This window comes from Methylobacterium sp. 17Sr1-1 (genome assembly GCF_003173775.1).
Classification (GTDB): domain Bacteria; phylum Pseudomonadota; class Alphaproteobacteria; order Rhizobiales; family Beijerinckiaceae; genus Methylobacterium.
In genome coordinates this window covers 6031874-6254179 of sequence record NZ_CP029552.1, presented here as the reverse complement: position 1 = coordinate 6254179, position 222306 = coordinate 6031874, and the positions used below count along the sequence as shown (strand labels likewise).

General features: G+C 70.9%; 219 protein-coding genes, 1 tRNA gene and 3 pseudogenes (1 of these 223 running past the window's edge). 103 read left to right on the top strand and 120 right to left on the bottom strand.

Going from position 1 to position 222306, the window contains the following annotated elements; translation table 11 throughout:
• From DK412_RS28625 to DK412_RS28610, 4 genes are all read left to right on the top strand, one after another.
• Window positions 1-810: the 3' portion of a hypothetical protein gene (locus DK412_RS28625; RefSeq protein WP_109974754.1), read on the top strand. It extends 63 nt beyond the left edge of the window; only the last 810 of its 873 coding nucleotides appear in the window; its start codon lies beyond the left edge, outside the window; its stop codon occupies window positions 808-810.
• Between the two features lie 452 nt (window positions 811-1262).
• Window positions 1263-2609, top strand: coding sequence for a dicarboxylate/amino acid:cation symporter (locus DK412_RS28620; RefSeq protein WP_109974753.1), 1347 nt, complete (start codon window positions 1263-1265; stop codon window positions 2607-2609).
• 7 nt (window positions 2610-2616) lie between these two features.
• Complete coding sequence (locus DK412_RS28615; RefSeq protein ID WP_109974752.1) at window positions 2617-3540, top strand: ROK family protein; 924 nt, start codon at window positions 2617-2619, stop codon at window positions 3538-3540.
• Window positions 3541-3591: 51 nt separating this feature from the next.
• Window positions 3592-4080 (top strand): Lrp/AsnC family transcriptional regulator, encoded by a 489-nt coding sequence (locus DK412_RS28610; protein ID WP_093566801.1) that lies wholly within the window; start codon window positions 3592-3594, stop codon window positions 4078-4080.
• Window positions 4081-4348: 268 nt separating this feature from the next.
• On the opposite strand, the gene DK412_RS28605 is transcribed toward DK412_RS28610, so the two are convergent.
• The 7 genes from DK412_RS28605 to DK412_RS28575 form a co-directional block, all read right to left on the bottom strand.
• The gene (locus DK412_RS28605; RefSeq protein WP_109974751.1) at window positions 4349-4756 is read right to left on the bottom strand and encodes a DUF2000 domain-containing protein; all 408 of its coding nucleotides are present in this window, start codon (window positions 4754-4756) and stop codon (window positions 4349-4351) included.
• 33 nt (window positions 4757-4789) lie between these two features.
• Window positions 4790-5659, bottom strand: a complete 870-nt coding sequence (locus tag DK412_RS28600) for an AraC family transcriptional regulator (protein WP_109974750.1) — start codon at window positions 5657-5659, stop codon at window positions 4790-4792.
• A gap of 175 nt (window positions 5660-5834) precedes the next feature.
• Window positions 5835-6875, bottom strand: a complete 1041-nt coding sequence (gene trpS, locus DK412_RS28595) for a tryptophan--tRNA ligase (protein ID WP_109974749.1) — start codon at window positions 6873-6875, stop codon at window positions 5835-5837.
• A gap of 106 nt (window positions 6876-6981) precedes the next feature.
• A complete protein-coding gene (locus DK412_RS28590; RefSeq protein WP_245447336.1) occupies window positions 6982-7740 on the bottom strand; it encodes a Fe-S cluster assembly protein HesB in 759 nt (252 codons plus the stop codon).
• Window positions 7741-7915: 175 nt separating this feature from the next.
• Window positions 7916-8539, bottom strand: coding sequence for a septation protein A (locus tag DK412_RS28585; protein ID WP_109974747.1), 624 nt, complete (start codon window positions 8537-8539; stop codon window positions 7916-7918).
• Window positions 8540-8692: 153 nt separating this feature from the next.
• The gene (locus DK412_RS28580; protein WP_109974746.1) at window positions 8693-8938 is read right to left on the bottom strand and encodes a hypothetical protein; all 246 of its coding nucleotides are present in this window, start codon (window positions 8936-8938) and stop codon (window positions 8693-8695) included.
• Window positions 8939-9168: 230 nt separating this feature from the next.
• The gene (locus DK412_RS28575) at window positions 9169-9585 is read right to left on the bottom strand and encodes a helix-turn-helix transcriptional regulator (protein ID WP_109974745.1); all 417 of its coding nucleotides are present in this window, start codon (window positions 9583-9585) and stop codon (window positions 9169-9171) included.
• A gap of 88 nt (window positions 9586-9673) precedes the next feature.
• On the opposite strand from DK412_RS28575, the gene DK412_RS28570 reads away from it, so the two are divergent.
• The 10 genes and pseudogenes from DK412_RS28570 to DK412_RS31595 all read left to right on the top strand — a co-directional run.
• The gene (locus DK412_RS28570; RefSeq protein WP_109974744.1) at window positions 9674-10429 is read left to right on the top strand and encodes a LuxR family transcriptional regulator; all 756 of its coding nucleotides are present in this window, start codon (window positions 9674-9676) and stop codon (window positions 10427-10429) included.
• A 42-nt stretch (window positions 10430-10471) separates the two neighbouring features.
• Window positions 10472-11161, top strand: a complete 690-nt coding sequence (locus DK412_RS28565; protein ID WP_109974743.1) for an acyl-homoserine-lactone synthase — start codon at window positions 10472-10474, stop codon at window positions 11159-11161.
• 39 nt (window positions 11162-11200) lie between these two features.
• Window positions 11201-11482, top strand: coding sequence for a hypothetical protein (locus DK412_RS28560; protein WP_109974742.1), 282 nt, complete (start codon window positions 11201-11203; stop codon window positions 11480-11482).
• 128 nt (window positions 11483-11610) lie between these two features.
• Window positions 11611-11685: transfer RNA gene (locus DK412_RS28555), tRNA-Thr, on the top strand.
• A gap of 528 nt (window positions 11686-12213) precedes the next feature.
• Window positions 12214-12588 (top strand): hypothetical protein, encoded by a 375-nt coding sequence (locus tag DK412_RS28550; RefSeq protein ID WP_204165462.1) that lies wholly within the window; start codon window positions 12214-12216, stop codon window positions 12586-12588.
• Window positions 12589-12919: 331 nt separating this feature from the next.
• Window positions 12920-13933, top strand: a complete 1014-nt coding sequence (locus DK412_RS30470; protein ID WP_162596341.1) for a hypothetical protein — start codon at window positions 12920-12922, stop codon at window positions 13931-13933.
• Window positions 13934-13950: 17 nt separating this feature from the next.
• Window positions 13951-14196: a hypothetical protein gene (locus DK412_RS28545; protein WP_109974741.1), complete on the top strand. Its 246-nt coding sequence runs from the start codon at window positions 13951-13953 to the stop codon at window positions 14194-14196.
• Window positions 14197-14305: 109 nt separating this feature from the next.
• Window positions 14306-14503, top strand: coding sequence for a hypothetical protein (locus DK412_RS28540; protein WP_109974740.1), 198 nt, complete (start codon window positions 14306-14308; stop codon window positions 14501-14503).
• Window positions 14500-14868 (top strand): hypothetical protein, encoded by a 369-nt coding sequence (locus tag DK412_RS30735; protein ID WP_245447335.1) that lies wholly within the window; start codon window positions 14500-14502, stop codon window positions 14866-14868. Before DK412_RS28540 ends, DK412_RS30735 begins: the two co-directional genes overlap by 4 nt.
• Before the next feature lie 2052 nt (window positions 14869-16920).
• Window positions 16921-17559: pseudogene (locus DK412_RS31595) on the top strand (Hint domain-containing protein); the annotation flags it as partial.
• A 110-nt stretch (window positions 17560-17669) separates the two neighbouring features.
• On the opposite strand, the gene DK412_RS28515 reads toward DK412_RS31595, so the two are convergent.
• The 33 genes from DK412_RS28515 to DK412_RS28365 form a co-directional block, all read right to left on the bottom strand.
• The gene (locus tag DK412_RS28515; protein WP_109974738.1) at window positions 17670-18065 is read right to left on the bottom strand and encodes a hypothetical protein; all 396 of its coding nucleotides are present in this window, start codon (window positions 18063-18065) and stop codon (window positions 17670-17672) included.
• On the bottom strand, window positions 18031-18627 hold the full coding sequence (locus DK412_RS30730) for a hypothetical protein (RefSeq protein ID WP_245447334.1): 597 nt from the start codon (window positions 18625-18627) through the stop codon (window positions 18031-18033). The genes DK412_RS28515 and DK412_RS30730 overlap by 35 nt, the downstream gene beginning before the upstream one ends.
• A gap of 38 nt (window positions 18628-18665) precedes the next feature.
• Entirely contained in the window at window positions 18666-19373 is a 708-nt protein-coding gene (locus DK412_RS28505; RefSeq protein WP_109974737.1) for a hypothetical protein, read from the bottom strand.
• A gap of 93 nt (window positions 19374-19466) precedes the next feature.
• Entirely contained in the window at window positions 19467-20033 is a 567-nt protein-coding gene (locus tag DK412_RS28500; protein WP_109974736.1) for a glycoside hydrolase family 108 protein, read from the bottom strand.
• A 31-nt stretch (window positions 20034-20064) separates the two neighbouring features.
• A complete protein-coding gene (locus DK412_RS28495) occupies window positions 20065-20916 on the bottom strand; it encodes a hypothetical protein (protein WP_109974735.1) in 852 nt (283 codons plus the stop codon).
• 1 nt (window position 20917) lies between these two features.
• Window positions 20918-21703, bottom strand: coding sequence for a head decoration protein (locus DK412_RS28490; RefSeq protein WP_109974734.1), 786 nt, complete (start codon window positions 21701-21703; stop codon window positions 20918-20920).
• Window positions 21704-21713: 10 nt separating this feature from the next.
• Complete coding sequence (locus DK412_RS28485; RefSeq protein ID WP_109974733.1) at window positions 21714-22061, bottom strand: hypothetical protein; 348 nt, start codon at window positions 22059-22061, stop codon at window positions 21714-21716.
• Complete coding sequence (locus DK412_RS28480) at window positions 22058-22381, bottom strand: hypothetical protein (protein WP_162596340.1); 324 nt, start codon at window positions 22379-22381, stop codon at window positions 22058-22060. Before DK412_RS28480 ends, DK412_RS28485 begins: the two co-directional genes overlap by 4 nt.
• A 41-nt stretch (window positions 22382-22422) precedes the next feature.
• Window positions 22423-27447, bottom strand: a complete 5025-nt coding sequence (locus tag DK412_RS28475; protein WP_109974731.1) for a hypothetical protein — start codon at window positions 27445-27447, stop codon at window positions 22423-22425.
• A gap of 85 nt (window positions 27448-27532) precedes the next feature.
• A complete protein-coding gene (locus tag DK412_RS28470) occupies window positions 27533-30391 on the bottom strand; it encodes a phage tail protein (RefSeq protein WP_109974730.1) in 2859 nt (952 codons plus the stop codon).
• 132 nt (window positions 30392-30523) lie between these two features.
• Window positions 30524-30952 carry an NlpC/P60 family protein gene (locus DK412_RS30465; RefSeq protein ID WP_162596339.1) on the bottom strand — a complete coding sequence of 143 codons (429 nt, stop codon included), beginning with the start codon at window positions 30950-30952 and terminating at the stop codon, window positions 30524-30526.
• Window positions 30949-31455: a hypothetical protein gene (locus tag DK412_RS30460; protein WP_162596338.1), complete on the bottom strand. Its 507-nt coding sequence runs from the start codon at window positions 31453-31455 to the stop codon at window positions 30949-30951. The genes DK412_RS30465 and DK412_RS30460 overlap by 4 nt, the downstream gene beginning before the upstream one ends.
• Window positions 31455-31880 (bottom strand): hypothetical protein, encoded by a 426-nt coding sequence (locus tag DK412_RS28460; protein WP_109974728.1) that lies wholly within the window; start codon window positions 31878-31880, stop codon window positions 31455-31457. Before DK412_RS28460 ends, DK412_RS30460 begins: the two co-directional genes overlap by 1 nt.
• Complete coding sequence (locus tag DK412_RS28455) at window positions 31877-35491, bottom strand: phage tail length tape measure family protein (RefSeq protein WP_162596337.1); 3615 nt, start codon at window positions 35489-35491, stop codon at window positions 31877-31879. The genes DK412_RS28460 and DK412_RS28455 overlap by 4 nt, the downstream gene beginning before the upstream one ends.
• 265 nt (window positions 35492-35756) lie before the next feature.
• Window positions 35757-35906 carry a hypothetical protein gene (locus tag DK412_RS30725; protein WP_203154546.1) on the bottom strand — a complete coding sequence of 50 codons (150 nt, stop codon included), beginning with the start codon at window positions 35904-35906 and terminating at the stop codon, window positions 35757-35759.
• Window positions 35907-36007: 101 nt separating this feature from the next.
• The gene (locus DK412_RS28450; RefSeq protein WP_109974726.1) at window positions 36008-36424 is read right to left on the bottom strand and encodes a hypothetical protein; all 417 of its coding nucleotides are present in this window, start codon (window positions 36422-36424) and stop codon (window positions 36008-36010) included.
• Between the two features lie 244 nt (window positions 36425-36668).
• Complete coding sequence (locus DK412_RS28445; RefSeq protein WP_109974725.1) at window positions 36669-37610, bottom strand: phage tail tube protein; 942 nt, start codon at window positions 37608-37610, stop codon at window positions 36669-36671.
• A 17-nt stretch (window positions 37611-37627) separates the two neighbouring features.
• Window positions 37628-38062 carry a hypothetical protein gene (locus DK412_RS28440; protein ID WP_109974724.1) on the bottom strand — a complete coding sequence of 145 codons (435 nt, stop codon included), beginning with the start codon at window positions 38060-38062 and terminating at the stop codon, window positions 37628-37630.
• 10 nt (window positions 38063-38072) lie between these two features.
• Window positions 38073-38228: a hypothetical protein gene (locus tag DK412_RS31230; protein ID WP_245447333.1), complete on the bottom strand. Its 156-nt coding sequence runs from the start codon at window positions 38226-38228 to the stop codon at window positions 38073-38075.
• Between the two features lie 446 nt (window positions 38229-38674).
• Window positions 38675-39253 carry a hypothetical protein gene (locus DK412_RS28430; RefSeq protein WP_109974722.1) on the bottom strand — a complete coding sequence of 193 codons (579 nt, stop codon included), beginning with the start codon at window positions 39251-39253 and terminating at the stop codon, window positions 38675-38677.
• Between the two features lie 14 nt (window positions 39254-39267).
• On the bottom strand, window positions 39268-39933 hold the full coding sequence (locus tag DK412_RS28425; RefSeq protein WP_109974721.1) for a DUF6441 family protein: 666 nt from the start codon (window positions 39931-39933) through the stop codon (window positions 39268-39270).
• Complete coding sequence (locus DK412_RS28420) at window positions 39930-40292, bottom strand: hypothetical protein (protein WP_109974720.1); 363 nt, start codon at window positions 40290-40292, stop codon at window positions 39930-39932. The genes DK412_RS28425 and DK412_RS28420 overlap by 4 nt, the downstream gene beginning before the upstream one ends.
• Window positions 40289-40726, bottom strand: a complete 438-nt coding sequence (locus DK412_RS28415; protein WP_245447332.1) for a hypothetical protein — start codon at window positions 40724-40726, stop codon at window positions 40289-40291. The genes DK412_RS28420 and DK412_RS28415 overlap by 4 nt, the downstream gene beginning before the upstream one ends.
• A gap of 8 nt (window positions 40727-40734) precedes the next feature.
• Window positions 40735-41790, bottom strand: coding sequence for a major capsid protein (locus tag DK412_RS28410; RefSeq protein WP_109974719.1), 1056 nt, complete (start codon window positions 41788-41790; stop codon window positions 40735-40737).
• A gap of 6 nt (window positions 41791-41796) precedes the next feature.
• Window positions 41797-42177, bottom strand: a complete 381-nt coding sequence (locus tag DK412_RS28405; RefSeq protein ID WP_109974718.1) for a head decoration protein — start codon at window positions 42175-42177, stop codon at window positions 41797-41799.
• Between the two features lie 3 nt (window positions 42178-42180).
• Window positions 42181-42711 (bottom strand): hypothetical protein, encoded by a 531-nt coding sequence (locus tag DK412_RS28400; protein WP_245447331.1) that lies wholly within the window; start codon window positions 42709-42711, stop codon window positions 42181-42183.
• A 126-nt stretch (window positions 42712-42837) separates the two neighbouring features.
• Window positions 42838-43740, bottom strand: a complete 903-nt coding sequence (locus DK412_RS28395; RefSeq protein ID WP_109974716.1) for a S49 family peptidase — start codon at window positions 43738-43740, stop codon at window positions 42838-42840.
• Between the two features lie 2 nt (window positions 43741-43742).
• Window positions 43743-45299 carry a phage portal protein gene (locus DK412_RS28390; RefSeq protein ID WP_109975550.1) on the bottom strand — a complete coding sequence of 519 codons (1557 nt, stop codon included), beginning with the start codon at window positions 45297-45299 and terminating at the stop codon, window positions 43743-43745.
• 62 nt (window positions 45300-45361) lie between these two features.
• Window positions 45362-45619, bottom strand: coding sequence for a hypothetical protein (locus tag DK412_RS28385; protein ID WP_109975549.1), 258 nt, complete (start codon window positions 45617-45619; stop codon window positions 45362-45364).
• A gap of 11 nt (window positions 45620-45630) precedes the next feature.
• On the bottom strand, window positions 45631-47622 hold the full coding sequence (locus tag DK412_RS28380) for a terminase gpA endonuclease subunit (RefSeq protein ID WP_245447330.1): 1992 nt from the start codon (window positions 47620-47622) through the stop codon (window positions 45631-45633).
• Window positions 47623-47656: 34 nt separating this feature from the next.
• Window positions 47657-48322, bottom strand: coding sequence for a hypothetical protein (locus DK412_RS28375; protein WP_348629354.1), 666 nt, complete (start codon window positions 48320-48322; stop codon window positions 47657-47659).
• Window positions 48323-48435: 113 nt separating this feature from the next.
• Window positions 48436-48687, bottom strand: a complete 252-nt coding sequence (locus DK412_RS28370; RefSeq protein WP_109974713.1) for a hypothetical protein — start codon at window positions 48685-48687, stop codon at window positions 48436-48438.
• A gap of 8 nt (window positions 48688-48695) precedes the next feature.
• Window positions 48696-48869, bottom strand: coding sequence for a hypothetical protein (locus DK412_RS28365; RefSeq protein WP_162596336.1), 174 nt, complete (start codon window positions 48867-48869; stop codon window positions 48696-48698).
• Between the two features lie 453 nt (window positions 48870-49322).
• Between DK412_RS28365 and DK412_RS28355 the strand changes: the two genes are divergently transcribed.
• Window positions 49323-49520, top strand: a complete 198-nt coding sequence (locus DK412_RS28355; RefSeq protein WP_109974710.1) for a hypothetical protein — start codon at window positions 49323-49325, stop codon at window positions 49518-49520.
• Between the two features lie 143 nt (window positions 49521-49663).
• On the opposite strand, the gene DK412_RS28350 is transcribed toward DK412_RS28355, so the two are convergent.
• The 6 genes from DK412_RS28350 to DK412_RS28325 form a co-directional block, all read right to left on the bottom strand.
• Complete coding sequence (locus DK412_RS28350) at window positions 49664-50278, bottom strand: transcription termination/antitermination NusG family protein (RefSeq protein ID WP_109974709.1); 615 nt, start codon at window positions 50276-50278, stop codon at window positions 49664-49666.
• Window positions 50279-50330: 52 nt separating this feature from the next.
• On the bottom strand, window positions 50331-50969 hold the full coding sequence (locus DK412_RS28345) for a hypothetical protein (RefSeq protein WP_109974708.1): 639 nt from the start codon (window positions 50967-50969) through the stop codon (window positions 50331-50333).
• A gap of 783 nt (window positions 50970-51752) precedes the next feature.
• Window positions 51753-52031, bottom strand: a complete 279-nt coding sequence (locus tag DK412_RS28340; RefSeq protein ID WP_162596335.1) for a hypothetical protein — start codon at window positions 52029-52031, stop codon at window positions 51753-51755.
• 5 nt (window positions 52032-52036) lie between these two features.
• Window positions 52037-52306, bottom strand: a complete 270-nt coding sequence (locus DK412_RS28335; RefSeq protein ID WP_109974706.1) for a hypothetical protein — start codon at window positions 52304-52306, stop codon at window positions 52037-52039.
• A complete protein-coding gene (locus DK412_RS28330) occupies window positions 52303-52662 on the bottom strand; it encodes a hypothetical protein (protein WP_109974705.1) in 360 nt (119 codons plus the stop codon). Before DK412_RS28330 ends, DK412_RS28335 begins: the two co-directional genes overlap by 4 nt.
• Window positions 52659-53027: a hypothetical protein gene (locus DK412_RS28325; protein WP_162596334.1), complete on the bottom strand. Its 369-nt coding sequence runs from the start codon at window positions 53025-53027 to the stop codon at window positions 52659-52661. The genes DK412_RS28330 and DK412_RS28325 overlap by 4 nt, the downstream gene beginning before the upstream one ends.
• 80 nt (window positions 53028-53107) lie before the next feature.
• Between DK412_RS28325 and DK412_RS28320 the strand changes: the two genes are divergently transcribed.
• Complete coding sequence (locus DK412_RS28320; protein ID WP_162596333.1) at window positions 53108-53569, top strand: hypothetical protein; 462 nt, start codon at window positions 53108-53110, stop codon at window positions 53567-53569.
• Between the two features lie 174 nt (window positions 53570-53743).
• On the opposite strand, the gene DK412_RS28315 is transcribed toward DK412_RS28320, so the two are convergent.
• Both DK412_RS28315 and DK412_RS28310 read right to left on the bottom strand, forming a co-directional pair.
• The gene (locus DK412_RS28315) at window positions 53744-54079 is read right to left on the bottom strand and encodes a hypothetical protein (protein WP_162596332.1); all 336 of its coding nucleotides are present in this window, start codon (window positions 54077-54079) and stop codon (window positions 53744-53746) included.
• Window positions 54076-54327: a helix-turn-helix transcriptional regulator gene (locus tag DK412_RS28310; RefSeq protein ID WP_109974701.1), complete on the bottom strand. Its 252-nt coding sequence runs from the start codon at window positions 54325-54327 to the stop codon at window positions 54076-54078. The genes DK412_RS28315 and DK412_RS28310 overlap by 4 nt, the downstream gene beginning before the upstream one ends.
• 97 nt (window positions 54328-54424) lie before the next feature.
• Here DK412_RS28310 and DK412_RS28305 point away from each other — a divergent pair, with 97 nt between their 5' ends.
• The 11 genes from DK412_RS28305 (at window position 54425) to DK412_RS28270 (ending at window position 59406) form a co-directional block, all read left to right on the top strand.
• Entirely contained in the window at window positions 54425-55189 is a 765-nt protein-coding gene (locus DK412_RS28305) for a LexA family transcriptional regulator (RefSeq protein ID WP_162596331.1), read from the top strand.
• Between the two features lie 23 nt (window positions 55190-55212).
• A complete protein-coding gene (locus tag DK412_RS30455) occupies window positions 55213-55527 on the top strand; it encodes a hypothetical protein (protein ID WP_162596330.1) in 315 nt (104 codons plus the stop codon).
• Complete coding sequence (locus tag DK412_RS30450; protein ID WP_162596329.1) at window positions 55520-55960, top strand: hypothetical protein; 441 nt, start codon at window positions 55520-55522, stop codon at window positions 55958-55960. Before DK412_RS30455 ends, DK412_RS30450 begins: the two co-directional genes overlap by 8 nt.
• A 159-nt stretch (window positions 55961-56119) precedes the next feature.
• Window positions 56120-56407: a hypothetical protein gene (locus DK412_RS28300; RefSeq protein ID WP_109974699.1), complete on the top strand. Its 288-nt coding sequence runs from the start codon at window positions 56120-56122 to the stop codon at window positions 56405-56407.
• Window positions 56407-56610: a hypothetical protein gene (locus DK412_RS28295; protein ID WP_109974698.1), complete on the top strand. Its 204-nt coding sequence runs from the start codon at window positions 56407-56409 to the stop codon at window positions 56608-56610. The genes DK412_RS28300 and DK412_RS28295 overlap by 1 nt, the downstream gene beginning before the upstream one ends.
• A complete protein-coding gene (locus DK412_RS28290; RefSeq protein ID WP_109974697.1) occupies window positions 56610-56912 on the top strand; it encodes a hypothetical protein in 303 nt (100 codons plus the stop codon). The genes DK412_RS28295 and DK412_RS28290 overlap by 1 nt, the downstream gene beginning before the upstream one ends.
• Window positions 56909-57664, top strand: coding sequence for a hypothetical protein (locus DK412_RS28285; RefSeq protein ID WP_204165460.1), 756 nt, complete (start codon window positions 56909-56911; stop codon window positions 57662-57664). Before DK412_RS28290 ends, DK412_RS28285 begins: the two co-directional genes overlap by 4 nt.
• Entirely contained in the window at window positions 57664-58236 is a 573-nt protein-coding gene (locus DK412_RS28280) for an HNH endonuclease (protein ID WP_109974695.1), read from the top strand. Before DK412_RS28285 ends, DK412_RS28280 begins: the two co-directional genes overlap by 1 nt.
• Window positions 58237-58238: 2 nt before the next feature.
• Window positions 58239-58490, top strand: coding sequence for a hypothetical protein (locus DK412_RS30445; protein WP_162596328.1), 252 nt, complete (start codon window positions 58239-58241; stop codon window positions 58488-58490).
• Window positions 58487-59005 carry a hypothetical protein gene (locus tag DK412_RS28275; protein WP_109974694.1) on the top strand — a complete coding sequence of 173 codons (519 nt, stop codon included), beginning with the start codon at window positions 58487-58489 and terminating at the stop codon, window positions 59003-59005. The genes DK412_RS30445 and DK412_RS28275 overlap by 4 nt, the downstream gene beginning before the upstream one ends.
• Window positions 59002-59406, top strand: a complete 405-nt coding sequence (locus DK412_RS28270; RefSeq protein ID WP_109974693.1) for an HNH endonuclease signature motif containing protein — start codon at window positions 59002-59004, stop codon at window positions 59404-59406. Before DK412_RS28275 ends, DK412_RS28270 begins: the two co-directional genes overlap by 4 nt.
• A 154-nt stretch (window positions 59407-59560) precedes the next feature.
• On the opposite strand, the gene DK412_RS30440 is transcribed toward DK412_RS28270, so the two are convergent.
• Window positions 59561-60334 (bottom strand): hypothetical protein, encoded by a 774-nt coding sequence (locus tag DK412_RS30440; protein WP_162596327.1) that lies wholly within the window; start codon window positions 60332-60334, stop codon window positions 59561-59563.
• A 119-nt stretch (window positions 60335-60453) separates the two neighbouring features.
• Between DK412_RS30440 and DK412_RS28265 the strand changes: the two genes are divergently transcribed.
• A complete protein-coding gene (locus DK412_RS28265; RefSeq protein ID WP_109974692.1) occupies window positions 60454-61506 on the top strand; it encodes a hypothetical protein in 1053 nt (350 codons plus the stop codon).
• Between the two features lie 96 nt (window positions 61507-61602).
• Here DK412_RS28265 and DK412_RS28260 read toward each other — a convergent pair whose 3' ends face one another.
• Window positions 61603-61830 (bottom strand): hypothetical protein, encoded by a 228-nt coding sequence (locus tag DK412_RS28260; protein WP_109974691.1) that lies wholly within the window; start codon window positions 61828-61830, stop codon window positions 61603-61605.
• Between the two features lie 210 nt (window positions 61831-62040).
• Here DK412_RS28260 and DK412_RS28255 point away from each other — a divergent pair, with 210 nt between their 5' ends.
• The 10 genes from DK412_RS28255 (at window position 62041) to DK412_RS28205 (ending at window position 71997) form a co-directional block, all read left to right on the top strand.
• Complete coding sequence (locus tag DK412_RS28255; RefSeq protein ID WP_109974690.1) at window positions 62041-62595, top strand: DUF1643 domain-containing protein; 555 nt, start codon at window positions 62041-62043, stop codon at window positions 62593-62595.
• 399 nt (window positions 62596-62994) lie between these two features.
• Window positions 62995-63936, top strand: a complete 942-nt coding sequence (locus tag DK412_RS28245) for a tyrosine-type recombinase/integrase (protein WP_162596326.1) — start codon at window positions 62995-62997, stop codon at window positions 63934-63936.
• A gap of 254 nt (window positions 63937-64190) precedes the next feature.
• Window positions 64191-65192 (top strand): asparaginase, encoded by a 1002-nt coding sequence (locus DK412_RS28240; RefSeq protein ID WP_109974687.1) that lies wholly within the window; start codon window positions 64191-64193, stop codon window positions 65190-65192.
• Between the two features lie 203 nt (window positions 65193-65395).
• On the top strand, window positions 65396-65899 hold the full coding sequence (tsaA, locus tag DK412_RS28235; RefSeq protein ID WP_109974686.1) for a tRNA (N6-threonylcarbamoyladenosine(37)-N6)-methyltransferase TrmO: 504 nt from the start codon (window positions 65396-65398) through the stop codon (window positions 65897-65899).
• A gap of 38 nt (window positions 65900-65937) precedes the next feature.
• Window positions 65938-66834 (top strand): quinoprotein relay system zinc metallohydrolase 2, encoded by an 897-nt coding sequence (locus tag DK412_RS28230; RefSeq protein ID WP_245571996.1) that lies wholly within the window; start codon window positions 65938-65940, stop codon window positions 66832-66834.
• A 426-nt stretch (window positions 66835-67260) separates the two neighbouring features.
• Entirely contained in the window at window positions 67261-69063 is a 1803-nt protein-coding gene (xoxF5, locus tag DK412_RS28225; RefSeq protein WP_109975547.1) for a lanthanide-dependent methanol dehydrogenase XoxF5, read from the top strand.
• 154 nt (window positions 69064-69217) lie between these two features.
• Window positions 69218-69829 (top strand): c-type cytochrome, methanol metabolism-related, encoded by a 612-nt coding sequence (locus DK412_RS28220; RefSeq protein ID WP_109974685.1) that lies wholly within the window; start codon window positions 69218-69220, stop codon window positions 69827-69829.
• On the top strand, window positions 69829-70698 hold the full coding sequence (xoxJ, locus tag DK412_RS28215; RefSeq protein WP_109974684.1) for a rare earth element methanol dehydrogenase accessory protein XoxJ: 870 nt from the start codon (window positions 69829-69831) through the stop codon (window positions 70696-70698). Before DK412_RS28220 ends, xoxJ begins: the two co-directional genes overlap by 1 nt.
• Window positions 70695-71228, top strand: a complete 534-nt coding sequence (locus DK412_RS28210; protein WP_109974683.1) for a PQQ-dependent catabolism-associated CXXCW motif protein — start codon at window positions 70695-70697, stop codon at window positions 71226-71228. The genes xoxJ and DK412_RS28210 overlap by 4 nt, the downstream gene beginning before the upstream one ends.
• A 52-nt stretch (window positions 71229-71280) precedes the next feature.
• Window positions 71281-71997, top strand: a complete 717-nt coding sequence (locus tag DK412_RS28205; protein WP_109974682.1) for an SDR family oxidoreductase — start codon at window positions 71281-71283, stop codon at window positions 71995-71997.
• A gap of 175 nt (window positions 71998-72172) precedes the next feature.
• Here the strand turns inward: DK412_RS28205 and folK are convergent, their stop codons facing one another.
• The 3 genes from folK to folP are packed head-to-tail and all read right to left on the bottom strand — an operon-like array spanning window position 72173 to window position 73807.
• Window positions 72173-72658 (bottom strand): 2-amino-4-hydroxy-6-hydroxymethyldihydropteridine diphosphokinase, encoded by a 486-nt coding sequence (folK, locus tag DK412_RS28200; protein ID WP_109974681.1) that lies wholly within the window; start codon window positions 72656-72658, stop codon window positions 72173-72175.
• Window positions 72651-73016, bottom strand: coding sequence for a dihydroneopterin aldolase (gene folB, locus DK412_RS28195; RefSeq protein ID WP_109974680.1), 366 nt, complete (start codon window positions 73014-73016; stop codon window positions 72651-72653). Before folB ends, folK begins: the two co-directional genes overlap by 8 nt.
• Before the next feature lie 5 nt (window positions 73017-73021).
• Entirely contained in the window at window positions 73022-73807 is a 786-nt protein-coding gene (folP, locus tag DK412_RS28190) for a dihydropteroate synthase (protein WP_109975546.1), read from the bottom strand.
• Window positions 73808-74057: 250 nt separating this feature from the next.
• Here folP and DK412_RS28185 point away from each other — a divergent pair, with 250 nt between their 5' ends.
• Window positions 74058-74837 (top strand): quinoprotein dehydrogenase-associated SoxYZ-like carrier, encoded by a 780-nt coding sequence (locus DK412_RS28185; RefSeq protein WP_109974679.1) that lies wholly within the window; start codon window positions 74058-74060, stop codon window positions 74835-74837.
• 297 nt (window positions 74838-75134) lie between these two features.
• Window positions 75135-75371, top strand: a complete 237-nt coding sequence (locus tag DK412_RS28180; protein WP_109974678.1) for a hypothetical protein — start codon at window positions 75135-75137, stop codon at window positions 75369-75371.
• Between the two features lie 239 nt (window positions 75372-75610).
• Here DK412_RS28180 and DK412_RS28170 read toward each other — a convergent pair whose 3' ends face one another.
• Together DK412_RS28170 and DK412_RS28165 are read right to left on the bottom strand one after the other, a co-directional pair.
• Entirely contained in the window at window positions 75611-76804 is a 1194-nt protein-coding gene (locus tag DK412_RS28170; RefSeq protein ID WP_162596325.1) for a M20 aminoacylase family protein, read from the bottom strand.
• Window positions 76801-77868 (bottom strand): pyridoxal-phosphate dependent enzyme, encoded by a 1068-nt coding sequence (locus tag DK412_RS28165; protein ID WP_109974676.1) that lies wholly within the window; start codon window positions 77866-77868, stop codon window positions 76801-76803. Before DK412_RS28165 ends, DK412_RS28170 begins: the two co-directional genes overlap by 4 nt.
• Window positions 77869-77952: 84 nt before the next feature.
• Between DK412_RS28165 and DK412_RS28160 the strand changes: the two genes are divergently transcribed.
• Complete coding sequence (locus DK412_RS28160) at window positions 77953-78408, top strand: Lrp/AsnC family transcriptional regulator (protein ID WP_109974675.1); 456 nt, start codon at window positions 77953-77955, stop codon at window positions 78406-78408.
• 38 nt (window positions 78409-78446) lie between these two features.
• On the top strand, window positions 78447-79418 hold the full coding sequence (locus tag DK412_RS28155; protein ID WP_109974674.1) for an NAD-dependent epimerase/dehydratase family protein: 972 nt from the start codon (window positions 78447-78449) through the stop codon (window positions 79416-79418).
• On the opposite strand, the gene DK412_RS28150 is transcribed toward DK412_RS28155, so the two are convergent.
• Complete coding sequence (locus tag DK412_RS28150) at window positions 79397-80023, bottom strand: TetR/AcrR family transcriptional regulator (RefSeq protein ID WP_109974673.1); 627 nt, start codon at window positions 80021-80023, stop codon at window positions 79397-79399. The two genes, DK412_RS28155 and DK412_RS28150, sit on opposite strands and share 22 nt — an antisense overlap.
• Before the next feature lie 178 nt (window positions 80024-80201).
• Here DK412_RS28150 and DK412_RS28145 point away from each other — a divergent pair, with 178 nt between their 5' ends.
• The 8 genes from DK412_RS28145 (at window position 80202) to DK412_RS28105 (ending at window position 90114) form a co-directional block, all read left to right on the top strand.
• Window positions 80202-81449, top strand: a complete 1248-nt coding sequence (locus tag DK412_RS28145; protein ID WP_109974672.1) for an HlyD family secretion protein — start codon at window positions 80202-80204, stop codon at window positions 81447-81449.
• Between the two features lie 256 nt (window positions 81450-81705).
• The gene (locus tag DK412_RS28140; protein ID WP_109974671.1) at window positions 81706-83268 is read left to right on the top strand and encodes a DHA2 family efflux MFS transporter permease subunit; all 1563 of its coding nucleotides are present in this window, start codon (window positions 81706-81708) and stop codon (window positions 83266-83268) included.
• A gap of 433 nt (window positions 83269-83701) precedes the next feature.
• Entirely contained in the window at window positions 83702-84796 is a 1095-nt protein-coding gene (locus DK412_RS28135; protein ID WP_109974670.1) for an ABC transporter ATP-binding protein, read from the top strand.
• Window positions 84793-85704 (top strand): ABC transporter permease subunit, encoded by a 912-nt coding sequence (locus DK412_RS28130; protein WP_109974669.1) that lies wholly within the window; start codon window positions 84793-84795, stop codon window positions 85702-85704. The genes DK412_RS28135 and DK412_RS28130 overlap by 4 nt, the downstream gene beginning before the upstream one ends.
• A 1-nt stretch (window position 85705) precedes the next feature.
• Complete coding sequence (locus DK412_RS28125; protein ID WP_109974668.1) at window positions 85706-86485, top strand: ABC transporter permease; 780 nt, start codon at window positions 85706-85708, stop codon at window positions 86483-86485.
• 584 nt (window positions 86486-87069) lie between these two features.
• Complete coding sequence (locus DK412_RS28115; RefSeq protein WP_109975544.1) at window positions 87070-87324, top strand: type II toxin-antitoxin system prevent-host-death family antitoxin; 255 nt, start codon at window positions 87070-87072, stop codon at window positions 87322-87324.
• A gap of 100 nt (window positions 87325-87424) precedes the next feature.
• Window positions 87425-88519, top strand: a complete 1095-nt coding sequence (rutA, locus tag DK412_RS28110) for a pyrimidine utilization protein A (RefSeq protein WP_109974666.1) — start codon at window positions 87425-87427, stop codon at window positions 88517-88519.
• A complete protein-coding gene (locus DK412_RS28105; protein WP_109974665.1) occupies window positions 88516-90114 on the top strand; it encodes an amidase in 1599 nt (532 codons plus the stop codon). Before rutA ends, DK412_RS28105 begins: the two co-directional genes overlap by 4 nt.
• A gap of 4 nt (window positions 90115-90118) precedes the next feature.
• Here the strand turns inward: DK412_RS28105 and DK412_RS28100 are convergent, their stop codons facing one another.
• Window positions 90119-91030 (bottom strand): LysR family transcriptional regulator, encoded by a 912-nt coding sequence (locus tag DK412_RS28100; protein ID WP_162596324.1) that lies wholly within the window; start codon window positions 91028-91030, stop codon window positions 90119-90121.
• A gap of 90 nt (window positions 91031-91120) precedes the next feature.
• On the opposite strand from DK412_RS28100, the gene DK412_RS28095 reads away from it, so the two are divergent.
• Entirely contained in the window at window positions 91121-92527 is a 1407-nt protein-coding gene (locus tag DK412_RS28095) for an MFS transporter (RefSeq protein WP_162596323.1), read from the top strand.
• A 29-nt stretch (window positions 92528-92556) separates the two neighbouring features.
• Here the strand turns inward: DK412_RS28095 and DK412_RS28090 are convergent, their stop codons facing one another.
• Together DK412_RS28090 and DK412_RS28085 are read right to left on the bottom strand one after the other, a co-directional pair.
• Complete coding sequence (locus tag DK412_RS28090; RefSeq protein ID WP_109974663.1) at window positions 92557-96873, bottom strand: translocation/assembly module TamB domain-containing protein; 4317 nt, start codon at window positions 96871-96873, stop codon at window positions 92557-92559.
• Window positions 96874-98751: an autotransporter assembly complex family protein gene (locus DK412_RS28085; protein WP_245571993.1), complete on the bottom strand. Its 1878-nt coding sequence runs from the start codon at window positions 98749-98751 to the stop codon at window positions 96874-96876.
• A 473-nt stretch (window positions 98752-99224) separates the two neighbouring features.
• Here DK412_RS28085 and DK412_RS28080 point away from each other — a divergent pair, with 473 nt between their 5' ends.
• Entirely contained in the window at window positions 99225-100121 is an 897-nt protein-coding gene (locus tag DK412_RS28080) for a histone deacetylase (protein WP_109974661.1), read from the top strand.
• A 77-nt stretch (window positions 100122-100198) separates the two neighbouring features.
• Entirely contained in the window at window positions 100199-100348 is a 150-nt protein-coding gene (locus tag DK412_RS28075) for a TFIIS helical bundle-like domain containing protein (protein WP_109974660.1), read from the top strand.
• 310 nt (window positions 100349-100658) lie between these two features.
• Here the strand turns inward: DK412_RS28075 and DK412_RS28070 are convergent, their stop codons facing one another.
• The gene (locus tag DK412_RS28070; protein ID WP_109974659.1) at window positions 100659-101543 is read right to left on the bottom strand and encodes an ATP-binding protein; all 885 of its coding nucleotides are present in this window, start codon (window positions 101541-101543) and stop codon (window positions 100659-100661) included.
• Between the two features lie 214 nt (window positions 101544-101757).
• Here DK412_RS28070 and yajC point away from each other — a divergent pair, with 214 nt between their 5' ends.
• From yajC to DK412_RS28045, 5 genes are all read left to right on the top strand, one after another.
• Window positions 101758-102087, top strand: a complete 330-nt coding sequence (gene yajC / locus DK412_RS28065; protein WP_093566757.1) for a preprotein translocase subunit YajC — start codon at window positions 101758-101760, stop codon at window positions 102085-102087.
• Between the two features lie 87 nt (window positions 102088-102174).
• The gene (gene secD / locus DK412_RS28060; RefSeq protein ID WP_109974658.1) at window positions 102175-103782 is read left to right on the top strand and encodes a protein translocase subunit SecD; all 1608 of its coding nucleotides are present in this window, start codon (window positions 102175-102177) and stop codon (window positions 103780-103782) included.
• 85 nt (window positions 103783-103867) lie between these two features.
• Entirely contained in the window at window positions 103868-104815 is a 948-nt protein-coding gene (gene secF, locus DK412_RS28055; protein WP_109974657.1) for a protein translocase subunit SecF, read from the top strand.
• Window positions 104815-105219, top strand: coding sequence for an MTH938/NDUFAF3 family protein (locus tag DK412_RS28050; protein WP_109974656.1), 405 nt, complete (start codon window positions 104815-104817; stop codon window positions 105217-105219). Before secF ends, DK412_RS28050 begins: the two co-directional genes overlap by 1 nt.
• A gap of 10 nt (window positions 105220-105229) precedes the next feature.
• Window positions 105230-106096, top strand: coding sequence for a phytoene/squalene synthase family protein (locus DK412_RS28045; RefSeq protein WP_109974655.1), 867 nt, complete (start codon window positions 105230-105232; stop codon window positions 106094-106096).
• 223 nt (window positions 106097-106319) lie between these two features.
• Here the strand turns inward: DK412_RS28045 and trmFO are convergent, their stop codons facing one another.
• From trmFO to DK412_RS28015, 6 genes are all read right to left on the bottom strand, one after another.
• The gene (trmFO, locus tag DK412_RS28040; RefSeq protein ID WP_109974654.1) at window positions 106320-107750 is read right to left on the bottom strand and encodes a methylenetetrahydrofolate--tRNA-(uracil(54)-C(5))-methyltransferase (FADH(2)-oxidizing) TrmFO; all 1431 of its coding nucleotides are present in this window, start codon (window positions 107748-107750) and stop codon (window positions 106320-106322) included.
• 216 nt (window positions 107751-107966) lie between these two features.
• A complete protein-coding gene (locus tag DK412_RS28035; protein ID WP_082173034.1) occupies window positions 107967-108116 on the bottom strand; it encodes a DUF1127 domain-containing protein in 150 nt (49 codons plus the stop codon).
• Between the two features lie 755 nt (window positions 108117-108871).
• The gene (locus DK412_RS28030) at window positions 108872-109843 is read right to left on the bottom strand and encodes a S1C family serine protease (protein WP_109975542.1); all 972 of its coding nucleotides are present in this window, start codon (window positions 109841-109843) and stop codon (window positions 108872-108874) included.
• Window positions 109844-110011: 168 nt separating this feature from the next.
• Window positions 110012-113005 carry an excinuclease ABC subunit UvrA gene (gene uvrA, locus DK412_RS28025; protein WP_109974653.1) on the bottom strand — a complete coding sequence of 998 codons (2994 nt, stop codon included), beginning with the start codon at window positions 113003-113005 and terminating at the stop codon, window positions 110012-110014.
• A gap of 213 nt (window positions 113006-113218) precedes the next feature.
• Window positions 113219-113896 (bottom strand): DNA-3-methyladenine glycosylase I, encoded by a 678-nt coding sequence (locus DK412_RS28020; RefSeq protein WP_109974652.1) that lies wholly within the window; start codon window positions 113894-113896, stop codon window positions 113219-113221.
• Window positions 113896-114201, bottom strand: a complete 306-nt coding sequence (locus tag DK412_RS28015) for a YciI family protein (RefSeq protein ID WP_109974651.1) — start codon at window positions 114199-114201, stop codon at window positions 113896-113898. Before DK412_RS28015 ends, DK412_RS28020 begins: the two co-directional genes overlap by 1 nt.
• A 168-nt stretch (window positions 114202-114369) precedes the next feature.
• On the opposite strand from DK412_RS28015, the gene DK412_RS28010 reads away from it, so the two are divergent.
• The gene (locus DK412_RS28010; protein WP_162596322.1) at window positions 114370-114957 is read left to right on the top strand and encodes a TetR/AcrR family transcriptional regulator; all 588 of its coding nucleotides are present in this window, start codon (window positions 114370-114372) and stop codon (window positions 114955-114957) included.
• A 35-nt stretch (window positions 114958-114992) separates the two neighbouring features.
• Here DK412_RS28010 and DK412_RS28005 read toward each other — a convergent pair whose 3' ends face one another.
• Window positions 114993-115457, bottom strand: a complete 465-nt coding sequence (locus DK412_RS28005; protein ID WP_109974649.1) for an Lrp/AsnC ligand binding domain-containing protein — start codon at window positions 115455-115457, stop codon at window positions 114993-114995.
• Between the two features lie 166 nt (window positions 115458-115623).
• On the opposite strand from DK412_RS28005, the gene DK412_RS28000 reads away from it, so the two are divergent.
• Window positions 115624-116634, top strand: a complete 1011-nt coding sequence (locus DK412_RS28000; RefSeq protein WP_109975541.1) for a 1-aminocyclopropane-1-carboxylate deaminase — start codon at window positions 115624-115626, stop codon at window positions 116632-116634.
• A gap of 206 nt (window positions 116635-116840) precedes the next feature.
• Here the strand turns inward: DK412_RS28000 and DK412_RS27995 are convergent, their stop codons facing one another.
• Window positions 116841-117701, bottom strand: coding sequence for a GH25 family lysozyme (locus DK412_RS27995; protein WP_109974648.1), 861 nt, complete (start codon window positions 117699-117701; stop codon window positions 116841-116843).
• Window positions 117702-117903: 202 nt separating this feature from the next.
• Between DK412_RS27995 and DK412_RS27990 the strand changes: the two genes are divergently transcribed.
• Complete coding sequence (locus tag DK412_RS27990) at window positions 117904-118347, top strand: DUF488 domain-containing protein (RefSeq protein WP_109974647.1); 444 nt, start codon at window positions 117904-117906, stop codon at window positions 118345-118347.
• A gap of 103 nt (window positions 118348-118450) precedes the next feature.
• On the top strand, window positions 118451-119656 hold the full coding sequence (locus DK412_RS27985) for an MFS transporter (RefSeq protein ID WP_109974646.1): 1206 nt from the start codon (window positions 118451-118453) through the stop codon (window positions 119654-119656).
• A gap of 79 nt (window positions 119657-119735) precedes the next feature.
• Here the strand turns inward: DK412_RS27985 and DK412_RS27980 are convergent, their stop codons facing one another.
• Window positions 119736-120836 carry a glycosyltransferase family 1 protein gene (locus DK412_RS27980; protein ID WP_109974645.1) on the bottom strand — a complete coding sequence of 367 codons (1101 nt, stop codon included), beginning with the start codon at window positions 120834-120836 and terminating at the stop codon, window positions 119736-119738.
• Window positions 120833-121729 carry a UDP-2,3-diacylglucosamine diphosphatase gene (locus DK412_RS27975; protein WP_109974644.1) on the bottom strand — a complete coding sequence of 299 codons (897 nt, stop codon included), beginning with the start codon at window positions 121727-121729 and terminating at the stop codon, window positions 120833-120835. The genes DK412_RS27980 and DK412_RS27975 overlap by 4 nt, the downstream gene beginning before the upstream one ends.
• 266 nt (window positions 121730-121995) lie before the next feature.
• Here DK412_RS27975 and DK412_RS27970 point away from each other — a divergent pair, with 266 nt between their 5' ends.
• The 4 genes from DK412_RS27970 to DK412_RS27955 all read left to right on the top strand — a co-directional run bounded on the left by DK412_RS27970 (window position 121996) and on the right by DK412_RS27955 (window position 125434).
• Window positions 121996-122979: a DMT family transporter gene (locus DK412_RS27970; protein ID WP_109974643.1), complete on the top strand. Its 984-nt coding sequence runs from the start codon at window positions 121996-121998 to the stop codon at window positions 122977-122979.
• Window positions 122980-123112: 133 nt separating this feature from the next.
• Entirely contained in the window at window positions 123113-123817 is a 705-nt protein-coding gene (locus DK412_RS27965) for a thiamine phosphate synthase (RefSeq protein WP_109974642.1), read from the top strand.
• 28 nt (window positions 123818-123845) lie between these two features.
• Window positions 123846-124676, top strand: a complete 831-nt coding sequence (gene thiD, locus DK412_RS27960; protein WP_245447328.1) for a bifunctional hydroxymethylpyrimidine kinase/phosphomethylpyrimidine kinase — start codon at window positions 123846-123848, stop codon at window positions 124674-124676.
• Window positions 124677-124813: 137 nt separating this feature from the next.
• The gene (locus DK412_RS27955; protein WP_093566736.1) at window positions 124814-125434 is read left to right on the top strand and encodes an XRE family transcriptional regulator; all 621 of its coding nucleotides are present in this window, start codon (window positions 124814-124816) and stop codon (window positions 125432-125434) included.
• A gap of 12 nt (window positions 125435-125446) precedes the next feature.
• On the opposite strand, the gene DK412_RS27950 is transcribed toward DK412_RS27955, so the two are convergent.
• The 7 genes and pseudogenes from DK412_RS27950 to DK412_RS27915 all read right to left on the bottom strand — a co-directional run bounded on the left by DK412_RS27950 (window position 125447) and on the right by DK412_RS27915 (window position 131343).
• Window positions 125447-125794 carry a hypothetical protein gene (locus DK412_RS27950; RefSeq protein WP_204165456.1) on the bottom strand — a complete coding sequence of 116 codons (348 nt, stop codon included), beginning with the start codon at window positions 125792-125794 and terminating at the stop codon, window positions 125447-125449.
• Window positions 125730-125990 (bottom strand): annotated as a pseudogene (locus DK412_RS31220) (DUF6516 family protein); the annotation flags it as partial. The pseudogene DK412_RS31220 and the gene DK412_RS27950, both read right to left, overlap by 65 nt.
• A gap of 61 nt (window positions 125991-126051) precedes the next feature.
• The gene (locus tag DK412_RS27940; RefSeq protein ID WP_109974640.1) at window positions 126052-126666 is read right to left on the bottom strand and encodes an ABC-type transport auxiliary lipoprotein family protein; all 615 of its coding nucleotides are present in this window, start codon (window positions 126664-126666) and stop codon (window positions 126052-126054) included.
• A 119-nt stretch (window positions 126667-126785) separates the two neighbouring features.
• On the bottom strand, window positions 126786-127865 hold the full coding sequence (locus DK412_RS27935; protein WP_109974639.1) for an MlaD family protein: 1080 nt from the start codon (window positions 127863-127865) through the stop codon (window positions 126786-126788).
• Between the two features lie 131 nt (window positions 127866-127996).
• On the bottom strand, window positions 127997-128845 hold the full coding sequence (locus DK412_RS27930) for an ABC transporter ATP-binding protein (protein ID WP_245571992.1): 849 nt from the start codon (window positions 128843-128845) through the stop codon (window positions 127997-127999).
• Between the two features lie 23 nt (window positions 128846-128868).
• Window positions 128869-129984 carry an ABC transporter permease gene (locus DK412_RS27925; protein ID WP_245571991.1) on the bottom strand — a complete coding sequence of 372 codons (1116 nt, stop codon included), beginning with the start codon at window positions 129982-129984 and terminating at the stop codon, window positions 128869-128871.
• A gap of 177 nt (window positions 129985-130161) precedes the next feature.
• Window positions 130162-131343 carry an MFS transporter gene (locus tag DK412_RS27915; protein WP_204165455.1) on the bottom strand — a complete coding sequence of 394 codons (1182 nt, stop codon included), beginning with the start codon at window positions 131341-131343 and terminating at the stop codon, window positions 130162-130164.
• Window positions 131344-131511: 168 nt separating this feature from the next.
• Between DK412_RS27915 and DK412_RS27910 the strand changes: the two genes are divergently transcribed.
• Together DK412_RS27910 and DK412_RS27905 are read left to right on the top strand one after the other, a co-directional pair.
• On the top strand, window positions 131512-132414 hold the full coding sequence (locus tag DK412_RS27910) for a hypothetical protein (RefSeq protein ID WP_109974637.1): 903 nt from the start codon (window positions 131512-131514) through the stop codon (window positions 132412-132414).
• A gap of 109 nt (window positions 132415-132523) precedes the next feature.
• Window positions 132524-132964 (top strand): DUF1489 domain-containing protein, encoded by a 441-nt coding sequence (locus DK412_RS27905; protein ID WP_109974636.1) that lies wholly within the window; start codon window positions 132524-132526, stop codon window positions 132962-132964.
• A 333-nt stretch (window positions 132965-133297) separates the two neighbouring features.
• On the opposite strand, the gene DK412_RS31465 is transcribed toward DK412_RS27905, so the two are convergent.
• Window positions 133298-143899, bottom strand: coding sequence for a hypothetical protein (locus DK412_RS31465; protein WP_109974635.1), 10602 nt, complete (start codon window positions 143897-143899; stop codon window positions 133298-133300).
• Window positions 143900-144334: 435 nt separating this feature from the next.
• On the opposite strand from DK412_RS31465, the gene DK412_RS27895 reads away from it, so the two are divergent.
• The 3 genes from DK412_RS27895 to DK412_RS27885 all read left to right on the top strand — a co-directional run bounded on the left by DK412_RS27895 (window position 144335) and on the right by DK412_RS27885 (window position 146419).
• Window positions 144335-144652, top strand: coding sequence for an Hpt domain-containing protein (locus DK412_RS27895; protein WP_109974634.1), 318 nt, complete (start codon window positions 144335-144337; stop codon window positions 144650-144652).
• Between the two features lie 142 nt (window positions 144653-144794).
• Complete coding sequence (locus tag DK412_RS27890) at window positions 144795-145115, top strand: 2Fe-2S iron-sulfur cluster-binding protein (protein ID WP_093566727.1); 321 nt, start codon at window positions 144795-144797, stop codon at window positions 145113-145115.
• Window positions 145116-145342: 227 nt separating this feature from the next.
• On the top strand, window positions 145343-146419 hold the full coding sequence (locus DK412_RS27885; RefSeq protein WP_280953962.1) for a methyl-accepting chemotaxis protein: 1077 nt from the start codon (window positions 145343-145345) through the stop codon (window positions 146417-146419).
• A gap of 106 nt (window positions 146420-146525) precedes the next feature.
• Here the strand turns inward: DK412_RS27885 and DK412_RS27880 are convergent, their stop codons facing one another.
• The 4 genes from DK412_RS27880 to DK412_RS27860 form a co-directional block, all read right to left on the bottom strand.
• Window positions 146526-147701 (bottom strand): VWA domain-containing protein, encoded by a 1176-nt coding sequence (locus DK412_RS27880; protein WP_109975538.1) that lies wholly within the window; start codon window positions 147699-147701, stop codon window positions 146526-146528.
• A 32-nt stretch (window positions 147702-147733) separates the two neighbouring features.
• A complete protein-coding gene (locus tag DK412_RS27875; RefSeq protein ID WP_109974632.1) occupies window positions 147734-148630 on the bottom strand; it encodes a DMT family transporter in 897 nt (298 codons plus the stop codon).
• 300 nt (window positions 148631-148930) lie between these two features.
• Window positions 148931-149827: an oxygen-dependent coproporphyrinogen oxidase gene (gene hemF / locus DK412_RS27870; RefSeq protein ID WP_109974631.1), complete on the bottom strand. Its 897-nt coding sequence runs from the start codon at window positions 149825-149827 to the stop codon at window positions 148931-148933.
• 260 nt (window positions 149828-150087) lie between these two features.
• Window positions 150088-150543 carry a tRNA (cytidine(34)-2'-O)-methyltransferase gene (locus DK412_RS27860; RefSeq protein ID WP_109974630.1) on the bottom strand — a complete coding sequence of 152 codons (456 nt, stop codon included), beginning with the start codon at window positions 150541-150543 and terminating at the stop codon, window positions 150088-150090.
• A 120-nt stretch (window positions 150544-150663) separates the two neighbouring features.
• Between DK412_RS27860 and DK412_RS27855 the strand changes: the two genes are divergently transcribed.
• On the top strand, window positions 150664-152523 hold the full coding sequence (locus DK412_RS27855; RefSeq protein WP_109974629.1) for an ABC transporter ATP-binding protein: 1860 nt from the start codon (window positions 150664-150666) through the stop codon (window positions 152521-152523).
• Between the two features lie 302 nt (window positions 152524-152825).
• Here the strand turns inward: DK412_RS27855 and DK412_RS27850 are convergent, their stop codons facing one another.
• The 12 genes from DK412_RS27850 to DK412_RS27795 all read right to left on the bottom strand — a co-directional run bounded on the left by DK412_RS27850 (window position 152826) and on the right by DK412_RS27795 (window position 162618).
• Window positions 152826-153338, bottom strand: coding sequence for a hypothetical protein (locus tag DK412_RS27850; protein ID WP_109974628.1), 513 nt, complete (start codon window positions 153336-153338; stop codon window positions 152826-152828).
• Window positions 153335-153547: a hypothetical protein gene (locus DK412_RS27845; protein ID WP_109974627.1), complete on the bottom strand. Its 213-nt coding sequence runs from the start codon at window positions 153545-153547 to the stop codon at window positions 153335-153337. The genes DK412_RS27850 and DK412_RS27845 overlap by 4 nt, the downstream gene beginning before the upstream one ends.
• Window positions 153548-153568: 21 nt before the next feature.
• Window positions 153569-154570, bottom strand: coding sequence for a formate dehydrogenase subunit gamma (locus DK412_RS27840; RefSeq protein WP_109975537.1), 1002 nt, complete (start codon window positions 154568-154570; stop codon window positions 153569-153571).
• A 15-nt stretch (window positions 154571-154585) separates the two neighbouring features.
• Window positions 154586-155182: a formate dehydrogenase FDH3 subunit beta gene (fdh3B, locus tag DK412_RS27835; protein ID WP_048442646.1), complete on the bottom strand. Its 597-nt coding sequence runs from the start codon at window positions 155180-155182 to the stop codon at window positions 154586-154588.
• A 15-nt stretch (window positions 155183-155197) separates the two neighbouring features.
• On the bottom strand, window positions 155198-158140 hold the full coding sequence (locus tag DK412_RS27830) for a formate dehydrogenase subunit alpha (RefSeq protein WP_109974626.1): 2943 nt from the start codon (window positions 158138-158140) through the stop codon (window positions 155198-155200).
• 7 nt (window positions 158141-158147) lie between these two features.
• Entirely contained in the window at window positions 158148-158378 is a 231-nt protein-coding gene (locus DK412_RS27825) for a formate dehydrogenase (protein WP_109974625.1), read from the bottom strand.
• 35 nt (window positions 158379-158413) lie between these two features.
• Window positions 158414-159007 carry a molecular chaperone TorD family protein gene (locus DK412_RS27820; protein ID WP_245447327.1) on the bottom strand — a complete coding sequence of 198 codons (594 nt, stop codon included), beginning with the start codon at window positions 159005-159007 and terminating at the stop codon, window positions 158414-158416.
• Window positions 159008-159142: 135 nt separating this feature from the next.
• Window positions 159143-159874, bottom strand: coding sequence for a DUF3306 domain-containing protein (locus tag DK412_RS27815; protein WP_109974623.1), 732 nt, complete (start codon window positions 159872-159874; stop codon window positions 159143-159145).
• Window positions 159871-160392, bottom strand: a complete 522-nt coding sequence (locus DK412_RS27810) for a DUF3305 domain-containing protein (protein WP_109974622.1) — start codon at window positions 160390-160392, stop codon at window positions 159871-159873. The genes DK412_RS27815 and DK412_RS27810 overlap by 4 nt, the downstream gene beginning before the upstream one ends.
• Window positions 160392-161399, bottom strand: coding sequence for a DUF6352 family protein (locus tag DK412_RS27805; protein ID WP_109974621.1), 1008 nt, complete (start codon window positions 161397-161399; stop codon window positions 160392-160394). Before DK412_RS27805 ends, DK412_RS27810 begins: the two co-directional genes overlap by 1 nt.
• A complete protein-coding gene (locus DK412_RS27800; protein ID WP_109974620.1) occupies window positions 161399-161956 on the bottom strand; it encodes a DUF6505 family protein in 558 nt (185 codons plus the stop codon). The genes DK412_RS27805 and DK412_RS27800 overlap by 1 nt, the downstream gene beginning before the upstream one ends.
• Window positions 161953-162618 carry a biotin/lipoate--protein ligase family protein gene (locus DK412_RS27795; protein ID WP_109975536.1) on the bottom strand — a complete coding sequence of 222 codons (666 nt, stop codon included), beginning with the start codon at window positions 162616-162618 and terminating at the stop codon, window positions 161953-161955. The genes DK412_RS27800 and DK412_RS27795 overlap by 4 nt, the downstream gene beginning before the upstream one ends.
• Before the next feature lie 191 nt (window positions 162619-162809).
• On the opposite strand from DK412_RS27795, the gene DK412_RS27790 reads away from it, so the two are divergent.
• A complete protein-coding gene (locus DK412_RS27790; protein WP_109975535.1) occupies window positions 162810-164786 on the top strand; it encodes a 4Fe-4S binding protein in 1977 nt (658 codons plus the stop codon).
• 48 nt (window positions 164787-164834) lie between these two features.
• Here DK412_RS27790 and DK412_RS27785 read toward each other — a convergent pair whose 3' ends face one another.
• The 3 genes from DK412_RS27785 to DK412_RS27775 form a co-directional block, all read right to left on the bottom strand.
• Entirely contained in the window at window positions 164835-165299 is a 465-nt protein-coding gene (locus DK412_RS27785; protein ID WP_109974619.1) for a hypothetical protein, read from the bottom strand.
• Between the two features lie 9 nt (window positions 165300-165308).
• Complete coding sequence (locus DK412_RS30435; protein WP_162596321.1) at window positions 165309-165749, bottom strand: hypothetical protein; 441 nt, start codon at window positions 165747-165749, stop codon at window positions 165309-165311.
• Between the two features lie 83 nt (window positions 165750-165832).
• Complete coding sequence (locus tag DK412_RS27775) at window positions 165833-167107, bottom strand: c-type cytochrome (RefSeq protein ID WP_109974617.1); 1275 nt, start codon at window positions 167105-167107, stop codon at window positions 165833-165835.
• A gap of 444 nt (window positions 167108-167551) precedes the next feature.
• Between DK412_RS27775 and DK412_RS27770 the strand changes: the two genes are divergently transcribed.
• From DK412_RS27770 to DK412_RS27750, 5 genes are all read left to right on the top strand, one after another.
• Window positions 167552-168616: a molybdopterin-binding protein gene (locus DK412_RS27770; RefSeq protein ID WP_204165454.1), complete on the top strand. Its 1065-nt coding sequence runs from the start codon at window positions 167552-167554 to the stop codon at window positions 168614-168616.
• Window positions 168613-170586 (top strand): molybdopterin biosynthesis protein, encoded by a 1974-nt coding sequence (locus DK412_RS27765; protein WP_245447326.1) that lies wholly within the window; start codon window positions 168613-168615, stop codon window positions 170584-170586. The genes DK412_RS27770 and DK412_RS27765 overlap by 4 nt, the downstream gene beginning before the upstream one ends.
• A 2-nt stretch (window positions 170587-170588) precedes the next feature.
• Window positions 170589-171152 (top strand): molybdopterin-guanine dinucleotide biosynthesis protein B, encoded by a 564-nt coding sequence (gene mobB / locus DK412_RS27760; protein WP_109974615.1) that lies wholly within the window; start codon window positions 170589-170591, stop codon window positions 171150-171152.
• Entirely contained in the window at window positions 171136-172389 is a 1254-nt protein-coding gene (gene glp, locus DK412_RS27755; RefSeq protein ID WP_109974614.1) for a gephyrin-like molybdotransferase Glp, read from the top strand. The genes mobB and glp overlap by 17 nt, the downstream gene beginning before the upstream one ends.
• Window positions 172390-172501: 112 nt before the next feature.
• Entirely contained in the window at window positions 172502-173290 is a 789-nt protein-coding gene (locus DK412_RS27750; protein ID WP_245447325.1) for a transporter substrate-binding domain-containing protein, read from the top strand.
• Between the two features lie 293 nt (window positions 173291-173583).
• Here DK412_RS27750 and DK412_RS27745 read toward each other — a convergent pair whose 3' ends face one another.
• A complete protein-coding gene (locus DK412_RS27745; RefSeq protein ID WP_109974612.1) occupies window positions 173584-175248 on the bottom strand; it encodes an electron transfer flavoprotein-ubiquinone oxidoreductase in 1665 nt (554 codons plus the stop codon).
• A gap of 213 nt (window positions 175249-175461) precedes the next feature.
• On the opposite strand from DK412_RS27745, the gene DK412_RS27740 reads away from it, so the two are divergent.
• From DK412_RS27740 to moaB, 3 genes are all read left to right on the top strand, one after another.
• Window positions 175462-176373 carry a uracil-DNA glycosylase gene (locus DK412_RS27740; protein ID WP_109974611.1) on the top strand — a complete coding sequence of 304 codons (912 nt, stop codon included), beginning with the start codon at window positions 175462-175464 and terminating at the stop codon, window positions 176371-176373.
• Between the two features lie 106 nt (window positions 176374-176479).
• Complete coding sequence (locus DK412_RS27735) at window positions 176480-177391, top strand: neutral zinc metallopeptidase (RefSeq protein WP_109974610.1); 912 nt, start codon at window positions 176480-176482, stop codon at window positions 177389-177391.
• Window positions 177391-177969: a molybdenum cofactor biosynthesis protein B gene (gene moaB / locus DK412_RS27730; protein ID WP_109974609.1), complete on the top strand. Its 579-nt coding sequence runs from the start codon at window positions 177391-177393 to the stop codon at window positions 177967-177969. The genes DK412_RS27735 and moaB overlap by 1 nt, the downstream gene beginning before the upstream one ends.
• Here the strand turns inward: moaB and DK412_RS27725 are convergent.
• Window positions 177935-178450, bottom strand: a complete 516-nt coding sequence (locus tag DK412_RS27725) for a hypothetical protein (protein ID WP_109974608.1) — start codon at window positions 178448-178450, stop codon at window positions 177935-177937. The two genes, moaB and DK412_RS27725, sit on opposite strands and share 35 nt — an antisense overlap.
• Window positions 178451-178557: 107 nt before the next feature.
• Here DK412_RS27725 and DK412_RS27720 point away from each other — a divergent pair, with 107 nt between their 5' ends.
• Window positions 178558-179670 (top strand): PA0069 family radical SAM protein, encoded by a 1113-nt coding sequence (locus DK412_RS27720; RefSeq protein WP_109974607.1) that lies wholly within the window; start codon window positions 178558-178560, stop codon window positions 179668-179670.
• Between the two features lie 357 nt (window positions 179671-180027).
• On the top strand, window positions 180028-180600 hold the full coding sequence (locus tag DK412_RS27715; protein ID WP_109974606.1) for a GNAT family N-acetyltransferase: 573 nt from the start codon (window positions 180028-180030) through the stop codon (window positions 180598-180600).
• Here the strand turns inward: DK412_RS27715 and DK412_RS27710 are convergent.
• The 3 genes from DK412_RS27710 to DK412_RS27700 all read right to left on the bottom strand — a co-directional run bounded on the left by DK412_RS27710 (window position 180569) and on the right by DK412_RS27700 (window position 183762).
• Window positions 180569-181435, bottom strand: a complete 867-nt coding sequence (locus DK412_RS27710) for a DUF296 domain-containing protein (protein ID WP_109974605.1) — start codon at window positions 181433-181435, stop codon at window positions 180569-180571. The two genes, DK412_RS27715 and DK412_RS27710, sit on opposite strands and share 32 nt — an antisense overlap.
• Window positions 181432-183030: an acyl-CoA synthetase gene (locus tag DK412_RS27705; protein ID WP_109975533.1), complete on the bottom strand. Its 1599-nt coding sequence runs from the start codon at window positions 183028-183030 to the stop codon at window positions 181432-181434. Before DK412_RS27705 ends, DK412_RS27710 begins: the two co-directional genes overlap by 4 nt.
• A 138-nt stretch (window positions 183031-183168) precedes the next feature.
• A complete protein-coding gene (locus tag DK412_RS27700) occupies window positions 183169-183762 on the bottom strand; it encodes a ribonuclease HII (RefSeq protein WP_109975532.1) in 594 nt (197 codons plus the stop codon).
• Between the two features lie 249 nt (window positions 183763-184011).
• Here DK412_RS27700 and DK412_RS27695 point away from each other — a divergent pair, with 249 nt between their 5' ends.
• The 4 genes from DK412_RS27695 (at window position 184012) to DK412_RS27685 (ending at window position 186215) form a co-directional block, all read left to right on the top strand.
• Window positions 184012-184257: a hypothetical protein gene (locus DK412_RS27695; RefSeq protein ID WP_093566695.1), complete on the top strand. Its 246-nt coding sequence runs from the start codon at window positions 184012-184014 to the stop codon at window positions 184255-184257.
• A 195-nt stretch (window positions 184258-184452) separates the two neighbouring features.
• A complete protein-coding gene (locus tag DK412_RS30430; RefSeq protein WP_162596056.1) occupies window positions 184453-184605 on the top strand; it encodes a hypothetical protein in 153 nt (50 codons plus the stop codon).
• Window positions 184606-185006: 401 nt separating this feature from the next.
• Complete coding sequence (locus DK412_RS27690) at window positions 185007-185369, top strand: DUF2794 domain-containing protein (protein WP_109974604.1); 363 nt, start codon at window positions 185007-185009, stop codon at window positions 185367-185369.
• Window positions 185370-185708: 339 nt separating this feature from the next.
• On the top strand, window positions 185709-186215 hold the full coding sequence (locus DK412_RS27685) for a L,D-transpeptidase (protein WP_109974603.1): 507 nt from the start codon (window positions 185709-185711) through the stop codon (window positions 186213-186215).
• A 4-nt stretch (window positions 186216-186219) separates the two neighbouring features.
• On the opposite strand, the gene DK412_RS27680 is transcribed toward DK412_RS27685, so the two are convergent.
• The 3 genes from DK412_RS27680 to DK412_RS27670 all read right to left on the bottom strand — a co-directional run bounded on the left by DK412_RS27680 (window position 186220) and on the right by DK412_RS27670 (window position 187247).
• Complete coding sequence (locus DK412_RS27680; protein ID WP_109974602.1) at window positions 186220-186558, bottom strand: cupin domain-containing protein; 339 nt, start codon at window positions 186556-186558, stop codon at window positions 186220-186222.
• Window positions 186559-186623: 65 nt separating this feature from the next.
• Window positions 186624-186998: a PH domain-containing protein gene (locus DK412_RS27675; RefSeq protein WP_109974601.1), complete on the bottom strand. Its 375-nt coding sequence runs from the start codon at window positions 186996-186998 to the stop codon at window positions 186624-186626.
• Between the two features lie 42 nt (window positions 186999-187040).
• On the bottom strand, window positions 187041-187247 hold the full coding sequence (locus tag DK412_RS27670; protein ID WP_109974600.1) for a DUF1674 domain-containing protein: 207 nt from the start codon (window positions 187245-187247) through the stop codon (window positions 187041-187043).
• A 173-nt stretch (window positions 187248-187420) separates the two neighbouring features.
• Between DK412_RS27670 and DK412_RS27665 the strand changes: the two genes are divergently transcribed.
• From DK412_RS27665 to DK412_RS27645, 5 genes are all read left to right on the top strand, one after another.
• Window positions 187421-188770: a transcription antitermination factor NusB gene (locus DK412_RS27665; protein ID WP_109974599.1), complete on the top strand. Its 1350-nt coding sequence runs from the start codon at window positions 187421-187423 to the stop codon at window positions 188768-188770.
• Window positions 188771-188976: 206 nt separating this feature from the next.
• Window positions 188977-190689 (top strand): heparinase II/III family protein, encoded by a 1713-nt coding sequence (locus tag DK412_RS27660; protein WP_109974598.1) that lies wholly within the window; start codon window positions 188977-188979, stop codon window positions 190687-190689.
• Between the two features lie 194 nt (window positions 190690-190883).
• Complete coding sequence (locus tag DK412_RS27655) at window positions 190884-192044, top strand: GGDEF domain-containing protein (protein ID WP_109974597.1); 1161 nt, start codon at window positions 190884-190886, stop codon at window positions 192042-192044.
• Window positions 192045-192200: 156 nt separating this feature from the next.
• A complete protein-coding gene (locus DK412_RS27650) occupies window positions 192201-193229 on the top strand; it encodes an aldo/keto reductase (protein WP_109974596.1) in 1029 nt (342 codons plus the stop codon).
• A gap of 165 nt (window positions 193230-193394) precedes the next feature.
• Window positions 193395-195713 (top strand): MHYT domain-containing protein, encoded by a 2319-nt coding sequence (locus DK412_RS27645; RefSeq protein ID WP_109974595.1) that lies wholly within the window; start codon window positions 193395-193397, stop codon window positions 195711-195713.
• 325 nt (window positions 195714-196038) lie between these two features.
• Here the strand turns inward: DK412_RS27645 and rnhA are convergent, their stop codons facing one another.
• A complete protein-coding gene (gene rnhA, locus DK412_RS27640) occupies window positions 196039-196746 on the bottom strand; it encodes a ribonuclease HI (protein ID WP_109974594.1) in 708 nt (235 codons plus the stop codon).
• Between the two features lie 248 nt (window positions 196747-196994).
• On the opposite strand from rnhA, the gene DK412_RS27635 reads away from it, so the two are divergent.
• The 3 genes from DK412_RS27635 to DK412_RS27625 all read left to right on the top strand — a co-directional run bounded on the left by DK412_RS27635 (window position 196995) and on the right by DK412_RS27625 (window position 199712).
• A complete protein-coding gene (locus DK412_RS27635; protein WP_109974593.1) occupies window positions 196995-198395 on the top strand; it encodes a nucleobase:cation symporter-2 family protein in 1401 nt (466 codons plus the stop codon).
• A gap of 14 nt (window positions 198396-198409) precedes the next feature.
• A complete protein-coding gene (gene pucL / locus DK412_RS27630; RefSeq protein ID WP_109974592.1) occupies window positions 198410-199246 on the top strand; it encodes a factor-independent urate hydroxylase in 837 nt (278 codons plus the stop codon).
• Window positions 199247-199319: 73 nt separating this feature from the next.
• A complete protein-coding gene (locus tag DK412_RS27625) occupies window positions 199320-199712 on the top strand; it encodes a VOC family protein (RefSeq protein ID WP_109974591.1) in 393 nt (130 codons plus the stop codon).
• Between the two features lie 29 nt (window positions 199713-199741).
• On the opposite strand, the gene DK412_RS27620 is transcribed toward DK412_RS27625, so the two are convergent.
• Window positions 199742-200878 (bottom strand): YbdK family carboxylate-amine ligase, encoded by a 1137-nt coding sequence (locus DK412_RS27620; RefSeq protein WP_109974590.1) that lies wholly within the window; start codon window positions 200876-200878, stop codon window positions 199742-199744.
• Window positions 200879-201036: 158 nt separating this feature from the next.
• Window positions 201037-201798 (bottom strand): 16S rRNA (uracil(1498)-N(3))-methyltransferase, encoded by a 762-nt coding sequence (locus DK412_RS27615; RefSeq protein WP_109974589.1) that lies wholly within the window; start codon window positions 201796-201798, stop codon window positions 201037-201039.
• Window positions 201799-202055: 257 nt separating this feature from the next.
• Between DK412_RS27615 and DK412_RS27610 the strand changes: the two genes are divergently transcribed.
• Window positions 202056-202541, top strand: coding sequence for a hypothetical protein (locus DK412_RS27610; protein ID WP_109974588.1), 486 nt, complete (start codon window positions 202056-202058; stop codon window positions 202539-202541).
• Between the two features lie 40 nt (window positions 202542-202581).
• A pseudogene (gene ubiA / locus DK412_RS27605) lies at window positions 202582-203522 on the top strand (4-hydroxybenzoate octaprenyltransferase).
• 4 nt (window positions 203523-203526) lie between these two features.
• Here ubiA and DK412_RS27600 read toward each other — a convergent pair.
• The gene (locus DK412_RS27600) at window positions 203527-204060 is read right to left on the bottom strand and encodes a DUF6101 family protein (protein ID WP_109974587.1); all 534 of its coding nucleotides are present in this window, start codon (window positions 204058-204060) and stop codon (window positions 203527-203529) included.
• A 392-nt stretch (window positions 204061-204452) separates the two neighbouring features.
• Here DK412_RS27600 and DK412_RS27595 point away from each other — a divergent pair, with 392 nt between their 5' ends.
• Complete coding sequence (locus DK412_RS27595; RefSeq protein WP_109974586.1) at window positions 204453-205265, top strand: 3'(2'),5'-bisphosphate nucleotidase CysQ; 813 nt, start codon at window positions 204453-204455, stop codon at window positions 205263-205265.
• A gap of 191 nt (window positions 205266-205456) precedes the next feature.
• Here the strand turns inward: DK412_RS27595 and DK412_RS27590 are convergent, their stop codons facing one another.
• The 4 genes from DK412_RS27590 to DK412_RS27575 all read right to left on the bottom strand — a co-directional run bounded on the left by DK412_RS27590 (window position 205457) and on the right by DK412_RS27575 (window position 209640).
• Complete coding sequence (locus DK412_RS27590) at window positions 205457-205729, bottom strand: hypothetical protein (RefSeq protein WP_109974585.1); 273 nt, start codon at window positions 205727-205729, stop codon at window positions 205457-205459.
• Between the two features lie 232 nt (window positions 205730-205961).
• Window positions 205962-208442, bottom strand: coding sequence for an ATP-dependent Clp protease ATP-binding subunit ClpA (gene clpA, locus DK412_RS27585; RefSeq protein ID WP_093567841.1), 2481 nt, complete (start codon window positions 208440-208442; stop codon window positions 205962-205964).
• Between the two features lie 53 nt (window positions 208443-208495).
• Window positions 208496-208879, bottom strand: coding sequence for an ATP-dependent Clp protease adapter ClpS (gene clpS, locus DK412_RS27580; RefSeq protein WP_048443496.1), 384 nt, complete (start codon window positions 208877-208879; stop codon window positions 208496-208498).
• Between the two features lie 320 nt (window positions 208880-209199).
• Window positions 209200-209640, bottom strand: coding sequence for a phasin family protein (locus DK412_RS27575; protein ID WP_109974584.1), 441 nt, complete (start codon window positions 209638-209640; stop codon window positions 209200-209202).
• Between the two features lie 313 nt (window positions 209641-209953).
• Here DK412_RS27575 and DK412_RS27570 point away from each other — a divergent pair, with 313 nt between their 5' ends.
• Window positions 209954-211441, top strand: coding sequence for a D-alanyl-D-alanine carboxypeptidase (locus DK412_RS27570; RefSeq protein WP_109974583.1), 1488 nt, complete (start codon window positions 209954-209956; stop codon window positions 211439-211441).
• Window positions 211442-211763: 322 nt separating this feature from the next.
• On the opposite strand, the gene DK412_RS27565 is transcribed toward DK412_RS27570, so the two are convergent.
• From DK412_RS27565 to egtB, 4 genes are all read right to left on the bottom strand, one after another.
• The gene (locus DK412_RS27565) at window positions 211764-212510 is read right to left on the bottom strand and encodes a DnaJ domain-containing protein (RefSeq protein ID WP_109974582.1); all 747 of its coding nucleotides are present in this window, start codon (window positions 212508-212510) and stop codon (window positions 211764-211766) included.
• A 169-nt stretch (window positions 212511-212679) separates the two neighbouring features.
• Window positions 212680-213390, bottom strand: a complete 711-nt coding sequence (locus DK412_RS27560; protein ID WP_109974581.1) for a hypothetical protein — start codon at window positions 213388-213390, stop codon at window positions 212680-212682.
• A 7-nt stretch (window positions 213391-213397) separates the two neighbouring features.
• Window positions 213398-214384, bottom strand: coding sequence for an L-histidine N(alpha)-methyltransferase (gene egtD / locus DK412_RS27555; RefSeq protein ID WP_109974580.1), 987 nt, complete (start codon window positions 214382-214384; stop codon window positions 213398-213400).
• A gap of 68 nt (window positions 214385-214452) precedes the next feature.
• A complete protein-coding gene (gene egtB, locus DK412_RS27550) occupies window positions 214453-215706 on the bottom strand; it encodes an ergothioneine biosynthesis protein EgtB (RefSeq protein WP_109974579.1) in 1254 nt (417 codons plus the stop codon).
• Between the two features lie 223 nt (window positions 215707-215929).
• On the opposite strand from egtB, the gene murI reads away from it, so the two are divergent.
• The 3 genes from murI to rpsD all read left to right on the top strand — a co-directional run bounded on the left by murI (window position 215930) and on the right by rpsD (window position 218436).
• Window positions 215930-216820: a glutamate racemase gene (gene murI, locus DK412_RS27545; protein WP_109974578.1), complete on the top strand. Its 891-nt coding sequence runs from the start codon at window positions 215930-215932 to the stop codon at window positions 216818-216820.
• Window positions 216817-217638, top strand: coding sequence for an alpha/beta hydrolase (locus DK412_RS27540; protein WP_245447324.1), 822 nt, complete (start codon window positions 216817-216819; stop codon window positions 217636-217638). The genes murI and DK412_RS27540 overlap by 4 nt, the downstream gene beginning before the upstream one ends.
• Window positions 217639-217818: 180 nt before the next feature.
• The gene (gene rpsD, locus DK412_RS27535) at window positions 217819-218436 is read left to right on the top strand and encodes a 30S ribosomal protein S4 (RefSeq protein WP_048430210.1); all 618 of its coding nucleotides are present in this window, start codon (window positions 217819-217821) and stop codon (window positions 218434-218436) included.
• 157 nt (window positions 218437-218593) lie between these two features.
• Here the strand turns inward: rpsD and DK412_RS27530 are convergent, their stop codons facing one another.
• The 3 genes from DK412_RS27530 to DK412_RS27520 all read right to left on the bottom strand — a co-directional run bounded on the left by DK412_RS27530 (window position 218594) and on the right by DK412_RS27520 (window position 221707).
• Window positions 218594-219025 (bottom strand): HIT family protein, encoded by a 432-nt coding sequence (locus DK412_RS27530; protein ID WP_109974577.1) that lies wholly within the window; start codon window positions 219023-219025, stop codon window positions 218594-218596.
• Between the two features lie 150 nt (window positions 219026-219175).
• Window positions 219176-220345 (bottom strand): M20 aminoacylase family protein, encoded by a 1170-nt coding sequence (locus tag DK412_RS27525; protein ID WP_109974576.1) that lies wholly within the window; start codon window positions 220343-220345, stop codon window positions 219176-219178.
• A gap of 141 nt (window positions 220346-220486) precedes the next feature.
• A complete protein-coding gene (locus DK412_RS27520; protein ID WP_109974575.1) occupies window positions 220487-221707 on the bottom strand; it encodes a GNAT family N-acetyltransferase in 1221 nt (406 codons plus the stop codon).
• Between the two features lie 159 nt (window positions 221708-221866).
• Here DK412_RS27520 and DK412_RS27515 point away from each other — a divergent pair, with 159 nt between their 5' ends.
• A complete protein-coding gene (locus DK412_RS27515) occupies window positions 221867-222214 on the top strand; it encodes a hypothetical protein (RefSeq protein WP_109975530.1) in 348 nt (115 codons plus the stop codon).
• The last annotated feature ends 92 nt before the right edge of the window (window positions 222215-222306 follow it).

Here is a 222306-nt window from a genome sequence, read left to right as displayed (position 1 = left end):
GGCTCCTCCCGCATCACCGAAGGGTACTTCCCGCCCCAATCCGGCCGGACCTCGTTCGTGCGCGTCGATGGCGGCCAGTGCCACCTCGTGCTCGTCACCTCCGACGGCGGCGCCTCCAGCGAGGAGCGCACCGAGGTGCCGCGCGCCCACGGCGACGCGCTCCTCGACGTCTGCGCCGGCCGCGCCGCCTACGACCGCACGCAGGTGGCCCTCGGCAACGGCCGCGACGCCCTGATCGACCGCTACGTCGCCCCGGGCAACGTCGACGTCGTCACGGTGGTGTTCGACAATCCCGACGAGGCCAACGGATTCCCGGCGCCGCCGTGGTTCGGCCCCGAGGTCACGACAGACGCGGCCTATGAGGGCCGCAGCATCGCGCTCCAGGGCGTGCCGCAGCCCGGCGAGATCGCCCTGTCCAACGCCGCCCTCGACGCGGTGCTCGACCTGATCGAGCCGCGCTACGGCTTCGGCCGCTACGCCGCGCCGAGCCGCAACGGCGAGGAGACCGGGGTGGTCAACGCGCTCCGCCGCATCGCGACGCCGCCGCAGCCCGAACCGACGCCGCCGCCCCCGCCGCCGGAGCCCGAGCCCGTCCACGAGGCGCCGCCCCCGCCGCCCCAGGCCGAAGCCGCCCCCGAGCCGCCGCCCCCGCCGGAGCAGCACCCGGATACCCGCATCGACGACGTGATCGAGAGCCTGTCCCAGGCGCTCGGCGCCGCGGTGCCGGGCGGGGATGCCGCCCGCGACGACGGTACCCCGGCCTTCGAGCGCTGGACCGTGCGCCCGCGCCGGACCCAGCCGACCCCCTGAGGGCGGCGAACCGCCCTCGACCGTGACGCGATGTCGATCGATCCCGGGTGCCGCCACGGCGGAGCCCGGGATTTTTCATGTCCGGTGAGCGCGAGAGGTCGCGAGGAAGCGCGGCCGCACGGTTGAACGGCCTCCCGTAATCCGTCGGCCGCTTGACGCCGGCGCGTCCGCACGGCACGCCACGTCCCGACCTGCCCGCGCACGATCGTCGACCGGCCGCGCGGGGGCGGCGAGGGGCGGCCTGACCGGGCCGGCTCTCGCTGTCGCAGAGACAACTGGGCCGTAGCAGGGACAGCAGACGGGCTTTTTCTGATTTTTGACTTGGAGCGCGCGGCACGGACTTCCTACACTGTCCGGGCCTCGGCCTGTTCCACACGACAGACACGCGGCGGAGGTCGCACCGCGACGGCCGTTCCCAAGACGGCGGCCGGCACCTCGGGGAGAGAACGAACATGCAGCACGCCACGCCGTCCGCGACGGCCACGGGCTCGTCGCAGCCCTGGTACAAGGTCCTTTACATCCAGGTTCTGATCGCCATCGCGCTCGGCGTCGTGCTGGGCTACGCCGCGCCCGACACTGCCAAGGCGATGAAATGGCTCGGCGACGCCTTCATCGCGCTCATCAAGATGATGATCGCCCCGATCATCTTCTGCACCATCGTGCACGGCATCGCGTCGATCGGCGACCTGAAGAAGGTCGGCCGCGTCGGCCTGAAGGCCCTGATCTACTTCGAGGTGGTGTCCTCGCTGGCCCTCCTCATCGGCGTCATCGTCGGCGAGATCGTGCAGCCGGGCGCCGGCTTCGGCGTCGACCCCTCGAAGCTCGACGCCAAGGCGGTCGCCGGCTACGCCAGCAAGGCGCAGGCCGACTCGACGGTCGCCCACATCATGGCGATCATTCCGAAGAGCTACTTCGACGCCTTCGCGGGCGGCGACCTCTTGCAGATCCTGCTCATCTCGGTGCTCACCGGCGTCGTCATCACGGGCCTCGGCGAGCGCGGCAAGCCGGCGATCCACGCCATCGAGGCGGCGGGCGAGATCTTCTTCCGCATCATCGGCATGATCGTGAAGCTCGCGCCGATCGGCGCCTTCGGCGCCATGGCCTACACGATCGGCGAGTACGGCATCGGCAAGCTCGGCAACCTGATCGGCCTCGTCGCCACCTTCTACCTGACGAGCCTGCTGTTCGTGCTCGTGGTGCTCGGGCTGATCGCCCGCTTCTCCGGCTTCTCGATCCTCAAGTTCCTGGCCTACATCAAGGACGAGCTCCTGATCGTGCTCGGCACCTCCTCCTCGGAGACGGTGCTGCCGCACATGATGCAGAAGATGAAGCGGCTCGGCGCCTCGGATTCGGTCGTCGGCCTCGTCATCCCGACCGGCTACTCGTTCAACCTCGACGGCACCAACATCTACATGACGCTGGCGACGCTGTTCCTGGCCCAGGCGGTCGGCGCCGACCTCAGCTTCGGGCAATACGCCACCATCATCGCGGTCGCGATGCTGACCTCGAAGGGGGCGTCGGGCGTCACCGGCGCCGGCTTCGTGACGCTCGCGGCCACCCTCGGGGCGATTCCCGGCAATCCGGTGCCCGTCGCCGCGATGGCGCTGATCCTCGGCATCGACAAGTTCATGTCGGAGTGCCGGGCACTCACCAACCTGGTCGGCAACGGCGTCGCCTGCGTGGTGGTCAGCCGCTGGGAGGGCGAGCTCGATCCGGTCAAGCTGCGCGAGGTGATGGCCAACCCGCTGGCGATCGGCACCGAGATCGCCGACGAGAAGCCGGTCCCGGTCGCCCCCTGACCGCACGATGACCGCCCTGCGCATCGGCATCGATCTCGGCGGCACCAAGATCGCCGGGATCGCCCTCGATCCCGACGGCCTCGTCCGGGCCGAGCGGCGGATCGCGACCCCGCGGGGCGATTACGACGCCTCGCTGCGGGCCATCGCGGCCCTCGTCGCGAGCCTGGAGGCGGAGGGCGGCGGCTCCGGGTCCGTCGGGATCGGCATCCCCGGCGCGCTGGTGCCGGCGACCGGCCGGGTCAAGAACGCCAACTCGACCTGGCTCAACGGCCGGCCCCTCGCTGAGGATCTGGAACGGGTTCTCGCCCGCCCGGTGCGGCTGGAGAACGATGCCAATTGCCTCGCGGTCTCCGAGGCCGTCGACGGGGCGGGGCAGGGGCATGCCCTCGTCTGGGCGGTGATCCTCGGCACCGGCGTCGGCTCCGGCATCGCGCTCTCGGGCCGGGCCCTGTCCGGGCGCCAGCGCATCGCCGGGGAATGGGGCCACAACCCACTCCCCGCCCCCCACGACGACGAGCGCCCGGGCCCGGCCTGCTATTGCGGCCGGACCGGGTGCCTCGAAACCTGGCTCTCCGGCCCGGGCCTCGCCGCCGACCACTCCCGCCGCACCGACCGGGCGATGACCGGCGAGGCGATCGTCGCGGCGATGCGCCGGGGGGACGCTGCGGCGCAGGCGACCTTCGCGGCCTGGCTCGACCGGCTCGGACGCGGCATCGCCGCGACCGTCAACCTGCTCGACCCGGACGTGATCGTGCTGGGCGGCGGCCTCTCGACCATTCCGGAGATCTACGACGCCCTTCCTGCGCGCGTCGCCCCGCACGTCTTCGGCGGCGGCTTCGACACGTCGATTCTCCAGAGCCGCCACGGCGATGCCTCCGGGGTGCGCGGGGCGGCGTGGCTGTGGAACGATCCGGATGCACCGACCGCCTGAGGCGTGCTAGGCGGATTCCTCGACCGCCTTTCCGCCTCCGGGAGACACGTTGTGCCGGCCAGACCCGTCGACCTCGACCCGGCCTCGATCCGCATCCTCGAACACCTGCAGCAGGACAGCGAGATCGGCATCGGCGACCTCGCCGAGGCGGTCGGCCTCTCGACCTCGCCGTGCTGGCGCCGGGTCGCCGACCTCAAGGCGCGCGGCATCATCCGGCGCTGCGTCGCGGTGGCCGACCCGCAGGCGCTCGGCCTGCACGTCAACGTCTTCGTCCACGTCTCGCTGGAGAAGCAGAACCAGGCCGCCCTCCAGGCCTTCTCAGACGCCATCCGCCACCGGCCGGAGGTGATGGAGTGCTACCTGATGAGCGGCGAGGCTGATTACATGCTGCGCGTCGTGGTCGAGGACCTGGCCCAGTACCAGCGGCTGATCGTCGATCACCTGACCCGGATCCCGGGTGTGGCGAAGATCCGGTCGAGCTTCGCGCTCGACCAGGTGAAGTACACGACGGCGTTGCCGTTGGATCATTTGAAGGAGTGACGGCCTGTTGCCGGGTCGTCGAACGGGCAAGCCCCGATTCTGCCGTTCTCTGCGTCATCCCGGGGCTCGCCGGAGGCGAGAACCCGGGATCCATAACCGCTGAGGATTCTGGAAGGGGCGAACAGCGTTCCGCTTCTTCCTGCACCGTCAGCGCTTATGGATCCCGGGTTCCGCTGCGCGGCCCCGGAATGATGAAGCGGGTGTGGCGAGAATGCCGCCTACGCGCTCCCCAACGCCGTCGGCCCTCCGCGCTATCGAGGAATGACGGTCACGGATGCAGCGCGGCGCCCTTGGTGGCCTTGTCGATGTCCTTCTTCGGACCGTGAAGCGCGAGGCCGACGAGGTCCGGCGCGTCGGCGGGCTCGGCTGCGAAGACCGCGCGGTTGGCCGCGTCGTGTCCGGTCTCGAACATCGCCCGGACATAGGCGCTGCGGGTGAGGTCGCGCTGGATCGCCTGCTGCCAAGCCCGCTGCAGCACCTCCGCGGAGGCGGCGAAGATCAGCATCGGCTGGCCCAGCAGCCGGGCGTGCTGGCGACCGGCCGCATCGCGATAGGGCTCGCCCATCGCGTCGGGCACGGCGCCGGCGATGCCGGTCGCCAGAAAGGCGGTGACGTTCAGCTTCTGCCACACGGCGAGGTCGTCGCGGACCAGGACGGCCACCTTGGTGTCGAACATCGGGGATCTCCCTGCGGGTGCTGGACCGCAGGGCTAGAGGGGCGCGAGGGCGACGTCTGGAACGTTCGTGCGCCCGCGGCGGTAGACGGCAGGGGTAAGGCCGTAGGCGCGACGAAACCGGCGGCCGAGATGGCTCTGGTCGGAAAAACCGGCCGCGAGCGCGGCTTCCGCCGGCGGCACCCCGGCGCGCAGTAGCGCCCGGGCCTGGGCCAGGCGGATCTCGATCAGGCAGGCATGCGGCGAGGTGCCGAAGCGCTTGCGGAAGGCGCGGGCGAGCTGGAACCGGTCCGCGGCGCCGGCCGCTTGCGCGAGCGCGTCGAGGCCGAAGGTCGCCGCCGCATGCGCGCGGAGGAAATCCATCGCCCGCTCCGCCACCACCGGGTCGTCCTCGGGCGAGGGCCTCGGGGTCCCGGCGTCGAGATGGCGGCGCAGATGCGCGGCGAGATCGTCGAGGGCCGCGTCGGTCTCCAGCAGCGAAGCGGCGCCGAACACGGCGCGGCAGGCCCGCTCGATCGCCCCGCCGAACGCCGGGTCGTCGGCGAGGGTACGGCGAAAGCCGATCCGCGCGTCGCTGCCACCCATCTGACGGCGCAGCCAGGCCTGCGGCAGGTACAGCATGCTGTAGCGGAAGCCCGGCTCCCGGACCGCTTGCCCGTCGTGGCGCTCACCGGGCTCGATCAGGATCACCCGCCCCGGCGTACTCTGCCGGCGCGCGCCGCGGCAGTAGAAATCCTGGACGCCGTCCTGCGTCACGCCGACCAGCCACTCGTCGTGGTGATGCATGTCGTAGGCGTGGCCGAGGAACCGCGCCGTCACCGCCTCGATGCCGCTCGCGGGCTCCCGCCGGAGGTGGACGAAGTCGCGGGGCAGGGAGGCGCGGGTGCCGGCGGGTGCCTGGGTCATGGGTCGATGTGCGGGCTGCGCGATCGTCTCTGGAAACGTGTTTGATTGGATTCCACGAAGTCAACACTCTCCGTGTCATTCCGGGCTCCGCTGCGCGGCCCCGGAATGACACGGAGGGTCTGAAGACCGTCGCGACGAAGCAAGCAGACTTCAGGTCGGCTCGCGCCTTCGCCCGTCAGCGTCGGCGCACGAAGCCGACGATGTCCTTCACCGCGGCGATGTTGGGCGCCGCGATGGCCTCGGCCCGCGCCGCGCCGTCGGCGAGCACCGCGTCGATGTGGGCCGGGTCTGCGACGAGGCGCTTCATCTCGGCGCCGATCGGCCCGAGCTTGGCCACCGCGAGATCGACCAGCGCCCCCTTGAAGGCCGAGAATTGGGCACCGCCATAGTCGCGCAGCACGTCCTCGCGGCTGGCGTCGTTCAGCGCCGCGAAGATGCCCACGAGGTTGTCGGCCTCCGGCCGCTTCTCGAGGCCGGCGATCTCGGAGGGGAGGGGCTCGGCGTCGGTCTTGGCCTTGCGCACCTTCTGGGCGATGGCGTCGGAATCGTCGGTGAGGTTGATGCGCGAATAGTCGGACGGGTCCGACTTCGACATCTTCTTGGTGCCGTCGCGCAACGACATCACCCGGGCGGCGGGCCCGCCGATCAGCGGCTCGGTGATGGGGAAGAACCCCTCGCCGTGGCCCTGGGCGGCGATGGCGCCGGCGAAGTCGTTGTTGAACTTCTGGGCGATGTCGCGGGTCAGTTCGAGGTGCTGCTTCTGGTCCTCGCCCACCGGCACGTGGGTGGCGCGGTAGGCCAGGATGTCGGCCGCCATCAGCACGGGATAGTCGTAGAGGCCGACGCTGGCGTTCTCGCGGTCCTTGCCGGCCTTCTCCTTGAACTGCGTCATGCGGTTGAGCCAGCCGAGGCGGGCGACGCAGTTGAAGATCCAGGCGAGCTCGGCGTGCTGCGGCACCTGGCTCTGGTTGAAGACCACCGAGCGGGAGGGATCGATGCCCGCCGCCAGGAACGCCGCGGTGACCTCGCGGATCTGCCGCGTCAGCTCGCCCGGGTCCTGCCAGACCGTGATCGCGTGCAGGTCGACGACGCAGTACAGGCAGTCGAATTGCGCCTGCATGGCGACGAAGCGCTTGATCGCGCCGAGATAATTGCCGAGGTGCAGGTTTCCGGTCGGCTGGACGCCGGAGAAGACCAGTTCCTTGAACGCGGGCATCGTGATCGTCGTCCCTTGGGTCAAGCCGTCCCTTGGCCGAGGGCTGTCACAATCCCGCGGGCGCGGCGTTCTGGACCGTTCCGGGAGGGGGGTCAAGCGCGCTGGATCAGGGGTGCAGCGCGGCCGTGTCGCGTGGGGCGCGGGCCTCCGTCCGGGCCTGTCCGGTGGGGCAGAGATCGAGCACCGCGCATCGCCCGCAGGCCGGGTTGCGGTGGAAGCAGCACCGCTGGCCGTGCAGCATCAGGATCTCGTGGTTGTCATAGAGCGTCTGCGCGTCCCAGTCGGCCGGCAGCTGTGCGCGCAGGATCGCGTGGGCGGGCCCGACATCGACCTTCGGCCCGATGAGCCCGATCCGCTGCGCCACGCGATGGTGGTGGCTGTCGACCGGGAGCGCCGGCATCCGCAGGGCGCTGAACGACAGGACCGCGGCGCTGGTCTTCGGGCCGATGCCGGGGATCGCCTCGAGCCAGGCGCGGGCCGCCGGCACCGGCATGTCGCGCAGGAAGCCGAGATCGAGCCCGCCGGCGCGCTCTTGCACCGCGCGCAAGACCGCCTGGATCCGCGGCGCCTTCAGCTCCGGCCAGGTCACGCCGGCGATGAGCGCCTGCACCTCCTCGGTCGGCGCCGCGACGAGGGAGTCCCACTCGTTGAACCGCGCCCGCAGGGCCTTGAAGGCGCGGCCCGATTCCGCGTTGCGGGTGCGGTGCGACAGGAGCGAGGAGATCAGCTCGCTCACCGGGTCGAGGTCGTGGAAGTAGGGGATCGGGCAGCCATAGACCCCGCACAGCCGGCGGTGGATGGCGAGGGCCTTCTCCGTGAGATCGGTTCCGGCGAGATCGTGTCTCGCGAGATCTGATCTCGGCAAGTCTTGTCTCGTCAGGTCTTGCGATGCGGGGCTCATGACGGGGTGAATCGTCGAAGTCCCGCCCGCGTTCCGGCTGCGGCACCGCGTCCCGTGCATGCTCGTCGCGAAACTCCCGCCGCACAGCCGCCGCCGGAGCGGGCGACGACGCCGATCGGGAGTCTCGTAAAAAAAACGCTCAGCCCTGGTCGGACCGGCTCCCGTCCTTCTTGCGCTCGTGGCGCAGCAGCAGCGGGGTCTGGGCCAGCGCGAAGGCGAGGGTGAGCGGCATGATGCCGAACACCTTGAAGCTGACCCAGAAATCCGTGGTCTGGGTGCGCCACACCACCTCGTTCACGGCTGCGAGAAAGAAGAAAAAGAGGCCCCAGCGGAAGGTGAGCTTGCGCCAGCCCTCCTGGGTGAGGTCGAACACGCTGTCGAGCACGAGGGCCAAAAGCGGCCGTCCGAAGGCGAGGCCGCCGAGCAGCACCGCGCCGAACAGGCTGTTGACGATGGTGGGCTTGAGCTTGATGAACAATTCGTCGCGCAGGAGCAGGGTGAGGCCGCCGAACACCACCACCACGACGCCGGAGACGAGCGGCATGATCGGCAGCCGCCGCACCCAGACGTAATGCACCGCGAGCGCCAGCAGCGTGGCGACGATGAACAGCCCGGTCGCCACGAACAGGCGCTGGTCGGCGGCGAAGCCGAACCGGTCGGCATAGGCGTTGCCGAAGAAGAACACCCCGAGGGGGCCGAGCTCCAGGGCGAGCTTGGCGAGGGGCGGCAGGTGGGCCTGCGGCGGAACGGCTTCGATCTGCATGGGGCGGGGGCGACGCTCCTGTTTCAGGCGCACGGTGCGGGCGCCACCTCCCGGGCAGGTGGGCCCGCGCGGGCGCCGGCGCAACGGAAGCGACGCCATAGACCGGCGCAGCCGGTCCATCCATCCCCAAAAGAGGCCGGCGCGGCCGGGCCGTTACCGGGCCTCGGTCTCCGCCCCGGGGCGGAGCGCGGCGGTGCGGCGGCGCTCGCAGGCGACCTTGAGGTAGGTCTCGCGCCCGCGCAGGAGGCCGCTCTGCGCCGCCAGGGTCTCGCCCTGCATCAGGCAGGTGAGCGGCGTCGGCGCCGGGGCGACCGCCACGTCGAGCGCCGTCTCGCGGGAGCAATCCGGCGCCGCCAGGGCGCTGGCGCAGACCAGGGCGACGGTGAGAAAATCCGCCATGCCACCTCCATCGGCCGCTCGCGATGCGGATCGGGCGCAGGTCCGGGCCGGACGGATGCGCGCGCCGGGCCGAGCGGAGCGATTCGCGTGCCAGTCTTGGACCAAGGTCGAATACCGCGGCGCTATGTTGCAGTGCGGCAACGAGCGCCTCATCCATCGGGGATGCGCCGCATCGGACCGGTCGGCGTAAAGCCGCGGTGTGCATCCGGACCGATCCCGGCCCGGGGGCCTCACGCCTCGGACCTGTCGGCCTCCGCATCCGCGCCCTGTGCCGCGAGCGTCAGGATCAGGCGCGCCACGCGCTGCCGGACCTCCGGAGGGGTGATCCGCCGGAACGCCGCCAGGACGGCCTGGTCGTCGAGGCAAGCCGCGTCGTGTCCCATGGGCTCACTCCCGATCGGGCCGGCTTCCGGCAGGATGAAGAACGAATCGACCGGACACCGCAGGACAGAACAGATTTTCCACAATATGCTGGCGCTCACATTGTCTTGTCCCAGCTCATATTTCATGATCTGGTGATCGGATACGCCGATCAGGATGCCCAATTTCAGTCGCGAGACGCCCCGGCTCAGACGGAATTCTCGAATCTTTTGGCCGACCGCACGCTTCGTTGCGAGATCGTCAAAATATATATTTTCTTCGATCAACTGTCTCGCCCCGTATGAACATTCTCAGATCGGTCGATCGATAAAGTATGGCGCAACGCGCGCCCATACCATATTTTCCTAACCGACCATGATCAAGGCGCCCGGAGCCATGACAAATTTTACGCAGATCAGCTTCGATCTGATATCCGAGATCAAGCAAAGCAACTGCGCCGATCAGATATACTCCATACTTGACAAGTCCGCGAATATTTTTGGATACAACACGTTCGTCATCGCCGAAGCGCCGTTGAAATCGCGCGACATGCTGCAGGACCGGCTCATGCTGGCGCGGTGGCCGGAGCAATGGTCGGATCGCTACGGCGAGCAGGGCTACATCCATCACGATCCCGTCGTCGCCCATACGCGGCGGATGACCGGCCCGTTCCGCTGGTCCGAGGCCCCGATCGGCCGCGACGAGCGCCTCGCCCGGATCATCATGGGCGAGGCCTCCGAGATCGGATTGCGCGACGGCTACTGCATCCCGATCCAGGATCTCACCTGCACGCGCATCGTCTCGTTCGGCGGCTCGCATCTCGAACTGCCGGATCAGGCCGCCTCCGGCCTGCACATGCTGGGAATCTACGCCGATCTGACCTTCCGCGCGCTTACCTCGGCCGCCGCCAAGCGGCGCGAGGCCGGGCCGGGCGCGCCGCGATGCTCGCCGCGCGAGATCGAGTGCATCAAGTGGGCGGCGGCCGGCAAGACCGGGTGGGAGACGTCCGAGATCCTGTCGCTGTCGCATCGCACTGTCGAGAGCTACCTGAACACCGCAGCCCAGAAGCTCGGGGCGGCCAACCGCGTCCACCTCGTCGCCCAGGCGCTGCGCCAGGGCATCATAGACTAACGCCGCAACCGTAAAATCACGGGGTACCACAACAGCTAACAAATGCCGTATCCGCTCTCTCCAGGAGGAGCGGACATGATCACTGTCGTCGACTCAGCAAATTATCACCAAAGTGCGCATCTTCTCGATGTCATGTATCAGTTTCGGCATCGCGTCTTCGTCGAGATCATGAAGTGGGAAGCGTGTCGCAGGCCGGACGGGCGCGACATCGATCAATTCGACGGACCGGACTGCATCCATGTCGCGGCGCTCGACGGCGAGGCCGTCCTCTCGTACTCGCGCCTGCTCCCGACGACGCGGCCGCACCTGCAGAGCCACGTCTATCCGGAGCTGCTGCAGGGCCGGACGGCGCCGACGGGCCCGCACATCCTCGAATGGACGCGCTGTGCCGCCGCGCCCTGGCGCCGGCCGAACAGCCTCGCGGCCGATCCGAATGCCGGTCGCCAGTTCCTCGCCGTCACCGAGATGACGCCGGCCCTCGGCCTGACCGGTTACCTGGCGCAGGTCCACCCGACCATGATCACGAAGCTCACGACGATGGGCTGGGACGTCGAGCCCCTGGCGCTCCCGACCCGCTACGACGGCCATCTGGTGGTGCCGATCCACATGATCTGGACGCCTGAGACCGCCGACGCGACCCGGCGCGCCTTCGGGCTCACCGGCACCGCCTACGACGTGCTGCCGCACACGCTGCCGGCGCCGCGCAGCCACCCCACGCACTACGCCTCGTAGCCACGCGATCCGTCGACCTGCGACCAGCCGATACGGGCCATGAACCAGCCGCACCCCCCACCGACCATCGACGACATCGCCGTGATCCTGCCCGGGCTCGTCCGGGCCCTCGGGCTCATCATCGAGCAGATGGAGCCCCTGCTGGATCTGTCGTGCCGCGCGACCAACCTGCCCGAGGAGACCGCGGACCGGATGGCCGATATCGGCCAGGCCCTGACCGAGCACGCCCATACCCTCATGCGCGAGGCGGCCCGTCGGCGGCAGGCCGGACCGGGCCGGATCGCGCTCGCGCCCGGTCCGGCCGAGCCGTCCGCCGTCTAGGGCGGTCCCACGGCGCGGCGCGGGCTCGCCGCGCCGTGTTTGTGCCTTGACGAGACGTGCTCGAACGCTGTTTATGTCGCCGAAGGGCAGCGGTGATATGCCAGGACGGCAACCGTTCGAGCCACTTAGCCGGTGTAGCACAGCGGTAGTGCAGCGGTTTTGTAAACCGAAGGTCGGGAGTTCGATCCTCTCCACCGGCACCATCTAAATCACTGGAAAATCGATAAAATAGGGTGCGCCAGGGACGTCCTTGACCGCACCTCAAGCCCTATCGCGACGGCACGACATCCGGCACATTCTGTTCCGCAGACGTTCCCCTCTCCCTTCGAGGGGAGGCAAGCTGGCCCCGGCGCTCAGATCCGGGGCTCGCACAAAACACGGCACAGCATGACACCCATCCCCGACACCGCTCTCCCCCTGGTCTCGCGTTGTCGTTAGTGCTCGGCTCTCGGCATGACCCGATCGATTTGGGACCTGAAGCCAACAAATTGGGACTCTCCGCACAGCCAGCGGGTTAGCCGTCGCCCTTGATTTATGATCAAACCGGCTTAGCAGGTTTGATTGAGTTCGATGCCGTGACGCCGGAATGGATCCTCGCCCTTTCCCTACCGCTCCTTAGTGGCTTGATCGCCGCCTTCCTCGGATGGGCGGTATGCTGGCGAGACGCGGCACATCGCGATCGGCCTCGTGCGCCGATAGCCGAGAGCGACAAGGCAGGGTAGGGCAGGGGCATGCAGCCCAACCCGACCGCCATCCCGCCCACCGTCCTCGAATGGTCCAAGGGCTTCGCCAGCCTCTCCTCGGGCGTCGTCCCGTGCCGCGGCCTGCGCGAGGCGGAATGGGCCGAGACGCACCGGCGCTGCCAGGAGTTCATCGAGCGCTGGGGGATGCAGGCGCACGCGGCCGGTTGGGATACGCTGCGGCTGTTCGGGGTGAGCCCGGACCTCGGCGCGATCCGCGGCGATTTCTGCGGTGTCCTGATCCCGTGCACCCGCGACGTGACCGAGGTCACCGATGAGTGGATCCGGATCGGGAACGGCAGGGCGTTCCGGCTGCACCCGGTGAAGATGCCGGGCATGGTGCCGATCTGGGAGACGAAGCGATGACCGGTGGCGCACCCAGCACTTGCGCTTCGGCGCCCGCTGGCTCAGCATGACACAACCTGAAATGCAAAACCGCCCCAAGTGACAGCCTGGGGCGGTTTTCATCGAGGGGCGGCTTGCGCTGGGCCACTCTGAGCACCGGGATCTTATGCGAGATCCTGAGGATGTGTCCATAGCTTGTCTCCTCTTCTGAAGAGTCATGAGGCGGGGCAAATCCGTGAGTAAAATTTCGCATTATCTGAGATACTCACATGTGCATTGCTTATTTCTACAAAAATAGTGAGTCAATTTAGTCCATAACTTTAAATATCCATATAAATTTAGAGTGCTGCACATGCCTGCTTTAAGCATTAGAGGCTCGAATGTTCAGATCGAGGGCAGGATAGTAATAAGAAATTCTGAAGTTGGAGTGCGAGCAGTAGGCTCAAATATTAGTGCCAGCGGTATCGAATTCGACAATGTGCGAACTCCCTGGGATATAACAGATGCAGAAAGTACTAAAATTGAAAATACCAAGATAATCAACGATCCGGTAGTGAGAGAGCGTCGCCAATCTGGCGCGAAAAAATTTGGCTGGAGAAGGGCTGGCCCGGCCCTGCCATCACAGTGTCCCCACTGCAAAAGTATTTTTCCATCTCGGAACTATCAATTTGGGACCTTGAGGCTTAATGTTCGTAATAACAAAGAAACTTGCAGAGAGTGCGGCCGCGATGGTGCAAAATTGGCGGATGGCTTATTTGATTTGACATCCGATGCGATAAAAATTCTTCGGGGCCCAGATATCACTTACGCAATGTTGGCGGCACTTCGGACCGCCGCCAGCGATCGCGCAAATGAAATAATTACGGACAAAGAATTTTTTGACCGACTCGATAATATTGACTATAGATTAGGGCAGATTGCAAAGAAAATATCCGATGGCGGGGCAAATGCCCTTACTTGGTTTGGAATTGCCTTAACAATTATCAGCACTTACATTGGATATTTAAGTCTCATAGAGTCAAAAAAGGCGACACCAGCAACTATAGAAGCCACCGTGATCGCTCGCGAAGCGCTCAAGATACAAAAAGCTCCAAATCCTAGCGAAGAAATCTTGAAAGAAGTCGCTTCGAAATTGTCGGAATTCATAATAGTATCAAAAGATCGAGTTCAGTACGCGCCACCAGGCAACGTTGATACAACCACTGACAAACAGACCCAAGCCAAATCCCCAGCGAAAACGGGATCGATAGACCTCAGTGCGCAACGCAAACCAAAAGCGCGAAATGTTCGTCGCAAGGCGGATCAAGAGCGCCGCAGGGCGATGAGAGGTGAGTGCCATCCCGTAACTCCTAAGCCCAAATCGTGATCGCATCGAGGATATCAATGACAGCTGGCGACGCCTACAAGCAGAAGCTGCTCACCGATGACGCGCTCGATGCTGCGATCTCCGCCTACCTCGCCGACCCGTCGAAGCTGGCAGTGCTCGAGATTGGGAAAGCGCGCCTCGATGTCGCCGCGGCCGTCCTGGCGAACGCCTACAGCACGGAGGTGCTGGCCCGGGAGGGCGTGACGGCACCGCAGCAGCGAAACGCGGTGAAGACGGCGATCTTGCTGGCGCCGGTCGGATGAGCGCGGCCGCCTACCTCGCCCTCACGGCAGCTTTGGCGCTGGCGTGCGCGGCCGCCGCGATCGTCGCGCTGTGGCGCTCGGCCAGACGTCTCGACGACAGGAACCGCCGGTGACCCACCCCCCTGCCGATCCGCAGCCCCTCGACGTCATCGCCGAATGGCTGCACGAGCACGCCCGTCAGCGGATCCAGGGCTGCCCGGCCTGGGAGGATCTCGACATGACCGACCCGTGGCACGCTGGCCTGATCCGGCTCGCCTATGACCGGGCTACGGACTTCGTGGCGATGAACCAGAAGGACGAGGGGTGAGGCGCGGCCGCAACCCGCGCCGGGCCTACGACGAGGAGGGCCGCGAGATCGCGCCACCAACCGTCGGCAGCGCCCGAGCCCAGGGCGAGACCACGATCGCGGCCCACTGCCACGACTGCGGGCATCACGCGATCGTCTCGACGGACCGGCTACCGGCCGACCTGCCCATCCCCGATATCGCGCTCCGCCTGCGCTGCTCGGCCTGCGGCAGCAAGCGCATCGGCGTGATGATGGACATGGCCGCGCACTACGCGCGGCTCACCGCCGAGACCGGGTGGAAGATGGACCCGAGGCCGTGGCCGAAGGCGCCGTCCGAAAGTCGCGTCGAAGACAATCCTCTCCCTCCGATCCTGCCGATAGACTAGCCCCACCCCCTGCGCCGCTGCCGGCAGAGGTCTCGGCGGATAGTGTCTCAAAAACGCAACTCCCTGCGTCTATCGCTTCCGTTCGTCTTTGCCCTGGGCGGTTTTGACTCTTCGGGCTACAAAACCACCCTCGACTCGTCATGACGGGTCGGATCAGTTGCACCCCAGACCGCGATCCATCCCTAGGCTGCGCTCGACCGCAGGCCCGATGGGATCGTGGCTCAGGGACGGGGTGCGAGAGCGATGCCGACATTCACCATCACCGACCTGTCGGATACGGCCACCGACACCTCGACCGGGGCGGCGGATCCAGGCGGCAGCGGGAGTCGCTTCGGCACGCTGCGGGAGGCGATCAACTTCGCCAACACGGGCGGAGCGGGCGTCACCACGATCGTGACGCAGTCCGGCCTAGGCGGGACGATCACACTGGCCGGCAACATGCCGCTTGTCTCGACCTCTCTCACCCTGGACGCCGGAGGCCTGACGCTGGACGGGGCGTCGGCCTATCGCGGCTTCCTCGTCTCAGGGATCGCGGCCGACGGCCGAGCCCCCGCCGCGACGCCGGCCAGCATCTCGAACCTGACGATCCGGAACGTGACTGCGACGGGCGGTGCCGGCGGTGTGGGCTCTGGCGGCGGGGGCGGCGGCCTCGGTGCGGGTGGCGCCCTGTTCGTAGGCCCGGCTGCCAACGTCACACTCACCAACGTGAGCTTCGCAGACACCAGGGCGGTTGGAGGTGCTGGAGGCGCGACTGGGGGCACGCGTGGCGGCGGCGGTGGGGGCCTCGGTGGTAACGGCGGGTCGACGAACGGCGGCGGTGGCGGCCTCTTCTATCCCGGTGGGGACCTCACGGGCGGCGGTGGAGGCATTACCAGCGCGGGTGCCTCGGCGCAGCTCTACGGCCCGGGCGGAAACGGTGGGCTCGGCCTGAACGGCCTCGGTGGCGGAGGCGGCGGAGCCGGGGACTACTATGGCCCAGGAGGAGCTCCCGGCGGCACGGGTGCGATGGCGGGATCAAGAAGCTTGTTTGGAATTGCCGGTAGCGGCGGGTTTGGCGGCGGGGGCGGCGGGGGCGGCCAGAATGGCGCGGGTGGCGGTTTCGGTGGGGGCGGTGGAGGTGCCGTTTTCAGCTCCTACAGCGCGGGCAATAGCGGGGGCGGCAGCGGTGGTTTCGGTGGCGGCGGCGGTGGCGGCAGTATCGGTGGAGGCAGCGGGGGATTTGGCGGCGGCTCCGGAGGGGTGACCGTCGGGTTCGGCGGCGCGGGGACACCCGGGTTTGCTGGCGGGCGGGCGGAGACCTCTGGAGGCCTCAACGGCGGCGGCGGGGGCGCCCTTGGCGGCGCGATCTTCGTCGCGGCGGGCGGCGGCCTCACGATCGCCGGGACGAGCGCGCAGTCTGGCGGCAGCGTCACCGGCGGCGCGCCAGGCGGTGGGACGGCTACGGGCGGGACAGGCTACGGCGCCGGCATTTTCTACGAGGGCAGCCCCAACGGCGCGGCGCCGGCGACCCTCACCTTCGGCGCGGGCACCCAGCGCTACGGCGACACGATCACCGACCTCAACGGCGCGGCCGGCAACACCACCACCTCTAACGGCCTCGGGGGCACCGGCGGCACGACGGCCATCGCGAAATCGGGCGGAGGCACGCTGACGCTGGGCACGGCCAACGGCTATACCGGCGGCACGACCATCCAGTCCGGCACCGTCGAACTCGCTGCCCGCGGCGCGGCCGGAACGGGAGCGATCACCTTCGCGCCGCTCACCGGCACGGCCACGGCCCGCCTCGCGCTGCAGATGGCCGCTCAGCCGGCCAACGGCGCCACCTTCGGCAACGTGCTGACCGATTTCGGCTCCACCGCGGGGCACACGCTCGTTCTCTCCGGGCTAGCCTATACGGGGGTATCTCCGCTGACGCCACTGACGGTGACGGGTGACACGCTGACCGTCACGCAGGGCGGCCGCAGCGAGAATTTCACCCTGGGCGGCACGCGGGCGCAGTCCTACGTCGCGCAGAGCGACGGCGAGGGCGGCACGCTGATCAGCGCCAACCCGGTCTGTTTCACCACCGGCACGCGCATCCGCACCGCACGCGGCGAGGTGGCGGTGGAGGAGTTGCGGATCGGCGACCAGGCGGTAACCGCCTCCGGCGCCCTGCGGCCGCTCGTCTGGATCGGGCATCGCGCCATCGCGGGCGCCGGCACCGCCCTGCCGCCACAGCAGCAGCCGATCCGCATTCGCGCCGGCGCCTTCAGGTCGGGGCTGCCCGCCCGCGACCTCTTCCTCTCGCCCGGTCACCCCGTGCTGGTGGGAGCCGGCGCGGATGGTGCGGGCGGGCACCTCGTGCCGATCATGTGCCTGATCAACGGCACCAGCATCACCCGCGAACCCGCCACCGCCGTCACCTACTGGCACGTCGAGCTCGACGCCCACGACATCCTGCTCGCCGAGGGTCTGCCGGCGGAGAGCTACCTCGACTGGGGCGACCGGCCGTTCTTCGAGGAGGGCTCCGACTACGCCCTGCACAACCCCGACTTCGTCGCGCCGGGGCTCTCTGCCCGCTGCCGGCCGGTCGCGGTCGAGGGGCCGGTGGTCGAGGCCGAGCGGGCGCGCCTAGCGGGCGTGTTCGGCGCGTCCCTCGGGGACGCCTGCGCCTGGGACGAGGCTGGGCGCTTCGCCTGGATCGCGGCGTAGGTCTAGAGACAAGAAAGCCCCGCTCGGCGGCTGCCGGCGGGGCTGAAGGTGAGGTCTCGGGGGTCCGATGAAGTCGCCGGTCAACGGGCCGGCGGCGGGCGGGTTCCGGATCAGCGATGCGTGCGCCCGGTCCGGCTCGGCGGCGGCTCCCGCTCGTCCAGCCTTTCGAGGACCGGCACGAGCCGGCTCAGCACGCTGGTGACCTGGTCGGCATGCGCCGCTTGATCGGCCGCGGTATCGGCGACGATCGCGGCGGTGAGCCCCTTAATGGCCGTCGTCAGGTCGGCGATCGCGATGCTGTCGAACACGGCCGAGCCCGCCGTGGTCGCGATCTCCCGGGCCGTCTGCGGCTGTAGTGCCTCCGCCTTCTTGGCCTCGATCCGGTAGTCCAGCATGGTCTTGATGAAGGAGTTGAGGGGGACCAGCGCTCCCGCCACGGCCGCAGTGATGGCGATGGCGATGGCGGGCCAGCTATCGAGCGTTGCGACCGGATCCGCCAAGGGCACGCCTCCTCTCCTCCTCGGCCGCGGCCGCGGCGCGCCGCCTCTTCCGCAGCCCGAATGTATCCTCCGCCGCCATGTCGGAGGCGGCCCGGCCGGAGGAGTGGAGCTCGGCGATGGCGAAGACGCTGAACAGGGCGATCCCGATGTTGAGCGGCGGATAGGCCAGGGCAAACCCGACGAAGAGCGCCGACCAGAACGCGAATCCACCCATGCAGCCGACGGTGCGGACGAAGCTGGTCTCGCGCCCGCGCCGGCCGTTGATGATCAGGGCGGCCAGCCGCGCCGTGCCGACCGCGATGGAGATCGTGCCAGCCTGCGCCTCGGTGACGAAGGAGCCGATGACGCGCCACTGCGGGCCGACGAAGGTCGGTTCCGGATAGAGGATCACCGCCCCTACCGTGACCATGATGGCGCTCAGCCAGACCTCGGCCCACCGGGTCTGGCCATAGCGGACGGCGCGGCGGATGCGCTCGTTGAGGATGGGATCGGGATCGTAGTGGAGCATCGTTCCGTCGTGCCAGGGGGCGAGGTAGGTCAGCCAGCAGCGGCCGCGGTTGAAGCGCATGGCGCGTCCTCCTGGTGCTGCGGGCTGACGGCGAGGCGCTACTTTCCCGCGCGCGGCAGCTGCGCCACCACCGGCGCCAGCGTGTTGTGCTCGTCGGCGCCGTCCTCGAGGTTCAGCTTCCGGAACACGATCTCGGCGAGCCCGGCCTGGCCGCCGGCCGCTTCGAGCGCCTTCGCCGGCGCCGCGTCCACCGCCCGCTGCACCGCCTTGGCGATCACGGCCGAGCCGACGTTGATCGACAGCTTGCCCTCCTTCACGGCGCCGGGCACCGCGTTGATGGCGTACTCGGTCACGGCGTTCGCCATCTGCTCCACCCGGCTCTGGGTGAGGAACAGGGCGGCCCAGGGGTAGACCTTGCGGATGGCCTGAATCGTGTAGGCGGCGACCGCCGGGATGACGGCGGTGATGACGATCTCCTGGAGGAGGGCGATCCAGGGCGCGGCCGACAGCGTCACGGTGGTCGTGTCGACGGTGGTGCCCTCAGCGGCGAAGGCGGCCCCGGAGGTCACCAGCGCGACGAGCATCAGGACGCCGTAGAATGCCCGCCCGGCCCAGGGCGACCGCCGACCAAGCACAACCGCGACGAAGCAGATGACAGGGACGAGCCCGGCGACGCCGAGCAACAGGAAGGCCGTGGAGAAGGCGTGAGCGGTGCCCGTGCTGCCCCCGATGGGGTCGATAGCCATAGCCATGGCGGGGGAGCAGACGCAGGCGAGCGCCGGCGCCGCGAGGAGGGTGCGGTGCATGATGATGTCCTATCTTGGATGGTGCTGCGCTACCTTGGATGGTGCGGCCCGCTATCTTGGATGCTCGGCTGGCCCGGCCGGCTCGGGTAGTGGTCAGGCAGCCAGCGGCTTGCCGCAGGCCGGACAGGTCGGGATGGCCGGAGCGGCGGCGATCATCGCCAGCGCATCCTTCCGCACCCCGGCGACGCGGCTCGACCAGCCCTTGCCGAAGGTCGGCCAGATCGACAGCGCCCTGAGGAAGGCCAGCCGGTCGTCGCAGAGCGAGCCGATCAGCTTCTGCCGGTCCTGGCCGGCTACGGCCTTGAGGGTGATCGGCCCGATGTGGCCGTCATCCGCTACGCCGACGAGGCGCTGGAGCGCCATGGCAGCCCGGGCTGGGCCGCTGTTCACGGCCCAGTCGAAGACCGCATAGTCGAGGCCGGCCGGGAGATCGTCTCCCTCCACCGCGTCCCAGTAGCGCTGCCGGTAGACGGGAGCGACCTTCGCGGGCGTGAGCGCCTTCACGTCGGCTCGGGTCGCTGGCCGGCCCAGGACCGCCGACAGGGTGGCGAGGGTGACGCCCAGATTGGTCGGCCCGCCCGGGTCCTGTGGATGGTCCACATACCCACCCTCGTGCTTCAGGACGAGCGTGAGCGCCCGCTCGAATGTGCTCGCGGTCATCAGGATCTCCGGATTGTTGGGAATTGGCGAATCAGGCGACCACAGGCGTGTCATCCGACAGCCGGCGCCAGGAGCCGTTGGAGTAATAGGCGGGGACGCCTGTACCGCTGCCTGCGGCCTCGCCGATCTTGCGGCCGTTCGAGACGTATCTCTGGTCACCTACGGTAGGTGACAGGGAGGCCAACTGTGCGACTGTGACCGTCGCGGGCCTCACAGAGCCGGTCACGGAGAGGTCTCCGATTGCGCTTAGCAGCAGAACACGCGCAGCGCCCGTATTTGCCGCGGCTGTCCAGACCTCAAAATTCGCTGTCGTGCTGTCGTGCGAGTAGGCTAGAAGCCGACCCGCCCGCCCCCCGGTAAAGTAGTCTGCCGCCAGGGCCGCAGTTTGATCTGCCCCAAGTTGGCCTCCGAACGTCGCAGATCCGGTCAGTTTCAGCGACGTAAACGTAGGAGAATTACCGGTACCGAGACCCAAGGCCGTTGCGCCCGCAGCCGCCGTGCCGGTGAGGACGGTGCGACCGGAGGTGCTGGAGTCGGTGATGTCGGCCGCCGCTGGACCGGCGAGCGCTTTGCCGGAGGCGCGGGCGTAGTTCAGCACCGTCCAGTTACCGGATCCGTCGGAGGTCGCGACCGCCGTGTCACCGGCCGCGGTGGTGATATTGGCCGCGCCCGGGAGGATGAGCGACGTGGCGTTGTGGGTCAGGATCAGGGCGCCGCCGAAGCGCACGAAACGCTGCCTGAACCGCCTTGACCCGAACGACGTCACGGTGGTGGTGCCCGTGATCAGCACTCCCCGCGTACTCGTCGCGCCGATGTCGCAGGTCCCCGCGGACGCGACACTCGTCTCGACCAGCGGAGCGTCTATGTCGGCGAGGGCCTGCATGTCAGCCCTCGATCGTCCAGCGGTAGGCGCCCGACGCAGGGGCGGTCGCAAAGCTGAACGTGACGGTGTTGACGTCGGTCGCCACCCAGTCCGTCAGCACGAACGCGTTGGTAGATGCGTCGCGCAGGCTGACTTGCACATCCTGCGTCCCGAGACTGTGCGTCACCGCAATCGTGGTCAGCGTGCCGTTCCCGAGGGTGCCTGACACCTTGCGCGTCACGACACTGGTGTCGATCGAGAACCCGCTCGCGCCGACGGTCAGGCCGCCGCCGGCGGCCGCGACACCGCTGAAGTTGCTGCCGGACAGCTGCACGCCATTCGACCCGGTATAGGTCTGGCCGCCGCCGAACTGCGCCCACGTGGTCGCCGTCGTTCCGATGGTCACCGCGGCGTCCGAGATCACCATGAACACCTTGTCGGCGTTCGTGGTGCCCTCGGTGACCGTGACGGCGGTACCCGGGTTGAGCTCGGCGCCACTGTCGGCGTCGTTGGTGCGCGTCAGCGCGGTCGAGCCGCCGGTCCAGACGTAGAGACCGTTCTCGGAGCCCGTCGTCTGGTTCTTGAGGAGGATGCGGTCGTTGGCGGCGAGCGTCACGCCGTCGAGCGTGGTGCCGGGCGCTGAGACGCTGATGTTGCCAGTCGAGGCCGCCCGGACCGGCTGCTTCCAGTACAGGCCGCGGGCGACGTTATCGACGTACTGCTTGCTCGCCGCGTCGGTAGCGCCAGACGGATCACCGAGGCTGGTGATCCGCTGGCCGGCGAGATCGAGGCCGTTCAGAACCTTCATCGTGGTTTCCTCAGAACAAGATGGCCGAACCCGTGGCCGGTTGCGCAAAAATCACGCTGACGACGGCGCTGCCCGCGATCACATCGGGGAACACCACCTCGCCAGCGTCGTCGGTGATCTGCACGAGTGGCGGGCGTCCCAGGCTGTGGGGCAGCACCCATGAGGCAGACGGAGCGTCCTGGCGGACGACGAGGGCCCGCGCGATGCCAGGAGGACCAGGCGGACCAGCCATCCCCTGCTCCGCCACCGCTGTCGCGGTCGCCACCTGCTCGACGGCGACCGCGGCGACCGGACCGCGGTCGGTTTCGACGGTGGCGATCGCGACGACCTGCTCGGCGACGGCGGCCCGATCGGTCATGGATCCTCTCCGATCACCGGCCACACGTAATCGGTGGGCGTGCCCTGGCTGTCGGTGAGCGCCAGGCGCAGTTCGTTCACGTTGCCCGCGGAGAGAGCAGAGGACAGGGCAGCGCCACCCGCGACCCTCACCACGCCGTCCTGACCGAGCGGACCGACCGTCAGGGGCTGGTCGACCCCGCGCGCGTGCAGGGAGACCGCGGCGGCGCACCCGGTCAGGTCGAGCGCCGAGCCGTTCGGATTGGTCATCCGTATCAGCCAGGAGATTGGTCGGCCGCGGGTCTGGTAGAGCGGCTGCGCGCTCCGAGCGATCCGGCTCATTGAAATCTCCGAACCATGAGAGGGCGTCAAAAACCGGAGGGTCAGCCGAGCAAGTTGAGTCCGATCAGGGCGAGGGAGCCGTCGCCGCCGAAGAACTCGAAAGCCGAAGGCGGAGACGCCGGCAGCGGCCCGAACGCCTGGGGCGAGCGGATGCAGTTGAAGCGGGGATTGTCGTCGAACCCGCCCTGGTAGAACCCGTTACCCCGCACGTTGCCGGGCACGCCTGAGCGCACCTCGATCGGATTGGACGCGAGCACTGCGATGTAGCAGCCGCGGTCCAGCACGACGTTGTAGGGCAGCGACGATGATTTGCTGCCCGTCGTGCTTGCGTCGATGATTGACCCCTCAACGATCAACTTGCCGACGCCGCCGCGCGGGCCGACGTCGTAGATCCCGGCACGGATCTTCCCGCTGGCCACCGCCGTGATGACCTTGAGCCATACGGCACTGGCGGTGCCGGCCTCGGGGAAGTGGCGAAAGAAAATATAATTCGCCGGAAGCACCTGGCTCGGATACGGCCCGGGGGGCGAGACGGGGTTGACCGCGGGAGGGAAGAACATTCCGTCAAAGCCCACGGGCATGACTGCGGACCGCTCGCCGCAGGCGAGCTCAGCTTTCTGAAAATCGCTGGTGTAGGCGATTTTCTGTCCACTGACCGGCCCGCTGCCGACGAGCCGGAGGTCTACCGATTGTGGTCCCTCAACGAGGTACAGGCTGGCAAAGGTTTCGCCGTTAGCCCCCCGCTTCGCCAGAATATCAAGATCGACCTGTTGGCCGTTCTTGACATACCCAGCCGCATCCTGGGGGGCCGTTCGGGGAATGTACGTCACAGCGCCATCTTTATATTGCGTGATCGTAGAGCCGGGCTGGACGATCACGTTTCCGGTCACTCCTTTGGCGACGGCGAACGCAACGGCCCAGCGTGCAGGGTTGACGATACGCGTATTTTTCAGCGTAACCCGGCCAATGTTGGCGCCAGCAGGGTTGGCCGCTTGGTCCTCGTTGATGTTGTACCCCGCACCCTCGACGCCGTTGTTGGGCGAGCGATACTGCGCGGGTACAGCGTTCGGGAAAACAACGTTACCGGGATTGACCTTCGTAACATTCACCTCGTCAATGACACCACTGTTATCTGCCCAGATGGCGGGGTTCGCACCGGACCCGTAGACGACATTATCTCCGGCCCAACAGTCCTGCGTGACGCCGTCCCGGATAACCAGATCACCGTGGCCGCCGATCCCATAACCCTTGCCGCGGGTCATACTGAAGTTGAAGTTCTTCAGGATGCCGCCGCTCGGCTTTCGTCCCGCAGCGACCCAAGGGGAAAGTTTGTTATTCGCACGATCGGTATAGCGGGGATGATAAGCAAAGAACGCGTCGTCACCTCCGTAGCGAGCGCTAATTCCATCCCAAACACCCATCGTGCCGCAGTAGAACGGCTCAAAAGCTGTGTCGAGCCAGCGCTCGCAGCGGATGTCGCCAACCACCTTGAGATCGGCAGAGACATAAACAGCCGCGACAGCGCAAGCCACGTCGCTGATTAGGAGCGTCCCTTCGCAGATGAGATGCGCTCCGCTCGTGTAATTGTCCGCAAGCGTAGGCCCGCCGCCCGGGTCGTACTTGCCCAACCCCCCGATCGTAACTGCGAACAGATGCCCGTTAGCGGATCGCTGCGCTTCGAGATCCCCGTCAATAACGACGGGCTGGTACGGCCGGCTGATTTTGCAGGTGCCGTGCCAGATCATCTTGACGTTGTTGCCGTGGAGGCGGACGATCCCCTTTCCATAAATCGGTGCGGTGGTATCGACGACAAGCTCGATGTCTTCAAGGTGAAGAACGAAGCCGTCTGCTTTGTCGTTGGCCTCGTTGTTGCAGCCGAAGCCGTTCAGAACGTCGAACGACAGTCCGCGCCCCCAAAGCCAAGCGGATTTACCCTGAGCCCGGCGCTGGTCGAACCAAGCCTGGAGGATCATGTCGTTGGCTACCCGTTGGGCCATTGACGCGCGGACCCCTGGCGTGGCCGGGGTCAGACCAGCAGGCAATTCACGATAGACCAGGGTCTGTGAGACGGCCGGAAACTGGGTCCGCTGCAAAACATCAGCGACCTTACCGTCTACATAGGCTGTCGCAGCCTTGCCGTTGATTGCATCGGCCACACTCGGGATGTCGTTGATGGTGACGCTGGCGAAAGCATCCCGGACGGCCTGCTGCGTGTCGCCCGTGAACAGCACGCTCTCGATGATTTCGAGACAGGCACCATGCGGCTCGACCGAGCGAACGACGAGCAGCGGCAGGTCGGTGCCCTCGACGAGCGCGCCGGGGACCGAGGCTGACACCTGGAACCGGTCGCCGGGCTGGATGCTCGGCGTGCCGTCGAACCGGAGTTGCGCCTGCCCGATCCAGCCCGTGCGAAGGAACCGAGCCGGCCGGCCGGGGACGGCATCGCCGATCGCGAAACCTGCGAAAAGCGAGGTCGCGTCCGTCGAGGTCATCGCCCGCACGTCATGCCCGGACCAAGCCAGGGCCATCCCGTGCAAGATGGTGGTCGTGCCGACGTTGAGCCCCCGGCCCTCTCGGTCTGGCTGATGGACGGGCGGGCGGTTGTTGTAGGGCTGGGACAGGCTGAAGGCGCGACCGCCCGCGTTGCCGCCCATGGCCGTCGCCAGCGCGCTGTTGAGCGCCGAGACGATCGCCGCGTTGCTCATGCCGCGGTAGTCGGCCGATAGGGTCACCGTGACCGGCTGCTGGCCGTCCCAGGCTACCCCGAGCGACAGCGGCGAGCCCGAGCGATTGCCGAGCCGCGCCGCCAGGGTCACGCCCGGGTCGACCTCGCCCGCCGGCACGTCCACGGCGTGGTAGCTGTAGACCCGCGCCGCGTAGTCGGCGGCGCCCTCGCGCACGTCAGGGGCCGCGCCGAACAGCACCGCGGCGCCGGGACCGCTCACGGCGACCGCCGACGAAGCGCCCGCCACAGAGGTCAGCGTCAGGGCCGAGACATCGCACACACCCACCGCGTCGATCGGCGACGAGGCGTAGACGGTGAGGCTGTAGCCGTAGCGGTTGGCCCGGTGGTTCGCGAGCAGGGCACCGGCCAGATAGGAGCAGTCCATCCGGACGTGCCCGGCCAGAGCGGCACCCCGTACCGTGACCGGGGAGAGGACACCGGAGCCGGTGCTGGTCAGGGTGATGGATCGGCCGTCGATCCCGGTGCCGTGATAGGCGCCGCCCTCAATATCGATGTAGCAGGGCTCGCCCCAATTGATGTTGTCGTGGGCGCCGAACGCGCCGGTCGGCGAACGACCCCGGCAATCCCGGAACAGTTGTCGGTTGCCAGGGTGGTTGCCGATACCGAAACCAGAGCTGGAGACGAAGCCGGTGGCACCTTCGTGTATTGCAGTAATGCTGTCGAAGACTTGCACTGCTCGGTTAGGAGCATTGCCGGCCTCAATGTGCAGCGGGTAGCGCAGGTTGCGCCCAATAACCGTGAAATTGGCATAGTACCCACTCTGCGTGATGCGGAGGGGCTGAGCGGTCTCTTGGTTCGCTTGATTGTCAGCGAAGCGCGAGATGATCTGAATGTCAGAGGCGCGACCCTGGCCAACGAGATGCACGAACGCTGCGGGCGAGATAGCCGGCGAAGTCTCGACGGCGGCGCCTGGGGCGCATTCACCGAGGTACGTGCCCGGCATGATGCGGACAACGTTCGCCTCGTCGGGCCCGACCGCCCCCGCGGCGCTCATCAGCGCCGTGCCGTCGATGATCTTGGTCAGGCCGTCGAGGGACGAGCCGTCGACGGCAACGGTGACCTCGCGACGGCGACCGGGCGTCTGTGCGAGCCGGGCGGTGCTCTGCGCGCGATAGCTCGCAACCTGCCCGTTGATGGTGGTGGTGAGCGGCGTCGAGACAATCTCAAGGGTCGCCTGCTCCAGGCGGACGAAGGCGCGCGTCGTGCGGGTCGTGCTGTCGGGGCCGCTCGTCACGAGGTAGAACTCGAAGCGGGTCTCGCCGCCGACGAGGGTGTAGGTGAAACGCCCCTCGTAGACGCCGGTGCCCAGCTTGGTCAGCGAAGCGCCCGACGCGCCCACCGCTGCGGCTCCGGCTATGTCCACGGTTGCGCCGAAAGCGACGATCCGCGTCGCCGGCTCCAGGTCGAGGCTCGTGCCGAATAGGAAGCGGGCGCGGACGACGACGCCAGCTGCGAGCCCCTGCGCCGGCACGCCGACGATCAGCAGCGCGCCGGCGCCGGTCCTGCCGGCCGGGATGATGAAGCCGCGACCGCCGAACGCAGGGGTCACCCCGGCTGCGCCGCTGTAGTCGTAGCGGGCGGTGGCGAGAGCGATCAGTTCGCCGATCGCAGAGGGAAACGGCTGTACGACCTTGGCGAGGACATCGGTCGTGCCAGTCGCATCCGCCGGGAACCAGGCGGTATAGAGAAGCCGGATCGACACGTCGGCGGACACGGGCTGCGTCCCGCCGCCGATAAGGAAGATCTGGGCCGGCAGCAGTTCGTTGCCGGTCAGGACCGCGTCCATCTCCACCATGACGGTGTCGGCCTGGATTGCCGTCGCCGTGGCGGTTCCGCCCGTGACGCCGTCCGCCACGTTGAACAGGGTCGAGTTGCCCGCGCTATCCTTGAACGCGGTCAGGAAGCCCGGAGTCACCCGGTAGACCGACACGAAGCGGACCAGACGGCCCGCGTTCGCCGCGATGTCGGACGCGGACAGGTTGAAGCGAGCGCGAAGCTGCGACCCGGCACCGGACTGCCCTGCGGGCACTCGGACACCGCCGCCGCCATCATCGACGGCGCCACTCGCGAGTTCACGGTAGGGGTCGTTGGCGAGGACGAGCTTAGGGGACGCCAGAGTGCGCGCCAGACGCTCGGCGGCCTTCGCGCGCAGAATCTCGGCCGGCAGGCCTGCCGGGTCAGCCCCAGACTGCTGCAGCAGGAATTGGATGAAGAGCGAGATGTCCTGACGCGAAACCGTGCCACTCGGCGACAGGCCAAAGACTTGGTCGAGGTTGCCGGACGGCAGGTTGTTCATCCGGATGCCGTCGGCGTCAGCCATATCATTATCCAGCACTGGAGAGGGCGCCGGATAGGGCACCCTGTCGGGATGGTCGGAGGTGGAGAGCGGCCCGTCTGGGCCGGGATCAGGCGACGGTGACGTCCGCTGGGCCAGCGGCGAGCGACGGCGTCGAGGGACCGTCGAGCGTGTCGAGGGCGGTCGCCCAGACGCGGTATGTCGTGCCGCTCGCCAGCGGGTTACCGTTGCCGAGGGTCGAGAAGAACAGCGGCGGCAAGGTCGTGTTCGGACCGCTCACGATCGGATCGCCGACCTTCGACGCCGCGGCGAACGGTGCGCCGGCCGGGCCGATGTAGATCTGGGTGGCGACCGTTTCCGGGGCCGGGCCGGCAGTGACCTGGACCCGGATCTGGCCGGCGCTTGGCGAGGTGGCCGAGAGATTGTAGGGCGCCGGCAGCGGGGCCGGATCGGTGGCGGCGACCTGATGCGTGAGGGACGCCGTCCAGCTGCCCGGCGTGCCGAGCACCGAGATCGCGCGGGCCTGGAGCTCGATGCCGTCACCTTTCTCGTAGCCCGGCAGGACCACCGCGCCGGCCGCGGCCGAGCCGGGGGCCGACATCCACGTGGCCGCACCGATCTCGCGGTGCCGGACCTCGAACGAGGCGATGGTCAGCGTTTCGAGCGGGTCCGCCCGCAGCAATACGACCACCGGCACCGGGTTGGTTGGGGTCGCGGCATCCGATGCCAGCACGCCCGACACCACGTTGTTGATGATCGGCGCCAGCGGGGTGCCGGTCTGCTCCTGCGCCGGCCCGCCAGCCCGACCGCTCCACGGCGGCGGCACCTCGGCATCGACCAGCGCCTCGATCTCCGGGGCGTGGTCGATCAGGGTCAGGCGGGCCGCGAAGTCCTCCATCGCCTCGAAGCCCTTCACGGTCACCGCGAAGCTCTCGCGTGAGGACGGGCCGAAGAACGCGAGCTCGCCGGACGCGTCGTCCGCGGTCGGGCCGGCCGGGATGTCTCCAGCGCCCGTGAGGCGGACCCAGCTCGCCTCTCCCGGAACGGTGGCGACGGTGCGCAACAGGCTGGCGCCGTCGGCGCGCCGGAACCGGATCGCGTAGCTCTGGCCCGCCTCCATCGACACGAACTCGTCGAGGTAGACCATCGTGGTGCCGGCGACCGTCAGGACGTTCGTCACCCGGGCGGCCACCATGGTCCGGTCGAGGACGTCGTGGCTGAACTGCGCGCGGTCGCCCCGGCTGACCGTCAGCGCCTCGAAATCCTGGTTCACCGTGTGGGTGTCGGGCCGGTGGATCAGCTCGTACTGGCGCTTGCGCGCCTCGCGCCACACCATGTCAGGGTTCGTGACGCCCGGCATGTCGAGCTTCTCGGTGACCCGGATGTCGCCGCTGTGCCCCGGCCAGGGGACCAGGCGCTCCGCCTTCGCGAACCCGTTGGTCTCGTCGAGGAACGAGATCCGGAATGCATCCGGGAACACGGTGTAGGGGCGCTTGCCCTGGTAGCTCCACGAGTTGCGCGGGCTGATGTGGGCCGAGACCACGGTGAGCGCCCGATCGATCACGACCTGCCACACCTCGCCGGTATCGTGCGGGCTGGCCCGGCCTGCGGCTGCGACATCGCCCAGCACTTCGAGGACGGTGGCGTCGAAGTCGTGCACTCGGTTGTAGGTCAGCCCCTTCGCGGCGCAGAACCGGTGCCAGTCCTCAAGCGCGCCGACCTCGGCCAGCGTCAGCGGGTAGGCCATGGCCGGGCCGGTGAGCACATACCGGAAGAGGCTCGCCGGGTTGTTGGTCTCCCGCACGATCCACGTGCCGCTCGCCTCGTCCCAGTCCGGGCACAGCGTCGCGACATCACAGTTGAGGGCATCGAGCATGCCGTTGAGCTGCCCGGTCGCCCGGATCCGGCAGGCGGCGAGCGCCAGCGGCTCGGGGAAGTCGATCGGGTATTCGGGGCGGAGGCTCCGCAGCACCGACCACACCGTGGCGCCGTGGCGCTGGATCGTCTTGTTCGACTGGTCGACCTCGTCCCAGTCGGTGGTCGAGCGGGTCAGCTCGATGTCGTAGCGCCCGCGCTCCGGGAAGGTGATCGGCACCGTGCGGGTGAGCGCCTTGGCCTTGTTCGACGTGATGCTGATGGCCGGGCCCGGCTGCCAGTTGTTCGTGCCGGACTTGCAGTAACGGACGCCGATGTTGACCGTGAAGTTCTGGTACGCGCCATCCTTGTTGACCTGATAGATGCCGGTGCTGGTGACGTCGATCTCGCAGCCGGTGCAATCCGAGGCCGTGGTGCGGATCTGCGGCCCGCCGGTCGGCACCTGGCTGGTCTTGAGCGCGACCGACAGCGCCTCTTCGATGACCTGCTGGGTGTAGAGGGTCAGGCGCTCGTCCGAGGTGTAGCCCTGGCGGGTCTCCAGGATGACATCCGTAAATCGCTCGATCGGCGTCTCGCCGATGCGCCAGTTGCGCATGACGAGCGGGCCGTAGCCGACGAGGAAGGCGGCCGTGACATAGCGCTCGTCACCCACGGCCTGGGTGTAGGGGGTGGCGGCGTAGGGCGGCGCGAACCGGACCCGCCCCAAGATCAGCGGCACCGGCGCGTCGGGGGTCAGCTGGTTCTGCAAGCCCTGAATCGCGTAGGTCGGCTTCTCCTTCGTGTCGCTGCGCGGCGGCACCAGCGCGTTGATGAGCAGCGTGCCGGCGAGCAGCGTAGTGCCGGTGATCCCGGCCGACAGCAGAGAGGCGAGCGAGCCCGACGCCGCGCCCGGCAGGCCGAGGAGCGAGCCGGCGAGCAGCGGGCCATAGAACTGGCCGAGGGCAATCGCGCCGACGGTGACGGCGATCGTCAGCACGTTGCGCATCGCGTCGCCGGCCGGCACCGGCTGGATCAGCAGGTGCGTCCCGGGCCGCGGGCGAGTGCCGGGCCACATCGGCAGCGGCACGGCCCGGCCGTCGATCGTGACGCGCAAGCGCTTCCGCAGGCTGTCCGCCAGCCCCGAATAGGCGAACTCGATGATCTCCGCGATGGTGCAGCCCGGGGCAGGACCATGCTGCGGCGCCGGGAGGCGTCGAACAGGCTGTCGAGCGCGAGAACCGAGACGTCAGCCACCGGTGCGATCCATCATCTCGGCGTGGCGGTAGAGGCCGGCGAAGCGGCTCGCCCACCGGGCGGCGCGCATGTCGAGCACCGCGCTGTCGTGGCCCTGGGTGATGTGCAGCATCCGGTCCTGCGCGCAGACGAGGCCTACATGGGCGTCGAGCTCGCCCACCCGGAACACCGCCACGTCGAACTCGCGCGCGGCCGTGATCGGCACCGGCACCCAGAGCGCACCGGAGGCCTCGCCGCCGATCGCCGCGGCGATTTGCCGGCGCTCGGCCGGGCAGGCGCAGAGGCCCGCGTAGGTCGGCAGCGCGATGCCCAGCACCTCGCGATAGACGAGGACGCACAGGCCCCAGCACGACACGCCGTCGGGCGCGTCGCCGGTCTCGGCCCAGGGCAGGCCGACGTAAGGTTCGGACCAGTGCGTCACCGGAACACCCCCGGGAAACAGGCCTTCGTGACCCGCCGCGACGGGCACGGCTCGTTGGCGAAGGTCTCGCGGCCGACGTCGAGGCTGATGGAGTTGGCGTCCCAGGTGCCCAGCGTGCCCTTGAGGTTGAGGTAGCGGGCCTCGATGATGTCCGGCGTCTCGGCCATGACGATCGTGAGATCGACGCTCGCGGGCGACAGGACGGCCCGCAGCGGCTTCGCCATGTCGGGCGTCACGTTCTCGAACACCAGGGTGCTCTTGGGCGCCGAACCGCGCTGATCGTCGGGCCAGAGGGCGCCCATCTGCACGAACAGGTAGGTGTGCCCCTGGTGGCGGGTGCCGTAGACAAGCGGTTCGTCGGTGATCCGCTCGGTGTTGTCGCTCGACAGGTAGACCGGCTCGGGCAGCTCGATATGGCGGATCGTCGCCAGCATCACCGGGATCTGGTCCGTCTGCTGCGCGTGAGCTGCCTTCCGGGCGTTGAGGGAGATCAGCCGGGGCATCAGGGCATGATCACCAGCTGAAACGCGGCCGTGTAGGCCATGCCGCGCTGGAGCGGGGTGAAGTTCGGCACGGCGTCGCCCGCCATGACCAGCCACCAGGCCGAGTTGGCGAGCAGCCGCCCCTGCTCGTCGAACAGCGGCACGCCCTGCTCGTTCAGCAGGATCAAGCCGTCGTGCGTTTGGTCCGGGAGCCAGAACGGCAAACTGCCGCCTGCAATCTCCTCTTTCCAGAACCGTTCGATCCGCGCCTTGCCGTCGGGCGAGACGCGGAAGGACGCCGCGACGGGGCGCGGGGCGGAGGAATACCGGCGGCGCACCTTCATCGGCCCGGTTTCCATTCGCGTCCGGAGGCGGCCGTCGCCCAGGCTCTCGTTGTAGCCGGCGGCGAGGACGCGCTGAGGAAGCTCGGCAGGCCAGACGATCATCGGACCCACCTCTTGCCACCCTGCGCCAGCGCCTCGCGCCCCTGCGGCGTGCCTGCGCCCGCAGCGAAGGCATCGCCGGTCACCATCTCGATGCGGCGGCGGCCCTGGCTGTCGGTGTTCATCTGGGCGGACTGGACCTGTTGAGGTGTGCCCGTGTTCGTGACCGAGATGCTGATGGGTCCATCGTTGGCGGGGCCCATCATCGCCCGGCTCGGCATGGTGAAGGCGCCGCGGCCAACGATGCCGCCGTCGGCGAAGCCGCGCATGCCGCCGCCGCGCCGGAACGCCTCGACGGCCGCCACGCCGCCATGCCGCGCAACGTCGTCCTGCGAGTAGACCACCTCGCCGCGGTGGACGAAGCCGGCGACATCGTATCGGCCACCCGGGCCGGTGTAGCCGCCGACGTCGAACTTGCCGCCCCCGATCACCGAGGCGATCGTGCCGATGAACCCGTTGCTGTTGGCCGCCCCGCCCTTGGTGAAGGCGTCGAAGAAGGCCGAGATCGTCCGATCCGATGCCGTCTGCAGAAGCTTGTCAGCGAACCGCCCGGTCATGTTCGTGAGCGCAGAGGTGAGCGATACACCCTGGCGCAGGTCCCCGAGCATCCCCGAGAAGGTGGAGCTGGCGAGGTCCTTGGTCTGCCGCAGGTTGTCGTTGAGGCGCAGACCCTCGGCTTCGGCGGAATCCATGCCGAGGCCGGTGCCGCGCAGGCGCGAGGCTACCGCCTGTTCGGACTGGGTTCGGCCAATCTGGGCGCGATCGAACAGGATATCCTTCCCGATCTGGCTGTTCTGCACCTTGGCTTGCGCCGTGGCATAGGCGTCGCCCGCATCGAGGATGGCCTGGCGCTCGTTGCGGGCGGTGTCCGTGAGCTTCTCGCTCTTGGCCGCCATCAGCTCTTGAGCGGTCGTGAACTGCCGGCCGATCTCGGTGCCGCGCGAGATCGCATCCGAGAGAAGCTCCTGCACCTTGGCGCGCCGCGCCTCCGCCTCGGTCGTCTGGTCGGTCGCGGTGACCTGAGAGCGGAGGATGAAGGCGTCCCGCTCGGTGTTACGGATGCCGGGCGCGTTCTGGTTGATGGTCCGGTCGGCCCAGTTGAGCACCTGCCCGACGCTGCGGCCCTCGAGCACCTTGCGGTTGGCCGCGATCGCGTCGGCCGATGCCACCGAGGAGATGGGGGCGTCGGGATCGGCCCGGAGCGCCCTGACCGCCGTGGGCGATCCGAGGAACCACGCGAGGTACTGGTTCCGGTTGTTGGTGGGCAGGTCCGCGCGCTCAAGGGCCCGGCGGTTTTCAGCCGCGAGCGCCTGGATCATGGCGATGCTGTCCTCCCGGTCGGTCCGGCGGGACAGCATCTGCCCGGGCGTCATGCCGGCGGCGCGATCCGGGAAAACCTGCGGGAAGAGCCGCAACCACGTCTTGTCGATGAACTGCCCCAGGCCGGTCGCTGACGAGTTGGGGTTGCGGGCGTTCGGATTGCCGCGGCTCTCGACGTTGATCATCGCCGAGATGAAATCGCTCGACGCCGAGGTGCGCTTGGCCGCCTCCTCGGCGTTCTTCCGGATCGTGTCCGTCTCGGTCTTGGCCGTCGCGATCAGCGTCTCGCGCTCGGTGATCGATCGCAGTCGCGCCTCCCGCTCCGCCTGCAACGAGGCGAGTTCGGGAACGTCCAGGCCCGGGGCCCGGGCGCGCTCGGCATACTGGCGGTTGACCTCGTCCCGGGTCGGAAGATCGGTGAGGTTCTTGGCTCGCAGCTCCGCATCAAGGCGCTGGTTGCGCTCCACGATGGCCTTGTCGACCGAGTTGAGCCCGACATTCGCGTTGGCGTTCTGCGCGGCCCGGGACGCATCGGCCGCGGCGACGGAGCCGAACCGCTCCATGTCCTCGCGCATGTTCCGGGTGAGGTTCTGCAGGCGCTCGAACTGGGAGATCGTCTGTCCCAGCTGACCGCCGTCGAGCCCGAAGCGCACCGGCTCGGAGAGTGAGCGCCGCAGCCGTTCCGCCTGCCCCTGGAGCTTCTCGAGTTGCGCGCCCTCGGGGTCGAGCGACCGGACGATGTCGCCGATCTCGCGGGATCGCTGGGCGGTCTGAGCCCTGTTCGACTGCTCCGTCTGTCCGCTCTGTATCCCGCGCAGGCGCGCGATCTGCGCCCGCAGGTCGTTGGCCGGCGCGTCCACCCGGTAGTCGAACAGGCCGAAGAGCCGACCGCGCATGCTCTCGGTCTGCTCGAGCTGCGCCTCGAGATCCTTGATCCGCTCGTCCAGGTTGCCGCCGGTGACCACCTTGTCGAGCTTCTCGCCGACCATGTCCCAGACGTTGCCGAACACGCGGCCGAACGCCGAGGTCTTGTCGCCGAAGGTGCCGGTCAGCTCGCTGGCCTTGGTCAGGGCCGCGGCATAGGCGTCGAACCCGACGCGCTGGGCCGCCAGCCGATCGCCTTGCTCGTCCAGACGCTTGACCGTCTGACGGGTGCGATCGTCGAGAAAGCCCAGCTTCTCGTTCAGGGAATCGAGCCCGCGGACGAGGTCCGGGTTGCCGAAGGCCTTGGCGAGGTCGCTGTTGGCGTCGGCCGCGTCCTGGTTGGTGCTGGCCGCGTAGTCCCGCACGGTGCGGGCGAGGTTGGCGTACATCTCGATGCCAACGCGCCCCGTGCTGGCATACTCGGCCGAGAACTGCCGCGCCTGCCGGACCGAGACCTCGCCCGACGCCGCCGCGGCCTGGGCTGCCGCATTGATCAGCGTCGCGTTCGCTCCCGACGCGCGGCCGGCGCCGGCCAGGGCGCGCTCCGTCTCCCGCATCGAGTTCTGGTAGGAGAGCACGGCGGCCGTGCCGGCGACCGCGGCGGTGGTCACCGCGCCAAGGGCGCCACCCACGAAGCCGATGCGGGAGACGAACCCCGTCACCGCCTCGCTCGCCTGCCCGAGCGCGCCCTTGATGCTGGCCGAGCCAGGGCCGGCGAACACGGGCGCGATCTGGCCGCCCTGTTGCAGTAGGATGGTGAGCGGGGACATGCCGCTCGCCGCCGAGGCGACGATGTCGGTGCCCTGGTAGAACAGGCCTTGCGCCTGGTAGCTGGTGAGCCGGCCGTCTCCCTTGGCGCGCAGGTCGGTCACCTGCCGGGCGAAGGCATCCTTGGTGCTCTGCACCGCCTTAGCGCCCTCGGCCTGGGTCAGCGCCCCAGTGCGCACCGCCTGCCGGATCTCGGCAAGCTGCCCAAGGTACTCGCGCTGGGCGGCGAACAGCGGGCTGTACTTGGCCCGCAGCCGGTCGAGCTCGTCGCCGTAGGCAGCGACGTCCGCGCCCCGGTTCGGCACGATCAACTGCCCGTTGACCGCCGCTTGCGCGCTGGCCTTCTGGGCAAGGCCGGCACGCTCCAGGCGCTGGGTGCTATCCTCGAACGAGCGCACCGCGGCGAGGCGCGCCGCCGCGGCCTTGCTGGCCGAGAGGGCGCCGATCTCCTCCGCCCGGGCGATGTCCGCCAGCGCGGCCGAGTAGCGGGCGCCGGCCGCCGCCATCGGATCGAAGCGGCTCTGCAGCGCCGCGACCTCTCGCGACAGCACCTCGGCCCGGCGCGCGGCTTCCTCGGCCGCACGCGCCTGCAGCTCGAACACGGTGGCCGAATCGCGCGCCGCCCCGCTCGAACTCTGGCCGACACCTAGCACGGCGTTGATGTTGGCCTGCGCCCGCGCCTGCGTCTCCGCCTCGCGGGCGGCCGCCGCCAGCCGCTGGAACTTGGCGGTCTGCCGGTCGACGGCGGCGCCAGCCGCATCGCTCGCGGCGGCGATCTTCTGGAACGCGGCCTGGCCGTCCTGACCCGTCTCGGTGAGGACGCGCTTGACCTCGGGCCCGCCCTCGATGCCGAGGCGGATGGCGACGCTAGTCGGCATTCTCGCTCTGCTCCTGGTAGGCCTTCACGATGACGGGCTCGACGTGCGGCAGGACGTCGGCGAGGAGCGCGGAAGTCGCGCCCATGGCGTCGGCCAGCGCCAGCACAGCGCCGAAATCGAGGGCGTAGGGGGCGCCCATGCCGGCCCGGACCTGTCCGCCGCAGCGGCGGATGACGGCCCAGGCCGTCAGGCCGTCATCCGTTGCGGGCGCGTGCTCGCGGTAGGGGCAGGCCTCGCACTCTATGCCGCAGGCGTCGCAGTATTCGGCGCCTCCGCCGAAGTGCCACCGGACGAGCTCGACGATGCGTTTTTTTCCGCGTCCCTCGCCAGGGCCGGCGCGACATAGAGGTTGTCGATCTGGTCGTAGGCCGGCCAGTTCTCCATCAGGAGATCGATGGCCTCGCGGGTGACCGGAATCGGCTGCCCCTCGGTGTCGCCGATGCCCTCCCACTCCATGATGCCCCGGCGGGCGAGTTCGCGCACGAGGGCGATGTTGGCGCGCGCGCCGATGTCGTCCTGATCCTCGCCGCGGAACACGTGGCCGACCACCTCGCGGGCGACCAGCATCGAGGCGACGGTGATCGGCCGAAAACGGATCCGGACGCCGGGCAGGACGTCGAGCCAGAACGGCTCGGACGGCTGGGACAGCTTGAGCATTATTCCTCGCGGAGAAAGGAATGACTGGGCGCTGAGGCGCAATCATCTTGCCGGTGGGCGATCTCGCAACGATCCGCAGGCCGGCGGGGGAAACTTCGCTCAGCATGGCGAGCAAAGCTAACGCACGGCAGGTGCGGACACCTTCCGTGCTCTCATCCCCGCAATCGCGGAGGCATGTTGTTCTACCGAGGGCCGGCCCCGGAGGGCAAGGGATTTGCCGCCCGAGGCGCGGCCTGTACCGCGGTCAGTACGTCGCGACGTTGTTGATGAGCGTCGCGGTGACGGTCTTATTGAGCGTCATGTCCTTGGCCGCCTGCCACGCGAATGTGGCCTGCACACCGCCCGGGCCTGTCACCGGCGTCTTCGCCCGCGGCAGGTAGACGGCGTGTGCCTTGAAGACGAGCGACCGGGTGGCATCGGTGACCCACCCGAAGGTGAGCTCCACCGGCGCGCCCGAGGTCGCCTGATCGAGGAGCGTGGTGTCCTTGAACCGCACGGCGATGCTTCCGGACATACCGACCATGCCCGGGTCGGCATCCTCGATGCGTCCGTCGCCGCGGATGACTTCCACCTTGTCGAGGTTATTGGTGTAGGTGAAGTCGGCGGAGACGACGGACCCGAGCGCGGCGCCGGCGCGGGTGATGGCACCCTGGAACGGCGAGAAGCGCTCGACCGAGGCCTCAGCGAGCGTGCCAGCAGCCGACGCGACCAGCTTGTTCTCGCCCTGCGCCATCAGGCCGAGCGTCGCGGTGAGCAAGCCCGAGCGCTGCATCTGGACGCGCATGGTGTTGCCGCGGACACCGTAGTTCTGGCCGTAGCTCGGCACCTCCGGCAGGCCGACCTCGACGGTGCACGACGGCAGGGCGATGGCGCCGGAGGTGAAGACGTGCGTCGTGGTGCCGGTGTTCGTGGTGCTCGTCGGCTGGCCCATGTAGAGCTTCAGCCAGTTACCGAAGTTGCGCAGGTCGATCGGCACGACCACGTCGCCGTCGTTGTTGATGACGTCGCGGGTCGGCGGCAGCGGCTCGCGACCGTAGCCGAGCAGATCGCTGGCGATCAGGCCCTGCTCCTCGCCGAGGTTGGACGAGACGAAGGGCAGCTTCCGGAACCCGCTGGCGGGTGGGGTGCCGTAGGTGGTCTCGAAGGCAGCCGCCAGGATGGCGTTCGCTCCACGCGCGCGGGCCATGGTTCTCTCCTCAGGGTTCAGTTCAGGGGGTCGGTGGTGCCGTAGACGGCGACGATCTCGACGAGCGCCAAGCGCGAGACGGCCGCGCCCTCCGCCGTCAGCGGCTCGGTGGTGGCGGCCTGCACCATGAGGTAGTCGCAGAGGCCGCCGAGGGTCCGGTCCGCCGCCACGGCCGCGCCGATGGCTTGCAGCATGGCGTCCAGGCGCAGCTCGGCGCTTACGGTCCGGCTCTTGAGCGCCGCGACGTCGACCGGGATGGCGTGCTCGTAGATCCAGGTGGTGGGATTCAGCGTGACCTCGGGCTCGCCCGGGTCACCGTCATCCATATTAACGAAGCCGTTTGCCGGGATAGCCTCGGGCTTCACCTCGTTGCGGAAGTGCGCCGCCTTCGGCAGGGCGGCCTTCAGCAGGACCGAGACGCCCTGCAGGACCTGTTCTCGCTTGCTCGGCATGGGCGCCCGATCAGTTGCAGATCACGCGGACGGTCGAGGCCGTGCCGCTGTCGGCTTGCCGGAACGGCGTGCCGGATAGGGCGAGCGTGCCCTGCGAGACCTTCACGGCCACGACCGCGCCCGAGAGCGTTTGTGAGGTGACGCCGCCGGTGACCATCTGCTGCACGCCGCCGATTGTGACCCACCCGGGGATCACATCGACGTCGGGCGTGGAGGCGCATGCGGCCCAGGTGAAGGTGGCGATACCGCTGGCGTTGGCCGGTTGGGTGTAGCGCTCAACGCGGCGAGGAGTCCCGGCGGGCCCGGTCGGGCCGGCGGGACCCGCTGGACCAGCGTCGCCCTTCCCACCCGCGGTCCCGGCCGGGCCAGGCACGCCCGGAGATCCTGGGACACCCTGTGGACCAGGAGGCCCTGCGGGGCCGCGTTCGCCATTTTGTCCAGGCGGTCCAGCCTCTCCAGGAAGTCCTCGCTCACCGGCTTCCCCCTTTGGTCCAGGCGCTCCTGCTTCGCCTTTCTCGCCGCGAAGGCCGGGCGGGCCGGCGGTCCCGGGTGCACGCGCCGCGGCCGGCGCCGCCAGGAGCGCAGCGCAGAGCGCAAGATAGAGACCGCGCATCAGCCGCCGTTCCCGTACATGAGCTCGAATTCGCACGTCATGCCGGACAGGTCGGCCGGGTAGCCGGGGATGGGCACGATCATGATGGAGACGATGCGGTTCGGGCCACCCATCGGGTTGGCGGCGCTGCCCAGTGTCTCCGCCCCGCGGCCGAACCGCGTCCCGCTGAACCGGTCGACCGCTCCCGTGCGGGAGGTGATCCGCGCCACGCCTGGGTACTCGGTCGCGACCGCGACGATCGGCTCGAGCGCCGACACGCTGGTGATCCGGACGTCCGCCGCGGCGCACGGGTTGTAGGCCCGGTAGGTGGTGGTGCCGGTCGGCTGGGTGACCAGGAACTGCTGAGGCGACGAGGTCGCCGGGAATATGAAGCCGCTGCCGGTCGCCCGGACGAATGGCATCACCATCGTCCGGTTCGGGTCCGGGAACGAAACCACCCGGCCGTCGGGGCCGTAGATCGCGACCGGCTGCAGCTGCACGCTCTGCGCCGCGCCGGGTGCCACCGTCGGCGGCGGCTCGGCGAGGGCAGGCGCGACGAGCAGCAGGAGCAGGGCGACGAGCGGAGCGAAGCGCGCCATGCGACGTCCTCGGTTCAGGCCTGCCAGTTGGCGGCGATGGCCGCGGGCACGCGCTCAGCCCAGGCACGCGCCGTCGTGTCGATGTCGAGCCGCTTGCGGAGCTTCGCCTGGCGCACCAGGACGAAGATCACCACGAACCGGCGACCATTTTCCGGGCCCGCCTCGCGGATCGCCCGGAAGCTCTTGCGCCGCTGGAAGCGCGCGGCCTGCCGCCGGTAGAAGGCATCAGCGACCAGCACGCCGCCGCTGCGGGTCGGGATGAAGCGCAGCTTCACGCCGGCCTCACGCTCCCACGACGAGGGCGACAGGGTATTGTCGGTCGAGCCCTTCGTTCGGCGCTTGGACAGCTGCCGGACACCGGCATCGGGCGTCGGGATCGCGAGGTACTGGCCGCCCCTGGCCCTGATCGTCACGCCGCGGTCGAAGGCGTCGATCAGCTTCGGAGCATTCGAGGAGACGTAGGCCGCCGCGTCCGCGCTCTCGCCGGTCTTGGGGAAGGTCTGGCCGCGCCAGGTGTTGGCGAGGCGCGGACCGAGCCCTGCCTCGCGCACCTCAGCGCGCAGGTCCTCCTTCAGCCCGTCGGTGACCTCGCGCATGCCGGCGGTGACAGAGCGTGCAATCTGCACCTCGGTGCCGGTGAGCGCGCCGCGGATGTCGGGAGTCGAGGCGGTGAGCCTCACGGCTCCTCGTCCTCCGGATCGTCCTCGGCGATCGACGCCACCTCGCAGGTGCGCACCAGGCGATGGCTGTCGATCGTGGCGAGCCCGATGACCTCAAACAGGCCGCCGGGCTCGCCGTCCTCCGCCTCCACCTCGAAGGTGTCGCCCTTGGCCGGGTTGGGCACCTCGGACAGGCGGACATCGATCAGCATGGCGTCGAGGTCGAAGCGGTTGTCGCCCACCCCGATGACCGCCTCCGGCGAGCGCCGGCGGATGCGGACGGGCAGGCCATCGCCGTCACCGTTCGCGCGCCACACGGCGTCACGGCTGAGGTTGGGGTCATCGAAGAGGGCGTCCACCGCCATCGACAGGACGCTCATCGGGCGGCGCGCAGCGCCTCGATGACGTCGGCCTTGGTCTTGGCCTCCGACACGTCGATGCCGCGCTCGGACGCGAGGGTTTCGAGCTCGGGCCGGGTCGTGGCGTCGAAGTTGTCGCCGCCCTGCTTGCCCTGATCACCGCCCTGGTCGCCCGAGCCATTCGCGTCTCCGCGCTGCTCCTCCGGCAGGCCGAGCAGCGCGTCCGTCCCGCCGCCCTCGGCGACCTCGTGGGTGCCGGCGGCGAGGGCCGCCTGCGCCTCGTCCCACCCCATGGTGACGGGCTCGCCGTCGGTCTTGCCCTTCTCGCGCAGCCGCATGGCGCGTCTCCTCTCGATGAAGGCCTGCTGCGCAGGCGTCAGGACGATGGGGCCGCCCAGGATCCCGGGCGGGTAGTGATCGACCTCGTCGGCGACGAGCATGCGGATAGGCCGCATGCTCCGCCTCAGTTCGAGGTGGTGCCGCGCACCAGCAGCGCCGGGCGCTTCACGAGCGGGAGCGGGTTGGACTCGGTGTGGATGTCCATGCCCTTGCCGAACTTCTTCGGCTCAAGCGGGGCCACGAACACCTCGGCGTCGCCGATCGCCGGCGCCTGGTTCACCGCCGACCAGAAGTCGGGCGGGGCCCAGTAGTTCGTGAAGGTGTCGGTGGTGCCGAGCGGGAAGAACCGCACGTCGCCGGCCGGCACGAAGCGCTCCGGCACGCTGGTGGTCCCGTCCTCCTGCACGTAGGAGGCCGAGCCGCGGTACTCCTCGAAGGTGATCCCGCCGAAGGTGAAGCCCTTGCGGACGTCCTCGCGCAGGATCTGCGGCCCCGACTGGTAGTACTTGAAGGCCTCCTTCACGCTCGCGTGCGTGGTGAACTTGCGGAACCACTCGGGTGACGCGAGCGCGCGCACGCCGGTCATGGTTTCGCCGAGGAGGTTGTCCTCCATGTAGCCGGTGACGTCCTGGCACTTGCCGAGCACGTCGGTCGACGCGGTGCCGAGGGCGAAGTCCACCACCTGCTGCGTCACGCCGAAGGCGGCGAACAGGTCGAGGATGACCGAGCCGTCGTAGTCGCGGATCACGCCCTTGAGCGCGTCCATCCGCAGCTTCTCCAGCGTGATCGCGTGCTTGTTGCGCATAACGATCAGCTTCCGGTTCAGGAAGCCCAGCACGGTCTCCAGACCCGCGATGCCGGTCGGCGTGAGCGCCAGCATATTCTGGACGTCGGTCGCCAGGACGCTGTCCTCGTGCGGGATGTGCGGCACGGGGAACGCCTTCGGCCGCTGGCGGCCACGGATGCCGAGGGTCGCCGGGGCGCCGCGCGGCCGGGTCGGCAGCAGGTTGAGCACGCCGTTCTCGAGGATCACCGTCACCGTGGTGGTGGCGATCGGCTCGGGCCGGAACAGGCCGAGCGCGTTGATGCGCCCGTAGGCGTTCGGCACCAGCGTGATGTTGCCGGTGAGGGCGGACGCCGAGAAGGCGTCCTGGTTGAAGATGTCGAGGATCTCGGGCATCGCGGGTCAGGCCCCCTGGCGGACGATGATGCCGACCGCGGCGAGCTGGGCGTTCGCCGCTGCGCGCTTCGTGGCATCGTTGATGGTGGCCCCGTAGGTGAGGCCGGCGTGGCTCGCGATGGCGTGCCGGGACACGATCACCGCCTTGGCGTCGGCGCTCGTCGCGTCGACCGGGAAGAGCAGCACCGCCACAGCAGTCTGCGAGCCGTCGGAGCCGGAGGCCGCGGCCGGCGCGTACTTGCCGGTGGCCGTGACCTTGGCGAGCACGGTGCCGGAGACGAGCTTGCCGGAGCCCGAGGCGATGATCGCCGTGTCGCGGCTGCGGTAGGAGCCGTCCTCCGACTTCAGCCAGTCGGAGGCGACGATTGCGGTCTCGAGGAGGGACATGGATCAGGCGTCCTTCTTCAGGCCGGCGCGGCGGAGCTCGCGCTCCATGCTGCTGGCGGAGGCGGTGAGGCCGGCGTTGCCCTGGGGCGTCGGCGGGTGGGAGCGGATCGAGGTCTTCTCCTCGGCGGCGACCATGCGCTCGAAGAAGCTCGCCCGGGCCTGCTCGACCGTCTTGCCCTCGGCGAGGAGCTTGTCGGCGGCGTCGGCCGGGATCGTCGGATCGACGCGGCGGGCGTGCTCCACCACCGTCTTCATCTCGCCAGCGGCGTTGATGCGCGCCCGCGCCTCGTCGACCGAGACGCCCTCGGCGATCAGGGCGGAGGCCATCGAGGCCACGCCGCCGTTCACGCACAGCTTGGCGATCTCCGCCGCGTCGGCGCGGGTGCTGGCGCTCGACGTGGAGCGCTCCGCCTCGGCCTCGGCCGCGGAGATGTCGCGGTCGAGGTCCGTCACCTTGGCCGCCGCAGCGTCGAATTCGCGCTGCTCGTCGTCGGTCATCGAGCGGCCGCGGGCGGCGGCGGCGAGCTCGGTCATGCGGGAGGAAGCCTTCGCGCGATCATGGCGAAGGCCCGCGAGATCACGCGGCATTCGATACTCCTGAGGGTGGGTGAAAGGCGGGCGATGTGCCCTGGCCCGGCCGCGCCGGGATGGGTGTTGCGGCTATCGCCGCGTGGCGCGGACGGCACGCTCGTTGGCGGCGGTCCGGCTCAGATCCTTGAGAGTGGCGTCCTGCGTCCGGACGCGGTCCGCCATGCCGGCGGCGACCGCGTCGGCACCGACCTTCATGCCGCCGGCCCCGAAGTCGGAGCGGACCCGCGCCGGGGTGGTCTTCCGACCGCGCGCCACGTCGGCGATGAACTGGGCCTCGATGCCGTCGAGGAGCGCCCGCACCTGGCCTGCGCCATCCTCCGATTGCGGATCGGGCCGCTTGTTCGGCGCGTTCGAGGACACGATCTCGATGGACAAGCTGCCGGTCGCGTCCGGCTCGACCTGCTTCGAGAGCGCCGCTACCACGCCGATCGATCCGAGCATGCCGGTCTTGTCGGTCACGAGCTCGCCTGCGGACGAGGCGATCCAGTAGGCCGCCGAGGCCGCCGAGCCCGAGACATGGGCGACCACCCGCTTGACGCCGCGCATGGCGTAGAGCTGGTCGGCTAGGGCGTTGAGCCCGGTCGGCGAGCCGCCAGGCGAATCCACCAGCAGCATGATGGCGCCGACATCGGCGCTGTCCCGGGCGAGGGCCAGGTCTCGCGCCAGCATCGCCGTCGAGGCGCCGGTACCAGACATCTCGGTCATCATGTTGGCCCGGGGGAAGATCGGGCCAACGATGGGGATGACGGCTACGCCCTCGCGGGTGAGCATGGCGTAGCGGGCGCCGTCGAGGCGCTGGGCGGTCGGACCGGCTGCAGCCTGCAGGTCGAGGCGGAACCAGTCCTCGCCCTCCGCCGCGCGGCGATCGGCGCGGCCAGCCCGGTCGAGGCTCGCGAGGCTCGCCATGAAGTGCAGGTAGTCGGGACGGATCGCCCACGGCTCGGCCGTCAGGGCGTGGAGCGCGCTGGTCATGGTCACTCTTCCGGCTGCGGCGGCGCGGGCGTCGGCTTGGGTGGCTCGGGATCGGCGGGCGGCGGATCACCGGCCGGCGCGGTGTCGACCGCCTTCCGCCCGTCGCTGGTGTAGGCGAGCCCCATATCGTCGGCCCGCTCGTTGTCCGCCTGGTTCTCGGCGTCGATCGTCTCGGCGTCGAAGCCGCCCTCGGCGACCTTGCGGGCGCGCGACGAGAGACCCGCCTGGATCTCCTTCGTCTTGCCCTCGACGTCCTGCACCGGATGGATGTACGGCCAGGCCTGGGGGACCCAGTTGGCGGCGTAGGCCGCGGCCCGCGGCATGCCGGGTGGGAGCTTCAGCGCGCCCGACAGCAGGGCGAGGTCGATCCACCGGCGCCAGATCGGGCGGCAGAACTGAAACACGACCTGATGATGCTGCAGCGCCTCGACGCCGCGGCGGAAGTCGTTGAGGGCGGCGCGCAGCGTGCGATCGTCGAGGGTGCTGTAGTCACCGCTCAGGATCTCGTAGAGCAGCCCGCAGGCCGCCGCGATCTGGCGCTTGGCCTCTCGGACGAACATGTCGAAGTTCGGCCCGACGTCCTTCGGGTCGGAGAACTGCACCTCCTCGCCGTCGGCCAGCACCTGGAGGGTGCCGGGCTCGAACTCCAGCGACACTGCCCCATCGTCGTCGGCGCCGTCCGTCCCGAGCGGGCCGGAGCCGGCCGGGCTGTCCGCCCCCTCGTCCATGACGCGCTTGATGAAGCCGACGAGGCGCGCGGCGTTCTTCTTGCGGACGAGCTCGGCGTCCAGGTAGCCGTCGAGGTCGTAGAGCGTGCGCAGCGCCCGGGTGAGCCAGGGTTCGCCGCGGTCCTGCCCGGGGCGCATCGCCCGGTAGAGGTGCGCCACGTCGGTCGCCGGCACCTCGGTGAGCTCTACACCAGGCGGCGCCATCACACCGTCGCCGGGGTGCTCCCGGTAGAGGAAGTAGCTCTGGCGCCGGCCGATCGCGTTGTAGCGGATGCCCTGGCGGATGTTGCTGCCGGGCTCGGTCTTGAGGTGCGGGCAGTGGTCGCCCTCGAGGACCTGCAGCTGCAACGGCACCGACAGTCCATCCGAGAGCAGCCGGGTGCGCAGGCGGGTGAAGCTCTCGCCGCCCTCGACCATGCCGCGCACCGCGATGGCCTGCAGGCCGTAGAAGTCGTGGGCGCCGATGCTGTCGGCCTCGTCCGTCCAGGCCAGGAACAAGGCCTGCAGCCCAGCCCGGAACGCGGCGTCCTCCTTCTTGATCCGGCGGGCCTCGGGCTTCGACAGGCCCTCGGTCGAGCGCGCCGCGGTGGAGCGCGGCACGATGCCAGTGCCGACGATGTTGCTCACCAGCCGATCGACCGCGGCGCCGGCATAGGGGTTGCGCCGGGTCTGGTCGCGGCTCTTCCGGCGCAGCTCGTCGAGCGCGTAGGTGATCGCGCTGTTCGGGCCGTAGCTACCAACCCGCCAGGCGCGGGAGCGCCGGCCGCGCCCGCCCGCGACGTCGTAGGCCGGCGCTTCGAGCGTGCCGGCCGGCTCGCCGTCGAGATCCATGGCGACCGGCGCGACGTACTGGCCGGTGCCCTTGACCCGGAACCGGACGGGCGGCGTGGCGCTCACCACCCGCTGCGCCCCGTCATGACGACCTGCCGGGCGCGACGAATGCCGTCGCCCTCACCGATGGCAATAGCCAATGCGGTGATGCGCTGGACGAGGTCGCGCCGTGCCTGCCGCATCTCCGCATAGGTGCGGTAGGTCACGCGCCCTGTGTTGTCGGCGCCCTCGACGGTGAGCACGCCACTCACCATCGCCGCGTCGAGCTTCACCAGCTGGGCGCGCATCTTGAGCAGACGCTGGCCGTCGGTCTCGTACATCTGCGGCCCCATCACCGATTGTTGACCCGGCTGCGCCGCACAGCGCGCCGTTGCATGTTCCGCGCGGCCAGGGTGCCGGCGGCGACCGCGGGCGGCAGCGACGCTTCCTCGGCCCTGGGGCGGGCCCGCTCGATGCCCAGCACCGCCTCGAGGTCGCGCCAGTGCAGTTCCCGCCACCGGTCCCACCCGCGCATCGCGGCGAGGCCGCGGGCGTAGTTCGCGCAGTCCAGCACCTCGTTGCGCCGGCCACCGATCGGCACCCACTCGCGCCGGGTGCGGCCGCGCATGACGTGGGTGACCAGTTCCTCGGCGGTCAGCTGCTTGACCTGATCCTCGGGCACGTCGCGCGGCAGGTGGACGAAGCCGGCCGGGAAGGGGTTGCCCTCGGCCGGGCGCTGCAGCGCGAGGCAACCCATCAGCTCCTGCTTGGCGAACGACGCGCCCACCCGTATCGTCTTCAGCCCGCGCCGCAGCTTCTTGCCGGCGGGGGTGGTGTCCTTCGCACCCACGCCGAGGAAGGCCGACGCGTAGCTGTCCTGGCCGTCAACCGCGTACACGTTGCCGCGCCCGCCCTGCGAACGGACGAAGGCGTAGACCTCGGCGGTGAAGCCGCTCGAATCGATCCCCCAGTCCCGCACCGCCATCTCGGCGCCGGCCTCGTGCTGCCAGGTCTCACCAAACATGGCCTCGAGGTCGGCCCAGACCTCCGGGCGGTTCGTCGGCCCAGGCAGCACCCGATGCTCGACCAGCCACCGCTCCCGGTTCCGGCCGAAGCCCCAGATCCCGACCTCGAGTCGGTCCTTCTGGACGTCGACCCCGGCGAACAGGATCAGCGCGGCCCGGCAGACCGTGCCCGACAGGTAGGTGTCCCGCCGGGCGTAGACGTCGTGCCAGTCCGGCGCGTCGGCGCCCTCCTTCCAGGTGCGGGCGAGCTGGGTGTTGAAGAAGGTCCGCAACGTCTCCGGCCCGCGCCGCAGCGCCCTCGCGAACTTCGTCACCGTCTCTCGGATCGTCTGCTTCGGCGCGTAGAGCTTCGAGGCGACGCCGCCGGCATGGTCGTTCGGCACCGCCTGCGTGCCGCAGTGCCGGCAAAGCGCCCGCCGCACCCCGTGCGCCAGCGGCGCCCACCGTTCCGGCGTCTGCGGCTCGCCGCAGCAGGTGAATGACCGGGTCTGCCGCCACTCGATGCGCTTCAGCGCGCCAAGGCGCTGTGCCTCGGTCCACGGCCGCTCGCAGGCCTCGCACTCGTACCGCGCCGTGTGGGTATCGATCTTGCCGGCCTCGTCCTTCTCGAACCGGACCCGCTCCCATTCCAGCGACTGCCAGGTGCCGCAGCCCGGGTGCGGGCAGCGGACGAAGGCCTTGCGCTGGTCGCTCTCCTCGTAGCTCGCTTCGATGGCCGAGCGACCGGCGATCGTCGGCGAGCAGGCCACCACGGTCAGGCTGTTCGCCTTGAACTCGGCCTGCCGCTCCTCGGCGAGGTCGATCGGGGGCCCCTCTCCACCTGCGGAGAGGGGGTACTTGTCGATCTCGTCGCAGACCAGGAGCCGGATCGGCCGCATCGCGAGGTTGGTCGGGCTGTTCGCGCCCACCAGGGTGATGTGCCCGCCCGGGAACTGCTTGTGCGACAGGGTCGCGCCGGCGTCCCGGGACTTGGCCTCGCCGAACAGGTCGGTCAGCACCTTGGTGTCCCGGATCATCGGCGCCAGCCGATCCTTCGAGAAGGTCTCGGCCGCGTCATCCTTCGGGAACACTCCGAGCATCGGGCAGGGATCGACGTGAGCGAAGCGACCGATGACGTTCTCGATGAGCGTCGTCTTGAGCAGCTGCGTGCACGCCATCAGCGTGATCTTGCTGACCCCGGGCTCGGTCGCCCAGAGCATCGGGCCGCGGGCGACCTCGACCCGCGACACGAAGAACTTGCCGCCGTTCGAGCTCTCCTTGCTCAGCTTCCGGTACCGCTCCGCCCACTGCACCACGTCGAGGTTCGGCGGCGGGGTCATGCCGCGCCGCCAGGATCGGCGTAGGCTGGTGACGTCAGCCGGCCTCGGGGGAGCCGAGATCGGGGCTGCTGGGCTCGCCGAGCTCGGCGAGGTGCTGTTGGACATAGGTGGCGAGGACCTGGGTCAGCGTCCGGGCATCGACCTTCAGCGCGTCCGCCATCTCGATGCCGACCCGGGCCGGCCAAGCGAGCCAGGCATCGCGCATCGCCCGGGCCTCGTCGAAGAAGGCGGCCTCGGCCTCGGCGCGGTCGACCAGCTTGCCCTGCTTGGTCAGGTACTCCTGCCGGCGGAGCAGGCCGAGGTGGTTTTCCTTCCGCTGCGCGGCCGCGGCGAGCGAGAGGTTCGGGTTCTCCGGGTCGAACTCCGGGGGCTCCTCATCGCCGTCCTGCTCGGACCGGCTCGGCTGCGGGATCGCGCCCCTATGGTCCGCCTTGCTCGACCGCGGCGCCGGGCGCTCGCGCGGATCGGGCTCGGCTCGCGGGATGGCGCGGATCGGACGGTGCGTTGTGCCGCCCCGGTTGGTGGCGGGGCGCTGGTCGAGGTTCCATTCGGTGGCCTCGACCTCGACCCGGCCGTCCGAGGCCAGCGCCAGCAGGCCCTGCGCCTTCCACTTCGTGACGATCGCCTTCGAGACGCCGCGGTGCCGGGCGAACTCGGCCTGGGTCATCGTCGCGGCGGGGCGTTCACTCGGGGCGTTCACCGTACACCGTTCACGGGTTTTGGGATCCTGGCGCTAGGAAAATTGGGGGCCCCGACCACCCGTATACCTCCGGAGGTGCCAGGGGCCCTGACACTTCGGGGGCGAGGTGCCGATCAGGCCTCGGACCCCTGCGGATCGGCCAGTAGCGCCTCGACAATCTCGACCCGCACCTTCGTCCCGACCTTGTAGGAAGGCGAGCCCTCGGTGTCGTCTTCGAACTTCACCTTCACGGTCAGGTTCTTCGCCGCCGGATCGTATCCGGCCTGCCTAAGGGCGTGCTCGCGGACCACCCGCTCAAGCTCGTGCCGGTCGATGAAGCACTTCACCTGGCGCTCGTGGATGTAGGTGCTGCGGATGTCGGCCATGGCCCGCCTCAGATCCTGAAGGTCTTGCCGCAGTGGCGGCAGGTCAGATCGACAAGGTGCCAGGGCTGACCGTCTGCCGTGTCCGGATAGTCGTGGAAGTCGTCGCCGAGGCCACGGCCAGCGCTCTCCTCGCAGATCGCACGCTGAGACAGTCGGAAGCGGGCGAGCAGGTAGCGCAGCATAGCCTGGCCCTCAGTCCCCACCGCCGCCGCTCGACCCGCCACCGTCCGACGACGAGGAGCACGAGCCGCTGTCGCTCGATCCGCCCCAGGACGAGCCGCTGTCGTGATGGCTGTGACAGGACGAGGTGTCGGGGGCGGCGTGCCCACCGTAGAGCGGTGACAGGGGGCTGAGCGGGCTGAGGATCATGCCCGAGGGCGAGGCGGGGTTCATCGGGCTGTCGTCCCATGAAGAGCGGGAGGCGCGAGACCTGGGCGCGTCCAGCAGCCTTGCGCGGCGCAGCCTGTCCTCTTGCTCCCGACGCCTCTGCTCTTCCTCACGTCGCCGTTTGCTGAACCAGCCGAACATGACGACCTCGCCTGTACTTCAACAAATCTCACCTAGTCTGCGATTTTACTGTTGACGCCGCAAGTAATGCGAAGTACAACATAAGCACAGACAGAGGAGAGACACAGATGACCAAGACCAAGGCCACCAAGCAGAACCCCACCAACAACACCGGCGCCGAGTGGCTGGTCAAGAACCGGGACCTGAACTGGGAGGTCGAGGGCGCCTTCTACACCGAACTGGAAGCCCGGATCTTCTGCGAGGAGTGGAACAGCCACCCCGAGGTGAACCGGGAGCAGATGAAGGTCTTCGGACCGGGGGCGTAAGCCCCCACCGAGGGGCGGCCCTCTCGGCCGCTCACCCGCTCAAGTCCGCCGTCAGGACGGAGTTACTGACTTGGCGGTCATTAAGCGCCAAAGCTAACGCACGACAGGTGCCGAGACACTGCCGTGCTGAGACCCGTCAGATATCACGCTACCTCCTTGAATTTCAAGCCTAAGCGCTTCGCTGCGCTGTGGGTGCAGGTGGCCGAATACGGCAGCGCTCCGATGGCGACCAAGTGCCGGATCAGCGGGGGCACCTCGATGTAAGGGTGGCTGACGCGCAGCGTGGCGTCGAATTCGCCCCGCAGGATGCGCAGGCGCAGGTCCTGCACCTCGCCCTGGTCCAGCACCGCCCAGCGGTCCGACGCGCCCCTGACGATGCGCTCTAGGCCGTAGATGCCGGCGACGTTCTGCGTTGAGGGGTCGAGGCCAAAGAGCACGACGCGGGCCATCAGCGGTCGTTCGGCGACGATCCGCTTCCGGTTCTGCACCCGCCAGAACCGGAGCATCGGCAGCACCGTGTCCACGCCTCTGCGGGCCATGGCGTCGCGCACCATGACCTCGCACCCGGGATTGGTCACGGCGGCGTGCCAGCGCACCGGGTTGGGCTCTCCGGCGGCCTGGCACATGGCGGTCTCGCGGCGGCTGTCCCGCGGCCAGCGGCAGCGGTCGCCAAGATGCAGGGCCGGCGCCGCCGGCAGCACCGGGGCATCGGTTGCCTCACCGGCTGCTTGGGCGAGGGCGGTCGAACGACGAGACATCGGATACTCCACGCTGCAGGGTGAGACCGGCGCCGGAGCGCCGGCCCGGGTGTCAGGCGGCCTCGCTCGGCACGCCTGCCTTCGACAGGATGCGGCGGTCCAGCTTCAGACCGCCCATGCCGCTTTCGGTGATCCGGGCCAGCTCCTGCTCGGACACAGCGGCGCGCGGGAAGCGCATGCTGCGGGCGAGATCGGCCGCGAGTTGCGCGACCTTGGCGCGATCTGCCTCCGTGGGCTCCGGCAGGATCTCGGCGTCCAGGATGCTGCTGACGCGGTGCAGCTCGGTCTCGACCGGCGCCATGATGGTGCGCACCTCAGCGACGATCTGTGGCTCGGTCGGGCAGCGACCGCGGTCCCACGGGGTCACGGCCCGGTTGTGCCGGAACCGGTGAACGGCCTCGACCACGGCCCAGACGGGATAGGGCGTCAGGGTGCCGACCAATCGCTCGATCGTGGCCGCATCCGAGATCTCGTCGGCGCCGTAGGCCGGGAACACGAACACCAGCTGCGCCGCCGCCGGCTGATGTGCCTTGCCGCCCTGGCGGAGCACCGCCTGAAGCTCTTCGCGGCGGGCCTCAAGCACTGCTCGCTCAGCGACGGCCGGCGCCTGCGAGGCGGAGATGGCCTTGCGCCGGAAGTTGCCGGGGATCTCCTGCAGCCGACCGTGGAAGAGCCCGGTCAGATCGGCCATCGCCCTCGTGGTCGATGATGGGGACGTCATCGTCGAGGGACGGATCTGTCTCGTCGTCGGGAGCATCGGAACCTCGGGAGAGATCGCGGAGGAACAGGGCACGGCGGGCGGCGGGGCTGAGGGGGCGGTCAGGCTGGCCTCGTGGCAGCGGTCGACCGGGCGGCGGGCGGCGACGGGATGTCTCCCGCAGCCGATTGCGAAGTGTCCGCGGCCAATCGATTTTTCGGGCTTTCTGACCGCCCTCGGACAGCCAGTAGTCGCAGAACTCGGCCAGCGCGGCGTCGGCTTCCTCGCCGGTCAGGCCCATCTCGGCGCAGACGGCGCGAGCCTCCGGGCTGTCGGCAAAATCGGCTGTGAGGCGGCGAGCTCGGGGCTCGGATTTCGCCTTCGGCGTCTCGGCACCAGGGTGGGCTGCCGGGGCGGCGCCTGCCTCGACCGGATCGACCGATCCGGGCAGCTCGGCGTCGTCGGCCCCCTTGGGGGCTGTCGGTCCGATAGGACCGACTGGGGGAATGGGTTGGGTGGGGGTTTGATTATTATCTTTGGGGGAGGGGTCACGCTTGTCACGCCCCGTAACGCCGTTATTCGCGTTATTTCCGTTACGCCGGTCACGCCACCGAGCCTGACGTTCGCGGTTGCCAGCGCGCGCCTTCTCTCTCCGCTCCTCGTCCGCAGCACCCTCCTGGGCCCGGGCAGCCAGCAGCTCGGCCTTGATGATGGCACCCATCTGCTCGGCCGACAGGCCTGCAGCGATCATGGCGTCAATGGCTTCCGGGCTAAGGCTCACGCGGCGTCCTCCGCCGGTGTATGCCGCTCGATCGCCCGCTCTATGAGGTCGAGGACGTAGGCGTCTCCCTTGAGAGCCGCGAGCACGGCGATGCGCTCGAGCAGGTCAGCACCTTCACGAGTAGCGAGATCGATATCGAACCACTTGTACTGGTCGTCACCAGTGTATCTGGTGAACATGCTCCACCAGCGCTTGTTGACCTCGGCGGCCACGGTGGCGATACGAGCGAGCGGCACCGGTGATGACGGGCGCTTGATGTCGTAGGCGGCCGGCATCAACGTCAGCTCTGCGCAGCGATGTAGGTCTGAGCGTCACCGGTGCCGAACAGGCCATCATCGGCCGGCACGATCAGGCCGAGCGCAATCGCCTCGCGAGCGCTGGCCGGGCCGCAGTTCTCGCCTGACGGCTCGAACCACCAGAGGCGAACATCGTCGGTCTCTCCGATCGCTCGTGGCCTGAACTGGCAATGCAGGCGCTGCCCGCCCTTGCAGATCTCCGCGACGCGCAGGACGCGCTTGGGCGGCACCTTCGGCTTCTTTGCCTTGGTCACGGGCGATCTCCATGGGCATCGAGCACGGCGCTCAGGAAGGCGTGAGGGGTGGTGCCGGCGCGGGCGGCGAGATTGCGGATGCGCGCCTGCATCGGGGCGGACAGCTCGAGCGCTGCCGGCGTCGGAGCCAACACGATTGCTCGTGACCGCCGCGAAAGCCGGTGCAGGTGGCCGCGCTCCACGAGAGCGTCGAGCAACCGGCCGATGCCGTTCTTGCTCCGCAGACCGACACCTTGCCGCATCTCGTCGAAGCTGGGCGATACGCCGTCGCTATCAGCGACGTACCCTTCGATGAATGTGAGCAGCTGGCGCTGCTTGAGCGTGAGGCCACCGCGCTCACAGGGGAGCCTCGTCATCGCCCGACTCCATCAGCCAGACGCCGAACACGGCCAGCGAGTGCCCCCACCTCAAGATTGCTCGGCCCACCACCCCGCGCAGCCATGCGGGCAAGGCGTTCCGCCAGCGCATCAAAGTCCGCCGCGATGGCAGAAAGCTCATGGGCCTGTTCCTCCGACCGCCGCGCCTTCGCGGCCCGAATCGCCTCCAGCTCCCGCGCATCGACGCGACGAGCCTTGCCGTACCAAATGTCGAATGCGCGCCAGTAGGAGAGACCGGCAGCCCGGGCTGCGCGCTCGATCTGCCGCTTCACGCGGTCACCGGCCGCAACCGGCTCGGCAAGCTCCCGCAGGCCGGCGGAAGCCTCCATGGCAAAGGTCGTCATGCGACCCTCCCAAGACTTTTGGGACATCTCCCAACGCTCCTGTGATCATCTGCGATCACACCGGGAGCGAGAGAGACACCATGAGCAGGATCGGAGGACTTGCGGGGGCCCGGAGAGATCAGCGCAAGGGCTCGTTTCAGGAGCTCGCCGCGCGGTGGGGGTCTATTCGGTTGATTGACAACGTGAACCGTCGCGAGCGCCTGGCAGGGCACTTTGACGGCTGGGATGATCTGCACGGTGTCGCCGCGTTCCAGCGCGGCGAGCACCAGCAGGATCGTATCTTCGTGCACCGCGAAGCGCTCGCACGCTTCCTGGAGGACGACGAGATTGAGCACCGCGGTGTGGTAGCGCCGAGCATCATGGACGACGCCGGTGGCTCCCGGGCCCATCATCGACGCAAGCTGTTGAGACGCGCAGTCCCGCTCCTCGACGGAGGGCCGCACGACTTCGAGCGCATAAGCGCTCTGCGTGAAATTGAACGACTGCCCCGTCATCGGGACACCCGAAACAGCGTCACCCACCCGTCGGACAGGCAGACCTGACAGCGGCCGTCGTCCCGGAGGCGATAGCGGATCTTGCGGCTCTGCTCCCTCATCGGCGTCTCCAGCGGTGGAAGGGGTGCGCCTGGCCGGGCGCGGGGGAGTCGAACGGCCAGGCGCGGTCCGAGCTCGGCAGGGCTTATGTGCCGAGGCGCGGAAGAGGAGCGGCAGCCAACGTCACTGGCCGGCCGGCAGGATGTGCAGCGGCCCGTTGAGCGGGTTCAGCTGCGAGGCGCGCTTTGAGCAGCCGTTGGCAACACAAGCGGTCCAGACGAGCGCGCAGCAGAGGACGAAGACGATGCGCCGATCGAGCAGAATGGCCCCGGGGCTTTCACCCGGCCCGGCATGGCTCACGCGTCCTGCCCGGTTGCCCGGCGCCTCCAGGGCGTTTTCCGCTGCCACCTTCACAGGCGCGTTCACACCGGCCCGATCCGCGTCGCGGTCCATTTCGTGACGGCCTCGGGGGAGGCCGATGTAGGTGCCGCGGGCGGCGACGGGACTGGAGCGGGTCATGCCGCGGCTCCCGCAGCAGCGTCGCCCGTCTCACCGCCAGCCCGACCAGAGCTGGCGGCATCAAAGTGGTCCTGCGCGGTGACCGCGCCGGCCGTGACATCCGAGATGCGCTTCAGCATCCCTAGACGCGGGATACGCTGCCCGTACCGCCACTTCCGGACGGCCCAGGGCGACACGTCAGGACCGATGCGCGCCGCCATCGCGGCGTCGTCCAGGCCCTGGGCTTCCATGTAGGCGGCGAGCTTCATGGGCACACAATATGCCCATCATGGGCACAATGTCTAGCCTTTTAGTGCCCACCTTGTGCTCTGCCCAAAACGGGCACACTCTAGCATGTTGGCTTCCGTGGCGAACAACCTCAAAGCACTACGTGAGGCGCGCGGGCTCTCGCAGGAAGCCGCGGCCGAGAAGATGGGAACGACGCGGAACCAGCTCGCGAAGCTGGAGTCCGGAGCGCGAAGGCTTTCGAACGTGTGGATCGACCGCGCGGCCGAGGTCTTCGGAGTGGATGCGGGCGACATCGTCACCGACAAGCCGCGGCGCTCAACCTCGCTCGTCGACAGCTTCGATCCTGACGAGTTCGATCCAGAGGACCACGAGCCCCGCATGGTCGAGGGCACGATGGGGCGCGACGTTGGCGACCTGCCCAGGGACGCGATCCTGATGGCGGAAGTCGCAGTAGGTATGGGCCCCGGCGGGGTTACTCACATCACCGACTTGATGAATGCCGACGGCAACACCTACGCGGCCGAGGGCGTCAAGGATTGGGTGCGCCTGCCGAGCACATTTCTGGTCGGCCGATTTCGAGTTCAGCCGCATCGCATCCGATGCTTCGAGGCCATGGGCGACTCTATGGAGCCAAAGATCCACGACGGCGACATCGTATTTGTGGATGTGGGTCACCGGGTGCCTTCGCCGCCCGGTATCTACGCGCTCGCTGATGCGCTGGGCGGTGTGATCCTGAAACGTCTGGAGATCTCTTCGGCGCGTGGGCAGGACCCTGTCAGGGTTCGCCTGATCTCCGACAACCCAAAGCACTCGCCCGAAGATAGGACGCTTGATGAAATTGCGATTACGGGAAGATACCTGGGCAGATTAACTACTGAATAAAATACTAGATGAAAGATACGACTATGAGCGAAGATGACCAAATAAATATGTTTTCAAAAGATAGCTACGTTACAAAAATGATCGAAAAAATGCGCGGCATCGAGGAAATGAAAATTTCCGGTAATGACATAGCCGACATGCTTTTGATGCTACAAGTACAGCAACTTCTATTTTATAATATAACTTCAACAACTGTATATGCAGGCAATGGAGAAGCGGACAAAGCGAATGAACACCTGCGAGAAATAAGAAAATATCTCAAGCTACATGACGAGGCAATTAGAAATTTACATCGAAGATTTGCTGATAGAATGGCCGGGATGCTGAGGAATGGGTGACTTGATCACGCCGGATTTTCCGGATTTTAAAAAACACGATCAAGAGCACTTGCCGCCGATGGGCCCCGGGGGCACATCGGGTGGCATGAATCAGATCTGGGCCAAACTTGAGGAGCACGACAAGCGGTTCGATCGCCTCGAAACGCAGATGCAGGACATTGCGAAGGAGCTATCTAACGCGAAGTTTTGGTTCGTCGGTACAGCCCTCGCCATTGCTCTCGCCGGCTTAGGTCTTGTCTACAGCGCTCGCCAGGACACAACGGCGACGATTGGAGCGGCCCTCACAGCCATTCAAACAGCCGTGGCGGTTCGCCCGAGTGAGCCGACCGCTCCTCAGCAGCCGATCGTTATTGTCGTACCGCCGGGCGCTCAACCTGTTCCCCAGCAACCGACAGGAATCCCCGCATCGCCCGCACCGCAGGCGCCTAAGTAGCCACTGCCAACGAATGGGGTCTGGTGGCGCCACCGCGCAGGGCTTTCGCGTTTTAGCACGTGAGCCCAATTTTGAGATGGGCACAAACGTGCCCATTATGGGCTTGACCAACGTGCCCCATATGGGCACATTGACGGTGTTCCCGATGGAGCACCGCCGATGCACCGCACCCTCAACTACCTCGACGCCGAGCAGGCCCGCTACCGCGCGCTGAACGCCGCCCTGGCCGGCCCGCTCCCGCACCTCGAGATCGCCGACCGCCGCGCCCAGCGCGACCGACTCGACCGCATCCCCCACATCGACGCTGACGCCCGGGCGCGGGCTATCCGCAACGAGGTGATCCGCGGGCTGGACGAGGCCATCGCGAGTGCCGTCGGCGCCGTCGCGATCGTCGCCGCCAGCATCGGCCTCGGCGCTGCCGTCCACTTCGTCGGGAGCGTCCTCTGATGCGCCCTGACATTCACTTCGACGATCCCCTGCCATCCTTCCTGACGCGCGAGGCGCCCCCGCCGCCGGCCAACGGCGGCCTGGACCGCGCGGCTGACGCGGCCACCGCCAGCGTGATCGCCGGCATCATCATCCTCGGGCTGCTGACCGCGGCGTGCATCCTCGTCGGCGTCGCCGCCTTTCTGATCGCCCGGGGGATGTGATGGCGCATCCCGACAGCATCCGCGCCTTCGGGCGCTTCGAGGCGGCCCGGGCTGCCGGCGCCTCGACCTCGACGCCGCCGGTGGAGTGGTTCGCCGGCCGGCTGAGACGCCGGGCCGCCGAACGCGCTGCGCGGCTGGAGGAGGCTCGCGCCGCCCGCGGTCCGATCTCGGCAGCTTCGGTCGACGCGGCCTGCGAGGCAATCCGGACCACGGTCAGCCGGGCGGTCAACGAGGCATGCGCCGGCGGCGAGCGGGCTGACATCGAACGATGGAACGCTGCGGCGAAGCGGAGGTGCCAGTGAGTGCCGCGCCCGCTCTGGCTGCAATGGGCCACAACGGCGGCCCCGCCCTGACGCCGTTCGAGGTCTCGCGCGACGAGATCGATGCCCTCTGCTCTGAGGCGCGACACTGGCTCGATGCTGGCGGGATCAAGACGCAGGCCGACGCCGACGGCGTGTCGAAGCTGCTCGACCTGCTCCGCAAGGCGATCAAGCGGGCGGACGAGCGCCGCGCCGCCGAGGCGAAGCCGCTCGATGACGCCAAGGCCGAGATCCAGGCGCGCTACGGCGCGCTGATCCAGGACAACAAGTCGGGGAAGGGCCGGGCGGTGCTCGCCGTCGAGGTCTGTAAGGCAGCCCTGACGCCCTGGCTCGAGCGGCAGGAGGCCGAGAAGCGGGCCGCCGCCGAGGCCGCGCGGCGCGAGGCTGACGAGCGGGCACGGGAGGCAGCGCTGGCGCTGCAGCTGAGCAAGCCGTCCGACATCGAGGAGCGCGAGCACGCTGAGGATCTGGCGCGGGAGGCGCGCCGCGCTGAGGCGGTCGCCGGCCGGGCGGAGCAGGATCGTGCCAGCGCCCGCGGTGGGGCGCGTGCCGTCACCCTTCGCACGACCTACCGGGCCGAGGTCACCGACGCGACCGAGTTCGCGCGCTGGGCCTGGGTCAACTGCCGAGACGAGATCGTGGCGGCCCTGGCCGTCATCGCCGGCCGACAGGTCGCCGCCGGCACCCGCGGCATCCCGGGTGTCGCCGTCCATGAAGAGCGCAGGGCTGTTTGATGAGTGCGCCCGGAATTCTCATCGCCCGCATCGAGGCCGTACTCGCCGAGCATCGCGAGCTTTGGTCCGCCCGTCGGGAGATGCGGCGCAGGAAGATCAGCGATGGCGCTTTCCGCGGTCGTCCAAGCAACACGCCGGCATCCTTCTGGCTGAAGGTTGCAATTGCCGGCCCGGATGATTGCTGGCCATGGCGCGGCCATACGCGCGGTGACTATGGGCGATACTCAGAAAAAAGCAAGCACATCGACGCACATAGATATGCCTGGATATGGTCGAATAACTATAATCCCACACGCCAACAATTTGTCATGCACAGGTGCAATAATAAGAAGTGCTGCAACCCTTCTCACCTAGAGCTTGGGGACGCACAGATCAACACCGCCGATGCGTACAAAGATGGGCTCGCTAAGTCAGGGGAGGAGCACCACCGCGCTCGCCTCACTGCTGGACAGGTGCTCGCAATCCGCGGCGACCGCCGCCGTCAAGTCGATGTGGCGGCTGACCACGGTATTGGCCAGCCGCTCGTTTCGGCGATCAAGACTGGCAAAATCTGGAAACATCTGGAGGGCTGACAATGTCCGCAGAGGTCATCAGGATTACAGATGTCCGCGTTCAGCACCGCAAGCTTGCGGAAGATTTGCGGCGCAATATTGATGCGGAGAGCACGATTGTAGCAGTCACTGATCTATTCGTGCTGGATACAGATTTTCAGGATGCCTTGAACTCGCTGCCGGATGATCTCAGGAGTGAAGTAGCTCAGTACGGACGAGAGCGCCTTTGGACACTCGGGTACCCGCGCCCGAAGCGGAAGGTGGCGCAGTCATGAGCGCTCTGCTGCCGGTCGAGTTCACGTGGACGGGCGATGCGATGCAGCCGGCGGGCCGGTTCACCGGCCTCTGCGATCGGCAGTTCGTGATCGGCGAGCGCTACATCCTCACCGAGCAGGAAGAGCGCAGCAGCAAGTCGCACGCGCACTACTTCGCGTGCGTTCGTGACGGGTGGTCGAGCCTGCCGGAGCATCTGGCGGATCGCTTCCCCTCGCCGGAACACCTCCGGAAGTGGGCGCTCATCAAGGCCGGCTTTCGCGATGAGCAGACGTTCGTGGCGTCCTCGAAGGCGGAAGCGATCCGGGTCGCTGCCTTCCTCCGCCCAGTTGACGACACCGCAGTGGTCCGCGTGAAGGATTCCGTCGTCGTGCGCTGGACGGCCAAGAGCCAATCCAAGCGCGCCATGGGCAATGAGGATTTCCAGCGATCCAAGGATGCGGTGTTCGCCGTCATCGACGAACTGATCGGCACCGCGCCCGGCACGCTGTCCCGCGAGGCGGGGAGGGCAGCATGACCGATTCTCGCCCTCGACTATCGGATAAAGATCGCAAGCGCCTATTCCGGCTGCACAACCGCACCTGCCACATCTGCAGTCAGCCGATCGACGGCGTGCATCAAGCTTGGGACATCGAGCACGTTATCCCACGCAATCTACTCGGCCGGCACGCCGATACCGACGACAACATGAAGCCGGCGCACAAGTCCTGCCACCGGGAAAAGTCGAAGGTCGATGCCGGCAATCTGGCCGAGGCGAACCGCCGCGAGGATCGGCACATCGGTGTGCATCAGCCGAAGCGGCCCGTGCCGCCGGGCAAGCCGCTGCCGCCGGGCCGGCCAGCGCGCCGAGCCACCGCCCCGCTGTCGAAGCAGCCTCTACCCCGCCGAGCACTCTACACGCCGGAGCCCCGTCGATGAGCAACCGCTGCCAGGGCCACGGCCGCATCCCCTTCACCGCTGAGGAAATCGTGGCCCGGACCGTCGCTGAGGCTCGGGCGTATCGGGAGAGGAAACGTCGATGCAGCGTCTTTATTTATACAAGACAGATGCAAACAAGAAACATTTTTTGTCTCTACAGATCAAGAGGATATCTAGATCCTTCTATACCAGCTTGAGCCCTGTCTCGTTCTTGCACCACAATTTTCAAGCATTCATTCAAGTCAAGGAAAACATCTTGGCAGTCGATAATAAAAGCATCTATTGCCACCTCTATCTTTGCGCTTCTCACATCTGCATACTGAAATTCGCGCGCATAATTATCTATCAAATCCTCATATTTGACTATCAGGTGTATGAATCTTTGTCGATCCCCCTTCAGAAACCTAAGTCGCGGCGCTATGTTACGAAGCACGTCAATCTCAGCGTTCAAACGGGCGCGATATGCATATATTGCGAATGGGTTTTTCAATATATCAGGATGAATCTCATATTCTTCATCATCAGTATCGTGATATCTTTGCATGGCTCGCGTGTATTGCCCCAACTTCATAAGCGCATCATATACCGGAAGCACTTCATCGTAATATTTTCCCCAAAATTCATAACGGTCAATGGTGGCGCCTACGGCAGCTGCTCGGGCCTGAATTTGATTCGCTTTGAGCTGCCCCCAAACAAGGTAAGCCGCCACCGCCGCAACGCCGAAAGCCAGCAGCGCAGATGCCAAAGCCTGATATCTGTTCAACCAGAACTCAATACAGCCGCCAACGCCATCAACGAGCGGTTTCCCTGCTTCGATCTTCGACGAGTCACAGACGCCACCCATCCATGGCATCGCGCCGAAGATAAAGAGCACAGCAAGCGAACCGACCACCGCCGCGAGAGCGGTAGGCCACGACTTTACAGACAAGCGATTCCCCATCGTCGACCATGGCTGTTTGAGCGCAGCCTTTCGGCTGGCGCAAGTCTTCTCGAACTTGGCGCCGCCTTCAACTTCATCCTCGCCGACGAAGTGCCGGAGCAGCCGTGATGCCGCGCGACCTCACCCTACGCCTCCACGACACCCAGGCCGGCATATGGCAGGAGAACGCCAACGACCCGACCTTCCGGAAGGAGGTTTTCCTCGGACTCCTGAAGCACCTCGGCCGCAGCGGCTGGGCCGTCTCACTCGACGACGAGGTGCGCAAACGACACCGCAGCCTGAGCCCCAACTACCGCCGCGCCCGGAAGGGCAATCTGTTCGCCAGCGTCCGTACCTGCGGTCGCGTGGTCGAGGTCGAGATCTGGGCGGAGACCTGGACGAAGGAGAACCAGAACGGCCACCGCTACGACTTCGACAAGATTAACCGCCTCGACTACCTCGACCGGCTCCGGGTCGACCTCACGTTCCAACGGCTCGCGCGCTGGCTGTCCGGCCTTGCGACCGTCAAGGTCGAGGACAGGACCCGCGGGCCCGGCCTTACAGCCCCGACCGCCCTTGAGCGGATCGCACAGCACTATGCGGAGAGCTGGCACACCGACAAGGCGTTAGGCCGGCCGGTCTGTACGTCCCCCTACAACTGCCGCTCGGCCGACGGCGGGACAATTACCCATGGCGCTGCCGTGTGGTTTGTCGATGATAAGGGCCGGATCGGCCACGGTGTGGCGTACTACAACATTAACAACATGTGGTGGATCGCGGTCGGGCGCCACATGCTTCGAAATAATTCATCGTTCGAGATCTACGTTTCGGCGCCGAGCTGTCTTCGCGTGAAGCGGAATGATCGCGAGCGACGCAAGCGCCTTGAAGGCGAGATGTCTTTCGCCATTCGCGTGCACAAATTTCGCCGCGCAGAAACGATCCGGAAGATCCTGTTTGGCGACCAACCGCTTTTCCGGATCAGGTCGAGCAAGAACGACGCTTTCTATGGCTCGAACTATTCCGGCTACACCTCCGACACGGGGCGGGCCGGCCTCTACACTCGAGCAGAGGCCGAGGACGAGGTGCGGCGCGTCCCGCACCTGTTGAGCGCCTACGACCTGTCGGGAAAGCCGCTCGTGATCCCCGCCGCCCCCGACCTCCCCCTCTTCGCCGCGGAGTAGCGCCATGACCGAGTCCTGCGCCACCTGCCGGTTCTGGCGCTCCAGATCCTGCCAGCGCTACACGCCCGCCAGCAACCGCACCTGGCTTGGGATCGGTCAAAATGACTTGCCCGGCTCGTGCAGCAGGAGGGCAAGCACGATCAGCATCGTCGCCATGGTGGCGGCTTTCCCCGCCATCCACAGCGGCTCAGAGGGGGCAATAGAGCTGTACCCGGCACCGCTCCAAGCGAGTGCCCAGACCACGCAGCCACCCACCGCCAATCCACAGCACACGAGGATCGCCAGTAGGAAGATCGCCTTAGAAATCATGATGTTGCGCTCCACGATTCGTTTTTCCACAGGTATTGGAGATGCATCCCACGAGAATGTCCAGCTGGCACCAGGCGGCGCCTTCGGGGCCGAAATGGAAGCGATGGCCTGGACACGTCGAGCCCTCGCCCGGGACCGCCATTCCGATCGGGGCGGCTCGCACGTGATGATGGCCGATCTCAACCGCGCTCGAACCAAGGGGCTTGCGGCTGCGGAGGCGAGGCGATGATGGGCTCGGCCGAGTTCTCCCCCTGCGGCCAGCACCGCTTCCGCCTGGACCGCTGGTGGTCCGACGAGCCGCGGGCGCTCGTCTGCATGCGCAACCCGAGCACGGCCGGCGCGGACCGGAACGACCCGACGATCTGCCGGCTGCGGGCGCTGCTCCAGGGCCGGCCCGGCATCGGCGGGTTCACGGTGGTCAACGCCGACGACCGGATCGCCACCGACCCTCGCGACCTCGAGGTGTGGCTGGCCGGGCAGGACGTGGCGACGATGAAGGTCATGCGGCAGGCGAACCTCGTTCGCCTGCTCCCGCTCGCCAAGGCCGCGCCGGTGCGGATCGCCGCCTGGGGCAACCTGCTGGCGCCCGGGCTGCACGCCGACCGGGTGACCGCGGCGCTGTCGCTCGACGGTGCCCGCCCGCTGCACGCCTTCGCGCTCACCGGCGACGGCGCGCCGATTCATCCGCTGGCGCGCGGCCGCAGCCGCATCCCGCTCGGGATGCCGCTGGTCGAGTGGCGGGCAGCTCGCAGCCTAGTCTCAACCGCCGAGGAGGGGTGACGTGGAGCGAACACAAATCCCCGGCGCCTGCAAAATCCTCGGCGTGTCCGCGAGGACCATCCAGCGACTCGCCATGTCAGGCCAGTTGCCGAGCGCCGTCAAAGTTGGTCGGGTGTGGACGTTCGACATCCAGGCGCTTCGGTCCTGGCTGGTCGAGCAGGAGGTGAAACCATGCCAGCGGATAGAAAGAAGGCCCCAGACGGCTGTTATTGGCGAGGCTCGACGCTCTGGGCCCGTTTCACGGTCGGAGGCAAGGAATACCGTTTCAGCCTTAAGACAGACAACCCAAATGTTGCGCGAAATCGCTCGGCAGCAGAACAAGCAAAGATAGTGGCGGCCCATAGCTACGGAGAGGATCGTAAGCTATGGGCCGACGCCGTGACTGCCTGGGGGCAGTACATGGTGAGCCAGATTGGACAGCGCACGTTCGAACGTTACACCAACTCCATCGACATCGTCGCCGACTTTTTGGCAGGTCTCCACGTTGATGAGGTGTCCGACGAGACGATTGCGGAGATCGTCCGCGCTCGGCGTGCAGTCGGTGTGACCACAGCCACGATCCGACGCGACCTGACCGCGCTGTCCAGCGTGCTCGGTTACGCGGTCGACGAGAAGTGGCGGAAGGGCAACCCGGCGCTGGAGGCCATGCGCAGCCGTCGGATGAAGGAGCGGCGCGATCCGATCGTCTTGCCCGAGGATCGCGACATCGAGCGCGTGATTGCCCGGGCTCCGGGCAACTTCAAGCTCCTGATCCGGGCCGCACTGCTGACCGGCTGCCGGCAGGACGAGCTCGTGACGCTGGAGCGCCGGCACGTCGACATGAACCGCCGGGCCATCTCGGTCCGAGGCAAGGGCAACAAGCGCCGCGAGGTGAGTCTGACCGACGAGGCGGTGGCGCTGTTCGCGTCGATCCCGGTCAACCTCGCAACCAGGGCTGTCTTCTGGCACCCGGGGGCGAAGGGGCGCATTGGGGACCGCGCGCGCGAGGAACCCGAGCCAGGCCCGTTCATCAACCCGGCCACGCGCTTCTCTCTTTACACCCGCAGCATCGCCGCGGCCGAGGCGGAGGAGATCGCGAAGGCTGCCAAGAGCGGCAAGAAGCTGGAGCCGACGTTCAGGCGCTTCCGGTTCCACGACCTGCGCCACCGGTTCGCGGTCGACTACCTGCGATCGGGCAGGGGCGGGATCTACACCCTGCAGCAGGAGATGGGTCACACGAGCATCAAGGTAACCGAGCTCTACCTCTCGTTCCTGACCCCCGAGGAGCAGGCCCGGGCCAAGGACATGCCCGCACAAAACATGGCACAAGTGCATCGGTTTCCAGGCTTGACCGGCGCATAAAGCATTGATACGGCTGCGGAATGGATTAAAACCGGGTTTGTGATCCAGTGGTTTTGTAAACCGAAGGTCGGGGGTTCGATCCCCTCCGCCGGCACCACTCGTTCAAGACCGCCCCCGATGGCCCGACCTTCGCCGGGATCCGATGGCATCCCTGCTCCGCTCCGCGCTCTCGCACCTGTCCAAAGCGCCAGGCTGCGGCGACGCTGGCCCGATCCCTGCAAGCGCAGGCGCGAGCATGAGGTAACCAAAGCAGCATGACGACTCGTCCCAAGGTCGCGTTCATCGGCACCGGCGGCACCCTCTCGTCGGTGGGCCGCGATTCCCTCGACATCCTCGACTACACCGCCACCGGCGAGCGCCTGGAGGCGGAGGAGATCCTGGCCCGGGTGCCGGAGGCCGCGACCGTCGCCGAGGTGGTGCCGGTGCGCTACCGGGCGGTGACGAGCCCCGGAATCGGCTTCTCCGACTGGAAGACCCTGGTGCTGCTCTGCGAGCGGCTGGTTGCGGAGCATCCGGACCTCGCCGGCATCGTCGTCGGCCACGGCACCGCCACCCTTGAGGAGACCGCCTACGCGCTGAGTCTCACCCTCACCGTCGCGGTGCCGGTGGTGCTGGTGGGCTCGCAGCGGCCGATCAGCGCCCTGTCGAGCGATGCCCCGCTCAACCTCGTCGCCGCCCTGCGCACGGCGGCCGCGCCGGAATCCCGCGGACGCGGCGTGCTCGTGGTCCTCAACGACGAGATCCAGGCGGCCCGCGAGGTGACCAAGACCTCGGTCGCCCGGCTCCAGACCTTCCGGACGCCGGATTTCGGCGTGCTCGGCCAAGTCGACGGGCCGCATGTCCGCTACTACCGCCGGTCCGAGCGGCGCCACGCCCCCGGCACCCCGTTCGACATCCGCGGCCTCAACGTCCTGCCGCGGGTCGACATCTCCTACGCCTATGCCGATGCCGACGGCACGGCGGTGCGGGCCTTCGCGGCGGCGGGCGCGCGGGGCATCGTCTCGGCGGGTCTCGCCCCCGGCATGACGCCGCCGGCAGAGGCCGAGGCGCTCGGCGCGGCGACCGCCGCCGGCATCGCCGTGGTGCAGTCGACCCGCGCCGGCAGCGGCGTGGTGCCGGACACGAAGCGGCTCGCCGAGCTCGGCATCCTCAGCGCCGACAACCTGACGCCGCAGAAGGCCCGCATCCTGCTGGCGCTCGCCCTCACGGTGACCCGCGACCCGGCGAGGCTGCGGGAGATCTTCGCGACCTATTGAGGCAGGAGCGCGCGGGACCGACCGCGCGGCTCACCCGGCGATTGCCAGGTTTGCCGGCGCTGATCTAGGGTCTCACGGCCACGTGCCCCCGCGGGTCGGGCCGGCGCGGTCTGAACACCTCCGGCAGCGCCCGACCTGCACGACGGGGCGAGATTCCCGGTGGCGGGATTCCGAAGGCAGGATTCCGGGGGAAACGACGCCCGATGGTGCGCCTCAACCAGATCCGGGCCGGCGAGGTCGCGGTCGCGGTCGCGCCGCCCGCCGCGGACGATGCCGGCCTCGTCTTCGTCGGCCGCATCCGCACCCCCTGGACCGACCGGCTCGGCTGCCCGCGCCAGGGCCGGGCCGACGGGCCGGCCTGCCGGATCGAGGTGTTTCCGCCCTGGCGCGAGGCCCTCGACGGCGTCGCGCTCTACGAGCGCCTGGAGGTGCTGTACTGGCTCGACCGCTCGCGCCGCGACCTAGTGCGCCAGAGCCCGGCCGATGACGGCACCACCCGCGGCACCTTCTCGCTGCGCTCGCCGGTGCGGCCGAACCCGATCGGCACCAGCATCGTCCGGCTGATCGGGATCGAGGATGGAATCGTCCACGTGCGCGGCCTCGACTGCCTCGACGGCACCCCGCTCCTCGACATCAAGCCCGACCGTACCCTGTTCACGCCCCTGGCGCCGCCGCAGGCCGGGGATGCGGAGACCGGCGAGGCGTGAAGGCCGCTCTCGTCTTCCTGCTCGTTGTCCAGGCGCTCGTGGTCCCGGGGGCGCCCGTCCGGGCCGAGCCGGAGCCGGCAGTGACGCCGCTGCCGATGCAGGAGGTCGCCCCCGGAGCCTTCGTCTACGCCGCGCCCTACGCGCTGGCCGGACGGGACAATGACGGCGCCATCGCCAATGTCGGCTTCGTCATCGGGCGCGAGGCGGTGGCGGTGATCGACACCGGCGGCAGCCTGCGGGCGGGGCAGCGCCTGCGCGCGGCGCTCCGGCAGCGGACCGCCCTGCCGGTGCGCTACGTGATCAACACTCACGTCCATCCCGACCACGTGCTGGGCAACGCCGCCTTCGCGGAGGAGGGCGCGACTTTCGTCGGCCATCATGCCTTGCCGGAGGCCCTGAGCGCGCGGGCAAGCGACTACCTGCGGGCCAATGCCGGCCTCGTCGGCGCCGGCTTTGCCGGCACCCGGATCGTGCCGCCGACCCTCCTGGTCTCGACCTCCCTCGACCTCGACCTCGGCGGGCGGGTGCTGCGCCTCGAAGCCTGTCCGACCGCCCACACCAACAGCGACCTCACGGTGCGCGACGAGGGCACCGACACCTGGTTCCTCGGCGACCTCCTGTTCGTCGGCCACGTGCCGGCCCTCGACGGACGGCTCACCGGCTGGATCGCCACCCTGCGCGCCCTCAAGGCCCGCCCCGCCGCCCGGGTGGTGCCGGGCCACGGCCCCGCCGCCGTTCCGTGGCCGGCTGCCGCCGGACCGATCGACCGCTACCTCGCGGATCTCGAGAGCCAGGTGCGGGCGATGGTGCGGGACGGAACGCCGATCGGCGAGGCCGGCCGGGCGGCTCGGGACGAGGCGGGGGAGTGGGCCTTGTTCGACGATTTCAACGCCCGGAACGCCACCACCTCCTACCAGGAATTGGAGTGGGAATGACCGGCGACTTACGGTTACGCCCGCGGCCGGAGGCAAACCCGTTCGTCGACCAATGAATTCGCGCACGATCGGTTGATGTTGCGCAGCACAATCTCGATGCTGCTTTGCAGCATACAAGGCGATGTATACCTTAGTTATCGATTTCGACGCCGGTCAGGGGCGCCCTGCCGCAGGCAGGTGTGTTGACGGCGTCCCAATTTCTCTTAGAGTTCCTTCAAGCTTCGGTTTCAACGGTGCCGCCAGGGGAAGGCGGTGTTCGGTTCGCAGACACGGCAAGGCCCGCCCGGGCGCCTTCACGTCAGCCCCGCTGGCGGCCGGTTGTGACACGCTGCCGAGGCCAACGACATCCCCAAACGCAAACAACAGGAACGGTTCGATGCGTCCCGTCTCGGGGCGCGCGGCGGAATGCACCTGTCGGAGGAATCCATGAGAGCGGTCCATCTCCTTGCGGTGAGCGCGGGCATCCTCGGTGCCGTCCCGGCACTGGCCAACGAAGACGTCCTGAAGCGTTCGGCCAATCCGGCCGAGCAGGTTCTTCAGACCGTCGACTACGCCAACACGCGCTATTCCAAGCTCGACCAGATCAACACCGGCAACGTCAACAAGCTGCAGGTGGCCTGGACCTTCTCGACCGGCGTGCTGCGCGGCCACGAGGGCTCGCCGCTGGTCGTCGGCGACGTGATGTACGTCCACACCCCGTTCCCGAACATCGTCTACGCGCTCGACCTGAACAACGAGGGCAAGATCCTCTGGAAGTACGAGCCGAAGCAGGATCCCAACGTCATCCCGGTGATGTGCTGCGACACGGTCAACCGTGGCCTGGCCTACGCCGATGGCGCGATCTTCCTGCACCAGGCCGACACCACCATCGTCTCGCTCGACGCCAAGAGCGGCAAGGTGAACTGGTCGGTGCAGAACGGCGACCCGAAGGTCGGCGAGACCAACACCGCCACCGTGATGCCGGTGAAGGACAAGCTGATCGTCGGCATCTCGGGCGCCGAGTACGGCATCCGCGGCCACATCACCGCCTACGACCTCAAGAATGGCAAGCAGGCCTGGCGCGCCTACAATGTCGGCCCCGACGCCGAGATGAAGATCGACCCGGAAAAAACCACCGAGCTCGGCAAGCCGGTCGGCAAGGACTCGTCGATCAAGACCTGGGAAGGCGACCAGTGGAAGACCGGCGGCGCCTCGACCTGGGGCTGGTACTCCTACGATCCGAAGCTGAACCTCGTCTATTACGGCACCGGCAACCCCTCGACCTGGAACCCGAAGCAGCGCCCGGGCGACAACAAGTGGTCGATGACGATCTTCGCCCGCGATGCCGATACCGGCGTGGCGAAATGGGTCTACCAGATGACCCCCCACGACGAGTGGGATTATGACGGCATCAACGAAATGATCCTCACGGATCAGAAGATCGGCGACAAGGAGCGGCCGCTCCTGACCCACTTCGACCGCAACGGCTACGGCTACACCCTCGACCGTGCCACCGGCGAGCTGCTCGTCGCCGAGAAGTACGATCCGGCGGTGAACTGGGCCACCAAGGTCGACATGGACAAGTCGTCCAAGACCTACGGCCGTCCGCTCGTCGTCGCCAAGTACTCGACCGACCAGAACGGCGAGGATACCAACTCGAAGGGCATCTGCCCGGCGGCGCTCGGCTCCAAGGACCAGCAGCCGGCGGCCTACTCGCCCAAGACCAACCTGTTCTACGTGCCGACCAACCATGTCTGCATGGATTACGAGCCGTTCCGGGTGAGCTACACCCCGGGCCAGCCCTATGTCGGTGCGACCCTGTCGATGTACCCGGCGCCCAACAGCCACGGCGGCATGGGCAACTTTATCGCCTGGGACAACGTGGCCGGCAAGATCAAGTGGTCGGTGCCGGAGCAGTTCTCGGTGTGGTCGGGCGCTCTCGCCACCGCCGGCGACGTGGTGTTCTACGGCACGCTGGAGGGTTACCTGAAGGCGGTCGATTCCAAGACCGGCAAGGAGCTCTACAAGTTCAAGACCCCGTCGGGCATCATCGGCAACGTGATGACCTACCAGCACAAGGGCAAGCAGCAGGTCGCCGTCCTGTCGGGCGTCGGCGGCTGGGCGGGCATCGGCCTGGCGGCCGGTCTCACCGACCCGAATGCCGGCCTCGGCGCCGTCGGCGGCTACGCCGCGCTGTCGAGCTACACCAACCTCGGCGGCCAGCTGACCGTCTTCACCCTGCCGAACTGACGGTCGGTCAGCCGATTGCGACCATAGCATCTCAGACCTAAGTCCGGGCCGGCGCGGGTTTCCGCGCCGGCTCTCTCATGATTAGATGACGTTGACGACGGTGGCATCGCGGCACCTGCGCCAGCCACCCAAAGTTGTCAGGGAGAAACGTCCGTTGCGTGACCTCAGCAAAGCTGTTCTGCGGCCGTTCGCGGCCGGCCTCGCCCTAGCAGCCCTCTCGCTGGTTGCAGTCCATGCTGAGGATGCCAAGAAACCGGATCCGGCGCTGGCCAACCAGCTCAACCCCAACGACAAGACCGCCGAGCCCGACGAGAAGCTGCTCGCCAAGGACGCCGCCGTGAAGGTGGAGGACGGCAAGTACTTCGACGCCGCCGGCGCCCCGACCTTCCACGTGACCGACAACGGCAAGAAGGTCGATTGGTACAGCTATTCCGGTTACCGTCGCTACCACGCCGAGTGCCACGTCTGCCACGGCCCGGACGGCATGGGCTCGACCTACGCCCCGGCGCTGAAGGACTCGCTGAAGTATCTCTCCTACGAGGAGTTCGTCGGCATCGTCGTCGGCGGCAAGCAGGACGTCAACGCCTCGACCCAGAAGGTGATGCCGGCCTTCGGCGACAACAAGAACGTCACCTGCTACATGGACGACCTCTACGTCTACCTGAAGGCGCGGGCCGCCGGCGCGATGGGCCGGGTGCGGCCGGGCGACAAGGAGGACAAGCCGGAGGCCGCGCGCAAGGGCGAGAAGGAGTGCCTGGGCGGCTGATGACGCGCGCAGCACATCGTCTCCGGGCCTTCGTCCTGGCGGCCGGCCTCGCGCCGGCCCTCGCGGGGTCGGCGGGCGCGCAGGGGCTGCCGGACCTCGTCACGCCCGACGCGCTGCGGGTCTGCGCCGATCCCGGCAGCCTCCCGTCCTCCGAGCGCAAGGACAACAACACGGGCGACGGGTTCGAGAACCGCATCGCGGCGATCGTCGCCGACGAGCTGAAGGTGAAGCTGCGCTATTACTGGCTCACCCAGGGGCCGGGCTTCGTGCGCAACACCCTCGGCACCGGCCTGTGCGACGTCATCATCGGCTCGGCCTTCGGCAGCGAGCTGGTGCAGCACACCAACCCCTATTACCGCTCCGCCTACGTCCTGGTGGCGCGGCGCGGGAGCTTCGACGGCCTGACCGGGCTCGACGATGCCCGCCTCAAGGGGAAGGCGATCGGGGTGATCGTCGGTACGCCCCCGGTCGACCGGATGGGCACGCTCGGCCTCGTGCCGACGATGAAGCCCTATCCGCCCTACCAGTTCGACCCGGCGCGCAAGCACCAGACCGTGTCGGCCGAGATCGTCGCCGACGTCGCCTCGGGCAAGCTCGACGCGGCCGTTTTGTGGGGGCCTGCCGCCGGCTGGCTCGCTCGCCAGGCCGGCGGCCTCGACGTGGTGCCGCTTCTGCGCGAGCCCGACCGGCCGCCGCTCGCCTACCGCATCGCCATGGGAGTGCGGCACGGCGAGAACGAGTGGAAGCGGGTCCTCAACACCGCGCTCCGCAAGCGCCGGGCCGAGATCGAGGCTGTTCTGCGCGACTACGCGGTGCCGCTCCTCGACGAGGAGGAGAACCGGCTCCTGCCGGCGGAACCGAAGCCGTGAGGCGGGGGCTCGCGGTCGCGATCCTGATCCTGGCCGCGACCATGGCACGGGCGGCGCCGCCCGAGCCCGACGGCTACCGCCAGGAGGATTACCGCAGCCCGACGCCCGCCGCCCTGCGCGGTGCGACGACCCTCACCACGCCGGAGGCCGAGCGATTGTGGCGGGCGGGCGCCGCCTTCATCGACGTGCTGCCGCGCCCACCCCGGCCCACCACCCTGCCGCCCGGTACGATCTGGCGCGATGCGCCCCACGACAGCATCCCGCACGCCCACTGGCTGCCCAATACCGGCTTCGGCGAACTGGCGCCGCAGACAGAGCAGTATTTTCGCAGCGGCCTCTCGGCAGCGACGGAAGGCAGCGTCGACAAGCCCGTGGTGCTGTTCTGCCAGCGCAACTGCTGGATGTCGTGGAACGCCGCGAAGCGCGCGCTCGCCCTGGGCTACCGGCACGTGCACTGGTACCCGGACGGGACCGACGGCTGGGGGGAGGCCGGCCTGCCGCTGGAGCGGGCGAGCCCGGCGGCGCCGTGACGCAGGGGCCCCGGCATGGCATGCAGGACGTTTCCGAATCGGGAGACACAGCATGAGCCGAGAGACGAGCGGGGAGCGCGTCGCCATCGTCACCGCCGGCGGCAGCGGCATGGGGGCCGCGGCCGCCCGCAAGCTGGCGGCGGACGGCTTCCGGATCGCGATCCTGTCGTCGTCGGGCAAGGGCGAGGCCCTGGCGGAATCCCTCGGCGGGCTCGGGGTGACGGGCTCGAACCGGTCGCCGGACGATCTCGCCCGCCTCGTCGACCGGACGATGGAGCGCTGGGGGCGGGTGGACGTGCTCGTCAACAGCGCCGGCCACGGCCCCAAGGGCCCGCTCCTCGACCTCACCGACGAGGACTGGACCCGCGGGATGGAGGTCTACTTCCTCAACGTGGTGCGGCCGACGCGCCTCGTCACGCCGATCATGCAGCGCCAGGGCGGCGGCACGATCATCAACATCTCGACCTTCGCGGCCTTCGAGCCCGAGCAGGCCTTCCCGACCTCCGGCGTCTTCCGCTCGGGACTCGCCGCCTTCACCAAGCTCTTCTCCGACCGCTACGCCGCCGACAACGTCAGGATGAACAACATCCTGCCGGGCTTCATCGACAGCCTGCCGGAGAAGCCGGGCATCCGCGACCGCATCCCGATGGGCCGCTACGGCCGCGAGGACGAGATCGCGGCGGTGGTCTCCTTTCTGGCCTCGGAGGGCGCGGGGTACATCACCGGGCAGAATTTGCGGGTGGATGGGGGGATCACGCGGTCGGTGTAGGGGCGCGGCCCAACCGGCGGTGCGGCTTCGGACCGGTGGTCCTCATAAACCCTCGATGTCATCCCGTGGCGCGGCGCAGCCGAGAACCCGGGATGACGCGGAGGCCGTGAGGACCGCCGGTTCCGGCATGGGGCGCGGGGGAGGGTCGCCGTGACGGCGCCGCGGGCGAGCGCCCTCAGCCACCCGCCTCCACCGGCTCGATCCCGCTCCGATCCAGCCGCGCCAGCGCCTGCGCCACCGTCTCCCCGCCGATCACCAGGTCCGGCGCGATCTCGGCGAGCGGCACCAGCACGAAGGCGCGCTCGCGCAGGAAGCGGTGGGGCAGCACCAGGCGCGCGTCGGAGACCGTGGCGCCGGCATAGTGCAGCACATCGATGTCGATGACCCGCGGGCCCCAGCGGCGCTCGCGCACCCGGCCGAGGTGGGTCTCGGCGGAGAGGCAGGTTTCCAGCAGCGCGTGAGGCGACAGCGTCGTCTCGATGCCGATGGCCGCGTTGAGGAACCAGTCCTGGTCGGTGTCGCCCCAGGGCGGGGTGCGATAGTTCCTCGAGCGGGCCGTCACCGCGAGGCCGGGCGTGGCCGCGAGGGCCGCGACCGCGGCGTCGAGCATGGCGGCCTTGTCGCCGAGATTGCTGCCGAGCCCGAGATAGGCCTCAGTCACGGCGCGTCCTCGTGATCTCGACCGCGACGCCGTCGAGCACCAGCGGCACCGGCGCGCCGGGCTTGTCGATCCGCACGGTCAGGCTCTCGATCGCCGGAAAGGCGGCGAGCGCTTCCTGCGCGATCGTCTCGGCCAGGGCCTCGATCAGCCGGAAGCGGCGCTCGGTGGCGATGCGGTGGGCGAGGCCGGCGAGGTCGGCGTAGCTCACCGTGGCGCCGATGTCGTCGCGGGTGCCGGCGTCGCGCAGGTCGAGGCCGGCCTCCAGCGAGAGGTAGAAGCGCTGGCCCAGCACCTCCTCCTCCGGCAGCACGCCGTGGCGGGCGAACACCGCGAGGCGGTGGATCAGGATGCGGTCCACCGGGTTCAGGCTCCGGCGCGGGAGGCGGGGCGGGTGATCGCGTCGACCACCTGGCAGGCCTCGACATGGGGGCGCACGTCGTGCACCCGCACGATGTCGGCCCCGAGCGACGCCGCGGCGACGTGGGCGGCGATCGAGCCGAACAGCCGCTCGGCCGGCGCGGTCGCGGCGTTGTGGATGCGCCCGAGCACCGACTTGCGCGATACGCCGACGAGGAGCGGGAAGCCGAGCGCCTTCAGTTCGGGCAGGCGCCGCAGCGCCTCCAGGTGCTGCTCCCAGCTCTTACCGAAGCCGATACCGGGATCGAGCACGATGTCGTGGTCGGGAATGCCGGCCCGGCGGGCGATGGTGAGCGAGCGCTCGAAGAAGGCTCGCATCTCGTCCACGATGTCGAGGCTCGGATCGATGGTCTCGCGGTTGTGCATCACGACGACCGGGGCGCCGTGATGGGCCGCGACCTGCGCGATCTCCGGCTCGCGCTGCAGGCCCCAGACGTCGTTGACGATGCGGGCTCCCGCTTTCAGGGCCACCTCGGCGGTCGAGGCCTTGTAGGTGTCGATCGAGATCGGGACGGGGAGGGCGGGGCTCAGCATCCGGATCGCCGGCAGCACGCGGGCCTGCTCCTCCTCGGCCGAGACCGGCACGTGGCCGGGACGGGTCGATTCCCCGCCGATGTCGAGGAGCGCCGCGCCTTCCTCGACCAGGCGGGTCGATTGATCCCGCGCCGCGTCGAGATCCTGGAAGCGGCCGCCATCCGAGAACGAATCGGGCGTGACGTTCAGGATGCCCATCACCAGGGTGCGGCGGCCGAGATCCGGCAGCAGGGCGGCGAGTGCAGACACGGGCGGAGGATCCTCGAGGCGACTGCCCCGGGATAGGCCGGCAGGCGCCGGCGCGCAACGGCACCCCGCCGATCACGGTCCGGCGAGAGGAGGCGCGAAACCGCGCCCCTTCAGGGACTTACCCTGGTGCGGGGCGCGCCCGTCCTCTACATTGGTCGAACCAGAGAGGTCCGTCGGGGCCCGCATCCGGGAGAACGTCATGAGAGTGCTGGCGGCCTTGAGCGTCGCGGCGATGCTGGCCGGGCCGGCCGCAGCGCAGGACGAGCGGCCCGAGACCACCTGGACCGAGCTGCGCCCCTCGATCCTCGGCGAGCGCCCGATCCGGGACGGAGCCGGGCTCGTGAGCCTGGAGGCGCCCAAGCGCGCCGAGGACGCCGCCCTCGTGCCGGTGACCCTGCGGATCGCGCTGCCCGAGGGCGACCCCCGCCGGGTGAAGAGCCTGACCCTGGTGGTGGACGAGAACCCCTCGCCGGTGGTCGGTACGATCCGGTTCGCGCAAGGACAGCGCCGCTTCGACCTCTCCACCCGCATCCGGGTGAATTCCTACTCCTATGTCCGCGCCATCGCCGAGACCGAGGAGGGCGGGCTCTACATGACCAGGGCCTACGTCAAGGCGGCGGGCGGCTGCTCGGCGCCGGCGGTCAAGGACCCGGCCGAGGCCAAGGCCCATCTCGGCGAGATGCGCTTCCGCGCCTTCGCGGAGCGCGGCGAGGCCCAGGTGCAGGTCCGCCACCCGAACTATTCCGGCCTGCAGATGGACCAGGTGACCCGGCTCTACACCCCGGCCTGGTTCGTCGAATCCCTCACCGTGCGCCAGGGCGAGACGCCGCTCTTCTCGATGACCGGCGGCATCTCGATCAGCGAGGACCCGACCTTCCGCTTCTCCTTCACCGGCCATTCCGAGCCGGTGACGGTGGCGGCCAAGGACACCGAGGGGCGGGTGTTCACCCGGACGTTTCCGGCGGGCGGCGGAACGTGACGGCCCGAGGGCCTGTTGCATGGAGCGGATTCGTCGATGGCCTTGAGGCGGATCAGCCGCCCCTGTTCGTCGCAACCGGTTCTGGATGTCAAATTATGCTCGACGTAATGTATGATATTTATGGCAAAGAATCAGATTATTCAATTATATTATCCCATTTTCAAATGCAGTCGCCGGATTTCATATCAATTGTATAGGCCAGTTATACGCTCGCGAGTTCTTGACGACAGTTGCTCGATTCGCATATTGCGGATGTAGCTGAGGGAGATCCCCAGCTCGAACCAAGGGACTTCCCTGATGGCCGCCACGTCCTCTCCCGGCAGCAACCTCGACCTCGAAGAGCAGATCGCCCGCATCCGCCGCGCCCAGGTCGAAACCGACAAGTTCGCGGCCGAACAGCGCAAATTGAGTGCCGAGGCCGCCAAGTTCGAGCGTGACCGCGCCCTTGCTCCGTGGCAGATCGTCGTTGCCAGCATGGCAGCCGGCGCCGCGTTCTTCGGGGCCGGCGCCGCCTTCATCAAGCTGCTGGCGTGACGACCGACCGCCTGCGCGAAATCCTCGCCTTGCTCCGCTGGTCACAGCGGGGCCTGGCTGAGGCTCTGGACTGCGACGAGCGCATGGTGCGCCGGTGGGCGTCGGGTGACGGCGAGATCCCGGCTGCCCTTGCGACATGGCTCGAAACACTCGCCCAGGTCCACGAGGCCGCGCCGCCGCCGACAACTTGGCGCCGGCGACGGCGGGCCGTTCAGATCGTAGAGGGATAAGAGAGGTTCTTAGGAGATCGGCAGGCGCCGGCGCACCAGGGCGACGTGGTAGGCGACGCCGTGGGGCAGGGCGTCATCGTCGAAATCGTAGGTCGGGTTGTGAAGCGGTGCCGAGCCCTCGCCGTTGCCTAGGAAGACGAAGCAGCCCGGCACGTGGGCGAGGAAGCGGGCGAAATCCTCCGATCCGGTCATCGGCGCCCGCGCGACGGCGACCGCGTCCGCCCCGAGCGCGCCTGCTGCGGCGGCGAGCGCCTCCTCGGTGAGGGCAGGGTCGTTCAGGAGCGGCACGAACTCGCGGGTGTAGGCGACGTCCGCCGTCACGCCGTAGGCGCGGGCGGTGCCCTCCGCGATCGCCCGCATCTGCCGCTCGATCTCGGCGCTGACCTCGGGCCGGAAGCTGCGCGCGTCGCCGAGGATGCGCGCCCGGCCCGGCAGGGCGTTGCGGGTGCCGTCGGTGATCAGCTCCGTCACCGAGACCACCCCGACCTCGGTCGGATCGAGGCGGCGCGACACGATCGTCTGCAGGCTCATCACGGTGGCGCAGGCGGCGACCAGGACCTCGCTGCCCGTATGCGGCCGGGCGGCGTGGCCGCCGACGCCGGTGAGGACGATCTCGAAATTGTCCTCCGCCGACATGACCGGGCCGGGGCGGGTCTCGAGCCGGCCCAGACCCAGACCCGGCAAGTTGTGGAGGCCGTGGATCTCCTCGAAGGGGAAGCGCTCCATCAGCCCGTCGTCGAGCATCGCGAGGGCGCCGCGGCCCCATTCCTCGGCGGGCTGGAACAGGAAGCGCACCGTTCCGTCGAAGCCGCCCTCGGTGGCGAGAATCCGAGCGGCGCCGAGCAGCATCGCCGTGTGGCCGTCATGGCCGCAGGCATGCATGGTGCCGGGGTTGCGCGAGCGGTGGGGATGGGTGCCGTGCTCGGGGATGCGCAAGGCGTCCATGTCGGCGCGCAGCGCGATCGATCGTTGGCCTCGGCCGCGCCGGAGGGTGCCGACGATCCCGGTGCCGCCGACACCCTCGGCGACCTCGTCGAGGCCGAACTCCCGCAGCTTCGCCGCCACGAAGGCGGCGGTGCGCCGCTCCTCGAAGCCGAATTCGGGATGGGCGTGGAGGTCGCGCCGCCAGGCGACCAAGTCCTGCAGGGAGATCAAGTCCTGCAAGGAGATCAGGTCCTGCGAATGGGTGGGCTCGCTCGTCATCGCGCATCCTCCGCGTCTTCCTCGGGCAGGGCGCCCTCGGTGACGAGGATGAGGAGGCGGCTGTCGCGGTCGAGCCGCAGTTCCGCCGCCCGGTCCGGATCGGCGAAGGCCGCCAGGGCGCCGGCGAGGCCGGCCGCGCCGGAGGGCGTCGTCGCGGGGCCGCCGGCCTCGGCGAGGATCTCGGGCGCCCGCCTCAGCTCGGCCTCGGTGACGGCCGCGACCCGGGCGCCGTGGCGGCGCAGAACCGCGAGGGCCGGGGCGCTGGCCTCGCCGCAGGACAGCATCTCCGCTTCGGTGTGGAGGTCCCCCGGCACCCGGACCGGGCGGCCGGCGGCGAGGGCGGGCGCGAGGCAGGCCGCCTGCTCCGGCTCCACCGCCACCACGAGGCCGGGGGAGGCGAACCAGCCGGCCAGCCCCTCAGCCATCGCGGCGGCGAGGCCGCCGACGCCGGCCTGGACGAAGAGGTGGGTCGGACGGACCCTGGCCTGGTCGCGGATCTCCGCCGCCATCACGCCGTAGCCGGCCATGACGTCGCGCACGATCTCGTCCTCGGGGTCGTCGGTGGTGTCGGCGACGAGGAGGCCCGCGCCGGCCCGGGCCGCGCCCGCCGCCGCCTCGACCGCGTCGTCGTAGGTGCCGGCGACCCGGACGATCTCGGCGCCCTCGTCGGCGATGCGCCGCGCCCGCGCCGGCGGCACGCCCGCGTGCAGGAAGACCCGCGCCGGCGCCCCGGCGAACCGCGCCGCCGCGGCGACCGCGAGGCCATGATTGCCGTCGCTGGCGCAGACCAGGGCCGGCTGCCCGGCGGGCCGGGCGGCGAGCAGCCCGGGCAGGCTCGTCTTGGCCGCGCGAGCGAGCGCGGTCAGGCCCGCATAGGTGCCCCCCAGCGACTTGAAGCTGCCGAGCATCCGGCGCCCCTCGTCCTTGGCCAGAACCTGCGCGATGCCGAGCCGCTGGGCCAGGGCCGGGAGCGAGAGGAGCGGCGTCGGCGCGTAGGCTGGATCGAGGCCGCGCAAGGCCGCGGCGATCGCTGAGGGATGCGGGGAGGGAGCGGGGTTCGTCATGACCCGAAGAGTGCCGGATCCGCATGACGGTTGGCGCCGAAATCATGCTAGCTTGCGGCGAATTTCGCCGTTCTCGAGCGATCCATGCCGGAAAGCGTCACTCTCGACCGGTTCGACCGTACCCTGCTCGAAGCGGTCCGGGCCGACAATCTGACGCCGGCGCGGATCCTGGCCGAGCGGGTGGGGCTGTCCGAGAGCGCGGTGCTGCGGCGCCTGCGCCGGCTGCGCCAGGAGGGCGTCATCGTCGCCGACGTCGCGGTGGTGCATCCGGCAGTACTGGGGACGCCGCTCTGCCTTCACGTGCTCGTCTCGCTGGAGCGCGAGACCTCCGAGCGCCTCGACGCGTTCGTGCGGACCTTGCGCGAGCGGGCGGAGGTGCGGGCGGCGTGGTACGTGACCGGCGAGGCCGATTTCGTGCTGGAACTGCGCCTGAAGGACATGGCGGAGTACGAGGCCTTCACCCGCGCGGTGTTCCACGACGACCCGAACGTGCGGGCGTTCCGGACGCTGGTGGCGATGCGGCAGGTGATCGGCACGTGATGATCGGGATTTGATCGCGGTCTGACCGGGAGCGGCGGATGCGGATTCTGATCCTCGGCGGCACGCAGTTCCTCGGGCGGGCGATCGCCGCGCACGCGGTCGGGCTCGGCCACACGGTGACCTGCGCCGCGCGCGGCCTCTCGGGCGTCGCCCCGGCGGGTGCCCGTCTCGTCGCCATCGACCGCAACCGGCCGGACGGTCTGGCAGGGCTCGCCCGGGAGCGGTTCGACGCGGCCGTGGACGTGGCCCGCAATCCCGATGAGGTCCGGTGGGCGCTGGCGGCGCTCGACGGCCGCGTCGGGCACTGGACCTTCGTGTCGACCACGAGCGTCTACGCCGACACCGTGACCAGGGGGCAGCGGGCCGATACCGCGCCGCTTCTCGCGCCGGCGGAGGACGGCCCCTACGGCGCCGCCAAGGTCGCCTGCGAGCGGGCCTTCGGTCGCGACACCCTGATCTGCCGCGCCGGGCTGATCGCCGGCCCGGGCGATCCGACCGGGCGGTTCGCGTACTGGATCGCCCGGCTCGCCCGCGGCGGCGAGGTGCTGTCGCCGGCCGACCCGGAGGATCCGGTTCAGTTGATCGACGCGCGCGACCTCGCAGGCTGGCTCGTCCGCGCGACGCGAGCCGGCCTCTCGGGCACGTTCGACGCGGTGGCGCCGGCCAGCACGCGCCGGGGCTTCCTCGACCGATGCGCCGTCGCCCTCGGCAGGTCGTACAAAGTCACCTGGGTCGATCCGGCCTTCCTCGACCGCCACGGTGTGGCGCGCGAATCCGGTCCGTTCTCCCTGCCGCTCCCACTGCCGGACACGATCGGCGACGCCTCCCGCGACGTGTCGCCGACGCTCGCGGCGGGGCTGACGGTGCGGCCGCTGGAGGAGACCGCCCGCGACGCCCTGCGCTGGCTGGAGGCCGGAGGCGGTCCGGTCACCGGTCTAACGGCGGACGAGGAGGCGGGGCTCCTCGCCGCCTGGCACGCGGAGCGGGGCTACCGCCCCACCGGCCCGTAGGCCGCGAAAAACACCCGCACCGCCTCGGCGATCCAGTAGGTCGTCTCGGCCTCGGTCGGCGGGTCGCCGACCGAGAAGAGCAGCCGGCGCATCGTGGTGGCGGCGCAGAGGTCGAAGAAGTGCCGCGCAGCGAGGTCGGAATCCATCGGGCGCAGGCGGCCGGCGGCGACCTGGGCGTCGAGATAGGCGCGCAGCCGCGCCCGGCCGAGCAGCGGCCCGGCCTCGTAGTAGGCCCGGCCGAAGCGCGGGAACTTTTCCGCCGCGCCGATCACCATCCGGACCGAGGCGATGTGGTCCGGCCGCACCATCTCCTCCATCAGGCTGGTGCCGAGGCGGCGCAGCACGGCTGCGACGTCGGGGTCGTCGTGATCGAGGCGGCAGATGTTCTCGGCGAGCGTCCGCTTCTCCTCGATCGTCAGCGCCTCGAACAGCGCCTCCTTGCTCTCGAAATACACGTAGAGCGTGCCCTTCGAGACGCCGGCCGCCTTGGCGATCGCCCCCATGCTGGCGCCGTCGAAGCCGCTGGCGAGAAACACCTCGCGGGCCCCGTCCAGGATCTGGCGGCGCTTGTCGGTGTCGGCGTGGCTGAGGGGGGCGTCGCTCATGATCGGGGCCGTGGGAGGGGGCTTTCGCCATTGTGGGTGTGCGGCCGTCCCGGTTCAACCGGTGTGCCGCAGCGCACACACCGTCGATTGACCGAACGGTTCGGTCAAAGTAGTATCGTGACCGTTCGAGAGCCGTCAACCGATTCGCACGGATGATGGCGGCGACGGGTGGACGACGATGGCGTTTCGAGACGATTACGCGCAGGGCCGGCCCGCCGGCGAGGCAGCTCCCAAGGTGGCGCCTCCGGCGGCGGCTTCCGTGCCGGCGGCACCGGCTCCGGCCGCGGCGCCGCCAACGACGCGCAAGCGCCCCTTGCGCCGGCTGATCCTCGCCGCGCTCCTCCTCGGCGGCGGGGCCTACGGCGCCTCTGCCGGCCACGAATGGTGGACGACCGGCCGCTTCTTCGTCTCGACCGACGACGCCTACGTCCAGGCCGACATCTCGACGCTCGCCGCCAAGGTCTCGGGCTACCTCGAGGCGGTGCCGGTGGTGAACGGCCAGGCGGTCAAGGCCGGCGACGTCATCGCGCGGATCGAGGACGGCGATTACCGCCTGGCGCTGAAGGCCGCCGAGGACAAGCTGGCGACGCAAGGCAGCACCATCGCCCGCATCGCCCGTCAGGCCGAGGCCGCCCGCGCCCAGGTGCTCCAGGGCCGGGCCCAGATCGACGCCGCCAAGGCCGACCAGGTCCGCGCCGCGGCCGATTACCAGCGCCAGCAGCTCCTCGCGCAATCCGAGTTCGCCGCCAAGGCGCGCCTGGAGCAGTCGCGCGCCGACCGCGACCGCTCGGACGCCACCGTGAAGGGCGCCGAGGCCAACCTGATCGCGCTCCAGGCCAACGTCGCGGTGCTCGAGGCGCAGACCAAGGAGGCCGAGAACCTGGCCGCCGAGCTGCGCACCGCGGTCGACCGGGCCAAGCGCGACCTGTCCTTCACGGTCCTGCGCGCGCCCTTCGACGGGGTGATCGGCAACAAGGCGACGGAGGCCGGGGCCTACGTGGCGCCGGGCTCGCGCATCGCCGCCCTGGTGCCGCTCCAGAGCGCCCGGGTCGACGCCAACTTCAAGGAGACCCAGCTCGGCCGGGTCCGGGTCGGCCAGCCGGTCCATATCCGGGTCGATGCCTGGCCGGACCGCGACATCGTCGGCACGGTCGAGAGCCTGTCGCCGGCCTCCGGCTCGGTGTTCAGCCTGCTGCCGCCGGACAACGCCACCGGCAACTTCACCAAGATCGTCCAGCGCCTCCCCGTGCGGGTGCGGGTGCCGGAGGCGGTCGCCCGCGAGGGCCTCTTGCGACCCGGCCTCTCGGTGGTGGTGCGGGTCGACACCCGCGGCCTCGACGAGACCAAGCCGCCGGCGCCGATCGAGCCGCATCAGGCGGTGTCGGAGCAGGCCGCTCCGGCCTCGGTGCGGACCGCGGGACGCTGAGGCGGGGACGATCCTCGGCCATCGGGTCCGCTCGACAGAATTGACACCCTCCGCGTCATTCCGGGGCTCGCCGCAGGCGAGAGCCCGGAATCCAGAAACGCAGGTGGTGCAGAAAAATGGCGACGAGCGTCCCGCTCCATCCTGAACCATCAGCGGTTCTGGATCCCGGGCTCCGCTTCGCGGCCCCGGGATGACCCTGTGGAGCGGCGACGTCGTCTGGAACTCAACGACTCTCCCTCACGCAGGCACCCCCACCATGGCCGCGACCCCCGCGCCCGCCGACGCACCGATCGACCGCCGCCGGATGGTGGCGTTCGTCTGCATGGTGTTCGGGATGTTCATGGCGATCCTGGACATCCAGATCGTCTCGGCCTCGCTCGCCGAGATCCAGGCGGGCCTCTCGGCCTCCGCCGACGAGATCCCGTGGGTCCAGACGAGCTACCTCATCGCCGAGGTGATCTCGATCCCGCTGTCCGGCACCCTGTCGCGGGTGCTCTCGACCCGCTGGATGTTCGTGATCTCGGCCGGCGGCTTCACCCTGATGAGCCTGATGTGCGCCACCTCGTCGTCGATCGGCGAGATGATCGTCTGGCGCGCCGCCCAAGGCTTCATCGGCGGCGGCATGATCCCGACGGTGTTCGCCTCGGCCTTCACCATCTTCCCGGCCTCGAAGCGCAGCATCGTCTCGCCGATGATCGGCCTCGTGGCGACGCTCGCCCCCACCATCGGCCCGACGGTCGGCGGCTACCTCACCGACCTGTTCAACTGGCACTGGCTCTTCCTCGTCAACATCGTGCCGGGCATCTTCGTCACGGTCTCGACCTACTTCCTGGTCGATTTCGACAAGCCGAACCTCGACCTGCTCAAGCGCTTCGACTGGACCGGCCTCGCCCTGATGGCGGCGTTCCTCGGCTGCCTCGAATACGTGCTGGAGGAGGGCCCGACCCACGACTGGTTCCAGGAGGAGGCGATCTTCCTCGCCGCGATCGTGTGCGGCGTGGCCTGCGTCGGCTTCTTCTGGCGCGCGCTCACCGCCGAGCAGCCGATCGTGGACCTGCGTGCCTTCTCCGACCGCAACTTCGCCGCCGGCTGCTTGTTCAGCTTCGTCATGGGCATCGGCCTCTACGGCCTGACCTACCTCTATCCCGTCTATCTCGGCCGGGTGCGCGGCTACTCGGCGCTCCAGATCGGCGAGACGATGTTCGTCTCCGGGCTCTGCATGTTCGCCACCGCCCCGATCGCCGGGCGCCTCTCGGGCAAGGTCGACCCGCGGATCATGATGGCGATCGGGTTCACGGGGTTTGCCGCCGGCACCTGGATCGTCACCGGCATCACCAAGGACTGGGATTTCTACGAGCTCCTGCTGCCGCAGGTCCTGCGCGGCTGCTCGCTGATGCTGTGCATGATCCCGATCAACAACATCGCGCTCGGCACCCTGCCGCCGGCCCGGATGAAGAACGCGTCCGGCCTCTACAATCTCACCCGCAACCTCGGCGGCGCGGTGGGTCTCGCGCTGATCAACACCGCGCTCAACGACCGCTGGGACCTGCACCTCGCCCGCCTGCACGAGCGCTTCACCTGGACCAACCCGATGGTGCTGGAGCGCCTCGACAGCATGGCCAAGGGCTTTGCCGGGCTCGCCGGCAACCCGGACGCCATGGCGCTGAAGGCGATGATGAACACCGTGCGGATGCAGGGGCTCCTGATGAGCTTCTCCGACGTGTTCCTGATCCTGACGGTGCTGTTCGTCCTGATGGCCTGCGCCACGCCGATGATCCGCCGGCCGCGCCCGGGCGGGGCGGGGGCGGACGCGCACTGAGGACAAAGCCGCCCGAGGGAGCGATGCGGAGCGCGGGAGACGCCCCGCGCACCGTCGCGCCGAGCCACGCTCGCGCGCTGCAACCATCACAAACAAAGGCGTCCCTCCCCGACACGGAGAGAGACGCCAAGTCTGCGACACGTCTCGGGAGGAGATGCGGACGCCGTTCAGGTCCTTGGACGCAGTGAACGGCATCGACGCGTGTCACCCTCATCAATACACGCCCTTCTATACCTCGCAAGCTGCTACGGCACCCGACCTTGGTCTGAAGGATCGAGGGCACCAAAGTTACCGTTATCACGGTCAAGCTGTTTCCCGCCGGCGAAATCAGGCCGCCCGCTCGCGCGAGACGCGCCCGCGCGCCGGCCCTTCCCGGACCCGGCCCTCCCGCGCTAGATGTCGGGTTCCCGCCCGCCCGCGCCGCCCGGACGCCGTGACGACGCCTTCCCTCTCCACGACCCCGCCCGCCACCGGCCGCCTCCGCTTCGAGGGGGTGTCGAAGCGCTTCGGCGACCACCTCGCCGTCGACGGCGTCGACCTCGACCTCGATCCCGGGGCGGTGTTCTGCCTGCTCGGGCCCTCGGGCTGCGGCAAGTCCACGCTGCTGCGCATGACCGCCGGCTTCGAGGAGCCGAGCGCCGGACGCATCCTGCTCGACGGGCAGGACCTCGCCGGGGTGCCGCCGCACCGCCGGCCGGTCAACATGATGTTCCAATCCTACGCCCTGTTTCCGCACCGGAACGTGGCGGGGAACATCGCCTACGGGCTGGAGCGGGAGGGCTTGCCCAAGTCCGAGATCGCCGCCCGGGTCGCCGAGATGCTGCGGCTCGTCCAGCTCGACCCCCTGGCCGTCCGGCGGCCCGACCAGCTCTCCGGCGGCCAGCGCCAGCGGGTGGCGCTCGCCCGGGCGCTCGCCAAGCGCCCCCGGGTGCTGCTCCTCGACGAGCCGCTCGGCGCCCTCGACCGCGCCCTGCGGGAGGAGACGCAAGCCGAGCTGCGGGCGCTCCAGCGCCGGCTCGGCACCACCTTCGTGGTCGTCACCCACGACCCCGCCGAGGCGATGGTGCTCGCCGACCGCATCGGCGTGATGGCGGCGGGCCGGCTGGTCCAGGTCGGGCCGGCGGCCGCGCTCTACGAGCGTCCGGCCACCCGCTACGTCGCCGGCCTCCTCGGCGACGTGAACCTGATCGAGGGCCGGCTCGGGGAGGGCGGGGCCGGGGCCCTGCGCGGGCTCGACACGCCGCTCGGCCCCTTGATCGCCTTCGACCACCACGGTGCCGGGCCGGCGGGAGCTCCCGGCCTGCTCGCCCTGCGGCCCGAGCGGCTGACCCTCGGGAGCGAGGGATTGGCCGGCACGCTCCTCGACGCGACCTATCTCGGCGAGAAGGTTCTCTACCGGGTCGGCCTCGCCGACGGGCGGAGCTTACGCGCCTCCGGGCCTCCCGGCGTCGGGCCGGCCGTCGGCGCTCCGGTGCATCTCACCTTCGCGCCCGAGGCCGCCTCGCTGCTGCCGGCGGATGCCGCATGAGGACGCGCCTGCGCGAGGCCCTGCGGCGCCTACGCCTGCCGGCGGTTCCGCTCCTCTGGCTCCTCGCCTTCTTCGGCCTGCCGTTCCTGGTGGTGGTGAAGATCAGCCTGTCGGACCCGGCGACGGCCTTGCCGCCCTACACGCCGGTGCTCGCCTGGGACATGGGCCTCGCCGGTTGGTCCGACGTGCTCGCCGCCCTCGACTTCGAGAACTACCGCACGCTGATCGCCGACCCGCTCTACCTCGAGGCGGGCCTGACCTCGCTCGTCGTGGCGCTCTCCGCGACCGCGCTGCTGATCCTCGTCGGCTATCCGATCGCCTACGCCATGGCCCGGGCGCCGAAGGCCTGGCAGCCGCTCCTCGTCGCCCTGATGGTGATCCCGTTCTGGACGAGTTTCCTGATCCGGGTCTATGCCTGGATCGCAATCCTCAAAAGTGATGGGCTGCTCAACCAGGCGCTGCTGGCGCTCGGGCTGATCGCCAAACCCGTCGAGATCCTCAACACCCCGGCGGCGGTGATGATCGGGGTGGTCTACGCCTACCTGCCGTTCATGGTGCTGCCGCTCTACGCGGTGCTGGAGCGCCTCGACCGCGGGCTGATCGAGGCCGCCCGCGACCTCGGAGCGAGCCGGCTCGCCGCCTTCCGCACCGTGACCCTGCCGCTGTCGTGGCCCGGCCTCGTCGCCGGCGCGCTCCTGTGCTTCATCCCGATCACCGGCGAGTTCATCATCCCGGACCTGCTCGGCGGGCCCGACACCCTGATGCTCGGGCGGGTCCTGTGGAGCGAGTTCTTCTCCAACCGCGACTGGCCGCTCGCCTCCGCGGTCGCGGTGGTGCTGCTCGTGATCGTGGCGGGCCCGGTGGTGCTGTTCCGCGAGGCCGAATCGCGCCGCCTGGAGCGCCCCTGAGATGCACCGCGCCCACCCGCTCGCCTGGGCCGCGCTCGGCCTCGGGATGGCCTTCCTGTACGGGCCGATCCTGCTGCTCGTCGTCTACTCGTTCAACGCCTCGCGCCTCGTCACGGTCTGGGCTGGATTCTCGACGCAGTGGTATGCCGGCCTCCTCGACAACGGCCCGCTCGTCGATTCCACCCTCGTCACCCTCAAGGTGGCGCTGGCCTCGGCGAGCCTCGCGACGGTGCTCGGCACGCTCGCGGCGCTGGCGCTGGACGGGCGCCGGCGCTTCCCCGGCCGGCCGCTCCTCACCGGGCTCGTCTACGCCCCGATGGTGATGCCGGAGGTGATCACCGGCCTGTCGCTGCTCCTGCTCTTCGTGGGGCTCGGGATTCCCCGCGGCTTCTGGACCATCGTGATCGCGCATGCGACTTTCACGCTCTGCTTCGTCGCCGTCGTGGTGCAGGCGCGCCTGCGCCACCTCGACCACTCGCTCCTCGAAGCCGCCGCCGACCTCGGTGCGACGCCCGTCGCGGTGTTTCGCACCGTGACCCTGCCGCTGATCGCTCCGGCCGTGATCGCCGGCTTCCTCCTCGCCTTCACCCTGTCGATGGACGACCTCGTGATCGCGAGCTTCGTCTCGGGGCCGGGCGCCACCACCCTGCCGATGCGCCTCTACAGCCAGGTCCGCCTCGGCGTGACCCCGGAGATCAACGCGATCTCGACCCTCCTGATCGGAGCGGTGAGCCTGGCGGTGCTGGGGGCGTCGGTGCTGACCGCGCGGCGGGGGCGCTAGAGCCCTGTCCGATCGCGTTGCAACACGGTACACGACACGGCGTAGAGCAAAGGTGTAGCACGGCTGAGCTTTCTCGATCTATCAACTCGCTTCCGCTTCTCGCCCTTTCCCAGACGACTGGAGCGTCAGCGGAAGGAGATCTGGGATCCAGCACAAGGACTTGCCGCGAAGCGGCTCTGAATGCTGCACCGTTGCTGGCATAAAGACGCTTCGCGACTTTTTGTGCTGGATCCCGGATCTCCTTCCACTTCGTTGCAGTCGTCCGGGAAAGGGCGAGAAGAGGAAACGGAATGTCGCTCCAACGGATCTTGGCTGCTTGCAACCCTGGCCTTATCGGGACGGGCTCGTCCTCGTCGCGCAGATCGGCGATAATGATCGGGATGCGGGCGATGAGGGTCTCCGCAGTCGGCGCCTCGGCGCTCAATCCCTGCACGTCGCTCATGTACACGTCCCAGACGTCCGCTTCGGGGTCGTGGGCGATCCGGATAGTGGGTGGGGACATGGTGCGATTCTGGGCGACATGTACATCAGATGATACGCTGATGCCGTCTGTTCTCCAGGCCGGATACGGTTGGGATGGCGAGATGAGGATCTCCGTTGCGGAAGCGGAAGGGCAGTTGGCCGATCTTGTGCAGCAGGCAGAAGCCGGCCACGACGTGATCCTGACGCAAGACGGCCGGGACGTCGCGCGGCTCGTGCCGATCGCGGTGCAGTCCGCAGCGGACCGCGAGCGGATCCTCATGGCGGCACGGGACGCCGGCCGTGCAAGAGTGACGCCGGGGCCGTCGGCCGCCCGGAGCCAGGACTTCCTCTACGACGACGACGGCCTGCCCGCTTGACCGGCGCCTCTCCGGCCCGCGTCACTGGAAAACGGCCCCGATCCTGCAAAGCCCCTCCGGACGGCCTCCCGGCCGCCCACCGGAACCCGGAGCTTCGCGCATGGATGTCGGCGTGTTCATCCCGATCGGCAACAACGGCTGGCTGATCTCGGAGGCGGCCCCGCAATACAAGCCGAGCTTCGCCCTCAACAAGGCGATCGTGCAGAAGGCGGAAGGCTACGGGCTCGATTTCGCCCTCTCGATGATCAAGCTGCACGGCTTCGGCGGCAAGACCGAGTTCTGGGACTACAACCTCGAATCCTTCACCCTGATGTCGGGCCTCGCGGCGGTGACGGAGCGGATCAAGCTCTTCGCCTCGACCGCGGTGCTGACCCTGCCGCCGGCCCTCGTCGCCCGCATGGCGACCACGATCGATTCGATCGCCCCCGGCCGCTTCGGGGTGAACATCGTCTCCGGCTGGCAGAAGGCGGAGTATTCGCAGATGGGCCTATGGCCCGGCGACGACTATTTCGGCTACCGCTACGACTACTCCACCGAGTACGTCCGGGTGATGAAGGAATTGTGGGAGACCGGGCACTCCGACTTCCAGGGCGGGCATTTCCGGATGGAGGGCTGCATGATGAAGCCCGCGCCCTCCGGCCCGATCCCGATCGTCGCCGCCGGGCAGAGCGGGCGCGGCATGGAATTCGCCGCGCAGTACGCCGACTACAACTTCGTGCTGGGCACCGGCCTCAACACGCCGACGGCCTGCGCGCCGACCTGCGCCCGGCTGATCGAGGCGACGGCCAAGACCGGCCGCGACGTCGGCTCCTACGTGCTGATGATGGTGATCGCCGACGAGACCGACGCGGCGGCCGAGGACCGCTGGATGGCCTACCGCCAGGGCGCCGACGTCGCGGCCCTGGCCTGGATGCTCGACCAGAGCACGCAGGACAAGAACGCCTCGGCCGATTCGACCGCGACCTGGATGAACCTTCCCGAGGGCGCGGTGAACTTCAACATGGGGACCCTCGTCGGCTCCTACGCCAAGGTGGCGCGGATGCTCGACGAGGCGGCATCGGTGCCGGGGGTGAAGGGCATCATGCTGACCTTCGACGACTTCCTCGCCGGCCTCGACATTTTCGGGACCAAGATCCAGCCGCTGATGGCCTGCCGGCAGGATCGCCTGCAAGATCGTCGGGAGATCGCCGCGTGACGGTCTCCGACGCGCTCATCGCCCGCACCATCCTGGCCGGCACGGTGGCGGAGCCGGTCCCGGCCCGCGACCTGCCCTCGTCCTGGGAGCGGGACGCGCCCGAGCCGGCCCAGGCCGAGCAGCGCCTGCGCGAGGCCGCCGACGCGACCGCGGAAGCGGCGGCGATCGCACCGGCCCTGCCGCCCGTCGCCGACGGCCCGCTCCATACCCTCGGGATCGGCGCGCTCCAGGCCGCCTACGCGGCCGGGACGACCGATCCGGTGGCCCTCGTCGCGAGGCTTCGCGAGCGCATCGCCCGTCACCCGTCAGGGCGCGATGCGGTCCTGGCCCCGGTGCCGGGCGCGGACGAGGCGGCCGAGGAGAGCGCCCGGCGCATCAGGGCGGGGCAGGCCCGCCCCCTCGAAGGCGTGCCCTTCGGCATCAAGGACATCATCGACTGCGCCGGCGCCCCCGTCACCTGCGGCTCGCGCCTCACCGGCGACCGGGTGGCCGAGGCCGATGCGACCGTGGTGGCGCGGCTCAGGGCCGCCGGCGCGATCCCGCTCGCCATGCTCGCCACCACCGAATTCGCCTGCGGCTCGGCCCACAACCCGCGTTACGGCGCGGTCGCCAATCCGTGGGACCGGACACGCTGGACCGGCGGCTCCTCCACCGGCTCCGGCGCCGCGCTCGCCGCCCGGCTGCTGCCGCTGGCGCTCGGCACCGATACCGGCGGCTCGATCCGGGTGCCGGCGGCGTGGTGCGGCATCACCGGCCTCAAGCCGACCCGCGGGCTGGTGCCGCGGACCGGCGTCGCGCCGCTGTCCTGGACCCTCGACCATGTCGGCCCGATGGCCCGCTCGGCCGCGGATCTCGCCCGGGTGATGCCCTGGATCGCCGGCCCCGACGGCGCCGACCCGCACGCCGCCGGCCGCTACGACGCGACCCGGGCGCGGGATCTGTCGGGCTTGCGGGTCGGCGTGCCCGACGGCTGGTTCACGGCGATGCAGGACGAGGCCGTGCTCGTCGCCTGGCAGGCGCTGCTGCGGGAGCTGGAGCGGCAGGGCGCGCGCCTCGTGCCGGTCGATCTTGAGCCGGTCGGTCTTGGGCCGGTCGCCACCGCGCATCAGGACGGCTACACGATCGTGATGGCGGAGCTGGCCGCGCTCCAGGAGCCCGACCTCGACCGCGCCGCAGCGCTCGATCCCGGCACCCGCGCCCGGATGGAGCAGGGCCGGCTCTTTACCGCCACCGACTACCTGCGCGCCCTGCGCCGGCGGCCGGTCGTGCTGGCGCAGGTCCTCGACGCCTTGAGCGACGTCGACGTGCTGGTGACCCCGGGCCTCGGCGGAGAGGCGGCGTCCCTCGACACCCTCACGGTCGAGGTGAACGGCGAGGCCCATCCACTCCAGGCGGTGCTGCCGCGCAACACGATGCTGTTCGACTACACGGGCCTCCCGGCCCTGATGCTGCCGACCGGCCTCGGTCGCACCGGCCTGCCGGTCGCCGCGCAGGTGGTGGGCAAGCCGTACGACGATGCGCTGTGCTTACGCGTAGGGGCGGCGTTCCAGCGGGAGACGGGGCATCACCTCGCGAGGCCGCCGGAGGCGGGATGAGCGCTCAGCGCCCGAGGGTCCGTTCCGCCGCCGCGACGAGCCACGCCGCCATCGCGGGGGCGACCTCGTTGGCCTGATCGCTCCAGCGCGCCACCTGGATCTTGGAGCAGGGCCGCATCTCGGCCCGCCGCACCAGCCGGGTCAGCCGGCGACGGCGGAGCGCGTCGGCGACGAGGAGCGAGCGGGCGAGCACGACGCCGTTGCCGTCCTGCGCCGCGTGCAGGGCCCCGCCGATATCGCGAAAGCGCATCGCGGGCGGGCGCCGTCCCTCGTCGCCGAGCCACGTCGCCCAGGACCATTCGCCGCCGGCGGCGTCGGCGGCCTGCCCCTTCGCGAGCAGCGGCAGCCGGCGCCAATCCTCCTCCCGGCCGGCGCGGCGGAGCGCGGGGGCGGCGACCGGAAAGACGGTCTCGGCCGGAAACGGCACCTCGCACCGGCCGCTCTCCTGCAACGCGCGCGGGATCCAGAGCAGCGCCAGATCGGCCTCGTCCGGCATCATGCCCGGCTTGCCGTCCCAGAGCCGGCTCTCCCACGTCGTCACCTCGATCGTGCGGTCCGGAAACGCCGCGATCAGGTCCGGAAGCCGCGGCGAGAGCCACCAGGCGAGCAGCGTGCCGCTGACGCCGATCCGGAATGGCCGCGCGGCCCGCTCGCCCGACACCCGCTCCCGCAGCCCCGCCAGCGTCTCGAGCAGCGGGGCGATGTCCCGCGCGAGGCGCTCGCCCGCCGGCGTCGGCCTCAGGCCCGGATTGAGCCGCTCCAGCAGCGGGACGCCGAAATGCTCTTCGAGCCCGCGCAGGCGGTGGCTGACCGCGCTCTGGGTGAGGCCGAGCTCGGCCGCGGCCCGCGTCACGCTGGCGTGGCGCAGCACGGCGTCGAACGCCACGAGACCGGAAAAGGGAGGCAATCGGCGCATCGGCATCGTTCCGGCCCCAAGAAACGGGTTCATGCGGGTTGTGGCAACTCTCATTTGCTTCGCGTCGGTCGCGCCGTGCTGATCGCGATCATGACCATCTCCCGCGATCTCTCCGTCACCGTCGATCCCTCCGTCGCCTGGGATCGGCGCGCCCGCCTCACCGCCGGCGTCCTGGGCCTGGGCGCCTTCCTGACGCAGTTCGACGTGACCGCCCTGGTGGTCGTCATGCCGGAGATCGGCCGCGATCTCGCCGTCGGCCTGCCGGGCCTCGCCTGGGTCATCGACGCCTACAGCCTCGCCTTCACCGCTGCGCTCCTGGCCGCCGGGGCCCTGGCGGACCGCTACGGCCGGCGCCGGTCGCTGCTCGTCGGCAACGCGGTGTTCATCACCGCCTCGCTCGCCTGCGCGCTCGCCTCGACCGCGCCCGCCCTGTGGGCGGCCCGCGCCGGGCAGGGGATCGGATCGGCCCTGCTGATCACCGGTGCCCTCGCGTCGATCGCGGCCGCTTTCCCGGACGCCTCGCTGCGGGCGCGCGCCTACGCCCTGATCGGAATCCTGTCGGGCGTCGCGATGGCGCTGGGGCCGACTCTCGGCGGCCTGCTCGCCGCCTGGCTCGGGTGGCGGGCGATCTTTCTCGCCAACGTCCTGCCCTGCGCCTTCATCGCGCTCGCCGTGCCGCGCCTCGCCGGCGAGGGGCGGGCGGCATCCCGGACACCGATCGACTGGCCAGGACTGGTCCTCCTGACCTGTGCGCTCGGCTTCGCGATCGAGGGCTGCCTTCAGGCTCGGGATCCGGTCCGCTGCCTCGTCAGCCTGGCCGCCGGCCTCGCGCTCGCCCTGGCCTTCGCGTGGAGACAGCGTGGCCGGCCCCACCCGCTGATCCACCCGGTCCTCGTGTCGGATCGCACGGTCCAGGCCATCGTCGTTCTGCTGATCGCCGTCTCGGCGGGCTACTGGGCCGTTCTGGTCTACCTGCCGGCCTTCCTCCTGGCCGCCTTCGGGCTGGACGCGCAGGCGGCCGGCGTCGCTCTGCTCGCCGCGACGCTGCCGATGCTGGTGCTGCCGCCGGTGGGCGGCCGCAGGGTGCAGAGTCTGGGCTGGCGGCGTGCCTTCGGGAGCGCGCTCGTCCTGATCGTCGTCGGGAATGGGGTCCTGGCAGGAGCGTCCCTCGCCGGCCCACCGGCCGGCACCCCGGCCCTCGTCGGCGCCCTCGCCGGCATGGTCGCCGTCGGAGCCGGGGCGGCCCTCGCGCATCCCCAGCTCTCCGGCGCCATCGTCGCGCTGGCACGGTCCGAGACCGCGGGCATGGCCTCGGCGGTCACGATGGTGGCGCGGCAGGGCGGGTTCGCGCTCGGCGTCGCGGCCCTCGGCGTGCTGGCATCGACGGAATCGAACGGTGCAGGTTACGCACCCGTGTTCGGGTTCGCCGCCGTCACCGGACTGGTCGGGCTCGCGGCCTGCCGCCTGCTCCCGGATGACGCGACACGGCAGCGGTGAGGCGTCGTCGGGTCAGGCCTCTCGGCGCCTCAATACTCCCACTCCGCCCCCACCCCCACGGCCGTGCGTCCATCCGCCCCGGCCTCGCCCTGCACCTTGATCCGCCCGGTCACGTCGTAGGTGATGGTGGCCGCGCTGTCCTCCGGCCGGGCGCCGGCGCGGACGCCGACATTGACCCGCTCGCCCAGCGCCCGCGACAGGCCGACCGCGGCGCCGCCCTTCGAGCCGGCCTGGATGTCGAGGCTGTCGAGGCCCAGCCCCTTGCGGGCGCTCTCGAACACGTCGGGCCCGCCGGCCCCGCCGGAGAGCTGGGCGACGGCCTGCGCCAGTTGCAGCGCCTGGAACGGGGACAGGCCGCCGGAGGCCTTCTTGAACAGGAGGCGCGACAGCACCTCGTCCTGCGGCAGCGGCGGCTCGGAGGTCAGGGCGAAGTCGGGCTGGTTGGCCGGGCCGGTGACGGCGATCTTGGCGGTGACGTCGCCGGCCTGGGACTGGGCCAGGAAGTCGAGGTCCGGCGCGGTCAGGTCACCCGCGAAGGTCAGGCGGCCGCGGGCGAAGTCGAGGCGCTGGCCGACGATCTGGATCCGGCCGCGGCGCATCGCGAAGGCGCCGTTCGCCACCGGCGCCGCGGAGGTGCCGGTGAGGCGCAAATTGCCGCCGAGCTCGGCGTCGATACCGCGGCCGCGCACGGTGATGCGGCCGGGCGCGTTCACCGCGATGTCGAGGGTGGCGAGGAAGGGCGGAGCCTTGGAACCGCGCCGCGACGCCGCCTCGCGCTTGGCCCGCGCCGCGAGGCGGGCGCGGGTCTGCGGCGGCGCGTTGACGTGGCGGATGCCGGGCAGCGGCTGCACCGTAGCGGGCAGGCGGTCGGGCACCGAGACGTCGAGGGAGACGACGTCGACCTGGCCGGTGATCCGCGGGGTGCGGGCGAGCGGCCCTGTCAGCGACAGGTTGAGGCCGGAGATCAGGGTCATCAGCGGGCTCGAGACCAGCTCGGCCCGGTCGGCCCGGATGGTCAGGTTGCCGGGAAAACCCGCCGCCGGCTCGACGGCGACGCGGCCTTGCGCCTGCAGGGTGCCGCCGTTGCGGGTGGCGGCGGTCAGGCGCTCGATCACGATCGTGTCGCCGCGGCCGATAATCCGGCCCTGGATGTCGGTGAGGCGCACGCCCTGGAGCGGGTCGGTGAAGCTGCCGCCGGCGATCACCGCCGAGCCGTCGATCTTCGGGTCCTGGAGCGTGCCGGCGACGCCGGCATCGAGGGCGACCCGGCCGGTCAGGCGCTGCCCGCCCGCCGCCAGCAGCGTGTTGGCGAGCGCCGCGTCGAGGGTGCCGCGGGTGCGCAGGCCTAAGGCGCCGCCGGCCTCGACGGGGAGCGAGCCGGAGAGCGTGAGCTGCAACCCGCGTCCCGCCGTCACCGTGCCGTCGAGCCCGGCCCGGCCGTCCTCGATCCGGCCCGATGCCCTGGCGTCGATCGGCGGCAGGCCGGCGGAGCGGGTCTCGGGCGTCACGAGGCGCGAGACGCTCAGCGCATAGCGCCCCTCCGGGCTGGCGGCCGGGCCGGCGAGCACGGCCTCGCCGTCGAGGGTGCCGGAGAGGCTCAGGCTCGGCGCGGCGATGCGGGCCATCGCCAGCGGCAGGCTCTTCAGCCCGAGCCGCAGGTCGAGACGCTGGCCAATCGTGCCGTCGAGGCTGGCGCGCCCTGAGCCGGCGGCGATCGCGAAGCCCGCCACCGTCACGCCCTCGTCCCGGAAGGTGATCGTCGCCGGGCCGGCCAGCGCCAGCCGGTCGGCCCCGCGCACGGCGCTGAGGCGGGCGAGGTCGAGGCGCGGCTGCTCGGCCGGGACGAGGCGCGCGGCGCCGTCGAGGGCGAAGCCGCGGGCCCGGGCCTGGAGCGTGAGGTCGCTGCCGTCGGGCGCGGGCTTGGCGTCGAGGCGGATCGCCTCGATCGTCTCGGAGCCGGCGACGAGCCGGTCGGCATTGAGCCGGCCGGAGACCCGGGGGCTCGCCCAGAGGTCGGTGCCGGCGAGATCCGCGTCGAGCCGCGACAGCGCCACGCCGGCGCCGCGCACGCCCTCGCCGGTCGCCCGCACCCGCGCATCCTGCCGGCCGCCGGCGCGGGACAGGGTGATCGCGGCGTCGAGGCGGCCCTGCAGGCGGGTGAGCGCCAGGGCCGAGAGATCGTCGAGATCGCCGGCCTTGAGCGTCACCTCACCTTCGGCGAGGCGCGAGGCGGGATCGACAGCGGCGCGGCCCGCGAGGTTCACCGAGCCGAGCGTGAGCGCGAGCCGGTCGAGCAGCCAGTCGGCGTCGCGGCGGGCGAGGTGGAGGTCGCCGGCGAGCGGCTTGCCGTCGATCCGGCCGGACAAGGCGACCGTCCCGTCGAGGGCGCCGGTGGCGTCGGCGATCGTCGCGCGGGCTGCGAGGTCGCGGACCGGGCGGCCCATGGCGCGGGCCTCGGGTGCAGACAGGGTCAGGGCGAGGTCGGGCCGCTCCAGCGAGCCGGTGAGGCGGGCGTCGAGCGCGGCGCGGCCGGCGAGCTCGGGATCGAGGGTGGTGAGGTCGCCGAGATCGACCCGGCCGGTCATGTCGGCCTTGGTCTCGGTGGCGCGGCCGTCGACCGTCGCCGTCACGGCGTGTCCGGTCAGGCGCGCGGCCTGGACGGCATAGCCGTCGGGCAGGCGGGTCAGGCGGCCGGTGAAGCGCGGGTCGCGGCCGAGCGTCCGGTCGAGGGCCGGAGTGCCGAGAAACAACTTCTCGGTGCCCGCCTCGACATCGGCGGTGACGCCGGCCCGGCCGGGATCGCCGGAGAGGAGCGCCTTGACGGCGACGCGCCCGCCGAGCGGCCGGCCGGCGGCGAGCGAGAAGGCCGCGAGGTCGGGGAGCTCGGCTTGCAGCGTGCCCGCCACCACGTCGCGGCCGATCCGGCCGGCGTAGCGGGCGTTGGCGGTCGGTGCCTCGATGGTCACCGCGTCGAGATCGGCGACGCCGTTCGGGTCGATCCGGCCGGCGAGGCGGAACGACGCCTTCGGGCCGATCGCGCGGCGCAAGGCGGGATCGGCGAGGTGGAGGCCGTCCACGTCCGCATTCGCGGCGAGGCGGAAGGACTGGCCCTCGGGAGCGCGCGGCAGCGGCTCGGCGACGAGGTCGGCACTCGCCCGGCCGAGCCGGCTGCCCGCGGCGGACAGGCCGGCGGCGCGCAAGGTCCCGCGCACGGCCGGCGCATCGAGCGGCCCTTTGAGGCTCGCGTCGAGCATCAGCGATTCGAGCGTCGAGTCGCCGGCCTTGGTGACGCCGCCCTCGGTCGGAAGCGCCCGAGCCTGGAGGGTCAGGTCGGCGTTGCGCGCGGCGTCGACCCCGCCATTGAGGGCGAGGCGCGCGGTGCGGGACGTCAGCTCGAACCGGTCGACCTGGACCGCGCCGGCATCCGCGAAGCGCAGCGCCCCGTCGAGGCGGGTGGTGCCGGAGAAGACCGCTGCGAGGGGACCGGGCATCAGGCCCTCGACCCGCGAGGCGAGGTCGAGCACCATCCGCCGCTCCGTCCCGACCCGGTCGATGCGGGCCTTGCCGTCGGCGCCAATGCCCTCGCCGGCCTTGAAGAGGAGGCCGGCATTCCAGGAATCGAGCGTGCCCTTGCCGTCGAGGTCGAGGCTGACCGGGGGCAGGCCGGGCAGGTTCATGAGCCGCGCGGCAAGCCCCCCGGCGGGCTCGTCATGGGCGAGCTTCACCTCCAGGCGGGAGGTGTCCGGCACGTAGGCGAGCTTGAGGGTGACGGTGCCGGGCTTGTCGAGGCGGCGCAGGCCGAAGCCGAGGTCGAGGCCCTCGCGCGGGTCGCCGAGGGTGGCCTGGCCGGCCCCGCCGATGCGGGCCGCCTCGCCGATCACCGGCTCGCCGAGGACGAGGTCGCCGAGCGCGAAGGCCTTCACCACCACCTTGACCGGCAGGTCGGGCAGCAGGGCCTCCTTGTCCTGGGCGGGCGGGGTGGCGGAGGGCAGGGGGCGGCGGAGGACCTCGAGGCGGCCGATCTCGAGCCGGTCGATCTCCAGGCGGCGCGAGAGGAGCGCCGTGCGCCGCCAGATCAGCCGGGCCTTGTCGAGGCGCAGCCAGACGCCGTTGCGGTCGGCGATGGCGACGTCGCGAATGGTGGCGTCGGAGGAGAGCGCTCCGTCGACGGCGCCGATCGAGACCCGCGAGGTCGGGGTCGAGAGGGCGCGGGACAGGAGGTCGCCGAGGATCGTCGTCTCGCCCTCGGCCGCCTCGCCGGTGGCAGCGTGGCCGAGCCAAGCCAGGCCCAGAAGCACGACAGCGAAGGCGGCGGTGAGGAGGCGCGAGGCCCGCATCTGCATCATTCAGAAGGCCTGACCGAGGCTGATGTAGAGGGCGACCGGCGGCTGCTTGAGCTGCTTGTCGGGGTTCAGCGGCACCGCGAGGTCGACCCGGATCGGGCCGATGCCGGTGTAATAGCGAAGCCCCAGGCCCGCCGCGACGCGAATGCGCTCGTCGAAATCGGGCAGGGTGCCGGCGAAGGCCGTGCCGGCATCGACGAAGGGCACGATGCCGATCGTGTCGGTGATCTTGATCCGGCCCTCGACCGAGCCCTCGAGCAGCGAGCGCCCGCCGATCGGCAGCTGGTAGGGGCCGATCGGCCCCACGGTGCGGTACGAGTAGCCGCGGATCGAGCCGCCGCCGCCGGCGAAGAAGCGCAGCGAAGCCGGGATGTCGGCGAGATTCGCGCCGCTAACCGAGCCGAAGCCGAGGCGCGCGGCCAGGATGTACCGGCCCTCGTCGTCGAAGGCGTAGTAGGTCGACCCTTGCGCCTTGGCGATCAGGAGGTCCGGGCTGTTGCCGAGGCCCGCATAGGGGGTGAGCGAGGCGGTGACGCGAAAGCCCCGGGTCGGGTCGAGCAGGCTGTCGGTCGAATCGTAGGTGACGCCGGCATTCAACCCCAGCAGCCCGTAATCGACGCGGCCGAGGGCGTCGCGGTCCGAGCCGACCCGGCCGTCGAGGCCGATCTGCGCCGAGAACGCGTCGGCGAAGCGGTGGCGGATCGCGACGGTGCCGCCGGTGGCGTCGCTGAGATAGGATTGCTGCACCTCGCGGCCGATGAAGGCGCTGGCCAAGAGGTCGTTGCGGGTGCCGAACAGGGCCGGCTTGACGAAGGTCGCGGCGAGACGACCGCCGAGCCCGTTGGTCTCGATCCCGGCGAGCTTGCGGCGGCGGGCGTAATAATCGGTGCCGAGGCCGAGATAGGACAGATCGGCGTCGATCCGCAGGGTCTCGCCGCCGCCGAACAGGTTGCGGTCGGCCCAGTAGGCCCGCACGCCCGGCCCGTCGACGGTCGAGTAGCGCGCCGAGACGCCGACGATGTGCGGCGCGCGCTCGGTGACGTCGACGAAGACCGGCAAGCCGCCGTCGGGATCGAGCGCCGTGCCCTCGCGCACCCGCACGCCGCCGAGCGCCTCGATGCGCGAGACCGAGCGGCGGATGTCCGCGAGCGCCTGCGGCGAGTAGGGATCGCCCGGCTCGGCGTAGATGAAGGAGCGCACCACCGCCGGATCGACGTTGTCCGTGCCCCGCACGGCGATCGGCCCGAGGACCGCCTTCGGCCCGGGATCGAGCACGAAGGTCACGTCCATCGTGCGGGCGGCGTGGTCCACCACCGGCTCGCGCCGCAGCACCTTGGCGAAGGGGTGGCCCTGGCGGCGGAACTGGTCGACCAGCGCCGCCTCGCGGGCGAGCACGGTGGCGGAGCGGGCCGGCGCCTCGTCGTCGAGGCGGGTGAGGCGGACCGGTACGGCCTCCGGCGGAAACGGCCTGCCTTCGGGATCGAGTACCGCGATGCGGCGCAAGTGGTAGAGCGGTCCCTGGTCCACGGAGACCCGCACCGCCACGAGGGAGCGGTTGCGCGCGGCTTCCGCGGCGCGCACGGCGCTGCGGGCGGCGGCGTCGCCCCCCAGCACCACGTCCTCGATGCGGAAGGACACCGTGCCGGCATAGTAGCCGAAGCCCCAGAGCGCATCGACGAGGCGGCCCGCATCGGCCTCGGCCCGGCGCAGCAGGCCCTCGCCGTCCGGCGGCGCGTCGTTGCGCAGGCGGTAGAGGCTCGACGTGTCCTGGAGGGCCCGGAGCAGGTCCTCGTCCTCGACGCCCTGGAAGCGGACCGAGTAGGGCAGGGCGGCCGGGCTCGGCGCCGGCGGCGCCTCCTCGGAATTGAACAGGCCGAACAGGTCGAAGGCGCGCGCCGGCTCCGCCGCGCCGACCCCGAGCGCGAGGCCGAGCCCGAGGGCCTTGGCAACTCCTACCGACCGACGCACCGTCCGTGCGCCGTGACCTTCGCCCCGTTCCCGCATGCCCCCCGGCCGTGCTTGCAGGCCCCGCCCGTCCGGGCAACGCCGAGAAATACCGTCGCGCCCGCGGCGCGCCCCGTCTTACGCCCCCGGGTCTGGGTTCCTTCCCCAAGGGTCGAGGGAATTCATGTCCAAACCGTGTTCGTCGATCGGCCCGGTCACGGGACAACCTAGAGCATATGTCCGCGAAGAGGAACCGCCGCGCCGGTCGGATCGGGAGAAGACGGCGCGCTAAGCCTCTGACATCTGCGGCGGGATCGCGTCCGCCCGCGGCGCGCGGTCGCGCCTGCTGTCCGGCGCGCCGGCGCGTTGAGCGGGACCGTCCCGTCCCCGCTGTCCACAGGGTCCGTCGCATGGTTCCGGTCGTGTTCCACCCGGCCTACGAGGCCCCGTTGCCGGAGGGCCACCGCTTTCCGATGGGCAAGTACGGGCGGCTCGCCGCCGCGATCGAGGCCCGCGGCCTGGTGCCGGGGGGCTTCGTGACGCCCGAGCCCGCGGACCCGGAGCTGATCCGTCTCGCGCATGACGGGGTTTACGTCGAGCAGGTCGTCACCGGCACGGTGCCGCGGGCGGTCGAGCGGGCGATCGGCCTGCCGGTCGATGCCGGGGTGGCGCGGCGCTCGCTCGCCGCCTGCGGCGGCACGCTGTTGGCCGCCCGGCTGGCGCTCGAAGGGGGGCTCGCCGGCAGCACCGCGGGCGGGAGCCATCACGGCAGGCGGGACGGGGGCCGGGGCTTCTGCGTCTTCAACGACGTCGCGGTGGCGGCGCTCGCCCTCAAGCGGGAGGGCACGATCCGCCGGGCCCTCGTCATCGACCTCGACGTGCACCAGGGCGACGGCACCGCCGATTGCCTGCAAACCGAGCCCGACCTGTTCACCTTCTCGATGCACGCCGAGAAGAACTATCCCGCCGACAAGGTCCCGGGGGACCTCGATGTCGGCCTGCCCGACGGGCTGACCGACGACGACTACCTGGCGGCCCTCGCCCTCCACGTGCCGCGCCTGATCGATGCGCTGCGCCCGGATCTGGTGTTCTACAATGCCGGCGTCGATCCCCACCGCGACGACCGCCTCGGCCGCCTGGCACTCACCGACGATGGTCTGCGCCGGCGCGAGGCCCACGTGGTCGGCGCGGCGCGCCGGCGCGGCATCCCCCTCGTCGCGGTGATCGGCGGCGGCTACGCGACCGACATCGAGGCGCTGGCGGCCCGCCACGCCCTGGTCTTCGAGACCATGGCGGAGCTGGCGTGACGGACGGTCCGGAACGGCCGAGGCTGTTTCGCCGTTGACCTCCCGAAGACCGCAACGCCAGCACGCGAGAGGATGCGATGAGCCTCATCGGCCGAATCGTCACCAAGATCCTGGGGAACGACGATCCCCGCCTGCGCCCCGACAACCGCCCCTACGACGACCGGGTCACCTACAACGATTCCGGCAACCTCGTCGGCCGCCTCGTCACCAAGATCCTGCGCCGCTGACCCCCGCAACGCCGCAAGGCACGACCCGACACCCCCGCCGGACCCCCGGCGGGGGTGTCGCCGTTACGGGACGGGCGCGATCGTTCGGGACAAAATCCATCACCGGTGCGATTTCGCACTTGCGAACGCCGCCGGGACGCCTATCTTTCGCAGTGCACGGTCGCGATGGCGTCGCGGCCCTGCTGCCCTCTTTGGGCGTTTCCTCCCTAGACTTCGGGCCGCCCGCAAGGGTGGCCTTTTTTCTTCCTCCCGTCCGGGGGCGGGACGAGCGGAGGTTCACGAGCCGTCCGCCCATCGCTTCGACCGATGATCAGTCCAGCCGCTGCCCCAGCCGGCCGGCGAGATCCTGGATGTACTGGAACGCCGTACGGCCCGAGCGCGCCCCGCGGGTCGTCGACCATTCGAGCGCCTCGGCCCGCAGCCGCGCCGGCTCGACCGCGAGGGCGTAGCGCGCCACGTAGGCGTCGATCATCGCCAGGTACTCGTCCTGGCTGCACTTGTGGAAACCGAGCCAGAGGCCGAACCGGTCCGAGAGCGAGACCTTCTCCTCGACCGCCTCGCCCGGGTTGATCGCCGTCGAACGCTCGTTCTCCATCATGTCGCGCGCCAGGAGGTGGCGCCGGTTGGAGGTGGCGTAGAAGATCACGTTGTCGGGCCGGCCCTCGATGCCGCCGTCGAGCGCCGCCTTGAGCGACTTGTACGACGTGTCCTCGGCGTCGAACGACAGGTCGTCGCAGAACACCACGAAGCGGTGGGGATCGGGGCGCAGCCAGCCCATCAGGGCGGGCAGGCCCTCGATGTCCTCGCGGTGGATCTCGACGAGCTTCAGCGGCCGCTCCAGCGTGCCTTTCGCATTGATCTCGGCGTGGACCGCCTTCACCAGCGACGACTTGCCCATGCCGCGGGCGCCCCACAGGAGGGCGTTGTTCGCCGGCAGGCCGCGGGCGAAGCGCTCGGTGTTGTCGAACAGGATGTCGCGCATCCGGTCGATGCCGCGCAGCAGACCCATCTCGACCCGGTTGACCCGCGGCACCGGCTGCAGCCGGCCTTCCGGCTGCCACACGAAGGCGTCGGCCGCCGCGAAGTCGGGGGCGGGACGGGCCGGCGGGGCGGCACGCTCCAGGGCCGCGGCGATGCGCAGCAGCACGGGAAGAAGCGCGGAATCGGGGAGGGAGCTGGGGGTCGTGTCGGTCATCGCGGGGAAACTCGGGCTCCTGCGCAGGGGCGGACGTGCCGGCAGCGCCTCTTAATCCCAGGTGGCGGCGGACGAAAACCCGCCGGGATGGGGCACCGGAACGCCGATCCCCGCAATTGCTTTCGGGTCGTCGGTGGCTATAGTCCGCGCGCTTTTGCAAGGCCGGCGGGGACCCGCGCGGCCCGATTTCGTCTTGTTCCGGGAGACCTCGAGAGTGATCACGCCCGCCTTCGCGCAGGGAGCCGGGGCGACCGGCGGCACGGACATCCTCGTGCAGGTCGTCCCCTTCATCCTGATCTTCGTGATCATGTACTTCCTGATCCTGCGCCCGCAGCAGCGCCGCGCCAAGGAGCACCAGGACATGGTCAAGAACGTGCGCCGCGGCGACACGGTGGTGACCACCGGCGGCATCCTCGGCCGGGTCACCAAGGTGACCGAGGCCCCGGAGATCGAGATCGAGATCGCCCCGAACGTGCAGGTCAAGGTGGTCCGCACCATGATCGCCGAGGTCCGGGCCAAGGGCGAGCCGGTCAAGGCCGCCTGATCCCACCCTGGACGAGGACGGCCCGGGCCCTCACCGCCGGGCCGCCCTATCTGACGTAGATCCCAAGGACCGGTTGGAACGCCGCGGATGCTCCGTATCTCCACCACGAAGGCCGTCGCGACGCTCGCCGTGATCCTGATCGGCCTGATGCTCGCCGTGCCGAGCTTCTTCTCGGCCGATCAGCGCAAGGGCTTCATCAACTCGCTGCCGTCCTGGTTCCCGACCTGGATCGTGCCGACCCGCGCCATCGTGCTCGGCCTCGACCTCCAGGGCGGCTCGCAGATCGTGCTCGAGGTCGACCGCAACGACCTCGGCCGCACGATGGCGCAAGGGTTGCGCGACGACGTGCGCCAGGCCCTGCGCGAGGCCGGCGTGCAGGCCGACGGCGGCATCCAGCTGCAGCCGCGCGGCGTGCAGCTGCGCATCAGCGACGCGGCGAACCGCGCCAAGGCGATGCCGAAGCTGCAGGCCCTGTCGCAGCCCGTCACCGACGCGACCCTCGGACAGACCGGCGCCCGCACCCTCGACGTGCGCGAGGAGCCGAACGGCCTGATCCAGCTCGCCTACACCGATCCGGGCTTCAACGCCCGGATCCGCCGGGCGGTCGCCCAGGCGATCGAGGTGGTGCGCCGCCGCGTCGACCTCGGCGGCACCACCGAGCCGTCGATCCAGCAGCAGGGCGCCGACCGCATCCTGGTCCAGGTGCCGGGCCTCCAGGACCCGGCCCGCCTGGAGGAGCAGCTCGGCAAGACGGCGAAGCTCGAGTTCCGCATGCTCGCCGACAGCCCGGCCGGCGACGTCGACATGCTGCCCTCCAAGGATTCCAACGGCCAGCGCGTGCCGGTGGAGCGCCGGGTGATGGCCGACGGCGCCGACCTGACCGACGCCCAGCCGGGCTTCGACCAGAAGTCGAACGAGCCGATCGTCAACTTCAAGTTCAACCTGCGCGGCGCCCAGAAGTTCGGCCAGGCGACGAGCGAGAATGTCGGCCGCGCCATGGCGATTGTGCTCGACAACGAGGTCGTGTCGGCCCCCCGCATCCTGCAGCCGATCACCGGCGGCCAGGGCCAGATCTCCGGCCGGTTCACGGTGCAGCAGGCCAACGACCTCTCGGTGCTGCTGCGCGCCGGCGCGCTGCCGGCCAAGCTGACGGTGATCGAGCGCCGCACCGTCGGCCCGGGCCTCGGCCGCGACTCGATCGAGGCCGGCAAGCACGCCACCATCGTGGCGACGATCCTCGTCGTCGTGCTGATGTTCGCGGCCTACGGGGTGTTCGGCCTCTTCGCCAACATCGCGCTCCTCGTCCATGTCGGCCTGATCCTCGGCCTGATGTCGGTGCTGGAAGCCACCATGACGCTGCCGGGCATCGCCGGCATCGTGCTCACCATCGGCACCGCGGTCGATTCCAACGTGCTGATCTACGAGCGCGTGCGGGAGGAGGTGCGGGCCGGCCGCTCGATCCCCTCGGCGCTGCAGGCGGGCTTCGACCGCGCCTTCGCCACCATCGTGGATTCCAACTCCACCATGGCGATCGCCGCGGTGATCCTGTTCTTCCTCGGCTCCGGCCCGGTCCGCGGCTTCGCGGTGGTGTTCATCCTCGGCATCCTGACCACGGTCATCACCGCCGTGACCCTGACCCGGATGATGATCGCCCTGTGGTACCAGCGCCTGCGGCCCAAGACCCTGCCGATCTGACGTTTTCCGGCGGGCGGCCTTCGGGCGGCCCGCATCCGCGCTGCGCCCGGTCGGGCGCGCCGACACACACCTTCCGAGACCGACGATGCGCCTCCTCCGCCTCTGGCCCGACGAATCCCACTTCGACTTCATGCGCCTGCGGCGCTTCAGCTTCCCGCTCTCGGCGTTCATCTCGGTCGCCACGGTGGTGCTGTTCCTGCAGGTCGGGCTCAATTTCGGCATCGACTTCAAGGGCGGCACCCTGGTCGAGCTGCGGCCGAAGCCCGGCGTGACCTCGGATGTCGGAACGGTGCGCCACACCGCCAACGAGTTCGGCTTCGGCGAGACCGAGGTGCAGGAGCTCGGCCAGGGCTCGATCTCGGTCCGCTTCCCGCTCCAGGCCGGCGGCGAGACCGGCCAGACCCTGGTGATGCAGAAGGCGCACGCCGCCTTCGACAAGGACTACGCCTTCGACCGCGTCGAGACCGTCGGCCCCCGCGTCTCGGGAGAGCTGGTCCAATCGGGCACGATCGGCGTCGTGCTGTCGGTCGTGGCGGTGCTGCTCTACCTGTGGTTCCGGTTCGAGCGCGAGCTGGCGCTGGGGGCCATCGTCGGCACCCTGCACGACATCGTCATCACGGTCGGGCTGTTCGTGATCACCCGCATCGAGTTCAACATGACCTCGATCGCCGCGATCCTCACTATCGTCGGCTATTCGCTGAACGAGACGGTGGTGGTGTTCGACCGTACCCGCGAGCTGATGCGCCGCTACAAGACCATGCCGACCGAGCAGCTGCTCAACCTGTCGATCAACTCGACCATGTCGCGCACGGTGATGACCGCGATGTCGACCGCCCTGTCGCTGCTCGCCCTGGTGTTGTTCGGCGGCGAGGCGATCAAGGGCTTCTCGGTGGTGATGCTGGCCGGCGTGGTGATCTGCACCTACTCGGCGATCTTCGTCTCGACCCCGTTCCTGATCTATATCGGTCTCCAGGCCGGCGGGACCCGGACGCAGACGCGGGACACCTCGACCCTGCCGCAGGCGGCCGAGTGATGGCGGGCGAGCGGGACAGCAGCCCCGGACGCCAGCATGACGGCTTCATCCCGGGCCGCTACCCGATCGATGCCTATGGCGGCGGCGGCTTCCGCTTCGCCGAGATGTCGCATCGCGGCTCGATCCTGGCGCTGCCCTCCGGCGTGCGCGCCTGGGAGGTGACAGAGCCCGCCGGCATCACGCCCGCGAGCCTGCTGCCGCTGGTGGAGGAGGCCGAAGGGATCGACCTCCTGCTCCTCGGCACCGGGGCCGAGATCGTGTTCGTGCCCGATTCCCTGCGCCGGTTCCTCAAGGAGGCGGGCATCGGCCTCGACGTGATGCAGACCGGCGCGGCGGCGCGGACCTACAACATCCTGATGGCCGAGAACCGCAAGGTCGCGGCCGCCCTGATCGCGGTGCCGTGAGCCCGACCCGATGAGCCAGCCCGAGACGCGGGATCCGGCCTGGGCCTACGCCCATTGCGAGGCCCTGGTGCGCGAGGGCGACCCGGACCGCTGGTACGCCAGCCTCTACGCCCCGGCCGACAAGCGCCCCCATCTCCATGCGCTGGCCGCCTTCAGCCTGGAGGTGGCACGGGTGCGCGAGGCGGTGTCGAGCCCGATGCCCGGCGAATTGCGGCTGCAATGGTGGCGCGATGCGCTCCAGGGCGAGGCGCGGGGCGACGTGCGCGCCCACCCGGTCGCCGCCGCTCTCGACGACACGCTCGTCAAGGCACGGCTGCCACGCCAGCCCCTCGTCGACCTGATCGACGCGCGGGTGTTCGACCTCTACGACGACCCGATGCCCTCGACGGGCGACCTCGAGGGCTACTGCGGCGAGACCGCCTCCTGCCTGATCCGCCTCGGCAGCCTGATCCTGGCGAACGGCTCCGAGCCCGGGGGCGCCGCGGCGGCGGGCCATGCCGGCGTCGCCTACGCGGTGACGGGTCTCCTGCGGGCGCTGCCCTGGCACGCGAGACGCGGCCAGGTCTACCTGCCGGCCGACGTGCTCAAGGCCCACGGCGTCACCCGCGAGGACATCGTCGCGGGGCGGGGCGGGCCCGGGTTGCTCGGGGCCTGCGCCGACATGCGGGTGCTGGTGCGCCGCCATCTCGCCGCCTACGCGGCCGAGCGCGCGACGATCGCGACCGTGGCCGCCCCGGCCTTCCTGCCGGTCGCCCTCGTCGAAGGCTACCTCGCGCAGATGGAGCGGCCGGGCTACGACCCGCTGGCGAGCGTGATCGACGTGCCGAACTGGCGCCGGATCTGGCGGCTGTGGCGGGCGGCGCGATCGGTCAAGTAATCGTCAAGCTTCGCGCCTGCTTGCATTCCTCTCCGTCATCCCGGGGCCGCGAAGCGGAACCCGGGATCCATAACCGCCGACGATCGAGGATGAGGCGGACCACCGCCCGCCACTTCCGGAAACCTCGGCGGTTATGGATCCCGGGTTCTCGACTGCGCCGAGCCCCCGGATGACACGGAGGGTGTGAGGGCCGTCCGGCCCCCTTCGGCGGGCCGCCCGCGGGCTACTCCGCCGCCGCCGCCGGCAGTGGCGCCGGCTCCTCGCCGAGCCATTCGCCCAGCGCGACTCGCGCCCGGTCGGTCATCGCCCGCTTCTTGGCCTGCGCCTTCTCGGTTCCCCGAAACCGCTTGCCGTCGGGAGCCTTCGGCGTCCGGTCGAGGGGCGGGAAGAGGCCGAAATTGACGTTCATCGGCTGGAACGAGCGCGGCGTGCCCTCGTCCTCCGCCGAGACGTGCCCGCCGGTGATGTGGCCGATGAGCGCTCCGAGAGCGGTCGTCGCCGGCAGCGGCTCCAGCGAGCGGCCCTGGCGCTCGGCGGCGGCGAAGCGGCCGGCCATCAGGCCGATCGCCGCGCTCTCGACGTAGCCCTCGCAGCCGGTGATCTGGCCGGCGAAGCGCAGGCGCGGCTCGGCTTTCAGGCGCAGGGTGGCGTCGAGGAGGCGCGGGCTGTCGAGGTAGGTGTTGCGGTGCAGGCCGCCGAGGCGGGCGAACTCGGCGTTCTCCAGGCCCGGAATGGTGCGGAAGATCCGCACCTGCTCGGCGTGGCGCAGCTTCGTCTGGAAGCCGACCATGTTGTAGAGCGTGCCTAGAGCATTGTCCTGGCGCAGCTGGACGATGGCGTAGGCCTTGACGGTCGGATTGTGCGGGTTCGTCAGGCCGAAGGGCTTCATCGGGCCGTGGCGCAGGGTCTCGGGGCCGCGCTCGGCCATCACCTCGATCGGCAGGCAGCCGTCAAAATAGGGGGTCGACGCCTCCCATTCCTTGAACGAGGTCTTGTCGCCCTCGACGAGCGCCGTGATGAAGGCGGCGTATTGCTCGCGGTCGAGCGGGCAGTTGATGTAGTCGGCCCCGGTGCCGCCCGGGCCGACCTTGTCGTAGCGGGACTGGAACCAGGCCTTGCCCATGTCGATCGAGTCGCGGTGCACGATCGGCGCGATGGCGTCGAAGAAGGCGAGCGATTCGGCGCCGGTGAGGCCGCGGATGCCCTCGGCGAGGCCGGGCGCGGTGAGCGGGCCGGTCGCCACGATCACGCTGTCCCAGGAGGCGGGCGGCAACCCGTCGATCTCCTCGCGGGCGATGGCGATGTTCGGATGGCCTTCGATCGCTGCCGTGACGGCCCGGCTGAACCCCTCGCGGTCGACTGCCAGCGCGCCGCCGGCCGGCACCTGGTTGGTGTCGCCGCAGCGCATGATCAGCGAGCCGAGGCGGCGCATCTCCTGGTGCAGCAGCCCGACGGCGTTCTGCTCGGCATCGTCGGAGCGGAACGAGTTCGAGCAGACGAGCTCGGCGAGGCCGTCGGTCTGGTGCGCCTCGGTGCCGCGCAGGGGCCGCATCTCGTGCAGCACGACGGGCAGGCCGGCCTCGGCGATCTGCCAGGCGGCCTCGGAGCCGGCGAGGCCGCCGCCGACGACGTGAATGGGATCTGATCCGGACATGACGCGGCATATCGGATCCGGCACCGTCGATGCAACTCCGACGGATCGATGCAAGCGCCCGATGCGGGGGGCCGTACAAGCGAACGCCCGCCGGGAAGGGCGGGCGCGCAAGACGATGGTTGAGCCCGAAGGCCTTCGATCGACTGAGGTACGCAGAACTCGGATACGCAGAACTCGAAGTACTCGATACGCGGTACTAGCTACGCGTGTAGACGCTTACGCAACCGAGCGGGCGATACCCTGGATCTCGAAGCGGCTGATGCCGAGATCGTCGAGCTCGCGGTCAGACAGACGCGACAGCTCGTGCACGGTCTCGCGGTAGCGGAGGTACGAGCGGATCTTGCTGAGGATGAGGGAGACGAACATCGGATTTGACCTCTGTGCGGGCAGCCGGTGCGAACCGTTTCGGCACCGCCTGCCTGCTTCTGTTGCAACGCACCATATGGGAATTGGCTTCGGTGGTGGGAGACGGGGCCGCGTAAGCCAGCCATGCGCGATTCACATGCAGCGCGCAGGGAATCGTCAACCAACCCAGGTGCCCGCCGATTTGGCAGCACTCTGACGCATGAATCGCAGGAATTCCGGGCGTTTAGGCACTATGCTGCACACGCGAAGGGCGGGGGTCCCAAGCGGACTGGCGGAGCCGTGCGGCGGGGCCAGGCGCAGGGATGCGGCAGCCGGTGGCGATCCGGTGTGCAGTGCCGCGAGGGGCGCATTCGATGCCGGTTCTGGAGGCGTGGACTTACCTGCACGGAGCGCAGGTTCTCGTCCCCACGAGCTGCGAGGCCGTCCAAGACGGACGGGTACGGTAACTCGCCTCTCCGTGCGGGTGACGAAACGGTACAGGGAGAGGAATGACGCGGGTTTCTCCCTCCCCCTTCTGCGGGGGAGGGCGGCCCCCGCGTCAGCGGGGGTCGGGAGAGCGGCAGCGCGACGCTGATCCAGGGAGTGCCCTGCAGAACGGCCCCGCCATGTCCGGAAGCGTGGTTCCCCTCTCCCGCCCCACTCCGTGGGGCACCCTCCCCCGCAGAGGGGGGAGGGGGACACCCGCGCTCTTCTCGTCTCGGAGGCTTCCTCGCACAGCCCTGCAAGCGCGGGGAAAGGGCGCGTGCGACCCGCCCTCAATGCAGCCGCGGCGCCACCAGGAAGGTCGACCGGTCGGCCGAGGCGACGGCAATGCTCAGGGTCCGCCCGTCGCGGTGCACGGTGAGCGGCACGGCGACGCCCGCAGGCCCCAGCGCCCAGACGGCGCGCAGGAAGCTCGCGAGGTCGCTCACCTCGGTCTGGCCCACCGCCATCAGGATGTCGCCGGCGCGCAGGTCGGCGGTCTCGGCGGGGGCGCGGGGCGAGAGCCCCATCACCACGACCTGGTCGTCCATCTCGGTGGCGTAGAGGCCGAGCCAGGGGCGGGGCGGGCCGGAAACCCGGCCGAGCGTCGTCAGATCGTGGAGGATCGGCTTCAGGAGGTCGATCGGCACCGCCATGTTGATGGCGCGGCTGTCGCGGCCGCCCTGCTGGAGCTGGAGCGAGCCGATGCCGGTGAGCTCGCCCGCCGGACCGATCAGGGCGGCGCCGCCCCAATGCGGGTGCGAGGGCGCGGTGAAGATCGCATCGTCAAGGAGGTATTCCCAGTAGCCGGCGAATTCCTGCCGGGCCACCACCTCGGCGGCGACGGCCCGCGAACGGCCGCCGGCCCCGGCCATCACCAGCCGGTCGCCGACGCGCAGGCCGTCGGCACTGCCGAGCGGCAGATGCGGCAGGTCGAGGCGGCCGAGCGCCTGCACCAGGCCGAAGCCCGTCGCAGCGTCGTAGCCGACGACGTGGCCCGGCGCGGTGCGCCCGTCATGGGCGGTGAGCCAGACGCTCTCGGCCTCGGTGATGAGGTAGCCGATGGTGAGCACCAGCCCGTCCTCGCCGATCAGGACGCCATTGCCGGCCCGCTCGGTGCCGAGGATCTCGGCGGTGTAGGCGCCGTCCGGCACGCGCGAGGACAGGGCGACGACGGCGGTGAGGGTCTGGTCGAGGTCGTAGGAATAGGCGGCCGGGCGGGGCTGCACCGCGGAGGGGATCTTCCAGTCGCCGGGCGCTGCCATGATGGACTCCTGCCGGGGCATCGAACGCCCCGTGTCACGTCTCGTCGGCGGGGTCGTCTCGGCCCCGCCCGCTCGCTCCCGTTATAGGTCGCGCAGGCGGCGCCCGACAGGCATCGCGCACACGCGAGAACGCCCGGCTCGCGGAGCCGGGCGCTTCTGCGCGAGACGCTACTCCGCGGCCTGCTTGCGGGCCGCCGGCTTGCGGGTCCGCGGCGCCTTCGCGGCCGGGGCCGGCTTCGCGCCGGCCGGGCGCCGGGCCAGGACCTCGCGCAGGAAGCGGCCGGTATGGCTCGCCTCCGAGGCCGCGATGTCCTCCGGCGTTCCTTGCGCCACGATGGTGCCGCCGCCGTCGCCGCCCTCGGGGCCCATGTCGATCACCCAGTCGGCGGTCTTGATGACCTCGAGGTTGTGCTCGATCACCACCACGCTGTTGCCCTGGTCGACGAGCTCGTGCAGCACCTCCATCAGCTTGGCGACATCGTGGAAGTGCAGGCCGGTGGTCGGCTCGTCGAGGATGTAGAGGGTGCGGCCGGTGGCCCGCTTCGACAGTTCCTTGGAGAGCTTGACCCGCTGCGCCTCGCCGCCCGACAGGGTGGTGGCCTGCTGGCCGACCCGGACGTAGCCGAGGCCGACCCGGGCCAGGGTCTCGAGCTTCTCGCGGATCGCCGGCACCGCCTTGAACAGCTCGGCCGCCTCCTCCACCGTCATGTCGAGCACGTCGGCGATCGAGCGCTCGCGGTACTTCACCTCCAGGGTCTCGCGGTCGTAGCGCTTGCCCTTGCAGACGTCGCAGGTGACGTAGACGTCGGGCAGGAAGTGCATCTCGATCTTGATGACGCCGTCGCCCGAGCAGGCCTCGCAGCGCCCGCCCTTGACGTTGAACGAGAACCGACCGGGCTGGTAGCCGCGGGCCTTGGCCTCGGGCAGCCCGGCGAACCAGTCGCGGATCGGCGTGAAGGCGCCGATATAGGTCGCAGGGTTCGAGCGCGGGGTGCGGCCGATCGGCGACTGGTCGATGTCGATGACCTTGTCGAGGTGTTCCAGCCCCTCGATCCGGTCGTGGGGCGCGGGGTGCTCCAGCGCCCCGTTGAGCTTGCGCGCCACCGCCTTGTAGAGCGTGTCGACGACCAGCGTCGACTTGCCGCCGCCGGAGACACCGGTGATGCAGGTGAAGGTGCCGAGCGGGATCTCGGCGGTCACGTCCTTCAGGTTGTTGCCGCGGGCGCCGACGAGGCGCAGCATCTGGGCCTCGGGCGCCTCGACCTTGGCGGCCGGGTTGCGCTTGGCCTTCCGGCGCATCTTCGGCACCCGCACCGAGAGCTTGCCGGTGAGGTACTGGGCGGTCAGCGAGTTCTCGTCCGCCAGCAGCTCGGACGGCGTTCCCTTCGCCACGATCTGCCCGCCATGGATACCGGCGCCGGGGCCGACATCGACGACGTAGTCGGCCTGCAGGATCGCGTCCTCGTCGTGCTCGACCACGATCACCGAATTGCCGAGGTCGCGCAGCCGCTTCAGCGTGCCGAGCAGCCGCTCGTTGTCGCGCTGGTGCAGGCCGATCGAGGGCTCGTCGAGGACGTAGAGAACGCCGGTGAGCCCCGAGCCGATCTGCGAGGCCAGCCGGATGCGCTGGCTCTCGCCGCCCGACAGCGAGCCGGAGCCGCGGGCGAGCGTGAGGTATTCGAGACCGACATCGACCAGGAAGGTCAGCCGGTCGCGGATCTCCTTCAGGATGCGGGCCGCGATCTCGTTGTGCTTCTGGCTCAGGTGCTCGGGCAAGTCGCCGAACCAGCGGTGGGCGTCGCGCACCGAGAGCACCGTGGAATCCCCGATGTCGAAGCCGGCGATCTTGACCGCGAGCGCCTCGGGCTTCAGCCGCTTGCCCTTGCAGGCCGAGCACGGCGTCTCGGCCATGAACCGGCCGATGTCCTCGCGCGCCGCGTCGCTGTCGGTCTCCTTGTAGCGCCGCTCCAGGTTCGGGATCACGCCCTCGAAGGGCTTCGAGACCTCGTAGGCGCGAAGCCCGTCATTGTAGGCGAAGCGGATCTCGTCGCCGTCCGAGCCGTAGAGCACCACCTGGCGGGCGGCCTCGGTGAGCTTGCCCCACGGCGTGTCGGTGCGGAAGCGGTAGTGCTTCGCCAGGGCGTCCAGGGTCTGGCCGTAATAGGGCGAGGTCGATTTCGCCCAGGGCGCGACGGCACCGCGCGACAGGCTCAAGGCCTCGTCGGCGATGACCAGCGTCGGGTCGATCCGCATCTCGTGGCCGATGCCGCCGCAGGTCGGGCAGGCGCCGAACGGATTGTTGAAGGAGAAGAGCCTGGGCTCGATCTCCGGAATCGTGAACCCGGAGACCGGGCAGGCGAAGCGCGACGAGAACGTGATGGGCTCCGGCGCCTCGCCGTCCTCGGGAGTGTCCGCGAAAGCGACCACCGCGATGCCGTCGGCCAGTTCCAGCGCCGTCTCGAACGAATCGGCCAGCCGCGAGGCCATGTCGGCCCGCACCACGATCCGGTCGACCACCACGTCGATGTCGTGCTTCAGCTTCTTGTCGAGCTTCGGCACGTCGTCGATGGCGTAGTACTCGCCGTCGATGCGCAGGCGCTGAAAGCCCTTCTTCTGGAACTCGGCGATCTCCTTGCGGTACTCGCCCTTGCGGCCGCGCACGACGGGGGCCAGCAGGTAGAGCCGGGTCTTCTCGGGGAGGGCCAGCACCCGGTCGACCATCTGGCTGACGGTCTGGCTCTCGATCGGCAGGCCGGTCGCGGGTGAGTACGGAATGCCGACCCGCGCCCACAGCAGGCGCATGTAGTCGTAGATCTCCGTGACGGTGCCGACCGTCGAGCGCGGATTCTTCGAGGTCGTCTTCTGCTCGATGGAGATCGCCGGCGACAGCCCGTCGATCTGGTCGACGTCGGGCTTCGCCATCATCTCGAGGAACTGGCGCGCATAGGCCGAGAGCGACTCGACGTAGCGGCGCTGCCCCTCGGCGTAGATGGTGTCGAAGGCGAGCGACGACTTGCCCGAACCGGACAGCCCGGTGAACACCACGAGCTTGTCGCGGGGAATCGTCAGGTCGACGTTCTTCAGGTTGTGCTCGCGGGCGCCCCGCACCGCGATCACGCGGCCCTCCGCGGAACGGTCGAAGAGCTTGTCGAGAGAGGCCATGCAGAGGGGCTCCGGGCCGGGGTCGACACGGCCAGGCTTGATGGGACCGGGATCGGCCGGGAGCCCGTGACGTTCGGGGAGCCCATCGACCGTGATGGTGACCAGATGGGGCGCGGGGGCGCCCGAGCCAAGTCTGCCCTCACGACTAGAACAAACTGCGTACAGGAGCAACCGCGCCGCCGGCTTGGCCGTCTATGCAGGCTCTCAGTCGGCTCAGGACGGAACGCTCAGCGCCAGGATCCGGCTGATCTCCGTGAGATTGCGCCCCGATTGGGCGGACCACAGATTGAAGGCGCGCTGGACCAGCGCCAGACCGCGCGGAGTGCTCGGCGCACGCGCGACGACGCCTTCCCGGATCAGCGCCGCGACGACGTCCCTGGTGGTGACGAAGGCCGGCTTGCCGATCGCCCGCAGGACGCGCATGCCCGAATCGCCGCCGAGATGACGGCCGCGCTCCCGCAGCAGTCGCAGCAGGCCGACGAGGTCGTCCTCGGGCCAGTCCGCCAGGACTCGGGCGGCCGAGCCGTGCTCGCGCGCGAGCGCCAGGAGCAGGGCCGCGTTGACGCGCACCGCATCGATCTTGGCGCGGTTGCGGACGATCGCCCGATCGGCGGCCAGGGCGTCGATGTCGTCTTCGGTCAGCGCCGCGCAGGCCGGCGGATCGAATTCCCGGAAGGCGCTCTCGAAGGCCGGCCATTTCGCGTCGATCACCTGCGCGGAGAAGCCGGCGCTGAAGATGCGCCGCGTCATCGCGGCCAGGATGCGGTGATCGGGCAGCGCGGCGATCCGGTCGCGCGGGAGAACCGGCGTCTCGCCGAGCATCGCCTCCAGGGCCGCGAGCCCGCCCTTGCGGGACGCCGCCTCGGCCAGGATGTCTTCGAGGGGCCGCATCACGCCGGCTCGCCCGTGAACCAGGGCTCGCACCAATCCTGCCGCATCACCGGCCGGAACTCCGTGAAGGTGAAGCGGGCGACGCCGTTCTGGCGAAACGGCTCGGCCTCGAACAGCGTTTCGAGATCTTCGCGGGTCTCGGCCCGCGCCACCAGGAACCCGCCGACCGGCGGTTCCTTCGGCCCCGAGCACAGGAAAAGCCCGCGATCGTATCCGTCCTTCAGGAAGTTCCGATGACTCGGTATCAGAGGAGCGACGGCCTCGAACGGAACGAGATACGTCGCCTCGACGATGAAATGCTTCATCTCATGATCCTCACGCGGAGAGGATGCTTTTTGGCTCCGGGACGGATGCCGCGCCGGTACCGGCGACACGCGACACCGTGACCTGAACCGGAGGGACTTGCCGCTATGGCAGGCCGGTGCTCGACTGTGGTACGAACCGGTCGGTCACATGTCAATCGAGGAACCACGATGGACCAAGCGCCGACGAGACCGACACGGGCGCGCGACAAGATCTTCGCGGTCGCGGCCGAGCGGTTCTACCGCGACGGGATCCGGTCCGTCGGCGTCGAGGCCATCGTCAAGGAGGCCGGGGTCACCAAGATCAGCCTCTATCGCAGCTTCCCGTCGAAGGACGATCTCGTCCTCGCCTATCTGGAGGAGCGGTCGCGGCAGTTTCTCGAACGCTGGGACGAGACGTTCGACCGATACGACGACCCGGACGAGCGGCTCCGCGCGATCATGACCTACTTGGTCGAGCGGACGACGCAGGAGGGATACCGGGGCTGCCCCTTCATCAATTTCTGCGCCGAGTTCGCCGATCCGGCCCATCCCGGCCGGCAGATCGCGCGGGCCACGAAGACGGCATTGCGGGAACGCTTCCGGCACCTCGCCGGGGCGCTGCAGGCGAGGGACCCCGGCCAGCTCGCCGACGGCCTGCTGTTGCTCGTGGAAGGAGCCTACGCGATCAGCCAGACCCATGGCGGCGGCCCGGACGGCGTCGGGCACGCGCTCGTCCAGGCAGCGGAGGCGCTCGTGGCGCAGCAGCGGGCCCGATAGGAAGACCCTCGCGGCACCTCTCGCGCCGTGCTCCCTCACAAGCTCAAGGGCGCGTTGTCGATCACCTCCTTCATGACGAAGAAGGTCCGGGTCTGGCGCACCCCGGGCAGGGCGATCAGGATCTCGCTGTGCATCCGGTTGAAGTCGGCCATGTCCGAGACCCGGATCTTGAGGAAGTAGTCGAAGTCGCCGGCGACGAGGTGGCAGTCGAGGAGGGTCGGCATGGCGAGCGCCGCGGCCTCGAAGGCCGAGAAGGCCTCGGGCGTCGAGCGGTCGAGCACCACCCCGACCAGGACTAGGGAGCCGCGCCCCACCCGCTCGGGGGCCACCACGGCGCGCACGCCGCGGAGATACCCTTCGTCGAACAGGCGCTGGGTGCGGCGGTGGCAGGTCGCCGGGCTGGTGTTGACGCGCTTGGCGAGCTCGGCGTTGCCGATGCGGCCATCCTCTTGCAGCAGACGGAGAATCTTGAGGTCGATGCGGTCGAGCCCGGCGGGCATGAAAGATCCTTCCGCAAGATGGCTGTTTCACGGAATGCAGTAGCACATGGAACCGGTAGCGGGGCCGGCCAGCGCCAAAATTCGTCCAACTTCGAGAGCACCTTCCGCCGGGAGCCTGCTACAACGATCGCGGCTTCCACACAGGACCCCGGCGATGACCCAATCGATGCTGTCGCAGTTCGAGCGCTACCCCCTGACCTTCGGCCCGACCCCGATCGAGCACCTGCCGCGCCTGACCGCCCATCTCGGCGGCGACGTGCAGATCTACGCCAAGCGTGAGGACTGCAACTCGGGTCTCGCCTATGGCGGCAACAAGCTGCGCAAGCTCGAATACATCGTGCCGGACGCGATCGCCTCGGGCGCCGACACCCTGGTGTCGATCGGCGGCGTGCAGTCGAACCACACCCGCATGGTGGCGGCGGTGGCGGCCAAGATCGGCATGAAGTGCCGGGTGATCCAGGAAGCCTGGGTGCCGCACGAGGACGCGGTCTACGACCGGGTCGGCAACATCATGCTGACGCGGATCATGGGCGCCGAATCGCAGCTCGTCGACGACGGCTTCGACATCGGCATCCGCGACAGCTGGAAGCAGGCGATCGAGGACGTGAAGGCCAAGGGCGGCAAGCCCTACGCGATCCCGGCCGGCGCCTCGGTGCACAAGTTCGGCGGTCTGGGCTACGTCGGCTTTGCGGAAGAAGTGCGCAAGCAGGAAGCCGAGATGGGCCTCCACTTCGACTACATCGTGGTCTGCACCGTCACCGGCTCGACCCATGCGGGCATGCTGGTCGGCTTCAAGCCCGACGGCCGCGCCCGCAACGTCATCGGCATCGACGCCTCCTGCACCCCGGCGCAGACGAAGGCACAGGTGCTCGAGATCGCCCGCAACACCTCCGCTCTCGTCGGCGCCGGCGAGATCACGGAGGACGACGTGGTGATCAAGGAGGAGTACGCCTACCCGGTCTACGGCGTGCCCTCGAAGGAGACGGTCGAGGCGATCCGCCTCGCGGCCCGGCTCGAGGCGATGATCACCGACCCGGTCTACGAGGGCAAGTCGATGCAGGGCATGATCGACCTCGTCCAGAAGGGCTTCTTCCCCAAGGGCTCGAAGGTGCTCTACGCCCATCTCGGCGGCGCGCCGGCGCTGAACGGCTACAGCTACACCTTCCGCAACGGCTGAGCGGGGACGGGGGCCGTTCGCCAGGCTGCACTTCCTCGAACAGCCCCCGGACCTGCCACCCTCCATGTCATCCCGGGGCCGCGCAGCGGAACCCGGGATGACTTGGAGGAAGTACAGTTTGTCGGTGTCAGCCGGATCCTGCGAATGAAAGAAGCCCGGCCGCTCGTCGCGGACCGGGCTTCTTCGTCTTCGCTACCTCACGAGCATCATTTGTCCGTGCAGAGCCCCGCCTCCGACAGCCGGCGGTGATGGCGGGGATCGCAATCGGTGGCGAGGAACGAGGCCCATTCGGCCTTGGTGCCGTAGAAGGCGTTGCGGTCGACGTCGCCGCGCACGCCCGGCACCCGGCCGGTCGAGGTGAACTGCCACAGCATCCAGTCGCGATTGACGTAGCGCTGCTCCGGCTCGGCGGCGGTGGAGCGGACCCAGTGCGGGTAATCCGGCAGCTCGCCCTCCAGCACGTCCTTGTGGAACGTGATGTCGGTGTAGATGATCGGCCGCTTGCCGGTATAGGCCTCCATCTCGCGGAGCATGTACTCGGTCATCGCGAGGGCCTGGGCCTTCGGCAGCTTCTTCGGGCAGAGCTGCGAGTGGCCGTTCCACTCGACGTCGAGGACCGGGGGCAGGGCGGTCGGGTCGTTGGGGACGTTGCGCTTGAACCAGTCCATCTGGTCCTTGGCCGAGCGGCACCAGAACACGAAGTGGTAGGCGCCCCGCGGTACGCCGGCCCGGCCGGCGCCGTCCCAGTTCTCGCGGAAGCGGTCGTCGACGTGGTCGCCGCCCTCGGTCGCCTTGATGTAGGCGAACTGGGTGCCGGCGCCCTTGACCGAGGTCCAGTCGATCGGCCCCTGCCACTTCGAGACGTCGATGCCCTGGATCGGGTGGTTCTTCGCCTTGGCGACACCCGGATGGGGCTTCACGTCGCCCTTGGTCGGGTAGAAATCGGCGCCGCCGCCGGCGCAGGCCGCCAGCGCGGCGAGGCTCGCCGCCGCGAGGGCACGCTTGCCCCACCGGACGCTGCGCGACAGCACGGTGGACCACGGGGCGGAGGGGATCGTCGACTCCATCGGCATCGGGGCGCGGCCTGACTTCACGCGGAACACTATGGCTATTCGATGCGGTGGGGCGGGTTAATGGAAGCTTGACGAGATCTGAACGGAATTCCGGAACGCGTGGCCGATAAGCCACGTAGGGCCGGCGCACGGCTCGCCCGGGCCTCGTCCATCGGGCATAAGCCCCCGTCGAACTTGATGTTTGCCGGGGCGGAGAATGGCCAAGGTTCTGTTTACCATCGGGTACGAAGGCGCCGATCCGGAGCGCTTCACCGCCGCCCTGCGCGATGCCGGCGTGGCGACCCTGGCCGATGTGCGGGCGGTGGCGGCCTCGCGCAAGCGGGGATTCTCGAAGAGCGCGCTGGCCGCGGGGCTGACCGGCGTGGGCATTGGTTACGCGCACTTACGCAGCCTCGGCACGCCGAAGGCCGGCCGCGAGGCGGCGCGCGCCCATGACGCGGCACTGATGCGGCGGATCTACTGCGACGAGGTGCTGGACACGGCCTCGGGCGCGGCCGCCCTCGACGAGCTGGCGGCCTTGGCGGCGGCAGGGCCGACCTGCCTGCTCTGCTTCGAGCGCGACCCCGAGCGCTGCCACCGGCGGGTCCTGAGCGAGCGGCTGGCGGGGAGGGGGTTCGAGATCGTCGATCTGTTCGCGTGAGGCGGCGCAGCCGCTTCCCGGGCCCGCTCGCCGATTCGACCTGGACCCGCGAACCGCCGCGCCGCATCATGCCGGCTGCCCGCTGCCCGACCGTCGCCCGAAGATGCTCATCCCGTCACCGACGGCCCGTGCCGTCGCTGCCCTCTCCCTGACGCAGATCATCGGGTGGGGCGCCACGTTCTGGCTGCCCGCGGTCACGGGACCGGCCATGGCCGGCGAGCTGGGCATGGCGCTTCCCCTCGTCATGGCCGGGCCGACGGTCATGCTCGTCGTCATGGCCGCCGCGACCTGGCCGCTGAGCGGCGTCTTCGAGCGCGTCGGTGCGCGCCCGGTCATGATCGCCGGATCGGCCCTGGGCGCGGCCGGCCTGCTGATCATGGGTTCGGCCGACGGCCCGGCGCTCTACTTCGTGTCGTGGGTCGTCATCGGGCTGGCGGGCGCCGGGATGCTGACCACCCCGGCGCAGATCGCCGTGACCGAGATCGCCGGCGGCGCGGCGCGCCGGGCGCTCGGCCTGCTGGTCCTGGCCGGCGGGTTGACCTCGACGATCGTCTGGCCGCTCTCGGGGCTCCTGCAGGACCGGTGGGGCTGGCGCGCGACGACGCTGTGCTACGGCGTCACGATGCTGCTCGTCTGCGTGCCGCTGCACTGGGCGACGCTCGCGCGGCGGCCCGGGACGCGATCCGGCGCGGAAGCCGCCGGGCCCGCCGGCATCGATCGGGCGCGGTTCACCCTTCTCGCCTTGAGCTTCGCGGCGAACGGCTTCTTCACCTGGGGCTTCGCCCTGACCTTCATCATCCTGTTCGAGGCGGCGGGGCTCGACCATGCCGCCGCGCTGGCTGCGGCGTCCTTCATCGGCATCGCCCAATGGGCGGGGCGCATGGTCGAGGTCCTGGGCGGCCGGCACTGGTCGGGCTTCACCCTCGGCCTCGTCGCCTACGCGCTGTTTCCGCTGAGCTTCGTCGTGCTGCTGCTGACCCGCAGCTTTGCCGGGGCGATGCTGTTCGCCACGCTCTACGGCGCCGCCAGCGGCATCGGCGCCGTCACCCGCGCCACGCTCCCGTTGCAGATCTTCCCCGCCGGCGCCTATGCCCGCGCCTCGGCGCGTCTGGCAGTGCCGCTCAACCTCTCCTTCGCGGCCGCGCCGCCGGTGTTCGCCGCGCTCGTGACGAGGGCGGGTCCCCACGCCGCCCTGTGGCTGGCGCTGACGATCTCGATCGTCGCGGTCGGCCTCCTGGTCGGGCTGCGGATGCTGCACCATCGCATGGCGCCCGAGCCACGGCAGAGCCTCGCGCTGAAGGCCGAATGAATCGGGCGGGCGTGGCTGTGATGCGAGCAGGCCGGGCAGCGGTTCGCCATCCACTCGGCCGCGTCGCTGCCGGCTGTCGTTACCCCTCGCCCACCCGCGGCACCGGCGCCTCGCCCGGCAGGGCCCGCGGCAGGCCCGGCCGGCGCTGCGGCGCCGGCATCCCGTCGGCATGGGCGGCCTCGATGTTGCCGTAGAACTGGTCGGCGCTCGCCTCCCAGGTGTAGCGCAGGGCCTCCGCCCGGCAGGCGTCCCGCGGGATCGCGAGCGCCGCGCGGGCCGCCGCGCCGAGGTCCTGGTCGAGGACGCCCACGTCCGTGCCCCCGACCACGTCGAGCGGCCCGGTCACCGGATAGGCCGCGACGGCCAAGCCGCTCGCCAGCGCCTCCAGCAGCACGATGCCGAAGGTGTCGGTGAGGCTCGGGAAGACGAAGACGTCGGAGGCCGAATAGACCCGGGCCAGGGCCTCGCCGGTGAGGGTGCCGAGGAAGCGGGCTTCGGGATCGATCCCGGCGAGCCGCGCCCGGTCCGGCCCGTCGCCGACGACGAGCTTGGTGCCGGGCAGGTCGAGGCGCAGGAACGCCTCGACGTTCTTCTCCACCGCCAGCCGCCCGACGAACAGGAAGAACGGGCGCGGCAGCCCGGCCAGGGCGGCCGGCGGGGCCTCGCCGTCGCGGGGGCGGAAGAGGCCGGTGTCGACGCCGCGGCTCCAGCGCATCAGCCGGGTGAAGCCGCGCCCGGACAGGTCGCGCTCCAGCGAGGGCGTGCTCACCATCGTGCCGCTCGCGGCGCCGTGGAAGCGGCGCAGCCAGGCGTAGCTCCAGCGTTCCGGCACCGGCAGGCGGGCGGCGAGGTACTCGGGGAACCGGGTGTGGTAGCTGGTGGTGAAGGGGCGCCCCTGCGCCAGGCAGACCCGGCGGGTGGCGAGCCCGATCGGCCCTTCTGTGGCGATGTGGACGTGGGTCGGCGCCAGGGCGGGAAAGCGGGCCGCGACGCCACGGGCGGTGACGAGCGAGAGCCGGATCTCGGCATAGCCCGGCAGCGGCACGTTGGCGAAGTCGAGGGGCGTCAGCATCACCGGGTCGTGGCCGCGCCGGCGCCCTGCCGCCACCATGTGCTCGAGGGAGCGGACGACGCCGTTGACCTGGGGGTGCCAGGCATCGGTCGCGACGAGGAGCCTCACGCGACGGCCCGGGTGCTCTGGGCGGCCGGGGGCAGGGGGGCGCGGGCGGCGGGCGCCAACTCCTCGATCGGGGCGACCTCGCCCGCGGCGACTTGGCGACTGTGGGAGGTCAGCGGCGTGGGGGCCTCGGCATGGGCCCGCTTCCACTCGGCGAAGCGGATCACCTCCATCGTGCCGTCGTAATGCTCGACGACGGCCGTGCAGGATTCGACCCAGTCGCCGGTGTTGAGGTAGTGCATGTCGCCGACCATGCGGCTCGCCGCATGGTGGATGTGGCCGCAGATCACCCCGTCGGCCTCGGCCCGGCGCGCCTCGGCGATCAAGAATTCCTCGAAGCGGCCGATGAAGTTGACGGCGTTCTTCACCTTCAGCTTGGCCCAGGCCGACAGCGACCAGTAGGTCAGGCCGAGGCGCCGGCGCACCCAGTTCAGGTGGGTGTTGACGAAGAGCGCCGCCGAGTAGGCGCCGTCGCCGAGATAGGCCAGCCAGCGGGCGTGGCGCACCACGAGGTCGAACTGGTCGCCGTGGATGACGAGGTAGCGCTTGCCGTCCGCCGCCTCGTGCAGCACCTGGTCCTGGATCTCGATGCCGCCGAAATGCATGTCGAGGAAGTCGCGCAGGAACTCGTCGTGGTTGCCGGGCACGTAGACGAGGCGCGAGCCCTTGCGCACCTTCCGCAGGAGCTTCTGCACCACGTCGTTGTGCGATTGCGGCCAGTACCAGCCCGAGCGCAGCTTCCAGCCGTCGACGATGTCGCCGACCAGGTAGATCTCGTCGGCATCCACTTCGCGCATGAAGTCGAGCAGCAGCTCGGCCTGGCAGCCCTTGGTCCCCAGGTGGATATCCGAGAGGAACAGGGTTCGCACGCGCAGCGCGTCGGCGTCCTCGGCCACGTGCAATCTCCTTGGCGGCGTCTCGCGCCAGCCAAACCCTATTCGCGTATCACTTTGATGACGCGGCTGCCGCGGGCGGAACCTTGGCCGGGGACCGGGACTCGAATTCGTTTGCGGAGCCTTAATCCACATCATGCGGATTGCGCAGGTCAGCCGCCCGCACCCGCCTCTACCTCGGCCGTGGCGATTCGTGGTTCTGACAAGCGGCCCCACCGCGCTCCCGCGGTCTCGGCCACTCCCCCGGTTTCAAGAAAAGCGCCCCGCCCATGGCAGCCCCCCTCGTCGTCCCCGGCCGGTCGGTCACCGGATCTGGCGCGTCGGGACGAGCGGCCGCCCGCCCCTATCTCGGCATCGGGCTCAAGGTCCTCTCGGCGCTGGCCTTCACGCTGATGTCCGCCGGCGTGAAGACGCTGGCCGACCGGTTCCCGACCGGCGAGATCGTGTTCTTCCGCTCCTTCATCGCCATCGCGCCGCTGCTGCTGTGGCTGCGCTGGCAGGGCGGCGTGCGGGAGGCGGTGGCGACGCAGAACCTCAAGGGCCACGTCCTGCGCAGCATCATCGGCGCCTGCGGGATGTTCGCGGGCTTCGCCGGCCTGTCCTTCCTGCCGCTCTCCGACGCGGTGGCGATCGGCTACGCCTCGCCGCTCCTCGTGGTGGTGCTGGCGGCCGTCGTGCTGCGCGAGCGGGTCCAGGCCTATCGCTGGGCCGGCGTCTCGGTCGGCTTCCTCGGCGTGCTGATCACGCTCGCCCCCCACCTCGAATTCGGCGGGACCGGCGGCGGCGGGTCGACCGGCGCGCTGTTCGCCATCCTGGCGGCTGGCTGCTCGGCGGCGGCGACGATCCAGGTGCGCAAGCTCACCGGCACCGAGCGCACCGGCGCCATCGTGCTCTACTTCTTCCTGTTCACCTCGCTCCTCGGCCTCTCGACCCTGGCGCTCGGCTGGCGGATGCCCGGCTGGTCGGACCTGGCGCTGTTCCTGGTCGTCGGCGTGCTCGGCGGCATCGGCCAGATCCTGCTCACCGAGAGCTATCGCCACGGCGACGCCTCGCTGGTCGCGCCGTTCGAATACACCACGATGCTGTGGTCGGTGCTGATCGGCTGGTTCGTGTTCGGCCAGCTCCCCACGGCCTCGATCGCGGTGGGCGGCGGCATCGTGGCGGCGGCCGGCGTGTTCGTGGTCTGGCGCGAGCGGCGCCTGGTGGTGGAGCGGGCCCGCGAGGCGGCGGCCGGCGGGGCGCGGGCGGGCTGATCGCGAGCCGTTGACGCCCGCACGCGCACGCCCTTACTCCGGGGGATCGAACGATCGGCCCGGGGTTCCGGGCCCAGCCGGGAACCGCCTCGATGCCCGCACGTCCCTACCCGCGTCCCGCCGGAGCCCGCCCGTGAAGCCCGACGGTGGGCACGCGACCGTGCCGGTGGACCTGCGGCTCTACGGCCTCCTCGATGTCGGGGTCTGCGGCGGCGACGCCGATCACCTCGCCCGGATGGCGGCGGAGGCGGCGGCCGGGGGCTGCACCCTGCTCCAGTACCGCGAGAAGACCATCGTCAATGCCCGCGAGACCGTGGCCCGCCTGCGCCGGATCCACGCGGCGCTCCAGGGTACCGGCGTCCCGCTCCTGATGAACGACCGGGTCGATCTCGCCCTCGCCGCCGGGCTCGAGGGCGTGCATCTCGGCCAGGAGGACCTGCACCCGACTGACGCCAAGCGCCTGCTGCCGCGGGGGGCGATCGTCGGACTCACCGTGAAGAACGCCGCCCAGGCCGACGAGCTCTACCGGTTGCCGGTCGACTACGCCTGCATCGGCGGCGTCTTCGCCACCACCAGCAAGGACAATCCCGATCCTCCGGTCGGGCTCGACGGGCTCAACCGCGTCGTGTTCCGGGCGCGGCTCGCCCGCGGCGGCGGCCTGCCGGTCGGGGCGATCGCGGGCATCGACCGCAGCAACGCCGCGGCGACGATCGGCGCGGGCGCGGACGGGATCGCCCTGATCTCGGCCCTGTTCGGCAGCGGCCGCGACGTCGAGGCGCGGGCGCGGGACCTGCGCGCGGTGATCGACGGGGCGCTCGCGGCGCGAGGCTCGGCATGATCGGGCTTCGCACGATCGGAGACCAGGCATGACCGTGCTCGACAAGGCCGGGTCCGGCATGATCGCCGTCACGATCGCGGGCTCGGATTCCGGCGGCGGCGCCGGCGTCCAGGCCGACCTTAAGACCTTCTCGGCGCTCGGCGTCTACGGCGCCAGCGTGATCACGGCGCTCACCGCCCAGAACACGCGCGGCGTGCAGGCGATCCACGACGTCGATCCCGACTTCGTCGCCCGCCAGATCGAGAGCGTCTTCACCGACCTCGACGTGCGGGCGGTGAAGATCGGCATGCTGTCGCGCGCGCCCGTGATCGCCGCGGTGGCCGAAAATCTCGCCCGCCACGCCGCCGGCCTGCCCCTGGTGCTCGACCCGGTGATGGTGGCGACGAGCGGGGACCGGCTGCTCGCCGACGCCGCCGTCGAGGCCCTGCGCGGCAAGCTCCTGCCCCACGCCGCGGTGCTGACCCCGAACCTGCCCGAGGCGGCGGTGCTGCTGGGGGAGGGCATCGCTGAGACTGAGGCGGCGATGCTCGACCAGGGACGGCGCCTGCTGGGGCTCGGGCCGCGCGCGGTGCTGATGAAGGGCGGCCACGCAGCGGGCCCCAAGAGTGTCGACCTTCTGGTCGGGCCGGACGACCGTGTGCTGCGCCTGGAGGGACCGCGGATCGCGACCCGCAACACCCACGGCACCGGCTGCACCCTGTCGGCGGCGCTCGCTGCCGGTCTCGCCCGCGGTCTTACCCTGACGGACGCCGCGCAGGCGGCCAAGGCCTACCTGAGCGCCGCGCTCGCCGCCTCCGAGCGCTTGCGGATCGGTCACGGCAACGGGCCGGTGCACCACTTCCATGCCTGGTGGAACTGACGCGTCATCCCGCTGGAATCAGCCCGCGCGGCCGGATGAACCCTTGCGTCGTCCGGGCGATTGCGTTTGATGGAGCGTACGGGCGTTCGGTATGCGGAACGCCCCCAGGGTGCTCCAGCGGGGGTCGAGGGCAGGCGATGGGCGTCGAGCGGGGGCGGGAGCGTCCCAAGGACCTGATGACCGGGGCGCAGGTGTTGTCGGGGCAGCTCGGCAAGACCATCCAGCGCCTGCGCAAGGCCTACAACCTGTCGCTCTCCGAGTTGGCCGAGCAATCGGGCGTGGCGAAGTCGATCATCAGCCAGATCGAGCGCAACGAGACCAACCCGACGCTGGCCACGATCTGGCGCCTGAGCCAGGCTCTCGACGTCTCGATCGAGCGGGTGCTCGCCACCGGCGACGAAGAACCCTTCATCGAGAAGTCGTCGCGAGCCGACACGCCGATCCTGGTCTCCGACGACGGACGGATGCGGCTCGCCATCATCGGCTGGATCAAGACCGTCGAGTGGCTGCAATGGTACGACCTCTCGGCCGATCCCGGCGGCGTGCTCGATTCCGACGCGCACCAGCGCGGCTCGGTCGAGTGCCTGTCGGTCACCGAGGGGGAGTTCGAGGTCGACGTGGCCGGCGCCGTGCAGCGGGCGCGAGCCGGCGAGACCCTGCGCTACCGCTGCGACCGGCCCCACACCGTGCGCTGCATCAGCGAGGGGACGGGGCGCGCCTTCATGGTGGTGATCATGAAGGCGGCGGTGATGGAGTAGGGGCTCGGAGGGTCAGGCGGCCCGGCCCATCGTGAAGTCGACATGGACCGAATCGAACGGGAAGCTGATCCGGTCGTTTGATCCCGATTCAACGACACCGGCCTTCCTCAGCGCGTCGATGTCGGCCCGCACCGCGTCGTCGTCGCGACTCAACACATCCGCCAGGGCCGGGAGCGGTAGCGGATCGCGGCCGACCAGGGCGCGCAACAGCTCCCAACGTTGCGGCGTCATCACGGTCCAGAGCAGCTCGACCGAGGCGAAGGAGATGAACGCGCCCTGCGGCTCTCCGCGGAAAATCGCGCCAGAACGCGGCGAGCAGATCATTGATGCCGGCAAACGCAAAGGGAAGCTCTTCGGCACCGATGTGCTTATGATCACCCTTGCCTGCCTCATTGTCATAGCGCAGCACGCACTGCACTTCCACGACGAGAGCGAGACGGTACTTGAAGCTGTGCCGACTGCCCACGACCGGCCTCGGCACCCGCCACACCACGAGTTCGGCAAAAGCGTCGGGTGTCAGCGCGAGTCGCTCTCTGAGGAGCAGCACGGCCTTCATGACGGCGAGATTGCCGCTGGAGCATCAGAACAGCACCCGCAGTGCGGGCCGGATTTGACCCTCACCCCCCGGCGTTGATCCACCGCACCATGTCGGCCAGCACCATCGACAAGGCCCGGTCGAGCCCGTTCGCCGCCACCGGCGCGTTCACCCCCGCCACCGGCACCCGGGCCTGGAACACCTTGGCGGCCACCACCGTGCCGCTGCTCTCCTGGATCAGCTTGGCCGAGAGGTCGACCACCGCCTCGCGGGTGCCGGCATTGATGTCGAAGGCGCGGAGTTCCGTGATCAGGATCGTGTCGGCCGCGACCTTGTCGCCGGGGCGGCTGACGGATTTCAGCCGGTTGGCGTTCTCGAGACTCTGGATCAGCCGGGTCTGGACGAGGCGCGGCAGCCGGTCGGCCCATTGGCCGCCGCCGAGATAGGACACCGCGCCGCCGGGCTCGCGCACGATGATCCGGTCGGCCTCGAAGGGCTGCAGGCCGACCGGCTCGGCCACCACGATCGAGCGCCGGGCGGCACCGCTGCGGGCCGCGCCCGGCAGGGCGGTGAGGTCGAAGGTGGTCGGCACGGCGCCGCTGCCGCAGGCACCGAGGAGCAGGGCCAGGGCAGCCGCGAGACAGCCGGCGGCGAGACGACCGGGAGCGCGGCGCGGGGAGGGGGCCGTGAGGAGCATGGGAGCGGGCGGACCGGAAGGCGGGGCCGGGACGGGCCCGGAAGCTTGACCAGATATGGGCTGACAACGCCCGGCCGGCCGCACGGGTGCAACCGCCACGAGGCCGCACTGCAACATGGTCAGCGACCGTTGTATTCGGGCAACGACGGCTTGCCGCCGAAGATCACCTGGGACGGGTCGCGCTCGATGTTGCGCACGGCGCTGTTGAGGCTGTTGAGGGTGCGCTGGCCGTCGGTGGCGAGGGTCTGGACCTCGCGCCGGCCGGTGCCGCTGAGGCGGCTGACGCTCTGGGTCAGGGTGGCGGTGCGCTTGTCGAGGTTCTCCGACATCACCCGGAAGGCGCGGCCCGCCTCGCGGATCGAGATCGCGGCGTCGCGCACCTCGGCGAAGGTGCTCTTGCCGGCATCGCCCGAAGCCGAGCCGAGGAAGCCCTCGGCGCCCTTCATCACGGCGTCGAGCCGGTCGGCGGAGACGTTGAGCTTGCCCGCGAGCGTCCGCGCATCGTGGATGCCGGCCTGGACGTCCGGCGAGGCGGCGGCAAGCGCAGAGGAGAACTTGTCGGCGTTGTCGATCAGACTCGCGAGCTTGCGGCCGTCCACCGCCTTCGTCAGGGCGTCGAGGGCCGGCGCACTGTCGCCGAGGGTCTTGGAGAAGCGCTCGACATTGGCGAGCGTGCGATTGATCGCGCCCTCGTTGCCGGCGACCACCCGGTCGAGGCGCTGGAGCATGTCGTCGGCGCGCTGCGCGATGGTGCGGGCGGCCACCATCAGGTCCTGGATGTCGGCGGCGTCGGCGTAGATGGTCGGCACCGGATCGTTGGTGGTCGGGGCCAGCGGCGCCGCGTCGGCGCTGCCGCCGACGAGGGCGATCGAGGCGACGCCGGTCAGCATCGTCATGTCGAGGCGGGCGCGGGTGTCGACGCGCAGAGGCGTGCCGCGATTGACCTCGATGATCGCCGTCACCCGGCGCGGGTCCTGCGGCAGCAGCCGCACGTCGGTCGCCTCGCCGACGCGGATGCCGTTGAAGGTGACGACCGCCCCCTTGGCTAGGCCCCCGACGCCGCCGGAGAACACGACGCGCACCGGCATCCGGGCCTGGTTCGCGGAACTGCCGCGCAGCCAGAACGCGAAGACGAAGCCGAGCGCGATCACCGCCAGCGTGAAGGCCCCGATCAGGACGTTGTTGGCGCGGGTTTCCATGCCTTAACGGTTTCCGTGCTCGTGCGGGGCGGGAAGCGGACCACACGCCCAAGTGGCATGGCCTAGAGTGGCATGGCCTAGGCTGCCAAGCTTAAGGGCGGGCTGCTGGCCGCAGGGTGCGGGAGCGCACATCAGGCGAACCCCTCCACAGATCCGCGGGATGACGCGTGACCGGCGGGATCTCGATAATCCGGCACCACGATCGAGCGGGCGCGCTTGCCGTGGAAGTAGGAGCGCAGCCAGGGGTGATCGGAGGCGAGCATCGCGTCGATCGGTCCCTCGGCGATGATCTGCCCGTCGCCGAGCGCCGCGATGCGGTCGCAGGCGGTGTAGAGGCTGTCGAGGTCGTGGGTGACCATGAACACGGTCAGCCCGAGGGTGCGCTGGAGCGTCGCCACCAGCTCGTCGAACTCGCCGGCGCCGATCGGGTCGAGGCCCGAGGTCGGCTCGTCGAGGAAGAGCACCTCCGGGTCGAGGGCCAGCGCCCGGGCGAGGGCTGCGCGCTTGATCATGCCGCCGGAGAGTTCGGAGGGCAGCTTGTCGGCGGCATCGGGCTTGAGGCCCACCATCTCGATCTTGAGCCGGGCGAACTCGTCGAGCAGGCGCTCGGAGAGCTTCAGGTGCTCGCGCATCGGCACCTGGATGTTCTGCTTGACGGTGAGCGCCGAGAACAGCGCGCCCTGCTGAAACAGCACGCCCCAGCGCCGCTCGATCACCCGGCGCTGGGCGAGGCTCAGGCGGTCGACGTCCTCGCCGAACACCTCGATCGTGCCGGAGCGCTTCGGCACCAGGCCGAGCAGCGTGCGGGTGAGCACCGACTTGCCCTGGCCGGACGGGCCGACGAAGCCCAGGATCTCCCCCCGGCGGATGTCGAGGTTCAGGCCCTTGAGCACCGTGCGGTCGCCGAATCCGACCACGAGGTCGCGCACCCGGATGATCGCGTCGCGGCTCGCCGGTGCAGGATGGGTGGGGCTCGTGATCGCCAAGGACAGGGTCGCCTCGCTCAGAAGTCGATGGCCGCGAAGAACACCGCGAAGAGCCCATCGAGGACGATGACCATGAAGATAGACTTGACGACTGAGGCGGTGACGTGGCGGCCGAGCGACTCGGCCGAGCCCTCGACCATGAACCCCTCGACCGAGGCGATGATGCCGATGATCAGCGCCATGAACGGCGCCTTGATCAACCCGATGGCGAGGTGCCGAAAGCCGATCGCGTTCTGGAGCCGGAAGGTGAACGCCTCGAGCGACAGGCCGCCATAGAGGAACGAGGTCATCGCGCCGCCGGCGAGCGCCGCGAGATCGGCCAGGAAGGCCAGCATCGGCAGGGCGAGCATCAAGGCGATGATGCGCGGGACGATCAGGATCTCGATCGGGTCGAGGCCCATGACGCGCAGCGCATCGACCTCCTCGCGCATCCGCATCGAGCCGATCTCCGCCGTGAAGGCCGAGCCGGAGCGCCCCGCCACCATGATCGAGGTGAGCAGCACCCCGAGCTCGCGCAGGGTGAGGATGCCGATCATGTTGACGACGTAGGTCTGGGCCCCGAAGCGCTGGAGCTGGATGATGCCCTGCTGGGTGACGATGCAGCCGACCAGGAACGAGATCAGCATGATGATCGGCGCGCCGCGCAAGGCGATCTGCTCGATCTGGTTGACGAGCGCCGGTCCGCGGAAGCTGCGCGGGCGGGCGAGCACCCGCAGGCAGCCCGCCACCACCTCGCCCAGGAAGGCGAGCCCGGACAGGCCCTCGCGGCCGAGGCTGCGCACCCCCGCGCCCAGGCTCGCGACCGGATCGAGGGGGTGGAAGCGCCGGCGGCGCGACGCCGGCGCCGCCTCGCGGTAGGCGACCTCGCGCAGGAGGATCAGGTGCTCGGGGGAGGCGCCCGCGTAGGTCGTGCCGGCCGGAAGGGCGGCGCGGGTCCGCTCCAGCACCCAGGCGCCGAGGGTGTCGAGGCGGGCGAGGCCCGAGAGGTCGATGACGAGGGGCAAGCCGACGGCAGGACTTGCACCGGCAGTACTTGCACAGGCAGGACTTGCAGCGGCCAGCATCTCGGCGGAGGCGGCCTCGACGGCGGGGGCCTGGTCGGCGGTCCAGCGGCCGGCGAGGCGCGCGGCGATCCCGTCGCGCGCGCGCTCGACCGCGACGCGGGCCGGATCGGCCCCCCGCGTGATGGGTGCGGTCGGCACGGGCCGGCCTCCCTCGTTCGCCACAACAATCCCCTCGCGGCGGTCCTATACCGCGTGATGCTAACAATTCGCAAACCATGGCCCGCGTGCCGCGACCCGGCGTCGTGCCTACCTCCGGGCCGTCCTCGGTCGGGCACTCCTGGCGGCCGCCACGGTCAGGGCGAGGCCGAGGCCGGCCACCGGCAGCATCAACCCGAAGGCGAGCGACCCGCCGCCGGCCCGGTAGGCCGCCCCGCTCGCCAGGGTGGCGGTGGCCGAGGCGAGGGCGGAGCAGGCCGCGTAGGTTCCTTGCGCGGCGCCGCGCGCGCCCTCGGGAGCGAGGCGCGACAGGGCCGCCATGGCGCCGAGCTGCGTCGCCCCGAAGGTCAGGCCGTGCAGGACTTGGAGCGGCAGGACGAGGGCGGGCAGGCCGGCCGCCGCGAGCAGCCCGGCCCAGCGCAGGAGCGCCGCCCCGGCTCCGAGCGCGAGCAGCCGGAACGGCGCGTCGCGCAAGGCCCGGATGCGGCCGGCGAGGGCGAAGAACGCGATCTCGGCGACGACGCCGATGCCCCAGGCGAAGCCGGTCGTCGCCGGCGTCAGGCCGAGGGTGCCCCAGTGGATCGACCCGAAGGCGTAGACCGCGGCGTGGCTCGACTGGATCGCCGCGCCGGCCGCGATGGCGAGCCACAGGGCGGCGGGCAGTCGCGCCCGCCCGGCCACGCGGGGTGCCCGGGGGGCGCTCTCCGCCCGGCGCAGCAGGAGCGCGGCCCCGCAGGCCGAGGCGAGCTCCAGCCCGGCGAGGAAATGGGTGATGCTGCCGGTGCCGAGGAGGCCGAGGAGCCAGCCGCCCAGCAGGGTGGCGGCGAGGAAGCCGAGCGAGCCGCCGAGGCGGATCCGGGCGTAGTCGAGGCCGGACCCGCGCCGCACCGCGGCGAGGCTCTGGTAGTCGAGGCAGGGCACCAGCGGCGCCCCGGCGACGGCGTTGAGGACGATCAGCCCGGCCAGCACCGGCCAGCCGAGTCCGGCGGCGGACGGCATCAGCGCGTAGGTGGCGGCGAGGCCCAGGCTGCCGGCGACCATCAGCCGGCGCGGCGCGAGGCCGCTGTCGATCAGCCCGACGAGGGGTGCCGTCGCGACGATCCGGACCAAGATCGGCAGCGCCACCAGGGCGGCGATCAGCTCCGGCCCGAGGCCGAGGCCGGACAGCCAGAGCGGCAGGAACGGCATCGCCACGCCGATGCCGGCGAAGACCGCCGCGTAGAGCAGGGCGAGGCGCGGGCCGTCGCCGAGGAGAAGCGGGGGAGGCGGCACGGGAACCCTGGGACGGGGAGGGCCGGCGAGCGGACCGAATCAGTCCGCCCCGGGCGGGCCTGGCGTAAGCCGCCGTTAACGCCGGGATGTCAAGCGTAAACACCGAGAACGCCTCCGGGCGACGCCGCCGAAGCGTTTCGTCGGGCCGGCGATGACAGGGCAGGTGAGATGGCCGGGACCCCTTCGCTCCCCGCTCCGCGGGAGGAGTACGACGTCATCGAGGGTGCGATGCTGGAGACGGCGCGGGGGCGCTGGTTCCTGGGCGAGTACGCCAAGCGCAACCGCACCGCCGATACCGACGTGCTGCTCCAGGCGATCGGCCGGCTCGAATCCGCCGTGGTCGGCGAGCGCGGCCCCTCCGGGATGGAGCGCCTGCGCTTCGACCTGATCGAGATGGCCAAGGCGATCAGCCGGACCAAGTCCGAGATCGCGGCGATCCACACCCCCGACCAGGACCAGAGCCAGCTCGGCGCCGCCTCCGAGGCCCTCGACGGCATCGTGCGCACCACCGAGCGCGCCACCTCCGACATCCTTCAGGCCGCCGAGGAGGTGCAGGAGGTCGCCTGGACCCTGCGCGAGACCGGGGCCGACAGCCGCGTCTGCGACCGCCTCGACCAGAACGCGACCCAGATCTACACCGCCTGCTCGTTCCAGGACCTGACGGCGCAGCGCACCAGCCGCATCGTCAACACCCTGCGCTACCTCGAGCAGCGCCTGACCGCGATGATCGAGATCTGGGCGAGCGAGGACGATCCGCCGGCCCCGGCCGCGCACCGGCCCGACGTGCCGGACACCACCCTCGACCAGGACGACGTCGACCAGATCGTGGCGACCGGCAAGTCGGCCGACAGGGCGGCCGGCCCGGATCAGGGCGCGGACGAGGCCGGGGACGAGGAGCCGGCCTCGGGTCCGCGCCTGCGCCTGGTCGAGCCGGCCTTGCCGGACGACGACATCGCCTTCGTGCCGGTCCGCGACGAGGCGCCGGCCGCCGACGACGCGGTCGCGCTGGAGGACGCGTTCGCGGAGATCGACGACCTCGCCCTCGACGAGAAGCTCGCCCGCTTCACCTGACGAGCGGCGGCGCGGGGGCGACGTCCTGGCGCGGGACGTCCGCCCTCGCGGCGCCCCAATCGCCTCGCAGGGACCCTCGACCCCCGCCAGACCTTCACGCCGAGCCGCGATGTCCCTGCACCTCCTCAAGCTCTGCGTCGGCTGCGACTCGATCGCCGACCTCGAGGAGTGGATCGCCGCCCGCCGGGCCGAATCCGTGCGCCTCGGCCGCCCGCACGAGCAGGCCCACATCACCCGCATGGTGCCGAAGCGCGGCGACGAGATCGTCGGAGCGGGCTCGCTCTACTGGGTGATCCGCGGCCAGATCGCCTGCCGCCAGCCGGTGCTGGCGATCCGCCCCTTCACAGACGGCGAGGGCATCGGCCGCTGCCGCCTCGTCCTCGACCAGGAAGTCACCCCGGTCGAGCCCCGCCCGTGCCGGCCGTTCCAGGGCTGGCGCTACCTCGCGCCCATGGACGCCCCGCGCGACATCTCCCGGGCCGCCGCCGGCGACCTCGCCGCGATGCCGGAGACGATGCGGCGGGAGTTGGCGTCGCTGGGCTTGCTCTGACGACGGGACGACCGGACCCCGTGCATTCACGACCGGGTACATTCACGAGTCATGGCGGACGAGTTTGAAGCCCTCGGTGTCATCCCGGGGCCGCGCAGCGGAACCCGGGAGCCAGAACCACCGGCGCTTCCGGACGACGCGGAAAGCGATCCGTCTCTTCCTCCCACGTCAGCGGTTGCGGATCCCGGGTTCTCGCCTTCGGCGAGCCCCGGGATGACCCTGCGGGTGGGAGAACCATCGGTCTGAAAGACACGCGCCGCCCTCCGGTCCCGTGGGGACCGGAGGGCGGCAGTTTCTGTCGGGGACCGGATCCGGAGCATCCGCTCCCGGGTCTCACGCCCCCTCGAAGCGCCCGCTGGCATGGGCCAGCATCGTGTAGACCTTGCCGCTCTCCGAGGTGAGGTAGGCGTTGGCCCGGCGCGGGTCCTTGTCGGTGCGGGAGACCTCGCCGAGCAGGCGCTCGAACTCCCGCACGTAGTGGTCGACGGTCCGGCGGAAATCCGGCTCGGCGCGGTAGCGGCGGCGGATCTCGTCGAAGGTCTGCTGGCCCTCCGCCGTGTAGAGGCGGCGGGTGAACAGATCCGTCTCGCCGCGCCGGTAGCGTTCCCACAGGTCCACCGCGGCCGCGTGCTCGATCATCCGGGCGATGTTGCTGGAGATCGAGTCGATCGCGGCGGAGCCGGCCCGGTCGGCGCCGGTGTTCTGGCCCGCCTTGCCCGCCTGATCCGTCTTCTCCTGGCCCGGCTTCTCTTGGCCTCCCTTGGCCGCAGCCTTGCCGGCCGCCGGCGCCTCGTCCTCATCGTCCTGCGACGCGCGGGAGAGGAGGTCGGAGAGCCAGCCGCCGGACCCGGTGCGGGGGAGGGCGGCGTCGCGCCGCGCCTCGCCGGCGGGCCGGTTCGCGGCCTGAGGCGCGGCCGGACGGGCCGGGCCTTGCGCCGATCCCTGCGCCGAAGCCGGACGGGCCGAGACTTGAGCGGGGACCTGAGCCGTACCTTGGGCCGAACCTTGGGCCGGGCGCGCCGGGGCGGCCTGAGGCGCGGGCTGAGCCGGAGCCTGGACCGCCGGCTTCGGTGCCGACGGCCGGGCGGCCTGCGCCGAACCCTGCACCGGAGCGGGCTGCGCCGGGGCCTGAGCCTGCGGGCTCTGACCTTGCGGCTTCTGGACCGCCGGGCCCTGGACCGAAGCAGCGGACCGGCCGGCTTCCGCGGCGCGGGGCTGGGCCAGCGGCTGAGCCGAGGGCTGGGCGACATCGACCGCACGGGGCGAGCGCTGGACCAGGGCCGAGAGCTCGTTCAGGGCCCTGATCTGCTCGGCCACCACCCGGCGCATCTCGCCGGTGGCGTCCTGCGCCTCCTGCGGGATGCTGACCACGCCGCGCTGCAGGTCGCCGCGGATCTCCTCCAGGGTGCGGCGGATCTCGCTCGCCATGCCGCGCATGGATTCCACCGTGCCCTGGAAGCGTTCGGCGGCGTCGCCGAAGGCCTCGCGCATCTCGCCCGAGGCGCCGGCCACCGCCTGGCGGACCGACTCGGCCGCCCGCTCGCCCTCCTGGCCGGTACCGGAGCGCAGGCGCTCGAACGCCTCCGTCACGGCGCTGCCGGCCTGGCGGGCGCTGGCCTCGATCTCGCGGCCGAGCGCCTGGGTGCGGGCCTCGATGGTCTTGAGCGTCGCCTCGACCCGGGCGCCGACGCCCTCCGTGGCGGCGGCGAGGGCCGCCGAGCGGGCATCGATGCTGCCGAGCAGGGCGTCGATCTCGGTCCGGCGCTCGCCGAGCGAGGCGTTGACCCGGCCCTCGGCGCCTTCCAGCGCGCCGGCGGCCGCCGTGAGGTCGCCGATATGCTGGCGCGCGGTCTCGGTCAGGGCCTTGCCGCGGGCGTCGAGCGTCGCGGCGAGGCCCGCCGCCTGGCGGAGCGCCCCGGTCGCCGCGCCCTGGAGCGCGCCGACCTGCTCGGCGACCCGGTCGGAGGCCTTGCCGGTCTCGACGGCGATCTCGGCGAGCGCCGACTGGATCTCCTGCACCCGGCCCGACAGCCCGCCCTCGATCGCCGAGAGGTTCTCGCCGGACTTGCCGATGAGGTCCTGGAGCGCGCCGCAGGCGGCCTCGATGCGGCCGATCAGGCCGCCGAGCTCGCCCCCGAGGCGTTGGTTGACCTGCGTCAGGGCCTCGACCGCCCGGGCCGCGCCCTGGTCGGCCGCCCGGCGCAGGGTCTCGGCCGCCTCGGAGGAGAGGGCCGCCAGCGTCTCGGCGCGTTCGCCGAGCACCGCCACGGCGCCGCCCATCCCCTCGGTCACCGCCCGCTCCAGCGCCTCGCTGCGCTGGGTCAGCACCGTGACCAGCTCGCTGCCGGGGCCCTCGACGAGGTCGCGCAGCTGCGCCACCTGGCGGTCGAGCCCCTCGACGGTCTGGCCGCTCGCCGCCAGCGCCGCCACGAGGGCGCCGCCGCGCTGGTCGATCGTGCGTTGCAGCGAGGCGGTGGTCGCCTCGAGGGTCTGGCCCAAGCGCCCGCCGCGCTCGTCGACGATCTGGCGCAGGGCCTCGACCCGCTCGGCGAGGCCGCGGTTCAGCTCGTTGCCGCGCCCGTCGATCGCCTGGGTCAGGTCGCGGGCGGTCTCGGCGAGCGCCCGGGTCAGGGTGGTGCCGCGCTGGTCGATCAGCGCCGCGAAGGCCGCGGCGCGGCGGTCGAAGCCCGAGCTCAGCTGGGCGCTGCGCTCGTCCACCGCCGCGGCGAGCGCGGCGGAGCGCTCGTCCATGGCGCCGTGCAGGCTCGCGACCCGCTCGTCGAGGGCCGCCGTGAGCGCCGCGGTGCGGGCGTCGACCAGGGCCGCGTAGGCGTCGCTGCGGTCGTCGAAGGCGTCGGCCAGGGCCTCGCCGCGGGCCGCCACCAGGGCCGCGAAGGCGCGCATCCGGCCGTCGATCCGGGCCGTGAAGGCCGCCGAGCGCTCGTCGACGCTGCCCGACAGGGCCTCGGTACGGGCCTGCATCAGCGCGGCGAGCTCCGCCGCCTTGGCGTCGACCAGCATCCCGAAGGCCGCGGCGCGCTCCTCGACGGTGCCGCCGAGCGCCTCGATGCTCGCCCGCAGCTGCTGGGCCACCGCCTCGCCGCCGGCGTCGAGCCGCTGGGCCAGCGCCTCGACCTGCCCGCCGAGCACCGCGTCGAGGGCGGCGCGGCTGCGCTCGAGGGCGGTGGACAGCTCGGCCACGCGGGCGTCGAGCAGGGCGGCCAGCGCCGCGCCGCGGCCGTCGAAGGTCTCGGCGAGGTCGCTGTTGCGCGAGTCGAGCAGGCCGGCCAGCGCGTCGCCGCCGCTGCGGATCGTGGCGGCGAGCACGTCGATGCGCTCCTGGACCCGGCGGGCCAGGACGTCGCCGGCGCCGGTCAGCTCGGCGAGCGCCCGCTGGCGGCCGTCGATCAGCCGCACCAGGTTGCCGCCGCCCTGCTCGATCGTGCCCGCGATGGCCTCCTCGCGCTCGCGCAGCAGGGACGCCAGCGCTTCCACGCGCTCGGTGAGGGTCCGGGCGAGCGCGGTGCGGTGCCCGTCGAGGGCGTCGCCGAGGCCGGCCTCGCGCTCCGAGAGGAGGCCGGACACGGCTTGAGCGCTGCGCGACACCGCGTCGCCGAGCGTCGCGACGCGGGATTCGAGCAGGCCGGCGGCCTCCTCGCCCCTCGCCGCGATCAGGCCCGCCAGGGCCTCGCCGCGACGGTCGAGGGTGGTCTCCAGCGCCCGCGACCGGGCCTCGATCAGGCCGTCGAGGTCGTTGAGCGCCGCCTCGATGCGGCCCGACAGGCTGGTGCCGCCGGATTGCGCCGCCCGGACGAAGGCCTCGGTGCGGTCGTCCAGCATCCCGGCGAGCGCCTGGGCGCGGGCCTCCACTGCCTCCGCGAAGGCCGCGCCGCGGCTCTCGACCAGGTGGTCGAGGGCGGCGAGGCGGTCGTCGAACAGACGCGAGAGAGCGTGGGTGCGCTGGTCGACGGTGCCGACGGCGCGGCCGACGCGCTCCTCCAGCGTCGCCGCCAGGGTGTCGCCGCCTTCCGCGAGCACGCCGCGCAGGGTGCCGACCCGGTCGTCGAGCACGGCGCCGAGGGCGCCGGCCTGGTCGTCGAGCACCTGGCGCACCGCGCCGGCGCGCTGCTCCAGGGCGTCGTGCAGGGCGCGGATCCGGTCGTCGAGACCGGCATGGAGCGCCGCCGACTGGCCGTCGAGCAGCCCGCGCAGGGTCGCGGCCTGCTCGTCCAGGAGGCCGCCGAGGGCCCGCAGGCGCTCGCCGAACAGGTGCTCGATGTGCCCGCCACGCTCGTCGAGCAGGGTGGCCAGCGCAGTGCCGCGCTCACCCACCACGGTCTCCAGGCGGCCCGAGCCCTCGGCGAGGACGCGGTCGGCCTCTTCGATCGTCTCGCGCAACGCCCCGAGCACGGCCTCGCCGCGCTTGCCGATGAGGTCGGTCAGCGCCGTGCCGCCGCGGTCGAACAGCCGCGCCAGCTCGGTCATGCGGCCGGCGAGCGAGCCGAACAGCGCCCGGCCGCGCTCGTCGATCTCCTGCGCCATGGCGGCGGTGCGCTCGTCGACGAGGCGCGCCAGGGACTCGCCGCGTCCCTCGAAGGCGGCGCGGATGGCCTCGGCCTGGGCGGCGAGGTCGCGGCTCGCCTCGCCGCTGTGGTTCTCCACGAAGGTGACGAGCTCGCGGGTGCGGGCGCCCAGTTCCTCGTCGAGGCGGCGGGTGCGGCTCTCGATCAGGTGCAAGGCCTCCTCGGCCTTCACGCCGAAGGTCTCGTCGACGATGCGGCCGCGCTCGTCGAGGGCCTGGGCGAGGCCGTCGAGGCGGGCGATCACCCGCTCGTCGAAGCGGGCGGCACCGGCATCGAGGGAGCGGGTCAGCTCCTCGGTGCGGCGGCCGAGCTCGTCGCCGATCTCGCCGACGCGGGCGGTCAGCGTGTCGCTCATCGCCTGGCTGCGGGCGGTGATGGCGCGGGCGAGCTCGTCGGCGCGGCCGTCGAGGGCCTGGGCGACCTCGCGGCCGCCCTCGGCCATCACCCGGGCCATCTCGCCGGCCCGCACGATCAGGGCCTCGTTCAGCGCCGTGGCACGGGCGCCGATATGCTGGTCGACATGGGCCACCATGGTGCTGAAGGTGGCGCCGATCTCGGCGGTGCGCTTGGCCGAGCGGTCCTCGAGCGCCCCGAGCTGGGCCTCGACGGCCTCGCGCGCCTCGCGGGTGCGCTCGGCGATGGTCTCGGCCACGGCGCGGCCCTGGACCGTGATGAGGCGGTCCATCTCCTCCAGGCGGCCGGAGACGCTCGCGGTGAGATCGTGGGTGTCGCGGGAGATGCGGTCGGCCAGGATGTCGCCGCGGGCGATGGCGTCCTGGAGCGCGGCGAGGCGGCTGGTCAGCACCTCGTCGATGGCGCGGCCGCCCGTCTCGGCGGCGCTGGCGAACGCGGCGCCGGTCTTGTCGAGAGCGTCGTTGACCCGCGCGCCCTGGCTCGCCACCGCCACGACGATGTCGCGGCCGGCCTCCGCGAGGCGGGTCTGGGTCTCCTCGGCGTGCCGGCCGATCAGGTCGGTCAGCGCGCGGCCATTGTCCTCGAAGGCGGTCCCGACCTCGGCGAGGCGGGTGTCGAGGGCGCCGGTGGCGGATTCCGCCGCGAGCGCCAGGGCCGCCGCGACGTCCTCGGCCTGCCGCGTCAGGTGCTCGACCGCGCCCCGCAGGGTCGCGTCGGTGGCCTGCGTGCGGTCGGCCACCTGACGGCTGGCCTCCTCGGCGGCGCGGGCGAAGGCGGCGGTGGCCGCGAGCGTGCGCGCATCGAGGGCGCCGGTCGCCGTCTCGGCCGCGCGCTCGATCGCGAGCGCCGCCTCCTCGGCGCGGCCCGCCAGTCCGACCACCGCGCCGTGCAGCGCCGTGTCGGCCTCGCCCGCCCGCGTCCCGATCAGTGCGGCTGCCTCCTCCGCCACCCGGGCGAAGGACGCGGCAGCATCGGCCAGACGCGCCTGCAGCGCGCCCGTCGCCTCCTCGGCACCCTGCCGGAACGCCTCGACGCTCTCGGCCGTGCGGGCCCCGACCGCGCCGCTCGCCGTCTCGGCGGCGCGGCGCAGCACCTCGGCGGCCTCTTCCGCCCGCGCGCCCAGCTCGCCGGTCGTCGCGGTCGTCGCCTGCCGGAACAGCTCGGCCGCGGCCTGGCTGCGGGCATCGAGCTCGGCGCCGGTGGTCTCCAGCGTGCGCCGGAAGATGTGCGCCACCTCGACCGTGCGGGTGCCGAGCGCGCCCGTCGCCTGCTCGGCAGCGCGGCGCATGATCTCGGCGGCCTCCGTCGAATGGCCCTGGAGCGCGTCGCCGACCGTGTCGGCCGACGCGGTGAGGGCGGCGGCGGCGGCCTCGGCCCGCTCGGCGAGGCCGGCGAGCGCGGTGCGCAGGGACGCGTCGGCGGTCTCGGTGCGCTCGCCGATCAGGCGGCCGGCCTCATGCGCGGCAGCCGCGAAGGCGGCGGTCGCAGCGGCGGTGCGCCCGTCGAGGGCGCCGGTGGCGCTCTCGGCGGCGAGAGCGAGGGCGGCGGACACGTCCTCGGCCTGGCGCGTCAGGTGCTCGACGGCCTTGCGCAGGGTCGCGTCGGTGGTCTCGGTGCGCTCGGCCACGAGGCGCCCGGCCTCCTCGGCGGCGCGGGCGAAGGCCGAGGCCGCCGCCAGAGTACGCGCATCGAAGTGACCGGTCGCCTGCTCGGCGGCCGCCGCGATCGCCGAGGCGACCTCGTCCGCCCGCCCGGCCAGGCCGTCGACCGCGCCCCGCAGGGTTTGGTCGGCGGCAGCGGCGCGCTCGGTGACGAGGCGGCCGGCGGCGTCCGCGGCCTGTGCGAAGGCGGTGGTCGCCGCCAGCGTGCGCGCATCGAGGGCGCCGGTCGCCGTCTCGGCCGCGAGCCCGATCGCAAGCGCCGCCTCCTCGGCGCGGCCCGCCAGTCCGACCACCGCGCCGTGCAGCGCCGTGTCGGCCTCGCCCGCCCGCGTCCCGATCAGCTGGGCTGCCTCCTCCGCCACCCGGGCGAAGGACGCGGCAGCATCGGCCAGACGCGCCTGCAGCGCGCCCGTCGCCTCCTCGGCACCCTGCCGGAACGCCTCGACGCTCTCCGCCGTACGGGCGCCGACCGCCCCCGTCGCCGTCTCGGCGGCGCGGCGCAGCACCTCGGCGGCCTCTTCCGCCCGCGCGCCCAGCTCGCCGGTCGTCGCGGTCGTCGCCTGCCGGAACAGCTCGGCCGCGGCCTGGCTGCGGGCATCGAGCTCGGCGCCGGTGGTCTCCAGCGTGCGCCGGAAGATGTGCGCCACCTCGACCGTGCGGGTGCCGAGCGCGCCCGTCGCCTGCTCGGCGGCGCGGCGCATGATCTCGGCGGCTTCCGTCGAATGGCCCTGGAGCGCGTCGCCGACCGTGTCGGCCGACGCGGTGAGGGCGGCGGCGGCGGCCTCGGCCCGCTCGGCGAGGCCGGCGAGCGCGGTGCGCAGGGACGCGTCGGCGGTCTCGGTGCGCTCGCCGATCAGGCGGCCGGCCTCATGCGCGGCAGCCGCGAAGGCGGCGGTCGCAGCGGCGGTGCGCCCGTCGAGGGCGCCGGTGGCGCTCTCGGCGGCGAGAGCGAGGGCGGCGGACACGTCCTCGGCCTGGCGCGTCAGGTGCTCGACGGCCTTGCGCAGGGTCGCGTCGGTGGTCTCGGTGCGCTCGGCCACGAGGCGCCCGGCCTCCTCGGCGGCGCGGGCGAAGGCCGAGGCCGCCGCCAGGGTACGCGCATCGAAGTGACCGGTCGCCTGCTCGGCGGCCGCCGCGATCGCCGAGGCGACCTCGTCCGCCCGCCCGGCCAAACCCTCGACCGCGCCCCGCAGGGTCGCGTCGGCCGCCTGCGCCCGGTCGCCGACCAGGCGTCCGGCCGCTTCCGCCGCTTGGGCGAAGGCGGTGGTCGCCGCCAGCGTGCGCGCATCGAGGGCGCCGGTCGCCGTCTCGGCCGCGCGCCCGATCGCGAGCGCCGCCTCCTCGGCGCGGCTCGCCAGTCCGACCACCGCGCCGTGCAGCGCCGTGTCGGCCTCGCCCGCCCGCGTCCCGATCAGTTGGGCTGCCTCCTCCGCCACCCGGGCGAAGGACGCGGCAGCATCGGCCAGACGCGCCTGCAGCGCGCCCGCCGCCTCCTCGGCGCCGTGCCGGAACGCCTCGACGCTCTCCGCCGTGCGGGCCCCGACCGCCCCCGTCGCCGTCTCGGCAACGCGGCGCAGCACCTCGGCGGCCTCTTCCGCCCGCGCGCCCAGCTCGCCGGTCGTCGCGGTCGTCGCCTGCCGGAACAGCTCGGCCGCGGCCTGGCTGCGGGCATCGAGCTCGGCGCCGGTGGTCTCCAGCGTGCGCCGGAAGATGTGCGCCACCTCGACCGTGCGGGTGCCGAGCGCGCCCGTCACCTGCTCGGCGGTGCGGCGCATGATCTCGGCTGCCTCCGTGGAGCGGCCCTGGAGCGCGTCGCCGACCGTGTCGGCCGACGCGGTGAGGGCGGCGGCGGCGGCCTCGGCCCGCTCGGCGAGGCCGGCGAGTGCGGTGCGCAGGGACGCGTCGGCGGTCTCGGTGCGCTCGCCGATCAGGCGGCCGGCCTCCTCGGCAGCGACCACGAAGGCGGCGGCGGCAGCGGCGGTGCGTCCGTCGAGGGCGCCGGTGGCGCTCTCGGCGGCGAGAGCGAGGGCGGCGGACACGTCCTCGGCCTGGCGCGTCAGGTGCTCGATCGTGCTGCGCAGGGACTCGTCGAGGGACTGGGCGCGGGTCGCCAGGGTGCGGCCGGCCTCGTCGGCGGCGCGGGCGAAGGCGGTCGCGGCCTCCTCGGTCTGCGCGCCGACATGGCCGGTCGCGGCCTCGGCGGCGGCGCGGAAGCGCGCGGCCAGGGCCGCGGCGCGGGCGTCGAGGTCGGCGCCGATCTCGTCCGCGGTGCGGCGCAGGGCGTCGCCGGCATCGGCGGTGCGGGCCTCGAAACCGCCCTGCAGGGTGTCGGCCGCGAGCGCGAACGCGGCCTGCGTCTCCCGGGTGCGCTGGTCGAGACCCTCGGCGAGGTCGCGGCTGCGGGTCTCGAAGGCGAGGCTGAGGCCGGCCAGCGCCTGGCCGATCCGGTTCTCGGCCTCGCCCGTCCGCTCGGCCACCAGGGCGGCGACGCGCTCGCCAGTCTGGTCCAGGCTGCGCTCGAGGCTGCCGCCATGGCCGACCAGCACCTCCTCGACGCGCCCGATCGTCTCCTCCAGGCGGGCCGCGAGGTCGGCGCCGCGCACGCCCAGCGCCTGGGCCGCGTCCTCGACCAGCGTCGAGAGGTCGTCGCGCACCTTCGTGGCGCGGTCGCCGAAGGCCGTGATCACGCCGTCGCTGGCGCGGGCGAGCCCAGCCTCGGCCGCCGCCGCCCGGGCCTCGATCGCGACCGCCACGCCGTTGCCGGCCTGCTCGATCTCCTCGCGGAGCGCGATGCCGCGGTCGGAGATGTGGGCCGCGATGGCGCTGCCCGAGGCGGCGAACCGCTCGGTGATGGCGCTGCCGGTCTCGGCGAAGCGCTCGGTGAGGTCGCTGCCGCGGGCGAGGAAGCGCTCCTCCAGCCCCTGCGCCGATCGCTCGAAGGTGTCGCGGACCTGGGCGCCCTCGCGGTTGAGGGCCTCGATCACCTCGGCCCCGGTCTCCGCCAGGGTGCGGGCGACGGTGCCGGCATTCTCCGCGAGCGTGCGGGTGAGGAGGCCGCCGGTGCGCTCGAACGCCTCCGTGACCTCGACCGCCCGGGTCTCGAGCGCGCGGCTCAGGGACTCGCCGACGCTGCCGAGATCGGTCTTCACGCCCTCGCTGGTGGCCATCAGGCGCTGCACCAGGTCGTCGCCGCGGCCGGCCACGGCCTCGACCACCCGGTCGCCGGTGGCGGCAAGCGCGGCGGTGACCGCGTCGCCCCGGTCGCCGATCGCCGCCGTGATCGCCTCGCCGCGGGCGCCGAGCGCCGCGGTCACCCGCTCGCCGGCGCCGTCGACGGCCGTCACGATCCGCTCGGCCGCGGTATCGAGCTCCTGGGTCAGGTTCTGGTGCGAGCCCTGGATCGCGCCGCGCACCCGCTCGGCATTGGCGACGATGGATTCGCGCTGCGCCACGAGCTCCTCGACGAGGGAGCGGATGCGGATCTCGTTGTCCGAATAGGCGCGCTCCAGGGTCGAGATCTCGCCGCGCACCAGGGTCTCGAGCTCGCCGGCGCGGGCGAGCGCCCGCTCGACGCCGTCGCCGACCGCCGCGACCTCGCGGCGGACCGCCTGCGACATGGTCAGGACCGCGTCGGTCGAGAAGCCCTCGGGCTCGGCGAGCCGGATCGCCACCTCGCCGACCGCGCGGGCGACGTGGCGCATCTCCTGGGCGCGCACCGCCAGCATCGCGGCGATGAAGAACAGCATCACCGGGGCGAGCACGGCAGCGGCGCCGACCGCGCCCTGGAGGCCGCTGAGCCCGGCGGCGAAGCCGCGCAGGTCGCCGCCGGACTGGCTCCAGGCCAGAGCCGCGAAGCCTGCGAGCCAGAGGAGGGCCGCGACGCTCGCGACGAGGTAGGGCGCGCGCGACGGCTCGATGCGCAGGGTCTGCTGCAGGGCACCGACGCTGCGGCGGTCGTCGTTGGCGACGAGGGAACGGTCGGGCGGCAGGAGCCCGCCCTCGCGGCGGCCGTCGCGGGAGGCGGGCAGGGGGCTGCCGTCGAAGCCGGGCTCCAGGCCGGCGCCGCCCTTCGCCAGCGAGCCCGACAGCGGATCGGAGAGGGGATCGGAATCGTGAACGTCGGGCAGGCGGGGCTCGACGCGGGCTCCATCGGCGTCCATCGCGCGGATGTCGGGCGAGCGGGAATCCGGCCCCGCCGGATGGTCCAGGTTCAGGGCCTGCTCAATCGCCGACAGCGCCGCTTCCGCCGGATCCTTGAGCTTCTTTTCCGTCGCCATCGAACGCCCCGTTACGCCGTGAACGCTACCGGGCGGCCCGTTGAGGCCGCCGCGCCGCATCATCCCCGAGATCCCGCGAAACCCGCGCCGTGCCGCCAGCCGGCGCGATCTCAGCGGTTTACCACGAGAACCTTAGACGCAAGGAGTACCAGCCGGATACCCGGACCGCGCCAACCCTCTCAAAAAGCTTAACGGAATGGTTACCATGTGTCCGTCGCGCCGCGCCGGAGGCCGCTATCCTGCCGCAGAATCTCGGCTTTGCCGGCGGGAGGGCGGGCGGAGGCGGAGGGTGAGCACGCTGTGGACAGAGTTCCACCGGATCCGCCGGAACCTCTGTCGCCCACAGCCGCGCGAGGGCCGTGACCTTGCGCCGGGCCGCACCTTGCGGGATCTGGCCTTCTTTCCCGCCCGAACCGGGCCAGCGCGAGACGCCGGATGGAGCCGCTCCTCGACCGCGAGCACCTCGATCGCCAGACCTTCGGCGACGCCGACCTCGCCCGCGAGGTGCTGGGGCTGTTCGCCGGCCAGTGCGACCGGCTGATCCCCGGGCTGGCCGATCCGGCCCTGGCGCCCGAGGCCCGGGCGGACCTCGCCCACACCCTCAAGGGCTCGGCCCTCGGGGTCGGCGCCGCCCGGGTCGCCGCTCTCGCCGGGCGGCTCGAAGCGGCCCTGCGGGCCGGCGGCGCGGACGACGCGCGCGACGTGGCGCCGGCGCTGGCGCAGGCCGTGCGCGAGACCCTGGCGCTGCTCTGAGCCTCCGGCCACGGTCCATGCTGCGGCGCGTGTGCCGCGCGACGCACGGCGCGCTTGCATTCCGGGGCGGCAGCCGCCAATCAGACCGCGCCGCGTCGTTACGTCCGATCCGCGGCCGCGCTCGAGGCTTCCGGAGTCCCAGATGGTCCAGATCACCTACGTCGATGCCGCCGGCACGCCCCGCACCGTGAAGGGCGAGGTCGGCTCGACCGTGATGGAGACCGCGATCCGCAACAACGTGCCGGGCATCGACGCGGAATGCGGCGGCGCCTGCGCCTGCGCGACCTGCCACGTCTATGTCGGCGAGGACTGGGCGGAGGCCGTCGGCCCGGCCGAGCCGATGGAGCAGGACATGCTCGACTTCGCCTCGGACGTGCGGCCGAGCTCCCGCCTGTCGTGCCAGATCCGGCTCAAGCCCGAGCTCGACGGCCTCACCGTCACGACCCCGGCCCGCCAGGGCTGAGGCGCCGGGCGCGGCGGACAACCTCCTGTTCCGTAGAGAAATGGCGCATCCTACCTGGGGTTGAGCGGCGTGAACGCCCGACATCAGCCCCGATCACCGTACGACATCCCGCGCGGAACCGATCGGGCAAGCAGCCTAGACCGCGTCAGCCACGTACTTTCTTAAGCAACGTTGTTCGAAGATCGCGACCGACATCCGGGACCGGAGCCCGGATCGGGAGACGCGACGTGACGAACCAGGCCCGACGCATGGGCAACGAGCGCACCGAGACCGGCTGCGCCCTGTCGGACATCGCCGCCGCGGCGACGACCTTGCGCAAGGCCGCGCACGACAAGACGCAGCGCATCCGCCAGATCACCAGCCAGGTGAAGATGCTGGCCCTGAACGCCCGCATCGAGAGCAGCCGGGTCGGCGAGCACGGGCGCGGCTTCACGGTGGTGGCCAACGAGGTCGGCGCCGTCGGGGAGGCCATCGCCGGCCTCGCCCGGGAGCTGGAGGCCGATGTCGACGGACGCATCGTCGGGCTGCAGGATCAGGTCTCCCGGCTGGTGACCCGGGCCCAGGGCGAGCGCCTGGTCGACCTCGCCCTCAACGCGGTGGAGCTGATCGACCGCAATCTCTACGAGCGGACCTGCGACGTGCGCTGGTGGGCGACCGACGCGGCGGTGGTCGCCTGCGCGGCGGCGGAATCGTCTTCCGAAGCGGCAGGCTTCGCGAGCAGGCGGCTCGGCGTGATCCTGTCGGCCTACACGGTCTATCTCGATCTCTGGCTGTGCGACCTCGACGGGCGCATCCTCGCCACCGGCCGGCCCGACCGCTTCCCGGGCCTGCGCGGCCAGAGCGTGGCGCAGGAGCCCTGGTTCCGGCAGGCCGCCGCGCTCGCTTCGGGCGACGAGTACAGTTCGGCCGACATCCGCGCGGAGAGCCGCCTCGGCGGCGCCCAGGTGGCGACCTACTGCGCCAGCGTGCGCCGGGACGGCGAGGCCGCAGGCCGGCCCCTCGGCGTGCTGGCGATCCATTTCGACTGGGAACCGCAGGCCCGCGCGATCGTCCAGGGCGTGCGGGTCGCGCCCGAGGATCGCGCCCGCACGCGGGTGCTGCTCGTGGATGCCGGGCAAAGGGTGATCGCCGCGAGCGACGGCGCCGGCCTCCTCACCGAACGGCTGCGCGTCGACCTCGCCGGTCCGGACAGCGGCGTCGTTCCGACCACGGGAGGCCGGGGCCTCGTCGCCTATCACCGCACGCCCGGCTACGAGACCTACCGGGGCCTCGGCTGGTACGGGGTGATCGTGCAGGGGGCGTGAGCGGCCCGAGCATTTTCCGACGAAGTGGATACCGGTTCGTCGAAGAAAATGCGGCAAAATCAAAGACCTGGAGCATCGTTCGATTGCAGCGCAATCGTACGGGGCTCTAGCGCAGCAGCGCCCGCGTCGCCTGGTCGATCCCCTCCAGCGTCAGCGGGTACATCCGGTCGGAAAAGATCTGCCGGATCATCGCGTTCGATTGCGAGTAGCCCCACTGCGCCTGCGGCACCGGGTTGAGCCAGGCCACCTTCGGGAAATGGGCCAGCACCCGCTCGAGCCAGACCCGCCCGGGCTCCTCGTTCCAGTGCTCGACCGAGCCGCCCGCCATCGCGATCTCGTAGGGCGACATCGCCGCGTCGCCGACGAACACCACCCGGTAATCGGACGGGTAGGTGCGGATCACGTCGAGGAGCGGCGTGCCCTCGGTGTGGCGCCGGCGGTTCTCCTTCCAGACTTTCTCGTAGAGGCAGTTGTGGAAGTAGAAGTGCTCGAAGTGCTTGAACTCCGAGCGGGCGGCGGAGAAGAGCTGCTCGGCGAGCTCGACGTGCCAGTCCATCGAGCCGCCGACGTCGAGGAACAGCAGCACCTTGACGGCGTTGCGCCGCTCCGGCCGCAGGCGGAGATCCAGCATGCCGTGGCGGGCGGTCTCGCGGATCGTGCCGTCGAGGTCGAGCTCCTCCGCCGCCCCGCTGCGGGCGAAGCGGCGCAAGCGCCGCAACGCGAGCCGGATGGTGCGCGAGCCGAGCTCCGCCGAGTCGTCGAGGTCCTTGAAGGTGCGCTGGTCCCAGACCTTCACCGCCCGGAAGTTGCGGTTGCCGTCCTGGCCGATGCGGATGCCCTCCGGGTTGGCGCCGTAGGCGCCGAAGGGCGAGGTGCCCCCCGTCCCGATCCATTTCGAGCCGCCCTGGTGGCGCCCCTTCTGCTCGGCCAGCCGCTCCTTCAGGGTCTCGAACAGCTTGTCCCAGCCGAGGGCCTGGATCTGCGCCCGCTCCTCCTCGGTGAGGTACTTCTCCGCCAGCTTGCGCAGCCACTCCTCGGGAATGGCCTGCGGCTCCACGGCCTCACCGAGGGTGACCACGCCCTTGAAGACGCGGCCGAACACCCGGTCGAACTTGTCGAGGTTGCGCTCGTCCTTCACCAGGGCGGTGCGGGAGAGATAATAGAAATCCTCCACCCGCTGGTCGGCGAGGTCGCGGTCGAGGGCGTCCAGCAGGGTCAGGTACTCACGCAGCGAGACCGGGACCTTGGCGGCGCGCAGCTCGGTGAAGAAGGTCAGCAGCATGGCGCCGATCAACGCGCCAGCACCGCGATTGGTCAAGCCCTCTTCGGGACCGGCGCCGGGTCGCGTCGCCGCGCCTCGGCCGCGAGGTTCCAGACGATGCCGCCGACGATCAGCCCGGCGCCGACGAACAGCCACGGATCGAGGGGCTCGCCGTAGAGGCGCCAGCCCAGCAGCGCGATCAGCGGGATGCGCAGGAAGTCGAGCGGCATGACCAGGATGGCGTCGCCCCGGCGATAGGCGCTGGTCAGGCACCAGTGCGAGGTGAGACCGGCGATGCACAGAACCGCCAGCGCGAGCCCGTGATGCCCCTCGAACGTGTGGACCGGCGCCGCCGGGAAGATCCGGCCGGCCGCGAGGTTGAGGGGCAGCTGGATCAGGTTCATCCAGAACAGGATCGACAGCACGCTCTCGGTCCGGGTCAGCGCCTTGGTGCAGACTGCGGTCAGCGCGAACAGGATGGCCGCGCCGAGCACCACCAGGCTCGCCGGCTGCAACGCCGCGACGCCCGGGCGCAGCACCACCAGCACGCCGAGGAAGCCGAGAGCCACCGCGGCGACCCGGCTCGCGGTCAGCCGCTCGCGCAGGATCAGGACGGCGAGCAGCGTGACCCAGGCCGGCGTGGTGAATTCGAGGGCGAAGACGACGGCAAGGGGCAGCAGCGTGACGCCGAGCGACCAGGCGTAGTTGCCGCCCCAATGGACGAGGTTGCGGGCGAGGTGCAGGTGCAGCCGCCGCGGCGCGAGCGGCCGGCGGCGCAGGAGCGCGACCAGGCCGACGATCGCCACCCCGGCCCCCGCCCGGGCCGCCAGGATGTCGAACAGCCCGAGCGCCGGCGCCACCTCGCGCACGGCGATGGCGGTGGCCGAGAAGGAGAGCAGGGCGCCGGCCATCCAGAGGACGACGGCGGCGAGGTTGGGGAAGGGTTTCACCGGCGTGGCCTGGATCAGCGGCGAGGTGAAGCGGCGGGGTCGATCGAGCCACCCGCCGACGCGTGTTCGACCCTCCGCGTCATCCCCGGGCCGCGCAGCGAAACCCGGGATCCGTAACCGCCGACGCTTGGGGACGAAGCGGAACGCGATCCGCCTCGTCCTGGAGCATCAGCGGTTATGGATCCCGGGTTCTCGGCTTCGCCGCGCCCCGGGATGACGCGAAGGGTGGCATGAACGCCCGTAGAACCGGCCGCCGAGGCCGGACAAGTGTTCAGGTCTTCTTCGGCCCTCATCGTGCGGTCACGGCCACCGCACCGTCGGCGGCATCGAGGACAGGATCGACGCGACGTTGCCACCGGTCTTCAGGCCGAAGATCGTGCCGCGGTCGTAGAGCAGGTTGAACTCGACGTAGCGGCCGCGGCGCACCTGCTGCTCGTGGCGGTCGGCCTCGGTCCACGGCGTGTCGACGTTGCGCCGCACGATCTCCGGATAAACCTCGAGAAAGGCGTTGCCGACCTCGCGGGTGAGGGCGAGGTCGGCGGCCGGATCGCCGGTCCAGTGGTAGTCGTAGAAGATGCCGCCGACGCCGCGCGGCTCGTTGCGGTGCTTGAGGTGGAAATACTCGTCGCACCAGGCCTTGTAGCGGGCGTAATCCGCCGCCGGGTGCCTGCCGCAGGCCGCCTCGAAGGCGGCGTGGAAGGCGATCGTGTCGGGATCGTCCTGGGTCCGGCGCCGGTCGAGGACCGGCGTCAGGTCGGCCCCGCCGCCGAACCACGTCTTCGTCGTCACGACGAAGCGGGTGTTCATGTGCACGGTCGGCACGTGCGGGTTCCACGGATGGGCGATCAGCGAGATGCCGGTGGCGAAGAAGCGCGGATCCTCCGCCGCGCCCGGGATCTGGCCGCGGAATTCCGGGGCGAACTCGCCGTGCACCGCCGAGACGTGGACGCCGCACTTCTCGAACACCCGGCCGCGCAGCATCGCCATGGTGCCGCCGCCGCCCGGCGCGCCGGAATGGTCCTTGCGCTCCCAGGGCGTGCGCTCGAACCGCCCCGGCCCGCCGGCCTCGGGATCGAAGGGCCCCGTCGCCTCCTCCTCCAGCCGCTCGAGGGCGGCGCAGATCCGGTCGCGCAGGGTGGAGAACCAGGTGGTCGCCTCGACTTTGAGCGCGGCGATGTCGGGAGCGGCGTCGGTCATGGGCGATGTCATCCCACAGTGCCGCCCGCGGGCCAAGATCTCGGGGCCTCCCGGGCCGGTTTTTCAAGACGGTCCTTTCCTCCCACCCACGACCTCATCCCGAGGTGCCGGAGCAACGCGGAGGCCTCGAAAGAGGGCTCCAGCTCGCTCGCAGACTTCTCGAGGCTTCCTTCGAGGCCGCTTCGCAGCACCTCAGGATGAGGTTGTGGTTGGGATGATGAGCGGATGTCCCACGGCTTCGATGCGGTCGATCCGCCCCCTCAGAAGCCCCCCGTCTGGCGCAACGCCTCCCCCAGCATCATCCCGGCCGCCACCGCCACGTTGAGCGAGCGCATTCCCGCCCGCATCGGGATCGCCACCCGGGCCTCGGCATCGGCATGGACGGCGTCGGGCACCCCGGCCGATTCGCGCCCGACGAGCAGGCAGTCGCCGTCCCGGAACGCGTGCGCCGTGTAGGGCACGGATCCGTGGGTGGTGGCCAGCACCAGCCGGATCCCGGCCTCACGGCGCCAGGCATCGAAGGCGGCGTAGGAGCGGTGGCGGGTGATCGCGACGTGGTCGAGATAGTCGAGGCCCGAGCGGCGCAGGTGGCGGTCCGAGACGTCGAACCCCGCGGGCTCGATGATCTCGACGGCGACGCCGAGGCAGGCGGCCAGCCGCAGCATCGTGCCGGTGTTCTGCGGGATGTCGGGCTGGTAGAGGGCGAGGCGCAGCATGGGTCCGGGGGTGTGGGGGGCGATGCCCCGTCATACGCCGGTTGCCGGCCTGCGGCATCGCCCCCCGGTTGGCGACGAGGCGCCGCCGCATAGCTGAGAGCCCATCACCCCGGAGCCCGCATGTTCCTCGACTGGCTCGAGCGCCGCATCGATCCCTTCGCCCCCTTCGAGGAGGCCGAGCGCCCGCCCGACACGGTGGCGGGCTTCGCCTGGTTCTACCTGCGGCCGGTGCGAGGGCCGCTCGCGGCCCTGTTCGGCATCGCCCTCGCCGCCGGCAGCGTCGAGGCCTCGCTCTACCTGCTGATGGGCTGGTTCGTCGACATCCTGGCCCGGTCCGGCCCCGAGACCCTGTGGCGCGACCACGGCACCGGGCTGATGCTCGCCGCCGGCCTGATCCTCGTCGTGCGCCCGATCCTCGCCTGGCTGCACGAGGCATTGTCGAACCAGCTGGTGGTGCCGCAGACCACCGGGCTCATCCGCTGGCGCACCCACCTCTACACGCTCGGCCACGCCCTGTCGTACTTCCAGGCCGACTTCGCCGGCCGGCTCGCCAACCGGGTGACGCAGGTCGGGGTGGCGGTGCGCGAGCTCGCCATCGTGGTCATCGACACCCTGCTCTACGTCGCGATCTTCGCCGTCACCGCGGTCAGCCTGTTCGGCTCGATCAGCCCGTGGCTGATGCTGCCGGTCGTCGTGTGGATCCTCGCCTATGCGGGGCTGACCACCTATTTCGTGCCGCGCGCGCGGGCGCGCTCGCTGAAGGTCGCCGACACCCGCTCGGTCCTCGTCGGGCGCATCGTCGACAGCTACACCAACATCCTGACCGTCAAGCTGTTCGCCCGCGACCGCGAGGAGCGCTCGGCGGTGCGCAGCGCCACGATCGACCACACCGACGCCTACCTGCACTCCTTCCGCCTCGTCACCGCGGTCACCGGCACGCTCTCGCTCCTCAACAGCGGCCTCATCGTCGCCACCGCCGGTGTGGTGCTGGCCCTGTGGTCGCGCGGGCAGATGACGACGGGCGAGGGGGCGGCGGGCCTCGCCCTGGTGCTGCGGCTGATCGCGATGTCGGGTTGGGTGATGCAGACCGTGCGCGGCCTGTTCGAGCATATCGGCGTCGTGCAGGAGAGCATGCAGACCATCGCCCGCCCGCACGCGCTCACCGACCGGCCGGGGGCCCGCGACCTCGCGGTGACGGGCGGCGCGGTGGCGTTCGAGGGCGTGAGCTTCCATTACGGCCGGGAGGACGCCGGGATCATCGAGGACCTGAGCTTGCGGATCGCGGCGGGCGAGAAGGTCGGGCTGGTGGGTCCGAGCGGGGCGGGCAAGACCACCCTGACCTCACTGCTGCTGCGCCTGCACGACCTCGAGGGCGGGCGCATCCTGATCGACGGGCAGGACATCGCGGACGTCACGCAGGCCTCCCTGCGCCGGCAGATCGCCGTGGTGACGCAGGACACCTCGCTCCTTCACCGCTCGATCCGCGACAACATCGCGTATGGCCGCGAGGACGCGACCGAGGCCGAGATCGTCGCGGCGGCGCAAGCCGCGCATGCCGACGCCTTCATCGGCGAACTGACCGATCACAAGGGCCGCGGCGGCTACGACGCCCAGGTCGGCGAGCGCGGCGTCAAGCTGTCGGGCGGCCAGCGCCAGCGCATCGCCATCGCGCGGGTGATCCTGAAGGACGCGCCGATCCTGATCCTCGACGAGGCGACCTCCGCCCTCGATTCGGAGGTCGAGGCGGCGATCCAGAGTTCCCTCGACCGGCTGATGCAGGGCAAGACCGTGCTCGCCATCGCCCACCGCCTCTCGACCATCGCGGCCCTCGACCGGCTGGTGGTGCTCGATCGCGGCCGGATCGTCGAGGAGGGGCGCCACGCCGACCTCGTGAAGGCCGGCGGGCTCTATGCACGGCTTTGGGCGCGCCAATCCGGCGGATTTTTGGGGGAGGATGAGGAGCGGGCGGCGGCGGAATAGGTGGTTCGGGGTTCGCGGTCCAACGACCGTCCACACCATCGCGCTGAGAATAATTGCTGGCCGTCAGATATCGTGAACGTGCTTCGTTCGCCCGACAGCATGGCCAACCTCCGAGTCATTCCGGGGCCGCGAAGCGGAGCCCGGAATCCAGACGCTCAGGTCATGGGACACGGAAGCGGAACAGTCTCCGCTTGATCCTGGACCCTCCGCGGTTCTGGATTCCGGGCTCCGCTTCGCGGCCCCGGAATGACCCTGTGGGTGTGAGAACCGCTAGAGAGCGAGTGAAACAGTTTGCTGCGCCGTCACTGCGCCGCAAAGAACTTCGGATCGAGCGCCGACAAGGCGAGCAGCGGCGCCGGCATCACCACCCCGGCCTTGCGCATCGCCCGCGCCGCGGCGCGGCAGGCCTGGACGTCGTTGGCCCCCGCGGCCGCGTCGACCTGCGCCACCTGCTCCGGGCTCGGCCCCTTCTGCGCCGGCGCGCCGCTCGGGGCAGGGGCGGCCTGGGACTGGGCTTGCGCCTGCCCTTGCGGCCCCGAGGCGCCGGGTCCGGTCTGCGCCACCGGGCCGCTCAGACCCGACTTCTGCTGCGTCTCGCCGGCGCCGCCGCTCGGCAGCTGCGCGGCGCCCTTGTCGGGGGCCTGGACGGCCGCCGCCGCCGGCTGGGACGCGCCGCCCGCCGCGGCGTCCGGCGCCTTCGGATGCACGAAGGCGACGAGTTCCTGGCACAGGTTCGCGGGCGGCCCGGCGGCATGCGCGGCGCCCAAAGACGCGGCAAGGCCGGCGGCGGCGAGGATGATGCTGGTGCGGCTCACGACCCCGCCTCCGCCTTGTGGCCGGCCTTGCCGGGCTCCTTGATATCGCCGGTCCAACGCGGGCCGACGAGGTTGGTGCCCGGATCCGAGACCCGGGCGCCGGAGGTGGCGAAGGCCTGGTAGGCGAAACGCTGGTTCTCGGCGAGCAGGAAGCTCGCCGCGGTCGCCAGGACCACCGCCGCCACGACGGCGATCAGGAAGGCTTTCATCGCTGTCTCCGCACCCTTCGCTTATTCCGCCGGAACCTGACCGCGCCCGAGCTGCGGCCCGCTCGCGGTCTTGGCCTGCTGCTCCTTCACCCACAGGTCGTGATGGACCTTGGCCCAGGCGAGATCGACCTCGCCGCTGCCCATGGCGTCGTAGGCGCCCTCCATGCCGAGCGAGCCGATATAGATGTGGGCCAGGATGCCGGCGATGAACACCACGCCGATCAGCGAGTGGATCACCTGCATGACCTGCATCCCGTTGATGTCGGTGAAGGCGAACGGGAAGATCATCATGATGCCGGTGGCGCCCATGGCGAAGCCGAAGCCGACCACCATCCAGAACACCATCTTCTGGCCGGCATTGAAGCGCCCGGCGCTCGGATGCGCGTCGCCGAGCAGGCCGCCGCCCTGCTTGAGCCAGATCCAGTCGATCTTGCCCGGGATGTTGTCCTTGATCCAGAGCACCAGCATGAACAGCACGCCGAGCATGAACGGCCAGGCGAGATAGATGTGGGCGTACTTGCCGTACTGGGCGAGCGTCGCGAACGCCTCAGGCCCGATCAGCGGCATCAGGAGCCGCTTGCCGAAGATGTAGTTCAGACCCGACAGCGACAGGATGATGAAGCAGGTCGCCGTCATCCAGTGCGAGAAGCGCTCGAAGCTGTTGAAGCGCAGGAGCTTCGTGCCCGATTCCTCGCTGTGCTCGAGGCGGATGCGACCGCGGGTGAAGTAGAACAGGCCGAGCGCGGCGATCATGCCGAGCACGGCGAGCGCCCCGATCCACGGCATCCAGGATTCGCGGAACTCGCGCCATTCCCGCCCCTGCGGCTGGATCAGGTTGGCGGCGGTCGGGTTCGGGATCGAGATCCGGCCGTGGATCTTCGGATCCTGCTTGAACAACAGCTCCTCGTTGACCGAGGAGGCGGTCGGGTTCGGGGCGCCGTCCGGCGCGCGCACCTGCGCGCCGGCGGGGCCCGCCAGCATCAGGGTCGCCGCCACGAGGGCGATGGAGGTCAGCCTGCGCATCGGCACCATCTCCCTTTAGATCGCGATCGTCTCGCGGTAGGCCGTCTTCCAGCCCCACGCGCCCGAGCCGTAGCCGCGCTTGATCACCCGCTCCTTGTAGATCTGGGCGATCATCTCGCCGTCGCCGGCGAGCAGCGACTTGGTCGAGCACATCTCGGCGCAGAGCGGCAGCTTGCCCTCCGCCAGGCGGTTCGAGCCGTACTTCTCGTATTCGGCGACCGAGAGGTCGACCTCCGGACCGCCCGAGCAGTAGGTGCACTTGTCCATCTTGCCGCGGGAGCCGAAATTCCCGACCCGCGGATATTGCGGCGCCCCGAACGGGCAGGCGTAGAAGCAGTAGCCGCAGCCGATGCACAGGTCCTTGGAGTGCAGCACCACCGCATCCGCCGTGGTGTAGAAGCAGTTCACCGGGCACACCGCCGCGCAGGGCGCGTCGGTGCAGTGCATGCAGGCCATCGAGACCGAGCGCTCGCCGGGCTTGCCGTCGTTGAGGGTGATGACCCGGCGACGGTTGATGCCCCACGGCACCTCGTGCTCGTTCTTGCAGGCGGTGACGCAGGCGTTGCACTCGATGCAGCGGTCCGCGTCGCAGAGGAACTTCATTCGCGCCATGAGGAAGCCCTCCCTTTACGCCGCGCTGATCTGACAGAGGGTCACCTTGGTCTCCTGCATGCCCGTCACGGGATCGAAGCCGTAGGTGGTGACGGTGTTGACGCTCTCGCCGAGCACCACCGGGTCGGCGCCCTTCGGGTAGAAGTCGCGCATATCCTTGCCCTGGAACCAGCCCGAGAAGTGGAACGGCGCCCAGGCGACGCCCTTGGCGACGCGGTCGGTGACGAGGGCCTTCACCTTGGCCTTCGCGGCGTTCTCCGGGCCGTGGACCCAGACGAACTGCCCGTCCTTGATGCCGCGCTCGGCCGCGTCCTGGGTATTGACCTCGACGAACATGTCCTGCTGCAACTCGGCGAGCCAGGGGTTCGAGCGGGTCTCCTCGCCGCCGCCCTCGTACTCGACGAGGCGGCCCGAGGACAGGATGATCGGGAACTGCTTGGCGATGCCGCGATCGACCGCCGCCTTCTGCACCGAGAAGCCGACATTCGGCATGCGGAACTGCCGCTCGTCGGGCCGGGTCGGGTACTTCGCGACGAGGTCGGGCCGGGGCGAGTAGATCGGCTCGCGGTGGACCGGCACCGGGTCGGGCAGGTTCCAGGCATTGGCCCGGGCCTTGCCGTTGCCGAACGGGATCACGCCGTGGTCGAGGCAGACCCGCTGGATGCCGCCCGACAGGTCGGTGGCCCAGCTGACCGCGTCCGGGTTGTTGCCGCCGATCCGCTGGATCGTGGCGAGCTCGTCCGCCGTCAGGTCCTTGTCCCAGCCGAGCTTGCGGAACACCCCGAAGGTGAATTCGGGATAGCCGTCGGTGAGATCGGAATCCTTGGTGAAGGAATCCTCCGCCAGCAGCGTCTGGCCGTTGCGCTCGGTGCCGAACCGGGCGCGGAAGGTGCTGCCGCCCTCCTTCACGTGCAGCGACGTGTTGTAGAGGATGTGCGTGCCCGGATGCTTCAGCTCCGGCTTGCCCCAGCACGGCCAGGGCAGGCCGTAATAGTCGCCACCGACCTCCGGATCGTCCTTCGGCGCGCGCAGCGTCACGAGGTCGAACTTGTGCTGGTTCCTCATGTGCGCCTTGAGGCGCTCGGGGCTCTGGCCGCAATAGCCGGTGGACCAGCCGCCGCGGTTGATCTCCCGCAGGAGGTCCTCGGCCGACGGCACACCGTCCACCACCTTGATGTTCTTGAACAGGCTGTCGGCGAATCCGAGCTTCACCGCCATCCGGTAGATCACCTCGTAGTCGTTCTTCGACTCGAAGGCCGGCTTCACGACCTGCTCGCCCCACTGGAGCGTGCGGTTCGACGCGGTGCGCGACCCGTCCATCTCGAGCGAGGTGCAGATCGGCAGCAGGTAGGTGTTGTCCCGCCGCGCATCCATCGCCGCGAAGGTGGTCGGGTGCGGGTCGGCGACGACGAGCAGTTCCAGCTCGGACATGCCCTTCACCGCCTCGGGCATCCGGGTGACGGTGTTGCCGCCGTGGCCGAACACCATCATGGCCTTGAGCGGCGTGCGCTGGTCGACCTGGTCGGCGGGCAGGCTCACGGCGTCGAACCACCGGGTCGAGGTGAGACCGGGTGTCTCCATGTTCTCCTTGCGCGAGCGCGCCTTGCGGCCGGCGCTGGCGGGCACCTCGTCGAAGCGCGACTGCAGCCAGTCGTACTCGACCTCCCAGACCCGGGCCCAGTGCTTCCAGCCGCCCTCGACGAGGCCGTAATAGAGCGGCAGCGTCGTCACATCGAGGCCGAGATCGGTCGCGCCCTGGACGTTGGTGTGGCCGCGGAAGATGTTGGCGCCGGTGCCGGGCTTGCCGACGTTGCCGGTGGCGAGACAGAGGATGCAGAGCGCCCGCACGTTGGCGGTGCCGACCGTGTGCTGGGTCGCGCCCATGCACCAGATCAGGGTGGCGGGCTTCTCCTTGGCGAAGAGCTCGGCGACACGCTTCAGCTGCTCGCCCGGCACGCCGGAGACCCGCTCGACCTCCTCGGGCGTCCACTTCGCGACCTCCTTGCGGACGTCGTCCATCGCGTAGACGCGTTGCTCGATGAAGGCCTTGTCCTCCCAGCCGTTCTGGAAGATGTGCCAGAGGATGCCCCACACCACCGGGATGTCGGTGCCCGAGCGGATGCGGACGTACTCGGTGGCATGCGCCGCCGTGCGGGTGAAGCGCGGATCGATGACGATCATGTTGGCGCGGTTGATCTCCTTGCCCGACAGCACGTGCTGCATGGAGATCGGGTGCGCCTCGGCGGGGTTGCCGCCGAGGATGATCATCGTCTTGGCGTTGCGGATGTCGTTGTAGGAATTGGTTTGGGCGCCGTAGCCCCAGGTGTTGGCCACGCCCGCCACCGTGGTCGAGTGGCAGATGCGGGCCTGGTGGTCGACGTTGTTGGTGCCCCAATAGGCCGCGAACTTGCGGAACAGGTACGAGGCCTCGTTGGTGAACTTGGCCGAGCCGAGCCAGTAGACCGAATCGGCACCGTTCTTGTTGCGGATCGCCTGGAGCTTGTCGGTGATCTCGGTGATCGCCTGGTCCCAGGAGACCCGCTGCCACTCGCCGTTCACGATCTTCATCGGGTAGCGCAGGCGGCGGTCGCTGTGGACGAGCTCGCGGATCGCCGCGCCCTTGGCGCAATGCGCCCCGCGGTTGATCGGGCTCGCCCAGGACGGCTCCTGGCCGACCCAGACGCCGTTGACGACCTCGGCCGTCACCGTGCAGCCGACCGAGCAGTGGGTGCAGATGTTCTTGCGGATCACGGCCTGGGCCGGATCGGCCGACGAGCCGGCGGCCTGAGCCGGGCGCACGGCGCCGAGCCGAACCGTGCCGAGGGCCGCGAGCCCGCCCGCGGCCAGCCCCGATTTCCGCAGGAAGCCGCGGCGGTCGAGGGTGTGGGCGGTCAGGCCCGCGGCGAGGGCCTGGTGGCTGCCGCGGCCCGCCACGCCGTTCCTGCGCTTGGTCAGCATGCCGGTCTCACTTCTTCAGCGTCTCGTAGCCGTTGGTGCGGTAGAAGGCCTTGACGTGGTCGGTCTCGCGATAGCGCGACCGGGTCTCGTCATTGCCGGGGTCGTAGGCCTTGGCCTCGGTGGGCGTCAGCGGCACGGAGGCGACCGCGGCCGCCGCCGCGGCGGTGCCGCCGCCGAGCGCGCGGAAGAATTGCCGCCGTCCGAGGCCGTCCTTCTTCGTGTCGTCGTCCTGCCGCATCGCGGCTCTCCTCTCGTGTGACCGCGCCGTCCACCTCACGCCTCCATGGCGAAGGCCTCGGCCTCGACCGTCGTGAACACCTCGCCGAGTTCGCCGACGGCCCGGTAGAACGGCGTGGCGGCCTGCGCCGCAACGTCGGTAAAGAAACGCCCGATCCACGGCTTCAGATGCCGCTCGAAGAAGCGGTGATCCGCCTCCGGCTCCGCCGGCAGGCGCCGGCCCGACAGCGTCGCCATCACCTCGAGCAGGGTGGCGGCATGGTCCTCCGGCTCGCTCGAGCCCGGATCCCGTTCGAGCCCGAGCGCGGCGAGGTCCTGGCGCACCCGGGCGAGCGGGCGCTCGTTGAGGAAACCGGTGAGGTAGTAGGACGCGTAGGGCATGATCAGCCCGCGCCCGACGCCGACGAACAGCGCGAAGTAGTCGCGCCCGACGGCACGCGGGTCGGCCTCGCGGGCGGCGCGGCCGAGGGCGGCATGGGCCTGGCCCAGCGGCGAGGCGTCGCCGTCGAGCCCTTGCAGGCCGGCGAGCAGCTCCGGCGCCGGCGCGCGGCCGAGCAGGGCCGCCAGGAGGTCGTATTCCTGGGCGCGCAGAGCGTCGATCTCGTCGGTCGGACCGGGGCCCTGGTTCACCACCACCTCGCGCAACGCAACTTCGTCACCGGGGGCTGCCGGCGCTCGGTGTCCTCCATCATTTGGAGGATGCGGCGCCCCGTTGCCGGCACCATACCGGGGAATCCATGGCGCACAATTCTACTTTCTAACGCTTCAAATCGGTATCGCCCCGCCATGACGTCGCAGGCGGGGCGGGGAGGGGGGTGGCTCGGGCTCCGGCGCCGGGTCGCGACGATCTGGCAGCGCCGACTGGTCTAGCGAAGGACGCGGGATCCCCTCTCCCGTTTGGGAGAGGGGTAGGGGCGATCGAAGATCGCGCGGGGGTGGCTCGGTCTCCGCAATGATCCTGGACGGTTGAGCTACCCGCACGACGCTCTCAGCATTACACGGAAGCGCGCCGCCCTCACCCCCAACCCCTCTCCCACTCGGGAGAGGGGGGCTGCCGGCGCTCACCCCCTCGTCGTCGACTACGGAGGGCTTCTCCTCCCCACCCCCGAACACCCGCTCCACCACCGCCCGCACCTCCTCGGCGGAGATCAGGCCCCCGGTGCCCGGCACCCCGCCGGGGGTGTTCCAGTCGTAGGCGTATTCCCGCGCCTCGCTGACGAAGTCGCGGATCGCCGGATCGATCGACCACATCCGGCGGAGCGCCGCGTTGCGCAGGGCCCGCGGCACGCCGGCGCGCAGGAACGGCGTCAGGTCGGTCGCGGCGGTCAGCGCGTCGAGGGAGGGGAGCTGCGCCAGTTCGTCGGGCGTGAGACCGGCCTCGTCCTCGGGCGGCGCAACCGCGGGCTCGGCGGACTCGGCCTCGGTCGTGGCCTCCAGCGGCCGGCGTGCCTCGTCGCGCTTGCGCCGCGACCAGCGGGCGAGGAAGCCGTCGCTCACGGCTCCTCCGGGCGGCGGCGCCCGCCGGCTCCCTGATGGGCTCCCTGGCGCGCCAGGGCCTCCGGATCGGCCCGGTCGCGCTTGCGCTTGTGAAACACCCGCTCGACGTGGAACGCCCGGTAGAACGCCCCGACCTCGGCCTGGATCTCCGGCGGCATCGGCACCGCCTCGACGATCTCGCCGATGCCCTCGGCCAGCGACTCGCCCTCGTAGGGGTCGGCGGTCACGGTCGCGACGGCGTAGGTCTCAGGGCCGGTCTCGCGCAAGGCGACCCAGAGCGAGGGCTGCGCCGCCGCGAGGTTGTCGCCGTAATGCGCGGTCTCGGCCGGATGCAGCTCGATCTCGTAGGCGCCGGCGTAGAAGGTCTCCTCGTCCTCGGAGACCGAGAGGCGGGTCCAGGGCACGGTGCCGGGCAGGCCCGGCAGTACCGCGACGGGGAGCCAGGCATGGCTGGCCCACGGGCCCTTCAGCCGGCGCTTGGCGACGACGACCCCGACGGAGATCAGCTGCGTGCTCATCAGGCTTCTCCCGCCTGGATAACGGGAAGGCCCGCGATCAGGTTCTGCGGCTTCATCGTCACCAGCCGGTCGGGCGTCATGGCCAGCAGCAGGTAGACCGGCCGGTCGCCGACGCGCGGATCGACCCTGCCGGGGTCGCGGATGCCGAGCCGGAACAGGGCGACCACCCGCTCGAAAGCGGCGGGCTCTAGGGCTTCTCCGCGCCACAGGGCGTTGCCGATCCGCGTGCCCTCCTGGTCGAGGCCGACGAACCAGCGCCAGTCCCGGTCCTCGATCGCGGGAATCGACTCGACATCGACCTCGACCGCGAGCAGGTGGCGCACGAAGGCCTGGATCGCCCGCGCCAGCCCCTCGCGGCTTTTCGGATCGGAGCCGAGGTTGAGCGCCATGCTGAAGGCGTCCGACCGGCTCCAGTAGGTCCAGGCGTTGTCGGCGGTCAGCACGTCGAGCTCGGAGACCGGCTCGCGCCCGAGCATCGCCACGAGCGGCGATGGCCGGCCCGCGCCCTCCGCCTCGTCGATCAGCTCGGCATCGGCCAGCAGCAGCGAGCCCTCGGTCACGGAGGCCCGCTGCGGGCGGAAGAACAGCTCGGCGGCGCGCAAGGTGAAGGGATCGTCGCAGCCGTCGAGGGCGTTGCGCAGGATCAGGTGGACGAGCTGGTTGAGGAACAGGATCGGGGTGCCAGCGCTCCCGCGGCGGACGAGGTCGAGATAGGCCGCCTCGAGGTTACGCCCGGCGAGCAGCCGATCGCGAAAAGCCAGGATCATCTCCCAGTTCTCGCGCGCATCGGCATCCGCCAGGGCCGCGACCTCGGATGGCGTCACCGGGCGGCGAGGATCGCGCAGGAGCGCGGCGTGGAGCGCCCGCTCGGCGGCGCAGGCCTCGTCCGGCGGCACCAGCTCGGGCCGGGCGAGATAGGCCAGCAGCAATTCGTCGGTGACGACGAGCCCGCCGCCCGCGTCGCGCCGGGTGAGGTGGTGGCCGCTCGAGACCCAGAACTCGGTCATCACGGTTTTCCGGTGAGGAGCCCGGCGAGGTCGACCCGCTCCTCGGGCTCCTCGTCGCTCTCGTAGAAATCGAAGGCGCGGGCATAGGCGTGGCGCCGGTCGGATCCCGGCACCGCGCCCTCCCGCGGGCGCAGAGCCCGGAAGCGCTCGCGGATCTCGCCGTCCTCCAGCGTGCGGTGCAGCGCCAGCACCGTGCCGACCGGCGGGCCGCAGAGCGATTCGGCCACCGCGATCTCCTCCCGGGCGGCGACGAGCGCGCTTAGCCAGTCCGGCGCGCCGAGGCGGGCCTGGAACTGGGCGGCCAGCGCCTCGGTCGCGGCCTCGCGCTCGGGCGGGCTCGCCTCGCTCACCACCACCAGGGTCGAGAAGCCGAACGAATCGATGCCGAGGAAGCCGGCCCGGAACGCCGCCCGTTCCTTGCCGGCGAGCGCCGCCGGATCGCCGTCGAGGAACAGGAAGCTGCCGGTCACCGCCCACTCGCCGGGCGGGGCGGCGCGGGGGAAGACCAGGGTGTCGGAGGGGTCGAGCCGCAGGGTGCGGGGAAGCTTGAGGCTCACAGGCGCGGGCCTCCCCGGGCGGGATCGTACCAGCCGGTTCCGTCGAGGCGGAGCGTCGCGGGGTCGATGTCGAGGGTGGATCGAGCCCGCGCGAGCGCCGCCGCGGGGCCGTCCTCGGCCCAGAGCGAGAGCCCGCGCAGGAGGTGGCGGGCGAAGCTCTCGACGAGCGCGTCGGCACCGGCCTCGAAACCCTCCTCCTCCAGCGAGGTCGAGCCCGGGGTGTGGCCGGGGTCGCCCGCCTCGCGCTTCGAGGCGATCAGCATGGCGGAGAAGACGAGCCAACCGGGCACTGCGCCCTCGGCGCAAGCCTCCGGCCAAGCCAGGCGCCCGCCGCCGAGGCGGGCGCGGTCGAAGAACAGGGTGCCGGCCGCGTCCACCGTCACCGGCTTGTCGGGCGGAGCGTGGCTGCCGACCGCCTCCGCCAGGGCCGTGAGGCCGACGAGCCCGACGAGGCGGGCGGTCGCCAGCGGCTCCTCGGGCGCCAGCACCACCGCGATCTCGACAGTGCCGGGCCGGCCCCCGACCACCAGGGTGCCGGCGGCCCCGTCGTCCGCGTCAGCCTTCGCGCAGGCCCGGTCGTGCGCCGTTCCGGCAGAGTCTGACAGACGCAGCGGCCGGAAGGCGGGGGGCAGCATCAGGCCGGAGGGTTCCGCGAGAGTCATGAGGGAGATGGCGTCGCCTGCGCGCACGTGTCGGGTCGTTCTTTTGAACGGCTCGTATATAGCGCTGGACCGGTGAACAAGGGGCATGACGCCCCAGGGGGCGGCGCCCGGCATGGCCCGGGCCGCGCGCCCGGTCGGAGACGCGTGTGGTGTCGGATCGGATCGTGATCGCCTGTTCCTGCGAGGGCAGCATGCCCCTCGATGCGGCGGCGATCGGCAAGGCCTGCGGCGGGCAGGTGCAGACGGGCGACCAGTTCTGCGGCCGCGAGCTGGAGCGGGTGCGGGCCGCGATGGCGTCGGGATCGCCGGTCACGGTGTCCTGCACCCTCAAGGCGCCGCTCTTCCGCGAGGTGGCCGAGGAGCTGGGCGCCGAGGACCGCGTCGCCTTCGCCAATATCCGCGAGACGGCCGGCTGGTCGGCGGAGGCCGCGGCGGCGGGGCCGAAGATGGCGGCCCTGCTGGCGGCCGCCGCCGAACTGACGCCGCCCCCGACGAGCGTGAGCTTCGAGAGCCAGGGCGTCGCCCTGGTCTACGGCCGCGACGAGGTCGCGATCGAGGCCGCGCGGCGCCTCTCCGACCACCTCGACGTCACCGTGCTGCTCTCCCGGCCCGGCGAGGTGACGCCGCCGCGCACGGGCGAGATCCCGGTGCTGAAGGGCACCGTGCGGGGGGCGACCGGCCATCTCGGCGCCTTCAGCCTGCGGGTCGACGACACCGCCCTGCCGCTGCCCTCGTCGCGGCGGGTGCTGGCCTTCGGGCCGGCCCGGGACGGGGCGACCTCGACCTGCGACATCGTCGTCGACCTCACCGGCGGCGCGCCGCTCTTCCCGGCGCACGAGCTGCGCAGCGGCTACCTCCGGGCCGATCCCCGCGACCCGGCGGCAGTGGAGCGGGTGCTGTTCGAGGCCTCCCACCTCGTCGGGACCTTCGACAAGACCCGCTTCGTCGATTTCCACGCCGAGCTCTGCGCCCATTCGCGCTCGCGCATCACCGGTTGCACCCGCTGCCTCGACGTCTGCCCGACCGGGGCCATCCTGCCTGCCGGCGACCACGTCGCCATCGACCCCCATGTCTGCGCCGGCTGCGGCTCCTGCGCCTCGGTCTGCCCGACCGGGGCCGCCGCCTACGCCCTGCCGCCGGCCGACGCGCTGATGCGGCGCCTGCGCACCCTGCTCGGTGCGTTCCACAAGGCGGGCGGCACCGCCCCGGTGCTGCTGATCCACGACGAGGCGCATGGCGCGCCCCTGATCGACGCGCTCGCCCGCTTCGGCGGGGGCCTGCCGGCGGACGTGCTGCCGGTTCCGGTCAACGAGGTGACGCAGGTCGGCCCCGAGGCGATCGCCGCCGCGCTCGCCTACGGCGCGGGCGGGGTGCGGTTCCTCGTCCGGGGCAAGCCCCAGCACGATATCGCGGCCCTCCGGCGCAACGCCGCCCGGTTCGACGCGGTGGCGCAGGCCCTCGGCTACCGGCCGGCGGAGGGCGGCGCGGTCGTCTCGCTGATCGAGACCGACGATCCGGATGCCTTGAGCGCCGCCCTCGCCGCCGTCGCCCGCGGCACGCCGGCGCCGGTGCCGTCGGGATTCATGCCGGACGGCGACCTGCGCGGCGTCCTGCGCTTCGCGGTCTCGGAGCTGCACCACGCCGCGCCGCGCCCGGTCGACCGGGTGCCGCTCGATGCCGGCGCGCCCTTCGGCGGCCTCGATGTCAAGGCGGAGGCCTGCACCCTCTGCCACGCCTGCGTCGGCGCCTGCCCCACGGGCGCGCTCGCCGACGATCCCGACCGCCCGCGCCTCACCTTCGCCGAGAGCGCCTGCGTGCAATGCGGCCTGTGCGCCGCGACCTGCCCGGAGGACGCGATCGCCCTCGTGCCGCAGCTCGACTTCGCCGCCTGGGCGGCCCCGCGCCGGGTCGTCAAGGAGGAGGAGCCGTTCGACTGCATCGCTTGCGGCAAGCCCTTCGGCACCCGCAGCACGATCGAGCGGGTGATCGGCCGGTTGCAGGACCGGCACTGGATGTTCGCCGGGCCGGCGGGCGAGCAGCGGATCAAGGCCCTGATGATGTGCGACACCTGCCGGGTCTCGCACGTCCTCAACCAGGGCTTCGATCCGCATACGGCGGACACCAACCGGCCGCGGACCTCGGAGGATTATGTTCGGGCGCGGGAGTAAAGCCCAGTTCCGCGTTGCAACGCAAGCAACAGGATCTCGAATGACTGGTCACGCCCGGAGTTCGCCGGCGATCTGGTACAAGTCGCCGATGACGACGGGAACGTCGATCCCGGTCGCCAGTTGCGAGCCGTGCGCGATGCCGTTGCGCCAGCCGTAGTAGCGGATCGTCCGGCGGTAGGCATCGGAGGCGACGTTGAGCCGGTCGAGCACGAGCGCCGCCCGGTCCTCGAACTTCGCCCGCATGCTCTCCGGATCGTGCGCGTCCCAGGCGCGGCGATCCTCCCAGCGGATGCTGCTGCGTCGGTTGCGCACCGCGAGCTCGGCGACGCGGTTGATCTTGGCCTCGAGCTGGCCCCAGGCGAGGATGAAGTAGGCGGAATCGTTGATCCGTCGCTTCTGCGCGATGCGATCGATGAGGGCGGTGTCAGCCGCCTCCCGGGCCTGCGCGAGCTGCGCGGTGAGACCGCTCTCGATCTCGGAGTAGACGGCGGCGATGGCCGCCAAATCCCGCATGGAGGCTCCTTACGCCATCGCCGTGGCGAGCGCCGCCTGCGAGAGGGGCTCGGCGGCGAGGCGATCCAGGGCGGGAGCGATGGTCCAGCGCGGCGTCTCGAAGAGGCCCGCCCGATCGAGGATCAGGAACCGGCCGCTGCGCGTGGACAGATCGAGCCGGCCGTTCACGCCGATGATCCACAGGCCATCGGGAACGAAGGCCGCGACCTCCGCCCCCGCATTGGAGAGGCGCAGGATCGGCAGCCGCACCGGCGGCACGCCATACGCGCGCATCATCTCCTCGTTCATCACGGTCGTGTCGCCCTGCCTGACGCAGAGATGTGGGAACCAATCAGCGACCCGGCGGTAGAGATCGTCGATCCTTGCCCGCCAGTCATCGATCCGTGCGCGTACATGGTCTGCGTCGAGGGCGACACCATCGCCCGTTATCTCTTCGATGACGCTCAGCATGACGATCTCCAACGCACAGTGTCCCGCCCGCGCGGTATCCTGTCAACGCGCGTATCCGGTCACGCCTCGATGCCAGGTCAGCCTCACCGCGTCGCCTTCTCCAGGAATCGCACCAGGGCCGCCCGGTCTTCCGCCGCATTGATCGTCTGCTCCGGCATCTTGGTGCCGGGGGTGAAGCGGGCGGGACCGACCTCGAACAGGCGGGCGACGGTCTCGGGCGTCCAGACGAGGTCGATCCGCCGGAAGGCCGGGGAGTAGGGGTAGTCCGGCACCGCCGCGATGCGGCGGCCGAACACGCCGTGGAGGGTCGGCCCGGCCCGGTTGCCGCCGTCGGGGGTCAGGGTGTGGCAGGCCTCGCAGGCGCGAAAGACCTCAGCGCCCCGGTCGCCCGCGAAGGCCGCCAGCGGGTCCGCCGGGCGGGCCATGGCGAGCGGGCCGATCGGCTCGCCGCTGCGCAGGTCCCAGCGCCGCAGGAGCCGGTCGCCGCCGCCGGTGACAAGCTCCTCGGTGCCGCGGAAGGCCAGCGACCAGACCGGCAGGCCGGGCCCGACCAGGGTGAGGCGCACCCGCGCCCCGGCCCGGTCGACGACCGCCACCGCGCCGCCGACCGTCGCGGCGGCGAGCGTCCGTCCGTCGGCCGAGAGCGCGAGCGCCACCACCGGCCGGGGGCCGATCTCGAGGCGCGCCCGGGTGGTGCCGTCCGGCCGCAGCAGGGACAGGGTGCCGTCGGCGCCCGCCGCCGCGATCTCGCCGTCGGGGGCCGCCGCCACGGCGTTGACCGGCGCCTCCAGCGGCACCGTCAGCGGGGGACCGGCCTCGGGCCAGATCCGCACGGTCCCGTCGTAGCCCGCGGTGACGAGGCGCCCGTCGGGCAGGAACGCGACGCCGTTGACGTTGCCCAAGTGGCCCTGCCGCACCAGCGCGGGAACGCCGTCGAGGGGGGTGATCCGGACGGTGCCGTCCCAGGAGGACGAGGCGATCCGCCGCCCGTCCGGCGCCACCGCGAGGCCGGAGACCGGGCCGGCATGGGTCGCGAGGATCCGCTCGGGCGCTTGACCCTCTCGCCAGAGGGCGACGCGCCCGTCCTCCCCGCCGGTGACGAGCCCGCCATCGGGCAGGAGCGCGACGGCGTTCACCGCCCCGTCATGGATCCGCAGCACCCGGAGCGCCGCCCCGTCCTCGACGGACCATAGGATCGCCGAGGCATCGAAGCTGCCGGAGAGCGCCCGGCTCCCGTCCGCCGTCACGGCGAGCGCCCGCACCGGACCGCCATGGCCGCGCATCGGCGCCTCGGCGCGGGCCGCGACGGGAAGCAGGCTCAGAAGAGCGGCGAGGGCGAGGCGGAGGAGAGCGGGCATGCGGCAGGGTCCGGGCGGGGAGCCCCCGGGTCTACGCGCACGGGTCCCGGGCCGGGAAGGGGCCGGAACGCCACGGCCCCGGAGCCTCGAGGAGATCCATCCCCTGACGGTCGAGGAGCACGTCCAGGCGATCCTCAACGGGCGGCCTTCGATCCGAATGCCGCCGACGCCCGGAATCTCGGCGCTATCCGGAGCGAGGCACGGGGTCTTGCGGTCAAGCCGGACCAGCCCCCGGTGCAGCGAGTCCGATAGGCGCCGCCGGGGGAGGTCGCGGCGGCCCGCCGCGACATTTTCTCCGCCGTCTCCCGCTCCCGCAGCCGAAACCTTGATCCCGGCCGGCGCTTGCCGCATCGCCTCTCCCTCCCGGGATCAGGACCCACGCATGGCCTCGCCTCATCACCCGGGCGCCCGCCGGTGACGCCGCGGGCGTCCACGTCCGCGCTGATGCCGCTCGCCGAGGCGGTGGCGGCGCTCGCCGCCCTGGTGCGGCCGGTCGTGGCCGCCGGTGCGCGCCCGGCCGAGGCGGTCGGCGCCGTGGCGGCGCAGGACATCGTGGTCGAGGCGGGCCGGCCGGCGCAGCGGAGGGCGCTGCGCGACGGCTGGGCGGTGGCGGCGGCGGCCGTCGTCGGCGCCTCGCCCTACGCGCCGGTGCGGCTCGGGCGATCCCCCGCCTGGGTCGAGGCCGGCGCGGCCCTGCCCGCGGGCACCGACGCGCTGCTGCCGCCCGAGGCCCTCGGCGCCGATCCGCGGGAGATCGAGGCGGAGGCCGCGGCCGGGGAGGGGACGCGGGCGCCCGGCGCCGAGATGCCGCCGGGCACGCGGCTGCTCGCTTCGGGCGAGCGGGTGAGCGCGCTGTGCGGCCTCGCCCTGGCCGACGCGGGCATCGATCGGGTGTCCGTGCGCCGGCCGCGCCTGCGGCTACTCGCGGCGGCGCCCGACACCTTGTCGCCGCTGCTCGCCGCCTGGATCGCCGCCCGGGGCGGCCTCACTGAAACCGTCGCCCGACCGGCCGAGGCCGGGGATCTCGCCGCCGCCCTCCTGGCGCCGGGGGCCGACGCCGTGATCGTCATCGGGGGCACCGGGCCCGGACGGAGCGACGCCAGCGCCGCGGCGCTCGCGCGGGCCGGGCGGCTCCACGCCCACGGCATCGCCCTGCGCCCGGGCGAGAGCGCCGGCTTCGGCGAGGCGGGAGGCCGGCCGGTGCTGCTGCTGCCGGGCCGGCCGGACGCGGCCCTCGCCGTCTGGCTCGCCCTCGGCCGGCCGCTGCTGGCGGCGCTCGCCGGCGCCGGTCCCGACGCGACGCTCACCCTGCCCCTCACCCGCAAGGTCGCCTCCGTCATCGGCCTGACCGAGGTGGTGTTCCTGCACCGCACGGTCTCCGGCGTCGAGCCTCTCGGCGGGGCCGAGATCCCGCTTCATCGTCTCGCCCGGGCCGAGGCCGCCCTGCTGGTGCCGCCGGCCCACGAGGGCTATCCCGCCGGGACCCCCGTCGAGGTGCTGCCGCTTTGACCGAATTCACCCCCGATTCCTTCCTCGCCCGCCTCGCCGCCGCCTCGCGCCAGGAGCAGTTCCTGGCGGTGGTGAGCCGGGACGAGGCGATGGCGCGCTGGCGCGAGGCCGTGCCGCATGGTCCCCTGCCGCCCGAGACGGTTCCGCTGCACGAGGCGCTCGGCCGGGTGCTCGCCGCCGACATCGCGTCGCCGATCGACGTGCCGCCCTTCGACCGCGCCCTGGTGGACGGATTCGCCCTGCGCAGCGCCGACACCGAAGGGGCGAGCGAGGCCGAGCCGCGCCGCCTCGTCCTGAACGCCGAGATCCTGGCCTGCGGGGTCGCCCCCGCGCTCACGGTCGGCCCCGGCACCGCGACGCCGATCGCCACCGGCGGCGTGGTGCCCCGCGGCGCCGACGCGGTGGTGATGATCGAGGCGACCGAGTTCGAGGACGGGCCGGCGCCCGGAATCGCCGTGAGCCAGCCGGCGGGGCCGGGCCGGTTCGTCGGCTATGCCGGCGCCGACATGGCCCGGGGCGAGACGGTGTTGCGCGCCGCCACCCTGGTCACCGCCCGCGAGATCGGCATCCTGGCGGCCTGCGGCCTCGCCGAGGTCGCGGTCGTGCGCCGGCCCCGCGTCGCGGTGCTCTCCACCGGCAACGAGCTGGTGGCGCCGGGCGCGCGCCTCGCGCCGGCGACGCTCTACGATTCGAACGGCGCCATCGTGGCGGCGAGCGTGGCCGAGAATGGCGGCATCGCGATTCCGGGCGGCATCGTGCCGGACGACGAGACGGCGCTCGAAGCGGCGCTGAAGCAGGCCCTCGCCTCGGCCGACCTCGTCGTCCTGTCGGGGGGTACCTCGAAGGGGGCGGGCGACGTCTCGCACCGTATCCTGTCGCGCCTGGGCGAGCCCGGCATCCTGGTCCACGGCGTGGCGCTGAAGCCCGGCAAGCCGCTCTGCCTCGCGAAGGCCGGCGACGTGCCGGTGGTGGTGCTGCCGGGTTTCCCGACCTCGGCGATGTTCACCTTCCACGAATTCGTGGTGCCGCTGATCCGCGCGCTCGCCGGTCTGCCGGCCCGGGAGGAGGAGAGCGTGGAGGCGCGCCTGCCGCAGCGCCTGCCCTCCGAGCTCGGCCGCACCGAGTACGTGATGGCGGCGCTCTCCCGCGGCGGCGACGGCCTGGTGGCGCTGCCGCTCGCCAAGGGCTCCGGCGCGGTCACGGCCTTCTCGCAGGCCGACGGGTTCTTCGCGGTGCCGGCGACCCAGGCCGGGATCGAGGCCGGCGCGACGGTGCGGGTCTCCCGGATCGGCCGGGCGGCGCGACCGCCGGACCTGATGATCGTCGGCAGCCACTGCCTCGGCCTCGACCGCCTGGTCGGGCACCTCGCCGGCCGCGGCGTCTCGGCGCGCACGCTCTGGGTCGGATCGGCCGGAGGGCTCGCCGCCTTGCGCCGCGGGGAATGCGACCTCGCGGCGATGCACCTCCTCGATCCCGAGACCGGGCGCTACAACGCGCCCTACCTCACCCCCGGCCTCGCCCTGGCCCCGGGCTGGCGCCGGCTCCAGGGCGTGGTCTTCCGCCGGGGTGATGCCCGCTTCGAGGGGGCGTCGGCGCAAGGAGCGGTGGGCGGGATCCTCGCGGACGACGCGGCCGTGATGGTCAACCGCAACACCGGCGCCGGCACCCGGGCGCTGGTCGAGGGCCTTCTCGACGGCGCCCGGCCCGCCGGCTACTGGAACCAGCCGCGCTCGCACAACGCCGTCGCGGCGGCGGTGGCGCAGGGCCGGGCCGATTGGGGCGTGGCGATCTCGACGGTGGCCGAGGCTTACGGCCTCGGCTTCTTAGCCCTCACCGAGGAGCATTACGACTTCGCCTATCGCGAGAGCCGCCGCGACGAGCCGGCTCTCGCGGCGTTCCTCTCCCTCCTCGGCGACGAGGCCCTCGCCGCCGACCTCGCCGGGCTCGGCTTCGCCCGGGCGGAAGCGTGACGATGCGGGTCATCGGGCTCGCCGGCTGGTCGGGGGCGGGCAAGACGACGCTGCTCGTGCGGCTGATCCCGGTGCTCCGGGCCCGGGGCCTGCGCGTGGCGACGCTCAAGCACGCCCACCACGCCTTCGACGTCGACCAGCCCGGCAAGGATTCGTACCGCCACCGCGAGGCCGGCGCCTCAGAAGTGATCGTCTCGTCGAGCCGCCGCATCGTGCAGATCCGCGAGGTCGCGGAGGAGGCGCAGCTTCCCGACCTGCTGCGCCGGCTCGGCCCCTGCGACCTCGCGGTGATCGAGGGCTTCAAGCGCGAGGCGCATCCGAAGCTCGAGGTCTACCGCCACGCCAATGGCCGCCCGCCGCTGCATCCGGACGATGCCCATATCGTCGCGGTGGCGAGCGACCATCCCTTCGCGGCGGCCGGCCGGCCGGTCGTGCCCCTCGACGCGGTGGAGGCGGTCGCCGATATCGTGCTGGCGCGGGCGGAGCCCCTCTCGGCGGTGCTGGAGAGGCTCGACTCCCGGAGGGTCGAATCTCGGAAGGTTGGATCTCATGGCGCAGCTGACTGACGACTGCTTCGCCTTCGGCGGTCCCTTGCTCTCGGTGGACGAGGCCGCCGCCCTCGTGGCCGAGCGGCTGCCGGTGCTCGCCGGGATCGAGACCGTGCCGCTGATCGAGGCCGACGGGCGCATCGCCGCCGCCGACGTCTTCGCCGGCCTCGACCTGCCGCCCTTCGACAATTCCGCCGTCGACGGCTACGCCGTGCGCTTTTCCGACCTCACGGCCGGGCCTGAGACCGTGCTGCCCGTGCGCGGCCGGCTGCCCGCCGGCGCCGCGCCGGGGCGCGACGCGCTCGAAGGGTCCGCGATGCGGATCTTCACCGGGGCGCCGATGCCGCCGGGGGCCGATACGGTCTTCATGCAGGAGGACGTGCGGCGCGAGGGCGACGCGGTCGCACTGCCCACGGGCCTGAAGGTAGGCGCCAACCGGCGTCTCGCCGGCGAGGACGTGGCGCGCGAGAGCCTCGTGATCCCCGCCGGCCGCCGCCTGACCCCGCCCGATCTGGCGCTCGCCGCCGCCACCGGCCATGCGGCGCTCGCGGTGCGCCGCCGCCTGCGGGTCGCTGTGTTCTCGACCGGGGACGAGCTGGCAGAGCCGGGCTCAGCCTTGCGGCCGGGAGCGATCCACGATTCGAACCGCGTGCTGCTCGTCGCGCTCCTGCGCCGCCTCGGCGCCGCGGTGACCGATCTCGGCATCCTGCGCGACGACCCCGCCCTCCTGCCCGGGCGCCTGCGGGCGGCGGCCGACGGCCACGACCTCATCCTCACCTCCGGCGGCGTCTCGACCGGCGAGGAGGACCACGTCAAGGCCGCGGTGGAGGCGGTCGGCCGGCTGGTGTTCTGGCGCCTCGCGATCAAGCCCGGCCGTCCCGTCGCGATGGGCCTCATCGGGGACACCGCCTTTGTCGGCCTGCCGGGCAATCCGGTCGCGGTCTACGTCACGCTGCTCGTCGTGGTTCGCCCGCTGCTCGCCCGCCTCGGCGGCGCCCGCCTCGACGCCCCGCCGAGCGAGCCCGCCCGCGCCGCCTTCCGTTACCGCAAGAAGGCCGGGCGGCGCGAATACGTCCGCGTCTCGCTGCGGCGGGGGGCCGACGGGGTGGTGGAAGCGGTGAAGTTCCCGCGCGACGGCGCCGGCGTGCTGTCCTCGCTCACCGGCAGCGACGGGCTCGCCGAACTGCCCGAGGCGGTGACGGGGGTGGAGGAGGGGGACCGGGTCGAGGTCTTCCGCCATCCGCTGCTGTGGTGAGACGGACGACCTGCGGATCGTGCCGGATCCGCGACACGATCGCCTGGACGACCAACCCGTCCCATGCTTACGCTTCCGCCATCGGTGGCGCGTCGGACGCGAGGTCAGGGTCATGGGTATGGGTTCGTTCACGCACCGGCTGGTGACAGGTGCGATGGCGGCGCTCGCGGCGACGTCGGCGCTCGCGGCCGACGAGCCCTCGCGCCTGGACCAGGTCATCGCGCGCAAGGTCCTGAACGTCTGCACCACCGGCGACTACCGCCCGTTCTCCTACCGCCCGGACGGCGCTAACGACTTCGTCGGCATCGACATCGATCTCGGCCGCTCGCTCGCCAAGTCGCTCGATGCGGAGGCCGTGTTCATCCAGACCAAGTGGTCGAACCTGCTCGCCGACTTCAAGGCGAAGTGCGACGTGGCGATGAGCGGCATCTCGGTGACGCTGCCGCGCCAGCGCGAGGTCTTCTTCAGCGAGATGTACCTCGTCAACGGCAAGGCGCCGATCGTGCGCTGCGACGAGGTCTCGAAGTACCAGACGACGGAGGCCATCAACCAGCCTTCGACCCGCGTCGTCGTCAATCCCGGCGGGACGAACGAGAAATTCGCCCGTGCCAACCTCGCCAAGGCGCAGATTCAGCTCTTCCCCGATAACCGCGTCATCTGGCAGGAGATCGCGGAAGGCCGCGCCGACGTCATGGTCGCCGAGTCGGTCGAGGTGAAGCTTCAGCAGACGCTGCATCCGGGCCTGTGCGCGGTGAACCCCGACCAGCCGCTCCAGTATGGCGAGATGGGCTTCCTGCTGCCGCGCGGCGACGCGGTGTTCAAGGCCTATGTCGACCAGTGGTTGCACCTGACGAAAGCCTCGGGCGAGTTCGACCGGATCTTCAACGCCAACATGAAGTGAGGGGTGGCGGAGCGTCCGGGATCGGCATTCGCCCGACCGCTCCGCCGACGCAGTACCGAGGAGAGCCTGTTCGACTCGCGAGGACGGCACCACAAAAACTTTTTTCCCGCACGCGACCTCATCCCGAGGTGACTGGCGATCGAAGATCGCTCCGCAAAGCGGACCTCGAAGGAGGGCTCCAAATATCGTGGCGACATCTGGAGCCCCTTCGATGTCAGTCGACTGTCAACCGACTGACATCTCATGATGATTTCGTGGGCAGAACCAATCTTGCCGACCTGTCAGACAGTCTCTCACATGTTGACGTAGTTCGGACCGCCCGGACCTTCCGGGGTGACCCAGTTGATGTTCTGGTTCGGGTCCTTGATGTCGCAGGTCTTGCAGTGGACGCAGTTCTGCGCGTTGATCTGGTAGCGCGGTGCACCGCCCTCCTCGATCCACTCGTAGACGCCGGCCGGGCAGTAGCGGCCGGACGGCCCGCCGAACACGTCGTGCTCGGAGGATTTCTGCAGGCCCATATCCTTGACCTGGAGGTGGACCGGCTGGTCCTCCTCGTGGTTGGTGTTCGACAGGTAGACCGACGAGAGACGGTCGAAGGTCAGCACCCCGTCGGGCTTAGGGTACTTGATCGGCTTCACGTCCTTGAGCGGCTTGGTGCAGGCGTAGTCCGGCTTGCCGTGGCTGAGCGTGCCGAACAGCGACAGGCCGGCGAGTTCGTTGAGCCACATGTCGAGGCCTCCTAAGCCCACGCCGACGAGCGTGCCGTATTTCGACCAGAGCGGCTTGACGTTGCGCACCCGCTTGAGGTCGTAGCCGATCGGGCTCGAACGCCAGCCTTCCTCATACGAAGTCAGCTCGTCCTGGGCCCGGCCGGCGGCGAGCGCCTCGTGGATCGCGCCGGCGGCCTGCATGCCCGACAGCACCGCGTTGTGCGAGCCCTTGATGCGCGGCACGTTGACGAAGCCGGCCGAGTCGCCGACGAGGCAGCCGCCCGGGAAGACGAGCTTCGGCACCGATTGCCAGCCGCCCTCCATGATCGCCCGCGCGCCGTAGCCGATGCGCTTGGCGCCCTCGAACACGTCGCGGATCATCGGGTGGGTCTTGAAGCGCTGGAACTCCTCGAACGGCGACAGGGTCGGGTTCTCGTAGTTCAGGTGCGTCACGAAGCCGACCGAGACCAGGTGGTCGTCGAAGTGGTAAAGCCACGAGCCGCCGCCGGCCTTGTTCGGCAGGGGCCAGCCCATCGAGTGCTGCACCAGCCCCGGCCGGAATTTCTCCGGCTTGACCTGCCACAGCTCCTTCACCCCGAGACCGTACTTCTGGTGGTCGGAATGCTGGTTGAGGCGGTAGCGGTCGATCAGCTTCTTGGTCAGCGAGCCGCGGGCGCCCTCGCCGAACACCGTGTACTTGGCGCGCAGCTCCATGCCGCGGGTAAAATCGTCCCGGGCCTCGCCCGACCGGGCGATGCCGAGATCGCCGGTGGCGATGCCGACCACGGCGCCGGCCGCGTCGTAGAGGATCTCGGAGGCCGGGAAGCCCGGATAGATCTCGACGCCGAGCTCCTCCGCCTTGCGCCCGAGATACTTGGTCACGTTGGAGAGCGAGCCGACGAAGTTGCCGTGGTTGCTCATCAGCTTCGGGAAGGCGACGTTCGGCAGCGAAATGCCGCCGGCCGGCCCGAGGAACATGAACTCGTCCTTCACCACCTCGGTCTTGAGCGGGCGGTCCGGATCCTCGCGCCAATCCGGCACCAGGGAGTCGAGGCCGCTCGGGTCGATGACCGCGCCCGACAGGATATGCGCCCCGACCTCGCTGCCCTTCTCGACCACCACCACCGACACCTCGGTGCCGGCCTCGGCCGCGAGCTGCTTGAGCTGGATGGCGGCAGCCAGCCCGGCCGGGCCCGCTCCGACGATCACCACGTCGAAGTCCATCGCCTCGCGTTCCGGCAGCTCCATCCTGGTCCTCCCTCTGGTCTCGCGATACCTCGGGTCTCGCGATAGTTCACATATAAACGATCTTGGTCCGCCTCAAGCGGTCCGAGGTGCCGGACCGTGCGACGGCGTGTCCCCGGGCGCAAGCGGCGCCGCTCAGGCCCCCCGCGCGAGAATGCCTGTGCGCGTCATGTCGCGCCTGTTGTCCACAGCCGCGCGGCACGCCACATCGTACATATGACGTCCGAGCCTGCCGACAGCCGCGACCTTCTCTCCTTCCTCGACTTCCACGTCGCGGCGGGCGTCGACGCCGCTTTGGACGAGACGCCGCACGACCGCTTCGCCGAGCCGGAGGCCCCGCGCCGGGCCGCGCGGGAGGCGGCCGAGCCCGAGGCACCGCCGCGCCGCGTCCCGCCGCCGGAGCGGCCGCCCCTCGAGGAACCGGCCCGCGCCGCGCCGCCGCGCTCGGAGCCTCCTCGCCAGGATGCCCCGCGTGCCGAGGCGCCCAGCACCTATGGCCGGTCCGCCGCCGCGGCCCCCGGCGAGGCGGCGGGCGACGCGCGCGAACTCGCCGCCACCGCCGCGAGCCTGGAGGAGCTGGAGGGCCTGCTCGCCCGGTTCGAGAGCTGCGCCCTGCGCTTCACCGCCAAGAATCTCGTCTTCGCCGACGGCAACCCGCAGGCCCGGGTGATGTTCGTCGGCGAGGCGCCCGGCGCCGACGAGGACCGGATCGGCAAGCCGTTCATGGGCCGCTCGGGCCAGCTCCTCGACCGGATGATGGCGGCGATCGGGCTCGACCGCACCAACGCCTACGTGGGCAACGTCGTGCCCTGGCGCCCGCCGGGCAACCGCAACCCGACCCCGCAGGAGCTCGCGACCTGCAAGCCGTTCATCGAGCGGCAGATCGCGCTCGCCGATCCCGACATCCTGGTCTGCCTCGGCGGCGTCGCCACCCAGGCGCTCGCCGGCACCAAGGACGGCATCCTGAAGTCGCGCGGGCGCTGGTTCCCCTATCGCACGCAGAAGCGCGAGATCCGGCTGCTCGCCACGCTCCACCCGGCCTACCTGCTGCGTCAGCCGCTACAGAAGCGCCTCGCCTGGCGCGACTTCCGCGCCTTGCGCACCGCCCTCGACGAGGGGGAGCGGTAGCGCCCGGAAGCGGAACCGTGTCGGCTCCCGTCGATTACTCTTGAGCCTCGGGCCTGCGCCGCGTAGCCGTCGCGGCCAAGGTTCACGGGCCAACGGGTAGCTGACCATGCGCTGGGAAGATTTTCGCACCTCCGACAACGTCGAGGACCGCCGCGGCGAGGGCGGCGGTGGCGGCGGCTTCGGCTTTCCGGGCGGCGGTGCGGGCGGCCTCGGCATCGGCACCATCGTGATCCTGTGCATCATCGGCTGGGTCACCGGCATCAACCCGGCGATCCTGATCGGCGGCGCCGAGACGGTGACGCGCCAGCGCGCGCCGCAGGAGCAGGGCCAGCCGCAGCAGGGCCAGCCCGATCGGCGCACCGGCGCCCCCTCCGACCAGACCGGCAAGTTCGCCGCCGCCATCCTCGGCAACACCGAGGACGTGTGGAACCAGGTGCTGCCGAACCAGACCGGGCGGCAATACACCCCGACCACGATGGTGCTCTATACCGGCGGCACCCGCAGCGGCTGCGGCCAGGCCCGGGCGGCGATGGGGCCGTTCTACTGCCCCCTCGACAAGAAGGTCTATCTCGACACCTCCTTCTTCAAGGAGATGGAGCAGAAGTTCCGGGTGAAGGGCGACTTCGCCTACGCCTACGTCATCGCCCACGAGGTCGGCCACCACGTCCAGGACGTGCTCGGCATCCTGCCCAAGGTCCAGCGCAAGCAGCAGCAGGTCGGCGAGCGCGAGTCGAACGCCCTCTCGGTCCGCGTCGAGCTGATGGCCGATTGCCTCGCCGGCGTCTGGGCCAAGAACTCCGACGACCGCTTCAAGGCCCTGGAGCCCGGCGACATCGAGGAGGCGATGCAGGCGGCGAGCGCCATCGGCGACGACCGCCTGCAGAAGCAGAGCCAGGGCTACGTCGTGCCGGATTCCTTCACCCACGGCTCCTCGGCCCAGCGCATGCGCTGGTTCCAGACCGGCTACCGCAGCGGCCAGACCCAGTCCTGCGACACCTTCCGGGCCTCGCAGCTCTGATGGCCGGGCTGGACCACGCGCGCGCCTTCGTGCCGCTCGGGATCGCGGTGCTGACAGTCTCCGACACCCGCACGCTCGCCGACGACCGCTCGGGCGACACGCTGGTCGGGCGCCTGGAGGCGGCGGGGCACCGCCTCGCCGCCCGGGCGATCGTGCCGGACGAGGTCGAGGCGATCCGTGCCCAGGTGCGGGCTTGGGGCCAGGATCCGGGGGTCGACGTCGTCATCACCACCGGCGGTACCGGCTTCACCGGCCGCGACGTGACGCCGGAGGCGCTGGAGCCGCTGTTCGAGAAGCGGATGGACGGCTTCTCGGCCGTGTTCCACCGCATCTCCTACGACAAGATCGGCACCTCGACCCTGCAATCGCGGGCGACCGCCGGGGTGGTGGACGCCACCTACGTCTTCGTGCTGCCGGGCTCGCCCGGGGCCTGCCGGGATGCCTGGGACGGCATCCTGGCAGCCCAGCTCGACTACCGGCACCGTCCGTGCAACTTCGTCGAGATCATGCCGCGTCTCGACGAGCATCTGAAACGCGGCGCCACTACCCCTGCAGCAGCGTCCCCCGCAGGGGCCTGACCGGCAGGCGGGCCTTGAGCGGCAGGCCCGCCCGCAGGGCCTGCACCCGCACGAGGTCGCCGGCCCGCACCTGCCGGGTGCCGGTCAGCGCCTCCCGCCGTCCGGCGATCCGCTCGAAGAGGGGCGCGTGCGGGCGGCGCAGGCGGCCGACGGCCTCGGCCTGCGTCGTGGCGCCGAACCGGTCGAGCACCCGGATCCAGCCCTCCGCCGGCACGTCGCCGGCTTCGAGGCACAGCATCCAGGGCCGGCGCGCCAATCCGGCCGCCGCCACCCACGGGTTCCTGCCCCGCGCCACCAGGGCCGCCCCGGTGCTCTCGGCCATGGTGCCGACCTCCGGATCGTCCGGATGCTCTGCGGCGATCACCGCATCGCCCACCACGCCCGCCGCGACGCCGGCCACGAGGGCCGCCAGGGTATCGGCGAGGGCGTCGATGCGCTCCGGATCGACCGCGCCGGGGAGATGGATGACTGCCGTGAACATGATCGCGCCATAGCGGATGGCGGGCGTCGCGTCCTGCCTTGATCGTTGGCACTTGCGTCTGTTCCTGTTTTGTTCGAAGCTCGGCCGCGTCTGGATGGGAGGCCGGCATGGAATCGGGATGCGGGCGGGGGCTGCGGCGCCTCGCCGGGTCGACCCCGGCGGCGGAGAGCCGCCGCGGGCGCGGCGCCACCGCCAACCCGACCGGCCGGTTCGAGCCGGCCGCGCGCGAGGCCTTCGCGGATGGCTGGGAGATCGAGGAGGAGCTGCCGCCGCTGTGCACCGAGGTGACGCTGGAGCGGGCGCGCAGCATCATCACCCGCAACGATTCCCCCGATATCGGCTTCGACCGGTCGATCAACCCGTATCGCGGATGCGAGCACGGCTGCGTCTACTGCTTCGCCCGGCCGAACCACGCCTATGCGGGCCTCTCGCCGGGGCTCGACTTCGAGACCAAGCTCTTCGCCAAGCCGGACGCGGCCGCGCTCCTGGAACGGGAGCTCTCGGCCCGGGGCTACGCACCGCGGACCATCGCGCTCGGCACCGCCACCGACCCCTACCAGCCGATCGAGCGGCGCTACCGCCTGACCCGCGGCATCCTCGAAGTGCTGTCGCGCTTCCGCCATCCGGTCGGGATCGTGACCAAATCCGACCTCGTGCTGCGCGACCTCGACATCCTGGCACCGATGGCGGCGCAGGGCCTCGTGAAGGTCGCCCTCTCTGTCACCACCCTCGACCCCGACCTCGCCCGCCGGATGGAGCCCCGCGCCCCGCGGCCGGAGAAGCGCCTCGCGGCGATCCGGGCCCTCGCCGCTGCCGGGGTGCCGGTCATGGCGCTGGTGGCGCCGCTGATTCCGGGCCTCAACGACCACGAGATCGAGGCCGTGCTCGCCCGCGCCCGGGAGGCGGGGGCGAGCGAGGCCGGCGGCGTGCTCCTGCGCCTGCCGCACGAACTCGCCGACCTGATGCGCGACTGGTTTTCCGAGCATTATCCCGATCGGGCCGGGCGGACCTTCGCGCTGCTGAGCGAGGCCCGCGGCGGCAAGGTCTACGACGCGGCCTACGGGCGGCGCTTCACCGGGACGGGGCCCTACGCCGATCTGCTGGACCAGCGGATGCGGGTGGCGATGACGCGGCTCGGCTATCCGGCGGAACGGGTGCGGCTGCGGACGGATCTGTTCGCGGTACCGGTGCGGGTGGGTGGGCAGTACAGCTTGTTCTAAGGCGGGCAGGGCGCCATTGGATGACGCAAGGGAATTCTTCTCTTCCCGCGGGCGCAGGACTGTCAGGGGAATATCTTTTTCTGAATCAAGCGCGGGATCCCCTCTCCCGTGTGGGAGAGGGGTAGGGGCGATCGGAGATCGCGCGAGGGTGGCTCGGGTTCAGAGTAAGACACCGAGCGTTGAGCTGCGCAGCTCGATGTTCGAAGCTTCATCCTGAAGCCAAGCCACCCTCACCCCCGGCCCCTCTCCCACACAGGAGAGGGGGACCAGCGCCATTCTCGTCTCCAGATGCCTCGGCCGCCCGCGCCGACAACCGATCAGTGCTGACCCAGAGGCCGGTTCTGCTACCCTGCCACCATGACCGGCCAGCCTCCGCCCACCCTCGACACCCCGCGCCTCCACCTGCGCCCCGTCGCACCCGACGACGCGGAAGCCACCAGCGCCCTGATGACCCCGGCGGTGAGCCGGTGGCTCGCCTTCTGGCCGCTGCCCTTCACCGTCGCGGTGGCACGAGAGCGGATCGCCATGGCGCAGACTCTCGCGGAAGCCGGGCAGGCGCTCTCGCTGGCGGTGACCGCCCGTGAGACCGGCGAACTCCTCGGCTGGATCATGCTGCACCGGAGCGGCGACGATCCGCGGACAGCCACGGTGGGCTACTGGCTCGGCGAGGCGCATCAGCGCCGGGGCTTCCTGCGCGAAGCGATCACAGCCCTGCTCCCGGTCGCCGCCGCATGGCTCGACGTCGACCGGATCGAGGCCAGCGCGCATCCGGAGAATGCCGGCTCCTTTGCGGTGATGCGGGCCTGCGGCATGCGCTTCCTGGGCGAGACGGTGATCCACGCCCCGGCCCGCAACCGCGACGAACGCGTGCACATCTACGCCGTCGCGCGCGACGCCCTCACGCCGCCGTCAGGCACAGCTCGAACGTGATGCACGCCGCGTTGGTGCCGCGGCGCAGGACGCCCTCGTGGATGTCGCCCGCGACGTCCACCACCGCGATGTCGAGATGCGCGACCGGGGCGCCGTCCGGCCCCGGCCGCACGGTCCCGTCGCGGATCAGCACCTCGCTCGCATCGGTGGGGATCACCCGCCCGTCGGCGAAGGCCGGCCGCACGATGCTGCCGATGCCGCGCACCCGCGCCACAGACAGACCGTGGGTCCGGGCCGCCGCCTCGATCGCCGCATGGATCTCCTCGTTCGGCTGGATCTTCAGGAGGAGGCAGCCCGCCTTCGCCTCCGACAGGGAGACGGGGGTGAAGAGCGAGAAATTGGTCTCGGCATCCGGGATGACCCGCCAGGCCGCCTCCGCCGTGCCCCAGACCTCGGCCCGGACGGGGTTGGCGATCACCACCTCCGCCGGCAGCAGGTGGCCGGCGCGGCGGCGCCCGTCGGGCTCGATCCAGGTGCCGTGGACGTGCAGGAAGCCGGCGCCGTCGCGCTCGCCGAAGGTGGCGCTCGCCCGCTCCAGCCGGGTCTCGCCCTCGGGCCGGAAGGTCTCGCTGTAATAGGCCGCGAAGAGCGGATCCGACGACAGGGCCGGCATCACGTAGGAGAAGGGCGAGAAGCTCCCGCCCGCGAGATGCACCACGCCGCCCCGCATCCCGGCTTCCGCCAGCGGTCCGGCGACGGCGTCGAGGAGCGTGCGCCCCGGCGCCAGGTCGAAGGCGCGATGGAGGCGGGCGCCGCCGGCGGCGAGCCAGCGCTCGGGCCGGACGGGCCCGGGCTGGGCGAGGGTGGCGAAGGGCGGCGTCTCGAGCGCGCTCATCCCTGCGCCTTCTCGCCGAGGAGGCCCGCCGCCTCCAACTCTTCCCGCACCATCTTCTTGGTGATCTTGCCGTAGCCGGATTTCGGCAGCGACTCGCGCAGGATGACCCGGCGCGGCAGCTTGTAGCGGGCGACCTTGTCGAACAGGAACGCCATCACGTCGTCTTCCGAGAGCGCCATGCCCTCGCGGGCTACGCAGACCGCGATGCCGATCTCGCCCCAGGTCGGGTCGGGCACGCCGAGCACCGCGGTCTCGGCCACCGCCGGATGGGCCAGGATTTTCTCCTCGATCTCGCGCGGATAGATGTTCGAGCCGCCGGAAATGTACATGTCGGAGGCGCGGCCCGTGATGTAGAGGAAGCGCTCCGGATCGAGGTAGCCGAGGTCGCCGGTGCGGAACCAGCCGTCCCGAAACGCTTCGGCATTGGCCTTCGGGTTCTCCCAGTAGCCGGCGAAGACAGCCGGACCGCAGACGCAGATCTCGCCGGTCTCGTTCGCGCCGACCTCCCGGCCCTCCGGGTCCTGGATCTGCACCTGCATGCCGGTGCGCTCGAAGCCGCAGGTGCCGATCTTCACCTCCGGCCCGTCCTCGGCCTCGTGCAGGGCAGGGGGCAGCACCGTGATGTTGCCGGTGACCTCACCGAGGCCGAAATACTGCACGATCACCTTGCCCAGCGTGCGCAGCGCCCGCTTCTGGTCCTCGCGGTACATCGGCGCGCCGGCATAGATGATGTAGCGCAGGGACGAATGGTCGTTGGCGTCGACCGCCGGATGCTCGACCATCATCTTCAGGATCGTCGGCACGGTGAACATGTTGGTGACGCGGTGCCGCGCGACCAAGCTCCAGACCTCCGCCGCGTCGAAGCGCTCGGAGCCCGGCAGCACCGAGGTGACGGCCCGGGCGACCTGGGCGACGGCGTGCACCCCGGCCCCGTGCGAGAGCGGCGCCACCACCAGGGAGGCGTCGGTCTCCGGGCTCGTGCCCGGCATCAGGTCGCAGAGGTGGTTGGTGATCACGAAGGCCATCTGGCCGTGGGTCAGCACCGCGGCCTTCGGCTTGCCGGTGGTGCCGGAGGTGTAGAAGAACCAGCACGGGTCGTCGTGCTCGACGCCGACATTCGCGACGGGCTGCCCCGCACCCTCCGCCACCACGTCCTCGTAGGCCTCGCCCGTGGCCGGCCCCTCGCCGATGACGACGACGCGGCTCAGGGACGGGCAGGCCTCCCGCACGGCGGCGACGTGATCGGGATAGTCGGCGTGGCACAGGAAGGCCGTCGCGCCCGATTGCTGCGCGAGGTAGGCGACGTCGCCGGGCATCAGCCGGAAGTTCGTCGGCACGAACACCGCGCCGAGCCGGAACGCCGCGTACATGATCTCCAGAATGGCGTTGCCGTTGCGGGCATGGACCAGCAGCCGGTCCCCCTTGGCGATCCCGCGCTGCCTGAGCGCGCCGGCCAGCGCCGAGACCCGGGCGTCGAACTCGACCCAGCTCCAGTTCCGCTCGCCCCACACGATCGCCGGGCGGTCCGGGTGCCGCGCGGCGGCCTGGGTGAGGGAATGGGCGAGGTTCATCACCCGGCGCGACATCGGGGTCATCATCGGGCGGCCCTCGGGGTCGTCGTGGTCACGTCGGCTTCCTCCCTGGCGGCGCCGGCCGTTCGGCTCGTTGCGCGTCGGGGGGACCTTACGACGCTCCTGGCGGGAAGCGGAAGCGTCGCCTGCGCATGCGCTGCCTCACACCTTCGACTTGAAGCTCAGCCGGTGGTGCCGGGTGGGGCCGAGACGCACCATCGCCGCCCGGTGGACGGCGGTGCCGTAGCCGACGTTGCGCTCCCAGGCATAGGCGGGGTGGCGGAGCGCCAGCGCCCGCATCAGCCGGTCGCGCGCCACCTTGGCGATGATCGAGGCGGCGGCGATCTGCGGCACCAGCCGGTCGCCGCCAACGAGGGCCCGGCAGGGCAGGGGCAGGCCGGGGGGTACGTCGCGCCCGTCCACCGCCACCTCCGCTGCGATGCCGAGGCGGGAGACGGCGCGGCGCATGGCGTCGAGGGTGGCGGCGCGCACGTTGATCCGGTCGATCAGGTCGCGGGAGGCGCCGGCAAGCGCGACCCGCCCGGCGGCCATGATTTGAGGCGCCAGACGCTCGCGGGTGGCGGCGTCGAGGCGCTTGCTGTCGTCGAGCGCCTCCAGCAAGGCGGGGGGCAGGGCGGCCGGATCGAAATGCACCGCCGCCACGATCACCGGGCCGCAGAGCGCGCCGCGGCCGACCTCGTCGCAGCCGATAAGGACAGGATAGCGGGCGGCGTCTCGGGCATCGAAGGGGCGCATCGCGCAGATGTGCACGCGTTCCGGTTTCGAAATCCCTGCGCTTGCAACCGGTGACGTTCCCTTTCGGGCAGCGCGGCGCGATGATCACCTCCTGAAGGCGCACCGAGGCGCCGGACCGGGGAGGAGGCACCCGCGCCCTGCGCGTCGATGACGCGCTCGCGCCGGGTTCGCGGCGTCTGGCACGCGGCGTGCGGCTCCCGGTGTCCGGTCCCGCTCGGTCCGGATTCAGCCGCTGGAGGTACGCCGCCCATGAAGGTCGCCCTCGCCGTCGCCGCGCTCTCCCTCGTCCAGCCGGCGCATTCCTGGTACCCCTACGAATGCTGCTCCGACCAGGATTGCGAGCCGGTCTCCGACGCCGTCGAGGTGCCGGGCGGCTACCAGACGCACGGGATCTTCGTGCCGATGGCGAAGGTGCGGCCGAGCCAGGACGGGCGCTACCATTGGTGCCATCGCGGTGCGTACGTGTTCTGCTTCTTCGCGCCGCTCGCCGGGTAACGGTCCCCTCGGGGATCCTCTTGCCTCTCGCCTTTTGGCGCGCGGGCCTCTCGGCGCGCGGGCCTCTCGGCGCGCGGGCCTCTCGGCGCACGGGCCTCTTGGCGCGCGGGCGCTCCGCTGGCACCTCTTGCGCCTCGGACGCGTTCCCGAAGGGCAAGGCACCAGATCCGAGAGATCGAACGAAGAGGAGGATGCATGACCACGCCGCCGCGACAGAACCCGTTCCTGGCGCTCGCCCTGCCCGTCGCGCTGCTCGCCGGGGCCCTGACGATCGGGTTCTGGACGCTCGACCACATCAGGGTCGCCCGCGCCAAGGCGCTGGCCTCGCAGATGTGGATGCAGCCGTGAGGCCGGCCTTCAAAAAAGGACCGCACTCCGAGGAGGCGGCCCTGAAGTCATTTGGGTCTCGAAACCTCGGAGGAGGCCCGGCCCGCCGGCATCGCGGGGGCTGGGGGGCTGGGTACCGGAGCGGCCGGCGGGCCGGGCCATGAGGTCGACCTACCCTTACGCGCGCATCAAGGCCGGCGCGCGGCGTGATTGTGGCGGTTTGTGGGCGACCGCGTCGTTTCCCTCGTATTTCCGCTTCACGTCGATCAGTTGCCGGCGCAGTGTCGCTCCGGCGCAACCCTTGCGGGGCCGTTGACGCCATCCCATCATGGTCCGGACCGGGTCGTTCGCCGGCTCCTCACCGCCGGCCCCGGACAGCTGCGCCCCTTGGGCGCGAATCACCCCGACAGGCAGGAGACACGATGAGCGAAGGAGAGACGGCCGATAGCCGGAGTGCCGGCGCGCACGTGGTGCCGTTCCCGCGCACCGTCCCGCAGGTGTCATTCCATCGCGACGAGCTGCGCATCATCCTCAACCTCTACGGCCGGATGGTCGCCGAGGGCGAGTGGCGGGACTACACGATCGACTTCACCCGCGAGAAGGCGGTGTTCGCCATCCACCGCCGCACCTCCGAGCGGCCGCTCTACCGCATCGAGAAGGACCCCCGCCTCGCCCGGCGCCAGGGCGCCTACGCGGTGATCGCCGAGACCGGGCGCATCCTGAAGCGCGGCCACGACCTGGCGCAGGTGCTGCGCGTGCTGGAGAAGCCGCTCCGGGTGGTGTGAGGATTGAGAGGGTGCGCCGCCCGCCAACCCTCCCCCCCCTCTGCGGGGGAGGGTGCCCGGCGGAGTCGGGCGGGAGAGGGGCAGCGCGACGGGGATCCAGGGGGCGCCTTACGGAACGGTTCAGTCTTTTCCGGAAGCGGCTCCACTCTCCCGGCTCACTCCGTTCGCCACCTTCCCCCGTAGAGGGGGGAGGGTTCGCGGGCGGCGCACACCACCTCTTAACGCTTCCGGAGCGCTGTCCGCTCTTCACCCCCCGGCAAGCATCTTTGCCAACCGGAACGACAGGTTTCCCGGCGGATTATCACGGGGCTGACAAGGTCACGCTCGAGGACCGCAGGGATGCACAAGCAGAGTGGATGGGCCGCGGCGATGGTCGTCGCGGCGACGATGGCGGCCGGACCGGCCGCGTCGCGAGAACTGGTCGCCTTCGACGCGACGGCGGAGGCCGGCACGGTGGTGGTGCGGACCGCCGAGCGGCGGCTGTACTTCATCAACGGCGACGGGACGGCGATCCGCTATCCGGTCGCGGTCGGCAAGGCCGGCAAGCAATGGACGGGCTACGCCCGCATCGACGGAAAATACCTCCGGCCGGCCTGGTCGCCGCCCGACGAGGTGAAGCGGGACAATCCCCGGCTGCCGGAGGTGATCGCCGGCGGCTCGCCGAGCAACCCGATGGGCGCCGCGGCCCTCACCCTCGACCGGGGCGAGTACGCGATCCACGGCACCAACCGGCCGGGCTCGATCGGCACCTTCGCGTCCTATGGCTGCATCCGCATGTACAACCAGGACGTGGCCGATCTCTACGGCCGCGTCCAGGTCGGCGCCACCGTGGTGGTGACGCGCTGACAGGTCAGCCCTCGCGCCCGTGCACCTGCGCGGGCGGCGAGGTGGCCTCGACCGCCGTGAAGGTCTCGAGGATGCGGTAGGTGTGCTCCGCGCCCGCGGGCACCAGCCAGGAATCGCCCGGCTCCAGCCGCACGGTCTGTCCCTCGACCACCAGCTCGGCCCGGCCCGAGATCACGTAGCCGACGGTCTCGTAGTCGCGGGCGGCGCTCGGCTTGTCGTCGGTGGGCGGCTCGTCGACCCACAGCCGCATCGCGACGTGCTTGCCCGAGGCGAGGTAGCGCTGGCCGTCCGGCCCCTGCGGCGACTGCCCGCCGGACACCTTCTTGATCGTCATGTCGCCCATCATCCTGCTCCTGTCGGGGACGTCTCGCGACCCCAACGGGAGCAGGTGGCGGGCGTTCCCGAAGGTTACCGCAGCGTCGCGGCGATCGCCCGCTGGATGCCGCGGATGTCGGCCCCGCGCTTGAGCGTGCGGGCGATCGGGTCGGGTCGGCCCGAGACCCAGATCGTCAATTCCGAATCGAAATCGAAGCTGCCGGCATTCTCGATCGAGAACGAGGTGATCGCCCGGTAGGGCACCGTGAGATAGGAGACCTTGCGGCCTGTCAGCCCCTGCTTGTCGACCAGGATCATCCGCCGGTCGGTGAAGACCATGAGGTCGCGGATCACCCGGAACGCCACCTGCACCGTCTCGCCCGGGATCAGCATCCCGTCGAGCTCCTGGGCCACCGCCTCCGGCGCCACGTCGCTGCCGTGGCCGAGCAGGCCGTCGAGCAATCCCATCCGGTCCTCCCCCGAAGTCGATCCCGCCTTGACGATCGCCGTTCAGAAGTCGGTCGCCAGGCCCTTCACTTCCCAATCGTCGTAGCGCACGGGCTCCAGCCCGCCGCGCCCGTTGATCTCGCGCTCGCGCCGGATCTCCCCGGCCCGGGCGTCGATCTCGGCCCGCCGGGCCTCGGCCTCGGCCAGCGCGCGCTGCGCGGCCGGCGACAGGGTCCTGGTCTCGGGGGCGGGGGCCTCGCTCTCGCTCATCGGTCGACTCTCGATCGCATCACAATCGCGGCGCTTGCATCTCGGGCGGCCGGATGCCACCCCGGGGAGCGAAGGCCGCCGGTCCCTCCGAGGTGGAGGGCGCGGGCGGCAGCGTCAAGGTCGGGCCCGGTCCCGGGCCTGAAGAACCGCGCGAGCCGCGCGGCGGAGTGAGGATGGACGGACAGCACAACGGGAACGCAGGCTCGGAGGTCGCCGGCCTGCCGGCGCGGCGCCTCGCCTGGGGGATCGTGGCCGACCTGCTCGGCAAGAACCGCGGCACCGCGCTCGAGGACGCGATGGAGCCGGTCGTCCACCGCGCCGCCCTGGCACCCCAGGATGCGGGCCTCGCCCGCGCCATCGCCACCGCGACGTTCCGGCATCTCGGGGTGATCTTCCACGCGCTCGACCAGCGCCTGGCCAAGGGCCTGCCGGAGGACCAGCCGGGCCTCGTCGCGCTGCTCGCCACCGGCGCGGCGCAGATCCTCTACCTCAACGTCCAGGACCACGCCGCCGTCGACCTGGCGGTGCGCCTCGCCAAGGCCGAGCCCGGCCTGCAGCACCTCGCCGGCCTCGCCAACGCGGTCCTGCGCCGGATCGTCCGCGAGCGCGACGCAATCCGCCAGGAGGGCGACGCCGATCCCCTGCACCTCAACACGCCGGGCTGGCTCGCGCGGCGCTGGATCGCCGCCTACGGCGAGGAGACCGCCCGGGCCATCGCGGCCGCCAATGCCCGCGGGGCGGGGCTCGACCTGACCCTGCGCCCCGGCGCCACGGCGCCCGAAGGTCTCGACGGCCGGCGCCTGCCGGGCGGTTTGAGCCTGCGCCTCGACGATGCCCGGACCCCGGTGCCGGAGCTGCCGGGCTTCGCGGACGGCGCCTGGTGGGTGCAGGACGCCGCGGCGGCGCTGCCGGCCCATCTCCTCGGCGTGCGGCCAGGCGAACGGGTCGCCGATCTCTGCGCCGCGCCGGGCGGCAAGACCGCCCAGCTCGCCGCGGCGGGCGCCGAGGTGGTGGCGGTCGACCGCTCGGCCCCGCGCCTGCGCCGGCTCGAGGCGAACCTCGCCCGGCTCGGGCTCTCGGCCGAGGTGCGGGCCGTCGACGCGCTGACGCTGCCGGAGGACCAGCCCTTCGACGCGGTGCTGCTCGACGCGCCGTGCAGCGCCACCGGCACGGTGCGGCGCCACCCGGACGTCGCCTGGTCGAAGCGCGAGGGCGACCTCCTGCGCCTCACCGGGCTCCAGACCCGGCTCCTCGACAAGGCGGCGCGGCTGGTCCGCCCGGGCGGGCGCCTCGTCTACTGCACCTGCTCGCTGGAGCCGGAGGAGGGCGAGGCGCAGGCCGAGGCCTTCCTGAAGCGCCACCCGGACTTCGTCCGCCGCCCGATCGCGCCCGAGGAGGTCGGCGACCCCGCCCTCGTCACGGCCTCGGGCGATCTGCGCACCCTGCCGTCGCACTGGCCCGGCGAGGGCCGCGGCGGGCTCGACGGCTTCTACGCCGTGCGGCTGGAGCGCAAGGGCGCGTGAGGAACCTGTTCACGGGGCGATCCGACGGTTTGACCCCGCGATGATCCTTGACCATTCCTTGACGGGAGCGGCCGCCCGACACCGGCAGCCGAGGGCACGGCCCGATCACGCTGCGCTCGGGCAGAGCCCTCGGTCTTTGAGTGTGCCGCATTTTCTTCGACGAACCGGTCTCCGCTTCGTCGGAAAGTGCTTGTGCAGGAGGTGGCGTGGGTTGGGGGCCTGACCGCTGGCGATTCTACCGGCTCGTCGGGCACGAGGCGGGGCGCGTCCTGCGGGGGGCGGCCGTGCGCGCGACCTCGCGCCCCTCGGCGCTGGCCCGCCTGCGCCCGACCGGCCTCGTCATCGCGCCGCAGGACCTGCGCACCAGCGACGCGACCATCGCGGCCGACATCTATGCCGGGCTGTTCGTCTTCGCCGGCCGGGCGCTCGCCACCGGCGGGCGCTCGCCCTTCGATTTCGCGCCGCCCTCGCCCCAGTGGGGCGAGGAGCTCTACGGGTTCGGCTGGCTGCGCCACCTGCGCGCCGCCGAGAGCGCGCTGTCGCGCTCCAACGCCCGTGCCTTCGTGCAGGATTTCATGGCCGGCCGCGGCGACCAGGCCCTGGCGCAGCGCCCGGCCGTGGTGGCGCGGCGGCTGATCTCGCTGCTGTGCCAGTCGCCCCTGGTGCTGGAGGGGGCCGACCACGCCTTCTACCAGGCCTTCCTGAGGTTGATCGGCCGCTCGACCCGCAGCCTCGACCGGGCGCTCCGCCGGGGCGTCGTGCCCCGCGACCGGCTCGTCGCCGCGGTGGCGCTCGCCTATGCGGGCCTGTGCTGCGAGGGGTTCGAGCCGGTCCTGCGCCGGGGCACCCGGCTCCTCCACCGCGAGCTGACCCGCCAGATCCTCCCCGATGGCGGCCATCGCAGCCGCGACCCGGGCTTCGCCAAGGACCTGCTCCTCGACCTCCTGCCCCTGCGCCAGAGCTTCCTGAGCCGCGACATCGCCCCCCCGGAGGCGCTGCTCAACGCCATCGACCGGATGCTGCCGCTCCTGCGCCTCCTGCGCCACGGCGACGCCTCGCTCGGCCACCACAACGGCATGGGGGCGACCGCCGCCGACCAGCTCGCCACCCTGCTGGTCTATGACGGCGCGCTCGCAAAACCCCTGATGCACGCGCCCCATACCGGCTACGCCCGCCTCGAGGGCGGGGGCGGCACCCTGGTCGTGGCCGATATCGGCGCCGCCCCGCCGTCGGCCTACTCGGCCGCGGCAGGGGCCGGCTGCCTGTCGTTCGAGCTGTCCTGCGGGCCGCAGCGGCTGGTGGTGAATTGCGGCATGCCGGCGACCGGCGAGGAGATGCGCGAGCTCGCCCGCACCACCGCCGCCCACTCCACCGCCTGCCTCGCCGATTCCTCCTCCTGCCGCTTCCTCGCCCTGCCGCAGCCCAGCGTGATCCATCCCCTCGCCGCCTGGCTGAAGCGCCGGATGGGGCCTATCGTCGTGCGCGGGCCGGCCGAGGTGACGGTCGAGCGCGGCTCCGACGCAGCCGGCGCCGCCGTGCTCGCCGCCCGGCACGACGGCTACGCCCCGACGCTCGGCCTGCTCCACGAGCGGCGCTGGCGCCTGCATCCCGACGGCGCCCTGCTGGAGGGTCACGACGGCTTCGTGCGCGACGCCGCCGGGCGGGGCGGTCCTGCCGAGGCGGCGATCCGCTTCCATCTCCACCCGAGCGTGCGGGCGAGCCGGGTCGGGCGCGGCGTGCGGCTCGCCGGGGCCGGCGCGCCCTGGCTGTTCGAGGCCGACGAGATCGACCCGGTGATCGAGGAGAGCGTGTTCTTCGCCGCTCTCAACGGCGCCCGCCGCACCGAGCAGATCGTGCTCCACCTCACCGCCGCCGACGGCACCCGGGTGGCCTGGCGCTTCCGCCGCCTGCCGGACTGAGCTCCGCGGCCCCGACTCTGGAGTCGTGAGCTCGGCGGAATAGGCCTATCTGTTAGTCTTTAATCCATCGCGCCGGCCGATATTTTTCCTCGTCTCTCACCCATTTGAGGGTTTCGCGGTCCTGAATGAGCATTCCTCAGGCATCGGCCGTGCTACAATCCGGGACCGAGTCGGCGAGGGGCGGGACCCACGGGATGAAGCTGGACGCGCCGACCCTGGTGACCGTGACCGTCTTCGTGATGGTCGTGATGGGCGCGCTGTACCTGCTGTCCTGGAGCCAGGCCCGGCAGACCCGGGCGCTGGGCTTCCTCGGCGCGGCCCAGCTCGTCGGCGCCGTCGCGGTCACGCTGTTCGGCCTGCGCGGCCTCATCCCGGACTGGCTGTCGATCGGCGTCGCCAACGCGGTGATGCTCGGCGCCTACGGGCTGATCTGGGGCGGCGCCCGCTCGTTCGAGGGGTGGCGCGTCCGGCTGACGTGGATCGCCGCCGGCCCGCTCGTCTGGCTCGCCGCCTGCCTGGTGCCGCCCTTCTACGCCTCCCTCGGCGCCCGGGTGATCCTGTCCTCGGCGGTCGCCGGCCTCGCCTGCGCGCTCGCCGCCCGCACCCTCTGGCACCATCGCGGCGAGCGGCTGCCGTCGCGAGCCCCTGCGGCGATCCTGCTCGCCAGCGAGGCGCTGCTGCTATGGGTGCGGATCCCCGCGACCCTGGTCCTGCCGGCACCGCCGACCGGCACCCCGGAGCAGACCTACTGGGTGGCGGTCCTGTCCTTCGTCGCCCTGCTCTACACGGTGGCGGTCTCGGTGCTGTTCATGGCGATGGCCAAGGAGCGCCTCGAGGCCGAGCAGCGCCGCGCCGCCGAGACCGACCCGCTCACCGGCATCGCCAACCGCCGGGCGCTGGCGGCGGAGGCCCGCCGCGCGCTCGCGGCCGGCCCTTGCGCCCTGCTGCTGTTCGATCTCGACCATTTCAAGCGGGTCAACGACACGTTCGGCCACGCCGTCGGCGACGCGGTCTTGATCGGCTTCTGCGCCGCCGCCCGCCGGGTCCTGCCCGCGGGGGCGGCGTTCGGGCGCCTCGGCGGCGAGGAATTCGCCTGCCTGCTCCCCGGCGCCGGCACCGCCGAGGCGGCGGCCGCCGCCGAGACCGTGCGCCTCGCCGTGGCGGCGATGCGTCCCGATCCGGCGCCGGGCCTCGCGGTCACGGTCAGCGTCGGGGTCGCCTGGAGCACCGGCGATACGGGTGCGGGCGGCTTCGAAGCCCTGCTCGGCCTCGCCGACCGGGCGCTGTACCAGGCCAAGGCGCAGGGGCGGGACCGGGTGGAACTCGCCGCGCCGGAGCTGCGGCAGGTGGCGTGAGGCGGCCCACCGCTCCTCTTCGAGCGGGGAAGCGTCAGACATCGGACGCAAGCCCACCCGGCGCCGACCCGGGTTGTCGTCGCTTCAACGGCTCCTAAGACATCCCCATCGCACCCCGCTCGGGCCCGCGCCCGGCGCCAGATGAGGGCTCGCCCCATGGACTATCGGCAGTTCGGCCGCTCCGGCCTCAAGGTTCCGGTTCTCAGCCTCGGCACCGGCACCTTCGGGGGCAGCAACGAGTTCTTCCAGCGCTGGGGCCAGACCGACGTCGCCGAGGCGAGCCGGATGGTCGACCTGTGCCTCGACGCCGGCGTCAACTTCTTCGACACCGCCGACATCTACTCGCAGGGCGCCTCCGAGGAGATCCTGGGCCAGGCGCTGAAGGGCAAGCGCGACCGGGCGCTGATCTCCACCAAGGCGACGTTCCCGATGGGCGAGGGGCCGAACGACAAGGGCTCGTCGCGCTACCATCTGGTGCGGGCCTGCGAGGCGAGCCTGAAGCGCCTGGGCACCGACCACATCGACGTCTACTTCATGCACGGCTTCGACGCGCTCACCCCTGTCGACGAGACCCTGCGGGCCCTCGACGACCTCGTCCGGGCGGGCAAGATCGGCTATATCGGCGCCTCGAACTTCTCCGGCTGGCAGCTGATGAAGGCGCTTGGCACCTCCGAGCGCTACGGGCTTTCCCGTTACGTCGCCTATCAGGGCTACTACTCGCTGGTCGGCCGCCACTACGAGTGGGAGCTGATGCCGCTGGGCCTCGACCAGGGCGTCGCCCTGATGGTGTGGAGCCCGCTCGGCTGGGGCCGGCTCACCGGCAAGATCCGTCGCGGCGCCAATACCAGCGGGCGCATCGCCTCCGGCGGCGCCGAGGGCGGTCCGCCGGTCGCCGACGAGGCCCTGTTCCGGGTCGTCGACGTCCTCGACGAACTCGCCGCCGAGACCGGGCGCAAGCCGGCGCAGGTGGCGCTCAACTGGCTCCTGAGCCGCCCGACCGTCGCCAACATCGTGGTCGGCGCCCGCAACGAGGAGCAGCTGAAGCAGAATCTCGGCGCCGTCGGCTGGACCCTCGACCCCGCCCAGATCGCCCGCCTCGACGCCGCGAGCCACGAGACGCCGATCTACCCCTACTGGCACCAGAAGGGCTTCGACGAGCGCAACCCGAAGCCGACCGCCTGGTAGCGCCGCACACCGCCGGATAACCGGATCCGGCGGTGCATCCCCCGTTTCGCGCATCGCACGGGCGGGCAAGCTGCGGTATGAGAGACGGTTCGTATCCCCCGGTCCGGCCGGGGGGTTGGACCGCCCCGGTCCGGCCGCGGTCCCCGCGAATCCCGAGGTCCCCGAATGGCGCATGCCGGCGTCCATGATCCCGTCCTCGTCGCCCTGTCGGTGGCGATCGCGATGCTGGCGTCGTTCGTGGCGCTGGATCTGGCGGGCCGGATGAAGGCCGCGTCCGGCTGGGCCCGGTGGGCCTGGCTGATGACCGCCGCCCTGGTGCTCGGCGGCGGCGTCTGGTCGATGCATTTCGTGGCGATGCTGGCCTTCCGCCTCCAGGGCCTCGAGGTCACCTACGATCTCGGCCTGACGCTGCTCTCCCTCGCGCTCCCGGTGGTCGTGACGGCCGTCGGCCTCGCCGTCGCCCGCAGGCCGGGCGCCGGGCCGCGCAGCATCGTCGCGGCGGGGCTGGTGACCGGGCTCGGCATCGCCTCGATGCACTATACCGGCATGGCGGCGATGCGGGTGCCGGCTGCCCTCCACCACGATCCGGCCTGGACCGCCGCCTCGGTGCTGATCGCCGTCGGAGCCGCCACGGTGGCGATCCGGCTGGCGCTGGGCGAGACCGGGCTGCCCTTGCGGGTCGCGGCCTCCGGGGCGATGGGGCTCGCCATCGCGGGCATGCACTACGCCGCGATGCAGGGCCTGCACGTCTCGCACGCCGCCGGGGTGGAGCATGCCGGGGCGGGGGTCGACCAGGTCCGCCTCGCCATCGGCGTCACGGCGGTGACCTTCCTGGTCTTCACCCTCGCGCTGCTGGCCGCCGCGATCGACCGCCGGGTCTCCCAGCGTGCCGCCCGCGAGGCCGCGGCGTTGCGCGCCAGCGAGGAGCGCTACCGCCTGCTCCTCCAGAGCGTGACCGACTACGCGATCTTCATGCTCGACCGCGACGGGGTGGTGGCGAACTGGAATTCCGGCGCCCGCCGGATCAAGGGCTACGCGGCCGGCGAGATCGTGGGCCGGCACTTCTCGTGCTTCTACACCGCGGAGGACCGGGCGGCGGGCGTGCCGGCCCGCGCGCTCGCCACGGCCGCCGGGAGCGGCAAGTTCGAGGCCGAGGGCTGGCGGCTGCGGCGGGACGGCACGCGGTTCTGGGCCAGCGTCGTCATCGACCCGATCATCGGCGAGGACGGCCGGCTCGTCGGTTTCGCCAAGGTCACCCGCGACATCACCGAGCGCAAGCGCGCCCAGGAGGCCCTGGAGCAGGCGCAAGGAGCCCTCGCCCAGGCGCAGAAGATGGAGGCGGTGGGCCAGCTCACCGGCGGCGTCGCCCACGACTTCAACAACCTGCTGATGGCGGTGCTGGGCAGCCTGGAACTGCTGCGCAAGCGGCTGCCCGACGATCCCCGCATGCTGCGCCTGCTCGACAACGCGGTGCAGGGCGCCGAGCGCGGCGCGGCCCTGACCCAGCGGATGCTCGCCTTCGCCCGCCGCCAGGACCTCAAGCCGGCGGCGGTCGACCTCGCGCGGCTGGTGCGCGACATGACCGACCTGCTGCAGCGCTCGATCGGCCCGGGCATCCGGATCGAGACGCGGTTTCCCGTCGGCCTGCCGCTGGCCCTGGTCGACGCCCACCAGCTCGAGCTCGCGCTCCTCAACCTCGTGGTCAATGCCCGCGACGCGATGCCGGAGGGCGGCACCGTCACGGTCGCGGCCCGGCTGGAGCCGGGGGACGGGGCGGGCGACCCGATGCTCAGCCTCGCGGTCACCGATACCGGCACCGGCATGGACGAGGCGACGCTCGCCCGGGCGCAGGAACCGTTCTTCACCACCAAGGGCGTCGGCCGCGGCACCGGGCTGGGCCTCTCGATGGTGCACGGCCTGGCGGCACAGTCGCATGGCCGCCTGGTGCTGCGCAGCCGCCCGGGCGCCGGGACCACCGCCGAGATCTGGCTGCCGGTGGCCGCGCCGGGGATCGCCGCGGCGCCGGACGAGACGCCCGCCCGCCGCACCTTCCCCCGGAGCGTGGCGCCGCAGGTCGTCCTCGTCGTCGACGACGATCCCCTGGTGCTCGAGAACAGCGCCGCGATGCTGGAGGATCTCGGCCACCGGGTGATCGAGGCCCGTTCCGGCCACGAGGCGCTGGAACTGATGCGCCGGGCCCGCACCCTCGACCTGGTGCTCACCGACCACGCCATGCCGGAGATGACCGGCGTCCAGCTCGCCGCCCGCATCGCGGCCGAGCGGCCCGGCCTCAAGGTGATCCTCGCCACCGGCTACGCCGACTTCGCCGGCTCCGTGGAGTCGGGTCCCGACGAGGCCGCCCGCCTGCCGCGGCTCGCCAAGCCCTACGACCAGGCGACGCTCGCCCGGATGATCGAGGCGGTGGTGCGGGGGACGGCGGGGGCAGCCGACGATACGGTGGTGCCGTTCCCGAAGAGCGCGTGAGGGGCGATGGATTTTTGCTCCACTGTTCCCCGTTTCACCACGACGTCCCGGGGCCGTGCAGCGATGCGTCTCTATTTACCCCTGACAATATTTATATAGCGCGGGATCCCCTCTCCCGTGTGGGAGAGGGGTAGGGGTGAGGGTGGCTCGGTTTCCGCAATGACCCTGAACTGTCGAGCTGCGCAGCGCGACGCTTGGTGCATTATCCTGGACCCGAGCCATCCTCACCCCCTACCCCTCTCCCAAACGGGAGAGGGGAGATGCGCTTTATCTTTATTAGACCGGATCGAGCGTAAATTGTTTTCTATATCTGTTCTTAGCTGGCTCACGCCGCCGGCATCTTCCGCGCCTTCGCGTCGCGCAGCAGCGCCAGCCCCTCGGGCCCGAGATCGAGCGCGAGGCGCAGGACCTCGTCGGCATAGGCCTGCGGCGTGGTGCCGGCCTGCTTGGCGGCGCGCGAGAGGCGCAAGCCGAGCGCCCCGTCCACGGGAATCGAGGTGCCGCGGGGCGCCGGCTCCGGCGGGGACGCGGAGGGGGCGGCCGCGGAGACAGCCGGCGCCTTGTCAGACACCTTGGCCGGCGCGATGTCGGGCCGGGGCGGCAGGCCGAGGCCCTGGCGCCGCCCTTGCGCCGCCAGCCGGTCGGCGCGCTCGTTGCCGGCGTGCCCCGCATGGCCCTTCACCCAGACCCAGCGCACGTCGCGCCGCGCCGCCAGCTCGTCGAGGCGCTGCATCAGCTCGACGTTCTTCACCGGGCCGGTGGTGGTGCGCCAGCCCTTGAGCTTCCAGCCGCGGATCCACTCGGTGACGGACTTGATCACGTACTGGCTGTCGCAGCGCATCTCGATCGCCGCGCCCTCGGGAAAATACTCCAGCGCCCGGATCGCCGCGGTCAATTCCATGCGGTTGTTGGTGCTCTGCGGATCGCCCCCGCACAGCTCGACGGTGCCCTCCGGCGCCTCGATCACCACGCCCCAGCCGCCCGGGCCGGGATTGGGATCGCAGCCGCCGTCGGCGTACACGATGGTTCGCATGGCTGCCTTTGCCTGAACGTCAAACGGAACGCGGCCGTCCCCCGAATCGGGGTGCCGGCCGCGTGGGCAGTGTCGGCCCGGAATGGTGAACAAATACCCAGGCGCGCGCCTGCGCAACCCGGGCGGGCGCTGGCACGGTGCTTGCGGCGGACGAAGGATGCGCGATGATGAGGCGTCGGCGCGACGCAGAGGAGCGTCCAGTCGGCCCGCCCGCGCCACCCTCGGACCACCAAGAAGAGACGCGCCCCATGCCAGTCGATCCCGCCGACGCCGTCGAGGAGATGCTGCCGCCGGCCCGCCTCGTGCCGCTGGCCTTGCAGCACGTGCTGGTGATGTATGCCGGCGCCGTCGCGGTGCCGCTGATCATCGGCCGGGCCCTCGGATTGCCGCCCGAAGAGGTCGCCTTCCTGATCAGCGCCGACCTGTTCGCCTGCGGCCTCGCGACCCTGATCCAGTCGGCAGGATTGCCGGGCGTCGGCATCCGCCTGCCGGTGATGATGGGCGTGACCTTCGCGGCGGTCGGGCCGATGCTGTCGATGGCGGCCACGCCCGGGATCGGGCTGCTCGGCATTTACGGCTCGGTGATCGCCGCCGGCGTCTTCGGCCTCCTGGTCGCGCCCTTCGTCAGCCGCCTGTTGCCGCTGTTCCCGCCGGTCGTCACCGGCACCATCATCCTGGTCATCGGCATCTCGCTGATGCGGGTCGGCATCAACTGGGCCGGCGGCGGCCAGCCCACCTTCACGAAGATGATCGACGGCGTGCCCGCCGCGATCCCGAACCCGAACTACGCCCAAGGGGGCGGCCTCGGCATCGCCTTCCTGGTGCTCATGACGATCTTAGGCTTGATCCGCTGGGGCAGGGGCTTCCTCGCCAACGTCGCGGTGCTCGCCGGCATCGTCGCCGGCTCGGTGCTGGCGGCGTGCCTCGGCCTGATGCCTCTCGACAAGGTCGCGGCGGCGCCCTGGTTCGCCCCCGTCCTGCCGTTCCATTTCGGCTGGCCCCGGTTCCACCTGGTGCCGATCGCCACGATGTGCGTCGTGATGATCGTGGTGATGATCGAATCGACCGGGATGTTCCTGGCGCTCGGCGAGATCACCGGCCGGCCGGTGTCGCAGAAGGACCTGGCGCGGGGCCTGCGGGCCGACGGGCTCGGCACGCTCTTGGGCGGCATCTTCAACACCTTCCCCTACACCTCGTTCTCGCAGAATGTCGGCCTCGTCGGGGTGACGGGCGTGCGCTCGCGCTTCGTCACGGTGGCGGGCGGGGTGATCATGCTGGCCCTCGGATTGCTGCCGAAGATGGCCGCCCTCGTCGAGGCGGTGCCGCAGGTGGTGCTCGGCGGCGCCGGGCTCGTGATGTTCGGCATGGTGGCGGCCACCGGCGCTCGCATCCTCGCGGCGGTCGATTTCCGGGGCCAGCCGAAGAACCAGTTCGTGGTGGCGATCGCGGTCGGCTTCGGCATGATCCCGCTGGTGGCGCCGACCTTCTTCCGCAACCTGCCGCACGCGCTGCACCCGCTGCTCGAATCGGGCATCCTGCTCGCCTCGATCGCCGCGGTCGTGCTCAACGCCTTCTTCAACGGCGTGGGCAGCACCGAGCAGGCGGGCCGGGACGCCTCCGCCGCGGCGGCCGCCGCCGAACACGTCTGATCCACGAGGTAGCGATGACCCTGCTGCACAAGACCTACGGCAAGGGACGGGTGCGGGTGATGCGCGTCCACCGCGCCGGCGACCGGCACGAGGTGCGCGAGCTGACCGTCCAGGCGATGCTGACCGGCGCCTTCGACCGCACCTTCACCCACGCCGACAACCGCGACACCGTCTCGACCGACACGATCAAGAACGTGGTCTACATCGTCGCCCGCGAATGCCCGGATCTGCCGCCGGAGACGTTCTGCCGCGCGGTCGCGCAACGCCTGCTCGACAGCTACCCGCAGATGGAGACAGCCACCGTCACCGGCCACGAGACCCGCTGGAACCGGCTATCGGTCGACGGCGCGGCGCATCCCCACACCTTCACCCTCGACGGCAACGGCCAGCCCTTCGCCAGGGTGGAGTTGTCCCGCACAGGCGCGGTGTTGGAATCCGGCCTGTCGGGCTTCACCTTCCTGAAGAGCACGGAATCGGGCTGGGCCAACTACGTCAAGGATCCCTACACCACGATTCCCGAGACCCACGACCGGATCGCCGCCACCAGCATGGAGGCGTCCTGGCTCTGGGCCTCCGAGCCCGCCGATTACGAGGCCGCCAATGCCCGCATCCTCGACATGCTGCTGCGGGTGTTTTCCGGCAGCTACAGCCACAGCCTTCAGGACAGCCTCTACCGCATGGGCACGGCCGCGCTCGAGGTGGTGCCGGAGATCGCCACGATCACGCTCGCCTGCCCGAACAAGCACTACCTGCTGGCGAACCTGACCCCGTTCGGCCTCGACAACCCGAACCAGGTGTTCGTCGCGACCGACGAGCCGCACGGGCAGATCGAGTGTACGGTGGGGCGGTGAGGCGCGGCGTTCCGCCGGAGCCGCCCGGCGGGACTTGAGCGACCCGGTATCGCTCCCGAGGGGAGCAGGACGCGTGCTGGATCACCTCGCCGACGACGTGTCCGACCTCGACCGGAGCCGGCGCTTCTACGCCGCGGCCCTCGCGCCCTTGGGCTACGTCGTGACGCGGGCAGGGGCCGCCGCGGTCGGGTTCGGCGTGGCTGCGGGCGAGGGACGATCGCGCGATCCCGGCGGGGATTTCCGGATCGCCGTGGGCGCTTCCCCCGCTCCGCACATCCATTTCGCCGTCAGCGCATCGTCGCGGGCGGCGGTCGACACCTTCTTCGCCGCCGCGCTCGCGGCGGGCGGCGTGGATAACGGCCGCCCCGGCCTGCGTCCGCGCTACCATGAGCACTACTACGCGGCGTTCGTGATCGACCCGGACGGCTACAACATCGAGGCCGTCTGTCACGCGGCCTGCGACTGACGGATCACGCGGTCGATCCGCCCGCCGGCTCAATGCCGCGTCGGGTTCGCCCCCACCGTCTCGGCGGTGAGCCAGTCCACCACCTCGGCCAGCGCCTCCCTCGGCGGCAGACCGCGCCCCTGCGCCTCGGTGAACAGGGCGAGCTGGCGGTCGGCGCTGGTGCCGCGGGCGACGATCCAGCGGGCGAGGTCGAGCTCGGCCTCGCAGCCGAGCGCCCGCGCATCCTCGGCGACCAGCGCCAGGGTCTCGGCGAGCACCGTCGCCACCGGATGCGCGGTGCGCGTCGTCTCGCACACGAAGCTGCCATGGATGCCGTAGCGCTGCGCCCGCCAGCAATTCTCCGCCGCGATCGCCTGCGAGGCGCCGGTGAGGTCGCGGTGGCGCTCCGGCTCGCGGGCGAGGCGGCGCACCAGGCAGCGGTAGAGCGCCGCGATGGCGAGCGCGTCGTCGAGGCGGGTGCAGCTGTCGGCGATGCGCAGGTCGAGGCCGGGCCCCGTCGGGGACGGGCAGATCACCCACCAGACGTGGCGCGGATCGTCGAGGGCGCCGGCGCCCATCACCGTGTCGAGGTAGCGGGCGTAATCCGCCTCGTCCCGGAAGAGCGGCGGCAGACCGCTGCGGGGCAGTTCCCGCGCGGCGGCGAGGCGGTAGCCGAGGAGACCGGTGCGCTGCGCCTGCCAGAACGGCGACGAGGTCGACAGCGCCAGCAGCAGGGCGAGGTAGGGCTGCATCCGGTTCATCAGGTCGACCCGCGACACGCCCGCAGGCACGCCGACCCCGACGCTGAGCCCGCAGACCACGTTGCGGCTGCCGACCATCTGGAGGTCGCGCAGCACCCGGCCGGCCGCGATCTGGTCGCGCGGGCGCACCCGGCTCCATTGGGCGAGCGGGTGGGTGCCCGACGCCATCAAGGCGAGGCCGCGGGCGGAGGCGAGGGCGCCAAGGCCGCTCCTCAAGCCGGCGAGGGCTTGCCGCGCCGCGCCGAGATCGCTCACCGGCTCGGTCGACCAGACCAGCTGCGGCTCCATCAATTCGGTGCGCACCTGCGGGTATCCGGCCCGACAGGCGGCGAGGAAATCGCGGGTGCGGGCCCGGGCGGCGTCGCGCTTGCCCGCATCGTTGATGAACACCTCCTCCTCGAGGCAGACGTCGAAATCCGCTCGCATACGCAACACCTCCGGCAAAAGCGGGCCGCGACGCGCCGACGGCCGTGAGGCCGGGATTCGGCCGACGGCCGCGGGGCGGCTCGGGTATCAGCTCTCAGAATTGCGGCGCGAGCCCGACCAGGCAGCGCCGCGGCACGGGGCGGATCAGGCCCCCGTCGTCACGCGCTCCGCCGCCCGTCGCCGAGCACGGCCTGGACCAGGGCGAGCACCGCCACGGCGGCGGTGTCGGCGCGCAGGATCCGCGGGCCGAGGGAGAGGCGGACGGTATTGGGACGGTCTCCGATCAGGGTGCGCTCCTCCGGCGTGAACCCCCCCTCCGGTCCGATCACAACGGCCAGCGGAACCGTGCCGTTCCCGGGGACGGCCTGGCGCAGGGCCGCGACCGGATCGGCGACGGGAGCGTCCTCGTCGCAGAACACCAGCAGGCGCTCCGGCGCGAGCCCGGCGATCGCCTCGGCCAGCGGCGCGGCGTCGCGGATCTCCGGCAGGCTCAGGATCCCGCACTGCTCGGCGGCCTCGATCGCGTTGGCCCGCAACTTGTCGAGCTTGATCCGGTCCCCCTGCGTGCGCCGGGTCACCACCGGGTGGATCAGGCTCGCGCCCATCTCCACCGCCTTCTGGGCGACGTAGTCGAGGCGCGCCGCCTTGAGCGGGGCGAACAGGTAGTGCAGGTCGCCCGCCGGCGTTTGGGGCCGGGCCTGCGCCCGCAGCACCAGGTCCGCCGCCTTGCGGCCGGTGGGCGCGATCTCGGCCCGCCACTCGCCGTCGCGGCCGTTGAACACCAGGACCGGCTCGCCCGCGTCGCGCCGCAGCACCGAGAGCAGGTAATTGGCCTGCGCCCGGTCGAGGGTATGCCGCGCGCCCTCAAACATCGGGATGTCGAGGAAGAGCCGGGGAGCGTTGAAATCGTAGGCCGCCATGGCCGCCCTGCTCGCCGAGATCGGGGCGGGATGTCAATCGCCCGACCTGTGATCCTTGAGCAACAGCGACCGGCGACCGCGGCCGGACCGGTTGCCGCGGGCACTCCCCCGCACGATGGCGCCACATTCCTGTGCAGAAAGCGCTACGAGGCCGGGAGCGGCACGGAATTCTTCACTATGCCGGACGCGCCGCCGAGAATGCGGCCGGGCCGGCGAGAGGCCAGACAGTTCGGGGCCGAGCTTTGGGGGGTTGGGAGATGACTCGCATGCGTGTGACCGTGGCGGCGCTGGCCGGAAGCCTGCTCGGCGCGACGCTCCTCGGTGGGGCCGCCCAGGCCCAGGGTGCCGATTGCACGACGATCCAGAAGACCCTGACCGAGCGCAAGGACATCGTCGGCAAGGTCAATGCCGCCTCCCAGGGCAAGAAGGCGAAGATCACCGCGGCGGCCGCCTGCAGCCTGTTCACCAAGCTCCAGGCCAACGGCACCGAGGGCCTGAAGTGGATCTCCGCCAACAAGGACTGGTGCTCGATCCCGGATTCCTTCGTCGAGGGCTTCAAGGCCGATCACGGCCGGGTCTCGTCCCTGCGCACCAAGGTCTGCCAGGCGGCGGTGCAGCAGGCGGCGATGGAGAAGAAGGCCCGCGCCATGGCGGCGCAGCAGCAGCAGGGCGGGGGCGGCGGCGGCCTCCTCGGCGGGCCAGGCCTGACCGGCAGCTTCCGGGTGCCACAGGGCGCGCTGTGAGCCGGGCGCCGATGACGGTTCCGGTCTCCTACGCCCGCGCATGACCTCTGCCCCCGATCGTCCGGTCGCCGACGCGGTCACCGGGCACTGGGTCGACCGGCACGCCCCCGAGGCGTTCCGCCCCTACCTGCGCCTCGCGCGCATCGAGCGGCCGATCGGCTGGTGGCTCCTGCTGCTGCCGTGCTGGTGGTCGGCGGCGCTCGCCGCGGTCGCGGCGGGGCAGCCGGGCCCGAGCCTGTGGCACCTCGCCCTGTTCCTGGTCGGCGCGGTGGCGATGCGCGGGGCGGGCTCGACCTACAACGACATCGCCGACCGCGACCTCGACGCCCGCGTCGAGCGCACCCGCCTGCGGCCGCTGCCTTCCGGGCGGATTCGCGTGCGCCACGCCCTGGTCTTCCTGGTGGCGCAGGCCCTCGTCGGCCTCGCGGTGCTGCTGCAATTCAACACCACGGCGATCCTGGTCGGCATCGCCTCGCTCGCGCCCGTCGCGATCTACCCGTTCATGAAGCGGGTGATGCCGGTGCCGCAACTGGTGCTCGGCCTCGCCTTCGCGTGGGGGCGCTCATGGGCTGGGTCGCCCTGTTCGGCCGCCTCGACGCCCCGGCCTACTGGCTCTACGCCGGCGCCATCGCGTGGGTGATCGGCTACGACACGATCTACGCGGTGCAGGACATCGAGGACGACGAGATCGCCGGCATCAAGTCCTCGGCCCGCTTCTTCGGCGCGCGGGTGCGGCTCGCGGTGGCGGGCTGCTTCCTGGCCTGCGTCCTGTTCATCGGCCTCGCCCTGTCCGGGGCCGGGGCCGGCCCGATCGGTCTCGCCGGTCTCGCGCTGTTCGCCGGCCACCTCGCCTGGCAGGTCGGGCGGCTCGATCCGCGCGACGGGGCGGAGGCGTTGCGGCTGTTTCGCAGCAACCGGGATGCGGGGCTGATCCTGTTCTGCGGCCTCGCCTTCGACGCGCTCTGGCAAGGTCTGATGTAACTCCTCACACGCTGCCGCCTTCGGTCATCAGCGCCTCGTCGCGGTAGACCAGCGGGCGCAGCGGCAGGCTGCCGGTCTTGCGGCGGGTGAGGAAGCGCGGCCGGCGGTGGGCCAGCAGGCCGTGCCGGCGGCGGATGCGCACCGCGCCGAGCTTCACCCGGCCGACCTGCTCGCCCATCGGGGAGACGGCGCCGTCCTCCTGGATCACCACCAGGGGCAGGCCCGATTCGGCGCCGAGCCGGCGCCACACCGCCACCACCTCGTCGTCGCCGTAAGTGCCGAGGCGCATCACCGGGTCGCCGCTGCGGTCGAGCAGGGTCACGGCGAAGCGGTCCTCCCCGGCGGCGTCGCTGGCGTCGCCGTCGAGGCAGAGGGCGAGGCTGCCGGCGGCGCTGGCGCCGGGCAGGCGGCCGACGATCGGCAGCGCCGACGGCTCGGCCTGGACCGGGCCGCGGTGGATGACCGGGAGCCCGAGGTCGCGGCGGGCGGCCATGCTGTTCGAGGACCGGCGGTTCGACGAGGGGAATCTGGTGACCATGGTTCTGCTCGACGCCCTGTTCGCGTGAGGCGGCGACCTCTGTCGTGTCGTCCGCTGTTGTCACGACTTTGGACCGCCCCCGGCTCAGAACGCCTTAAAAGGCAGCGTTAAGCGATGGTTGTGGCGAGGCAGATGCGTCGAATGCTCAACGGATCCTTGTCCCGACCCGATTCATTTATCGTTCACCGCCAGTACATGGCCTCCGGGCCTTGCGAAACGCTTCGCTAAGACAATGCGGCATCGGTGCCGCCGCATCCGGGCCGCGGCGTCCTTGTGGCGCTGGGTGGGGGCGCCTACAACGGAGTCGATCTTGGGAATCGATCTTGCTCCGGCTCCCCCGTGCCCGCCGCGGGTCCGCCGGGCGCTCCTCCTCGAACCTTCGGCGGCCGACCATGCCTCTCCCCGACGACGTGCGCCCGCTCCTGCCTCAGGTCCGGGCGATCATCCGCGAGGCGGCCCTGCTGGCGCTGCCGTATTTCCGGCAGGGCGAGCGCACCAGCGCCCGGGTCTGGAGCAAGGCCGGCGGCTCGCCGGTGACGGAAGCCGACGTGACGGTGGACGCCTTCCTGAAGGTGCGCCTGAGCGAGCTGATTCCCGGCGCCGCCTGGCTCTCGGAGGAGACCCGCGACGATCCCATCCGCCTCGCCCACGACCTCGTCTGGATCGTCGATCCGATCGACGGCACCCGCGCCTTCCTCTCGGGCGATCCGGACTGGTCGATCGCCGTGGCGCTGCTGGCCCATGGCGAGCCGGTGCTGGGCCACGTCGCCGCGCCGGTCACCGCGACCCTCTACGAGGCCGTGGCGGGGGAGGGGGCGACGAAGGACGGGGTGCCGATCCGGGTCTCTGCCCAGGAGGCCGTGGCGGGTGCCCGGGTCACGGGCCCGAAGCCGATGGCCGACCGGCTCGAGCGCGGGAGCGGCCTCGCCGGCACGCCGGGCGCCCTGGTGCGGCTGCCCCGCATCCCGTCGCTGGCCTTGCGCCTGGTGCGGGTGGCGGAGGGGCTGGTGGATGTCGGGCTGGTCTCGTCGGATGCCCGCGATTGGGATCTCGCGGGAGCCGACCTGATCCTGCGCGAAGCCGGCGGCGCCGTCCTCGGCCTCGACGGCCGCATTCCGGTCTACAACCGGCGCGAGCCGATCCACGGGGAGCTGGTGGCGCTGCCGCAGGGCCTGCGGGAGGCGGTGCTGGCCGGGTTGGCCTGAGCGGCGGCCGCGGCAGTGGGATCCGCGTCGGTCGTGAGTTCTGCCTGCCTCGACAGTGAATGCAGCCCACAATGTCATTCCGGGGCCGCGGAGCGGGTTTCAATCCTGTCCGCTCACGCCGATTAGGCTCCGGTACCGGCGGCGTGGACCGTGCGCTCCGATCGAACACCGCTCCCGGTGTGTCGCACGGCCTACCGCGATTCCCGCTTCTCCAGCTGCGTCTTCGCCTGCTTCAGCTGGTCGAACACCGCGCTCGGCGTGGTGCCGAAGAAGGCGAAGCCGGCATTGACCGACCAGTAGCAGGCGAACAGGATCACCGGCACCAGGATCCACCCCAGGATCTCTTCGCCGATCTTGCGGCGGCGGCGGCGCTGGCGCCGCTTCTCGCGCCGGGTCACCTTCGGTGAGGGTGGGGTCACCGTCGCGGCCGGGGCGAGGGGCCCCTCGTTCAGATCACCGCTCATGGAGATCGTCTCACGCTTCCTGGGCAGCCGGGCCTTCGAGCCCTGGTGCATCCGTCACGGGGGCCCCGGGGCACCGCGAGGGCGGCCGGGGCCTCAAATGCACATCCCGGCGGGGAGGCCCCGCCGGGATGTGCGCGTCTCGCGGAACCTCATACACGGGAGGTGGTCCGGGATCGAGGGGGCAGCCCGCGATCCGCGTGACCGAGGGCTCCCGCCCCCGGCCCCGTCCGGATCAGGCCCGGACCAGCGGCACCTTCGGCACCGTGCGGACCCCGCCCTCGCCGCCGCCCGAACCGCCGTCCTTCGGCTTCTTCGGCGCGGCAGCGCGGGGGCGCTTCTGCTTCTTCGCGGCGTTCTTGGCCGCCTTCTTGGCCGCGATCGTCACGTCCTTCTCGGGCCGCGGCGTCACGGGACCTGCCGGGAAGACGAAGCCGAGGCTCGGCTTCTCGCCGTCGGGGCGCTTGACGATCACCCGGACGGCGCCGCCGTCCTTGAGCTTGCCGAACAGCACCTCGTCGGCGAGCGGGGTCTTGATGGTCGACTGGATCAGGCGGGCCATCGGGCGGGCGCCCATGGCCTCGTCGTAGCCGTTCTCGACCAGCCAGTCCCGCGCCTCGTCGGAGAGCTCGATCGTGACGTTGCGGTCGGCGAGCTGCGCCTCGAGCTGGAGCACGAACTTGTCGACGACCTTGGCCACGACCGTCTTCGGCAGGTGGCCGAAGGACACGGTCGCATCGAGGCGGTTGCGGAATTCCGGGGCGAACAGGCGGTTGATCGCCTCCTGGTCGTCGCCGGTGCGCTTGTTCTGCGTGAAGCCGAACGCCGCCTTGGCGAGGTCGGCCGCGCCCGCATTCGTCGTCATGATGATGATGACGTTGCGGAAATCGACCTGCTTGCCGTTATGGTCGGTGAGCTTGCCGTGGTCCATCACCTGCAACAGGATGTTGAACAGGTCCGGATGGGCCTTCTCGATCTCGTCGAGCAGCAGCACGCAGTGCGGGTGCTGGTCGATGCCGTCGGTCAGCAGGCCGCCCTGGTCGAAGCCGACATAGCCCGGAGGGGCACCGATCAGCCGCGAGACGGTGTGCCGCTCCATGTATTCCGACATGTCGAAGCGCAGCATCTCGACGCCGAGGCTCGACGCCAGCTGCTTGGCCGCTTCGGTCTTGCCGACGCCGGTCGGGCCGGCGAACAGGTAGGCGCCGATCGGCTTGTCGGGATCGCGCAGGCCGGCCCGGGCGAGCTTGATCGAGGCGGTCAGCGCGTCGATCGCGGCGTCCTGGCCGTAGACCACCCGTTTCAGGTTGTCGGTGAGGTGGGCGAGCACCTCCGCGTCGTCCTTCGAGACGGTCTTCGGCGGGATGCGGGCCATCGTGGCGATGGTCGCCTCGATCTCCTTGACGCCGATCGTGCGCTTGCGGCGGCCCTCCGGCACCAGCATCTGCGAGGCGCCGGTCTCGTCGATCACGTCGATCGCCTTGTCCGGCAGCTTGCGGTCGTTGATGTAGCGGGCCGACAGCTCGACCGCGGCCTTCACCGCCTCGGTCGTGTACTTGAGCTTGTGGAACTCCTCGAAGGACGGGCGCAGGCCCTTGAGGATCTCGATCGCGTCCGGGATCGACGGCTCGTTGACGTCGATCTTCTGGAACCGGCGCACCAGGGCGCGGTCCTTCTCGAAGTACTGGCGGTACTCCTTGTAGGTGGTCGAGCCGATGCAGCGGAGCGAGCCGGAAGCCAGTGCGGGCTTCAGGAGGTTCGAGGCATCCATCGCGCCGCCCGAGGTCGCACCGGCGCCGATCACCGTGTGGATCTCGTCGATGAACATGATGGCGTTGGGATGCGCCTCGATCTCCTTCATCACCTGCTTGAGGCGCTCCTCGAAGTCGCCCCGGTAGCGGGTGCCGGCGAGCAGCGTGCCCATGTCGAGGGAGAACACGGTCGCGTCGGCCAGGACCTCCGGCACCTCGTGCTGGATGATCTTGCGCGCCAGCCCCTCGGCGATCGCGGTCTTGCCGACGCCGGGGTCGCCGACGAGCAGCGGGTTGTTCTTCTGCCGGCGGCACAGCACCTGGATCGTGCGCTGGACCTCGGTCTCACGGCCGATCAGCGGGTCGATCTTGCCCTCGCGGGCCTTCTTGTTGAGGTTGACGCAGTAGGCGTCCAGCGCGTCGCCCTTCTTCTTCTGGCCGCCGCGCTCGTCCTCGGGGCCGCTCGGACGCTCCGTCGGGCCGTCCTCGTCGGCGCCGCGCACCGGCTTGCCCTCGGACAGGCCGGGGCGCTTGGCGATGCCGTGGCTGATGTAGTTGACCGCGTCGTAGCGGGTCATGTCCTGCTCTTGCAGGAAGTAGGCGGCGTGGCTCTCGCGCTCGGCGAAGATCGCCACCAGCACGTTGGCGCCGGTGACCTCCTCGCGGCCCGAGGACTGCACGTGGATCACCGCGCGCTGGATCACGCGCTGGAAGCCCGCCGTCGGCTTGGCGTCCTGGCGCCCGTCGCCGGTCAGGTTGGCGAGCTCGGTGTCGATGTACTCGACGAGGTTGCGCTTGAGCAGATCGACGTCGACGTTGCAGGCCCGCATGACCGCGGCCGCGTCCTGGTCGTCGACCAGGGCCAGCAGGAGGTGCTCGAGCGTGGCGTATTCGTGTCGGCGCTCGCCCGCCAGCGCCAGGGCGCGGTGAAGAGCTTGTTCAAGGCTGCGTGAGAAGCTGGGCAAAGCGGGCCTCTTTGCTGGTGCCTGTCTTGATCAGGGTCCGTCTCGGCTAGTGCCTATTTCTTTTCCATGACGCATTGCAGAGGATGTTGGTGTTTGCGCGCAAAGTCCATGACCTGCGTCACCTTGGTCTCGGCGACCTCGTAGGTGAAGATGCCGCACTCGCCGACGCCGTTCTGGTGGACGTGCAGCATGATGCGGGTCGCGTCCTCGCGCGACTTGTTGAAGAAGCGCTCGACCACGTGGACCACGAACTCCATCGGCGTGTAGTCGTCGTTGAGGAGCAGCACGCGGTAGAGATTGGGCCGCTTGGTACGCGGCTTCGTCCGCGTGATCACGGCGGTTCCCGATCGCCCGTCGCCGTTGCCGTTCCCGGGAGCGCGGGGATTGGCCGCGACCGGCCTGGTGGAGGGTTCTCCCTGCCTCGGGACCTGAGCCATCTGAATCGTACCGACCTCGCTCTGGCGACCGCGACGAACCGCACCGAACCCCGCTCGCGGAGGGGTCCGTGTGGTGGTGCGGGACGGCAGCCTATCACGTCGGCTGCCGGTGCCGAGCCTAATCTATAGGCCGAGTCGGCGCTTCGCCAGTCGGCTGCGCGCTCTTGTCGTGCAAGCCCCTCTCGGATGCCCTCGACCGGGGAGGGCTTCAACGAGGGAGGCCCCCAAACGCGCGCGACCGGCACGGGGCCCGTGCCGGTCGCGGTGTCGATGGTGGAGCGGCGGCCTTGAGAGCCGTCCGCTCTCGCGTGACGCGCGGCTTACGCGGCGTCCTGGATCTTGTTGGACTCGTCCTCGACCTTCCGCAGCCCGTCCTTGGCCATGCCGACGGCGCGGTCCTGGGCCTTGAACGCCTGCTCCTGGGCCTTGGCGGCGAAGCCCTCGAACGGCTTCACCATCTCCTTGGCGAGGTTCTGGTAGAGCTCGGTCATCTTGGTGGTCTGGGCCACGAGACGCTCGTACGAGGTCTTCATGTACTCGGTCTGGATCTCGAGCGCCTTGTCGAGCGAGCGCACGCCGGCGAGCTTCTCGAGGGTGGCGGTGCCGTGCTCGAACGACTGCTTGGCGAAGTCGGTCGCCTCGACGGCGATGGCCTGGCTGGCCTTCGACAGGGTGCCGAAGCTGCGCAGCACCGCGTCCATGCCGTCCTTGCCGAACTTCTGGGCGGCCTCGGCCTGCTGGTTGATGTTCTGCTGGTTCATGGTGTGGCGGCGCCTAAGCGGGCGCCCCTCCTCGCGCGGCGGTCAGGGCATCGGCAGGGCGCCCGCGCGTCGCGCCCCGCTGACCTGCAATATGTGCAGCGCACAAAATTCGTCAAGGGCTGATTGTGCGGCGCACAATGAGCAAATTCGAGCGTCGGAATTCGCACCCGGTTAACCGGGGCGTAACCGCGCCTGCCTAGCCTGATTGACAGTGATGCCGCTGCGCCACGCCGTTTCCGGGGAGGCGCCATCGGTCTTGAGGGCGCCGCCGACGTCGCGGGCGCCCCTTCCAGTCGAATGGGGTAGTAGCGTGATGCGTTGCGTTCACGGCCAATCTGGACCCGCGTTGCCGGCCGTGCTCGCCGCCGCGGCGGTGCTGACGGCGCTCACCGCCTCGCCCGCCGAGGCGCGCCGGCGCGCCCATCACGGCGGCGGGGGCGGGTACAATCCGCCCTACGCCGCGATGGTGGTGGATGCCAAGACCGGCCGCGTGATGCACGCGGTCAACGAGGACGCCCTGCGCCACCCGGCCTCGATCACCAAGGTGATGACGCTCTACCTGCTGTTCGAGCAGCTCGAGCGCGGCAAGATGGAGCTCGACACGCCGCTGACGGTCTCGGCCAATGCCGCCCGGATGCCGCCTTCCAAGCTCGGCGTGCGCCCCGGCTCGACCGTGACGGTCGAGGAGGCGATCAAGGCGCTGGTGACGAAGTCGGCCAACGACATCGCCTGCGCCATCGGCGAGAACATCGCCGGCTCGGAGGCCGCCTTCGCCGAGATGATGACCCGCAAGGCGCATTCGCTCGGCATGAGCCGCACGCACTACGCCAACGCCTCGGGCCTGCCGGATTCCGACCAGATCACCACCGCCCGCGACCTGACGATCCTCGCCCGCGCGATCCAGGACCGGTTCCCGAAATACTACCGCTACTTCCAGACCCGCTCCTTCGCCTTCAAGGGACGGGTGATCGGCAACCACAACCACCTGCTCGGCCGGGTCGAGGGCGTCGACGGCATCAAGACCGGCTACACCCGCGATTCGGGCTTCAACCTGATGACCTCGGCCCGCACCGACGGCCGCCACATCGTGGCGGTGGTGCTCGGCGGCAAGTCGGTGGCGAGCCGCGACAACATCATGGCCAAGCTCGTCCAGGCCAACCTGCCGGTCGCCTATGCGGGCGCCCGCACGGCGGCCCCGGTGGTCGAGGTGGCCGAGCGGCCGCGCCCCGCCGTGGTCGCCGAGCGCCCGGTCGCGACCCGCACCCTCGTGGCCTCCGCCGACGAGGACGATGCGGTCGAGACCACGAACTCCACCGGCCAGCCCCTCGACATCGCGCCCCGCGGCGGCGCCACGCCGCAAGGTTCGCCGAAGTGGCGCGCCGGCGCCCCCGGTGCCGTGCCGGCGAGCGCCCAGGCCTACGCGCCGGCCGCCACCGCCGCCTTCCCGGCGGCCAACGGCAAGTACGCCTCGCGTCTTCCGGCCTCCGAGCCCGGCGAGGCCCGGGCTCCGGCCCCGCGCGAGGCCTCGGCGCCAGCGGCGAAGCCCGTGAGCGTGACGCCCTGGGTGATCCAGCTCGGCGCCATGGACGACGAGGGCAAGGCGAAGTCGATGCTCGCCGACGCGCGCCAGCGCGGCGGTTCGGCCCTCGGCAAGGCCGCTCCCTTCACCGAGCGGGTGACCCACGGCGGCACCACGCTGTTCCGCGCCCGCTTCTCCGGCTTCTCCGAGGCCGAGGCCGCGCAGGATGCCTGCCGGGCGCTGAAGCGCAACGGCTTCACCTGCTTCGCGACCCGGAGCTAGCAAGCGTTACCGCCCGGCGAGGGCAGGGCTCTCCGCAGAAAGCAAATGCGCGGGTCCCCCTCTCCCGTGTGGGAGAGGGGACAGGGGTGAGGGTGACACGCTTCAGTGTGAAGCGCTGAAGGTGGTGCTGACAACTTAACGTCTACTGCCGGACTCAGGACCGCAGCACCCTCACCCCTACCCCTCCCCACACCTTGGAGCGATACCGGGCAGGCCCGGCATCGCCTGGAGAGGGGATCCCGCGCCAAATTCGTAAAAGCCAGAACGACACCCCCGCCGCGGCGCATCCCTGCCGCGGCTCCGTCGACACGCGCGTGGAGTTTCAGCGATGTCGGTTGAGCAGAAAGTCCTTGGCCGCGTTGACGCGGGCCGCCAGGTAGTCGGAGCCCCCCTGGTCCGGGTGCAGCCGCTTCATCAGGGTCCGGTGCGCCCGGCGCACCTCCTCGAGGGGCGCCCCGCGCTGAAGCCCCAGGATCTGATAGGCCTCCTCCTCCGTCATCGGCCCTGGCTGCGCCGCGCCGCCCGGCCGCGGGTCGCGGTCAGCCTCAGCGTCTACGCGCCATCCGGGAGACCGGCGGTCCAGATAAGCCTCTAGCAGGCGGGCGCCGTCCGGGTCGCCGGCGCGGCACTCGGCGAGCAGCGACGCGAGGACGGGCGGGGCCAGGGCGTCGAGGGCCTGGCCCGCGAGCGGCCCGGCCAGCACCGTGCCGCGCATCGCCCCGGAGGCGTGGTCGAGCTCCATCTCCAGCATGGCGGAGCGCACCCGCGAGACGGCGTCCGGCCGCGGGCCGGCACTGCCGAGACCGAACTTGCCGAAACCGTACTTGCCGAGCCCGAAGGGCAGGGGAGAGCCCTGGCGCCAGCCGAGCAGCCAGGCACCGCCGAGGCCGAGCGCGCCAGCCATGTCGAAGCGCCCGCGCAGGAACAGCAGGGCGGCCGCGGCCAAAGCGAGCCAGCCGCCGGCCTGGCGGATCACCCGCGCGATCGTCGACGGGTTCGCGGTGGAGTAATGGCGGCCGAGCCACCACAGGCCGACGAGGACCAGGACACCGAGGCCGAGGGCGATCATCCGTCTTTCACCACCCTCATACGAAATCCGATCGATTGCTTCGGGCGATCCTGTCGGATCGCTTTTGCAATGCGGATTTCGGCTTCGCTCAAGCGCCGCGCGGGCTTTGATACGATTTCCGGAAGGGATCCTCCGGAAATCGTATCAGATGCGCGCAGGGAGCCCCTGTCTACCCGCCGGTCATGCCGGCGAGGAGTCGGCGCGCCGCCGCATCCTCATGCGCAGCGAGACGCAATCCGTCGAGTCCCCGCGTGGCGTAGAGGGCCGCGGCGCGCAGGAGCGCGGCCAGCACGTCGGGCGCCGCGAGGTCGAACCGCGCCGACGCGCCCCCGCTCAGCCGGGCGATCTCGGCGAAGCCCGCGGCGACGTCCGGGTCGGGTCCTTCATGGAAGCAGAAGGCCGGCAGGCCGAGCAGGCCGAGTTCGCCGGCGACGCCGCAGAGGTCGTCGATTTCCTCCTCGATCGCGTCGCCGACCAGAACCAGGGCCTTGGCCGGGCCGCGCGAGGCCTCGTTGCGGGCGTGGCGCAGCACCCGGCCGATCTGGGTGCGCCCGCCCTGGCAGGTCACGCCCCGCATCAGGCCGGTGAGCGCGCGGGCATCGGCGACGAAGCGCGAGGCCCGGCACTCGTCGAACCCGCGGAAGTAGACGAGCTGGACCGCGAGGCCGCCGAGCCGGGCGGTCGCCTCGAACATCCCGGCCTGGACCCCGCAGGCGAGGTCCCAGGTCGGCTGCCGGCTCATCGTGGCGTCGAGGGCGAAGATCAGCCGCGGCGCGCTGCCCGATCCCGGGGAGACTTGCGGCGCAGCGACTTGCCGCGCCGTCTCCAGGAAGGCGTCGACCGCAGCATTCCGCGCACGGTCGAGGTCGCGGTCGCCCATCGCCCGCTCAGTGCCGGCGGATGGTGCTGGCGGTGAGCGCGTGGACCGAGAACAGCCCGTCCGGATCGATCCAGACGCTCCGGTGCTCCCAGCCGGCGCCGCGGGCGAGCGCCCGGAAGCCCGGCACCGTGTACTTGTAGCTGTTCTCGGTGTGGATCGTCTCGCCGGAGCCGAAATGGAACGGCACCCCCGCCACCGTGACGAGCTGGCTGCGCCGGCTGACGAGGTGCATCTCGATCCGCCCCAGATTCTCGTCGAAGAAGGCTTGGTGCGCGAAGGCGTCGAGGTCGAAATCGGCGTTCAGCTCGCGGTTGATCCGGGCGAGCAGGTTGAGGTTGAACGCCGCCGTCACCCCGGCCGAATCGTCGTAGGCCGCGTCGAGCACCGCCTTGTCCTTCACGAGATCGATGCCGACGATGAGCGTGGCACCGGGCCCGAGCGTGCGGGCGAAGCTGCCGAGGAGGCCCGAGGCCATCTCGGGCTCGAAATTGCCGATCGTTGAGCCCGGGAAGAAGCCGGCCTTCGGCGCGTCCTTCAGTTCGTCGGGCAGGGCGAAGGGCTTGGTGAAGTCCGCCGCCACCGGCTCGACCCGCAGGCGCGGGAAGTCGCGGCCGAGCTCCTCCGCCTCGCTGCGCAGGAACTCCTCCGAGACGTCGACCGGCACGTAGGCCGCGAGGTCGGGGAGGTGCGGCAGCAGGCGCCGCACCTTGGCGGTGGAGCCGCTGCCGAACTCGACGAGGCCTGAGCCCGGCGGCAGGCCGGCGCCGATCTCGGGGCCGTAGCGGTCGAGGATCGCGAGCTCGGTACGAGTAGGATAATATTCCGGCAACCGGGTGATCGCCTCGAACAGCTCCGAGCCGCGCCGGTCGTAGAAGTACTTGGCGGAGAGATGCTTGCGGGGAGAGCCGAGCCCCGCGAGCACGTCCTGCAGGAAGCCGCGGTCGGCGCCCGCGAGGGGTGCGGCGGGCGCGAGGTGGGGAACGGGAGCATTCACGAGCGGTGACTCCGAGGTCGGGCGGGCGCCCTCACGGGCGCCCGTGTCGAGGCACGTCCGGCCGCGCCTCACGCGCCGTAGTGAGATAGACGCAGGCCCGTGAACTGCCAGCGCTGGTGGGGATAGAAGAAGTTCCGGTAGGTCGGCCGGCTGTGGCCCTGCGGCGTCGCCACGGACGAGCCGCGCAGCACGAACTGGCTGACCATGAACTTGCCGTTGTACTCGCCGAGCGCGCCCGGCAGCGGCCGATAGCCCGGATAGGCGGAATAGGCGCTGCGGGTCCATTGCCAGACATGGCCGAAGGCCGCGTCGAGGGAACCGCTGGCCGCCTCCCACTCGGCTTCTGTGGGCAGGTCGCGCCCGGCCCAGCGGGCGAAGGCGTCGGCCTCGTAGTAGCTGACATGCGTCACCGGCAGGGACGGATCGACCGGCCTCAACCCGGCGAGCGTCATGCTCGACCACACGCCGTCGGCCCGGCGCCAGTAGCCCGGCGCCTCCCAGCCCTCGTTCTGAGCCGCCACGTACCCGTCCGAGAGCCACAGCTCCGGCTTGGCGTAGCCGCCGTCCTGCATGAATTCGAGCCACTCGCCGTTGGTGACGAGGGCGCGCTCCAGGGCGACCGGCCGCAGCAGCACGTCGTGGCGCGGCTCCTCGTTGTCGAAGTGGAAGCCCTCGCCGGCATGTCCCATCCGGGTCACGCCGCCCTCGAGGGCGACCTGTCCGGACCGTTGCGACAGGGCGGGCCAGCGCCAGCCCTCGTCGTAAGAAGGCAGCAGCGGGTTCTGCGCGAAGGCGTGCAGGATGTCGGTGAGCATCAGCTCCTGGTGCTGCTGCTCGTGATGCAGGCCGATCTCGACGGTCGCGACGATCTCCGGCAGCTGCCCCTCGCGGGCGTTCCCGATCAGGTCGGCGACGGCGGAGTCGACATGGGCGCGGTAGGCCGCGACCTCGTCGCAGGTCGGCCTCGTGACGAGGCCGCGGCTGATGCGCGGCGCGCGCGGACCCGCCTGCACGTAGTAGGAGTTGAAGAGGTAGAAGAAGCGCTCGTCGAAGACCGTGTACCCCGGCACCATCGCCGTCAGCAGGAACTGCTCGAAGAACCAGGTCGTATGGGCACGGTGCCACTTGGTCGGGCTCGCATCCGGCATCGACTGGATCTGCTGGTCCTCCGGCGAGAGCGGGGCGGCGCGGCGCTCGGTCTCGTCGCGGACGTGGCGGAAGGCCGCGATCCAGGCCGCCCGATCGACCGGGCGGGCACCGACGGGGGGCGGAGGAAACGCGGGGCGCGTGTCTCTGACCTGCGCGGTCGCGGTCGCTGCCATCGGATCGTCCCTTATGCGTAGACTGATTGTCCACGTTCAACGCGGGCGCGGGGAACTCGTTTCTCCGGCGCGGCGTTACCGCGCAGCTTGGGTCCCGTGCGGCGACGCTTCGGACGGTGCGTCACGGGGAAGCGGGGCCATTTTGCCGCCGCTTTGACCAAGCCTTAACGAGCCCGCCGGACTCTCGCCGGCAACCTCTCATCCCTCTCGGTCAAAGCCTCTCATGCGGTTCGATCTGATGGCCGGCACTGCCGCGGCGCCCCTGGCGCCGATCACCCGTGCCCCCGTGGTCCTCGTGTTCGATTCCGGCCTCGGCGGCCTCACGGTGCTCGCCGAGGTGCGGCGCGCCCGGCCCGACGCCCGGGTGGTCTACGCCGCCGACGACGCCGCCTTCCCGTATGGCGGCCTCGCCGAGCCGGTGCTGGTGGCCCGCGTGCTCACCGTGATGGAGCGGCTGATCGCGGCTCACGCGCCCGATCTCGTCGTCGTGGCCTGCAACACCGCCTCGACCCTGGTGCTGCCGGCCCTGCGCCAGCGCTTCGACATCCCGTTCGTCGGCACCGTGCCGCCGATCAAGCCGGCCGCGGCCGCGACACGCTCAGGCCTCGTCAGCGTGCTCGCCACGCCCGGCACCGTGCGGCGCGACTATACCCGCGAGCTGATCGACACCTACGCCGCCGGCTGCCGGGTCACCCTCGTCGGGGCGACGGGCCTCGCGGCGCTGACCGAGGCGGCGCTCTCCGGGCTGCCGGTCTCGGACGCCGACCTCTGGGCCGAGATCGGGCCGTGCTTCGTCGAGGGCGAGCCGGGACGCACCGACGTGGTGGTGCTGGCCTGCACCCACTATCCCCTGCTGCTCGCCCGCTACCAGGCGCTCGCGCCCTGGCCGGTGACCTGGATCGACCCCGCCCCGGCGATCGCCCGGCGCATGACCCAGCTGATCGGCGGCCCCGCGCGGGGCCCAAATCACGGTTTGACTGGCGACGACATCCCGGGCCCGGTCCTCGCCGCCTTCACCTCCGGCGACCGGCTGACGCCCGCCTTGCGCGCGGCACTCGGCGAGCGCGGCATCGCCGAGGTCGCGCTCCAGGCGATGCCGCTCGTCCTCCAGTGAGCCTCGCCCGGCTGGCGGTGCTCGCGGCCGGCCTGCTCGTCGCGGTCATCGTCCTCTACGGGGCGGTAATCGCCGCGTTCTGGTGGTTCCAGCGCAGCCTGCTCTATCCGGGCCAGGGCGGTCCGGTCCCGGCGACCGGCGCGCGGTTGCCGGCGGAGGTCGAGCGGGTCATGCTGGCGACGGCGGACGGCGAGCGCCTCCGCGCGCTCTGGCTGCCGCCGGAACCGGGCGCCGCGGTTGTGGTGACCTTCCACGGCAACGCCTCGCTGCCCGAATGGCACGCCGAGCGCTTCGCCGCCGGACCGTGGCGGGCCCATGGTTGGGGCGTGATGGCGCCGGCCTATCGCGGCTATCCGGGCTCGACCGGCCGGCCGAGCGAGGCCGGCCTGATCGCCGACGGGCTCGCGGCCCTGGCGGAAGCGCGGCGGCGGGCGCCGGGGGCCCCGGTGCTGCTGCATGGCCACTCCCTGGGCGCGGCGGTGGCGGTCGCGGTGGCGGCCCGCGCCGGGGCGGCGGGCGTGCGGGGGCTCTATCTCGAAGCGCCGTTCGACTCGATGACCGCGATGGCGCACCACCATTTCCGCTTCCTGCCGGCGGGCCTGCTGTCCGACACCTGGCGCTCCGACCGGATCGTCGGCGCGCTCGCAGTCCCGGTCCTGATCGTGCACGGCGATGCCGACCCGGTGATCCCGGCGAAGTACGGCGCCCGGCTCGCGCGCGCGGCGAATGCCGACTTCATCGAGGTGCCGGGCGACCACGTCTCGATCCTCGGCAGCCGGGATAACGAGGCCGAGGCCCGGTTCCGGCCGACCCCTTGAGTCTTGACCCCAGACGCTTTGTCGCCTAAGAGCGCCCGGTTCGCGGGGCTCCGGTTCGGGGCCCCGAAACATTTTGCGCACCCGCGAGCGGCTCGTCACGGCCGCTCTGTCGCCCCGGATTCGGGGGGAGGAGGGCGCGTTCCTCTCATACGTGATGAAAACAGTTCTAGAGGACACGCGATGTCGAAACGCGTTCAGGCGAAGCACAAGCTCGATCGCCGCATGGGCCAGAACATCTGGGGCCGCCCGAAGAGCCCCGTGAACCGCCGCGAGTACGGCCCGGGCCAGCACGGCCAGCGCCGCAAGGGCAAGATGTCCGACTTCGGCACGCAGCTGCGCGCCAAGCAGAAGCTCAAGGGCTACTACGGCAACATCACCGAGAAGCAGTTCCGCCGGTACTACGCCGAGGCGATCCGCCTGCGCGGCGACTCGGGCGAGAACCTGGTCGGCCTGCTCGAGCGGCGCCTCGACGCGGTGGTCTACCGCTCGAAGTTCGTGGCGACCCCGTTCGCCGCCCGCCAGTTCGTGAACCACGGCCACATCCGGGTGAACGGCGTGCGCGTCAACATCCCGAGCTACCTCGTCAAGCCGGACGACGTGATCGAGATCAAGGAGTCGTCCAAGCAGCTCGAGATCGTCCTCGTGGCGAGCCAGCTCGCCGAGCGCGACGTGCCCGACTACATCGAGGTCGACCACGGCAAGATGACCGCGCGCATGACCCGCGTGCCGACCCTGTCCGAGGTCCCGTACCCGGTGCAGATGGAGCCGAACCTGGTCATCGAGTTCTACTCGCGCTGATCGTAGCGACGCAGACGTCGAGAATTCTGGAGAGCCGCCCGAGAGGGCGGCTTTTCTTTTGGGGTATGGGCTCGAAAATGAAGCGTGTCCCCCGCTCCCGTGTGGGAGAGGGATCCCGCGACTTCCGGAAGACTGAATTGTTTCTGGCGCGAGGGCCCTACTTCGCCAGCTCCGCCCGGATCCTCTCCGCGTGCTGCGCCAGCACGGCTGGATCCGCCATGCCCTCGACGTGCCGGCGCGGCGCCACGCCCTCGTGCCGGGGCAGGACGTGGACGTGGAGGTGGAACACGGTCTGGCCGGCCGCCGCCTCGTTGTACTGGTAGACCGCGACGCCATCGGCCGCGAAAGCGGCCTTCGCGGCCCGCGCCACGATCTGCACGGCGGCGTAGAGGTGGCCGAGGGTGGCCGGGTCCGCGTCGAGGAGGTTGCGGCTCGGGGTCTTCGGCACCACCAGGGTGTGACCGTCGGCCTGGGGCATCACGTCCATGAACGCGATGACGTGCTCGTTCTCGTAGACTTTGTGGCAGGGCACCTCGCCCCGCAGGATCTTGCCGAAGATGTTCTGGGGGTCGTAGGCGGTGTCGGTCATGATCCTGTCCTGTCGGGTCTGATCGGCCCGCTCGCCGATCGTGCCACCCTCCCGGCCACCCCGGGGCCGCGACCGCGGAACCCGGGGTGATGCAAGGGAGAATGGCGTCGCCAGGACCTTATCCGAACGTCCCTGCGCCCGGAACCGGCCTCAGCCGGCGGCGGCCGCCGAGCGCGTCTCGACCAGCCGCGCGAAGTACGCCGCGCCGAGCGGGATGATCGCGTCGTCGAAGTCGAAGGCGGCGTTGTGCAGGTTCGCCCCGGCCTTGCCCCCGAGCCAGGCATAGGCGCCCGGCACCGCGTGCAGCATGTCGGCGAAGTCCTCGCTGCCCATCTTCGGCTCCGGCGCCGTATCGACCTTGGCGGCGCCGAACAATTCGGTGGCGACCTCGGCGGCGGCGCGGGTCTGTTCCTCGCTGTTGCGCAGCACCGAGAAGATGTCGTTGATCTCGACCGTGATCTCGGCGCCGAAGGTCGCGGCCACGCCGGCCGAGATCTCGCGCATGCGCTTGGCGACGAGGGCGCGGATGTCGTCGTCGAAGGTGCGCACCGTGCCGGCGAGGTGGGCCTCCTCCGGGATCACGTTGTAGGCCGCCCCCGCATGGACCTGGGTGATCGACAAAACCGCCGATTGCAGCGGGTCGGCGTTGCGGCTGACGATGGTCTGCAGCGCCTGGACGAGCGCCGCCTGGACCACCACCGGATCGATGCCGCGGTTCGGCTGCGCCCCATGGGCGCCGCGCCCGATGATGCGGATGTCGAAGAAGTCGGCCGCCGCCATGGCGGGACCGGGGCGCACCGAGAGCTCGCCGGTCCGCCCGCTCGGGTTGTTGTGCAGGCCGTAGACCTCGTCGCAGGGGAAGCGCGAGAAGAGCCCGTCGGCCAGCATGGCGCGGGCGCCCCCCAAGCCCTCTTCCGCGGGCTGGAAGATGAACACCGCGGTGCCGTCGAAGTCGCGGGTCTCGGCGAGGTACTTGGCGGCACCGAGCAGCATCGTGGTGTGGCCGTCATGGCCGCAGGCGTGCATCTTGCCCGGCACGGTCGAGCGGTAGGGGAGGTTGGTCGCCTCCTCGATCGGCAAGGCGTCCATGTCGGCGCGAAGCCCGATGCGCCGGGGGCTGATGCCGCGGCCCTTCAGCACCCCGACGACGCCGGTGCGGCCGATCTCGCGATGCACCTCGATCCCCCAGGAGGCGAGCTTGTCCGCGACGATGCCGGAGGTGCGCACCTCCTCGAAGCCGAGCTCGGGATGGGCGTGGAAGTCGCGCCGGATGGCGGTGAGCGCCTCGAGGTCGGCGGAGATGCGGTCGATCGGGGACATGCGGCGAAACGCTCCGGACGTCTTGTTTCGATTGGGCCCGAGGTCGGGGCCGGACGGCGCGCATCCTCCGGCGCCGCCAACCCCGAGTCCAGGGGCGCGGATGCATGACTCGCGCGACGCCCGACAACTCCGCGAGACGCGTCAGTCGTCGCCCTTGCGGAACGGCGTCGCCTCGTCGAGGGCGTCCGCCGCCGCCTCGACGTGGCGCGCCTCGCGGGCGAGATAGTCGGCGATCGCCGCGCGCAAGCCGGAATCGGCGATGTCGTGGACGGAGTGGGTGATCACCGGGCGGTAGCCGCGGGCGAGCTTGTGCTCGCCCTGCGCCCCTGCCTCGACCCGGGCGAGCCCGCGGGCGATCGCGAAGTCGATCGCCTGATAGTAGCAGACCTCGAAATGCAGGAAGGGATGGTCCTCGATGCAGCCCCAGTTGCGGCCGTAGAGGGCGCGGTCGCCGATCAGGTTGATGGCGCCCGCGACGTACCGGCCCTCGCGCCGGGCCATCACCAGGAGGATGCGCTCAGGCATGCGCTCGCCGATCAGCGAGAAGAAGCGCCGGTTGAGGTAGGGCCGGCCCCATTTGCGCGAGCCGGTATCCATGTAGAAGCGGTAGAAGGCGTCCCAGTGGGCGTCCGTCAGGTCGGAGCCGGTGACCCACTCGATCGTGAGCCCGGCTGCCAGCGCGTCCCGCCGCTCACGCTTGATCGCCTTGCGCTTGCGCGAGGCCAGCGCCCCGAGGAAATCGTCGAAGGTGGCATAGCCGGCATTGTCCCAGTGGAACTGCTGGTCGACCCGGCGCAGGAAACCGAGCCCGCCGGCCCGCTCGGCCTCCGTCTCGGGCAGGAAGGTCGCGTGGATCGACGAGGCCTCGACCTGCCGGCGCAGGGCCCGCAGGCCCGCGACGAGGGCGGCGGTGGCCTCTTCGGCATCTTCGCCCGGGGCGATCAGGAAGCGCGGGCCGGTGACGGGCGTGAACGGCACGCTGACCTGGAGCTTCGGGTAGTAGCGGCCGCCGGCGCGCTCGAAGGCGTCGGCCCAGCCGTGATCGAACACGTACTCGCCCTGCGAGTGGGATTTCAGGTAGCAGGGGGCGTATCCGATCACCTGACCGTCGCGCTCGACGGCGACGTGCAGCGGCAGCCAGCCGGTGCGGCCGCCGACGCAACCCGAATCCTCCAATGCGGACAGGAAGGCGTGGGTGACGAAGGGGTTGTGGCTCTCGGCCGCCCCCGCGAGCGATTCGGCCGAGAGGGCGCAGCGGTCCCAGTCCGCCGCGGCGATCTCGGAGATGCGCTGGACGACGCGGACCTGCAAGGTGCCCGCCGCCGGGGTGGCGCCGCACCCTGCTTCGCCGGTTGTCTCCATGACGTCCGGAGTTAGGTCGCGGCCGGGGGCTCGGCAATGCGGCGCGGCCTCGCAGGGGTGGGACCGTGCGGAAGCGCGGAACCGTCCGGCTGCTTTGCCGCTTTGTTTCTCGCTATGATCACCGACGACACCACCGCGCCCCCGCGCACCCCCACGGCGATGCCGAACCCGCAAGGCTCCCCGAATCACGGCTCCCCGAACCCGCTGGCTCAGGCGTGGGACGACCGGATCGCCCTGCTGCTCGAACTCCTGCCCCGGCGGGTGGGTGGTGCGATCGCCTGGCTGCGCGCGCCGTCCCGGCGCTGGGTCCGCATCCCGGCCGCCCTGGCCCTGATCCTCGGCGGCTTCCTGGCGATCCTGCCGGTCTTCGGGCTGTGGATGCTGCCGCTCGGCCTCGCCCTCCTCAGCGAGGATCTGCCCGGCATGAAGCCGTCGCTGGAGCGCTCGGCCCGCTGGCTGGAGGCGAAGTGGGAGCGGGTCGTCGCGTGGTGGCGCCGCAAGCCGTGATGCGATCGGCGTCCCTTCGCCGAGGCGACGCAACGGTCCCACCGCACAGGGCCATCCCGGGGCCGCGCGGCGGAGCCCGGGATCCGGACACG

Bases quoted from the DNA above. Each gene is read 5' to 3' on its own strand.
- DK412_RS28620 (WP_109974753.1), top strand. From the start codon at position 1,263: ATGCAGCACGCCACGCCGTCCGCGACGGCCACGGGCTCGTCGCAGCCC.
- DK412_RS28615 (WP_109974752.1), top strand. From the start codon at position 2,617: ATGACCGCCCTGCGCATCGGCATCGATCTCGGCGGCACCAAGATCGCC.
- DK412_RS28605 (WP_109974751.1), bottom strand. From the start codon at position 4,756: ATGTTCGACACCAAGGTGGCCGTCCTGGTCCGCGACGACCTCGCCGTG.
- DK412_RS28600 (WP_109974750.1), bottom strand. From the start codon at position 5,659: ATGACCCAGGCACCCGCCGGCACCCGCGCCTCCCTGCCCCGCGACTTC.
- trpS (WP_109974749.1), bottom strand. From the start codon at position 6,875: ATGCCCGCGTTCAAGGAACTGGTCTTCTCCGGCGTCCAGCCGACCGGA.
- DK412_RS28585 (WP_109974747.1), bottom strand. From the start codon at position 8,539: ATGCAGATCGAAGCCGTTCCGCCGCAGGCCCACCTGCCGCCCCTCGCC.
- DK412_RS28580 (WP_109974746.1), bottom strand. From the start codon at position 8,938: ATGGCGGATTTTCTCACCGTCGCCCTGGTCTGCGCCAGCGCCCTGGCG.
- DK412_RS28570 (WP_109974744.1), top strand. From the start codon at position 9,674: ATGATCAAGGCGCCCGGAGCCATGACAAATTTTACGCAGATCAGCTTC.
- DK412_RS28565 (WP_109974743.1), top strand. From the start codon at position 10,472: ATGCCGTATCCGCTCTCTCCAGGAGGAGCGGACATGATCACTGTCGTC.
- DK412_RS28560 (WP_109974742.1), top strand. From the start codon at position 11,201: ATGAACCAGCCGCACCCCCCACCGACCATCGACGACATCGCCGTGATC.
- DK412_RS28550 (WP_204165462.1), top strand. From the start codon at position 12,214: ATGCAGCCCAACCCGACCGCCATCCCGCCCACCGTCCTCGAATGGTCC.
- DK412_RS30470 (WP_162596341.1), top strand. From the start codon at position 12,920: ATGCCTGCTTTAAGCATTAGAGGCTCGAATGTTCAGATCGAGGGCAGG.
- DK412_RS28545 (WP_109974741.1), top strand. From the start codon at position 13,951: ATGACAGCTGGCGACGCCTACAAGCAGAAGCTGCTCACCGATGACGCG.
- DK412_RS30730 (WP_245447334.1), bottom strand. From the start codon at position 18,627: ATGCGCTTCAACCGCGGCCGCTGCTGGCTGACCTACCTCGCCCCCTGG.
- DK412_RS28505 (WP_109974737.1), bottom strand. From the start codon at position 19,373: ATGCACCGCACCCTCCTCGCGGCGCCGGCGCTCGCCTGCGTCTGCTCC.
- DK412_RS28500 (WP_109974736.1), bottom strand. From the start codon at position 20,033: ATGACCGCGAGCACATTCGAGCGGGCGCTCACGCTCGTCCTGAAGCAC.
- DK412_RS28495 (WP_109974735.1), bottom strand. From the start codon at position 20,916: ATGCAGGCCCTCGCCGACATAGACGCTCCGCTGGTCGAGACGAGTGTC.
- DK412_RS28490 (WP_109974734.1), bottom strand. From the start codon at position 21,703: ATGAAGGTTCTGAACGGCCTCGATCTCGCCGGCCAGCGGATCACCAGC.
- DK412_RS28485 (WP_109974733.1), bottom strand. From the start codon at position 22,061: ATGACCGATCGGGCCGCCGTCGCCGAGCAGGTCGTCGCGATCGCCACC.
- DK412_RS28480 (WP_162596340.1), bottom strand. From the start codon at position 22,381: ATGAGCCGGATCGCTCGGAGCGCGCAGCCGCTCTACCAGACCCGCGGC.
- DK412_RS28475 (WP_109974731.1), bottom strand. From the start codon at position 27,447: ATGGCTGACGCCGACGGCATCCGGATGAACAACCTGCCGTCCGGCAAC.
- DK412_RS30460 (WP_162596338.1), bottom strand. From the start codon at position 31,455: ATGCCCCGGCTGATCTCCCTCAACGCCCGGAAGGCAGCTCACGCGCAG.
- DK412_RS28460 (WP_109974728.1), bottom strand. From the start codon at position 31,880: ATGATCGTCTGGCCTGCCGAGCTTCCTCAGCGCGTCCTCGCCGCCGGC.
- DK412_RS30725 (WP_203154546.1), bottom strand. From the start codon at position 35,906: ATGGGCGCCCCCTACGCCCTCGATTTCGGCGCTGTGCTGGCGCTGGCC.
- DK412_RS28450 (WP_109974726.1), bottom strand. From the start codon at position 36,424: ATGCTCAAGCTGTCCCAGCCGTCCGAGCCGTTCTGGCTCGACGTCCTG.
- DK412_RS28445 (WP_109974725.1), bottom strand. From the start codon at position 37,610: ATGGCCCGCGCGCGTGGAGCGAACGCCATCCTGGCGGCTGCCTTCGAG.
- DK412_RS28440 (WP_109974724.1), bottom strand. From the start codon at position 38,062: ATGCCGAGCAAGCGAGAACAGGTCCTGCAGGGCGTCTCGGTCCTGCTG.
- DK412_RS28430 (WP_109974722.1), bottom strand. From the start codon at position 39,253: ATGGCGCGCTTCGCTCCGCTCGTCGCCCTGCTCCTGCTGCTCGTCGCG.
- DK412_RS28420 (WP_109974720.1), bottom strand. From the start codon at position 40,292: ATGAGCGTCCTGTCGATGGCGGTGGACGCCCTCTTCGATGACCCCAAC.
- DK412_RS28415 (WP_245447332.1), bottom strand. From the start codon at position 40,726: ATGCGGCCTATCCGCATGCTCGTCGCCGACGAGGTCGATCACTACCCG.
- DK412_RS28410 (WP_109974719.1), bottom strand. From the start codon at position 41,790: ATGCCCGAGATCCTCGACATCTTCAACCAGGACGCCTTCTCGGCGTCC.
- DK412_RS28405 (WP_109974718.1), bottom strand. From the start codon at position 42,177: ATGTCCCTCCTCGAGACCGCAATCGTCGCCTCCGACTGGCTGAAGTCG.
- DK412_RS28400 (WP_245447331.1), bottom strand. From the start codon at position 42,711: ATGACCGAGCTCGCCGCCGCCGCCCGCGGCCGCTCGATGACCGACGAC.
- DK412_RS28395 (WP_109974716.1), bottom strand. From the start codon at position 43,740: ATGACCAGCGCGCTCCACGCCCTGACGGCCGAGCCGTGGGCGATCCGT.
- DK412_RS28390 (WP_109975550.1), bottom strand. From the start codon at position 45,299: ATGGATCTCGACGGCGAGCCGGCCGGCACGCTCGAAGCGCCGGCCTAC.
- DK412_RS28385 (WP_109975549.1), bottom strand. From the start codon at position 45,619: ATGTACGAGACCGACGGCCAGCGTCTGCTCAAGATGCGCGCCCAGCTG.
- DK412_RS28380 (WP_245447330.1), bottom strand. From the start codon at position 47,622: ATGACCCCGCCGCCGAACCTCGACGTGGTGCAGTGGGCGGAGCGGTAC.
- DK412_RS28370 (WP_109974713.1), bottom strand. From the start codon at position 48,687: ATGGCCGACATCCGCAGCACCTACATCCACGAGCGCCAGGTGAAGTGC.
- DK412_RS28365 (WP_162596336.1), bottom strand. From the start codon at position 48,869: ATGCTGCGCTACCTGCTCGCCCGCTTCCGACTGTCTCAGCGTGCGATC.
- DK412_RS28355 (WP_109974710.1), top strand. From the start codon at position 49,323: ATGACCAAGACCAAGGCCACCAAGCAGAACCCCACCAACAACACCGGC.
- DK412_RS28350 (WP_109974709.1), bottom strand. From the start codon at position 50,278: ATGTCTCGTCGTTCGACCGCCCTCGCCCAAGCAGCCGGTGAGGCAACC.
- DK412_RS28345 (WP_109974708.1), bottom strand. From the start codon at position 50,969: ATGGCCGATCTGACCGGGCTCTTCCACGGTCGGCTGCAGGAGATCCCC.
- DK412_RS28340 (WP_162596335.1), bottom strand. From the start codon at position 52,031: ATGCCGGCCGCCTACGACATCAAGCGCCCGTCATCACCGGTGCCGCTC.
- DK412_RS28330 (WP_109974705.1), bottom strand. From the start codon at position 52,662: ATGACGAGGCTCCCCTGTGAGCGCGGTGGCCTCACGCTCAAGCAGCGC.
- DK412_RS28325 (WP_162596334.1), bottom strand. From the start codon at position 53,027: ATGACGACCTTTGCCATGGAGGCTTCCGCCGGCCTGCGGGAGCTTGCC.
- DK412_RS28320 (WP_162596333.1), top strand. From the start codon at position 53,108: ATGAGCAGGATCGGAGGACTTGCGGGGGCCCGGAGAGATCAGCGCAAG.
- DK412_RS28315 (WP_162596332.1), bottom strand. From the start codon at position 54,079: ATGACCCGCTCCAGTCCCGTCGCCGCCCGCGGCACCTACATCGGCCTC.
- DK412_RS28310 (WP_109974701.1), bottom strand. From the start codon at position 54,327: ATGAAGCTCGCCGCCTACATGGAAGCCCAGGGCCTGGACGACGCCGCG.
- DK412_RS30455 (WP_162596330.1), top strand. From the start codon at position 55,213: ATGAGCGAAGATGACCAAATAAATATGTTTTCAAAAGATAGCTACGTT.
- DK412_RS30450 (WP_162596329.1), top strand. From the start codon at position 55,520: ATGGGTGACTTGATCACGCCGGATTTTCCGGATTTTAAAAAACACGAT.
- DK412_RS28300 (WP_109974699.1), top strand. From the start codon at position 56,120: ATGCACCGCACCCTCAACTACCTCGACGCCGAGCAGGCCCGCTACCGC.
- DK412_RS28295 (WP_109974698.1), top strand. From the start codon at position 56,407: ATGCGCCCTGACATTCACTTCGACGATCCCCTGCCATCCTTCCTGACG.
- DK412_RS28290 (WP_109974697.1), top strand. From the start codon at position 56,610: ATGGCGCATCCCGACAGCATCCGCGCCTTCGGGCGCTTCGAGGCGGCC.
- DK412_RS28280 (WP_109974695.1), top strand. From the start codon at position 57,664: ATGAGTGCGCCCGGAATTCTCATCGCCCGCATCGAGGCCGTACTCGCC.
- DK412_RS30445 (WP_162596328.1), top strand. From the start codon at position 58,239: ATGTCCGCAGAGGTCATCAGGATTACAGATGTCCGCGTTCAGCACCGC.
- DK412_RS28275 (WP_109974694.1), top strand. From the start codon at position 58,487: ATGAGCGCTCTGCTGCCGGTCGAGTTCACGTGGACGGGCGATGCGATG.
- DK412_RS28270 (WP_109974693.1), top strand. From the start codon at position 59,002: ATGACCGATTCTCGCCCTCGACTATCGGATAAAGATCGCAAGCGCCTA.
- DK412_RS28265 (WP_109974692.1), top strand. From the start codon at position 60,454: ATGCCGCGCGACCTCACCCTACGCCTCCACGACACCCAGGCCGGCATA.
- DK412_RS28255 (WP_109974690.1), top strand. From the start codon at position 62,041: ATGATGGGCTCGGCCGAGTTCTCCCCCTGCGGCCAGCACCGCTTCCGC.
- DK412_RS28245 (WP_162596326.1), top strand. From the start codon at position 62,995: ATGGTGAGCCAGATTGGACAGCGCACGTTCGAACGTTACACCAACTCC.
- DK412_RS28240 (WP_109974687.1), top strand. From the start codon at position 64,191: ATGACGACTCGTCCCAAGGTCGCGTTCATCGGCACCGGCGGCACCCTC.
- tsaA (WP_109974686.1), top strand. From the start codon at position 65,396: ATGGTGCGCCTCAACCAGATCCGGGCCGGCGAGGTCGCGGTCGCGGTC.
- xoxF5 (WP_109975547.1), top strand. From the start codon at position 67,261: ATGAGAGCGGTCCATCTCCTTGCGGTGAGCGCGGGCATCCTCGGTGCC.
- xoxJ (WP_109974684.1), top strand. From the start codon at position 69,829: ATGACGCGCGCAGCACATCGTCTCCGGGCCTTCGTCCTGGCGGCCGGC.
- DK412_RS28205 (WP_109974682.1), top strand. From the start codon at position 71,281: ATGAGCCGAGAGACGAGCGGGGAGCGCGTCGCCATCGTCACCGCCGGC.
- folP (WP_109975546.1), bottom strand. From the start codon at position 73,807: ATGGGCATCCTGAACGTCACGCCCGATTCGTTCTCGGATGGCGGCCGC.
- DK412_RS28185 (WP_109974679.1), top strand. From the start codon at position 74,058: ATGAGAGTGCTGGCGGCCTTGAGCGTCGCGGCGATGCTGGCCGGGCCG.
- DK412_RS28180 (WP_109974678.1), top strand. From the start codon at position 75,135: ATGGCCGCCACGTCCTCTCCCGGCAGCAACCTCGACCTCGAAGAGCAG.
- DK412_RS28170 (WP_162596325.1), bottom strand. From the start codon at position 76,804: ATGACGAGCGAGCCCACCCATTCGCAGGACCTGATCTCCTTGCAGGAC.
- DK412_RS28165 (WP_109974676.1), bottom strand. From the start codon at position 77,868: ATGACGAACCCCGCTCCCTCCCCGCATCCCTCAGCGATCGCCGCGGCC.
- DK412_RS28160 (WP_109974675.1), top strand. From the start codon at position 77,953: ATGCCGGAAAGCGTCACTCTCGACCGGTTCGACCGTACCCTGCTCGAA.
- DK412_RS28155 (WP_109974674.1), top strand. From the start codon at position 78,447: ATGCGGATTCTGATCCTCGGCGGCACGCAGTTCCTCGGGCGGGCGATC.
- DK412_RS28150 (WP_109974673.1), bottom strand. From the start codon at position 80,023: ATGAGCGACGCCCCCCTCAGCCACGCCGACACCGACAAGCGCCGCCAG.
- DK412_RS28145 (WP_109974672.1), top strand. From the start codon at position 80,202: ATGGCGTTTCGAGACGATTACGCGCAGGGCCGGCCCGCCGGCGAGGCA.
- DK412_RS28140 (WP_109974671.1), top strand. From the start codon at position 81,706: ATGGCCGCGACCCCCGCGCCCGCCGACGCACCGATCGACCGCCGCCGG.
- DK412_RS28130 (WP_109974669.1), top strand. From the start codon at position 84,793: ATGAGGACGCGCCTGCGCGAGGCCCTGCGGCGCCTACGCCTGCCGGCG.
- DK412_RS28125 (WP_109974668.1), top strand. From the start codon at position 85,706: ATGCACCGCGCCCACCCGCTCGCCTGGGCCGCGCTCGGCCTCGGGATG.
- DK412_RS28115 (WP_109975544.1), top strand. From the start codon at position 87,070: ATGAGGATCTCCGTTGCGGAAGCGGAAGGGCAGTTGGCCGATCTTGTG.
- rutA (WP_109974666.1), top strand. From the start codon at position 87,425: ATGGATGTCGGCGTGTTCATCCCGATCGGCAACAACGGCTGGCTGATC.
- DK412_RS28100 (WP_162596324.1), bottom strand. From the start codon at position 91,030: ATGCGCCGATTGCCTCCCTTTTCCGGTCTCGTGGCGTTCGACGCCGTG.
- DK412_RS28095 (WP_162596323.1), top strand. From the start codon at position 91,121: ATGACCATCTCCCGCGATCTCTCCGTCACCGTCGATCCCTCCGTCGCC.
- DK412_RS28090 (WP_109974663.1), bottom strand. From the start codon at position 96,873: ATGATGCAGATGCGGGCCTCGCGCCTCCTCACCGCCGCCTTCGCTGTC.
- DK412_RS28080 (WP_109974661.1), top strand. From the start codon at position 99,225: ATGGTTCCGGTCGTGTTCCACCCGGCCTACGAGGCCCCGTTGCCGGAG.
- DK412_RS28075 (WP_109974660.1), top strand. From the start codon at position 100,199: ATGAGCCTCATCGGCCGAATCGTCACCAAGATCCTGGGGAACGACGAT.
- DK412_RS28070 (WP_109974659.1), bottom strand. From the start codon at position 101,543: ATGACCGACACGACCCCCAGCTCCCTCCCCGATTCCGCGCTTCTTCCC.
- secD (WP_109974658.1), top strand. From the start codon at position 102,175: ATGCTCCGTATCTCCACCACGAAGGCCGTCGCGACGCTCGCCGTGATC.
- secF (WP_109974657.1), top strand. From the start codon at position 103,868: ATGCGCCTCCTCCGCCTCTGGCCCGACGAATCCCACTTCGACTTCATG.
- DK412_RS28050 (WP_109974656.1), top strand. From the start codon at position 104,815: ATGGCGGGCGAGCGGGACAGCAGCCCCGGACGCCAGCATGACGGCTTC.
- DK412_RS28045 (WP_109974655.1), top strand. From the start codon at position 105,230: ATGAGCCAGCCCGAGACGCGGGATCCGGCCTGGGCCTACGCCCATTGC.
- trmFO (WP_109974654.1), bottom strand. From the start codon at position 107,750: ATGTCCGGATCAGATCCCATTCACGTCGTCGGCGGCGGCCTCGCCGGC.
- DK412_RS28035 (WP_082173034.1), bottom strand. From the start codon at position 108,116: ATGTTCGTCTCCCTCATCCTCAGCAAGATCCGCTCGTACCTCCGCTAC.
- DK412_RS28030 (WP_109975542.1), bottom strand. From the start codon at position 109,843: ATGGCAGCGCCCGGCGACTGGAAGATCCCCTCCGCGGTGCAGCCCCGC.
- uvrA (WP_109974653.1), bottom strand. From the start codon at position 113,005: ATGGCCTCTCTCGACAAGCTCTTCGACCGTTCCGCGGAGGGCCGCGTG.
- DK412_RS28020 (WP_109974652.1), bottom strand. From the start codon at position 113,896: ATGCGGCCCCTCGAAGACATCCTGGCCGAGGCGGCGTCCCGCAAGGGC.
- DK412_RS28015 (WP_109974651.1), bottom strand. From the start codon at position 114,201: ATGAAGCATTTCATCGTCGAGGCGACGTATCTCGTTCCGTTCGAGGCC.
- DK412_RS28010 (WP_162596322.1), top strand. From the start codon at position 114,370: ATGGACCAAGCGCCGACGAGACCGACACGGGCGCGCGACAAGATCTTC.
- DK412_RS28005 (WP_109974649.1), bottom strand. From the start codon at position 115,457: ATGCCCGCCGGGCTCGACCGCATCGACCTCAAGATTCTCCGTCTGCTG.
- DK412_RS28000 (WP_109975541.1), top strand. From the start codon at position 115,624: ATGCTGTCGCAGTTCGAGCGCTACCCCCTGACCTTCGGCCCGACCCCG.
- DK412_RS27995 (WP_109974648.1), bottom strand. From the start codon at position 117,701: ATGGAGTCGACGATCCCCTCCGCCCCGTGGTCCACCGTGCTGTCGCGC.
- DK412_RS27990 (WP_109974647.1), top strand. From the start codon at position 117,904: ATGGCCAAGGTTCTGTTTACCATCGGGTACGAAGGCGCCGATCCGGAG.
- DK412_RS27985 (WP_109974646.1), top strand. From the start codon at position 118,451: ATGCTCATCCCGTCACCGACGGCCCGTGCCGTCGCTGCCCTCTCCCTG.
- DK412_RS27970 (WP_109974643.1), top strand. From the start codon at position 121,996: ATGGCAGCCCCCCTCGTCGTCCCCGGCCGGTCGGTCACCGGATCTGGC.
- thiD (WP_245447328.1), top strand. From the start codon at position 123,846: ATGACCGTGCTCGACAAGGCCGGGTCCGGCATGATCGCCGTCACGATC.
- DK412_RS27955 (WP_093566736.1), top strand. From the start codon at position 124,814: ATGGGCGTCGAGCGGGGGCGGGAGCGTCCCAAGGACCTGATGACCGGG.
- DK412_RS27940 (WP_109974640.1), bottom strand. From the start codon at position 126,666: ATGCTCCTCACGGCCCCCTCCCCGCGCCGCGCTCCCGGTCGTCTCGCC.
- DK412_RS27935 (WP_109974639.1), bottom strand. From the start codon at position 127,865: ATGGAAACCCGCGCCAACAACGTCCTGATCGGGGCCTTCACGCTGGCG.
- DK412_RS27910 (WP_109974637.1), top strand. From the start codon at position 131,512: ATGGCCGGGACCCCTTCGCTCCCCGCTCCGCGGGAGGAGTACGACGTC.
- DK412_RS27905 (WP_109974636.1), top strand. From the start codon at position 132,524: ATGTCCCTGCACCTCCTCAAGCTCTGCGTCGGCTGCGACTCGATCGCC.
- DK412_RS31465 (WP_109974635.1), bottom strand. From the start codon at position 143,899: ATGGCGACGGAAAAGAAGCTCAAGGATCCGGCGGAAGCGGCGCTGTCG.
- DK412_RS27895 (WP_109974634.1), top strand. From the start codon at position 144,335: ATGGAGCCGCTCCTCGACCGCGAGCACCTCGATCGCCAGACCTTCGGC.
- DK412_RS27890 (WP_093566727.1), top strand. From the start codon at position 144,795: ATGGTCCAGATCACCTACGTCGATGCCGCCGGCACGCCCCGCACCGTG.
- DK412_RS27880 (WP_109975538.1), bottom strand. From the start codon at position 147,701: ATGCTGCTGACCTTCTTCACCGAGCTGCGCGCCGCCAAGGTCCCGGTC.
- hemF (WP_109974631.1), bottom strand. From the start codon at position 149,827: ATGACCGACGCCGCTCCCGACATCGCCGCGCTCAAAGTCGAGGCGACC.
- DK412_RS27860 (WP_109974630.1), bottom strand. From the start codon at position 150,543: ATGCTGCGCCTCGCCCTCTACCAGCCCGACATCCCGCAGAACACCGGC.
- DK412_RS27855 (WP_109974629.1), top strand. From the start codon at position 150,664: ATGTTCCTCGACTGGCTCGAGCGCCGCATCGATCCCTTCGCCCCCTTC.
- DK412_RS27845 (WP_109974627.1), bottom strand. From the start codon at position 153,547: ATGAAAGCCTTCCTGATCGCCGTCGTGGCGGCGGTGGTCCTGGCGACC.
- DK412_RS27840 (WP_109975537.1), bottom strand. From the start codon at position 154,570: ATGCGCAGGCTGACCTCCATCGCCCTCGTGGCGGCGACCCTGATGCTG.
- fdh3B (WP_048442646.1), bottom strand. From the start codon at position 155,182: ATGGCGCGAATGAAGTTCCTCTGCGACGCGGACCGCTGCATCGAGTGC.
- DK412_RS27830 (WP_109974626.1), bottom strand. From the start codon at position 158,140: ATGCTGACCAAGCGCAGGAACGGCGTGGCGGGCCGCGGCAGCCACCAG.
- DK412_RS27825 (WP_109974625.1), bottom strand. From the start codon at position 158,378: ATGCGGCAGGACGACGACACGAAGAAGGACGGCCTCGGACGGCGGCAA.
- DK412_RS27810 (WP_109974622.1), bottom strand. From the start codon at position 160,392: ATGAGCACGCAGCTGATCTCCGTCGGGGTCGTCGTCGCCAAGCGCCGG.
- DK412_RS27805 (WP_109974621.1), bottom strand. From the start codon at position 161,399: ATGACCGAGTTCTGGGTCTCGAGCGGCCACCACCTCACCCGGCGCGAC.
- DK412_RS27795 (WP_109975536.1), bottom strand. From the start codon at position 162,618: ATGACTCTCGCGGAACCCTCCGGCCTGATGCTGCCCCCCGCCTTCCGG.
- DK412_RS27790 (WP_109975535.1), top strand. From the start codon at position 162,810: ATGCCCCTCGATGCGGCGGCGATCGGCAAGGCCTGCGGCGGGCAGGTG.
- DK412_RS27785 (WP_109974619.1), bottom strand. From the start codon at position 165,299: ATGCGGGATTTGGCGGCCATCGCCGCCGTCTACTCCGAGATCGAGAGC.
- DK412_RS30435 (WP_162596321.1), bottom strand. From the start codon at position 165,749: ATGCTGAGCGTCATCGAAGAGATAACGGGCGATGGTGTCGCCCTCGAC.
- DK412_RS27775 (WP_109974617.1), bottom strand. From the start codon at position 167,107: ATGCCCGCTCTCCTCCGCCTCGCCCTCGCCGCTCTTCTGAGCCTGCTT.
- DK412_RS27770 (WP_204165454.1), top strand. From the start codon at position 167,552: ATGCCGCTCGCCGAGGCGGTGGCGGCGCTCGCCGCCCTGGTGCGGCCG.
- mobB (WP_109974615.1), top strand. From the start codon at position 170,589: ATGCGGGTCATCGGGCTCGCCGGCTGGTCGGGGGCGGGCAAGACGACG.
- glp (WP_109974614.1), top strand. From the start codon at position 171,136: ATGGCGCAGCTGACTGACGACTGCTTCGCCTTCGGCGGTCCCTTGCTC.
- DK412_RS27750 (WP_245447325.1), top strand. From the start codon at position 172,502: ATGGGTATGGGTTCGTTCACGCACCGGCTGGTGACAGGTGCGATGGCG.
- DK412_RS27745 (WP_109974612.1), bottom strand. From the start codon at position 175,248: ATGGAGCTGCCGGAACGCGAGGCGATGGACTTCGACGTGGTGATCGTC.
- DK412_RS27740 (WP_109974611.1), top strand. From the start codon at position 175,462: ATGACGTCCGAGCCTGCCGACAGCCGCGACCTTCTCTCCTTCCTCGAC.
- DK412_RS27735 (WP_109974610.1), top strand. From the start codon at position 176,480: ATGCGCTGGGAAGATTTTCGCACCTCCGACAACGTCGAGGACCGCCGC.
- moaB (WP_109974609.1), top strand. From the start codon at position 177,391: ATGGCCGGGCTGGACCACGCGCGCGCCTTCGTGCCGCTCGGGATCGCG.
- DK412_RS27725 (WP_109974608.1), bottom strand. From the start codon at position 178,450: ATGTTCACGGCAGTCATCCATCTCCCCGGCGCGGTCGATCCGGAGCGC.
- DK412_RS27720 (WP_109974607.1), top strand. From the start codon at position 178,558: ATGGAATCGGGATGCGGGCGGGGGCTGCGGCGCCTCGCCGGGTCGACC.
- DK412_RS27715 (WP_109974606.1), top strand. From the start codon at position 180,028: ATGACCGGCCAGCCTCCGCCCACCCTCGACACCCCGCGCCTCCACCTG.
- DK412_RS27710 (WP_109974605.1), bottom strand. From the start codon at position 181,435: ATGAGCGCGCTCGAGACGCCGCCCTTCGCCACCCTCGCCCAGCCCGGG.
- DK412_RS27705 (WP_109975533.1), bottom strand. From the start codon at position 183,030: ATGACCCCGATGTCGCGCCGGGTGATGAACCTCGCCCATTCCCTCACC.
- DK412_RS27700 (WP_109975532.1), bottom strand. From the start codon at position 183,762: ATGCGCCCCTTCGATGCCCGAGACGCCGCCCGCTATCCTGTCCTTATC.
- DK412_RS27695 (WP_093566695.1), top strand. From the start codon at position 184,012: ATGAAGGTCGCCCTCGCCGTCGCCGCGCTCTCCCTCGTCCAGCCGGCG.
- DK412_RS30430 (WP_162596056.1), top strand. From the start codon at position 184,453: ATGACCACGCCGCCGCGACAGAACCCGTTCCTGGCGCTCGCCCTGCCC.
- DK412_RS27690 (WP_109974604.1), top strand. From the start codon at position 185,007: ATGAGCGAAGGAGAGACGGCCGATAGCCGGAGTGCCGGCGCGCACGTG.
- DK412_RS27685 (WP_109974603.1), top strand. From the start codon at position 185,709: ATGCACAAGCAGAGTGGATGGGCCGCGGCGATGGTCGTCGCGGCGACG.
- DK412_RS27680 (WP_109974602.1), bottom strand. From the start codon at position 186,558: ATGGGCGACATGACGATCAAGAAGGTGTCCGGCGGGCAGTCGCCGCAG.
- DK412_RS27675 (WP_109974601.1), bottom strand. From the start codon at position 186,998: ATGGGATTGCTCGACGGCCTGCTCGGCCACGGCAGCGACGTGGCGCCG.
- DK412_RS27670 (WP_109974600.1), bottom strand. From the start codon at position 187,247: ATGAGCGAGAGCGAGGCCCCCGCCCCCGAGACCAGGACCCTGTCGCCG.
- DK412_RS27665 (WP_109974599.1), top strand. From the start codon at position 187,421: ATGGACGGACAGCACAACGGGAACGCAGGCTCGGAGGTCGCCGGCCTG.
- DK412_RS27655 (WP_109974597.1), top strand. From the start codon at position 190,884: ATGAAGCTGGACGCGCCGACCCTGGTGACCGTGACCGTCTTCGTGATG.
- DK412_RS27650 (WP_109974596.1), top strand. From the start codon at position 192,201: ATGGACTATCGGCAGTTCGGCCGCTCCGGCCTCAAGGTTCCGGTTCTC.
- DK412_RS27645 (WP_109974595.1), top strand. From the start codon at position 193,395: ATGGCGCATGCCGGCGTCCATGATCCCGTCCTCGTCGCCCTGTCGGTG.
- rnhA (WP_109974594.1), bottom strand. From the start codon at position 196,746: ATGCGAACCATCGTGTACGCCGACGGCGGCTGCGATCCCAATCCCGGC.
- DK412_RS27635 (WP_109974593.1), top strand. From the start codon at position 196,995: ATGCCAGTCGATCCCGCCGACGCCGTCGAGGAGATGCTGCCGCCGGCC.
- pucL (WP_109974592.1), top strand. From the start codon at position 198,410: ATGACCCTGCTGCACAAGACCTACGGCAAGGGACGGGTGCGGGTGATG.
- DK412_RS27620 (WP_109974590.1), bottom strand. From the start codon at position 200,878: ATGCGAGCGGATTTCGACGTCTGCCTCGAGGAGGAGGTGTTCATCAAC.
- DK412_RS27615 (WP_109974589.1), bottom strand. From the start codon at position 201,798: ATGGCGGCCTACGATTTCAACGCTCCCCGGCTCTTCCTCGACATCCCG.
- DK412_RS27610 (WP_109974588.1), top strand. From the start codon at position 202,056: ATGACTCGCATGCGTGTGACCGTGGCGGCGCTGGCCGGAAGCCTGCTC.
- DK412_RS27600 (WP_109974587.1), bottom strand. From the start codon at position 204,060: ATGGTCACCAGATTCCCCTCGTCGAACCGCCGGTCCTCGAACAGCATG.
- DK412_RS27595 (WP_109974586.1), top strand. From the start codon at position 204,453: ATGCCTCTCCCCGACGACGTGCGCCCGCTCCTGCCTCAGGTCCGGGCG.
- DK412_RS27590 (WP_109974585.1), bottom strand. From the start codon at position 205,729: ATGAGCGGTGATCTGAACGAGGGGCCCCTCGCCCCGGCCGCGACGGTG.
- clpS (WP_048443496.1), bottom strand. From the start codon at position 208,879: ATGGCTCAGGTCCCGAGGCAGGGAGAACCCTCCACCAGGCCGGTCGCG.
- DK412_RS27575 (WP_109974584.1), bottom strand. From the start codon at position 209,640: ATGAACCAGCAGAACATCAACCAGCAGGCCGAGGCCGCCCAGAAGTTC.
- DK412_RS27570 (WP_109974583.1), top strand. From the start codon at position 209,954: ATGCGTTGCGTTCACGGCCAATCTGGACCCGCGTTGCCGGCCGTGCTC.
- DK412_RS27565 (WP_109974582.1), bottom strand. From the start codon at position 212,510: ATGATCGCCCTCGGCCTCGGTGTCCTGGTCCTCGTCGGCCTGTGGTGG.
- DK412_RS27560 (WP_109974581.1), bottom strand. From the start codon at position 213,390: ATGGGCGACCGCGACCTCGACCGTGCGCGGAATGCTGCGGTCGACGCC.
- egtB (WP_109974579.1), bottom strand. From the start codon at position 215,706: ATGGCAGCGACCGCGACCGCGCAGGTCAGAGACACGCGCCCCGCGTTT.
- murI (WP_109974578.1), top strand. From the start codon at position 215,930: ATGCGGTTCGATCTGATGGCCGGCACTGCCGCGGCGCCCCTGGCGCCG.
- rpsD (WP_048430210.1), top strand. From the start codon at position 217,819: ATGTCGAAACGCGTTCAGGCGAAGCACAAGCTCGATCGCCGCATGGGC.
- DK412_RS27530 (WP_109974577.1), bottom strand. From the start codon at position 219,025: ATGACCGACACCGCCTACGACCCCCAGAACATCTTCGGCAAGATCCTG.
- DK412_RS27525 (WP_109974576.1), bottom strand. From the start codon at position 220,345: ATGTCCCCGATCGACCGCATCTCCGCCGACCTCGAGGCGCTCACCGCC.
- DK412_RS27520 (WP_109974575.1), bottom strand. From the start codon at position 221,707: ATGGAGACAACCGGCGAAGCAGGGTGCGGCGCCACCCCGGCGGCGGGC.
- DK412_RS27515 (WP_109975530.1), top strand. From the start codon at position 221,867: ATGCCGAACCCGCAAGGCTCCCCGAATCACGGCTCCCCGAACCCGCTG.